Origin of the sequence: Caballeronia sp. AZ10_KS36 (assembly GCF_023631105.1) — a bacterium.
In the GTDB taxonomy this organism is placed as follows: domain Bacteria; phylum Pseudomonadota; class Gammaproteobacteria; order Burkholderiales; family Burkholderiaceae; genus Caballeronia.
Map to the genome: position 1 here is coordinate 1 of NZ_JALQDQ010000025.1, position 226899 is coordinate 226899.

206 protein-coding genes and 4 pseudogenes are annotated in these 226899 nt (G+C 64.7%); 112 read left to right on the forward strand and 98 right to left on the reverse strand.

Features of this window, described 5'->3' with window-relative positions:
* Positions 1-192 precede the first annotated feature (192 nt).
* From uvrA to NCR35_RS15410, 3 genes are read left to right on the forward strand one after another with little or no spacing between them, the layout of a single operon-like run.
* Positions 193-6003, forward strand: coding sequence for an excinuclease ABC subunit UvrA (uvrA, locus tag NCR35_RS15400; protein WP_250535027.1), 5811 nt, complete (start codon positions 193-195; stop codon positions 6001-6003).
* A complete protein-coding gene (locus NCR35_RS15405) occupies positions 6003-6407 on the forward strand; it encodes an ACT domain-containing protein (RefSeq protein WP_250535028.1) in 405 nt (134 codons plus the stop codon). Before uvrA ends, NCR35_RS15405 begins: the two co-directional genes overlap by 1 nt.
* A gap of 39 nt (positions 6408-6446) precedes the next feature.
* A complete protein-coding gene (locus NCR35_RS15410; protein ID WP_250535029.1) occupies positions 6447-7727 on the forward strand; it encodes a DUF445 domain-containing protein in 1281 nt (426 codons plus the stop codon).
* A gap of 2 nt (positions 7728-7729) precedes the next feature.
* Here NCR35_RS15410 and NCR35_RS15415 read toward each other — a convergent pair whose 3' ends face one another.
* Entirely contained in the window at positions 7730-8926 is a 1197-nt protein-coding gene (locus NCR35_RS15415) for a hypothetical protein (protein ID WP_250535030.1), read from the reverse strand.
* Between the two features lie 630 nt (positions 8927-9556).
* Between NCR35_RS15415 and NCR35_RS15420 the strand changes: the two genes are divergently transcribed.
* The 4 genes from NCR35_RS15420 (at position 9557) to NCR35_RS15435 (ending at position 15333) form a co-directional block, all read left to right on the forward strand.
* A complete protein-coding gene (locus tag NCR35_RS15420) occupies positions 9557-10033 on the forward strand; it encodes a nuclear transport factor 2 family protein (protein WP_250535032.1) in 477 nt (158 codons plus the stop codon).
* Positions 10030-11943 (forward strand): amylo-alpha-1,6-glucosidase, encoded by a 1914-nt coding sequence (locus tag NCR35_RS15425; protein ID WP_250535033.1) that lies wholly within the window; start codon positions 10030-10032, stop codon positions 11941-11943. Before NCR35_RS15420 ends, NCR35_RS15425 begins: the two co-directional genes overlap by 4 nt.
* An 88-nt stretch (positions 11944-12031) precedes the next feature.
* A complete protein-coding gene (locus NCR35_RS15430) occupies positions 12032-14767 on the forward strand; it encodes an MGH1-like glycoside hydrolase domain-containing protein (protein ID WP_250535034.1) in 2736 nt (911 codons plus the stop codon).
* Positions 14768-14892: 125 nt separating this feature from the next.
* A complete protein-coding gene (locus NCR35_RS15435) occupies positions 14893-15333 on the forward strand; it encodes a hypothetical protein (protein ID WP_250535035.1) in 441 nt (146 codons plus the stop codon).
* 9 nt (positions 15334-15342) lie between these two features.
* Here NCR35_RS15435 and NCR35_RS15440 read toward each other — a convergent pair whose 3' ends face one another.
* The 3 genes from NCR35_RS15440 to NCR35_RS15450 form a co-directional block, all read right to left on the reverse strand.
* Positions 15343-16479 carry a TAXI family TRAP transporter solute-binding subunit gene (locus tag NCR35_RS15440; RefSeq protein WP_250535037.1) on the reverse strand — a complete coding sequence of 379 codons (1137 nt, stop codon included), beginning with the start codon at positions 16477-16479 and terminating at the stop codon, positions 15343-15345.
* A 123-nt stretch (positions 16480-16602) separates the two neighbouring features.
* On the reverse strand, positions 16603-18597 hold the full coding sequence (locus tag NCR35_RS15445) for a zinc ribbon domain-containing protein (protein ID WP_250535039.1): 1995 nt from the start codon (positions 18595-18597) through the stop codon (positions 16603-16605).
* A 589-nt stretch (positions 18598-19186) separates the two neighbouring features.
* Entirely contained in the window at positions 19187-20770 is a 1584-nt protein-coding gene (locus NCR35_RS15450) for an aldehyde dehydrogenase (NADP(+)) (RefSeq protein ID WP_250535041.1), read from the reverse strand.
* Positions 20771-20933: 163 nt separating this feature from the next.
* Here NCR35_RS15450 and NCR35_RS15455 point away from each other — a divergent pair, with 163 nt between their 5' ends.
* Complete coding sequence (locus tag NCR35_RS15455; RefSeq protein ID WP_244849390.1) at positions 20934-21869, forward strand: LysR family transcriptional regulator; 936 nt, start codon at positions 20934-20936, stop codon at positions 21867-21869.
* 7 nt (positions 21870-21876) lie between these two features.
* Here NCR35_RS15455 and tam read toward each other — a convergent pair whose 3' ends face one another.
* On the reverse strand, positions 21877-22653 hold the full coding sequence (tam, locus tag NCR35_RS15460; RefSeq protein WP_250535043.1) for a trans-aconitate 2-methyltransferase: 777 nt from the start codon (positions 22651-22653) through the stop codon (positions 21877-21879).
* A gap of 257 nt (positions 22654-22910) precedes the next feature.
* On the opposite strand from tam, the gene NCR35_RS15465 reads away from it, so the two are divergent.
* Positions 22911-24140, forward strand: coding sequence for a sensor histidine kinase (locus NCR35_RS15465; RefSeq protein WP_250535044.1), 1230 nt, complete (start codon positions 22911-22913; stop codon positions 24138-24140).
* Between the two features lie 68 nt (positions 24141-24208).
* On the opposite strand, the gene ahpF is transcribed toward NCR35_RS15465, so the two are convergent.
* Together ahpF and ahpC are read right to left on the reverse strand one after the other, a co-directional pair.
* On the reverse strand, positions 24209-25795 hold the full coding sequence (gene ahpF, locus NCR35_RS15470) for an alkyl hydroperoxide reductase subunit F (protein ID WP_250535046.1): 1587 nt from the start codon (positions 25793-25795) through the stop codon (positions 24209-24211).
* A 150-nt stretch (positions 25796-25945) separates the two neighbouring features.
* The gene (gene ahpC, locus NCR35_RS15475) at positions 25946-26509 is read right to left on the reverse strand and encodes an alkyl hydroperoxide reductase subunit C (RefSeq protein ID WP_244849386.1); all 564 of its coding nucleotides are present in this window, start codon (positions 26507-26509) and stop codon (positions 25946-25948) included.
* A 197-nt stretch (positions 26510-26706) separates the two neighbouring features.
* On the opposite strand from ahpC, the gene NCR35_RS15480 reads away from it, so the two are divergent.
* The gene (locus NCR35_RS15480; protein WP_250535048.1) at positions 26707-27402 is read left to right on the forward strand and encodes an NADPH-dependent F420 reductase; all 696 of its coding nucleotides are present in this window, start codon (positions 26707-26709) and stop codon (positions 27400-27402) included.
* Positions 27403-27544: 142 nt separating this feature from the next.
* Positions 27545-28213: a GTP cyclohydrolase II gene (gene ribA, locus NCR35_RS15485; protein WP_244850281.1), complete on the forward strand. Its 669-nt coding sequence runs from the start codon at positions 27545-27547 to the stop codon at positions 28211-28213.
* A gap of 12 nt (positions 28214-28225) precedes the next feature.
* Here ribA and NCR35_RS15490 read toward each other — a convergent pair whose 3' ends face one another.
* The 3 genes from NCR35_RS15490 to NCR35_RS15500 all read right to left on the reverse strand — a co-directional run bounded on the left by NCR35_RS15490 (position 28226) and on the right by NCR35_RS15500 (position 31925).
* Positions 28226-28963 carry a 2OG-Fe(II) oxygenase gene (locus NCR35_RS15490; RefSeq protein ID WP_502801692.1) on the reverse strand — a complete coding sequence of 246 codons (738 nt, stop codon included), beginning with the start codon at positions 28961-28963 and terminating at the stop codon, positions 28226-28228.
* A 91-nt stretch (positions 28964-29054) separates the two neighbouring features.
* Positions 29055-29546, reverse strand: a complete 492-nt coding sequence (locus NCR35_RS15495; RefSeq protein WP_250535051.1) for a hemerythrin domain-containing protein — start codon at positions 29544-29546, stop codon at positions 29055-29057.
* A gap of 57 nt (positions 29547-29603) precedes the next feature.
* Positions 29604-31925 carry an ATP-dependent DNA helicase gene (locus tag NCR35_RS15500; protein WP_250535052.1) on the reverse strand — a complete coding sequence of 774 codons (2322 nt, stop codon included), beginning with the start codon at positions 31923-31925 and terminating at the stop codon, positions 29604-29606.
* Between the two features lie 96 nt (positions 31926-32021).
* Here NCR35_RS15500 and NCR35_RS29880 point away from each other — a divergent pair, with 96 nt between their 5' ends.
* Both NCR35_RS29880 and NCR35_RS15505 read left to right on the forward strand, forming a co-directional pair.
* A complete protein-coding gene (locus NCR35_RS29880) occupies positions 32022-32156 on the forward strand; it encodes a hypothetical protein (protein ID WP_255774964.1) in 135 nt (44 codons plus the stop codon).
* Positions 32157-32195: 39 nt separating this feature from the next.
* The gene (locus tag NCR35_RS15505; protein WP_250535053.1) at positions 32196-32564 is read left to right on the forward strand and encodes a DOPA 4,5-dioxygenase family protein; all 369 of its coding nucleotides are present in this window, start codon (positions 32196-32198) and stop codon (positions 32562-32564) included.
* A gap of 22 nt (positions 32565-32586) precedes the next feature.
* Here the strand turns inward: NCR35_RS15505 and NCR35_RS15510 are convergent, their stop codons facing one another.
* On the reverse strand, positions 32587-33171 hold the full coding sequence (locus tag NCR35_RS15510) for a phasin family protein (protein WP_250535054.1): 585 nt from the start codon (positions 33169-33171) through the stop codon (positions 32587-32589).
* A gap of 390 nt (positions 33172-33561) precedes the next feature.
* Between NCR35_RS15510 and NCR35_RS15515 the strand changes: the two genes are divergently transcribed.
* The gene (locus NCR35_RS15515; protein WP_250535055.1) at positions 33562-33894 is read left to right on the forward strand and encodes an XRE family transcriptional regulator; all 333 of its coding nucleotides are present in this window, start codon (positions 33562-33564) and stop codon (positions 33892-33894) included.
* Positions 33895-33931: 37 nt separating this feature from the next.
* Here the strand turns inward: NCR35_RS15515 and NCR35_RS15520 are convergent, their stop codons facing one another.
* Positions 33932-34852, reverse strand: coding sequence for a DMT family transporter (locus NCR35_RS15520; RefSeq protein ID WP_250535056.1), 921 nt, complete (start codon positions 34850-34852; stop codon positions 33932-33934).
* A gap of 298 nt (positions 34853-35150) precedes the next feature.
* Between NCR35_RS15520 and NCR35_RS15525 the strand changes: the two genes are divergently transcribed.
* Entirely contained in the window at positions 35151-35375 is a 225-nt protein-coding gene (locus NCR35_RS15525; protein WP_250535057.1) for a hypothetical protein, read from the forward strand.
* 18 nt (positions 35376-35393) lie between these two features.
* Here the strand turns inward: NCR35_RS15525 and NCR35_RS15530 are convergent, their stop codons facing one another.
* A complete protein-coding gene (locus NCR35_RS15530; protein ID WP_250535058.1) occupies positions 35394-35849 on the reverse strand; it encodes a hypothetical protein in 456 nt (151 codons plus the stop codon).
* A 279-nt stretch (positions 35850-36128) separates the two neighbouring features.
* On the opposite strand from NCR35_RS15530, the gene NCR35_RS15535 reads away from it, so the two are divergent.
* A complete protein-coding gene (locus tag NCR35_RS15535; RefSeq protein ID WP_250535059.1) occupies positions 36129-36512 on the forward strand; it encodes a hypothetical protein in 384 nt (127 codons plus the stop codon).
* Positions 36513-36524: 12 nt separating this feature from the next.
* Here NCR35_RS15535 and NCR35_RS15540 read toward each other — a convergent pair whose 3' ends face one another.
* A complete protein-coding gene (locus tag NCR35_RS15540; RefSeq protein ID WP_175941958.1) occupies positions 36525-36692 on the reverse strand; it encodes a hypothetical protein in 168 nt (55 codons plus the stop codon).
* Positions 36693-37244: 552 nt separating this feature from the next.
* Here NCR35_RS15540 and NCR35_RS15545 point away from each other — a divergent pair.
* Both NCR35_RS15545 and NCR35_RS15550 read left to right on the forward strand, forming a co-directional pair.
* Positions 37245-37985 carry an AraC family transcriptional regulator gene (locus tag NCR35_RS15545; protein WP_250535440.1) on the forward strand — a complete coding sequence of 247 codons (741 nt, stop codon included), beginning with the start codon at positions 37245-37247 and terminating at the stop codon, positions 37983-37985.
* Positions 37986-38347: 362 nt separating this feature from the next.
* Positions 38348-38761, forward strand: a complete 414-nt coding sequence (locus NCR35_RS15550) for a response regulator (protein WP_175941956.1) — start codon at positions 38348-38350, stop codon at positions 38759-38761.
* Positions 38762-38810: 49 nt separating this feature from the next.
* Here NCR35_RS15550 and NCR35_RS15555 read toward each other — a convergent pair whose 3' ends face one another.
* Positions 38811-38981 carry a hypothetical protein gene (locus NCR35_RS15555; RefSeq protein ID WP_175941955.1) on the reverse strand — a complete coding sequence of 57 codons (171 nt, stop codon included), beginning with the start codon at positions 38979-38981 and terminating at the stop codon, positions 38811-38813.
* 91 nt (positions 38982-39072) lie between these two features.
* On the opposite strand from NCR35_RS15555, the gene NCR35_RS15560 reads away from it, so the two are divergent.
* The 3 genes from NCR35_RS15560 (at position 39073) to NCR35_RS15570 (ending at position 43327) form a co-directional block, all read left to right on the forward strand.
* Positions 39073-39744: a glutathione S-transferase family protein gene (locus tag NCR35_RS15560; protein ID WP_250535060.1), complete on the forward strand. Its 672-nt coding sequence runs from the start codon at positions 39073-39075 to the stop codon at positions 39742-39744.
* Positions 39745-39849: 105 nt separating this feature from the next.
* Positions 39850-41487, forward strand: a complete 1638-nt coding sequence (locus tag NCR35_RS15565; RefSeq protein WP_250500579.1) for an ATP-binding domain-containing protein — start codon at positions 39850-39852, stop codon at positions 41485-41487.
* A gap of 19 nt (positions 41488-41506) precedes the next feature.
* Positions 41507-43327 (forward strand): ATP-binding response regulator, encoded by a 1821-nt coding sequence (locus NCR35_RS15570; protein ID WP_250535061.1) that lies wholly within the window; start codon positions 41507-41509, stop codon positions 43325-43327.
* 3 nt (positions 43328-43330) lie between these two features.
* Here NCR35_RS15570 and NCR35_RS15575 read toward each other — a convergent pair whose 3' ends face one another.
* Positions 43331-44185, reverse strand: a complete 855-nt coding sequence (locus NCR35_RS15575) for a helix-turn-helix domain-containing protein (protein WP_244849370.1) — start codon at positions 44183-44185, stop codon at positions 43331-43333.
* 248 nt (positions 44186-44433) lie between these two features.
* Here NCR35_RS15575 and NCR35_RS15580 point away from each other — a divergent pair, with 248 nt between their 5' ends.
* A complete protein-coding gene (locus NCR35_RS15580; protein WP_250535062.1) occupies positions 44434-44943 on the forward strand; it encodes a DUF6622 family protein in 510 nt (169 codons plus the stop codon).
* Between the two features lie 66 nt (positions 44944-45009).
* On the opposite strand, the gene NCR35_RS15585 is transcribed toward NCR35_RS15580, so the two are convergent.
* Together NCR35_RS15585 and NCR35_RS15590 are read right to left on the reverse strand one after the other, a co-directional pair.
* Complete coding sequence (locus NCR35_RS15585) at positions 45010-45213, reverse strand: cold-shock protein (protein WP_175941946.1); 204 nt, start codon at positions 45211-45213, stop codon at positions 45010-45012.
* Between the two features lie 70 nt (positions 45214-45283).
* Positions 45284-45529, reverse strand: a complete 246-nt coding sequence (locus NCR35_RS15590; RefSeq protein WP_244849368.1) for a hypothetical protein — start codon at positions 45527-45529, stop codon at positions 45284-45286.
* A gap of 239 nt (positions 45530-45768) precedes the next feature.
* Between NCR35_RS15590 and NCR35_RS15595 the strand changes: the two genes are divergently transcribed.
* The 3 genes and pseudogenes from NCR35_RS15595 to NCR35_RS15605 form a co-directional block, all read left to right on the forward strand.
* On the forward strand, positions 45769-45924 hold the full coding sequence (locus NCR35_RS15595; RefSeq protein WP_250535063.1) for a hypothetical protein: 156 nt from the start codon (positions 45769-45771) through the stop codon (positions 45922-45924).
* Between the two features lie 110 nt (positions 45925-46034).
* Positions 46035-46796 (forward strand): SDR family NAD(P)-dependent oxidoreductase, encoded by a 762-nt coding sequence (locus tag NCR35_RS15600; RefSeq protein WP_250535064.1) that lies wholly within the window; start codon positions 46035-46037, stop codon positions 46794-46796.
* Between the two features lie 67 nt (positions 46797-46863).
* Positions 46864-47037, forward strand: a pseudogene (locus tag NCR35_RS15605) (MFS transporter); the annotation flags it as partial.
* A gap of 201 nt (positions 47038-47238) precedes the next feature.
* Here NCR35_RS15605 and NCR35_RS15610 read toward each other — a convergent pair.
* The gene (locus NCR35_RS15610) at positions 47239-47643 is read right to left on the reverse strand and encodes a helix-turn-helix domain-containing protein (protein ID WP_175941921.1); all 405 of its coding nucleotides are present in this window, start codon (positions 47641-47643) and stop codon (positions 47239-47241) included.
* 438 nt (positions 47644-48081) lie between these two features.
* Between NCR35_RS15610 and NCR35_RS30090 the strand changes: the two genes are divergently transcribed.
* Positions 48082-48549 (forward strand): hypothetical protein, encoded by a 468-nt coding sequence (locus NCR35_RS30090; protein ID WP_502801683.1) that lies wholly within the window; start codon positions 48082-48084, stop codon positions 48547-48549.
* A gap of 218 nt (positions 48550-48767) precedes the next feature.
* Here NCR35_RS30090 and NCR35_RS15620 read toward each other — a convergent pair whose 3' ends face one another.
* The 4 genes from NCR35_RS15620 to NCR35_RS15635 all read right to left on the reverse strand — a co-directional run bounded on the left by NCR35_RS15620 (position 48768) and on the right by NCR35_RS15635 (position 52314).
* On the reverse strand, positions 48768-48986 hold the full coding sequence (locus NCR35_RS15620) for a hypothetical protein (protein ID WP_370650694.1): 219 nt from the start codon (positions 48984-48986) through the stop codon (positions 48768-48770).
* A gap of 248 nt (positions 48987-49234) precedes the next feature.
* A complete protein-coding gene (locus NCR35_RS15625; RefSeq protein WP_250535441.1) occupies positions 49235-50230 on the reverse strand; it encodes a luciferase-like monooxygenase in 996 nt (331 codons plus the stop codon).
* A 153-nt stretch (positions 50231-50383) separates the two neighbouring features.
* Complete coding sequence (locus tag NCR35_RS15630) at positions 50384-51199, reverse strand: phosphate/phosphite/phosphonate ABC transporter substrate-binding protein (RefSeq protein WP_250535065.1); 816 nt, start codon at positions 51197-51199, stop codon at positions 50384-50386.
* 104 nt (positions 51200-51303) lie between these two features.
* On the reverse strand, positions 51304-52314 hold the full coding sequence (locus NCR35_RS15635; RefSeq protein ID WP_250535066.1) for a fatty acid desaturase: 1011 nt from the start codon (positions 52312-52314) through the stop codon (positions 51304-51306).
* Positions 52315-52563: 249 nt separating this feature from the next.
* Between NCR35_RS15635 and NCR35_RS15640 the strand changes: the two genes are divergently transcribed.
* On the forward strand, positions 52564-53607 hold the full coding sequence (locus NCR35_RS15640; RefSeq protein ID WP_250535067.1) for a HoxN/HupN/NixA family nickel/cobalt transporter: 1044 nt from the start codon (positions 52564-52566) through the stop codon (positions 53605-53607).
* A gap of 121 nt (positions 53608-53728) precedes the next feature.
* Positions 53729-54604, forward strand: coding sequence for a formate/nitrite transporter family protein (locus NCR35_RS15645; protein WP_250535068.1), 876 nt, complete (start codon positions 53729-53731; stop codon positions 54602-54604).
* Positions 54605-54636: 32 nt separating this feature from the next.
* On the opposite strand, the gene NCR35_RS15650 is transcribed toward NCR35_RS15645, so the two are convergent.
* The 6 genes from NCR35_RS15650 to NCR35_RS15675 all read right to left on the reverse strand — a co-directional run bounded on the left by NCR35_RS15650 (position 54637) and on the right by NCR35_RS15675 (position 59074).
* Positions 54637-54939, reverse strand: a complete 303-nt coding sequence (locus NCR35_RS15650; RefSeq protein ID WP_250535069.1) for a beta-xylosidase — start codon at positions 54937-54939, stop codon at positions 54637-54639.
* 164 nt (positions 54940-55103) lie between these two features.
* Complete coding sequence (locus NCR35_RS15655) at positions 55104-55406, reverse strand: hypothetical protein (RefSeq protein WP_244849358.1); 303 nt, start codon at positions 55404-55406, stop codon at positions 55104-55106.
* 311 nt (positions 55407-55717) lie between these two features.
* Positions 55718-56008 (reverse strand): hypothetical protein, encoded by a 291-nt coding sequence (locus NCR35_RS15660; RefSeq protein ID WP_206468493.1) that lies wholly within the window; start codon positions 56006-56008, stop codon positions 55718-55720.
* Between the two features lie 18 nt (positions 56009-56026).
* Entirely contained in the window at positions 56027-56359 is a 333-nt protein-coding gene (locus NCR35_RS15665) for a hypothetical protein (protein ID WP_175941900.1), read from the reverse strand.
* 120 nt (positions 56360-56479) lie between these two features.
* Positions 56480-58186: a peptidoglycan D,D-transpeptidase FtsI family protein gene (locus NCR35_RS15670; RefSeq protein ID WP_250535070.1), complete on the reverse strand. Its 1707-nt coding sequence runs from the start codon at positions 58184-58186 to the stop codon at positions 56480-56482.
* A 12-nt stretch (positions 58187-58198) separates the two neighbouring features.
* The gene (locus tag NCR35_RS15675; protein WP_250535071.1) at positions 58199-59074 is read right to left on the reverse strand and encodes an arylamine N-acetyltransferase family protein; all 876 of its coding nucleotides are present in this window, start codon (positions 59072-59074) and stop codon (positions 58199-58201) included.
* A gap of 174 nt (positions 59075-59248) precedes the next feature.
* Between NCR35_RS15675 and zwf the strand changes: the two genes are divergently transcribed.
* Genes zwf through NCR35_RS15690 form a run of 3 tightly spaced genes read left to right on the forward strand, consistent with a single transcriptional unit; the run spans position 59249 to position 62536 of the window.
* On the forward strand, positions 59249-60805 hold the full coding sequence (gene zwf, locus NCR35_RS15680) for a glucose-6-phosphate dehydrogenase (protein ID WP_250535072.1): 1557 nt from the start codon (positions 59249-59251) through the stop codon (positions 60803-60805).
* A 16-nt stretch (positions 60806-60821) separates the two neighbouring features.
* Complete coding sequence (locus NCR35_RS15685; RefSeq protein ID WP_284503070.1) at positions 60822-61655, forward strand: ROK family protein; 834 nt, start codon at positions 60822-60824, stop codon at positions 61653-61655.
* Positions 61652-62536 (forward strand): HAD family hydrolase, encoded by an 885-nt coding sequence (locus NCR35_RS15690; RefSeq protein WP_250535073.1) that lies wholly within the window; start codon positions 61652-61654, stop codon positions 62534-62536. The genes NCR35_RS15685 and NCR35_RS15690 overlap by 4 nt, the downstream gene beginning before the upstream one ends.
* Before the next feature lie 10 nt (positions 62537-62546).
* Here the strand turns inward: NCR35_RS15690 and infA are convergent, their stop codons facing one another.
* The 6 genes from infA to NCR35_RS15720 form a co-directional block, all read right to left on the reverse strand.
* A complete protein-coding gene (gene infA / locus NCR35_RS15695) occupies positions 62547-62816 on the reverse strand; it encodes a translation initiation factor IF-1 (protein WP_175941889.1) in 270 nt (89 codons plus the stop codon).
* Positions 62817-63342: 526 nt separating this feature from the next.
* Complete coding sequence (corA, locus tag NCR35_RS15700) at positions 63343-64320, reverse strand: magnesium/cobalt transporter CorA (RefSeq protein ID WP_244849351.1); 978 nt, start codon at positions 64318-64320, stop codon at positions 63343-63345.
* 142 nt (positions 64321-64462) lie between these two features.
* Positions 64463-64900, reverse strand: a complete 438-nt coding sequence (locus NCR35_RS15705) for a bactofilin family protein (RefSeq protein ID WP_244849350.1) — start codon at positions 64898-64900, stop codon at positions 64463-64465.
* 72 nt (positions 64901-64972) lie between these two features.
* A complete protein-coding gene (locus NCR35_RS15710; RefSeq protein ID WP_250535074.1) occupies positions 64973-65329 on the reverse strand; it encodes a hypothetical protein in 357 nt (118 codons plus the stop codon).
* Positions 65316-66296 carry a M23 family metallopeptidase gene (locus tag NCR35_RS15715; RefSeq protein ID WP_250535075.1) on the reverse strand — a complete coding sequence of 327 codons (981 nt, stop codon included), beginning with the start codon at positions 66294-66296 and terminating at the stop codon, positions 65316-65318. The genes NCR35_RS15710 and NCR35_RS15715 overlap by 14 nt, the downstream gene beginning before the upstream one ends.
* A 298-nt stretch (positions 66297-66594) precedes the next feature.
* Positions 66595-67557: a LysR family transcriptional regulator gene (locus NCR35_RS15720; RefSeq protein WP_250535443.1), complete on the reverse strand. Its 963-nt coding sequence runs from the start codon at positions 67555-67557 to the stop codon at positions 66595-66597.
* A gap of 187 nt (positions 67558-67744) precedes the next feature.
* Here NCR35_RS15720 and NCR35_RS15725 point away from each other — a divergent pair, with 187 nt between their 5' ends.
* From NCR35_RS15725 to NCR35_RS15735, 3 genes are all read left to right on the forward strand, one after another.
* Complete coding sequence (locus NCR35_RS15725; protein ID WP_250535076.1) at positions 67745-69289, forward strand: CoA-acylating methylmalonate-semialdehyde dehydrogenase; 1545 nt, start codon at positions 67745-67747, stop codon at positions 69287-69289.
* 17 nt (positions 69290-69306) lie between these two features.
* The gene (gene mmsB, locus NCR35_RS15730) at positions 69307-70194 is read left to right on the forward strand and encodes a 3-hydroxyisobutyrate dehydrogenase (protein ID WP_250535077.1); all 888 of its coding nucleotides are present in this window, start codon (positions 69307-69309) and stop codon (positions 70192-70194) included.
* Between the two features lie 306 nt (positions 70195-70500).
* Positions 70501-70812: a hypothetical protein gene (locus NCR35_RS15735; RefSeq protein WP_350029207.1), complete on the forward strand. Its 312-nt coding sequence runs from the start codon at positions 70501-70503 to the stop codon at positions 70810-70812.
* An 82-nt stretch (positions 70813-70894) separates the two neighbouring features.
* Here NCR35_RS15735 and NCR35_RS15740 read toward each other — a convergent pair whose 3' ends face one another.
* The 4 genes from NCR35_RS15740 to glgC all read right to left on the reverse strand — a co-directional run bounded on the left by NCR35_RS15740 (position 70895) and on the right by glgC (position 76022).
* A complete protein-coding gene (locus NCR35_RS15740) occupies positions 70895-72331 on the reverse strand; it encodes a dihydrolipoyl dehydrogenase (protein ID WP_250535078.1) in 1437 nt (478 codons plus the stop codon).
* Positions 72332-72338: 7 nt separating this feature from the next.
* Positions 72339-73139 (reverse strand): SDR family oxidoreductase, encoded by an 801-nt coding sequence (locus NCR35_RS15745; protein ID WP_250535079.1) that lies wholly within the window; start codon positions 73137-73139, stop codon positions 72339-72341.
* A 70-nt stretch (positions 73140-73209) separates the two neighbouring features.
* Entirely contained in the window at positions 73210-74673 is a 1464-nt protein-coding gene (glgA, locus tag NCR35_RS15750; protein ID WP_250535080.1) for a glycogen synthase GlgA, read from the reverse strand.
* A 74-nt stretch (positions 74674-74747) separates the two neighbouring features.
* Positions 74748-76022, reverse strand: a complete 1275-nt coding sequence (gene glgC / locus NCR35_RS15755; RefSeq protein ID WP_244849340.1) for a glucose-1-phosphate adenylyltransferase — start codon at positions 76020-76022, stop codon at positions 74748-74750.
* Positions 76023-76431: 409 nt separating this feature from the next.
* Between glgC and pdxY the strand changes: the two genes are divergently transcribed.
* A complete protein-coding gene (gene pdxY, locus NCR35_RS15760) occupies positions 76432-77313 on the forward strand; it encodes a pyridoxal kinase PdxY (RefSeq protein ID WP_250535081.1) in 882 nt (293 codons plus the stop codon).
* 1 nt (position 77314) lies between these two features.
* On the opposite strand, the gene NCR35_RS15765 is transcribed toward pdxY, so the two are convergent.
* Complete coding sequence (locus NCR35_RS15765; protein ID WP_250500611.1) at positions 77315-77794, reverse strand: hypothetical protein; 480 nt, start codon at positions 77792-77794, stop codon at positions 77315-77317.
* 570 nt (positions 77795-78364) lie between these two features.
* Here NCR35_RS15765 and NCR35_RS15770 point away from each other — a divergent pair.
* Complete coding sequence (locus tag NCR35_RS15770) at positions 78365-79597, forward strand: hypothetical protein (protein ID WP_250535082.1); 1233 nt, start codon at positions 78365-78367, stop codon at positions 79595-79597.
* Positions 79598-79908: 311 nt separating this feature from the next.
* On the opposite strand, the gene NCR35_RS15775 is transcribed toward NCR35_RS15770, so the two are convergent.
* Both NCR35_RS15775 and NCR35_RS15780 read right to left on the reverse strand, forming a co-directional pair.
* A complete protein-coding gene (locus NCR35_RS15775) occupies positions 79909-80373 on the reverse strand; it encodes a hypothetical protein (protein ID WP_250535083.1) in 465 nt (154 codons plus the stop codon).
* Positions 80374-80596: 223 nt separating this feature from the next.
* On the reverse strand, positions 80597-81424 hold the full coding sequence (locus NCR35_RS15780; RefSeq protein ID WP_250535084.1) for a shikimate dehydrogenase family protein: 828 nt from the start codon (positions 81422-81424) through the stop codon (positions 80597-80599).
* Between the two features lie 280 nt (positions 81425-81704).
* Between NCR35_RS15780 and NCR35_RS15785 the strand changes: the two genes are divergently transcribed.
* Positions 81705-83150 carry a cytochrome P450 gene (locus NCR35_RS15785; protein ID WP_250535085.1) on the forward strand — a complete coding sequence of 482 codons (1446 nt, stop codon included), beginning with the start codon at positions 81705-81707 and terminating at the stop codon, positions 83148-83150.
* Here the strand turns inward: NCR35_RS15785 and NCR35_RS15790 are convergent.
* Positions 83144-83776 carry a helix-turn-helix domain-containing protein gene (locus tag NCR35_RS15790; protein WP_250535086.1) on the reverse strand — a complete coding sequence of 211 codons (633 nt, stop codon included), beginning with the start codon at positions 83774-83776 and terminating at the stop codon, positions 83144-83146. The genes NCR35_RS15785 and NCR35_RS15790 overlap by 7 nt on opposite strands.
* A 213-nt stretch (positions 83777-83989) precedes the next feature.
* Here NCR35_RS15790 and amaB point away from each other — a divergent pair, with 213 nt between their 5' ends.
* From amaB to NCR35_RS15835, 9 genes are all read left to right on the forward strand, one after another.
* On the forward strand, positions 83990-85489 hold the full coding sequence (gene amaB / locus NCR35_RS15795) for an L-piperidine-6-carboxylate dehydrogenase (RefSeq protein ID WP_250535087.1): 1500 nt from the start codon (positions 83990-83992) through the stop codon (positions 85487-85489).
* Between the two features lie 34 nt (positions 85490-85523).
* On the forward strand, positions 85524-86696 hold the full coding sequence (locus tag NCR35_RS15800; RefSeq protein ID WP_250535088.1) for an NAD(P)/FAD-dependent oxidoreductase: 1173 nt from the start codon (positions 85524-85526) through the stop codon (positions 86694-86696).
* Between the two features lie 149 nt (positions 86697-86845).
* The gene (locus NCR35_RS15805) at positions 86846-87052 is read left to right on the forward strand and encodes a hypothetical protein (protein WP_250473852.1); all 207 of its coding nucleotides are present in this window, start codon (positions 86846-86848) and stop codon (positions 87050-87052) included.
* Between the two features lie 302 nt (positions 87053-87354).
* Positions 87355-87846, forward strand: coding sequence for a hypothetical protein (locus tag NCR35_RS15810; protein ID WP_250535089.1), 492 nt, complete (start codon positions 87355-87357; stop codon positions 87844-87846).
* A gap of 127 nt (positions 87847-87973) precedes the next feature.
* Positions 87974-88360: a PaaI family thioesterase gene (locus NCR35_RS15815; protein WP_250535090.1), complete on the forward strand. Its 387-nt coding sequence runs from the start codon at positions 87974-87976 to the stop codon at positions 88358-88360.
* A gap of 6 nt (positions 88361-88366) precedes the next feature.
* Positions 88367-89287, forward strand: coding sequence for a LysR family transcriptional regulator (locus NCR35_RS15820; protein ID WP_250535091.1), 921 nt, complete (start codon positions 88367-88369; stop codon positions 89285-89287).
* Between the two features lie 138 nt (positions 89288-89425).
* On the forward strand, positions 89426-90619 hold the full coding sequence (locus tag NCR35_RS15825; protein ID WP_250535092.1) for a CaiB/BaiF CoA transferase family protein: 1194 nt from the start codon (positions 89426-89428) through the stop codon (positions 90617-90619).
* Positions 90616-91533 carry a hydroxymethylglutaryl-CoA lyase gene (locus tag NCR35_RS15830; protein ID WP_250535093.1) on the forward strand — a complete coding sequence of 306 codons (918 nt, stop codon included), beginning with the start codon at positions 90616-90618 and terminating at the stop codon, positions 91531-91533. Before NCR35_RS15825 ends, NCR35_RS15830 begins: the two co-directional genes overlap by 4 nt.
* A gap of 81 nt (positions 91534-91614) precedes the next feature.
* On the forward strand, positions 91615-92952 hold the full coding sequence (locus NCR35_RS15835) for an MFS transporter (RefSeq protein ID WP_250535094.1): 1338 nt from the start codon (positions 91615-91617) through the stop codon (positions 92950-92952).
* A gap of 98 nt (positions 92953-93050) precedes the next feature.
* On the opposite strand, the gene NCR35_RS15840 is transcribed toward NCR35_RS15835, so the two are convergent.
* From NCR35_RS15840 to NCR35_RS15850, 3 genes are all read right to left on the reverse strand, one after another.
* Positions 93051-94169 carry an acetate/propionate family kinase gene (locus NCR35_RS15840; RefSeq protein ID WP_250535095.1) on the reverse strand — a complete coding sequence of 373 codons (1119 nt, stop codon included), beginning with the start codon at positions 94167-94169 and terminating at the stop codon, positions 93051-93053.
* Between the two features lie 4 nt (positions 94170-94173).
* Positions 94174-96573: a phosphoketolase family protein gene (locus NCR35_RS15845; protein ID WP_250535096.1), complete on the reverse strand. Its 2400-nt coding sequence runs from the start codon at positions 96571-96573 to the stop codon at positions 94174-94176.
* 213 nt (positions 96574-96786) lie between these two features.
* A complete protein-coding gene (locus NCR35_RS15850; protein ID WP_250535097.1) occupies positions 96787-98082 on the reverse strand; it encodes a glycosyltransferase family protein in 1296 nt (431 codons plus the stop codon).
* Between the two features lie 151 nt (positions 98083-98233).
* On the opposite strand from NCR35_RS15850, the gene NCR35_RS15855 reads away from it, so the two are divergent.
* Entirely contained in the window at positions 98234-102667 is a 4434-nt protein-coding gene (locus NCR35_RS15855; RefSeq protein ID WP_250535098.1) for a DEAD/DEAH box helicase, read from the forward strand.
* 10 nt (positions 102668-102677) lie between these two features.
* Here the strand turns inward: NCR35_RS15855 and NCR35_RS15860 are convergent, their stop codons facing one another.
* Positions 102678-103070: a hypothetical protein gene (locus tag NCR35_RS15860; RefSeq protein WP_250535446.1), complete on the reverse strand. Its 393-nt coding sequence runs from the start codon at positions 103068-103070 to the stop codon at positions 102678-102680.
* 3 nt (positions 103071-103073) lie between these two features.
* Between NCR35_RS15860 and NCR35_RS15865 the strand changes: the two are divergent.
* A pseudogene (locus NCR35_RS15865) lies at positions 103074-103424 on the forward strand (protein kinase domain-containing protein); the annotation flags it as partial.
* 415 nt (positions 103425-103839) lie between these two features.
* Here the strand turns inward: NCR35_RS15865 and phaP are convergent.
* Positions 103840-104265, reverse strand: a complete 426-nt coding sequence (gene phaP / locus NCR35_RS15870; RefSeq protein WP_250535099.1) for a phasin family protein — start codon at positions 104263-104265, stop codon at positions 103840-103842.
* A gap of 250 nt (positions 104266-104515) precedes the next feature.
* Between phaP and NCR35_RS15875 the strand changes: the two genes are divergently transcribed.
* Positions 104516-104707, forward strand: coding sequence for a DUF2964 family protein (locus NCR35_RS15875; protein ID WP_250535100.1), 192 nt, complete (start codon positions 104516-104518; stop codon positions 104705-104707).
* Between the two features lie 29 nt (positions 104708-104736).
* Here the strand turns inward: NCR35_RS15875 and NCR35_RS15880 are convergent, their stop codons facing one another.
* The 5 genes from NCR35_RS15880 to NCR35_RS15900 all read right to left on the reverse strand — a co-directional run bounded on the left by NCR35_RS15880 (position 104737) and on the right by NCR35_RS15900 (position 108550).
* Positions 104737-105111: a DUF3564 family protein gene (locus NCR35_RS15880; RefSeq protein ID WP_250535101.1), complete on the reverse strand. Its 375-nt coding sequence runs from the start codon at positions 105109-105111 to the stop codon at positions 104737-104739.
* A 338-nt stretch (positions 105112-105449) separates the two neighbouring features.
* Positions 105450-106133 (reverse strand): Crp/Fnr family transcriptional regulator, encoded by a 684-nt coding sequence (locus tag NCR35_RS15885; RefSeq protein ID WP_250535102.1) that lies wholly within the window; start codon positions 106131-106133, stop codon positions 105450-105452.
* A 62-nt stretch (positions 106134-106195) separates the two neighbouring features.
* The gene (locus NCR35_RS15890; RefSeq protein ID WP_250535103.1) at positions 106196-107527 is read right to left on the reverse strand and encodes an ATP-binding protein; all 1332 of its coding nucleotides are present in this window, start codon (positions 107525-107527) and stop codon (positions 106196-106198) included.
* The gene (locus tag NCR35_RS15895) at positions 107524-108237 is read right to left on the reverse strand and encodes a response regulator (protein ID WP_244849314.1); all 714 of its coding nucleotides are present in this window, start codon (positions 108235-108237) and stop codon (positions 107524-107526) included. The genes NCR35_RS15890 and NCR35_RS15895 overlap by 4 nt, the downstream gene beginning before the upstream one ends.
* 13 nt (positions 108238-108250) lie before the next feature.
* Positions 108251-108550 (reverse strand): EF-hand domain-containing protein, encoded by a 300-nt coding sequence (locus NCR35_RS15900; protein WP_250535447.1) that lies wholly within the window; start codon positions 108548-108550, stop codon positions 108251-108253.
* A 252-nt stretch (positions 108551-108802) separates the two neighbouring features.
* On the opposite strand from NCR35_RS15900, the gene NCR35_RS15905 reads away from it, so the two are divergent.
* From NCR35_RS15905 to NCR35_RS15950, 10 genes are all read left to right on the forward strand, one after another.
* Positions 108803-109117, forward strand: a complete 315-nt coding sequence (locus NCR35_RS15905; RefSeq protein ID WP_250535104.1) for a hypothetical protein — start codon at positions 108803-108805, stop codon at positions 109115-109117.
* A gap of 169 nt (positions 109118-109286) precedes the next feature.
* Complete coding sequence (locus NCR35_RS15910; protein WP_250535105.1) at positions 109287-109568, forward strand: DUF3303 domain-containing protein; 282 nt, start codon at positions 109287-109289, stop codon at positions 109566-109568.
* A gap of 45 nt (positions 109569-109613) precedes the next feature.
* Positions 109614-110450: a 3-oxoadipate:acetyl-CoA acetyltransferase gene (locus tag NCR35_RS15915; protein WP_250535106.1), complete on the forward strand. Its 837-nt coding sequence runs from the start codon at positions 109614-109616 to the stop codon at positions 110448-110450.
* A gap of 149 nt (positions 110451-110599) precedes the next feature.
* On the forward strand, positions 110600-111292 hold the full coding sequence (locus NCR35_RS15920) for a FadR/GntR family transcriptional regulator (protein WP_250535107.1): 693 nt from the start codon (positions 110600-110602) through the stop codon (positions 111290-111292).
* Between the two features lie 135 nt (positions 111293-111427).
* Positions 111428-112363: a dihydrodipicolinate synthase family protein gene (locus tag NCR35_RS15925; protein WP_250535108.1), complete on the forward strand. Its 936-nt coding sequence runs from the start codon at positions 111428-111430 to the stop codon at positions 112361-112363.
* Between the two features lie 340 nt (positions 112364-112703).
* Complete coding sequence (locus NCR35_RS15930; protein WP_250535109.1) at positions 112704-113876, forward strand: ABC transporter substrate-binding protein; 1173 nt, start codon at positions 112704-112706, stop codon at positions 113874-113876.
* 75 nt (positions 113877-113951) lie between these two features.
* Positions 113952-115028: an ABC transporter ATP-binding protein gene (locus tag NCR35_RS15935; protein WP_250500640.1), complete on the forward strand. Its 1077-nt coding sequence runs from the start codon at positions 113952-113954 to the stop codon at positions 115026-115028.
* Positions 115025-115888 (forward strand): ABC transporter permease, encoded by an 864-nt coding sequence (locus tag NCR35_RS15940; protein ID WP_244849307.1) that lies wholly within the window; start codon positions 115025-115027, stop codon positions 115886-115888. Before NCR35_RS15935 ends, NCR35_RS15940 begins: the two co-directional genes overlap by 4 nt.
* 68 nt (positions 115889-115956) lie before the next feature.
* Positions 115957-116796, forward strand: a complete 840-nt coding sequence (locus NCR35_RS15945; protein ID WP_502801693.1) for an ABC transporter permease — start codon at positions 115957-115959, stop codon at positions 116794-116796.
* A complete protein-coding gene (locus tag NCR35_RS15950; RefSeq protein WP_250535111.1) occupies positions 116793-117731 on the forward strand; it encodes an aldose epimerase family protein in 939 nt (312 codons plus the stop codon). The genes NCR35_RS15945 and NCR35_RS15950 overlap by 4 nt, the downstream gene beginning before the upstream one ends.
* On the opposite strand, the gene NCR35_RS15955 is transcribed toward NCR35_RS15950, so the two are convergent.
* Positions 117709-118161: a response regulator gene (locus NCR35_RS15955; RefSeq protein WP_250535112.1), complete on the reverse strand. Its 453-nt coding sequence runs from the start codon at positions 118159-118161 to the stop codon at positions 117709-117711. The genes NCR35_RS15950 and NCR35_RS15955 overlap by 23 nt on opposite strands.
* Before the next feature lie 178 nt (positions 118162-118339).
* Here NCR35_RS15955 and NCR35_RS15960 point away from each other — a divergent pair, with 178 nt between their 5' ends.
* Together NCR35_RS15960 and NCR35_RS15965 are read left to right on the forward strand one after the other, a co-directional pair.
* Positions 118340-119035, forward strand: coding sequence for a response regulator (locus NCR35_RS15960; protein ID WP_244849301.1), 696 nt, complete (start codon positions 118340-118342; stop codon positions 119033-119035).
* A 136-nt stretch (positions 119036-119171) separates the two neighbouring features.
* Positions 119172-119714: a hypothetical protein gene (locus tag NCR35_RS15965; protein ID WP_250535113.1), complete on the forward strand. Its 543-nt coding sequence runs from the start codon at positions 119172-119174 to the stop codon at positions 119712-119714.
* 13 nt (positions 119715-119727) lie between these two features.
* Here NCR35_RS15965 and NCR35_RS15970 read toward each other — a convergent pair whose 3' ends face one another.
* Positions 119728-120054, reverse strand: coding sequence for a hypothetical protein (locus NCR35_RS15970; protein ID WP_248323243.1), 327 nt, complete (start codon positions 120052-120054; stop codon positions 119728-119730).
* Between the two features lie 320 nt (positions 120055-120374).
* Here NCR35_RS15970 and mprF point away from each other — a divergent pair, with 320 nt between their 5' ends.
* Together mprF and NCR35_RS15980 are read left to right on the forward strand one after the other, a co-directional pair.
* Positions 120375-122972, forward strand: a complete 2598-nt coding sequence (mprF, locus tag NCR35_RS15975; RefSeq protein ID WP_250535114.1) for a bifunctional lysylphosphatidylglycerol flippase/synthetase MprF — start codon at positions 120375-120377, stop codon at positions 122970-122972.
* Positions 122969-124258, forward strand: coding sequence for a virulence factor family protein (locus tag NCR35_RS15980; protein WP_250535115.1), 1290 nt, complete (start codon positions 122969-122971; stop codon positions 124256-124258). Before mprF ends, NCR35_RS15980 begins: the two co-directional genes overlap by 4 nt.
* Positions 124259-124391: 133 nt before the next feature.
* On the opposite strand, the gene NCR35_RS15985 is transcribed toward NCR35_RS15980, so the two are convergent.
* The gene (locus tag NCR35_RS15985; RefSeq protein WP_250535448.1) at positions 124392-124901 is read right to left on the reverse strand and encodes a DUF1993 domain-containing protein; all 510 of its coding nucleotides are present in this window, start codon (positions 124899-124901) and stop codon (positions 124392-124394) included.
* Positions 124902-124998: 97 nt separating this feature from the next.
* Complete coding sequence (locus NCR35_RS15990) at positions 124999-125181, reverse strand: oxidoreductase-like domain-containing protein (RefSeq protein WP_250535116.1); 183 nt, start codon at positions 125179-125181, stop codon at positions 124999-125001.
* A 225-nt stretch (positions 125182-125406) separates the two neighbouring features.
* Here NCR35_RS15990 and NCR35_RS15995 point away from each other — a divergent pair, with 225 nt between their 5' ends.
* The 3 genes from NCR35_RS15995 (at position 125407) to NCR35_RS16005 (ending at position 130651) form a co-directional block, all read left to right on the forward strand.
* Positions 125407-127842 (forward strand): penicillin acylase family protein, encoded by a 2436-nt coding sequence (locus NCR35_RS15995; protein ID WP_250535117.1) that lies wholly within the window; start codon positions 125407-125409, stop codon positions 127840-127842.
* 71 nt (positions 127843-127913) lie between these two features.
* Positions 127914-129383, forward strand: a complete 1470-nt coding sequence (locus tag NCR35_RS16000) for a M20 family metallopeptidase (RefSeq protein ID WP_250535118.1) — start codon at positions 127914-127916, stop codon at positions 129381-129383.
* Positions 129384-129547: 164 nt separating this feature from the next.
* The gene (locus NCR35_RS16005; protein ID WP_250535119.1) at positions 129548-130651 is read left to right on the forward strand and encodes a malate/lactate/ureidoglycolate dehydrogenase; all 1104 of its coding nucleotides are present in this window, start codon (positions 129548-129550) and stop codon (positions 130649-130651) included.
* Positions 130652-130707: 56 nt separating this feature from the next.
* On the opposite strand, the gene NCR35_RS16010 is transcribed toward NCR35_RS16005, so the two are convergent.
* A complete protein-coding gene (locus NCR35_RS16010; protein ID WP_250535120.1) occupies positions 130708-131604 on the reverse strand; it encodes an NAD-dependent epimerase/dehydratase family protein in 897 nt (298 codons plus the stop codon).
* A 113-nt stretch (positions 131605-131717) separates the two neighbouring features.
* Between NCR35_RS16010 and NCR35_RS16015 the strand changes: the two genes are divergently transcribed.
* Together NCR35_RS16015 and NCR35_RS16020 are read left to right on the forward strand one after the other, a co-directional pair.
* Positions 131718-132617 (forward strand): LysR family transcriptional regulator, encoded by a 900-nt coding sequence (locus NCR35_RS16015; protein WP_250535121.1) that lies wholly within the window; start codon positions 131718-131720, stop codon positions 132615-132617.
* Positions 132618-132653: 36 nt separating this feature from the next.
* A complete protein-coding gene (locus tag NCR35_RS16020) occupies positions 132654-133052 on the forward strand; it encodes a RidA family protein (protein ID WP_250535122.1) in 399 nt (132 codons plus the stop codon).
* Here the strand turns inward: NCR35_RS16020 and NCR35_RS16025 are convergent.
* Positions 133049-134731: an acid phosphatase gene (locus tag NCR35_RS16025; RefSeq protein WP_250535123.1), complete on the reverse strand. Its 1683-nt coding sequence runs from the start codon at positions 134729-134731 to the stop codon at positions 133049-133051. The genes NCR35_RS16020 and NCR35_RS16025 overlap by 4 nt on opposite strands.
* A 223-nt stretch (positions 134732-134954) precedes the next feature.
* On the reverse strand, positions 134955-135746 hold the full coding sequence (locus NCR35_RS16030) for a sulfite exporter TauE/SafE family protein (protein ID WP_250535124.1): 792 nt from the start codon (positions 135744-135746) through the stop codon (positions 134955-134957).
* Between the two features lie 190 nt (positions 135747-135936).
* Between NCR35_RS16030 and NCR35_RS16035 the strand changes: the two genes are divergently transcribed.
* The gene (locus NCR35_RS16035) at positions 135937-138201 is read left to right on the forward strand and encodes an amylo-alpha-1,6-glucosidase (protein WP_250535125.1); all 2265 of its coding nucleotides are present in this window, start codon (positions 135937-135939) and stop codon (positions 138199-138201) included.
* Between the two features lie 161 nt (positions 138202-138362).
* Here NCR35_RS16035 and NCR35_RS16040 read toward each other — a convergent pair whose 3' ends face one another.
* Entirely contained in the window at positions 138363-139544 is a 1182-nt protein-coding gene (locus tag NCR35_RS16040; RefSeq protein ID WP_244849285.1) for a 4-hydroxybenzoate 3-monooxygenase, read from the reverse strand.
* Between the two features lie 183 nt (positions 139545-139727).
* On the opposite strand from NCR35_RS16040, the gene NCR35_RS16045 reads away from it, so the two are divergent.
* On the forward strand, positions 139728-140594 hold the full coding sequence (locus NCR35_RS16045) for an SDR family oxidoreductase (protein WP_250535126.1): 867 nt from the start codon (positions 139728-139730) through the stop codon (positions 140592-140594).
* A gap of 33 nt (positions 140595-140627) precedes the next feature.
* Here the strand turns inward: NCR35_RS16045 and NCR35_RS16050 are convergent, their stop codons facing one another.
* Positions 140628-141680 (reverse strand): aldo/keto reductase, encoded by a 1053-nt coding sequence (locus NCR35_RS16050; RefSeq protein ID WP_250535127.1) that lies wholly within the window; start codon positions 141678-141680, stop codon positions 140628-140630.
* A gap of 221 nt (positions 141681-141901) precedes the next feature.
* Between NCR35_RS16050 and NCR35_RS16055 the strand changes: the two genes are divergently transcribed.
* From NCR35_RS16055 to NCR35_RS16070, 4 genes are all read left to right on the forward strand, one after another.
* Complete coding sequence (locus NCR35_RS16055) at positions 141902-142891, forward strand: AraC family transcriptional regulator (RefSeq protein ID WP_244850270.1); 990 nt, start codon at positions 141902-141904, stop codon at positions 142889-142891.
* A 165-nt stretch (positions 142892-143056) separates the two neighbouring features.
* Positions 143057-143434 (forward strand): COG4315 family predicted lipoprotein, encoded by a 378-nt coding sequence (locus tag NCR35_RS16060; protein WP_502801684.1) that lies wholly within the window; start codon positions 143057-143059, stop codon positions 143432-143434.
* Positions 143435-143477: 43 nt separating this feature from the next.
* The gene (locus tag NCR35_RS16065; protein ID WP_250535128.1) at positions 143478-143993 is read left to right on the forward strand and encodes a sigma-70 family RNA polymerase sigma factor; all 516 of its coding nucleotides are present in this window, start codon (positions 143478-143480) and stop codon (positions 143991-143993) included.
* The gene (locus NCR35_RS16070; RefSeq protein WP_250535129.1) at positions 143990-144757 is read left to right on the forward strand and encodes an anti-sigma factor family protein; all 768 of its coding nucleotides are present in this window, start codon (positions 143990-143992) and stop codon (positions 144755-144757) included. The genes NCR35_RS16065 and NCR35_RS16070 overlap by 4 nt, the downstream gene beginning before the upstream one ends.
* Positions 144758-144832: 75 nt before the next feature.
* Here NCR35_RS16070 and NCR35_RS16075 read toward each other — a convergent pair whose 3' ends face one another.
* Together NCR35_RS16075 and NCR35_RS16080 are read right to left on the reverse strand one after the other, a co-directional pair.
* The gene (locus NCR35_RS16075) at positions 144833-145036 is read right to left on the reverse strand and encodes a hypothetical protein (protein ID WP_250535130.1); all 204 of its coding nucleotides are present in this window, start codon (positions 145034-145036) and stop codon (positions 144833-144835) included.
* A gap of 301 nt (positions 145037-145337) precedes the next feature.
* The gene (locus NCR35_RS16080; RefSeq protein ID WP_244849278.1) at positions 145338-145760 is read right to left on the reverse strand and encodes a BspC domain-containing protein; all 423 of its coding nucleotides are present in this window, start codon (positions 145758-145760) and stop codon (positions 145338-145340) included.
* Between the two features lie 206 nt (positions 145761-145966).
* Here NCR35_RS16080 and NCR35_RS16085 point away from each other — a divergent pair, with 206 nt between their 5' ends.
* From NCR35_RS16085 to NCR35_RS16095, 3 genes are all read left to right on the forward strand, one after another.
* Positions 145967-146506 (forward strand): putative glycolipid-binding domain-containing protein, encoded by a 540-nt coding sequence (locus NCR35_RS16085; RefSeq protein WP_250535131.1) that lies wholly within the window; start codon positions 145967-145969, stop codon positions 146504-146506.
* A gap of 65 nt (positions 146507-146571) precedes the next feature.
* The gene (selD, locus tag NCR35_RS16090; RefSeq protein ID WP_250535132.1) at positions 146572-147651 is read left to right on the forward strand and encodes a selenide, water dikinase SelD; all 1080 of its coding nucleotides are present in this window, start codon (positions 146572-146574) and stop codon (positions 147649-147651) included.
* 34 nt (positions 147652-147685) lie between these two features.
* Complete coding sequence (locus NCR35_RS16095) at positions 147686-148615, forward strand: cation diffusion facilitator family transporter (protein WP_250535133.1); 930 nt, start codon at positions 147686-147688, stop codon at positions 148613-148615.
* 25 nt (positions 148616-148640) lie between these two features.
* Here the strand turns inward: NCR35_RS16095 and NCR35_RS16100 are convergent, their stop codons facing one another.
* Positions 148641-148814, reverse strand: a complete 174-nt coding sequence (locus NCR35_RS16100; RefSeq protein WP_250535134.1) for a hypothetical protein — start codon at positions 148812-148814, stop codon at positions 148641-148643.
* Between the two features lie 296 nt (positions 148815-149110).
* Here NCR35_RS16100 and NCR35_RS16105 point away from each other — a divergent pair, with 296 nt between their 5' ends.
* From NCR35_RS16105 to NCR35_RS16135, 7 genes are all read left to right on the forward strand, one after another.
* Positions 149111-151669: a mechanosensitive ion channel domain-containing protein gene (locus NCR35_RS16105; RefSeq protein ID WP_250535451.1), complete on the forward strand. Its 2559-nt coding sequence runs from the start codon at positions 149111-149113 to the stop codon at positions 151667-151669.
* A 199-nt stretch (positions 151670-151868) separates the two neighbouring features.
* Complete coding sequence (locus tag NCR35_RS16110; RefSeq protein ID WP_502801694.1) at positions 151869-152945, forward strand: purine-nucleoside phosphorylase; 1077 nt, start codon at positions 151869-151871, stop codon at positions 152943-152945.
* Positions 152946-153456: 511 nt separating this feature from the next.
* Complete coding sequence (flhD, locus tag NCR35_RS16115; protein WP_175941724.1) at positions 153457-153774, forward strand: flagellar transcriptional regulator FlhD; 318 nt, start codon at positions 153457-153459, stop codon at positions 153772-153774.
* 17 nt (positions 153775-153791) lie between these two features.
* Complete coding sequence (flhC, locus tag NCR35_RS16120; RefSeq protein WP_175941722.1) at positions 153792-154463, forward strand: flagellar transcriptional regulator FlhC; 672 nt, start codon at positions 153792-153794, stop codon at positions 154461-154463.
* A gap of 177 nt (positions 154464-154640) precedes the next feature.
* Positions 154641-157046: a DNA polymerase II gene (locus NCR35_RS16125; protein ID WP_250535136.1), complete on the forward strand. Its 2406-nt coding sequence runs from the start codon at positions 154641-154643 to the stop codon at positions 157044-157046.
* A gap of 93 nt (positions 157047-157139) precedes the next feature.
* Positions 157140-159806 carry an ATP-binding cassette domain-containing protein gene (locus NCR35_RS16130; protein ID WP_250535452.1) on the forward strand — a complete coding sequence of 889 codons (2667 nt, stop codon included), beginning with the start codon at positions 157140-157142 and terminating at the stop codon, positions 159804-159806.
* 9 nt (positions 159807-159815) lie between these two features.
* Positions 159816-160418: a ParB/Srx family N-terminal domain-containing protein gene (locus NCR35_RS16135; protein WP_250535137.1), complete on the forward strand. Its 603-nt coding sequence runs from the start codon at positions 159816-159818 to the stop codon at positions 160416-160418.
* On the opposite strand, the gene NCR35_RS16140 is transcribed toward NCR35_RS16135, so the two are convergent.
* From NCR35_RS16140 to NCR35_RS16190, 11 genes are all read right to left on the reverse strand, one after another.
* Positions 160408-161391, reverse strand: coding sequence for a UDP-glucuronic acid decarboxylase family protein (locus NCR35_RS16140; protein WP_175941718.1), 984 nt, complete (start codon positions 161389-161391; stop codon positions 160408-160410). The two genes, NCR35_RS16135 and NCR35_RS16140, sit on opposite strands and share 11 nt — an antisense overlap.
* A 36-nt stretch (positions 161392-161427) precedes the next feature.
* Entirely contained in the window at positions 161428-162387 is a 960-nt protein-coding gene (locus tag NCR35_RS16145; RefSeq protein ID WP_250535138.1) for a glycosyltransferase family 4 protein, read from the reverse strand.
* The gene (locus tag NCR35_RS16150; protein ID WP_250535139.1) at positions 162374-163438 is read right to left on the reverse strand and encodes a glycosyltransferase family 9 protein; all 1065 of its coding nucleotides are present in this window, start codon (positions 163436-163438) and stop codon (positions 162374-162376) included. The genes NCR35_RS16145 and NCR35_RS16150 overlap by 14 nt, the downstream gene beginning before the upstream one ends.
* Complete coding sequence (locus NCR35_RS16155; RefSeq protein ID WP_250535140.1) at positions 163435-164490, reverse strand: glycosyltransferase family 2 protein; 1056 nt, start codon at positions 164488-164490, stop codon at positions 163435-163437. Before NCR35_RS16155 ends, NCR35_RS16150 begins: the two co-directional genes overlap by 4 nt.
* Positions 164487-166232, reverse strand: coding sequence for a carbamoyltransferase family protein (locus NCR35_RS16160; RefSeq protein ID WP_244849267.1), 1746 nt, complete (start codon positions 166230-166232; stop codon positions 164487-164489). Before NCR35_RS16160 ends, NCR35_RS16155 begins: the two co-directional genes overlap by 4 nt.
* A gap of 12 nt (positions 166233-166244) precedes the next feature.
* The gene (gene waaF, locus NCR35_RS16165; RefSeq protein ID WP_250535141.1) at positions 166245-167429 is read right to left on the reverse strand and encodes a lipopolysaccharide heptosyltransferase II; all 1185 of its coding nucleotides are present in this window, start codon (positions 167427-167429) and stop codon (positions 166245-166247) included.
* Complete coding sequence (locus tag NCR35_RS16170) at positions 167426-168004, reverse strand: D-glycero-alpha-D-manno-heptose-1,7-bisphosphate 7-phosphatase (RefSeq protein WP_250535142.1); 579 nt, start codon at positions 168002-168004, stop codon at positions 167426-167428. Before NCR35_RS16170 ends, waaF begins: the two co-directional genes overlap by 4 nt.
* Entirely contained in the window at positions 168001-169290 is a 1290-nt protein-coding gene (locus tag NCR35_RS16175) for a glycosyltransferase family 4 protein (RefSeq protein ID WP_250535143.1), read from the reverse strand. The genes NCR35_RS16170 and NCR35_RS16175 overlap by 4 nt, the downstream gene beginning before the upstream one ends.
* Before the next feature lie 197 nt (positions 169291-169487).
* Entirely contained in the window at positions 169488-170468 is a 981-nt protein-coding gene (locus tag NCR35_RS16180) for a glycosyltransferase family 2 protein (RefSeq protein ID WP_250535144.1), read from the reverse strand.
* The gene (locus NCR35_RS16185) at positions 170465-171184 is read right to left on the reverse strand and encodes a PIG-L deacetylase family protein (protein WP_250535145.1); all 720 of its coding nucleotides are present in this window, start codon (positions 171182-171184) and stop codon (positions 170465-170467) included. Before NCR35_RS16185 ends, NCR35_RS16180 begins: the two co-directional genes overlap by 4 nt.
* An 84-nt stretch (positions 171185-171268) precedes the next feature.
* Positions 171269-172273, reverse strand: coding sequence for a hypothetical protein (locus NCR35_RS16190; protein ID WP_284503074.1), 1005 nt, complete (start codon positions 172271-172273; stop codon positions 171269-171271).
* A gap of 186 nt (positions 172274-172459) precedes the next feature.
* Between NCR35_RS16190 and NCR35_RS16195 the strand changes: the two genes are divergently transcribed.
* From NCR35_RS16195 to NCR35_RS16225, 7 genes are all read left to right on the forward strand, one after another.
* Positions 172460-172747, forward strand: a complete 288-nt coding sequence (locus NCR35_RS16195) for a hypothetical protein (RefSeq protein ID WP_250535147.1) — start codon at positions 172460-172462, stop codon at positions 172745-172747.
* Between the two features lie 285 nt (positions 172748-173032).
* The gene (locus NCR35_RS16200; RefSeq protein ID WP_250535148.1) at positions 173033-174427 is read left to right on the forward strand and encodes an MFS transporter; all 1395 of its coding nucleotides are present in this window, start codon (positions 173033-173035) and stop codon (positions 174425-174427) included.
* Positions 174428-174716: 289 nt separating this feature from the next.
* On the forward strand, positions 174717-175958 hold the full coding sequence (locus NCR35_RS16205; protein ID WP_250535149.1) for a glycosyltransferase family protein: 1242 nt from the start codon (positions 174717-174719) through the stop codon (positions 175956-175958).
* 74 nt (positions 175959-176032) lie between these two features.
* On the forward strand, positions 176033-176233 hold the full coding sequence (locus NCR35_RS16210; RefSeq protein ID WP_244849257.1) for a hypothetical protein: 201 nt from the start codon (positions 176033-176035) through the stop codon (positions 176231-176233).
* Between the two features lie 27 nt (positions 176234-176260).
* Positions 176261-176578, forward strand: coding sequence for a four-helix bundle copper-binding protein (locus NCR35_RS16215; RefSeq protein ID WP_250535150.1), 318 nt, complete (start codon positions 176261-176263; stop codon positions 176576-176578).
* A gap of 196 nt (positions 176579-176774) precedes the next feature.
* Positions 176775-177005, forward strand: coding sequence for a hypothetical protein (locus tag NCR35_RS16220; protein ID WP_250535151.1), 231 nt, complete (start codon positions 176775-176777; stop codon positions 177003-177005).
* Between the two features lie 99 nt (positions 177006-177104).
* The gene (locus tag NCR35_RS16225) at positions 177105-178949 is read left to right on the forward strand and encodes a glycoside hydrolase family 15 protein (protein ID WP_250535152.1); all 1845 of its coding nucleotides are present in this window, start codon (positions 177105-177107) and stop codon (positions 178947-178949) included.
* Between the two features lie 443 nt (positions 178950-179392).
* On the opposite strand, the pseudogene NCR35_RS16230 reads toward NCR35_RS16225, so the two are convergent.
* A pseudogene (locus NCR35_RS16230) lies at positions 179393-179605 on the reverse strand (LysR family transcriptional regulator); the annotation flags it as partial.
* A gap of 132 nt (positions 179606-179737) precedes the next feature.
* Here NCR35_RS16230 and NCR35_RS16235 point away from each other — a divergent pair.
* Both NCR35_RS16235 and NCR35_RS16240 read left to right on the forward strand, forming a co-directional pair.
* Positions 179738-180970, forward strand: coding sequence for an alpha-hydroxy acid oxidase (locus NCR35_RS16235; RefSeq protein WP_250535153.1), 1233 nt, complete (start codon positions 179738-179740; stop codon positions 180968-180970).
* Positions 180967-181677, forward strand: coding sequence for an IclR family transcriptional regulator (locus NCR35_RS16240; RefSeq protein WP_250535154.1), 711 nt, complete (start codon positions 180967-180969; stop codon positions 181675-181677). The genes NCR35_RS16235 and NCR35_RS16240 overlap by 4 nt, the downstream gene beginning before the upstream one ends.
* 40 nt (positions 181678-181717) lie before the next feature.
* Here the strand turns inward: NCR35_RS16240 and NCR35_RS16245 are convergent, their stop codons facing one another.
* Entirely contained in the window at positions 181718-182446 is a 729-nt protein-coding gene (locus NCR35_RS16245) for an IclR family transcriptional regulator (protein ID WP_250535155.1), read from the reverse strand.
* Between the two features lie 166 nt (positions 182447-182612).
* Between NCR35_RS16245 and NCR35_RS16250 the strand changes: the two genes are divergently transcribed.
* From NCR35_RS16250 to NCR35_RS16295, 10 genes are all read left to right on the forward strand, one after another.
* Entirely contained in the window at positions 182613-183305 is a 693-nt protein-coding gene (locus NCR35_RS16250; RefSeq protein WP_250535156.1) for an RraA family protein, read from the forward strand.
* Entirely contained in the window at positions 183305-184252 is a 948-nt protein-coding gene (locus NCR35_RS16255) for an NAD(P)-dependent oxidoreductase (protein ID WP_250535157.1), read from the forward strand. Before NCR35_RS16250 ends, NCR35_RS16255 begins: the two co-directional genes overlap by 1 nt.
* 20 nt (positions 184253-184272) lie before the next feature.
* The gene (locus NCR35_RS16260) at positions 184273-185199 is read left to right on the forward strand and encodes an SMP-30/gluconolactonase/LRE family protein (protein WP_250535158.1); all 927 of its coding nucleotides are present in this window, start codon (positions 184273-184275) and stop codon (positions 185197-185199) included.
* Between the two features lie 85 nt (positions 185200-185284).
* On the forward strand, positions 185285-186664 hold the full coding sequence (locus NCR35_RS16265; RefSeq protein WP_250535159.1) for an MFS transporter: 1380 nt from the start codon (positions 185285-185287) through the stop codon (positions 186662-186664).
* A gap of 41 nt (positions 186665-186705) precedes the next feature.
* Positions 186706-187857 (forward strand): porin, encoded by a 1152-nt coding sequence (locus NCR35_RS16270; RefSeq protein ID WP_250535160.1) that lies wholly within the window; start codon positions 186706-186708, stop codon positions 187855-187857.
* A 13-nt stretch (positions 187858-187870) separates the two neighbouring features.
* Positions 187871-188935: an amidohydrolase family protein gene (locus NCR35_RS16275; protein ID WP_250535161.1), complete on the forward strand. Its 1065-nt coding sequence runs from the start codon at positions 187871-187873 to the stop codon at positions 188933-188935.
* Positions 188932-190230, forward strand: coding sequence for an MFS transporter (locus NCR35_RS16280; RefSeq protein WP_250535162.1), 1299 nt, complete (start codon positions 188932-188934; stop codon positions 190228-190230). Before NCR35_RS16275 ends, NCR35_RS16280 begins: the two co-directional genes overlap by 4 nt.
* Positions 190227-191474: an MFS transporter gene (locus NCR35_RS16285; RefSeq protein ID WP_250535163.1), complete on the forward strand. Its 1248-nt coding sequence runs from the start codon at positions 190227-190229 to the stop codon at positions 191472-191474. The genes NCR35_RS16280 and NCR35_RS16285 overlap by 4 nt, the downstream gene beginning before the upstream one ends.
* A gap of 14 nt (positions 191475-191488) precedes the next feature.
* The gene (locus NCR35_RS16290) at positions 191489-192805 is read left to right on the forward strand and encodes an MFS transporter (RefSeq protein WP_250535164.1); all 1317 of its coding nucleotides are present in this window, start codon (positions 191489-191491) and stop codon (positions 192803-192805) included.
* Positions 192802-193746 carry an amidohydrolase family protein gene (locus NCR35_RS16295; RefSeq protein ID WP_250535165.1) on the forward strand — a complete coding sequence of 315 codons (945 nt, stop codon included), beginning with the start codon at positions 192802-192804 and terminating at the stop codon, positions 193744-193746. Before NCR35_RS16290 ends, NCR35_RS16295 begins: the two co-directional genes overlap by 4 nt.
* Positions 193747-194131: 385 nt before the next feature.
* On the opposite strand, the gene hutG is transcribed toward NCR35_RS16295, so the two are convergent.
* The 9 genes and pseudogenes from hutG to NCR35_RS16340 all read right to left on the reverse strand — a co-directional run bounded on the left by hutG (position 194132) and on the right by NCR35_RS16340 (position 203171).
* Entirely contained in the window at positions 194132-194947 is an 816-nt protein-coding gene (gene hutG, locus NCR35_RS16300; RefSeq protein ID WP_250535166.1) for an N-formylglutamate deformylase, read from the reverse strand.
* Positions 194948-194973: 26 nt separating this feature from the next.
* Positions 194974-196374 (reverse strand): formimidoylglutamate deiminase, encoded by a 1401-nt coding sequence (locus NCR35_RS16305; protein ID WP_250535167.1) that lies wholly within the window; start codon positions 196372-196374, stop codon positions 194974-194976.
* Positions 196375-196485: 111 nt separating this feature from the next.
* Entirely contained in the window at positions 196486-197250 is a 765-nt protein-coding gene (locus NCR35_RS16310; RefSeq protein ID WP_284503075.1) for an amino acid ABC transporter ATP-binding protein, read from the reverse strand.
* Positions 197247-197915 carry an amino acid ABC transporter permease gene (locus tag NCR35_RS16315; RefSeq protein WP_006752177.1) on the reverse strand — a complete coding sequence of 223 codons (669 nt, stop codon included), beginning with the start codon at positions 197913-197915 and terminating at the stop codon, positions 197247-197249. Before NCR35_RS16315 ends, NCR35_RS16310 begins: the two co-directional genes overlap by 4 nt.
* Positions 197916-197932: 17 nt before the next feature.
* A complete protein-coding gene (locus NCR35_RS16320) occupies positions 197933-198706 on the reverse strand; it encodes a transporter substrate-binding domain-containing protein (RefSeq protein ID WP_250535168.1) in 774 nt (257 codons plus the stop codon).
* A gap of 40 nt (positions 198707-198746) precedes the next feature.
* Positions 198747-199496: an IclR family transcriptional regulator gene (locus tag NCR35_RS16325; protein WP_250535169.1), complete on the reverse strand. Its 750-nt coding sequence runs from the start codon at positions 199494-199496 to the stop codon at positions 198747-198749.
* 230 nt (positions 199497-199726) lie between these two features.
* Positions 199727-200108 (reverse strand): annotated as a pseudogene (locus NCR35_RS16330) (3-hydroxybenzoate 4-monooxygenase); the annotation flags it as partial.
* Between the two features lie 85 nt (positions 200109-200193).
* Positions 200194-201117, reverse strand: a complete 924-nt coding sequence (locus NCR35_RS16335; protein ID WP_250535170.1) for an NAD(P)/FAD-dependent oxidoreductase — start codon at positions 201115-201117, stop codon at positions 200194-200196.
* A 542-nt stretch (positions 201118-201659) separates the two neighbouring features.
* A complete protein-coding gene (locus tag NCR35_RS16340) occupies positions 201660-203171 on the reverse strand; it encodes an argininosuccinate lyase (protein ID WP_502801685.1) in 1512 nt (503 codons plus the stop codon).
* A gap of 459 nt (positions 203172-203630) precedes the next feature.
* On the opposite strand from NCR35_RS16340, the gene NCR35_RS16345 reads away from it, so the two are divergent.
* Positions 203631-205016: an erythromycin esterase family protein gene (locus NCR35_RS16345; RefSeq protein WP_502801686.1), complete on the forward strand. Its 1386-nt coding sequence runs from the start codon at positions 203631-203633 to the stop codon at positions 205014-205016.
* A gap of 200 nt (positions 205017-205216) precedes the next feature.
* Here NCR35_RS16345 and NCR35_RS16350 read toward each other — a convergent pair whose 3' ends face one another.
* The 7 genes from NCR35_RS16350 to NCR35_RS16380 form a co-directional block, all read right to left on the reverse strand.
* Positions 205217-205921 (reverse strand): ATP-binding cassette domain-containing protein, encoded by a 705-nt coding sequence (locus tag NCR35_RS16350; protein WP_250535171.1) that lies wholly within the window; start codon positions 205919-205921, stop codon positions 205217-205219.
* A 12-nt stretch (positions 205922-205933) separates the two neighbouring features.
* Positions 205934-206653 (reverse strand): ABC transporter ATP-binding protein, encoded by a 720-nt coding sequence (locus NCR35_RS16355; protein WP_250535172.1) that lies wholly within the window; start codon positions 206651-206653, stop codon positions 205934-205936.
* Entirely contained in the window at positions 206650-207780 is a 1131-nt protein-coding gene (locus tag NCR35_RS16360; protein WP_250535173.1) for a branched-chain amino acid ABC transporter permease, read from the reverse strand. Before NCR35_RS16360 ends, NCR35_RS16355 begins: the two co-directional genes overlap by 4 nt.
* Positions 207780-208646, reverse strand: a complete 867-nt coding sequence (locus NCR35_RS16365; protein ID WP_250535174.1) for a branched-chain amino acid ABC transporter permease — start codon at positions 208644-208646, stop codon at positions 207780-207782. Before NCR35_RS16365 ends, NCR35_RS16360 begins: the two co-directional genes overlap by 1 nt.
* Before the next feature lie 34 nt (positions 208647-208680).
* Positions 208681-209907 carry a transporter substrate-binding protein gene (locus tag NCR35_RS16370; RefSeq protein WP_250535175.1) on the reverse strand — a complete coding sequence of 409 codons (1227 nt, stop codon included), beginning with the start codon at positions 209905-209907 and terminating at the stop codon, positions 208681-208683.
* 57 nt (positions 209908-209964) lie between these two features.
* Entirely contained in the window at positions 209965-211482 is a 1518-nt protein-coding gene (locus NCR35_RS16375) for an amidase (protein WP_250535176.1), read from the reverse strand.
* A gap of 182 nt (positions 211483-211664) precedes the next feature.
* Positions 211665-212714 (reverse strand): substrate-binding domain-containing protein, encoded by a 1050-nt coding sequence (locus tag NCR35_RS16380; RefSeq protein ID WP_250535177.1) that lies wholly within the window; start codon positions 212712-212714, stop codon positions 211665-211667.
* Between NCR35_RS16380 and NCR35_RS16385 the strand changes: the two genes are divergently transcribed.
* Positions 212620-213345, forward strand: a complete 726-nt coding sequence (locus tag NCR35_RS16385; protein ID WP_250535178.1) for a MarR family winged helix-turn-helix transcriptional regulator — start codon at positions 212620-212622, stop codon at positions 213343-213345. The two genes, NCR35_RS16380 and NCR35_RS16385, sit on opposite strands and share 95 nt — an antisense overlap.
* 224 nt (positions 213346-213569) lie before the next feature.
* On the opposite strand, the gene NCR35_RS16390 is transcribed toward NCR35_RS16385, so the two are convergent.
* The 4 genes from NCR35_RS16390 to NCR35_RS16405 form a co-directional block, all read right to left on the reverse strand.
* Positions 213570-215270, reverse strand: a complete 1701-nt coding sequence (locus NCR35_RS16390; protein WP_250535179.1) for a tannase/feruloyl esterase family alpha/beta hydrolase — start codon at positions 215268-215270, stop codon at positions 213570-213572.
* A gap of 482 nt (positions 215271-215752) precedes the next feature.
* Positions 215753-216265: an MmyB family transcriptional regulator gene (locus NCR35_RS16395; RefSeq protein WP_250535180.1), complete on the reverse strand. Its 513-nt coding sequence runs from the start codon at positions 216263-216265 to the stop codon at positions 215753-215755.
* Complete coding sequence (locus NCR35_RS16400; protein WP_250535181.1) at positions 216213-216986, reverse strand: alpha/beta hydrolase family protein; 774 nt, start codon at positions 216984-216986, stop codon at positions 216213-216215. Before NCR35_RS16400 ends, NCR35_RS16395 begins: the two co-directional genes overlap by 53 nt.
* Before the next feature lie 14 nt (positions 216987-217000).
* Entirely contained in the window at positions 217001-218185 is a 1185-nt protein-coding gene (locus tag NCR35_RS16405) for a DUF3182 family protein (RefSeq protein WP_350029211.1), read from the reverse strand.
* A gap of 351 nt (positions 218186-218536) precedes the next feature.
* Here NCR35_RS16405 and NCR35_RS16410 point away from each other — a divergent pair, with 351 nt between their 5' ends.
* From NCR35_RS16410 to NCR35_RS16440, 7 genes are all read left to right on the forward strand, one after another.
* On the forward strand, positions 218537-219517 hold the full coding sequence (locus tag NCR35_RS16410; protein WP_250535183.1) for an AraC family transcriptional regulator: 981 nt from the start codon (positions 218537-218539) through the stop codon (positions 219515-219517).
* Between the two features lie 126 nt (positions 219518-219643).
* A complete protein-coding gene (locus NCR35_RS16415) occupies positions 219644-220576 on the forward strand; it encodes a substrate-binding domain-containing protein (RefSeq protein ID WP_370650683.1) in 933 nt (310 codons plus the stop codon).
* Positions 220577-220623: 47 nt separating this feature from the next.
* Positions 220624-222144 (forward strand): sugar ABC transporter ATP-binding protein, encoded by a 1521-nt coding sequence (locus NCR35_RS16420; RefSeq protein WP_250535184.1) that lies wholly within the window; start codon positions 220624-220626, stop codon positions 222142-222144.
* Positions 222131-223135 (forward strand): ABC transporter permease, encoded by a 1005-nt coding sequence (locus NCR35_RS16425; RefSeq protein WP_250535185.1) that lies wholly within the window; start codon positions 222131-222133, stop codon positions 223133-223135. Before NCR35_RS16420 ends, NCR35_RS16425 begins: the two co-directional genes overlap by 14 nt.
* A 34-nt stretch (positions 223136-223169) precedes the next feature.
* Positions 223170-224264, forward strand: a complete 1095-nt coding sequence (locus tag NCR35_RS16430; protein WP_250535186.1) for an alcohol dehydrogenase catalytic domain-containing protein — start codon at positions 223170-223172, stop codon at positions 224262-224264.
* Positions 224265-224281: 17 nt separating this feature from the next.
* A complete protein-coding gene (locus NCR35_RS16435) occupies positions 224282-225826 on the forward strand; it encodes an FGGY-family carbohydrate kinase (protein WP_250535187.1) in 1545 nt (514 codons plus the stop codon).
* Positions 225823-226557: an SDR family oxidoreductase gene (locus NCR35_RS16440; RefSeq protein WP_250535188.1), complete on the forward strand. Its 735-nt coding sequence runs from the start codon at positions 225823-225825 to the stop codon at positions 226555-226557. The genes NCR35_RS16435 and NCR35_RS16440 overlap by 4 nt, the downstream gene beginning before the upstream one ends.
* The last annotated feature ends 342 nt before the right edge of the window (positions 226558-226899 follow it).

Consider the following 226899-nt stretch of genomic DNA (forward strand, 5'->3'; position numbering starts at 1 on the left):
GATTTGTGTGTTGTGTTTGGGGGGTTGTTTTTTTTATGTTGATTGTGGGTGTTTTAGTGTTGGGGGTTTTTGGGGTGGTTTTTTTTTTGTTTTTAAGGGCGGGGGGGGGGCGGCCGCCGCCCCCCCCCGGACAATCGCGCGGCGCCGCCCACGGCCTCACAGGCCGTCCATCACATTGAACCGGTTGAAAAATTGGCATCGAACAACGCAATCCGCATTCGCGGCGCCCGTCAACATAACCTCAAGAATCTCGATATCGACTTGCACACCGGCCAGATGACGGTGGTGACCGGCCCGTCTGGTTCGGGCAAGTCGAGCCTCGTCTTCGACACGCTCTACGCCGAAGGCCAGCGCCGGTACGTCGAAACGTTCAGCGCGTACGCACGCCAGTTCCTCGACCGCATGGACCGCCCGCAGGTCGATCGCGTGGACGGCGTGCCGCCCGCCATCGCCATCGACCAGACGAACCCGGTGCGCAGTTCGCGCTCGACCGTCGGCACGATGACCGAGCTCAACGATCACCTGAAGCTCTTCTACGCGCGCGCCGCCGAGCTCTTCGACAGGAAGACCGCGCATCGCGTGCGGCACGACACGCCCGAGACCATCTACGCGGAACTGCTGGAGCGCACGCGCGACGCCGATCCGCGGCTCGCGGTGACATTTCCCGTCGAACTGCCCGACACGACGAGCGACGACGAAGTCGCGCAGTGGCTTTCCGCGAGCGGCTACACGCGCGTGCAGGCGAAGCGCCACGTTGAGACGGAAGCGGGCGCGCGGCAAGTGCTCGATGTGGTCGCGGACCGGTTTCGCCTGCAAGGCACGGAGCGCTCGCGGGCGCTGGAGGCCATCGAAGGCGCGCTCTTGCGCGGCAGCGGTCGCGTGAACGTGTATGTGCTGAAGGACGAAGCCGAACCCGATATCTGGCGCTTCTCGACCGGCCTGCATAGCCCGGAAAGCGACTTGCGTTATGCCGATCCGCAGCCGGCGCTCTTCTCGTTCAACTCGGCGTATGGCGCGTGCGAGACGTGTCGCGGTTTCGGCCGCGTGATCGGCGTGGATTACGGCCTCGTCATTCCGGACGAGAAAAAGACGCTGCGCGAAGGCGCGATCAAGACGCTGCAAACGCCCGCGTGGAAAGAGAATCAGGACGACCTCGTGCGCTACGGCGCGAAGGCGGGCATCCGGCTCGGCGTGCCGTGGAGCGATCTGACGCAGAAAGAGCGCGACTGGGTCATCCACGGATCGCCGGACTGGACCGGCAAGTGGGGCAGCCAGTGGTACGGCGTGCAGCGTTTCTTCGACTATCTGGAGTCGAAGGCGTACAAGATGCACATTCGCGTGCTGCTGTCCAAGTACCGCAGCTATACGACGTGCCCCGCCTGCGCGGGCGCGCGGCTCAAGACCGAATCGCTCTTGTGGCGCCTCGGCACCAAGGAACAGGCCGACGCGGTGCTCGCCCCCGCGGACCGCTTCTTGCCGAACGGCGTCGACTGGACGCGCGATCAACTCGAAGCGTTGCCGGGCCTGACCGTGCACGACCTCATGCTGATGCCGATCGAGCGCATCCGCCGCTTCTTCGATTCGCTCACGCTGCCGTCCACGCTGCTGGACGAAGCGCTCAAGCTGCTGCACGCCGAAGTGCGCACGCGCCTCAAGTATCTATGCGACGTCGGCCTCGGCTATCTGACGCTGGACCGGCAAAGCCGCACGCTCTCGGGCGGCGAAGTGCAGCGCATCAACCTGACGACCGCGCTCGGCACGTCGCTCGTGAACACGCTGTTCGTGCTGGACGAGCCGAGCATCGGACTGCATCCACGCGATCTAAACCGAATCGTCGAGGCCATGCACCGTCTGCGCGATGCGGGCAATACGCTCGTCGTCGTCGAACATGATCCTTCGGTGATGCTCGCGGCGGATCGCCTGATCGACATGGGACCGGGGCCGGGCGAGCGCGGCGGGCAGATCGTCTATGACGGCACGCCCGACGATATCCAATCGAGCGACACGCTCACCGGCGCGTATCTCGGCGGCCGCAAGCACGTCGCGCACGCGTCGAACTGGACGCGCCGCGCGGTGGATGCGAACTCGCCGCGTCTCGTCCTCGAAGGTGCGAGCGATCACAACTTGCGGGACGTGACGGTCGAGATTCCGCTGGAGCGCCTCGTCTGCGTGACGGGCGTCTCCGGCTCGGGCAAATCGACGCTGATTCAGGATGTGCTCGCGCCCGCGCTCATGCGTCACTTCGGCAAGGCGACCGAAGCGCCCGGCGCGTTTCGCGCGCTGAAGGGCGCGGATCAACTGAGCGACGTGGTGTTCGTGGATCAATCGCCGATCGGCCGCACGGCGCGCTCGAATCCGGCGAGTTATGTCGGCGCGTTCGACGAAATCCGCAAGCTGTTCGCGAAAGCGCCGCTCGCGGCGCAGCGCGGCTACGGCGCGAGCATGTTCAGCTTCAACTCGGGCGACGGCCGCTGCCCGACGTGCGGCGGCTCGGGCTTCGAGCACGTCGAGATGCAGTTCCTCTCCGACGTCTACCTGCGCTGTCCCGATTGCGACGGCCGGCGTTATCGCGCGGAAATTCTGGACGTGAAGATCGAGCGCGGCGGGCGCGAACTCAGCGTCGCGGACGTGCTCGAACTGACCGTGAGCGAAGCCGTCGAGTGCTTCGCGAACGACGCGGACGTGCTGCGCGTGCTACAGCCTATCGTCGATGTCGGCCTCGAATACGTGAAGCTCGGTCAGCCGGTGCCGACGCTCTCGGGCGGCGAAGCGCAGCGCCTGAAGCTCGCCGGCTTTCTCGCGGAAACCGCGTCGCCGAATCAGAAAGCGCGGCTTTTCATGTTCGACGAGCCGACCACGGGCCTGCACTTCGACGACATCGCCAAACTGATGCAGGCATTGCGCCGCCTGCTTGAGCGCGGCCATTCGCTGATCGTCATCGAGCACAATCTCGACGTGATTCGCGCGGCGGACTGGATTATCGATCTCGGTCCGGAAGGCGGCGACGGCGGCGGGCAAGTGGTGTGCGTCGGCACGCCGGATGACGTCGCGGCGTGCGAGCAGTCGCACACGGGCCGCGCGCTCCTCGACTACGAAGAAGCCATGACGCCCGGCGCGGCGGAAAAGCGCGCGGGCGTGCCGCTGCAACTCGCGGCGGAAGTGGCGAGCGCGCGGCGCGCATTGCAGGGCGAGGATGTCGTGCGCATCGTCAATGCGCGCGAGCACAACCTGAAGTCGCTCGATGTCGATATCCCGCACAACAAGTTCAACGTGGTGACGGGCGTGTCCGGCTCGGGCAAGTCCACGCTCGCGTTCGATATTCTGTTCCACGAAGGACAGCGGCGTTATCTCGAATCGCTGAACGCGTATGCGCGCTCCATCGTGCAGCCGGCGGGCCGCCCGGAAGTCGATGCGGTCTATGGCATTCCGCCGACGGTTGCCATCGAGCAGCGGCTGTCGCGCGGCGGGCGCAAGAGCACGGTCGCGACGACTTCGGAAGTCTGGCACTTCCTGCGCCTTCTGTACGTGAAGCTCGGCATTCAACATTGCATTCACGACGGCACGCCGGTTCAGGCGCAAAGCTCCGAGCAGATCGCCGCGCAGATTTTGCGCGACTTCAAGGGCCAGCATGTGGGCCTGCTCGCGCCGCTCGTCGTGAACCGCAAGGGCGTCTATACCGATCTTGCGAAGTGGGCGAAAGCGCGCGGCAATACGCATCTGCGGGTGGACGGCGACTTCCTTCCGGTCGATCCGTGGCCGAAGCTCGACCGCTTCCGCGAACACACCATCGAACTGCCGGTCGCGGATCTCGTCGTATCGGCGGAAAACGAAGCGGACCTGCGGCGTCTGCTCGACGAGACGCTGGAAATCGGCAAGGGCGTCATGCATCTGTGCGCGCCGCTCGACGAACTGCACGGCGCGCTCTCCAGCGGCAAGCGGCGCGGCAAGGAAGAAAGCATCGTGTTTTCGACCAAGCGCGCGTGTCCGGTCTGCGGCACGAGCTACCCGGAACTCGACCCGCGCATGTTCTCGTACAACAGCAAGCATGGCTGGTGCAATACGTGCGTCGGCACGGGCGTCAAGCTGACGCGCGAGCAGCGCGCCGCGTTCGACGATACCGTGTTCGCGCAGGATGATCGCGGCCGCGAGCAGAGCATCGGCTCGGTGGACCAGGAACCGGACGATATCGTCGATCAGCCGTGCGCGGACTGCGAAGGCACGCGCCTGAACGAGGTCGCGCGTGCGGTGACGTTCGGCAATTATCCGATCACCGAAGTCGGGCGCTGGACCGTGACGGACACGCGCGAGTGGATCGCGACGCTGAAGCTGACGGGCCGCGACGCGGACATCGCCCGCGACGTGGTCAGCGAAATCGAAGGACGCCTTCAGTTTCTGGAGGAAGTCGGGCTGGGTTATCTGAGTCTCGACCGCGCCGCGCCGACGCTTTCGGGCGGCGAAGCGCAGCGCATTCGTCTCGCGGCGCAACTCGGCAGCAACCTGCAAGGCGTGTGCTATGTGCTGGATGAACCGACCATCGGCCTGCATCCGCGCGACAACCTGATTCTGCTGAGCGCGCTCAAGAAGCTGAACGACAAGGGCAACACGCTCGTCGTCGTGGAGCACGACGAAGACACGATTAGGCGTGCCGATCACATCATCGATATCGGGCCGGGCGCGGGCAAGCGCGGCGGCACGGTGGTCGCGCAGGGCAGCGTGACGGATCTCGCGGCGCACAAGGCTTCGCTGACCGGACAGATGCTGGCAAACCCGATCGTCCATCCGCTGCAGCCGCGCCGCGAAGTGCGCGCGGCCGTCGGCAAGCGGCCGGCCGTGCCGGAGCTTTGGCTCACGGTCCAAAACGCGACGCTGCACAACCTGCGCAACGTGACCGCGAGCGTGCCGCTGAACCGGCTCGTCGCGATCACGGGCGTATCCGGCTCGGGCAAATCGACGCTTGCCCGCGACGTGCTCATGACGAACCTGCTCGATGCCGTCGGCCGCTCGGTGCTGTCGTCGCCGGCGGTGCGGCGCGCGCGCAAGGCGGCGCAGGCCGACGCCTCGGCCGCGAAATCGCGCGCCAGCGTGCTCGCCCGCGAAACGCCGCGCCCGAAGTTCGATGTGGTCCACGCATGGCAGGGCTGCTCGGGCGTCACCGGTTTCGAAGCGATCGACCGCGTGCTCGAAGTCGATCAGACGCCCATCGGCAAGACACCGCGTTCGTGCCCGGCGACCTACATCGGCATGTGGGACACCATCCGCAAGCTCTTTGCGGACACGCTCGAAGCGCGGGCGCGCGGCTATACGCCGTCGCGCTTCTCGTTCAACACGGGCAACGGGCGCTGCCCCGCGTGCGAAGGGCAAGGCGTGCGCACCATCGCGATGAACTTCCTGCCGGACGTCAAGGTTCCGTGCGACGTCTGCCACGGCCAGCGCTTCAATCCCGAGACGCTCGCGGTGACGTGGCGCGGCAAGAACATCGGCGAAGTGCTGACCATGGAGATCGACGAGGCCGTCGAGTTCTTCTCGTCGATGCCGAGCATCGCACATCCGCTGCAACTGATGAAGGACGTGGGGCTCGGTTATCTGACGCTGGGCCAGCCGTCGCCAACGCTATCGGGCGGCGAGGCGCAGCGCATCAAGCTCGTCACCGAGCTGTCGAAGGTGCGCGACGACATCACGCGGCGCGGCCAGAAGCCGCCGCATACGCTGTATGTGCTGGACGAACCGACCGTCGGCCTGCACATGGCGGACGTCGCGAAGCTAATTCGCGTGCTGCACCGGCTCGTGGACGGCGGGCATAGCGTGATCGTGATCGAGCACGATCTCGACGTGATCGCGGAAGCCGACTGGGTGCTCGATCTCGGGCCGGAAGGCGGCGTGAACGGCGGGACCATCGTCGCGGCGGCGGACCCGGACACGCTCGCGAGTCATCCGCGCAGCCACACCGGCACGGCGCTGCGGCCGGTGCTCGGCAGAACGCGGCCCGCCGAGGATGCCGCCTGATGACGCCGGCGCCGGTCTCCGATCTGCGGACGCTCCTGGCGTCCATGCAGCCCGAGCTTCAGCCCGGCGTCTATGTGTTCGCGTCGCTGCCACATGACGCCGCGCCGGGCGGCGCGGGCATCGTCGCGACGTTTCGAGAGCGCGAAGGCATGACGGTCGTCATGGAAGAAGGCGCGGCTATGGCCGCTGGCATCACGCCGCTCTTTCGCGCGGCCTGGATCACGCTGAATGTGCACTCGGATCTGAACGCGGTTGGGCTGACCGCCGCGTTCGCTCGCGCGCTCGGTGACGCAGGCATCAGCTGCAATGTGATGGCGGCCGCATATCACGATCACATTTTCGTGCCGTTGGAAGCAGCCGGCCGCGCCATGGACGCGCTCTTGAAGTTGCAGCAAGGGCGTTGATATGCTTGCGCGCTTCCACACTTCTATACCGACAAGCAGATGGAAACGCAGGATAAAGCCGTAGCACTGAAAAGGATGAAGTGGTTCGCCGCCGCGTTGCTCGTCGGCGCGGGCTTGCTGTTCGCCATCGCGAAGAGCCAGCACGATGCGGGCGCCTGGGCGTGGGTGTCCGCGTTCGCGGAAGCCGCGATGGTGGGCGCGCTCGCGGACTGGTTCGCCGTCGTCGCGCTGTTTCGCCATCCGCTCGGCGTGCCGGTGCCGCACACGGCCATCCTGCCCGCGAACAAGGCGCGCGTGGCCGACAACCTCGCCGTGTTCGTGCGCGACCGCTTTCTCGGCACGGATGCGCTCGTTGCCCGCGTCGATGCGTTCGATCCGGCAAGCCGGCTGTCGGTGTGGCTCGCGGAGCCGAAGAACGCGGAGCTGCTCGGCAATCGCGCGGTCGGAGCGGTCGGTCAGTTGCTGGCCTTCATCGACGACACGCGCATCAAGTCCATGCTCCACGACGCGATTCGCCGCCGCGCCGAGGCCTTCGATTTGTCCGCCGCCGCGGGCAACCTGCTTTCGACGCTCACCGCCGACCGGCGCCATCAACTGCTGCTCGACGAGGGCCTCAAGCAAATGGCGGCGTGGCTCGACAAGCCCGAGGTGCAGGAGATGCTCGCGACGCGCATCGTCGCGGTGGCGGGCGAGGAGTATCCGAAGCTCATCGGCATGCTGGGTTTTGTCGGGCTGGACGCCGGCGACCTCGGCAACAAGTTCGCGGCGGGCCTCGTGCGCGGCGCGAACCAGTGGCTGCACGACGTGACGAGCGACCCGGAGCACGAACGCCGGAAAGCCTTCGATGCCGCAGTGGAGCGCTTCGTCGAGCGCCTCAAGTCCGATCCCGCGTTCAAGGCGCGCATCGACGAACACAAGCGCGAATGGCTCGATCGTCCGGAATTGCGCGGCTACGTGGACGGCCTGTGGGACGAGTTCACCGCATGGCTCGCTGCGGACCTGAAGCGGCCCGATTCCGCGCTGCACGCGAAGGTCGTGGCCGTCGCCGCGAGTTTCGCGCAGGCGCTCGGCGGCGATCCGCTTCTGCGCGATTCGATCAACGAGCATATGCGCGATGCGCTCAAGGCCCTCGCGCCGGAGCTGCGGGAAGGCATTGCGAAGCACATCGCCGCGACCGTCAAGCAATGGGACGACGCCACGCTGGTGCGCGACGTCGAGCTGAACATCGGACGCGACCTCCAGTTCATTCGCGTGAACGGCACGCTCGTGGGCGGCGCGGTCGGGCTGCTCATTCACGCGGTCACGGCGTTCGCTCTCTGACGCTAGCTGCGCGCGACGGTCAGGCTTCCCGCGTTCAACAGCGACTCAACGGTTTCGCTGCCCTCGGTGCCGCTCACCGTCACGGTGAGCCCGCCCGTCAGCGCGAGCGCGAGCAGCGGGCCGCGTCCCGGCTGGCCTCGCGCGAACGAGGGCACGGCCCATTCGTCGCCGTCCGGCGTCTCTAGCACGTAGCGCGTGTCCGGACCGAGCGCGTCGGAATCGATCATGCGGACGATGCTGCCGGTCTGGGTCTTCGGAAAGCGCGTGGTCTGACAATGAAACGTCGGGCTGCCCCGATGCGGCAGTCCGACCGACGCGCCCGTGATGTTCGAATTCGCGTCGGCCGTGACGCTCACCGGCAGGTGCAGCGCCAGCGCCGTCATCAGCATTTGATGGCGGCTCCCATGCTTGGCCGTGTTCATCTGCGCGCAGTAGTGCGCGCCGTCCGATGCGCGCAACACGTAGCGGATGGGGCCGAGCGTGTCCGAGTCGATGATGCGCGCGAGCGTCCCGGTCTGCATGCCCGTCAGCTTCTGGCCGAACAGGACCATGGAAGGCGCGGGCTCGGACGACAGCGCGCCTACCGCGATGCCCGTGATGGCGTGCTCCTCGTTGCCGCTGACCGTCACGGGCAAGCCCGCGCGCAATGCCAGCACGGCGAGGTGGTGCCGGTTCGCGTGCTCCTGCCGGTCGATTCGGGCGTGATAGCGCGTGGCCTCCGGCGTCTTGACGATGACGCTCAGCGTCTCGTCCGCTTCCTTGTCGATGATCTCGTCGATGATGCCGGAACGCGGCGTCGTCGAAATGAAGCCCGGCGCGCAGTTGAAGTTCGGCCCGAAAGCCCTCGATCCCACGGAAACCGCAGTGAGATAGTAGTCGGCGTCGCCGGCGACGGTCACGGGCAGCTTGGCCCTGAACGCGGCCATCAGCAGGGCGCTGCGGTAGCCGTGCTCGTGCGGGCACATCTGCACGCAATGGTGCGATCCGTCCGGGCTCCGGATGATGTACGCCATGCTGCCGAGCAGATTGGCGTCTTCGACCTGTACAACCGCGCCGGTGCGCACGTCCTCCAGCAGGCGCCAGGTGTAGCCGAGCCCGGGAAGCGGGACGACGTTCGGCACCGTCGCGGCGAGGTCGGTGATATGGTGCGTGGCATCCGCGCGAACCGTGACCGTAAGCCCTAATTCGAGCGCGGCCATGAGTATCGCATTTCGAAGCGGATGCTCCCGATAATCGAGTTGCGCGCAATACTGCGATCCGTCTTCGGTCTTTAGAACGTAAATGATGATATCCGGCGAGTGCGGATGTATTGCGCGGCTGATAATGCCGGTGCGTAAGTCCGTCAGAAAATAATCTGCGGACGCCAATGAAAGCGTGTTGACTCGAGGCCTTATTCTCATGGTGCGCGGCGTGCGACCTTTAGGCGGGCGCGGGCTATTGAAAGTGATGGCAATGGCGGATCGTGCGAGCACGAAAGCCGCCGCAGAGTTAAGTGACGGCCTAACTATCGGGATTAGAATGACCGTTCTAGAAATCTAAGTTAAGAAAAAGTCGACGTCAATTAATATCTGGTTTTTTTAGAAGCGAACTCATTAAGAGTTTTCTAATCCGCATTAAGACCGTCTTAAAATAATGCGCTGAAACCGGTTTCCGGTTAATCGAAACGTCGTCTGTTTAATAAACGTGTGTCGTTCTCCGGCCGATTATCTAAACAGATGAAACGCGTGCGAAACGCGGCGATAACGCGCAAATCGGGCGGCACGCTGCAATCCGGCCGCAGTCGCGCGAGAATGCCAACTTCCGCGCGGCGATTCTCTGCCAGGAGCCACATGCCGAACACGAACGTCGAACTCATCGAACGCTTTTACCGCGCGTTTCAGCGCGCCGACGCCGACGCCATGGCGGCCTGCTATGCGTCCGACATCCGCTTCGAAGATCCGGCGTTCGGGCTGCTGCATGGCCGCGAAGTCGGCGACATGTGGCGCATGCTGCTCGGCCGCGCCGCCGACTTCACGCTGAGTTTCAACGGCATTAGCACGCTCGGACAGACCGCGAGCGCGAACGCCGTCGCGCGCTACACGTACTCCGCGACAGGCCGCGCCGTGGTCAACGAGATTGCGACGAAGTCCGCCATCCGCGACGGCCTGATCGCCGAGCAGACCGATGCCTTCGACCTCTGGCGCTGGAGCCGTCAGGCGCTGGGCGTCTCAGGCTGGCTGTTCGGCTGGACGCCGCGCATGCAGAGCGCCATCCGCACGAAGGCGCGACGCGCGCTCACCGACTACCGCAAACGGGCGGCGGCATGACGGCGATCGACTCGACGCGGCTGGAAGACGAATGGCTCGAAGCGGACGCGCACGGCGGCTTCGCGTCCGGCACGGTGGGAACCATGCGAACTCGCCGTTATCAGGCGCTGTTGCTTGCCGCGACGCAGCCGCCTGCGGGGCGCATGGTGCTCGTGAACGGCATCGAGGCGTGGGTCGAGATCGGCGGCGACGCCTTCCCGTTGACCATGCAGCACTACGCGCCCGATGTGCTGTACCCGGACGCCTCGGCGAGCCTCGTTTCCTTCGATACATCGCCGTGGCCGACCTGGCGCTATCGCGTCGGCAATGCGGAAACGGTCGTGGCCGAGTTGTTCGTCGCGAAGGAGAGCGGCGAGACCGTGCTGCGCTGGCGCCTCGACGCCGATGCGCCCCCGCCGTCCGCGACGCTGTATGTACGCCCGCTACTGTCGGGGCGCGACTATCACGCGCTGCATCGCGAGAACCCGGCGTTTTGTTTCGACGCCACGACGGACGGCGAGCGCGTCCATTGGCGGCCGTATGCCGATCTGCCGGCCATCGGCGCGACGGCGAACGGCGCGTATCGGCACGCGCCCGACTGGTATCGCAATTTCTGCTATGCCCGAGAGCGCGAGCGCGGGCTCGATTTCATCGAAGATCTGGCGACGCCCGGCGTCTTCACGTTCGATCTGAACGCCCGCGAAGCCGTGATGGTCCTGCACGCCGATACTGGCGGCAACGTGCCGCGCGAAGCGGATGCGCTCGCGCACGCGTCGCGGCTCGCGGCGCGCGAGTCCGAGCGCCGCGCGGCGTTCACATCGCGCCTCGCCCGTTCCGCCGATGCGTATGTCGTCAACCGGAAGCAGGGGCGAACCATCATCGCGGGGTTTCCGTGGTTCACCGACTGGGGCCGCGATACCTTCATCTCGATGCGCGGCTTGCTGATCGCGAGCGGCCGTCACGCGGACGCCGAATCGATCCTGCTCGAATGGACCGACGCGCTCTCCGAAGGCATGCTGCCGAACCGCTTCCCCGACAGCGGCGGCCAGCCGGAGTACAACTCGGTGGATGCGTCGTTGTGGTTCGTGGTCGCCGTCCACGACTATCTGGCGACCGGCCATGCGCTCGCGGCCACGGCGAGTCGGCTGCAACGCGCGGTCGAAACGATCCTCGAAGGCTATGCGGGCGGCACGCGCTATCGAATCGGCGCCGACGAGGACGGCCTCTTGCGCGCGGGCGTGCCGGGCGTGCAACTCACGTGGATGGATGCGAAAGCCGGCGACTGGGTGGTGACGCCGCGCATCGGCAAGCCGGTCGAGGTTCAGGCGCTCTGGATCAATGCGCTCGCTATCGCGTCGGCATGGAACTCGCGCTGGCAGACGCTGTGCGCGCGCGCCCGGCAAAGTTTCGCGGCGCGCTTCGTCGATCCGGACACCCACGCGCTCTACGATGTCGTCGATGCCGACCACGAGCCGGGCAAGATCGACGGCTCCATTCGCCCGAATCAGATATTCGCGGTCGGCGGCCTGCCGTTTCCGCTCGTCGAGGGCGATATCGCCCGCGCGGTGGTCGATCAGGTCGAAGCGCATCTGCTGACGCCGCTCGGCCTGCGAACGCTCGCGCCGTCCGACCCGGCGTATCGTCCGCATTACGCAGGCGGCGTGCTGGAGCGCGACGGCGCCTATCATCAGGGCACCGTCTGGCCGTGGCTCATGGGGCCGTTCGTCGAGGCGTGGCTGCGCGTGCGCGGCGCGGCGGGCGTGCGCGAGCGCTTCCTCGCGCCGCTCTACGCGCATCTGGACCATTACGGGCTGGATCACGTGAGCGAGGTCGCTGACGGCGACGCGCCGCACGCGCCGGGCGGCGCGCCGTTTCAGGCGTGGTCGCTCGCGGAACTGCTGCGCATCGAGACGCTGCTCGGCGGGGCGTGAAGGCCGTCGAATGTGCGTCCTGTCGTGAAAACGCGCTAAATTAGCCGTTTCCCGCAAGCTGCACCGAAGGCCGCAACAGGAGACGCCCATGGCGAAGACGCGCACCGTCAATCAGATCGACACCGTGGAAGGCTCGCGGCTGCATTCGAGCGACTGCCCGCGCTGGCAGCGTTGGGGGCCTTATCTGAGCGAGCGCCAGTGGGGCACCGTGCGCGAGGACTACAGCGAGTTCGGGACCGCGTGGGAGTACTTTCCGCACGATCACGCGCGCAGCCGGGCGTATCGCTGGGGTGAGGACGGCATCGCGGGCTTCGGCGACGACAAGCTCAACTGGTGCGTCTCGCTCGCGCTCTGGAACGGACGCGATCCGATTCTGAAGGAGCGCCTCTTCGGCCTCACGAATCAGCAAGGCAATCACGGCGAGGACGTGAAGGAGCTGTACTTCTATCTCGACGGCACGCCGACGCATTCCTATATGCGCATGCTGTACAAGTATCCGCATGCGGCGTTTCCGTATGCCGATCTCGTCGATGAAAACGGGCGGCGCGGCGCGGACGTGCCCGAGTACGAAGTGCTCGATACCGGCGTGTTCGACGACGAGCGTTACTTCGACGTGCAGGTGGAATACGCGAAGCACACGCCCGACGATATCGTGATGCGCGTGACCGTCGAAAACCGCGCGGCCTATCCCGCCACGCTCGACGTGCTGCCGCAGATCTGGGCGCGCAACACGTGGTCGTGGAAGCCGACGCCCGCGAAACCGTCGCTGAAGTTGCGAACGGAGCGCGGCGTCGCGCAGGTCGCAGCCGACCATCACGGTCACGAGCCGATGATCGTCACGGCGTGGTCGCCGGACACGGACGGCATCGAGTGGCTTTTCTGCGAGAACGAGACCAACGTGCGGCGTCTGTTCGGCATGGAAGGCGCGGGCCCGTTCAAGGACGGCTTCAACGACTATGTCGTCGCGGGCGATGAAGACGCCGTTCGCCGCGATGCCGGCACGCGCGCCGCCGCCCGGGCGCATCTCACGCTCGACGCGCACGCGACGGCCACGGTGTTTCTGCGCTGGCGTCCCGAATCCGCGCCCGACACGGTCCCGCTCGATGCCGATGCGCTCTTCGCGCGCCGTATCGCGGAGGCCGACGAGTTCTACGGCGCGTTGCAGCATGACATTCCGGGCGCGGATCAGCGGCTCGTGCAGCGGCAGGCGCTCGCGGGCATGCTGTGGTCGAAGCAGTACTACCAGTTCGACGTCACGCGCTGGCTCGACGGCGATCCGCTTCAGCCGAAGCCGCCGAAACAGCGGCGCACGGGGCGCAACGCGGACTGGCGGCATCTGTGCAACGCGGACATCGTGTCGATGCCGGACAAGTGGGAATACCCGTGGTACGCGTCGTGGGACCTCGCGTTTCATGCGGCGGCGTTCGCGCTCATCGACCCGGCGTTCGCGAAGCGGCAGTTGCTGTTGCTCGTGAAGGACCGCTATCAGCATCCGAACGGCCAGTTGCCGGCCTACGAATGGGCGTTCAGCGACGCCAATCCGCCCGTGCATGCGTGGGCGACGTGGCGCGTGTACGAGATCGACCGCGCGATTACCGGCAAGGGCGATCGCGATTTCCTGGAGCTCGTGTTCCACAAGCTGCTGCTCAACTTCTCGTGGTGGGTGAACCGCAAGGACGCGGACGGCCGCAACATCTTTCAGGGCGGGTTTCTCGGGCTGGATAACGTCGGCATCTTCGATCGTTCCGCGCCGCTGCCGACGGGCGGTCATATCGATCAGGCCGACGGCACCGCGTGGATGGCCGCGTATGCGCTCGACCTCATGCGCATCGCGCTGGAACTCGCGTATGCGAATCCGGTGTTCGTGGATATCGCGGTGAAGTTCTTCGAGCACTTCCTGTATATCGCCGAAGCCGTCAGTTGCGAGGACGGCTGCGACACGGGCCTGTGGGACAGCGAGGACGAGTTCTTCTACGACAAGCTGCGCCTGCCGGACGGCTCGAGCGTGCCGATGCGCGTGCGGTCGATCGTCGGGCTGATTCCGCTTTTCGCCGTGCATGTGCTGGAGCCGAGCGTGTATCGCGCGTTGCCGGAGTTGCGCGAGCGCCTGCACTGGTTCCTCGAACATCGGCTGGATTTGTCGCGGCTCGTCTCGCGCTGGAATATCGCGGGTCAGGGCAATAGCGTGCTGCTGTCGCTCTTGCGCGGGCATCGCATGAAGGCGCTTTTGAAGCGCATGCTGGACGAGTCCGAGTTTCTGTCCGACCACGGCGTGCGGGCGCTGTCGCGCGTGCATCGCGACAATCCGTTCGTCTTCTATCACAACGGCGAGAGCTTCTGCGTGCAGTATCAGCCGGCGGAATCGACCTCGCGCGTGTTCGGCGGCAACTCGAACTGGCGCGGGCCCGTGTGGATGCCGGTGAACTATCTGCTGATCGAATCCATTCTCGAATTCCACCGCTATTACGGCGACGATTTTCGCGTGGAGTATCCGACAGGCTCGGGACAGACGTTCTCGCTCGCCGAAATCGCCGACGAACTCGCGCGCCGCGTGACCAGGCTGTTCCTGCTCGACAAGAACGGCGAGCGACCCGTGATGGCGGCGTATCCGCTGTTGCAAGCCGATCCGCGCTCGCGCGATCTCGTGCTCTTTCACGAGTACTTTCACGGCGACAACGGGCGCGGCGTCGGCGCGTCGCATCAGACGGGCTGGACGGGGCTCGTCGCGTTGCTGTTGCAGCCGCGCGCATTGGGTCCATCGGGCGTGGTTCCGCTCGCGGGCGAAGCCGATGCCGACGTGCAGGAATTCGCCGGCGCAAAGTAGCCAGTTAGCAGACAGTTTTCCGTGCGCAATGCCGTGGCGGCGCTGTTCGGAGAAGTCTTATATCGCTGTTCTCTGCATCTGCGTAACTTTTACGGACGCGAATCCGCGGTGCATGGAGAACGAAGATGAACCGATCAGCAATTGCTTACGACACGAGACAGGCTGCGGCCGGACGCGCCCCGCGGCTCGTTTGCCGCACGGAGCACGAGGAAAGTCCGCCGTTCGCGTGGGTCATGCTGGTCTTCTTCGCGGCGATGTGCGGCGGCGTATGTGTGACGTGCGCGTTCGACAGCATGGCGGCCGGCTGGATAGCGGGCGTCGGCATCCTCGCGGCGCTCGGCGGCGCCGTCGACCACTGGTTCGCGGGCGCGGCGGCGCTGGAACGCCGCTTGGAAGCGCGTTCGCGGGCGCGTCATCGCGCGCTTCACAAATCGGCGTGCAAAGGCGGCCTCGCGGCGCAGCCCCGCTACCGCTTCGACGCGACGACACGGGATTGGACTTCGCTCTCGGCTTATCGCAGATATCCGCCGCTTCAGTCCGCTTTCATGCCGTCGCTTAGAGGCTAGCGCCGCCCGTTACTGGTCGCAGAGCAGCAGCAGCTTTTCCTGAGCGGTGCAGGAGGACTTCTTCTTTTGCGCGGCGGCGTCCGTGCCGCGCGCCGACACGGTCTGCGCCGAGCCCTGCGACTGCGCGAGGGCCGCGCGCTTGGCGATGCACGCGCGCAAGTGTTTCTCCATCGGCGGATAGTATTTCCAGCCGCGCGTGAGCGGCGGCAATTCGAGGTGGACCTGCTTCCACTTCGGATGCCCGCTCTCCTGCAGCGTATCGAAATTGGCGCAGAGCGAATCTGCGAACTTCGACAGCGCGCCGACCGTGCCGCGCAGACCGTAGTCATACGTGACGAGGAACGCCTTCACGGTCAACGTCGGCGTGTCTTCCTGAATCCAGTTCGGGTAGCTCGTCGTGCGGATGGTCGCCGGGAAATACGTCTGCTTCGCGCGAGCCGTTTCAGGCGCGGACGGGTCGAGGCGCAGCAGCTTGATCTGCTGGAGCAACTCGGGGTTCATGTCCTGAAAGAGCTTGGCGGGCTGGCCGGCGACGATCACCGCGACGTCGATCTTGCGCACGATGAGCTTGGCGAGCGCGTCTTCGTTGTTGTAGTGCTGCTCGTTGGCGTCGGGGATCGGCTCGCCGAACATCAGCCGGTACAGCGTTTCCGCCGACTGCGCCGTGCCGCTGCCGATCGGCCCGACGCTGATGTTCTTGCCCTTGATCTCGTTGATGTTCTTGAGCGGCGAATCCGAACGCACGACGAAATAAATTTCCTCGTCGTACAGCGGCATGATGAGCCGCAGCGGCTGGATGATGCGGCCGGCCTCGGCGTTGCCGGAATTCGCCATGTCCAGGTAAGCCTGATACACGTCCGACTGCACCAGCGCGAACTTCACGCCGGGCTCGTAGCGCATGCGCTGGACGTTTTCCGCCGATCCTTTCGACGGCAGCACTTCGAGGTCCATGCCGGCGGGCTCGGCCACATACTTCGACAAATCCTGCCCGATCTGAATATACGTGCCGCGTTCCTGCCCGGTCGTGATCTTGTATGGCACGGGATCGGCCGCGTAGCCGGCTTGCGCGGCGCAGGCGAGTCCGACGAAAGCGCAGAGGGCGAACGCCCTCCGCGCGGCATTCCGCATGAATTGGCTGGAGACCATGATTGACCCTTGAGTCGAGTTGGACGGGTTCTTTGAAAGTCACGCGACGCGCGGGCGTCGCGTGATACGGGTGATGCGGTAATGCCGGTGATGCAATAGCGCGGAGGCGATGCGGGAAACCGGTCAGCGCGCGGGCGCGGGCCGTCCGTTGCCGCTGCTCCAGCCGTACTGTTTGATGGCGCGCTCGACGTCGTCGGTCTTGTCGGCGTCCATGCGCGCCGTCACGCTCGATGCCCCGAAGGATGTTCCCGCGCGTGCGGGGCTGCTGACGGTTGTCGTCGGCAGCGTGCTCGCGGTGGCGGTCGCGGCGGTCGCGGTGGCGACAGCCGGACGCTCGATGCTGGCGGGCCGGACGGCCTGCGAGCCGGACGGCAATATGTGCGCGGCTTGTGGCTGGATCGCGGCAGCCTGCGGCAGAAGCGGCGGCACTGACGACTGCCCGCCCGAAGGCGTCGCGCGCTGGGTCGGCGCGGCAGCCGGCGCGGGCGATGGCGACGGCGCGGGCGCGGGCCGCGCTGCCGGCGCGACATACATGCCGTTCGGCGCGGCGGGGGCGACATACATGTCGCCCTGCACGCTGCTCGGCGCGACATACATGCCGTTGCTGTTCGGCGGGCTCGTCGCGACGTACATGCCGTTACCGGAATCCTGAGCCTGCGTCGGCGCGGCCGTCGACGGCTTGGCCGCAGCCGCAGGCGGAGCAGCAGGCGCGGCGGCGACAGGCTCGGTGGCTGCGGGCGTCGCAGGCTTGGCTTGCGCCGCGACACTGGCCGACGGCGGGAGAATCGTGGCCGCGACCATCGCGTTCGTCGCGGCTTGGGCACGGGCGATCTTTTCGGCGCGCGACGTGTATTCGGCGGCGCGGGCGTCGTCGAGCGCGGCCTGCCGGGCGGCGGCAGCAGCGGCAGCCGCCGCCGCGTTCGCGTTCGCGCTGCGTTGTCCGTTGCGCTTCTCGGGCGCGGGCTTCGCGGCCAGCACGTCGGTCTTGTCCGCCTGCGGAGCCGATGCAACGTTTGCCTGTGCAGCAACGGCTGCGGGCGGCGTCGCGGCCGCGGCGGGCGCCGGCGTGACACTGCCCGCAACGGCGGTGCCGCTATTCGGGTCGCCGACCGCACTGCCGGCCGAACTGCCTTTCTTTGCGCCCTGCGGCGTCGCGACGAGCCAGCCGGCATGCGTGATCACGCGCTCCAGCATGGCTTGCGACTCGGCGTTGCCGCCATCGAGCGCGAGCGCCTCGGCGGCATTCTGCTGCACGCACGCCCACGCGGACGTGCGTTCGCAGGCGCGCGCGAGTTGCAGCGCCGCGTCGCGTTGCTGCTCGCGTTTGACGAGTTCGTCGTTCAGCGCGTCGAACTCGGGCCGCGCCTGCTCGCGAGCCGCCAGCGCCTTCATCCGGGCGCGCGCCAGCGTCAGATCGTGCTGGTTCAGCGCCGCGCGCGTGCCTTGCAGCGGATCGCCGGGAGCGAGCGTGAGCGCGCCTGTTCTCGCGGCGCCGGGAGACTGCTGCGCGGGCGCGTCGGCGGAAGGGCTGGCGTCGGTCGAATCGGATGCATCGGTTGCGCCGCGCCCGAACGGGCCGAGTTTCGCGTCGATGGCACCCGACGCGCTCAGTTCCCCTGACGCCGCGCGGTCGTCCGCGCCGTATCGCATATAGGCGACGCCGGCCGCCACGAGCGCCAGCGCGCACGCGCCGGCGATGAGCGTCTTGCTCCCGTTCCATCTGCCGGTGCCGGGCAGGGCGTCCGGATCGTTGCTCGGATCGGCGTAAGCGTTGCGCGCCGATTGCTCGACGCGCTTTGCCCGGTGCTCGGCGGCCTTCTGCGCGATGCGTTCGCTCGCGCGCTTCGGGTCCCAGCCGCCGGGCCAGGCGGAATGCATGCCGGGCTCGCCATCGTCGACGGGCGTCGAAGCCGACGCCGATACGAACGGCGGATTCGAGATCTGTTGCTCGAACATGTTGGTGCGCGGGCGTGCCGCGCCGCCGCGTTTGCGGCCGAAAGCCGCGCTGCGATCGGCGCCGCAGTTCGGGCAGCTGTCGGCGTTTTTGCGCACGGTGCTGCCGCAGCGTTGGCAGACGACGGAGAACATGGATGCGGGAAACGTCAAACGCGTGGTCATGCTGAAGCCCTCGAAGGACATGTGCGATAACGTGGCCGCCGTGCGCCCGGCTCGTATGAACGCCGGGGCGTCCGGGCGGCAGCAATCCTTCGTATTGTTTCCTCTTCCGGTCGGGCTAGCCGGCGGAAGACGAAATTCGAATATGGCGTCAACCCTCGACGCACGTCAATTGCGTTTCGCACCTACTACTTCGGGCCGCCCGACGGCGGCGGCTGCGCGGTGGCTCCGTGCTGCGTGTCGTCTCGCGCCTGCCGGTGAAACGGCGGCGCATGGCCCTCGTCGGATGCGAATGCGCAATGGATGCAGCCGCGACACCGTTCCGGTGCGCGCAGCGCCACGCTTCGCTACTCTCATCAGGATATTCTGGGCGCGGGGCGGCGGTGGTGAGACGCCATTCTTTAGCCGATAACCGACAATGGCCGGCGGCCGCTCGCTAAGCCGCTGATGCGAAAGGGCGTTCCGTTGCGCGCGCGGTGTTGTTTTTCCACCGCCTCGGGCGCGGCCTATGCTAGGCACGGGCAATGCGAAGGATTCCGAACTATCGTGAGGCGAGAAACGGAGCGCCCCGAAGGGCGCTCCATGGCAACGATCAGCTGGCCAGTTGCAGCTTGCCGTCGATACGGCGGTTCAGGCCGAGCGGATTATCCGACTTGACCGGATCGGGCAGCAGCGCTTCCGGCAGATCCTGATAGCTGACGGGCCGCAGGAAGCGGTTGATCGCGAGGCTGCCGACCGAGGTCGAGCGGCCATCGGCGGTCGAGGGATACGGGCCGCCGTGGACCATCGCGTGGCCCACTTCGACGCCCGTGCCGAAGCCGTTGACCAGAATACGGCCCGTGCGGCGTTCGAGCGGAGCCACGAAGCTGCGGGCATCGGCGTAATCGGCTTCGTCGATCTGCAACGCGGCCGTGAGCTGACCTTCGAGCGATTCGATCAGCTCGCGCATCGTGGCGAGGTCCGGGCAGCGCACGACGAGCGACGACGCGCCGAAAATCTCGTCCTGCAGGGCGTGGTTCTCACGGAACGCGTCGGCGGTCGTGACGAAGAGCGCCGACTGCCCCTGATTGCCGCCCTCTGCCGGCAAGCCGCGAGCGGCGGTCTTCACGCCGTCGTGCGAAGCGATCTTCTCGACCGCGCCTTCGTACGCCTTGTGGATGCCCGGCGTGAGCATCGTCTGCGCGGCGGTTTCCTTGAGCGCGGCGGATGCCGCTTCGATGAACTTGTCGAGGTCCGGGCCGTCGACTGCGAGAACCAGGCCGGGGTTCGTGCAGAACTGGCCCGCGCCCAGCACGAGCGACTGCACGAAACCGCGCGCGATGGCTTCGGTGCGGTTGGCGAGCGCCGCCGGGAACAGCAGAACCGGGTTGATGCTGCTCATTTCCGCGTAAACCGGGATCGGCTCGGCGCGTTCGGCCGCGAGCTTCATCAGCGCCGTGCCGCCGCCACGCGAACCCGTGAAACCGGCCGCCTTCACGCGATTGTCCTTCACCAGACCCTGACCGATGTCGCGGCCGCTGTCGAAAAGCAGCGAGAACGTGCCTTCGGGCATGCCGCAGTCCTTCACGGCTTTTTGCACCGCGCGGCCGACGAGTTCCGCCGTGCCCGGATGCGCCGAGTGCGCCTTCGCGATCACCGGGCAACCCGCGGCCAGCGCGGACGCCGTATCGCCGCCCGCGACGGAGAACGCCAGCGGGAAGTTGCTTGCGCCGAACACGGCGACGGGACCGACGCCGATATGACGCAGACGCAGATCCACGCGCGGCATCGGCTTGCGATCGGGCTGCGGCGGGTCGATGCGCACGCCGAGGTAGTCGCCGTTGCGCACCACATCCGCGAACATGCGCAGCTGGCCGACCGTGCGGCCGCGCTCGCCTTCCAGACGCCCGCGCGGCAGGCCGCTTTCGATCATGCAGCGTTCGATCAGGTCGTCGCCGATATCGAGGATGTTTTGCGCGATCGCTTCGAGAAACTTCGCGCGGGCTTCGGGCGCGGTTTCGCGATAGACGTCGAACGCGGCCCACGCGAGCGCGCACGCGCGGTCGAGATCGTCGAGCGTTGCGCCGCCGAATCCCGGTTCGATGGCTGCGCCCGTCGATGCGTTGACGGCCTTGATCGTGCCGTTCGTGCCGCGCACCGATTGCTGGCCGATGAGCAGGTTGCCTGTGAGTTCCATGGTGTCTCGTCCTTCCGTGATAGAGGGTCGCGACGCTTCCTTGGCGAGCGTCGTGCTGCGCCGACTATACGACCCGGCGAACGCGCCTGTATAGTGAAAGCTTTCCATCGCTTGATCGCTTTTTGGAATCGCCCGCGGAATCACCCGCGCTTCTTTTCTTACGATGAAGACCACTCTCGATGTCCTGATGTCGCGGCTGCGCATGAAGCAGCTGCAACTCTTGATCGCGCTCGACGATCACAAGTCGCTGCACAAGGCGTCGAGCGCAATGGCGATGACGCAATCCGCCGCGAGCAAGGCGCTCGCCGAACTGGAGTCGATGCTCGAAGCGCCGCTTTTCGAGCGCGCGAAAAGTGGACTGATCCCGAATCCGTTCGGCCGCTGCGTGGTGCGCTATGCGCGCGTGCTGGCCGCCGATTTGTCTGCGCTCTGTCAGGAAGTCGCGCAGATTCGCGCGGGCACGGGCGGGCGGCTGACCGTCGGCACGATCATGGGCGCGGTGCCGGGCGTCGTCGCGCCGATGGTCAACCAAATGCACGCGAAGCATCCGGATCTTGCCGTGGAGATCGTCGAGGACACGAGCGCCAACATGCTCGCGATGCTCGACGACGGCCGCGTCGATCTCGTCATCGGCCGCGCGAGCGTGTCGGAGCAGCCTTCGAAGTACCACTATCAGCCGCTGACGGACGAGCCGCTGTGCATCGTGGCGGGACGGGCGCGCGGCGACGGGCAGACGCGCGAAGTCGCGCTGGCGGACCTGGCGAACCGCCGCTGGGTCACGTATCCGAGCTATCTGCCGATGAGCGCGCTGCTCGAGCGCGAACTCGATCTCGCGGGCCTGCCGATGCCCGCCAATCCCATTTCGACGGCGTCGCCGTTCGTCACGGTGACGCTGCTGCAGGAAAGCCCGGAACTGGTGTCGATTCTGCCGGCGAGCGTCGCCCGCGTGTTCGAGCGCCACGGCATGCTGCGCGTGCTGCCGATACGCATGAAGCTCAAATCGCAGACGTATGGCGTCGTGACCCGAAAGGGCGGCGCGCTTTCGCCGGCGGCGCGTCAGTTCGTGCAGATGCTGCGGGACAACGGGCGGGCGCAGTAACGCTGCATCAGCGCGTCGCGACGAAGAAGAGGCGCGGGAACGGCAGCAGCACGGTGCCGTCGGCGAGCACCGCATACGCCGATTTCAGCGCTTCGCGGTACTGGTCCAGAAAGGCGGTCTGTTCGTCCGCTTCGAGCTTGCCGAGCATGGGCCGCAGCGCGCTGCCCTTGAACCATTCGATCACGGCGTCGATGCCGCCTGCGAGCGGATGATGGTAGATAGTGCGCCATACATCGACGCGCTCGCACTGCGGCTTGAGTCGCGCGTAGTACCACTGCGCATCGTGGCGGAGCGTGCGCTCGGTGCCTGCGAGCCGCTCGCGCCACGGCCCGTTCGCCGCCACGTCGCGCATGAGCCTGTGAGAAGGCTCGTCGAGATTGTCCGGCATCTGCACTGCGAGCCGTCCGCCGGGCGCGAGCAGGCCGACGAGTCGCGGCAGCAGCGTCTCGTGATCGGGAACCCACTGCAGGGACGCGTTCGCCAGAATCAGGTCGTACGGGCCGGCTTCGTTCCAGGCCGAAATATCCGCCAGCTCAAAGCGCACCTGCGGCAGCCGCTTGCGGGCGGCCTCGATCATGTCGGCGGAACTGTCGATGCCCACGATGCTTGCCTGCGGCGCATAGTCGAGCAGCGTTTCAGTCGAGTTGCCCGGCCCGCAGCCGAGGTCCACCGCCACGCGAACCGGCGCACCCTGCGCCGCGTGAAGGAGATCGCGGACCGGCCGCGTGCGCTCCGCTTCAAACACGCTGTACTGCTTCGCTTCCCAGCCGCCCGACGAGGTCATTTTCTCTCCTGCAATTGCCGTGTCACGGGTATCGGCGCAATCTTGCACGATTTGGGAGCCGCGCGCGAGCATGAAGGCGAGCACAGCAGGTAAAGCTTGACGCAAGTGGTTGAACAGACCGGTCGGATTTGCACTAGACACGGATCTGTCGGCCTATACTGCCGAGGTATGTGCCGCCCTGTCGCACTGTCGCACTTCCGGTCCAACGAGCGTTCCTTTAGCGCCGTCTCCGGCGCACCAAAATCGGAGAATTGCACATGCGCGACATTCGCGCCGACGGCATGAACGGACTCGTGGCCGCGCTGCGCACCCAGCAGACCGCGCTGACCGAGAGATGGATGAAACTCGTCTTCGGCGATCAGGAAGTCGAGCATTCCGACCAGCTCACGTATCGCCAGCTTGCGGATCATCTGCCGAGCATCCTCGAAGAAATCTGCAATGTGCTCGAAACGCGCAGCCTGAGCGGGCAGGAAGGGGCGCTTGAGCACGACGCCCGCCAGCACGGCCAATGGCGCTGGCAGCAGGGCTATCGCATCGACGAACTGGTGCGCGAGCTCGATCTCTTCAGACAAGTTTTGTTGTCCGCGATCGGCGAATACGCGGCGTCGCATGAAGACTTCAGCCGCGCGGACGAAGAATACGCGCGCCTCATGACCGACGAAGTGGTGAGTCTCGTCACGCTGGCATCCGTTCGCGAAGCGGTGACCGAGCGCGACCGCAAGATCGACGAATACACCGGCATGCTGGAGCGCGCGAACCAGGAACTGACGCTGCGCCAGCAGCTTATCGGCGATCTTTACGAGTCGCGCATGCAGGTCACGCGGCGCGTCGCGCATGACCTGCGCAACTTCCTGAACGTGTTCTCCACCGCGCTGCAACTGGCCGGGCGCTCGCCCGCCAAGCGCGACACGGCGCTCGGGCTCGCCAACAGGCAGGTGGTGGACATGGCGACGCTCGTCGACGAAATGGTCGAATACTCGAAGCTGTTGAGCGACGATTCCATGCTGACGGTCGACAGCTTTGATATCGTCAGCCTGTTCGACGAACTCATGCAGTCGAGCCGCGTCGCCACCGAAGCGAAAGGGCTCAAGCTGACCGGACATGTCGATGCCACGCTGAGTACCGTAGTGTCGAACCGGCTGAAGGTCAAACAGGTCGCGCTGAATCTGCTGTCCAATGCGGTCAAGTACACGTCGTCGGGCGAGATCGTGTTGTCGATCACCGCCGCGCCCGAGGACCGCTGGCGGCTGCGCGTGGCCGATACCGGCGTCGGCATCAGCGAAGCGGATCAGGAGCGCGTGTTCGAGGAATTCCAGCGCGCCGCCGGGGACGATATTCCCGGCACGGGGCTCGGCCTTGCCATCGTCAAGGAACTCACGCGCACGCTGGAGGGCGAATTGCGCTTTCATTCGTCGAAAGGGCACGGAAGCGTGTTCGAAGTCACGTTTCCGCTCGTTCTGAAGCCCAAGTCGGCAGACGCGGAGTGACTCGCGCGCGCCAATGAAAAAAGGCGAACAGATCGCTCCGTTCGCCTTCGTCCACCATTACCGCTGTCTTACGCCGCGACTGCTTCCTCGGCCCGCGCTTCGTCTTCCACCGACGCGCGGATCAGGTGATCGAACGCGCCGAGCGATGCCTTCGCGCCTTCGCCCACTGCGATCACGATCTGCTTGAACGGCACCGTCGTCACGTCGCCGGCGGCGAACACGCCCGGAACCGAGGTCGCGCCCTTCGCGTCGACGACGATCTCGCCATGCTTCGACAGCTCCACCGTGCCCTTGAGCCACTCGGTGTTCGGCACGAGACCGATCTGCACGAACACGCCTTCCAGCTCCACGCGATGGCTCACGCCCGTCGCGCGGTCCGTGTAGTTCAGGCCGTTGACCTTCTTGCCGTCGCCGGTGATTTCCGTGGTCTGTGCGCTCGTGACGATGGTCACGTTCGGCAGGCTGCGCAGCTTCTTTTGCAGCACTGCGTCAGCGCGCAGTTCCGCGCCGAATTCGATCAACGTCACCGCCGCAACCACGCCCGCCAAGTCGATCGCCGCCTCGACGCCCGAATTGCCGCCGCCGATCACCGCGACGCGCTTGCCCTTGAAGAGCGGGCCGTCGCAGTGCGGGCAGTACGCCACGCCGCGACCGCGATACTCGCGCTCGCCCGGCACGTTGATTTCGCGCCAGCGCGCGCCGGTCGCCAGCACGATCGTCTTCGCCTTCAGCACCGCGCCGCTTGCCAGCTGCACTTCGTGGATGCGGCCCGGCACCAGCTTTTCGGCGCGCTGCACGTCCATCACGTCGACTTCGTAGCTCTTCACGTGCTGTTCGAGCGCCGTGGCGAACTTCGGTCCTTCCGTTTCCTGCACGGAGACGAAGTTTTCGATCGCCATGGTGTCGAGCACCTGACCGCCGAAGCGTTCGGCGACGACGCCCGTCGCGATGCCCTTGCGCGCCGCGTAGATCGCCGCTGCCGCGCCAGCCGGCCCGCCGCCGACGATCAGCACGTCGAACACGGGCTTATTCTCCAGTTCCTTCGCGGCGCGGGCGGCCGAGCCGCTATCCAGCTTCGCGAGAATTTCCTTCACGCCGCTGCGGCCCTGGCCGAAGCTCTCGCCGTTCAGGAACATCGTCGGCACGGCCATGACCTGACGCTCTTCGACTTCGCTCTGGAAGAGCGCGCCGTCGATTGCAACGTGCTTGATGCGCGGATTGATGATCGCCATCACGTTCAGCGCCTGCACGACTTCCGGGCAGTTCTGGCACGACAGCGAGAAATACGTCTCGAAGCGATAGTCGCCGTCGAGATTGCGAATCTGTTCGATGGTCGCGTCATCCAGCTTGATCGGATGGCCGCCGGTTTGCAGCAGCGCCAGCACGAGCGACGTGAATTCGTGGCCCATCGGAATGCCCGCGAACTGGATGCCCGCGCCCTTGCCCGGCTCGCCGATGGTGAACGACGGACGACGCGCGGAGGCGTCCTCTTTCTCGACGACGCTGATCTGCGTCGACAGCGAAGCGATTTCGTCGAGCAGGCCCTTCAGCTCACGCGACTTGTCGCTGTCGTCGAGGAAGGCGACGAGCTCGATCGGCCGGGTGACCTTTTCCAGATAGGCTTTCAACTGATTCTTGAGGTTGGCGTCCAGCATGGCGTTGTCCGTTCCGTGGCGTTGTTCTTGGGATGTTGCGGACACGCTCCGGCACGGCGCGCGAAGCGCCGCATCGAAAGCGTGTTGGAGCTTTGACCTTGCCGCCGATTCAGCGGCAAGGTCTGTGATGCGCTCGTCGAATGACGAGGCTTAGATCTTGCCGATGAGGTCCAGCGACGGCGTCAGCGTTTCAGCGCCCGGCGTCCACTTGGCGGGGCAGACTTCGCCCGGGTGCGATGCGACGTATTGCGCAGCCTGCACCTTGCGCAGCAGTTCGCCTGCGTCGCGGCCGATGCCGTTGTCGTGGATTTCGCACAGCTTGATCTCGCCTTCCGGGTTGATCACGAACGTGCCACGCAGCGCCATGCCTTCTTCTTCGATCAGCACGTCGAAGTTGCGCGAGATCGCGAGCGTCGGGTCGCCGATCATCGGATACTGGATCTTGGCGATCGTTTCCGACGTGTCGTGCCATGCCTTGTGCGTGAAGTGCGTATCGGTCGAAACGCCGTAGATTTCGACGCCCAGCTTCTTGAATTCTTCGTAACGATCAGCCAGATCGCCGAGTTCCGTCGGGCAGACGAACGTGAAGTCGGCCGGATAGAACACGAACACGGACCACTTGCCCTTCAGGTTTTCATCGGTGATGGTCACGAAATCGCCGTTGTGATAAGCGGTGGCCTTGAACGGCTTGACTTGGCTGTTGATGATCGGCATTTAGCAGATTCCTCTAGCTGTGTTGTTGAAGGAGTGAATGGATTATGAACTAAAACTATCAATCCATGGAAGTGGATTGATTTTATCATTCTAATTGATCTGGGCTATTGTGTCGATCCACGCGTTGCCACCCTGCGGCATCCGGCGGCATTCGGCTTGCGAAGGGGTCTGTCTCAATCGTCCAACAAGAGGTGTTCATGAAGATCGGAATCATTGGAGCGGGAAACATCGGACAGGTTCTGGCCGAGCATTTCACGAAGTGCGGCCATGACGTGAACATCGCCAACTCGCGCGGGCCGGATTCGCTGCGCGATGTCGAGCGCACGACCGGCGCGACCGCCGTCGAGGCGCGCGACGCGGTGAAGGGCGCGGAACTCATCGTCGTGACGATTCCGCAGGCGAAAGTGCCGGATCTGCCGAAAGACCTGTTCGCGGGCGTGCCGGCCAACGTGGTCGTGGTCGACACCGGCAACTACTATCCGCAGCAGCGCGACGGGCGCATCGAAGAGATCGAAAAGGGCATGCCGGAAAGCCGCTGGGTCGAGCAGCAGATCGGCCGGCCGGTGGTGAAGGCGTTCAACAACATCTACGCGGCGCATCTGCGCAAGGGCGGGAAGCCTGCGGGCACGCCGGGACGTATCGCGCTGCCGGTGTCGGGCGACGACCATCGCGCGAAGACCATCGTGATGAAGCTGATCGACGAAATCGGCTTCGATGCGGTGGACAACGGCGAAATCGACGACTCGTGGCGTCAGCAGCCCGCGACGCCGGTCTACACGGCGGACTTCGACGCAGCGGGCGTGCGCGAGGCGCTGAAGAAGGCCGATCCGGTGCGCAAGCCGGAATGGCGCGCGACCGACCGCAGTCCCGGCACGTTCGAGAATCCGGCGTGAGCTCGGGATAGGGGAAAGGAGTAAAGCCGGCGCGCGCCGTGCGACAATCTGCAAACTTTCCCGATGGGCCTTACCATGACATGCCGGGCCGGCGCGGCGCATACCGCCGCCTTTCCCGGCATCATGGACTCGCTGATTGACTATGAAAACCGCTTCTCCCTCGCTGGACGTACAGAACTCTCATCACCGCTTCGGCGAATGCGCCGAATGCGCGGACGTCGAACTGGCCGCGACCGCCACCATTCCGACGCGCTACGGCACCTTCGGTTCGTACGTTTATCGCGTGAAGGAGACGGATGTCGAGCATATCGCGTTCGTCATGGGCGACGTGAGCAACGGCGAATCCGTGCTCACGCGGCTGCATTCCGAATGCGTGACGGGCGACGTATTCGGCTCGTATCGCTGCGACTGCGGCGAACAGCTCGACCTCGCGCTGCGCTATATCGCCGCGGAAAACCGCGGCATTCTGCTGTATCTGCGCGGCCACGAAGGGCGCGGCATCGGCCTCGCGAACAAGATTCGCGCGTATGCGTTGCAGGAGCAGGGGCTGGATACGGTCGATGCCAACCTGCACCTCGGCCTCCCCGACGACGCCCGCGAGTACGACTCCGCCGCCGCCATCCTGCGCGCGATGAACGTGAAGTCGGTGCGGCTGATGAGCAATAACCCGTCGAAGTTCGACACGCTTCTGCGCCACGACATCCCCGTGAGCGAGCGCGTGGCGCTGGCCATTCCGATGCGCGAAGAGAACGAGCGCTACATCAAGACGAAGCAGGCGCGCTTCGGCCATTACTTCGACGAGAACGAATAGGGCGCTCGCGCCTCAACGCGCGTCGTGAAAGATCACGCCCAGCATGTGGCGCTTGCCTGACCGCAGGCGGCTCACGCCATGCCGCATGTTCACGCGATACGCACCGCGCGTGCCGTTCACCGGCCGCTGATGCACGGCGAAGAACACCGCATCGCCTTGCGCGAGCGGCACCACTTCCACACGCGACTGCATGCGCGGCCGCTGTTCCGTCATCACGAACTCGCCGCCGGTGAAGTCGCGTCCGGGCGCGGACAGCAGAATCGCCATCTGGATCGGGAAGACATGCTCGCCGTATAGATCCTGATGCAGGCAGTTGTAGTCGCCGGGCACGTATCGAAGCAGAAGCGGCGTCGGACGCGTCTGGCCCGCGCGATGGCATCGCTCGATGAACGCCGCGTGTTCGTCCGGGTAGCACGTCTCGATGCGCATGACCTCGTTCCAGCGATTCGCGATCGGCGCCAGATGCCGGTAGGCCGCGCCGCGCACGGCATGGAGCACGTCGGGCAACGGATACGCGAAGTACTTGTATTCGCCGCGCCCGAAGCTGTGCCGTTCCATCACCACTCGGCTGCGAAAGCGCGCTTCGTCGTCGTAGAGCGCGGCGAGCGCCGCGCATTCGTCGCGCGAAAAAAGGCCCGGCGCAACGGCCGAGCCTTGGCAGTCGAGTTGCGTGCCGAGATCGTTCCAGTCGAACGCGTCGATGCGCCCGGGAATGTCCGCGCTCGCATCGGTCGCGAGCGCGCTGTCCATCGCCTTCATGCAGTTACTCCGGATGTGCGTGTGCCACGTCCCACTGTGCGCCTCGCGCGCCGCCCGCACACTCCGGGTCTTGCTGCGCCATTCAGCGCGGCGTCGCGACTTCGGTGATGCGGTTCTGCAGCTCCGTCTTGCGCGCCTCGATCTTCTGGCCCAGCGCCGCGACGTCCAGCTTCGTCTTGCGGATTTCCTTGAAGAGCTCCGACTCCTCTTCCTCGACGTGATGCATCACGTTTTCCTTCAGCACGCGGAAGGTCGCGTCGAAGCCTTCGTCGCCGGCCTTCAATTGCGTGAACTTCTCGATCAGCGTCTTGACGAGATAGTGCTCGACGTAGGCTTCCTCGACGTCGATCTTCTCGTCGTCGCTGCCGAACGCCTCGCGTGCGGCCGGATAGAGCAGTTCTTCCTCGACGATCGCGTGAATCGTCAGCAGCTCGCAGGCGCGCTGAACCAGCGTCGACTTGCGTTCGAGATCGTCTTTCGGCGCGCGGTCGAAAGCTTCGAACAACTGTTCGACAGCGCGATGGTCTTCTTCGAGAATCTTGAGCGCGTCGAGCGGTTCTTGTGCGGTGGACATCGGCTTCTCCTTATGTGTGGCCCGGGCTTCGGACAGCCGCAGGCTCATGGGGTGCCGTCAACCAGCAAGAGCGATGCCCACTCTCGGTCCGCTCTCGTCCCGCTCGCGCAGCAGCTTGACGTCCCACCACGCCGGCAAAAGGCGCCGCACGTCGGCGCGGGCGAAGCGGTCGTCGATCAGATACAGCACGCCGCGGTCTTGCGGGCCGCGAATCACGCGCCCGGCCGCCTGCACGACCTTCTGCAAGCCGGGAAAAAGATAGGCGTAGGCGTAGCCGTCGCCGAATGCGGCGTGCATGCGCGCCTTCAGTTGCTCGTTGACCACGTTCAGTTGCGGCAGCCCTAGCGTCGCGACAAATGCGCCGATGAGCCGCGTTCCCGGCAGATCGATCGCCTCGCCGAACGCGCCGCCGAGCACCGCGAAGCCGATGCCGCGCCCGTCCGGTTCGAAGCGGGCGAGGAACGCGTGCTGGTCGGCCTCGCTCATTCCGCGCGACTGCTGCCAGCACGCAATCGACGGATGACGTCGACTCAACGCGGACGCCACTTGCGCGAGATAGTCGAAGCTGCTGAAGAAGCTCAGATAGTTGCCCGGCGCGCGGCCGTATTGGGCGGCGATCAGGTCCGCGATGCGGTCGATGGAGCGTTCGCGGTCGCGAAAGCGCGTCGATACGTCGGCGACGGCGCGCACGTCGAGCTGATCGGCCGTGAACGGCGACTCGACGTCGATGCGCACGGTCGTCGCGGGCAGGCCGAGCGTGTCGGCGTAGTAATGCGCGGGCGTGAGCGTCGCCGAAAAGAGCGCGACGCTATGGGCGCGGGCAAAGCGCGGCGCGAGATGCGGGCCGGGAATCACGTTGCGCAGGCAGAACACCGCGCGGCCCTTGCCGGACAGCGTGATGTCGAAGATCGAATGCGCGCCGAAACGCTCGGCGATGCGCGCGAAGTGCAGCGCGTCGAAATAGAAGCGCAGCAGGTCCGGCGTGAACGCGTCCGGCTGCTCGGCCATCGTTTCCGTGAGCGCCGAGATCGCCTGTCCGAGCGCGCTCAGGAGCGCCGCGGGCGGCTCGTCGTGCGCCGCGTAGTCGATGCCCGCCGCCAGCTGATCGCGGCTCGCGTCGCTGAGACTGCGGCCGACGCGCGCCAGCATCCGCTTGAAAAAGGGCGGCGCGCTGCGGCGCACGGCGTTGAAGGCGGCCTGATCGAGCGACGCCGAATACATGCCGCGCGCCCGTTCGACGAGATTGTGCGCTTCGTCGACGAGGACGGCCACGCGCCAGCGATTCGCCTCCGCGAGCGCGAAGAGCATGGCGCTCGTATCGAAGTAATAGTTGTAGTCGCCGACGACGACATCCGCCCAGCGCGTCAATTCCTGGCTCAAGTAGTACGGACAGACAGCGTGCTCGCGCGCAGCATCCGCCGCGGTCGCGCGATCCAGATGCGCCCGTTGCAGCGCGGCGGCGCGGGCAGCCGGCAGGCGATCGTAGAAGCCGCGCGCCAGCGGGCACGACTCGCCGTGACACGAGCGGTCCGGATGCTCGCACGCCTTGTCGCGTGCGACAAGTTCGACGACGCGCAGCGACTTCGGCGCGGACGCAGCAAGCGTCGAGAGCCCGTCGAGCGCTAGTTGGCGGCCCGCGCTTTTCGCGGTCAGGAAGTAAATCTTGTCGAGTTGCTGCGCGGGCCACGCCTTGAGCAGCGGAAAGAGCGTGCCGATCGTCTTGCCGATGCCCGTCGGCGCTTCGGCGACGACGCATCGGCCGGAGACCGCCGCGCGATACACCGCTTCGGCGAGCGCCCGCTGTCCGGGGCGGAACGCGCCGTGCGGAAAGACGAGCTCGGAAAGCGCCGCATCCCGCGCCGCGCGATGCTGCACTTCCTGCTCCGCCCACGCGATGAAACGCTGGCATTGGGCGTCGAAATGGTCTTTGAGCGCTTCGGCGGTTTGCGTCTCCGTGAGCGCGGTCTCCGTCTGATCGACGATATCGAAATACACGAGCGCGATTTCGATGCTGTCGAGCCCGAGCTTGCGACACATGAGATGCCCGTAGACGCGCGCCTGCGCCCAATGCAGATGCCGATGATTCTGCGGCATGGAATCCAGCTTGCCGCGATGCGTCTTGATTTCTTCTAGCCGGTTCAGCGCGGGATCGTAGCCATCCGCCCGGCCGCGCACGCGCAGCGGGCCGTAGTCTTCGGACAGCGCGATTTCCTTCAGATAGCCCGCCGGGCGGCGGCTCGTGACGGTGACGTGGCCCGCTACGCCTTCTTGCGCCGTGGGCGTCGGGGTGAAACGCAGGTCGAGGTCGCCTTGCTTTGCGGTGAACTCGCAGAGCGCGCGCACGGCGACGGTGTAGGCGGGCTCGGAAACTGTACGCATGTACAGTAGTCTAGCACGCGGAATAACCGGCTCCGGCGGCGCGTTTAGTGGATGCGGCGTCGATCGTGGCCGCCGTCCAACGAACGGAGGCATCTCATGAAGCTGGCAAGAATCGTCGTGGTCGCTTTGGCGCTGGTTACGGCCGCACTCGCCGGTTGTCAGACGGACGGCGGCGGCGCGTCGTACAACCGCTCGTCGAGTGGAAGCAGCAGCGGCGGCGGCGCGTATTAGAATCGGACGTCTCTCGACTCGCCACGGATAAATCGAACGATGGGACACGACAACGCGCCCACGGTCTCAAGCTGGCATGCGCATGTTTATTTCGACGCCGCTGGCCGCGACGCCGCATGGCAGCTGCGGCAGGTGATCGCGGAGCGGTTCGCTGGCGATATCGAAAGCGGCGCGCTGACGCTCGGCCGCTTTCACGAACGTCCCGTGGGACCTCATCCGCTATGGTCGTTTCAGCTCGGTTTCGGCAGCGAGCGACTGACGGCGATGCTCGAATGGCTCGCGCTGAACCACGGCGAACTGGATGTGTTCATGCATCCGAATACGGGCGACGATTTGCGGGACCATCGCGATTCGGCGGTCTGGATCGGCCGTTCGCACGAACTCGTGCTCACGGCCTTTTCCCGCTAGCGCGCGAAGCGGAGCGTGATACTTACTTTTTCGTGCCGGCGGGCTTGTTGGAGACGACGCGCACGGCGGGCGGCGTCGGCAAGCTGGCGGTCGCGGTTGCGCTCGCCTCGGTCTGCGCGGCTTCCACGACCTGGCGCGTCGAGGTGCGCGCCGCTTCGTACGCCGAGTTCGCCGACTGCGTCGCGGAGTCGATGACTGATTTCCACGCCGACACGACCGCCTCGCTGCCGAGCGGCGCGCTGGTAACGAAGCTCTCGACGAACGCCTGCGCGTTGCGCTGCGACTTCTCCAACTGGTCTTGTGCCGCTTGCACGTAGGCGCCACGCACGCCGGTAGCGATTTCGTTGACGTCCTGCCAATAGGCTTGCGCGCGCTGCGCGTTCGCTTGCATGCGGGCGTTCTGAACGGCGAAGAACTCCTGGATATCGCGGACGGAGAAGCTCTTGCCGATGAATTCCTGTTGCTCCGACAGAGCGGTCCGCAATGTGCGTACGTTCAGGTCGATCAGTTTTTCGAAGCCCTGAACCGCCTGAGTGGCGAATCCGAAGGTGGCATCCAAGCCGGCCCGCTGGGTCGCGATAAAGGTTTCTGGCGCAAGACTGCTCATGCTGGACTCCATTAGAAGTTGCTTCAGTTACGCGTGATTGTGCAGCGCAGCGAACGACTCATTCTAGAGAAAAGATAATGGCTGTCAATTGCCATCTTCAGGCATCGACATAATCGGCGATTTTGCGTGCGGCATTAATCGGTATTAAACAGTGACGTAATTCCCCGTGCGGTGAATTGCACGATCGTCCGTATTAATGGTGAAAGCGGGTGAAAGCGCCTTTGTATCGGCAAAGGGTAAACACCAACGCGCTTGCGTGCCGATGCGTTGTTTCCCCACTTGACGCTTCCCCTTGCCGCTTGAAAGAATTCGGCCTTGCGTTTTGCAGTACGCACGTAGCGAGGAACCGCTTGTCATTGAGCCGTCACCGTGACTTCGTATGATTCCGACGTGCGCGAATATCAGCCGGCGCTGAACGGCGAAAATATAAATCGAGAGAGTTTAAGCGACATGGGCCGACATACCCAAACCATCGGACACCTTGAACGTAGTCACGAAGACAACACCCTGCGGCGCGCAATGGCCGCACGCCTGGACCGCGCGATGCAACGCGCCAACGTAAGCTCCGCCAAAGCGGCCAAATGGGTCGATGCGAGCGAACACGAGGTGCAGTTCTGGCGGCGCGGCATTACCGTGCCGCCGCTTCGCGCGTTCAACCGCATCGCGCATGCGCTCGATGTCGACGTGCATTGGCTTTGCACCGGCCAGACGCACGCGGCCTGAAGCGTTTTATATAACTCGGCGCACGTCGGCTCGCCGCTTATTTGCGGCCGTGCATCAGCACCGTGCCGATTCCGCTCGCGGCGATCACGCACATGCCGGCCGTCATCCACGCGTCCGGCACCTGTCCGAACAGCAGCCAGCTAAAGCACGATGCGAACGCGAGCTGCGCGTACGAGAAGGGCATGAGCACGGCGAGCGGCGCGCGGCGTAACGCCTGAAGCATCAGCAATTGACCGCCGGTCGCCATCGTCGCCATGAACGCGACGAGCAGCCAGCTGCCGGCGCCGACGCGCGCAAGCTCAGGCAGCAGCTGCGCCTGATCGGCCCAAACGAGCGCGCACAGCACGACCGTTGCGACGAGCGCGGTCAGAAAGTTGGTCGTGATCGCGTCGTCCACGCGCGAGAGATGGCTCGATACCACCTGAAAGCACGCAAAGCTCGTGGCCGAACCGATCGGCAAGATCACCGACCAGGTGAAATCGCTGCCGCCCGGTCGCACGATCAACAACATGCCGACGAAACCGAGCACGACCATCGCCCACTTGCCGCGCGAGACGTGGTCCTTCAGGACGAGCGCGGCGAGCAGCGTCGAAATCAGCGGCGCGAGCATCGCAAGGGAAGTCGTGACGGGAAGCGGCAAGTAGCGAAGGGCGGCGAACGTGCATGCCGAGTTCGTCAGCAACAGCAGCGCGCGGACGATTTGCAGCTTGAGATTGCCGGTCTGGAAGGTGCGAAAGATGCCGAGCGCGCCGCGTCGCGCCTGCCAGACGCCGAGCACGATCATCTGAAACAGATAGCGCACCCACAGCAGCGCGATGACCGGGACCGCAGCGCCGATCAGCTTGACCGTGGAATCGCTTGCGGCGAAGGCGGCCGTGGTCAGTATCATGACCGCGATGCCGGCACCGGCGTTGTCCGCAGCCACCGCGTACCGTGCTTTGCCCTCTAAGGTCGCCATCGAGTGTTCGCCGGTTGGTCATCCGAGAATTAGACGGCGCTTTTAAGCCGTTGCTTCCATTCTGCGTACGTCGACAGAAGCTGGCAAGGCGACAGTCAGGTTCCGCGAGCGGTTGTTGTGCAGAGGTCACGGCACTAAAAAATGTACTGGACGGTTCACCCGGATTGATTTTGCGATCGCCTGCGCCTTGAGAAAAGCTGAACGCCGCACGCGATTATTTTGCGCGGAATGCTTTGCCGTCCACGGATTGCCGCCTACACTTAAAGTAATTTCTCAACGCTGCGGCGGGGAGACCACGATGAGAGCCAGACCAAGGGAAATGGTACGTCTGCTCGCAACCCTGCGGCGTTCGGCGCAATGCCGTGCGCTGCGCGCGGCGTCGGCACAGGAGGCGGTGCGGCTCGCAAAGCAGGAAGCGGAAGGGGAAGAGGCCGATGAGGCCGATGAGGCCGAGCGCGATTCGACGTCATCCGGCGAAGCCGGCGCGCCCGGCGTCGAGACCGCGCACCGGCGCATGCATTAGAGCCACGAACGCCGCGCTTCAGGCGCGGGCGTGGTTTCTGTAGGGAGAAAAACGCCAGTGGCCGGCCGGGTCCTTGACGGCAACCGCGCCGTGCTCGTGCAGCATGTCGCCGATCGCGCCCGGTTTGATATCGTCGGTCAGTCTGATGATCAGGAGCGTGCGCTCGCGGCAATCGTCGCTGGCTACGACGGGCGCGGGCGGCCGCGGCGCCAACGGCTCGCGCGGCGCGAAGCGGTTGTGGGCGCCGACCACGCCCTGATGTTCGCCATGCGCGACGTACTCGGCTTCGTCTTCTTCGTGCGACGGCATCGCGAGAGCCTCGAGTTGCGTGTCGCCGTGGCCCGCGCGATACAAATGCGCGTCGTCGCGCGAAAGTCCCGCCGTCTGGAGCGCGCGCAGCGCCTCGTGTCCGTCGCGATACGAGTCGAACACGCCTACGATTACCTGATTCGTCTGGTTTGCCGTCTGATGCATCGTCGCCCTCCGTCGGCCCGCGCACGCGCAGGCCGCCTGTTCGCGCGGTTGTCGCGGGCGGGCGTCGCTGACCGGGATCGAACGACGGCGCCTTGGCGACACATGCGCGTGTGTTGATCGTAATATGAAAGGAGCAACGTGTATTCCCGCACGGGTGCACGGCCGCGGAAGCTCTCGCGCGCATTTCGGCGGGTTGCGACCCCAACGCGGATCGCCTAAAGTGTCTACCTCTTTCCAGAATCCGCGTGCCGCCAGCGGCGCGCCCTTCGCGAGGCCCGAATGACGGCGAAAGCGTGCGCGTGGATCATCGTGCTGTGGGCAGCGGGAGCGGGACCGGCGTGGGCGGCGCAGTGTTACGCCGACGGCGACATCGTCACCCTGGAAGGCACGGTGACGCGCCAGGCCACGCATCAGACCGACGCGGCAGCAAAGCCGGCGTGGGTGCTGTCGCTGGCGAGTCCGGTCTGCGTCGTCAATGCGGGCGGCCGGCAGGGCGGACGGCAGCAGTCGACTGTGTCGGCAGTGCAGATCATCGACGCCGAGCCCGGCGAAAATGCGCGCGTTCAACTCACGGGCAAGCTGGTCACGGGCAACGTGAGCGCGTATTACGCGGTGCCAACGGCAATCTGGGTGCTCAAGCAGCGCGTGCTATCGGGGCAGTAGTAGGCAGGGCCGTCAGGCGGCTTTTGCGCGAGCCCGGCAGTATTGCGCGACGACCCATTGCAGCGGGCGTTCGTCGAGCTTGCGCTCTTCGGCGAACCGCATGATGGCGTCGAGTTGCTGGCCGCTGCAACGAAAGGCCTCGCGGCGCGGTACGGAATGTTTGTTGATGTGCTTGGTCATGGCAATCCCTTTTTGCTTGGTTCTCAACGGACCTTGGGACCTTCCCCGTAGGGCAGGCTGGCCGAACGGTGACCCGTCCGTGCGCCTGCTGCTTTCGTCATTAGGCCGGATCGCGGCGATCGAGACCGCCTGCTAGCGCACATAGTCACCGAAACACTTGACTTTCCGCAAAGCGTGGGCCTGAGGTCGCGCTTGACGCTGGCGCGCGTGAAAATTTTCAGTGCGCTCAGTCCGTTAGCACTTCACCAAGGCGACGAGGGATGCCGTCGCGGCATGCGGTGGCCGAGGCACGGGAGCAGGCGCGGGAGCAGGCGCGGGAGACCGCAAGAGGGGAACAAAGGCGCTCGCTCTAGCGCATCTTTCGAGCCGCGTCACCGAAAACATAGTGGGGAGAGCGCCAATATTGGCGTCGTTTTCGCGCCTCTATAATCGGCGCCATTCCGACTTGCGCGCCCGAACGCACCGATGAGCACGACCGCACCCCTTGCCGGCAGCGCCTCGCCTCGCGCGTTCGAGGACATCGCGTCGCCCCGAGCCTCCGCGTTGCAGGACATGCTCGCGCACTTCGCGCTGCTCGCGCCGGTGTTCGACGCGATGCCCGACATCGTGTTCTTCGTGAAAGACCGCGAAGCGCGTTACGCCATGGTCAACAGCACGCTCGCGCGGCGCTGCGGTCACAAGGACGACAAGACCGCGCTCATCGGCAAGACGGCCGAAGACGTGTTTCCGCGCCGCTTCGGGCGGATCTACACGGCGCAGGATCAGGCGATCATCGCGCAGGGCGTGCAACTGATCGATCAACTGGAGCTGCATCTTTATCCCGGACGCGAGCCCGGCTGGTGCATGACCTGCAAGCAGCCGCTGCACGATGCAGAAGGCCGTATCGTCGGGCTGGCCGGTATTTCGCGCGACTTGCAGGCGGCCGAAAGCACGCACCCCGCGTATAGCCGGCTCGCGGCCGTCGTGCAGCACATTCAGGAAAATTACGTGCACCCGCTCAATATGCGGGACCTCGCGAAAATGGCCGACATGTCCATCGCGCAACTCGAACGGTACTTCCACAAGGTCTTCCATCTGACGCCACGGCAAGTGCTGCTCAAGACACGGCTCGATGCCGCCACGGCGCTCTTGATGACGCACGACAAAGTGACGGATGTCGCCGCGCTCTGCGGCTACACGGACCACAGCGCCTTTACGCGCCAGTTCAAGGCGACAGTGGGCATCACGCCGACGGAATACCGCGCTTTGGTGCAGGCAAACGCGCCGCGCGTCGAGCAGTATGCGAATGTCTGACGGTAGAACCGGCGCGGCGCGTGACGGAATTACCAGCGGATGTGCCGTAACGGTGCACGCCGATTCTTCCGAAATGCGCGCAATGCGCCGTCCCACGGGGCTAAAACGTACGTCGGTCCGTTTTTTGCTCGATGAGAAATGCCGGGACACGGCGGCCGGGCAGCTTCACGCCGGCGGGTGCCCGGACACCGCGAGACGTTCAGCACCGGCGCACGCGCGGCGAAAAATACGGTGCGTCCGGAATTCCCGCTGCGATTCTCTGTCAATCGCCACGCAAGCGCGCGACGGTCGGCAGAGGATAGTGAAGCGGCGAGCCGTGGAGACCGTGCGCGAGAATTCCGTTTTAGGCAGTTGAAAAGAACATGATGAACGAAGTGGCAAGACTGGGGCATGCGCGGATCGTACTCATCGAAGACGATCCCGAAAGCAGGGAATCACTGCAGATGCTGCTGGAAGAAGAGGGGGCGCAAGTCGTCGCCGTGGCCGACGCCGAAGACGGCGCGGAAACCGCGACCCGTGTGCTTCCCGATGCGGTGATCTGCGATCTCGACCTTCCTGGAATGGACGGTTTCTATCTTATCCAACGTTTGCGCGACCACGAAATACGCGGGAATCTGCCGCCTTCGGTCGCCATCGCGCTCACTGGGCACGACGGCGACGAGTACCGATTACGCAGCATCGGCGAGGGCTTTCAGCACTTCATGACCAAGCCCGCGCACCCGGACGAACTCGTTACGCTGATTCAGGACGCGCTCAACGCGCGTGTCGTGACCTGAGACAGGAAGCGCCGCGCGCGATACGGCGCGGCGCTCGCCTTGCAGGACGCTACGAACGGTCGCGGTTGCGCGCCCGCGTGGCGCCCGTGATGACGGCGATTCCCAGCAGAATGACGGCCACGATGGCGATGGTATGTTGCGCCACGTGCATGGCGACGAGCGCCCACGACACGCCGCCGATCAGAATGAGCCAGCCCACGAGATAGATGATCAGGGTCATCGGGTTCTCCTTTTACTTGTCGGAATAGTCAGCGCTGCTGCGCGCCATTCGTCGCCTGCAAGACGCGTACCGTGCAGCACAACAAGAAGACATGCTCACCGTCCATCACCTGAACAACTCCCGGTCGCAACGGGTGCTGTGGATGCTCGAAGAACTCGGCGTCCCCTACGAGATCAGGCGTTACGAGCGCGATCCGCATACCATGCTCGCGCCGCCCGAACTGCGCGCCGTGCATCCGCTCGGCAAGTCGCCCGTCGTCACAGACGGCGCGCTCGTCGTCGCGGAGTCGGGCGCGATCATCGAATATCTGGTGGACCGCTACGGCGAAAGGCGATTCGCGCCGCCGCACGGGGCGGCGCCTGAGCGCGTGCGCTACAACTACTGGATGCATTACGCGGAAGGCTCGGCCATGCCGCCGCTCTTGCTCAAGCTCGTGGCGTCGCGAATTGGCAAGGCGAAGATGCCGTTCTTCGCGAGGCCCGTTGCACGGCGCATCGGCGAGACGTTGCAGCGCGGTTTCATCGACCCGCAACTGAAGCTGCATTTCGGCTATATCGAGAGCGAACTCGCGAAGTCGCCGTGGTTCGCGGGCGATACCTTCAGCGCCGCCGACGTTCAGATGAGCTTCCCGCTCGAAGCGGGCAGCCAGCGCGCGGGCGCGAAGGATTGGCCGCATATCCGCGCGTTTCTCGAACGCATTCACGCGCGGCCGGCTTATCGGCGCGCATTGGAGCGTGGCGGGCGGTACGACTACGCGGGCTAGGCGCCCGCGCAGAAAAGCCCCGCGCGTTGCGTACAATGAGGCGCACAAAGCGCCGCTCCCCAGCCGCGCGTTTCTTCGCAAGTCCCTCACGCTCAAAGGCAACGCATGGCCCGAATCGTTCCCGACGACTGGAAGAACCTCGAAGCGACCGGCGCCGCGGCGCGCGAACTGGAGACGCTCGCGCAACTCGAAAAGCTGCCCGACGACTACACGGTCTATCACGGCGTCCACTGGACGCGCATCAACGAAGGCTTCTCGGTTTTCGGCGAGGCGGATTTCGTCGTGGTCGCGCCGTCGGGTCGCGTGCTGATGATCGAGATGAAGGCCGGCTTCCTGCGCGAAACCGGCGCCGGGCTCGTCAAAGTCTATCTGCAAAAGGAGCGCAACGTTGCCATCCAGCTTGCCCGGACGCTGGAAAACCTGCACCGGCGCTTCACGGCGGCGTTCGGCGCGGGGACGTATCGCATCGAGGAACTGCTGTATTGCCCCGACTACACGGTGAAAGACGCGGCGATCGCAGGTGTGCCGCCGGGCCGTATCGTCGACGCAAGCCGCAAGGCGCAGCTTGCGCGCGTCGTGCTGGAGATCCTGCCGCCCGACGAGCCGCGCTTCGAAGCCGCCGCGCGCATCCACCATTTTCTGGCCGATGAACTCTCGCTCACGCCGGACACGAACGCGCTCGTCGGCGCGGCGAACACGCTCGTCACGCGGCTGTCGGGCGGACTCGCGACGTGGGCGCGGCGCCTCGAATTCGAGCCGTTCCGCCTGCGCGTGATCGCGACGGCGGGCGCGGGCAAGACGCAGCTCGCCGTGCGCGTGATGCGAGACGCGCTGGCCGCCGGCAAGAGCGTGCTGTATGTCTGCTTCAACCGGCCGCTCGCGGACCATATTCGCGCCATCGCGCCGAAAGACGCGAAGATCGCGAATTATCATCAACTGAGCGCAGCGGTTGCGCGCGATGCCGGCAGCCCGCCGGATTTCAGCCAGCCCAACGTCTTCGCGACGCTGGAGGAACGGTTCGCCGCCGTGCCCGTGCCGGAGCACTGGAAGACGGACGTGCTGATCGTCGACGAAGGCCAGGATTTTCAGGCCGCATGGGTCGAGGCGCTCGAACGGCTGCTCAAGCCCGATGCGGCGTGGTGGTGGCTCGAAGATCCGATGCAGAACCTCTATCTGCGCGAGCCGGTGCCGCTGCCCGGCTGGACCATTCTGCGCGAAACCACCAACTATCGCAGTCCGCGCGACTTGCTCGGCTTTATCCGCAAGATCGTCGGGCCGAATGTGCGGCTCGATGCGGGCAGTCCGTTCGACGGCTCGGACGTTACCGTCTCGACCTATGAGGACGGCCATCCGGACGAAGTCATCGAAGCCACGAAGCGCGCGATCACGCATGCGCTGTCGCTCGGCTTTCGCAAGCAGGACATCGCGGTGCTGTCGTTTCGCGGGCGCGAGGGTTCGGCGCTCACGGCCGTCGATCATCTCGGGCCGCACCGGCTGCGCGCGTTCACCGGAACATACGATCTCTTCGGCAATCCTGAATATCGCGAGGGCGACGTGCTGCTGGAGTCGATCTATCGCTTCAAGGGGCAATCCGCGCCGTGCGTGATCCTGACCGAAGTCGACTTCGACACGCTCGACGATCAGGCTGCGCGCAAAGTGTTCGTCGGCGCGACGCGGGCGACGATGAAGCTCATCGTGGTCGCCTCCGAACGCGCGACGCACGCGATGGAAGCGTTGCGCTAGGCCGCGCCGCAGTCGTCTCATGCCATTCACGCAGAACCGGCGTCCGTGGCTGCGCCGCCTTTGGTACGCGGCGCTGATCGCGCTGGCGGTCGCTCCGCCGCTCGGGGCGGTCGGCTACATGCTGTACTCCGGCCTGCTCGCCCGGCAGCCGCATGGCATGGTGGTGCCCTACGAAGGCTTGTATTGGGACGCCGCGCAGTTCCAGATTGCCTACGAGCGCTTCGAGAGCCAGGTGCTGCTGTTCCGCAGCGGCATCGACGAAGATGCCGGCGCGGTCCGCGATTCCTATGCCCGGCTGCGGGCGCGGCTCGACATCGTGTCCGACGCCACGCGCACGCCCGAAGGCCACGACGCCATGCACAACCGGCAGCAGGAAATCTTGCGCCAGCTGCATACGGCGCTCGATTCCATCGAAGGCGACGTCAACCGGCTGACGGTCAGGCAAAGCCGCGCGCTGCGGGTCCTCGGCGTGCTGCGGCAAAACGCGCCCGCCGTCGCGGAACTGGCCACCGGCAGGCGGCTGATGGACGCCGCTGAGCGCGAGAACGTCGTGCGCGACTTCGAGGCCAAGCGCCGCTATCTGCTTTATGGCGGCATTCTGCTCGGCTTGCTATCGGCGGCGGCGACATCGCTGCTATTGCTCAACGGCTATCGGCGCGCGCGGCTGATCGAGCAGCAACGCGCCGCGCTGTCAGCCGAGCATCAGGCGACCCGGGCGGCGCGTGAAACGGCTGTCGCGAAAGACACGTTCCTCGGCATGATCAGCCACGAACTGCGCACGCCGCTGCACGCAATCGTCTCGTCCATCGAACTGCTCGGGCTGAATCTGCGCGGCGAGGCGGATCGCAAGATCATTCAGCGGCTGGAAACCGGCGCGCGTCATCTCGAAGCGCAGATGCGCGACCTGACCGACTACGCGCGCCTCGGCGCCGGCAAGCTCGAACTGCGCCTCGCCGCGTTCGATCCCGCCGAACTGCTCGATTCCATCGTCGATGCAAACCTGCCCGCCGCGTCCGCGAAGGGCCTGGAGTTGCGCGGCGAATACAGCGGCGCGCGCGGGCTGCTGGAATCGGACCCGCATCGCGTGCGCCAGATCGTCACGAATCTCGTCACCAACGCGATCAAATACACGGACGCCGGGTCCATCGACGTGCGCTTCATGCGCGACAAGGCGCGTCTCGATATCTCCGTGACCGACACGGGGCCCGGCATCGCGCGGGAACAACTGCCGCTCATCTTCGAGGAATTCACTCAGCTCGATTCGTCGAGCACGCGGCGTTTCGACGGCGCGGGGATGGGGCTCGCGGTCGTGCGAGGCCTGGTCGATCTGCTCGGCGGCACCATCGACGTGTCGAGCGAAGTCGGTCAGGGCGCGGCGTTTCGCGTGAGCTTGCCGGCGGCGTCCGTCGACGAGATGCCCGAGCGCCGCGACGACGCCGCCGAAGCGTCCGGCTTGCGCAAATCGCGCGTGCTGGTGATAGACGACCACGAGTCGATCCGCGACTCGCTGATGGAGATGCTGACGCTCCTGGGCTACTGGGCCGTGGGCATGCCGGACGTCGACAGCGCGCTCGCGTGGCTGCGCGCCAACGACGCGGACGTGATCCTGCTCGACCTGCACATGCCCGGCAAGGACGGCTACTCGTTCGCCAACGAATACCGCTCGCGGATCGCGCCGGGCGCGAGCGTGCCGATCATCGCGGTGAGCGCGTACGTGCCCGAACTCGTCGATCCGACCGCGACGGTGCTTTTCTTCGACTATCTGCTCAAGCCGGTGCGCTTCGAGGTGCTGAAGGCGGCCGTGCATCGCGCGGCGACGGCGCGGCGGCGCGCTGCCTGAGGCTTAGCTCCGCAACAGCCGCTTCGACAGGTCGGCCACCAGAATGCCGAGCCGCGCTGGCTTCTCGAAGCACGCGACGTTGTAATCGCGAATGATCTGGCTGATTTCCGATTCGCTCGCCTTGCCGGTCGTGAGCTCGCCGGTGAGCACGAAGATCGGCGCGTCCGGGTTGTCGGACTCGCGCACCGCCTGTATCGCGCCCGCCGACGTGTGCGCGCCGAACAGCCAGTCGATCACCACGGCGTCGAAGACTTGCGACTGCAGCGCCTCCAGAAACGCGTCGAGGCCGTAGAAGGCCATCGCGGTGAAGCCGGTCATCTCCAGATAGTCGTGCAGGTTGTCGGCCGACGCGTGATCGTCGTCGACGACCGCGATCACGGGCTTCTCGGTATCCGCGCGGCGCGGCTGGATTTCGATCTTGTGGACGTCGCTGGCCTGCTGCAACAGCACGCCCTCGTGGCGCGTGACGATCCAGCGGCCGTTCACTTTCTGCGCAATGAAATCGGGCCGGCTGCCCGCGTCCAGTGCATCGCCGATCCACGCGGTGCATGGAATCTCGACCGAGCCGAGCTTCAACACGGCGTCGTGCGCGGTGCCTTCGGTGTCGTCGGGGCGCGTATCGATGCTGTCGAAAAGCTGGAGCGCGGGCTCGTCGAAGGCGTCCGCGACGCGGCGAATCTGCGCGAGCGTCCACGGGCTATTGCCGCGCAGCTTGCGATGCCCTTGCGAAAAGCTCAGATCGAGGATGCGGCACAGTTCGGCCGTCTGCTGACGCTTGCCGATGCCGTGACGGCTCATCAGCTCGCGCACGCGCTCGGCGACGGCGAGCGATTCCAGTGAAGAGGTTTCAGAGACCATGCCTGCCAGGCGGATGCGGGAAAAGCTGCGAACGCGCAGCGAACCGCCCATTGTAAAGGGCAGCGGTCGGCGTGCTCGAAATCGAAACGATGAAGCAGCCGCCAATGTTCAGCATAGGAATGAAAACCTGCCGGTCAATCAATCTTTACAATGTAAAAATTCATTGACGTCCAGGTCACTCGGAACCACAATGTTTCCAGCGTAAAGATTCATCTTGTGACTTTCGAACGGTTCAACGGAGAACGATCATGTCCTTGCAAGCTATCTTGGCCGGTACGCCGGCGTGGGTCTGGGTGTTGTTGGCGGTGCTCGTTTCGCGCGGCCTCAAAGCGATGAAAGGCGGCACGGCGCCGCTCTCGAAACTCGCGGTCGTGCCGGCGATCTTCGCCGCGTGGGGCTTGCTGCATGTCGTCACGGGGCCGGACGCCGGCTGGGAACCGGCGGCGACGTGGCTGATCGGCGGGGCAATCGGCAGCGGCATCGGCGCGATGTTGGCGAAGAACAGCGCCATCGCCGTGGACCGCGTGCGGCGCACCGTCACCGTGCCCGGCTCCGTCGTGCCGATGCTGCTCATCCTCGCGACATTCGCGTCGAAATTTTTCATCGGCTTCGAACTGGCGACGGGCGCTGGCGTCGAGTCGACGTGGGCCGTGCTCAATGCGCTGATTTCGGGCCTGGTCGCGGGAATCTTTGCGGGCCGTTTTCTGATCTACTGGCTGGCGTTGCGGCCGGCGGCGGCTGTGTTCGAACGCGTCTGATGGTCCAAAGAAAATAGCCGTGAAGCCGATGCAACGGCTTCACGGCTTTCGCGTCCGAGCTCGCGCTTACTGCGGCTGGATGTTCGCGGCTTGCAGGCCCTTGGGACCCTGGCGCACCTCGAACAGCACCTTCTGATTTTCTTGCAGCGACTTGTAGCCGTCCGCCCGGATTTCCGAGAAATGCGCGAACACGTCAGGGCTGCCGTCGTCCGGCTTGATGAACCCGAAGCCCTTCGTGTCGTTGAACCATTTCACAGTGCCAGTTGCCATTATTTCCTCTTCTTTTGCAGCGTTGAGCGAGACCAAATCTCGCTTGGGTCAGTAATCGTTAAAGGCGTCTTCACGCGAACGCGGCTTCGGCGGGGATTTCGTCGAGCAGCGTGGAAAGTTGGCCCTCGGTCTCGCGGCCGCTGAATTCACGCAGCGTCGCGAGCAGCGTGCGCCACGGCGCGGGCCAGCGCGTTTCGCGCACGCAGCGGCCAGTCGCGTCGGTAATGCGCAACAGCGTGGTGTCGGGGTAGTAGGTGAGGGTGACGGGCATTCCGTCGAGAACGCAAGTAGCGGTACAAGGCTTCGGTGTGAACATGCTTTTTTTGTTGGATAAGTGGTCGTCGGTGCGCGCGGCGCGCGCCTGGTCGGTCGACGGTGCAGAGCGTTTAGCAACCTATGTGCCTGCTAGCCGGCGGGTGGCGCGAAAAGCCAGTTCCATCGTCCGAGTTCGAAAACGCGTTTCAAGATACTAAACGGCGAATGCTTCAGTTTCGTGTTCAGTTCACCCACGTTCACTGGATAAACTGCTTCGCACTTAGTTCGAGGGATCTCATCATGTTCGTCGCTGCCTTGTTGCTTTGTCCGGTCGGAGTCGCCGCGCTTTTCGCCTTCGCCCTGTATGCCGAAAAGGTGTTTAATCGCGGCAGCAGCCAGAAGGCGCCCGCGCCCGTGCGTTCCGAGACGCGGCGGCCGGGTTCTCACCGCGACTGACGCTCGCACGGCGCGCGATCCGGTTTCGTTATCGAACGATCGCTCATTCGGATTGTTCCGTTATCGCTGGCCGACTATAGTGCTATCGACAACACAACTGGAGACAAGGCATGAATCGGATCGATCTGGCGGAACGCACCGTGGTCATCACCGGCGGCGCGCGGGGCATCGGCCTCGCGGTCGCGGAGCGGGCGCTGGCTTCGGGCGCGAACGTCGCGCTGTGGGATGTCGACGCGGAGCGGCTTCAGCGCACGCGCGCCGAACTCGCGTCCAAGCACGAAGCGCGCACCGTCAGCGAGTCGGTCGTCGAACTGACCGATGAAGCGTCCGTCGATGCCGCCGTGCAATCGACGCTCGCCGCGCACGGCAAGATCGACGTGCTCGTGAACAACGCGGGCATCACCGGCGGCAACGGTCCGACGTGGGAACTGGCGCCGGACGTGTGGCGCCGCGTGATCGACGTGAATCTGATCGGGCCGTATCTCACTTGCCGCGCCGTCGTGCCGCACATGCTGAAAAACGGCTGTGGCCGCATCGTCAATGTCGCGTCGATCGCGGGCAAGGAAGGCAATCCGAACGCGTCGCACTACAGCGCGTCGAAGGCCGGACTGATCGGGCTCACGAAGTCGCTCGGCAAGGAGCTCGCGGGCAAGAACATTCTCGTGAATGCCGTCACGCCCGCCGCCGCGAAAACCGAAATCTTCGATTCGATGTCGCAGCAGCACATCGACTACATGCTCTCCAAGATACCGATGAACCGCTTCCTCATGCCGGAAGAAGCCGCGTCGCTCATTCTGTGGCTCTCGTCCGAGGACTGCGCGTTCAGCACGGGCGCGGTGTTCGACCTGTCGGGCGGACGCGCGACGTACTGAGCGCGCGCTTCGCTGGGGAGACATCGACCACTCCGATGCGGCGGAAGGCGCTGTCACGTTCCGCGTGATGCGCCGGCTGCTGCTCGCGTTTCTGGATCGCGCGAACGTCGGCTTCGCGCAATAGGCCTTGCAGCAGGACACCGGCCTCACGAACGCCGCGTTCGCGTTCGGCGCGGGCGTGTTCTTTGTCGGCTATGCGATCTTCGAGGTGCCGAGCAATCTGCTGTTGCATCGCGTGGGCGTTCTGGTATCTCGACGACGATCCCGCCCGCGCCCGCTGGCTCGCGCAGGACGAGCGCGCGTGACTCGATGAGGACGCCGGCAAGCGCACCGTCGGCAAGAGCGGCCAAGTGATTCTCGGCCGCCGATGACGTTCGACGCGAGCAATATCGGTCGTTTCAACTTCTGGAAGCGGCGGGGGCTACACGATAAGCAACCCTAACTACCTGCGCGACTTCGACAGCCGGTGCGCGAGACCCAGATTCGTCGCAATTTGCCAAACATACACGCGCGAGAAGCGCACGCCGAAGCGCCGCTCGATCAGTTCGCGCAGCCGCGCATTGGTCCACGCGTCGCTCGGAAAGCCGTGTTTGCGCGGCGAATTCTGCAAGGCGGCCGCGATCCAGTCGAGCGCTGCGCGATCCAGCACGGACGTGCGACCGCCGACGCCCATTTTCGCGAGCGCATCGAGCCCGCCGTCCGACACGATGGCCCGGTAGCGGCGCACTGTCTGCACCGACAGATGCAATTCGTCGGCGACCGTCTCCACCGATGCGCCTTCCAGCAGTCTGCGCCCGGCGGTCATGCGCCGGACGACGCTCGGAAGGGTGGCGGGGCGGGACGGCATCGCGCTGGTCGCTCGGTCGCGGTCCGCGGCTTCTTCGCGCGGCCAGTCAGGCGCAGAGCGCGGCGGCGCGGCCGCGCACCATTGAGTGCGCCTCGGAGGCGCAGGGCGCGTTCAGACAGGGCGCGGCGTCACGGCGTCCGTATGCGTTCATGCGTGGCTCCTTGTCGGGAGACTGCGGAACTCGATCGGGCGTGCTTAACGGCGAAAGGATGCGCGGCGGCGAAAGCCAGGCCGGCTACTGTGGGCTACCAATAAACGTTTTACGGCGCAATGGACATGCGTCGCCGAAAATATTTCGTCTTGAATATTGAGCGTGAATTGACTATGGACGCACGTACGCGCGTATCGACGGGTGCCGATGCTCAGTGATGCGACTGTTTGTCGTCAGTCCGTGCGCGAAGACAAGCCTCGGGAACACGTCAAACGCGATAGAACTCGATGTCCTGGCCCGCATGTACCGCGCGTTTCAACCATTCCGGCATGTCGCCGACGCCGTCCCACGTGTCGCCGCTCGCGTTTCGAAAAACCGGACCCGCGCCGTTCGATACCGGCACGGACGGCAGTTTCGGCATCGCGCGATGCGGTTTCGGCGCGCCATTCGCCGCGTTCCCGTTGGTCCTGGTGAACGTGGGCGGTACGGGAGGCGCGGCCTGCGCTTCGGCTAATGCTTCGGCCAGAGCGGTTTCGGTAATCCCGAATTCGGCCATTCGGCTGCGCAAGTACGCAATGATGCTATCTCGCTTTCTTTCGTCCACGGCTTTCCTGATTCAGCTTTTTGATTTGCAGAAGACGAACCCATGCCCCGCGCGGACCGGGGCGGTTCGAAGACTTAAATATATGTATTACCAAGCGTGGCGCAGTGTTTGCCGCTCGTCAATTGGTGTATTTACCGCGAGGCTGTTTTAATCCGCCAGACTCATTGACGCAATCGCCGAATAGAGCCGGTCCGGCCATTCACTCGCTCGAGGATCACCGCGACGGACGCACGACAACAGTGCGTGCGGGAAGTCACGCCGAGAACCGCGATCCGCAGAGGGGCATGCCGGGCCGCCGCGACTATGCGACGGCCAAAAAGGCTCGCTCCAGTTGTATTGTATGCCGGTCTTGGCCGCGTTTAAAAAGTTTTAACGCGAATGTTGTTCTCCCGGTAATTCCGCACCGTGCGCGCGAATCGCGGCAATCAGTTCCGCTGGCGTTATTTCATAACGGACTTCGCGATGAATGCCGGGTTTGCGTTCATCGATCTCGATCAGCAGCACGGCCTTGCCGTCAGCAGCGGGTTCGAGCTTCAAAGAGCGCACTTCCTGGCCGGTGGTGTCGTCAAATTCGGTCAGGAGCGTCATGGCTCCGGTGGCTGCGCTTCTCGGCATCGACATTCTTCCTCCCGTCTTGCGACGCATTTGTTGTTGTTCCGCTGCATCGCCCAGCCGCGCGCAGCGAATGGGGTGCGCGCTCCAGGGACGAAACAGGGCGGATACGGCGGACGCGAAGCGCGGCGCCTGCGCGAGCGCGCTCCGGTATCTCATTATTGCCTGTCAAATGCGCGGGCGTCCAGCGCGCGAGTTTTTGCGCGCTGCGCCTGCTTTCGCCCTCAGGCGTTGGCAGCGATGGCGTCGCGGACCTGCGCCGTGATCTCGAACGAACGCAGGCGCGCCGCGTGGTCGAAAATCTGCGCGGTGACGATGAGTTCGTCCGCCTGCGTCTGGTCGATGACCGAGCGCAGCCCGGCTTCCACGTCGCTGCGATCGCCGATCACCGAGCACGACAGCGAGTGCTCGACGCCCGCGCGCTCGGCCGGCGTCCACGCGATGGATTCGACGGGCGGCGGCAGTTGTCCCGGCGTGCCACGTCGAAGATTGATGAACTGCTGTTGCAGCGATGTGAACGCAAAGCGCGCTTCGTCGGCGGTGTCGGCGGCGAAGACGTTCACGCCGACCATCGCGTAAGGCTTCTCCAGCGTGGCGGACGGCCGGAATTGCGAGCGGTAGACGTGTAACGCGGTCATCAGATAATCCGGCGCGAAATGGGACGCGAACGCAAACGGCAGCCCGAGCGCCGCCGCCAATTGCGCGGAGAAGAGCGACGAGCCGAGCAGCCAGATCGGCACATGCAGTCCCGCGCCGGGCACCGCGCGCACGCGCTGGCCTTCCACTGGATCGGCGAAATAGCGTTGAAGCTCCACGACGTCGTCGGGGAACGAATCGGCGCTGCCTTGCAGGTCGCGGCGCAGCGCGCGGGCGGTCGTCTGGTCGGTGCCGGGCGCGCGCCCGAGCCCGAGGTCGATGCGGCCGGGAAACAGCGAGGCGAGCGTGCCGAACTGCTCGGCGATGACGAGCGGCGCGTGATTCGGCAGCATGATGCCGCCCGAGCCGACGCGAATGGTCTTGGTGCCTGCCGCGATGTGCGCGATCACCACCGACGTGGCCGCGCTGGCGATGCCCGTCATGTTGTGATGCTCGGCAAGCCAGTAGCGCCGGTAGCCCCAGCGTTCGGCGTGCTGCGCGAGATCGAGCGAATGGGCGAAGGCGTCGGCGGCGGTGGAGCCGAGCGGAATGGGCGAGAGGTCCAGCAGCGAGAAGGGGATCATTGCGAGTTTGGCGTGCGACAGCGTGATGGCGTGGCGGCGGGATATGCGCATGGGCAGAGCGGCCACGCGTTGGATATCTGATTGTGCCGAAAGTCTGCGAAGTCTGCCGAAGCGGTCGCGAGCCGGTGGTTCTGAGCGGAGTATGCGCCGACGCTACGCCAGCACCGGATATCCTTGCTCCGCCGCTTCGTGTTCGTAGCGAAGGATCGGCGCGTAATCAGCCCGCGTGAGACGCACGAAGCCTTTGAGCCGCAGCCGGCTGGCGAGTGCCGGATCATGCGCGACCGTATCGCCGAGCGCGGCGGCGAGCGCATCGACGATTTCGCGCGGCACGCGTTTTGACGCGATGAACGGCAGCGCGGGCGCGCGCGCCGTCACGCCGAGTTCGCGCACGCCGGCCGCCAGTTTCGGCCGATGCGCGCGCACGAAGGCCAGCGTCACGCAGTCGATGGCGGCGATATCCGCGCTTTGCTCGATGGCGACCGCATGCAGCGACGCGAGATGTCCGCCGGTCTTCGCCACGGAAGCAAAGAAGCGCGAGCCCTGCGCAAACGGCGCCACGGCATGACGGAAAAGGTTCATGCCGCTATTCGAATCGTCGTCGTTGTAGACGGCGCGCAGCCCGCGACAGTCCGCGAGCGATGCCGCGTTCACGTGCGCGCCCGCGACGAGCACGCTGCGATAGCCGCCGCTTTCGCAGCCAGGCGCATTGAACTCGGGCGTGGCGACAAGTTGCACGCGATCATCGAGCGCATGCAGCAGCGGATACCCGCACGTCTGCGAGAGCAGCAGGTCGTCGCGCAGCCAGAAGGCGGTCAGGTCGGAAACCGAGTCGGTAATGCCGAGCGTATCGCCGCGGGCCTTCAGCGTGTCGGCGAGCCGGGCGTGCACGGCATCGAGCAACGCGCGCCAGTCGGCGGCGAGCGCGGGCGTGACGTTGTACATCGGCAGGGCGGCGGTCCAGTGCATCGTCGGGGAATGGCGGGGGATGTCGCATGGTAGCGGTAATCGCAGCGACGCGTCTTGCGGCGTCCCGGCTGCCGTAACGGACGAACGAACCGGCCGATTCTGCGTCACAAGCCGCCCGAAGCCGCCTTTGCGCCGTCCGCATGCCCGAACGTTCGCACTGCTGCGTCCTCGCCCGAGCCCGCGAACGGATGCACCGGCGCGACCGCCCGCGCGAACGCATACAGCCGGAACCACTCGCCGTATCCTTCGACGACGAAGCCGCCATTGCTCGCGCGATACGCGTCGCGCCGCTCGCGATAGATGGCAGCCAGCGCAAACCACGGCACGCCCGGCAAGTCGTGATGCACCGCGTGGAAGTTGTTGTTCAGAAAAAGCAGCCGCCACGGCCACGCGGCCTCGTTGATGACCGTTCGCTCACGCTCCGCGCTGGCCGCGCGATGCTCGTGGAACGAACGCACCGAAGCAAGCGCTAGCGCCGCATAGCCGACGCCTGCGAACGCGCGCCACGGCACGCCGCATCGAGTATCGAGCCACCACGCGAGCGCCACGAGCGCGGCGACATGCGCGAGCCAGCTCGCGACGATCCGCCAGTCGCGATCGACAATGGCCTGCGCCGCTTCCCGCCACGACGCGGCGATCGCGAACCACGGCCCGATCAGCACGCGGCCCACGAACGTGTTCCGCGCAGCGATCGCGCCACGCAATACGACGCCCGCGTTCGCCCACTGCTCTGGCGTCACGTAGTAGCTTTCGGGATCGCGGCCGGGCACGGTCAGATGCGCATCGTCGTGATGACGCAGATGCGACGCGCGATAGACCGCATACGGGAACCACACGGCGAGCGGCGCCAGTCCGAAGAGCATGTTGACGAGCGGCCAGCGCGTCGGATGCCCGTGCAACAGCTCGTGCTGTAGGGACATGTACCAGCACGACAGCACCGCGAGCAGCCCGAGCGCGAGCGGCAGTCCGAGCGTGCGCGCACTCGCCGCGACGCCGAACCAGCCGCCGTACACCGCGACGATGACGAGCCACGTCGGCCATTCGCTGCGCCAGCGCCACGACGCGCGCCGATTCTGAATTGCATCGCGTTGGGCGTCGTCGAGATAGCGTGGCATGGCGGGCTCTGAATGGCGAAGGGCCATGTTAGCCGCGTGCCGCCGCAAGCCCAACGAACGAATACGCCTATGTTTTTCGCGCAGCGCGAATTGGGGCGGTCTTTTCGTGCTCTTTTTCAAAGAATCAATAGCACTACGAATCAATGCACGTCCGCGGCACGGCCGCGTGCCCGCACGCGATTATTGGCTGCAAGCCGAAGCAAGGTATTCTCTGATGCTGTCCCCGGTTCTTCGCCGCCACGCGCCCCTATGACCCGACCCACCCATTCCGCCCGCACCGCGCGTCTTTTCGCCGGACTCATCGCGTTCAACGTGCTCGCGTGGCTCTGGGCGCTGATCGCGTTTCGTCACTATCCGCTGCTCATGGGCACGTCGCTGCTCGCGTATTCGCTGGGGCTTCGCCATGCGGTCGATGCCGATCACATCGCCGCCATCGACAACGTCACGCGCAAGCTGATGCAGCACGGCGAGCGCCCGCTCTCCGTGGGCGTCTTCTTCTCGCTCGGACATTCGACCGTCGTGATGATTGCGACCGCGCTTATCGCCGCCACCGCGCTCGCCGTGCAGGCGCGCTTTGCGGCGTTCCGCGAAATCGGCGCGCTGATCGGCACGTCGGTCTCCGCGTTTTTTCTGTTCGCCATCGCCGCGATGAATCTGGTCGTGCTGCGCGGCGTGTGGCGCGCATGCCGGCGCGCGCGCCGCGGCGACGCGCCGAACGACGACGATGCCGACCTGCTCGTCGTCGCAGGCGGCCCGCTCTCGCGCATCGCGCGGCCCCTCTTCGCGCTGATCGGCAAGAGCTGGCACATGTATCCGCTCGGCTTTCTGTTCGGCCTCGGCTTCGATACGGCAACCGAGATCGGGCTGATGGGCATTGCCGCGTCCGAAGCGGCGCGCGGCATGCCGGTATGGTCGATCCTCGTGTTCCCGCTGCTGTTCGCAGCCGGCATGTCCCTGATCGATACCGCCGATAGCCTGCTGATGGTCGGCGCGTACGGCTGGGCATTCATGAAGCCGGTGCGCAAGCTCTACTACAACCTCACGGTGACGCTGGCCTCCGTCGTGATCGCGGTGTTCGTCGGCAGCGTCGAGGCGCTCGGCCTGCTCGCGGATCGCCTGCAACTCAAGGGCGGCCTGTGGGATGTCGCCGCGCGTCTCTCGGACCACTTCGGCGCGCTCGGCTATGCGGTCATCGGCCTCTTCGCCGCGTGCTGGCTGGCCTCGGCGCTGCTCTACAAGTGGCGCGGCTACGATGCCGCCGACGACGCGCTCGACTCGGGCATCGCGCGCTAGCTTCGACGTTCGCCCTCCGCGCCAGCTTTCGTTTTCCTGATGCGGGCATCGTTTCTGCTGTCCATCAGCGCCTGCCGTTCATCGGCTTCGGCATCGAACGGCTCTCAGGGAGAACACAACCATGGCAGATACGCAGGACAACTCGCGCGAGGGTTCCGCAGGCGCGGAATCACCGAATCTCGACGATGCACAACGCGAACAGGCGGCCCAGCATTCCACGCCGCACGCGCTCGTCATCCACGAAATCGTGCGGGAAGAAGGCGAGGCCGCGATGGAGCGCACCTTCGCCGCGCTGATGTGGTCCGCGCTCGCCGCCGGCCTGTCGATGGGCTTTTCGTTTCTCGTGCAGTCGATACTGGAAAGCGCGATGCCCGAGTCGAAGTCGAGCCACCTCTTCACGAGCCTGGGCTATACCATCGGCTTCGTCATCGTCATTCTGGGGCGGCAGCAGCTCTTCACGGAAAGCACGCTGACGGCGGTGCTGCCCGTCCTCACGCGCCGCGACATGAAGACGGTCGCCAAGACCTTGCGCCTGTGGATCATCGTGCTCGTGTTCAATCTGATCGGGACGGCGATCTTCGCGAGTCTGCTGCAACTTCCCGGCGTGTTCTCGCCGGAGGTGACCGAGGCGCTCGCCAAGGTCGCGAAGGCGCCGTTTTCCGGCAGCTTCGGCGTGACGGTGGCGCGGGCGTTGTTCGCGGGCTGGCTGATCGCGCTGATGGTCTGGTTGCTGCCGAGCGCGAAATCGGCGCGTCTGCTCACGATTCTGCTCGTCACGTACACCGTGGCGGTCGCGAAGCTCTCGCACGTGATCGCGGGCTCCGTCGAAGCGGCGTATGCGGTCATGTCGGGCGCGGCCAGCATCTCCGACTACTTCTTCGTGTTCCTCGTGCCGACGCTCATCGGAAATATTCTCGGCGGCGTGTCGCTCGTGGCGATCGTCAATCACGCCGCCATCGCGCCGGAAATCAACGGCACGCCGCAGAACGCCGACTAAGCGGACTAAGCGGAAGTACGGCGCGGCGCGCGCTACTTGTTGTTGCCCGCGCCCGTGCCGTACAACCCGTTGTTGAAGCCGCCGGCGCCGTTCGTCGAGTGTTCCTTGCCGACGGTCTTCCCACGCGATGCGCCCGCCGCGTCCTTCGACTGCGGCTTCTGCGTCTCATGCACGGCGACGCCGGACGGATTGGCCCGCGCAGTCGAATCGGACGTGCGGTTCTCCTGCTGATCCGAGCCTTCCGGTTTCGTGATCTGCGCGCTCGCGCACAGGCTCGTTGCGGCGGCGAGGCCCGCGAGCAGCGTGGCGGCGATTCGTTTGCGGGATGCGGACATGAGGTCTCCATGCAGTTCGTGAGCCAAGAGCCGAGCACGAACGATGCCTGAGAGCGCCTCCGCCATGTCGGCCCGAACCCCTCGCTGGCGAGCCTGAGCGCCCGCCGGCCGGACCGTACGGGCGATGAGCGTCGCGCACGTGGCGCGAGTGGCGAAAGCGGCGGTCAGGCCGCTTTCGCCCAAAGCCTGTTGGTCGACCTTTTGCGGCTGCCGCCGTCGCGCGGATGGATGTGGACGGCATCGAGCGCCGCGCGCAGCGCCTCGATGCGCTGCTTCTGCGCGGGCACGAGCGCATAACCGCTGACGACGGCCGCAAGCCGCTCGCGCCAGTATTCGACGTTGAGCGTTCCGGACGACTGGCTCTTCATCGTGCGAAGCTGCGCCACCGCGCGTTCGATGTGCTGCAACTCGACGTCCGCCATCGCCGAGGGCAGCAGACTGCCCTTGGTCTCGCTTTTCTTCTTCATTGTTGGTCTTCCTCTCAGCCGCGCGGCGTGACGCTGTCTCGCGTCTCCCATCGCACGGGCACCCCGTTCACCCGCGCGTTTTCTATTGAAACGTCGCGGGCGGCCCTTGCTCATTTTCTAAAATTGTTCGGGCGTGACCGGCAGGCGTGATCCGCGGTCTTGCTTCGCGGCTGCCAACGGTACGACCGTTGACAAAAATGTACGCAACGGGGGCCTGTTGCCTCCGTCTGTCATCGCACATTGATCAAGGGCTGGCGCGTTTTTCGATGCTGCGCCGCGCCACGCCGAGCGTGCAGGGGCGGGCGGCGAATCTAGTCCGCGTCGTCGGAAGAAGGCTTTTCCGCGCGCTTGCCGCTGCGCCCGATCTGCGCTTCGAGCGCTTCGTCGAGCTTGCTGACCTTGCGCGGTTTCGCGGGTTCGCGTGCGTTGACGAACGCGATGAAGTCGTCCATCGGCAACGGGTCGCACAGCTTCTTCGAGCCTTCTGCTGCGCGTTCTACCAGATAGAAGTAGCCGCCCGGCATGCTCACGGCCGCGTAATGCGGATTGCCGCTGCGTGTCTTGAGCCGTTCTACGGCGCTGATGGCCCGGGTCGAGCGCATGATGCTAAGCCCGTCCGCTCACGGCGCGCACTTCTTGCCCGCGCCTTCGATCCACATGTTCGACACGTGGCGCTCGCCGGGGTAGAAGCGGTAGGTGGTCTCGCCGTTGTCGTAGCGGACCTTGACGACGTTCGAGTCGCCGAATTCGAGCATGGTGCCTTGCGGAATCGCCGTCTGCTTATAGGTGGCGTTGTGCTTCTTCGCTTCGTCGGTAATGCACTGGACGATGCTCGCAACCTCGTTGTGCGTCGATGCGGCTTCGACTTCCGGCTGGCCGGCGTCTTCGTTATGAAAGCGGCCGCAAGCGGCGATGAGAAGGGGCAGCGCGAGGGCCGCAGCGAGTTTCTTCATGATCTTCCCGGTTTGAGGGTGGGCAATCGAACGCTCCATTAGAGCACAGCGTCTTTACAGTCCGGCGCAGTGTCGGACGGAGCAACCTCCGCGCCCGCACGTCTAAGGGTAGCGCCTCGCTCATGCGTCGGGCGGCACGCCCAGAAGCGGCAAAGTCCCTCCGACGATGCCCGAGAACACCGGCCCCGCGACGGTCCCGCCGTAGTACGCGCCGCCGGATGGCTCGTCGATCATCACGGCGACGATCACGCGCGGATCGCTCATCGGCGCGATGCCGACGAACGACGCGCGATACTTGTTCGCCGCATACGACCGCCCAATTTGCTTGCGCGCGGTGCCCGTCTTGCCGCCCACGCGATAGCCCTCGACCGCGGCGGCGCGTCCGGTGCCGTCCGATCCTGTGGCCGCTTCGAGCATGTGGCGCACGGCGGCGGCCGTCGCGGGCCGCACGACCGGCGTGCCCGGGGGGCGCGTTTCGCCGTGGATCAGCGTCGCTGCGTGAAAGCGCCCGTCGCCGGCATACGCCGTGTAGATCTGCGCGATCTGCAGGAGCGACAGCGACAGGCCGTAGCCGTAAGCCATCGTGGCCTGTTCGATCGGCTTCCAGCGTTCCGGCGCGCGCAGCCGTCCCGTGGCCGCGCCGGGGAACGTCAGTTCCGGCGCCTGCCCGATGCCGTATTCGCGGTACTTGTCCCAGATGGTCCGCGCGGGAATCTTCAGCGCGAGCTGCGTCAGCGCCACGTTGCTCGACATTTGCACCGCCTCCGACACCGTGATGACGCCGTGATTCGACGTGTCGTGAATCACGTTCGGCCCGATCTTAAGCGTGCCGGGGTTTGTGTCGATGCGCGTGTCCGGCCGCACGTGACCCAGGTCGATGGCGAGCGCGGCCACGAGCGGCTTGATCGTCGAGCCCGGCTCGAACGTATCCGTGAGCGCGCGGTTGCGAAGCTGCTCGCCCGTGAGACGGCGGCGGTCGTTGGGATCGAAGCTCGGGTAATTGGCGAGCGCCAGCACTTCGCCGTTCTTCGCGTCGAGCACGACGACGCTGCCCGCGCGCGCCCGATGCTTCGCGACGGCCGCCTTGAGTTGCGAATGCGCGAGTTGCTGGATACGCCGGTCGATCGTCAAGTGGATGGTTTCGCCGTTCTGCGGCATCTCCGTTTCGCCGATCTGCGATACCACGCGGCCGAGCCGGTCGCGGATGACTTCGCGCTGCCCGGCCGAACCGGCGAGGCGCGCGTCGGCGGCGAGCTCCACGCCTTCCTGACCGCGATCCTCGTTGTCCGTGAAGCCGACGACATGCGCCGCCGATTCGCCTTCGGGATAGAAGCGTTTGGTGTCCGGGACGAGGGTGATGCCCGCGCGACCGATTTCCGCGATGCGCTCGGCCGTTTCTGCATCCACCTGGCGCTTGAGCAGCACGAAGCTGCGATCCGTGCCGATGCGGCGGGTGAGTTCGCTCGCCGGAAAGTCGAGCAGCTTGGCGATGTCGTCGGCGCGGGCGGCGTCGAAACGCTTTGGGCTCGCCCAGACTTCGTACGTGGCGAGGCTGACCGCGAGCATCGCGCCGTTTCTGTCGACGATGCGCCCGCGCGTGGCGTCGAGCGCGAGCGTTCGCTGGTAGCGCTTCTGTCCTTCGCCGATATAGAACGCGTGATCGACCACCTGCACCCACAGCGCGCGCCCGGCGAGCGCGAGGAACGCGGCGGTGACGCCCGCCAGCACGAACCTAGAGCGCCACGCGGGCAGCCGTTGCGCGAGCATGGCGCTGCGATGATGCGTGTGGAATTCGCGGCTGCCGCGCGTTTTATTGCTCTTGAACATCGGCGCGATGCGTCAGGCGGGATCGGACTGCGCGAGGCGCGCGAGCGCTGCGTCGAGATCGGACGAAGCGATGGAGCCGTCCGCATCGGGCAGACGAATGCCGAGATCCTCGCTCAACACGCGCCGAAGCGCATCGACGCCGACCAGTTCGCGATGCGTGGTGCCGTCGCGTTCGTCGTGCAGCGACAGGCGCTGGTCGAAGAGCCCGTAGCGGCGTCCCGGCGCAAGCCGCGCAGCAAGGAGGTGATGCACGAAGATCGACTGCGGATACGTGGAGACGAAGTAGTTCGACATCTCGTAGTCGATGTCGTATTGCGGATCGAAGTCGAAGCGGTAGATGGCCGTCCACGTTCCGTCGATGAGCGCTTCCATCCGATAGTTCGGCAGACCCGCGTCCCAGTCGATGCGTTGCAGCCTGAACGCGCCATGCGGCGTGATCTGCTCCAGACCGCCTTGCAGCGCGAGCGGCGCGGAAAGCGTCATGCCGCCGAAACCGACATCCGCGACGAACGCGCCTTCGTCCAGTTCCACGACGAGCAGCATGTGCGAGCGCGGCGGCATGACCGACGGATCGCGGCCCCACAGCACGCGGCCCGCGTAGCTTTTCACGCGAAAACCCAGTGCTTCGAGTACGCTGCGGAAAAGCAGATTGTGTTCGTAGCAGTAACCGCCGCGCCCGTTCGTAATCAGCTTGCGTTGAATCGAAGCAAGATCGATCCGGACTGGACGGCCGAGCAGCACGTCGAGATTCTCGAACGGTATCGCCTGAGGATGCAGCAGATGCAGCGCGCGCAGCGTGTCGAGCGTGGGCGCGGGCCGCTCGCCGCCGCCAAAGCCGATGCGTGCGAAGTAGGCGGGCAGGTCGATGAGCGTGTCGAGTGAAGTCATGTCGATGTTGGCCTCGTGCTGCGAAGTCGCGCAAGCATTCTACGACACGCGAAGCCGAAAATTACAGATAGCCTACGAACGAAGCGGGCGCCGTAAGAAGCGATGCGCGATTGAACTGTGCCGCGTCGCAGAAGGTCTTTCCATTTTCGCTCAACGGATGAGGACACCCACGTCATGCCGAACGATGCAGACAATAGCAATCAGGCAAGTGCTTCGAAACCGTCTTCAGCGTCGCCCGCAGCGAAGCGCCGCGCGCCTGCGTGCACGCTCGTGATCTTCGGCGCGGGCGGCGATCTCACGCGGCGGCTTCTGATGCCCGCGCTCTACAACCTCTCCGCCGACGGTCTGCTCGACGACGACATGCAGATCATCGGCGTGAATCACGGCGAGCGCGAGACCTCCGCGTGGCGCGACGAGCTCACCGAGTCGCTGCGCAAGTTCGCCGCCGACAAGGCCAGCACCTTCCATACGTCGAAGCTGAACGAAGACGCGTGGAATCGCGTCGCGAACAAGCTCGAATACTTCGCGGGCGAGTTCGACGACGAAGAGACCTTCGCGCGGCTCGAAGCGCGTCTCACCGAGATGAAGAGCCGCAATGTCGTCTTCTATCTCGCCGTGAGCGCGCGGTTCTTTGCGCCGATCGTGGAACATCTCGGGCGCGCCGGGCTTCTGGAGGAGCAAGACGGCGCCTTCAGGCGGCTCGTCATCGAAAAGCCGTTCGGCACCGACCTCGCTTCGGCGCAGGCGCTCAACCGCTGCATCCTCGCGTATGCGAAGGAATCGCAGATTTATCGCATCGACCATTTTCTCGGCAAGGACACGGTGCAGAGCATTCTGGCCGTGCGTTTCGCGAACGCCATGTTCGAGCCGGTCTGGCGGCGCGAATACATCGATCACGTGCAGATCACGGCGTCGGAGACCATCGGCGTGGAAGGGCGCGGCAGCTTTTACGAGCAGACCGGCGCGTTCCGCGACATGGTGCCGAACCATCTGTTCCAGCTGCTCGGCATGGTGGCGATGGAACCGCCGAATTCCTTCGACGCCGAAGCCGTGCGCGACAAGAAGGCCGAAGTTTTCGACGCGATGAAGCCGCTTACGGCGCGCGACGTGGTGTTCGGGCAATATGAGGCCGGCGCGGCGGGACCGGGCTATCGCGAAGAGCCGGGCGTCGCAAAGGACAGCCGCACCGAAACGTATGCGGCGGCGCGCGTCTTCATCGAAAACTGGCGCTGGGCCGGCGTGCCGTTCTATCTGCGCACCGGCAAGCGGCTGACGGAGCGCCGCACGGAGATATCGGTGCAACTGAAGGCGGTTCCGTTCCGGTTGTTCCGCGACACGCCCGTCGACGAGCTGACGCCGAACGTCTACACGCTGCGTATCGACCCGGCGCACGGCACGAGCTTCGACTTCAACGTCAAGGTGCCGGGCCCGGTGATGCAGATGGGCGCAGTGCGCTCGGCGTTCGATTACGGCGACTTCTTCGCCGAGCGCGCGAACGTCGGTTATGAAACGCTGCTCTACGACTGCATGCTCGGCGACGAAACGCTGTTTCAGCGCGCGGACAGCATCGAGACGGCGTGGGCGGCGGTGGAACGCGTGCTGCATCCGCAGAGCGACCTGCCTGTGCATGGCTACGCGGCGGGCAGCGCCGGGCCGGAAGAAGCCGACCGTCTGCTCGCCGAAGACGGCCGCGCGTGGCGTCCGCTGACCGACACACTCAAGAAGAACTGATTTCTGGATAACAACGATGACAAGCGTGAGCACGGAAACCCGAACGAAGCAAAGAAAGCGCGCGAGCACCGCGAAGGGGACGGTGAAGGCGGACCGCATTCTCGCCATCGACATCGGCGGGACAGGGCTCAAGGCCGCGGTGCTGTCCGAAGACGGCGAGATGAAAAGCGAGCGCGTGCGCGTGCCGACGCCCAAGCCCGCGATGCCCGACGTGGTCGTCGATACGCTCGTCGCGCTCGTGCAGCCGATTCTCGCTGAGCCGCCGACGCACATTTCGATCGGCTTTCCCGGCGTGGTGCGCGATAACGTCGTGCTGACCGCGCCGAATCTCGGCAACGAATACTGGCGGCGCGTGCCGCTTGCGGACATGATCTCCCAGCGTCTCGGCGGCATGCCGGCGCGCATGATCAACGATGCCGAAATGCAAGGACTCGCGGCTATCGAAGGTCGCGGCCTGGAGTTCGTGCTGACGCTCGGCACGGGCGCGGGCACCGCGCTCTTTCGCGACGGCGAACTCATGCCGCATCTGGAACTCGCGCATCATCCGGTGTCGAAAAGCCGAACCTACGACGAATACATCGGCAACGCGGCGCGCGAGAAAGCCGGCAACAAGCGCTGGAACCGCCGCGTCGAGAAGGTGCTCGGCATCCTCGACACGCTCGTCAATTTCGACAAGCTGTGGATCGGCGGGGGCAACGCCACGCATCTGAACTTCGAGTTGCCGCCGAACGTGGCGGTCGTATCGAACGCGGCGGGCATCGAGGGCGGCGCGAAGCTGTGGCATCCGCGTTCGGTTCGCGAGACTCGCCAACTCTCCGACTTCAATCAGCGCGAAGGAGCGCCTTCATGAATGCCAATGGCCAATTCGGTTTGCACAGCATAAGCGGCGACGCCGCCGCCGCGTTCGAGGCGCTCGCGCACGTGCAGCTCGTCGTCTCGGACTGCGACGGCACGCTGCTTCACACCGACAAGTCGATCAGCGAACCCGCGAAGGACGCGGTGCGGCGTCTGCGGCAAGCGGGCGTCGAGTTCACCGTCGCGAGCAGCCGGCCGGGCGCGGGCATGCGTTATATCGTGGAGACGCTCGGCGTCGACATGCCGTATGCGTCGTATAACGGCGGCAATCTCGTTCAGCCGGGCACGTGGGAAGTGCTCGCCGCGCACAAGCTGCCGCGCGATGCCGTGCAGACGTCGCTCGAGGCGCTCGCGTCCGCGGGCGTGGATGCGTGGGTGTTCGTTGGCGACGTGTGGTATCTGACCAATCCCGATGGCGCGTACGTGCCGCGCGAACGGCGCACGGTCGGCTATGACGGCGTGCTCGTGCAGCGTTTCGACGATGTGGATCTGGATGCCGTCGACAAGATCGTCGGTTCGACGGCGGACGCGCCGCTGCTCGAGCGCGTCGAAGCGCAGTTGCAGACACAGTTCGAAGGGCGCGCGAACGCGGCGCGCTCGCAGAGCTATTACCTCGACATCACGCATTTGCTCGCCAATAAGGGCGACGCGGTGCGCGAACTGGCGAAGCGCCGCAACGTGCCGCTCGAGCGCGTGGCCGTGCTCGGCGACATGAGCAACGATATCGCGATGTTCGACATTGCGGGGACGTCGATTGCGATGGGACAGGCGTCGGAGGCGGTGCAACGACGCGCGAGCCTCGTCTCGTCGACGAACGACGAGGACGGCTTCGCGGTGGGAATCAACGCGCTCTTGTCGGCGCGTGGTGTAGCGTGATACGGCTGATTCAACGGCGGCGCATCGGCGCGCGGGCTGCGCCGCCGCCGCTTGCGCGTTCGTCTTTGTGACGGAAGTTGATGCGGCCCTTCGTCATGTCGTACACCGACATTTCCAGCGTCACGCGGTCGCCGGCCAGAATGCGAATGTGGTTCTTGCGCATGCGGCCCGAGGCATAAGCGCCGACGACGACGCCGTTGTCCAGCGTCACGCGATAGCGGCTGTCGGGAAGCACTTCGTCAACGATACCGTCGAGTTCGATGAGTTCTTCTTTCGCCATTTGAGCTCCTGTTCAAGTAATAGTGGGTGCCGCGCCGCTCGACGCCACGCAACGGCATTCGCGAGTGTCGGCGGGCGACGGTGCGCAGAGCGCATCGCCGCTGCAACGCGTCGGAAGCGAAGTCGGGCGTGAGCCGGCGCGCTCGAACGACGAACGCGCCGCGTCTTGCTTTCAGGCTCGTGGCGAGCTTGACGGCATAGGCCGGAACGACGGAACTCGCCTTCGAGCGGCAAGCCCTGGCCGGCATGACCGGGACGGCGACGCCGGCTCCCTGCGAGGCTTCGACCGAGATTCAGGGCGATGCCGCGAGTGCCGACGTGCGGTGTGATGCGGTGAATGGGTCTGCTGTGACTGGCAGGTGCGGTCAGAAAGCCGAAATACAAGCTACTGAGACAAGCTACTGACCAAGCACTGAGGCTGCGTCGCGACAGAATCCGTTTAGACAGAGGAAACCGCGCAAAAGTTCCTTGCGCGATGCCCGGCGAATGGTGCTGATTTCTTGCGATGACTTCGCATCGAACCCGTATTATAACCAACCTGCCTTCTTGAAGCGCCAGTACAGCACGATATCGACGAGCAACATCGCGCCGAGGCACGCCGGATAGCCATACGTCCAGTCCAGCTCCGGTATCCGGTGGAAGTTCATGCCGTAAATGCCGGCGATCATCGTCGGCACCGCGAAAAGGGCGGCGAACGAGCCGAGGCGCTTCGTCACTTCGCTTTCCGCCAGCGCGATCAGGCCCAGGTTCACCTGAATGGCCGTCACGATCATTTCCCGGCGGCCTTCGATCGTCTTCACGATGCGCAGCAGGTGGTCGTAGACGTCGCGGAAATATTCCTGCATGCCCGCGCATACGCCCGGCGGCCGCCCGCCGTAGAGCTTGCTCACGGCTTCGAGCAGCGGCGCCGTGTGATGCTGCATGAGCGTCATGCGGCGCTTGAGCGAATACAGGTCTTCGATGATCTCGCGCGACGCCGCCGAGCCGTTGCGCTCGAAGATGCGCTCTTCCACTTCGTCGAGGGCATTGCCGAGCGCTTCCAGCACAGGGAAATAGCGATCGACGACGGCATCGAGCAGCGCGTACATCACGAACGCCGGGCCGTGCTTGAGCAACTGCGGTTCGCGCTCGCAGCGTTTGCGCACTTCCTGAAACCCTTGCGTAGTGCGGTTGCGCACGGAGATCACGTAGTTGCGCCCGACGAAGACGTTGATCTCGCCGACGAGCAGTTCGCCTTCCTCGTCGAATTCGACGGTATGGAACACCGCGAAAAGCGAATCGCCGTACTCCTCGATCTTGGGCCGCTGATGCCCGTGTTGCGCGTCCTCGACGGCCAGTTCATGCAGGCCGAACTGATGCGCCATGTGCGCGAGCTCGCCCGGACCGGGCTCCTTCAACGCGACCCAGATGAACGAGTCGGGCAGGTCCCGGTACGTATTGATGTCGTCGATTTGTACGTCTGCGAGCTTTCGGCCGTTCTGATAAGCCGCGCAATTGACCAGCATGGGGCGCCCTTGTTATGTCGATGTAATCAGGCACGCGCCTTTTGCGGAATGCACGACAGGCGCGGGCGCGCGGACTTCATCGTGGAAATCTTAGCGGATCGCGACGCGCCACGCGCCCTGTATTTGCACGCGCGAGCGGCGCTCAGCTTGCCGTGTAGTCGAGCTGCGGCACGACTTCCGCGGCGGGCAGCGCGGCGACGTTCGACTGCATCGCGTCGAGCTTGGTCAGCTTGCCTTCGACCGTCGCGCCGACGTCCATGCGCAGCTTCTGATAGTAGATGTTGCCGTGCACGTGCGCATTCGACTGGAGTTCGACGAAATGCGCGACCATTACGTCGCCGACCACGCGGCCGTTGATGATGACGTCGTAGGCGCTGACGTTGCCGTGAATCGCGCCCTGATCGCTCACGACGAGCAGCGATTCGTCGCCGGCGCGGCCGGTGACGTTGCCCGTCACCTGACCGTCCATGCGCAGGCCTTCGCTGAATTCGAGGTCGCCCGAAATATGGACGTTCTGCGCGATCAGGGTGGAGAGCTTGGCCGGCTTGACGCCTTGCGAATCTTTCTTCGATGAAAACATGGCGGTTCCTTGCGATGCGGTAAAGGTGGCTTCGCGATCACGCGTCATTGCGTGCTCGGTCGGTCGGATGAATCAGCGTTGCTTTTTCAAAAAGGCGAGGTCGGTTTGCAGCCGCTCGATCTGCGCGGCGCTTTGCATGGCGCGCTGTTCGAGCGCGGCGCGCGCTGCCGTCTGCTGTTCCAGCGCGAACTGCGCATGCGCCAGTTCTTCGCGCAGCTTTTGCTCGGACACGGGCGGCGCGCAGAGCACGTCGAGCTTGCGCGCCTGTTCGTGCGAGGTCTTGAGCGCATAGCCGGCCGCGACGAGCGCGCCGATCGCGCAGATCGCCGCGATCACGCCGGGGACATACGCGGTGCTGCGCTTGGGCGTGAGCGCATAGGAGCGTTGGGTCAGCTTCAGCGAGACCCGCTTCGAATCAGCCTTGCGCATTGGGTTTCTGCCTGAAGAGCATGAGATAAGGCTTCGGATTGAGCTGCGCGCCGCCCACGATCACTTCGAAGTGCAGATGCGGCCCGGTCGAGCGGCCCGTCGAGCCGACTTCTGCGATCTCGTCGCCCGGCATCACGAACTGGCCTTCGGTCACGAGAATGCGCGACGCGTGGCCGTAGCGCGTCACCGTGCCGTTGCCGTGGCGGATATCCACCGCGTTACCGTAGCCGTTGCGCTCGCCCGCCTGAATGACGCGCCCGCCCGCGCTCGCGAGAATCGGCGTGCCGGTCGGCGCGACGAGATCGAGTCCCGGATGAAAGCTCACATGTCCGGTGAACGGATCGATGCGGTTGCCGTACGGCGAGCCGAAGCGCGAGCCGGGCGCGGGATCGCGGCCGGGAAACGCCATGTACGCGGTGTAATGCGCGATCGCCTGGCCTTGCAACTGCGAGAGCGTGTCGCTCAGGCAGCCGATGACCTTCTGCGCGTTCTTGAGGCGCTCTGACGGCGTGCCGTCGTGAGCGCGCTCCGCGTTGCAAAGACGCGGCGGCAGTTCGGGACCGCCCGCGCCGTCGAGCGCGCTGGCGGCGCCTTCGCTGTCGGGCAGCGGCGGCACGTCGTGGACGCCGGCCGCCGTGCCCGCGCCGGGCGCGGCCTTCAGCCGGTTATCGAAATCGCGCAACTCGCCGACTTGGGCCGCGAGCGCCGCGACGCGCGGGACGAGCGCGCCGATGTCGGCGTCGATGCGCCCGAGCTGCTCGATCTCGTAGGAGCGGCGCGACACGAACGCCTGCTCCTCGCCGAGATGACTGCGCGCGAACGTCGTGCCGATGGCGATGCCGAGCGCGAGCGCGGCGATCAGAAGCGCAATCAGCCCGATGACAGCGATGGTGCGGGCCGTGCGCGCTTCGACGAAGCGCACGCGCTGGCTCGACACGGAGCGTCTTGACCAGATGACGAACGACATCAGCGAACGGCGGGCAGTGAGCCGGCGCGCGCGTCCGGACTAGGTTGAATTAGGAGAAAGCTCAATCGATTCACGGAGATAGCAACGCCGCGACGGACGACGCGATAAAGCGGGGCCGGCGATGATGCCGCACGATGGCCCGGCGCGCCGACAGTTCGTCGGGATGGCGAATCAAATTAATACGAACCCGGCGGATGACGCCGGTTGCGATGCGTGGACGCATCGCCGGAAAGCGGCCATTAAACCACTTGCGCGCGCCAACAACGTCAAAAAGGTTGAACGTGTCGCGAAAGTATCGTCAGGATGACTTGATGTCTACCCAGGCGATCTCGGGCGCGTCCCCCATGAGGAACGCGTGGTTCAGCTCGGCGGCCGCGCGCAAGTAGTCCCAAACGGCGGTGATGCGCCTCAACCGGCGCAAGTCTTCGCGACACGACAGGAAGAAGGCGCGCGTCACGACGATTTCTTCAGGTAGCACGGGCACGAGCCGCGCGTCGGGCGACGCCATGAAGCACGGCAGAATGGCGAGCGCGCGTCCCTGCAACGCGGCGTGGTACTGCGCGATCGCGCTCGTGCTGCGCCAGCGCGACACCGCGCCGGGCACCGCGCGCTCCAGATACAGCAGTTCGTGACTGAACGCGAGGTCGTCGATATAGCTCGCGAAGCGGTGATCGCGCAGATCGTCTTTCGCGCGAATCGGCGCATGGGCGTCGAGATAGCCGGGCGTCGCGTAGAGCTTCAGCCGATAGTCGCAGAGCTTGGTGTAGACGTACTGCCCTTGCTCGGGGCGTTCGAGCGTCACCGCGATATCCGCCTCGCGCTTCGAGAGGCTCACGAAGTGCGGCACCGGCAACAGGTCGATGGAGATGTTCGGATGCGCGTCCTGAAACCGGGCGAGATGTGGCGCGAGAAAGAAGCAGCCGAAGCCTTCCGTCGACCCGACGCGCACGTGACCCGACAGCGCGTGCCCCGTGTTAGCGATCTGCTCGGCGGCGGACTGCACCGTGGTTTCCATCGCGTCGACGAAGCCGAGCAGGCGCTGGCCCTCGGCGGTCAGCACGAAGCCGCCGCTGCGCGATTTGTCGAAGAGCAGCGTGCCGAGCGCGTCTTCGAGCGCGCGCACGCGCCGCGCGACCGTCGTGTAATCGACGCCCAGGCGCTTGGCCGCGCCGCTCGCGCGCTGCGTGCGCGCCACTTCGAGGAAATAACGCAGGTCGTCCCAGTTCAGTTTCGCGGCGTCGAACTTCGGGCCTTTTTGCATATCGGTCGGGTGTTTTTCCAGTGCCAGGGCGGACTTTTGCATAACTATACTCAAAGGCACGAGCCTGCCGAATAGCGGGCCGAGACCTATAACGGAGACGACATGCCTTTTCCCCCGACGCTCTTCCCGCGTCACGCCCGCGCGTCTTCGCTCCTTTCTCCGCACTGTTCCAATCGAGGAGTCATCCGTGAATATCGTTGCTGAACATCCGGCGCAGGGTGCGCGCCCCGGCGCGTCCGTGCGTACCGCCAAACTGCTGATCGACGGCGCGTTCGTCGAATCGAAAACGGGCGAATGGCGGGACATCGTCAATCCGGCGACGCAGGAAGTCGTCGGCCGCGTGCCGTTCGCGACGGCGGACGAGGTGAACGCCGCCGTCGCCGCCGCGCAGAAGGCGTTCGAAACGTGGCGCACGACGCCGCTCGGCACGCGCATGCGGCTCATGCTTCGCTTTCAGGACCTGATTCGCCAGAACATGAAGCGCATCGCGCAGACGCTGACCGCCGAGCAGGGCAAGACGCTCGCGGACGCGGAAGGCGACATCTTCCGCGGTCTCGAAGTGGTGGAGCACGCGTGCGGCATCGGCACGCTGCAAATGGGCGAGTTCGCGGAGAACGTCGCGGGCGGCGTCGACACGTACACGCTGCGCCAGCCGATCGGCGTCTGCGCCGGCATCACGCCGTTCAATTTTCCCGCGATGATCCCGCTCTGGATGTTCCCGATGGCGATTGTCTGCGGCAACACCTTCGTGCTGAAGCCGTCCGAACAGGACCCGCTTTCGACGATGGAACTGGTCGAACTGGCGATGGAAGCGGGCGTGCCGCCGGGCGTGCTCAACGTCGTCCATGGCGGCAAGGATGTCGTCGATGCGCTCTGCACGCATCCGGATATCAAGGCGGTGTCGTTCGTCGGCTCGACGGCGGTCGGCACGCACGTCTACAACCTCGCGAGCCAGCACGGCAAGCGCGTCCAGTCGATGATGGGCGCGAAGAATCACGCCGTCGTGCTGCCGGACGCGAACAAGGAGCAGACGCTCAACGCGCTGGCCGGCGCGGGTTTCGGCGCGGCGGGGCAGCGTTGCATGGCGACGTCGGTGGTCGTGCTCGTGGGCGCGTCGAAGGACTGGCTGCCGGATCTCGTCGAACGCGCGCGGTCGCTGAAGGTGAACGCGGGCACGGAGCCGGGCGCGGACTTGGGGCCCGTGGTCTCGCGCGCGGCGAAGGAGCGGATCCTCGGCCTGATCGCAAAGGGCGTGGAAGAGGGCGCGACGCTCGCGCTCGACGGCCGCGATATCACCGTGACCGGCTACGAGAACGGCAACTTCATCGGCCCGACCATTTTCTCGGACGTGACGACCGACATGGCCATCTACCAGACGGAGATTTTCGGGCCGGTGCTGTGCGTGCTCGAAGCAGCGACGCTCGACGACGCCATCGCGCTCGTCAACCGCAATCCGATGGGCAACGGCGTCGGTCTCTTCACGCAGAGCGGCGCGGCGGCGCGCAAGTTCCAGAGCGAGATCGACATCGGACAAGTGGGCATCAACATTCCGATTCCGGTGCCGGTGCCGTCGTTCAGCTTCACGGGTTCGCGCGGCTCCAAGCTCGGCGATCTCGGGCCGTACGGCAAGCAGGTCGTGCAGTTCTATACGCAGACGAAGACGGTCACGGCGCGCTGGTTCGACGACGCCACCGTGAACGACGGCGTCAACACGACCATTTCGCTCCGATAGCGACAAGGAGACACGCAATGCGAATCGGTTTTATCGGACTGGGCCACATGGGCGGCCCGATGGCCGCGAATCTGCTGAAGGCGGGGCACGCGGTGACGGCCTTCGATCTGTCGCCGTCCGCGCTCGACGCGGCCAAGGCGGCGGGCGCGACGCTCGCCAATTCGCCGCGCTCTGCGGCCGAAGGCGCGGAAGTCGTCATCACGATGCTGCCCGCTGCGCCGCACGTCAAAGCCGTCTATCTGAACGACGACGGCGTGCTGGCAGGCGTGAGCGCGGGCGTCCCGCTCATCGACAGCAGCACGATCGATCCGGCCACCGCGAAGGTCATCGGAGAAGCAGCGGCGGCGCACGGCAATCCCTTCGCGGATGCGCCGGTCTCGGGCGGCGTGGTCGGCGCGCAGGCGGGCACGCTGACCTTCATGGTCGGCGCGGACGAGGCGCTCTTCGAAACGCTGCGGCCGGTGCTCTCGGGCATGGGCAAGAATATGGTGCGCTGCGGCGAGACGGGCACCGGACAGATCGCGAAGATCTGCAACAACCTCCTGCTCGGCATTTCGATGATCGGCGTTGCCGAAGCGATGAAGCTCGGGGAGACGCTGGGCATCGATCCTTCGAAGCTGGCCGCGATCATCAACACGTCGACGGGGCGCTGCTGGAGTTCGGATACGTGTAATCCCTATCCGGGTATCGTCGAGACAGCGCCTGCATCGCGCGGTTATAGCGGCGGCTTCGGCGCCGACCTGATGCTGAAGGATCTCGGTCTTGCCGTCGATGCGGCGCGCGGCGCAAAGCAGCCGGTTTTCATGGGCGCAATCGCGCAGCAACTCTATCAATCGATGAGTCAGCAAGGTCTCGGCGGGCTCGATTTTTCGGGCATTATCAGGCTATACGGGAAGCGCGAGTGATTCAGTTCGGCACGCACGTGCGTGCCGAATGCGTTTGCCGGAATAACTGCTTTATTCAGTTGCACTGCACAATGCTTCGCGCTGTGGCTTACTGGGCGGAGTCATCGGGATTACGATGATTCGCTTTCCAAAAAAATGTCCTATTCTGGAAGCACGACGCGCGTGTGCCGTTCAGTTCCACACCAGGAGAAACGGTGTCGCGCGCGCCTCCGATGCAGGCGACGAGCCCGGTCTTTCGGGCGATCAGATGAGGAGCACGCGATGCAAGTTACACGTCATTTGAATATGGAACTCCGGCATGCCACGATGCCGACTTACGTAGCCAGCTATTTCTTTCCGTTGCTGCTTTTGGCATACGAAGCCTGGCGAGTGGGATCCTGGGTCGCGGTGAACGGCTTCAACTTCATGAACTTCAATGCGATGGGCTACGAGTTCGCGTTGATGATCGCCGTGTTCGCCATGCAGGTCATCGTGGAAATCGCGTTCCTCGCGGGTGCCGTGCTGACGCGCCATAAGGATGTCGGCCACCGGCTGGCGAATCTGCTGCTCGGACTGTTCTGCTCGATGGTCGTGCTCGGCTTCGACCTTGCGCTGCAATATGGGTTGAGCGGAAGCTGATTCGCGGCGCAGTTTTAGTCGTCACAAAGCAAAGGCCGGCTGTTCGACAGCCGGCCTTTGTCTTTTTCCGAAGCGCGTCGTACTAGCAGCCCGCCGCGCTGGTCAAGTTCGGCGGCTTGGCGGCGCGTTCGGCGTACCACTTCTCGCTTGCGTCGCGCAGCGCCGTGCGCAAGCCTTCCTCGACGACCGGGTGATAGAACGGCAGCTTCAGCGCGTCGTCGAGCGTCAGTTCGAGCTGGATCGCCCATGCGAGCAGATGGCCGACGTGCTCCAGCGCCGGCCCGCAGCCTTGCGCGCCGCGCAGCCGGCCGGTTTTCGCGTCGGCATAGACGTGCAGCAGGCCGCGGTTCTGGCGCATGACGCGGCTGCGTCCCTGCGTTTCGAACGACACCGCGCCCGTGACCGTCATCTGCTTGTCGAGCGATTCGTACGACGCGCCGACGATCACCACCTGCGGCTCGCAGAACACGATCGAGAACGGAATCTTGCGCTTCACCGGCTGCACGTCGGGGAAACGCGCGGCGTTCTCGCCGGCGAGCTTGCCTTCGTCGGCGGCATCCTGAAGCCACGGACGCGTGCCGTCGCAGTCGCCGGCGATGAAGATCGCGCTGTCGCCGCACTGCATCGTGGATTCGTCGAAGCGCGGCACGCCCTTCTCGTTCAGTTCGATGCGGGCGTGTTCCAGCAGGAGCGGCTTCAGATTCGGCGCGCGGCCCGTGGCGGCGAGCACGAGGTCGAACTGCTCGGTGCGCGTGGCGCCGTCGCGCGTTTTGAAGCGCAGCGTGGGCCGGCCGTCTTCTAAAGACATCTGTTCGATGTCGGCGTCCGAATCGAGATAAAACTCGTCGGCGAGCGCAGCCGTGAGCGCGTCGCGCACGGGCGTGTCGGAGAGCGCCGCCACGCTGCCGTTGTTGCCGAACATGAACACTTCCACCGAGAGTCTCGCGAGCGCCTGTCCCAGTTCGAGCGAAAGCGGCCCGGTGCCGAACACGGCCATGCGCCTGGGCAGCGTGCGCAGTTCGAAGAGATGGTCGCTCGTGATGAGCGTGTCGCCGAAGACTTTGAGCTCGTCGGGCACGCTCGCCGCCGCGCCCGTCGCGATGACGACGCTTTTCGCGTCGATCCGCGTGCGGTCGCCGACGAGAAGCCGCCCCGGCGCTTCGAAGCGCGCCTGTCCGCGCAGAACGGAGCCGTCCGGAAACGCTTCCGTTTCCTCGATCACGCCGCGTACGAAATGATCGCGCTCGCGGCGCACGTAGTCCATGACGCGCACCGAGTCCGCATCGAGCGCATGCGTGCCTTCAATGCCGCGCGCCGCGAGCGCACGCGCGTCGTGCAAACCGTTGGCGGCGGCGAGCAGCAGCTTCGACGGCATGCAGCCGACGCGCGCGCAGGTCGTCCCCAGTTCGCCGCTTTCGATCAGCACCGCCTTCGCGCCCGCATCGCGCGCCGAGCGAAACGCGGCCATGCCGGCCGTGCCCGCGCCGATCACGGCGACGTCCACTTTCACAGAGTTCATAGGCGAATCAGCCGTTGTCGGCGAAACCGGGATACAGCGTCATGCCGCCATCGACGAAAAGCGTCGTGCCGACGACGTAATCGCTGTCGTCGGACGCGAGCCAGACGGCGGCGCGGCCGATATCCTCGACCTCGCCGATCCGTCCGTACGGCACGAGCGTCAGCAGCCGGTCGAGCGCCTCCTTCGAATCCCACGCGTCCTCGTTGATCGGCGTGCGGATCGCGCCCGGCGCGATGGAATTGACGCGGATGCGCTGCGGCGCGACTTCCTGCGCGAGCGACTTCATCAGCATCTGGATGCCGCCCTTGGACGAAGCGTAGTTCACATGTCCCGCCCACGGAATCACTTCGTGCACGGAACTCATGCAGATAATCTTGCCGAGCGCCTTCGACACCGGCCGCGGTCCGCGCCGCACGAACTCGCGCACCGCGCGTTGCGCCGTCAGGAATTGCCCGGTCAGATTCGTGTCGATGACCTTGCGCCACTCGTCGAGCGTCATGTCGACGAACTTTGCGTCCTGCTGCAATCCCGAATTCGCGACGACGATATCCACGGTGCCGTAGCGCTTCACGACGGCGTCGAACATGGCGTCGACGGCCTTCTCGTCTGAAACGTCCGCGCCGACGGCGAACGCCTCGCCGCCGAGCGCGGCGACCTCGTCGGCGAGCTTCTCAGCCGGCTCCGCGTGCGAGTGATAGTTGATGGCGACGTGCGCGCCGGCGTCCGCCAGCGCCTTCGCGACGCCCGCGCCGATACCGGAACTGCCGCCGGTCACGAGCGCAATCTGGCCTGCGAGGGCTTTTTGCATGAGCCTTCCTGATGTCGGTTAATCCGATGGCAGGCGGCAGCAAGGTGCGCGCCCGACATGCGACGCATTCTCACGCGCCGATGAGTTGCCGGTAGACCTCGGCGTAGCGTTGCGCCGCCGTCTCCCAGCCGAAGTTCTGCGTCATCGCCCGTTTGACGACCGTCTTCCACTCGGTGCGCCGCGCCTTCAGCGCAAACGCGCGGCGGATCGAGGCGACCATGCCCGCGCGCTGGAATCGGTCGAAGACGAAGCCGGTGGCCGTGTCGTCCGCGAGATTTTCGAGCGAGCAATCGACGACCGTGTCCGCGAGGCCGCCCACGCAATGCACGAGCGGCAACGAGCCGTAAGCGAGCGCGTACAACTGCGTGAGCCCGCACGGTTCGAAACGCGAGGGCACCATCACGACGTCGCTGCCCGCGATGATCGAATGCGAGAGCGTTTCGTCGAAGCCGAGTTCGACCGCCACCGCGCCCGGATGCGCCGCCGCGGCGTTCTTGAGGCCGGTTTCGAGCGCCGGGTCGCCGGTGCCGAGCACGACGAGCTGCCCGCCGCGCTGCACGATCTCCGGCACCGCCGACAGCAGCAGATCGATGCCTTTCTGCTCCGTGAGCCGGCTGACGACGCCGAAGAGCAGCGCGTCGTCGTCGCGTTTCAGTCCCATGCGCTCCTGCAGCGCCGTCTTGCACTTGCTCTTGCCGGCGGGTTTGGCGGCGGAATAGCGCGTGGCGATGGCGTCGTCGATAGCAGGGCTCCAGATCGTATAGTCGACGCCGTTCAGAATGCCGCTGATGTCGTGCGTGCGCGTTTGTAGCAGGCCGTGCAGGCCCGCGCCCTGTGCTTGCGTCTGGATTTCGCGGGCGTAGGTCGGGCTGACAGTCGTGATGCGGTCCGCGTAGTACAGGCCGGCTTTGAGAAACGAAGTCTGGCCGTAGAACTCGACGCCTTCCACCGCGAAGAAATCGGCCGGCAATTGCAGCGCGCCGAACTGCGACGAGGGAAAGACGCCCTGATACGCGAGGTTGTGCACGGTCATCACGGTCGGCACGCGCGGCGCGCCGCCACGCTCGAACGCGCGCAGATACGCGGGCGCGAGACCCGCGTGCCAGTCGTGCGCATGGACGATATGCGGCCGCCACGCGGGGTCCGCGCCCGTCGCGATGCGCGCGGCGCTCCAGCCGAGGAGCGCGAAGCGGCGGTCGCTGTCGGCGTACGGCTTGTGCGACGCGTCCAGATACGGATTGCCCGGACGGTCATAGAACTGATCGGCGCGCACGACATAGACCACGACGCCGTGCGGCTGCAATACGCCGCGTTCCAGCCGCACGTCGCCGACGCCGAAGGCCGCGCCGAGACTCGTCACCGGCTGGATATCCGAAAGCCCGGCGATCACGGCCGGAAAGCCCGGAAGCACCACGCGCACGTCCGCGCCGAGTTGCGATTGCGCGGGCGGCAGCGCGCCGACCACATCGGCGAGACCGCCGGTTTTCAGAAGCGGAAACATCTCTGCTGCGACATGCAGCACGCATACGGTCATCGGCGCTCCCGTCGATTATGGGTTGACTTCGTTATCGGGCGAGCGGCGCGCCCGCCCCAGGCGTCGCTTCGCGATCAGCGCTCGGCGAGCCGCGCGAGCGCGTCGCGCGTGACGAGCGTGACGCCCGACTCCGTGCGGAAGAACCGCGCGGCGTCTTCTTCGGGATCCTCGCCGATCACGAGACCCTCGGGCACCGTGCAGCCGCGGTCGATCACCACGCGCTGCAAGCGGCAACTCGGCCCCACCGTCACCTGAGGCAACAAGACTGCCTCATTGATGTTACAGAACGAGTGCACGCGCACCGCCGACGAGAACACCGACTTCGACACCTGCGAGCCGGAGATCACGCAGCCGCCGCATACCAGCAGATTCGTGATCGCGCCTTGCTGGCCGTTCAGATCGCGCACGAACTTGCCGGGCGGCAACTGCTCCTGATTGGTCCAGATCGGCCACTTGCGGTCGTAGAGATCGAGTTGCGGAATGGTCGAGGCGAGGTCGAGATTCGCGGCCCAGTACGCGTCGACGGTGCCGACATCGCGCCAATAGGCGGGCGCGTTCGGATCGTTGTCGGACGTCACGCACGACATGCCGAACGGATGCGCGATCGCCCGGCCGCTCGTCACGACACGCGGGATGATGTCCTTGCCGAAATCGTGATCGGTGCTGGACGCGGCGATGTTCTCTTCGAGCAGGTGATACAGATACTTCGCGCTGAACACGTAGATGCCCATGCTCGCGAGCGCGACGTCCGGCTTGCCGGGCATGGCGGGCGGATCGGCGGGCTTTTCCAGGAACGCGGTGACGCGGCGGTTCTCGTCCACGTGCATCACGCCGAAGGCCGTCGCTTCCATGCGCGGCACCTCGATGCAGCCGACCGTGCAGTCCGCGCCGCTCTCGACGTGGTCGAGCACCATGCGCGTGTAGTCCATCTTGTAGACGTGATCGCCCGCGAGCACGATGATGAATTCCGGCGCGATCGACCGGATGATGTCGAGGTTCTGGAACACGGCGTCGGCCGTGCCGCGATACCAACTCGAATCGACGCGCTGCTGCGCCGGCCAGATGTCGATGAATTCGTTGAACTCGCCGCGCAGGAAACCCCAGCCGCGCTGAAGATGGCGCAACAGCGAGTGCGCCTTGTACTGCGTGACCACCGCAATGCGGCGAATGCCCGAGTTCAGGCAATTGGACAGCGCGAAGTCGATGATGCGATATTTGCCGCCGAAGTGGACGGCGGGCTTGACCCGCTTGTCCGTGAGCGGCCCGAGACGCGTGCCGCGACCGCCCGCGAGGACGATTGCGAGCGTGGACTTCTGCAAGTCGGTGCGATTCTTTGACGGCGTCTCCATGTCGGCTCCTGATTTTGACCTGCGTCTGTTGATGTCGTGTGGATGCTAGGCGGTGCTTCGATCCTCGAGGGTTGGCGGCCGCTGCGTCGGGCGGTGCGCGCGTTGATGTTCGTAGCATTATCGGCGCGCGTTCGAATCCTGCGGGGCTGGCGTTCGAATTTTTGTTGCCGGCAGGCATTGGTCGTCGAGCGCAGTGAGCAAGGCGCATTCCAGGACGCATGTCGCGATTAGCGGAGGGTGTGACGCGGCGGCGCTGTTGCATGCGCGCACTGGACAAAATGCGGCGCGGCAATTTATAACGACGACGCGATGCCGCGCGGGGCGTTCGGGCGGCACAATACACAATGGCCCGCCGAATCGACTTCGACCGCCGTCTCACTGCCTCCCTTGCCAGTCCGGAAATGACAACATGAACAATGTCCTGAGTATCCAGTCGCACGTCGTGTTCGGGCATGCGGGCAACAGCGCGGCGGTCTTTCCCATGCGGCGGCTCGGCGTGAACGTCTGGCCGCTCAACACGGTGCAGTTTTCCAATCACACGCAATACGGCCGCTGGACCGGCGGCGTGGTGGATGCCGAGGAACTGCAAAGCGTGATCGAAGGCATCGGCGCGATCGGCGTGCTCGCGCGCTGCAACGCGGTGCTCTCGGGTTATCTCGGCGCGACGGAGCAGGGCCGCGCGGTCATCGAGATCGTGAAGATGGTGAAGGCCGTGAATCCGCGCGCGCTTTACTTCTGCGACCCGGTAATGGGCGTGGAGGGCGGCTGCACGGTCGCGCCCGGCATCGAAGATTTCCTCGTCACGACGATGCCCGAAGTCGCCGATGGGATCATGCCCAATCACAACGAGCTGCAGAAGCTCACGGGCCGGACCATCGAGAACGTCGAAGAGGCGGTCGATGCGTGCCGCGAAGTCATCGCGCGAGGGCCGCGCATCGTGCTCGTCAAGCATCTGCTGGATCGAAACAGCCGCGCCGATACGTTCAATATGCTCGCGGTCAGCGCGAACGAGGCATGGTTCGCGCAGCGGCCGCTGTATCCGTTCGCGCGGCAGCCCGTCGGCGTCGGCGATCTGACGAGCGCGGTGTTCGTCGCGCGCACGCTGCTCGGCGATTCGTTGCGCAACGCGCTCGAACATACGCTCGCGGCGGTCAATGCCGTCGTGAGGGCCACCTACGAGGCAGGCCGCTACGAACTGGAGATCGTGGCGTCGCAAGACGAGATCGCGAAGCCGACCGACCGCTTTCCCGCCATTCGTGTGACCGGTAACGCGCCCGCCGCCGCTCGGTGAATCACGCGGCTGCCGCTGCCGCCATCGCCCTGAAGTTCTCGGGTGTAGCGAACGCCCGATACTCGGCCTGCATCTCGGGCGTGAGGAATTCGAGCATCGTGGCGTTCTCTATCCAGAACTCGATCACGTCGAAGAAATGGTCGCCGCGCGTGCAACGCACGGCGCGCCAGCCCTCGCGCTCGCCGATCGCCAGCACGTCGGCGGCGCTGCGCTGTGTCGCGATGGCCATATGGAACGCGCTGTATTGCGGCCGCTCGACCGTGCCCGCGCCGTAGCTCACGCTTGTCTCATGCCCGCCGCCGGGCGTGATCACCCGGTCGCTCGGATAGACCTCGATGATGCTGCCGCGCTCGTCGCCCGCGACGGCCATCCATGCATCGGGGAACGGAGAGAAGGGCGCGGCGAAGCCGTCCCAGAGTTCTGCGAGCACGTGCGCGACGTGCTTGGGATCGCGGGCGGGAATGGACGCGTGAAAGATCATGTGAGCACTCCGATAGAGAGCGGGGCGGTTGCATGAGGCAATGCGCGTGGATGCTTTCACGCGGCGCCAGTAAGTGTCAATTAGCGTTAGCCGCGACATTGCGGATTAATACTTTGTTTTGTCTTCCGAATTCTTTTTGTCTTGTCATTTGAATGACTAATTGCCGCGCGATAACCACGAACATTCATTAGCCCGACAAATTCACTTGCGGCAATTAGGCTTGAACGTTACGCTTCGTTCCACCAGCGATTTACCCATTCGCAGGTACACGTTTCTCTATTGCTCAGAACTCTTGAGCATTACAAAAGCGCCCGTCAGGGCGTGATTCTGTGGCCAGTGCATGTGTCGGGCTTATTCGACCGCTTGCAAAAGCCATATAGGCAAAACTTGCGCGCATGAGACCAGCGCCTCCGAGCAAAACACGCGTTTTGCCCGGTTTCATGTCGTTCGCGAAGTTTTGTTGATGCTCGATTCACGCAGAAGGCATGCATGCGCATGTCATCGCGGAGCGTTGTGCGCCTGAAAACGCATGCCGCAACGAATTTATTTAACGATAGGCGGAGTTGAGACATGGAAGGAAAACATACTCAGTGGATTAGCGCCCTTGCTTCGGCAGCCGCGTTGGTTTTACTTGCCGGTTGCGGCGGCGGTGGCGGCGGCACCAGTTCTAACGGAACGGGCACGACCACGACGACGAGTTCGGGCGCAAGTTCGCCGACGGGCGCAAGTGCGCCGAGCGGCGCCAGCTCGACCGGTTCCACCAACGTGACGCCGACGCTCGCCGCTGCGACGCAAGTCCTCGACGGCACGGCTCTTGGCACGGCGCAATGGGCGAGCGGCTCGACCGCGAGCGGCGGCACGGGCCAGCAGGTGAGCAGCCTGAACTGCGCGGTCGCGGGCAATACCTACAGCTACTCGCACCTGTCCATCTATCAGAACGGCAAGCTGCTGGCGCTGCCCGCGGGTATCGGCACTGTCGCGCCGACCATGGCGTTGCAGACCGGCTGCGTCTATCCGGTGCATACCGACGACAACACCGGCAAGATCCGCATGGATGAAACGAGCAATGCGTCGTACACGCTCGGCCAGTTCTTCGCCGTGTGGGGGCAGCCGCTTTCCTCGACGAACGTCGCGGGTATCACGGGGCCGGTCACCGCATGGGTAAACACGGGCGGCGCGCTTCAGAAGTACACGGGCGATCTCGCCAGTCTCGTCCTGCCGCAGCACGGCGAAGTGACGCTTGCCATCGGCACGCCGCCTGCGCAGATTCCGACCTATACGTGGATCGATCCGCCCGCGTTCAACAACACTCCGGTCACGCTGACGTACGGCGGCGTAGTCGGCGATACGGCCGCGTGGCCGGCGGGCGGCACGGCGACGGGCGCACCGATCGACGGCGTCACCTGCGCTGCGGGCATGGCCGAGACGTTCCACGTCCACGCGCACGTCGCGATCATCCGGGACGGTCAGTGGCTGCAATTCCCGAAGCAGATCGGCATTCCGGGAAGCTGCAACTACGAGATGCACACGCATGACCAGACCGGCATCATCCATATCGAAACGCCGAACGTGAAGACCTACACGCTCGGGCAGTTGTTCGACATCTGGGGCCAGCCGCTGACCACGACGAACGTCGCGGGCATCCAGGGCAACGTCGTGGTCTACATCAACGACAACGGCGACTCCCGGCGTTACCTGGGCGACCCGCGCGATATCGTGCTGACCTCGCATCGCGATATCACTTTCCAGATCGGCTCGCCGGTCAGCGCGCTGCCCACGTACTCGTGGTATGAGCCGCAATAAGCGCAAGCGATAAGCGTCGCCGGAAACGGCGTCGGGACAGGCGGGCGGCGTTCGGTGAACGCCGCCCGTTTTCGTTGGGCCGGGCAAAAAAAAGCCGCCCGGGGTAGGCGGCGAGAGCGCGTCCGTTGCGAGACTGTCCCGAACGGGGGAACGGACGCGTGAGGAGACAACTGAATGCAGGTGAGTATCGCAAGGCCGGATGGCCGACTCAACCGGCATTTGGAAGCACTGCGTTTCGCGTTGGCGGGATTATCGCGATCCGCGCATTCTTAGCCGTCTTCGTCGCGAAAGCAGGATGCGTTTCGAGCGAATCAGCACTCGTTCGACGGCATCAGACGCGGATAGCCGGGCTGCGCCGAATCGATCGTGGTGACGCATGCGCCGGGTTGCACGTCGAGCGTGCTGTCGATTTCCCGCTTTGTGCCGTCGTGGGTCTGCACGCCGTAGCGATACACCTTTGCGGTCTGTTCCGGAGCCTTGTCGAAGAGGCTCGTCAGATCGAAGCTCAGTCCCGCGCCCGCGCCGATGCCGCTCCAGCCGCTGCCGCCCACGCCGCCGCCGCCGACGCTCACCGCCGGCCCCGAAGGCGATGCCGCGCCGGTCGTGACCGTGGTCAGGTATTGCTTGTCCGCGATGCGTCCGTTGGCGAGCCGCGCGTCGGCGGGAAGCGCGCCGGATGCGCCCGCACCGGTTGCGCACGCCGCGAGCAGCGCGCTTGCGACGACGGCGACGCCAGCCAGCGCCGCGCATTGGACCATGCGTTGATACGATTTCATTGCAGCCTTCATTGAGCTTCTGAGAACCCTCCGTTCGACGTCGAGCGTCTATGCCGCAAGAGCCGCGAAGCATCGGACAAAAAAATACCGCCCGAAAGGGCGGCGAGCCGATGTTTCGGCGGCGGCCGGCATGCGCGGCTGAGGGAGGCGCGCGCGCGGCGGTATGGTGCAGCAGCGCCGGGCCTATTTGAACCAGACGTCTCCGATTCCGCCAGCCGCCGATTCAATCGCGCAGCAGGAAATCGACGATGGCGTCGCAGACGCGGCCGAACATCTGCGTGCCCGTGACGGTCGGACAGCCGCGAGTCCGGGCGGCTTCGATAAACGGCGTGATGGGCGGCTTGGTCACGACATCGCCGACGAACGTCGTCGCAGGCAGGCGCGATACGTCGAAGGGCAGCGGATCGCCTGCGCGCATGCCGGCTGGCGACGCATTCACCACGATGTCGTGTGTCGGCGCGTCGCCGTCATCGGCGATGCTCACCGCGCCGCGTCCGAGCGATGCGAGCCGCGAGACGAGCGCGCCGGTGCGCTCCGCATCGAAATCACGGACGGCGAGCGACGCGACGCCGGCCTCGATCAGCGCCTGACCGATGGCCGAGCCCGCGCCGCCCGCGCCGATCAGCAACGCGCGCTTGTCAGCCGGCTCGCAGCCTGCGTCCGCGAGCGCGGCGACCATGCCGACGCCGTCGGACATGCCGCCGTGCCACGTGCCGTCGGCGTTGCGTCGGAGCATGTTGGTCGCGCCCAGGAACGTCGACTCGCCGGTGAGCGAGCGGCAGTAGCGCGCGGCGCTGAACTTGTGCGGCACCGTGATGATGATGCCGTCGACATTCTGCATCGGCGTCACGCCGGCGAAGAAGGCGTCGAGGTCGGCCGGGGCGACGTGCGCGGGAACGACGATCGCGTCGCGGCCGGCCGCGCGCATCGCCGCCGTGACGCCGGAGGGCGAGCGCACCTGCGCGATCGGATCGCCGACGATGAAATACACGCGGGTCGCGCCGCTCAGGCCCGCATCGAGCGATGCGGAAAAGGATGTGTCGTGCGCCATGCGTCGGGTCTCTCGGTTGGACGCGCGGGGGAGCGCGTGCGTCGATGTGAAAAAGCGTGGATGGCGAACTGTAGTGGAGATCGGGAAGGGCTTCAATGAAGTCCATCGTCAGAGGCAACTAACGGTCGAACCGCTGCACGTCCGCTAAGTTAAGAGGGGAATACACACGCAGAAACCGCGTCTTCAATAGCAGGCAGATGACCGGCCAGTGAACGCCCGCTGACGCCCTCCCGCCGACCCTGCACTATCCTTTACAGATCAAGCCCTTCCGAGGCCGATCATGTCAGCCGCGACCGCCATCGCTCCCGCGCGTGAAGTCCACGACTTGCCGTCGCCGCGCGGTCTGCCGCTCATCGGCAATCTGCATCAGCTGCCGCCTGCGACGCATCATCTGACGCTCGAACGCTGGGCCGCGGAACTCGGCACGCCGTACGTGTTCCGGCTCGGCCGCACGCCGGTTACGGTGTGGTCGGACATCGAACTGAGCCATGCCGTGATGCGCGAGCGGCCACATCGCTACCGGCGCTACGAGCCGATCGAATCCGTGCTGAAGGAGTTCGGCTGCAACGGGCTCTTTTCGGTGGAAGGCGCGGCGTGGTTGCCGCAACGCCGCCTCGTCATGCAGGCGCTCTCCATTCCGCACATCAAGGCGTTCTATCCGACGCTCGCGGCCATCACCGACCGGCTGCGGCGTCGCTGGGAAGCGGCGGCGCGGGCGGGGCGCGTCGTCGATATGATCGCGGACCTGAAGCGCTTCACCGTCGATGCGACGAGCGCGCTTGCGTTCGGCGAGGACCCGAACACGCTGGAACGGGAAGGCGATCTCATCCAGCAGCATCTCGCGCATCTTCTGCCGATGCTCATGTCGCGCGTAAATGCGCCGTTCGCATACTGGCGCTATGTGAAGATGCCGCGCGACCGCCGCTTCGAACACGCGATGGCCGAAGTGCATCGCTATATTCGCGCGCTCACGGCCCGTGCGCGCGCGCGCCTGAAGACGCAGAGCGAGCCGCGCAATCTACTCGAAGCGATGCTCGCCCTGCGCGACGCACCCGGCGCCGACATCACCGACGACGACGTCGCAGCCAACGTGATGACGCTACTGGTGGCGGGCGAAGACACGACGGCCACGTCGATTGCCTGGGCGCTGCTGTTTCTCGGAACTGACGATGCGCTTCAAGCCCGCGTGGCCGCCGATGCTCGTCACGCGCTAGGGGATGCGCCCGTGTGTCCGACCTACGACGCCATGCGCGCGCTCGATTCGTGCGAGGCCGTCTGCACCGAGGCGAGCCGTCTGCATCCGGTCGCGCCGTATTTGTCGTTCGAACCGCTGGAAGACGTGCAGTTGTCCGGCGTGCGCTTGCCGGCGGGCACGAAGATGTTCATGCTGAATCGCCCCGCCATGCTGGATGCGCGCCATTTCGCCGATGCCGCGCGCTACGACCCGCAGCGGTGGCTGCGCGATCGTCGGCGAGACGCAGACGCAGACGCGCCGGCGCACGAACCCCGCGCCTGGATGCAATTCGGCGCCGGACCGCGCGTGTGTCCGGGGCGGCATCTGGCGTCGGTGGAAATGCGGCTTGTCGTGTCGATGCTGACGGCAAACTTCGTCGCGCGGCTGGCGGCCGATCCGGCGAACATCCACGAAGTCTGCGCCTTCACGATGGTGCCGAGCGCCATGCCGATGCGGCTTCAACTGCGAGATAAGGGCGTCGCGTTTCACTGATCATCCGGTGCGGACGCCGGGGCCACAGGCACGCCGCCTCCGGTGGCCATCCACAGCACTTCGGCGTCTTCTTCGCTCGTGGAAATCGCCGCGTGACCGGTGCGGCTGTCGAAGTAGATGCTGTCCCCAGCGTTCAGATGCGTCGGCGCGTAGAGTTCCGAGTACAGGCAGACGCTGCCGCTGATCACATACAGAAATTCCTCGCCTTCGTGACGGCCCCAATCGTCGAAGGCGTCGAGCGTGTGCGCGGAGATGCGTATGCGAAACGGCAGCATCGCCTTGTGCGCGAGCTCGGTGGCGAGCAGTTCCATCTGATAGCCGCGATACGCGTGACGCTGGCCCTGATCGCGGCGCGTGAGCGCGCGCCGTCCGCTCGCGCTCGGCGCGCTCGTGTTGCCGAAGAGTTCGCCAAGATCGATCCGCAAGCCGCGCACGATCTTCTGGAGCACATCGAACGTGGGCGACATCAGCCCGTTCTCGATCTTCGAAAGCGCCGAGCGCGACACGCTGCACAAGCGGCTCGCCGTCTCCAGCGTCATGTCCTGCGCCACGCGCGCCTGTCTCACGCGGCGGCCCAGATCGGCTGCAGACTGCTCGGGCGCTTGGCGGGTTGGAAGGGTCGTCATTACGATGCCAGGAAATTTTGTTTCCGATAATAACATCGCGACCGCCGTGGACGGCACCGTTGGCGCGCGGGGCGCGCCTCGGGAGAACCCCGTATATTGGCGGCATTGTGACGCGAGGCATCCGCGCGTATAGTCTCTCGCAACCGCGCAAAGTTTCTGATCAGAAACGCGTCGGCGCACCGTTCAACGCAGCAGCACTGAGAGGATTCCACCGTGGACGCACAATCGATTCTTTCCGACCTCGGCATTGCAGGCCTCGTCGAGGACGGCGATCTCGCTGTCACGTCGCCGATCACGGGGCAGGTCATCGGGCGCGTGAAGCGCCACACCGCCGCCCAGGTCGACGCGACGCTCGCTCAGGCGCGCACGGCGTTCGCTCAGTGGCGCAACGTGCCCGCGCCGCGGCGCGGCGAACTCGTGCGGCTGCTCGGCAATCGCCTGCGCGAGAAGAAGACCGCGCTTGGCCGGCTCGTCTCGCTCGAAGCAGGCAAGATTCTGCAGGAAGGACTCGGCGAAGTGCAGGAAATGATCGACATCTGCGATTTCGCCGTCGGCCTGTCGCGTCAGCTTTACGGCCTGACGATCGCATCGGAGAGACCGGGGCATCGCATGGCGGAGACGTGGCATCCCTTCGGCGTATGCACCATCATTTCCGCGTTCAATTTTCCGGTCGCGGTCTGGTCGTGGAACGCGGCGCTTGCACTCGTGTGCGGCAATGCGGTCGTCTGGAAGCCGTCGGAGAAAACGCCGCTGACCGCGCTCGCCGTCGATCGCATCTTCCGCGAAGCGCTCGACGAATTCGGCAGCGCGCCGCCGGGACTCGCAGCGGTCGTGATCGGCGACCGTGACATCGGCACGCAACTCGTCGCGGACAAGCGCTCGGATATCGTCAGCGCGACGGGCAGCACGGAGATGGGCCGCGCGGTGGGCGTCGAGGTCGCGCGCCGCTTCGGCCGCTCGATTCTCGAACTCGGCGGCAATAACGCGGGCATCGTCTCACAAACGGCCAACCGCGATCTCGCGCTGCGCGGCATTCTGTTCTCGGCGGTCGGCACGGCGGGCCAGCGGTGCACGTCGCTGCGGCGTCTCTTCGTTCACGACAGCATCTACGATGAAACCGTCGCGCGTCTCAAAGACCTGTATGCGAAAGTGCCGATCGGCAATCCGTTGAACGACGGCGTGTTGATGGGCCCGCTCATCGACGTGCAGTCGTTCGCGCGCATGCACGACGCGCTGGAACAGGCGAAGGGCGAAGGCGGCAAGGTCTTCGGCGGCGAGCGCGTGACGGTCGAAGGCTGCGAGAACGGCTACTACGTGCGCCCCGCGCTCGTCGAGATGCCCACGCAAACCGAAGTTGTCCTAAAGGAAACCTTCGCGCCGATTCTCTACGTGATGCGCTACCGCGATTTCGACGAAGCCATCGCGCTGAACAACGCGGCCGTGCACGGCTTGTCGTCGTGCGCGTTCACCACGGACCTGCGCGAAGCCGAGCGATTCCTGTCCGCATCGGGCAGCGACTGCGGCATCGCGAACGTGAACATCGGGCCGAGCGGCGCGGAAATCGGCGGTGCGTTCGGCGGCGAAAAGGAAACGGGCGGCGGACGCGAATCGGGCTCGGACGCGTGGAAGGCCTACATGCGCCGCGCGACCAACACGATCAATTACTCGTCCGAATTGCCGCTCGCGCAGGGCATCGACTTCAATCTCGGCTGAAGCGTTCAGCGCAAATAACTGCGACGGGGGCGGCGTGACTCAACAGGTAGTGATCGTCGGTGGCGGCGTGATCGGGAGTTCGGTCGCGTTTTTCTTGCGGGCATCGGACCCGAGCGTGCAGGTCACGGTGATCGAGCGCGATCCGACTTACGCGCGCTCGTCCTCTGCGTTGTCGGCGGCATCGATCCGCCAGCAGTTCTCGACGCCGCTTTCCGTGCGCATGTCGCTGTTCGGCATCGAGTTCCTGCGCGAGATCGGCGAGCGGCTCGAAGTGAACGGCGAGCGGCCGTCCATCGACTTGCATGAAGGCGGTTATCTCTTTCTCGCGACGCCGCGCGGCGAAGAGACGTTGCGCGAGAATCACGCGATGCAACGCGCGCTCGGCGCCGACATCACGCTGCTCGATCCGGACCGGTTGCGGGCGCGCTTTCCGTGGCTCAATACGGACGATCTGGCGGCGGGCGCATTCGGCGAGCGTGGCGAAGGCTGGTTCGATGGCTACGGCCTCGTGCAGGCGTTGCGACGCAAGGCGCAGTCGTTGGGCGCCCGGTACGTGACGGCAGACGTGACCGGCATCGAACGTGAAGGGCGGCGCGCGACGCGCGTGCGCGCATCGAACGGCGAAGGGTATTCATGCGATGTGGTCGTGAATGCGGCGGGCGCCTGGTCGCGCGCCATTGCGGCGATGCTCGGCATCGAGCTTCCGATACACGCGCGGCGACGCAGCATCTTCAATGTGTCGTCGCCGGCGAAGCTCGACGCCTGTCCGCTGCTGATCGACCCGACCGGCGTCTACTTTCGTCCGGAAGGGCGCACGTACATCTGCGGAACGTCGCCATCGGCGGATAACGACCCCGACGATCTTCCGCTCGACGAAGTGGACCACGCGCTTTTCGACGACGTGATCTGGCCGACGCTTGCGCATCGCGTGCCGCAATTCGAGGCGTTGCGGGTCGAGCACTGCTGGTCCGGTTACTACGAATACAACGTGCTGGATCAGAACGCGATAATCGGCTTTCATCCGGCCATCGACAATTGCATCTTTGCAAGCGGCTTTAGCGGACACGGCTTGCAGCACGGCCCGGCAACCGGGCGCGGCGTCAGCGAACTGATTCTGAATGGCCGCTATACGACACTCGATCTATCGCCGCTCGGTTGGGCGCGTGTCATGGAAGGACGGCCTATCGTGGAGAAGAACGTCGTTTAGGTGATGCTGTTTCATACAAGCGGGCACTCTTTAAATGATCGACACCGTCCTTCCTCGCGTCTATCGATGAAATCCACTAGGGCCAGTTGGCCCGAGGAAGTGCATCCTGAATATGTCTCGATTATTCGAGTGAAAACAGGAGGCAAAAGATGGATGCTCGATCGAATACGCAACACGCGCATTTTGCAGAATGGATGGACGACCAGCAGGCACCGGGCGAATCGACTGCAACGGCTTCTCACCGCTCTAGCCAGGTCTGCGCCGAACCGGAATATGTTGCCGACGTATGCGGCCGTTTCGCGGGAGAAAAAACAGAAGAGGAACAAAAGTCCTGCGTGGTTCGCGGATATAACTAGGCGTTTTGCACTGTAATTCGTTGCGCGGCAGTTCGGCATTCGGGAGTGCGCGCGCAGCGAATATCGATAGGCAAAGGCAATTCGCGCTGCACGGCGGAATTGCGTATCGTAAAGGCGCGCATTCGTCGCGGTCGGTTCGTGACATTCCATCGCTAAAGGCATTGCGCCGACGCAACAAGAAAACATTGCGTCGCTCGGGTCCGTTTTCTTTCCGAACGCCTACGCTGGCGTATGCAGAAAGTGCCTGCATATATTTCTCGCCGCGGCTTTTGCGCGTCTCTTTCCCGTCGCTGGAGCGCCCTATGATGCACGTCGATGAACACGCGGCAGTCGAGCCACGATTGCCGCCTTCGCTATCCACTGTCGCGTCGGAAATCGACGACCGCGCGTATCGCATCGACTCGCCTGCGCGCGGGCGGTCGTTTGTCGACGCGCGCAACGCAGCGGATCGCCTGCGCCGGGCGCTGGCGGCCTCGACGTGCGTGATGGTCGCGTGGTCGCTCTTCGAAGTGCCGTGGGAAATCGACGCCGACAGCCGCGGTCAACAGATCGCCGCCGTGCTGACCGCGAAGGCGCTCCTGATGCTGATCGCGGGGCTTGCGCTGCGCGGGCGGCGCTTCGCGCGCTATCTGCTGTTGTTCGTGTGCGTCACGAGCGTGCTCGCCATTGCGCCCGAATTGCCCGGCGAGTTCGCGCATGCGCCGTGGCTCGGCATTCTGTCGGCCGTGGAATGCTTGACCAAGCTCGCCACGCTGACGCTCATCGCGCTTCACCTCAAACCTCGTCTGCGCTGAACCTGCGTCGTCCTTGCCGGTGCCGGTGCCGGGGCCGGCGCGCGCAGGCGCGGCCCTGCGATGGCACAATCCTCCCAAGCTCAAAAGTCGACGCGACGAAGAAGCTCTGACGCAGGGAGGCGCACAGTTGGCGAATCTGGATCTCGACAATCCTTTCCTCGAAGCACTCGGCGCGACACTGACCGCGTGGCGCGACGGCTACGCCGAATTCACGATGCCGATACATGCAGGCCATCTCAACCGCCAGCGCATCTTGCAGGGCGGAGCAATCGCGACGCTGCTGGATGCCGCCTGCGGCTACACCGGTCTCTTCACGACGGCATCCACGCCCATTCACGGCTTCACGCTTTCGCTCACGGTCAATTACCTCGATCGCGGCATCGGCGATAAGGTCGTGGCCAAAGGCTTTCTCGAACGCAAGGGGCGCTCTGTGTACTTCGCGCGCGGCGAGGCGTGGGTCGACGATCGTGTGATGATCGCGAGCGCGCAGGGAACGTTCAAATACGCGCGCTGAACTGACATGGCGCTCAAGAACCTGCTGCGGCGTCTGGACCTCACGACACTTCAGCTCTTCGTCGCGGTCTTCGAGGAAGGCACGCTCACGCGTGCGGCGGATCGCGAGGCCATCGCGGTGTCAGCGGCCAGCAAGCGGCTGCTGGAACTCGAGCAGGCCGTCGGGGCCGCGCTCTTCGAACGCAAGGCGCGCGGCATGGCGCTGACGCCCGCCGGCGAGACGCTCTTGCATCACGCCCGCCGCGTGCTGCGCGATGTCGAGAACATCGGCATCGAACTGGCAGAGCATGCGAGCGGCGTGCGCGGCTACGTGCGTATGATGGCGAACCTATCGGCCATCGTGGAGTTCCTGCCGGAAGATCTGCGCGCATTCTCCGCCGCGCACGGACAGATCAAGATCGATCTCGAAGAACGTCCGAGCGGCGGCATCGTGGATGGCGTGCTGGACAGCCTCGTGGATCTCGGCATCTGTTCGGGCGATGCCGATACGCGCGGCCTCGAAAGCACGCATTATCGACATGACCGGCTGATTATCGTCACGCCCGGCGATCATCCGCTCGCCCGGCGCGAATGCGTGTCCTTCGCCGATACCCTCGACTTCGATCACATCGGCCTGCATTCGGCCAGTTCCATCAACGCGCGCACGCACCTCGCCGCGCGGCAGGCGGGCAAGCCGCTGCGGCTGCGCATTCACGTACCCGGCTTCGATGCCGTGTGCCGCATGGTGCAGGCCGGCATGGGCGTCGGCGTGCTGCCGCTTGCAGTGTTCGAGGCGATGGGGCGGCAACTCGGACTCGCCGCCGTTCCGCTGGACGAAGCGTGGGCCGCGCGCAGTCTCATCATCGTCGTGCGCGATGCGGCGGCGCTGTCCCCGGTGAGCCGGCTGCTATACGACCATCTTCGTTCGATAGAAGCCGCGCAGGGCTGATCGTTGATCGCTGATCGCCGATCGCTGAGCGCCGAGCGTTCGCGTTTGACGAACGGTGCTTGCCTAAATGCGGTTGGACGTGGTGCATGCGCCGCCCATAAGCTCGTCTTCAACGATACATTCACGGAGACAAGCAACATGAGCGGACCGCTTACGGGCATTCGCGTCATCGAGATCGGCACGCTGATTGCCGCACCGTTTGCCGCGCGCATGCTGGCCGAGTTCGGCGCGGAAGTCATCAAAATCGAGGCGCCCAACGGCGGCGACCCGCTTCGCAAATGGCGAAAACTTCACGAGGGCACGTCGCTCTGGTGGTATCTCCAGTCGCGCAACAAGAAGTCGGTCTGCGTGAATCTCAAATCGCCCGATGGAGCGGACGTCATCAAGCGTCTCGCCGCCGATGCGGACATCGTCATCGAAAACATGCGGCCGGGCGCGCTCGAAAAACTCGGGCTCGGCTGGGACGTATTGCATGCAATAAACCCGAAACTCACGATGGTGCGCATCTCCGGGTATGGACAGACCGGTCCATACCGCGATCGTCCGGGCTTCGGCGCGATCGGCGAGGCGATGGGTGGCATTCGGTATACAACCGGCGACGCAGACGGCACGCCGGCGCGCGTCGGCATCAGTCTGGGCGATTCGCTCGCGTCGCTCCATGGCGTGATCGGCGCGTTGATGTCGCTGCTGCGCGTGAAGACAGGTCAGGGCGACGGGCAGGTCGTCGATGTATCGCTCGTCGAAAGCGTGTTCAATCTGATGGAGAGCCTGGTTCCCGAGTACGACTTGCTCGGACACGTGCGCGAGCGAAGCGGCGGTGCGTTGCCGGGTATCGCGCCGTCGAACACCTATCGCACGGAAGACGGCGGCTTCGTGGTGATCGCGGGCAACAGCGATCCCATCTACAAGCGCCTGATGAACGTCATCGGCCGCCCCGATCTCGCCGACGATCCCGCGCTCGCTCATAACGATGGCCGCGTGCGCCACAGCGCGATGCTCGACGAAGCGATCGGCGCGTGGACATCGCATCACGCGATGAACGACGTGCTGGCCGCGCTCGAAGACGCGGACGTGCCGTCCGGCCGCATCTATTCGGTCGCGGACATCATCGGCGACGCGCATTATCAGGCGCGCGACATGCTGTTGCAGGCGAGCTTGCCGGGCGGCGTATCGGTGAAGATGCCGGGCATCGTGCCGAAGCTCTCCGACTCGCCAGGCGAAGTGCGCTGGCCGGGCCCGGCTCTCGGCGAGCACACGCAAAGCGTGCTGGCTTCCCTCGGCTTTGACGAAAGCGACGTGCAACGGCTGCGCGCCGAAGGAGCCGTTCAATGACGCGCGATTACAACGAACGGTTGATCGTGCAGGAAGTCGCGCCGCGCGACGGCTTGCAGATCGAAGCGAAATGGGTCGAGACCGCAGACAAGGTCGCGTTGATCGACGGCCTGTCGGCGTGCGGTTTCACGCGCATCGAGGCGGGCTCGTTCGTCTCCCCCAAGGCGATTCCCGCACTGCGCGACGGCGATGCGGTCTTCCGCGGCATCCGACGCGCGCCGGGCGTGGTGTACGTCGCGCTGGTGCCGAACGTGAAGGGCGCACAGCGCGCGGTCGAGGCAGGAGCCGATGAACTGAACCTCGTGATGTCGGCAAGCCAGACGCACAATCGCGCGAACATGCGCATGAGTTGCGAAGCATCGCTCGAAGGCTTTGCGGAGATAATTCGGACAACGAATATACGTCTGAATGGCACGGTGGCCACGGCGTTCGGCTGCCCTTTCGAAGGGCGCATCGATGAAGACCGCGTCGTGTCCATTGTCCGCAGCTATCGCGAGATGGGTATGGAAGGCGTCACGCTGGCGGATACCACTGGAATGGCGAATCCTCGTCAGGTCGAGCGCGTGGTATCGCGCGTGCTCGAACATGTTCCGGCTTCCGCATTGACGCTGCATTTCCATAACACGCGCGGTTTGGGCCTCGCCAACGTGCTGGCCGCTTACGATGCCGGCGCGCGACGCTTCGATGCCGCGTTAGGCGGGCTGGGCGGTTGCCCGTTCGCGCCCGGAGCATCCGGCAACATCTGCACCGAAGACCTCGTGAACATGTGCGACGAGATGGGCATTCCCACGGGCATCGATCTGGAGAGACTCATCGCGCTATCACGGACGTTGCCTGCGCTCGTCGGCCATGACGTGCCGGGGCAAGTGGCGAAGGCCGGGCGCAATAGCGACCTGCATCCCGTGCCCGTTTGAGTACCCCATTGCGTCCGAACCATCTGAAGCAGCCGGTCCGATAACAATCCCTATCACGGACGGACAAACAAGGAGACAATCATGAGCGACCTAAGCGTATCCGCCGCGGACAAGCCGCAGGCATTGCAGAATACGAGCGACATCGTTCGCAAAGTGGCATGGCGGCTCATGCCGCTCATCATGCTGTGCTATCTCTTCGCCTTCTTCGACCGCATCAACATCAGCTTCGCGAAGTTTCAGCTGCAAAGCACGCTCGGCTTTTCCGATACCGCCTACGGTCTCGGCGCAAGCCTCTTCGTGATCGGTTACGTCATATTCGAGGTGCCGAGTAACCTGCTGCTGTACAAGGTCGGTGCGCGGCGCTGGATCGCGCGCATCATGATTTCGTGGGGAATCGCGACCGCGCTCATGGTCTTCGTGCAGACCGAATGGCAGTTCTATGCGCTGCGCTTCGTCATCGGCGCGATGGAAGCCGGCTTCGCGCCCGGCGTGCTCTACTACCTGACCTTGTGGTTTCCGGCGAGCTATCGCGGGCGAATCACGTCCTTGCTGTTTCTCGCATCCGCGTTCTCGGGGCTCGTCGGTGCGCCGTTGTCGGGCCTCGTGCTCGGGCATATGAACGGCGTGCTCGGCATCGCGGGATGGCATTGGCTCTTCCTGCTCGGCGGCTTGCCTTGCGTGTTGCTGGGCGTGCTCGTGCTCAAGGTGTTGAAGGACCGCATCGACGATGCCGCATGGCTCACCGGCGCGGAAAAGAACACGCTCAAGAGCCAGATCGCGGCGCAAAGTCAGGCGACGACGACGGGTCATTCGCTCTTCGGTGCAATCCGGACACCGGGCTTTCTGATGCTAGGTCTCATCTACTTTCTGATTCAGATCGCATCGTACGGCCTCAACTTCTGGGCGCCGCATCTGATTCGCGCGGCGGGTACGCATAATCCGACGATCATCGGCTTGTTGACGGCGGTTCCATACATTTGCGGCGCGGTGTGCATGGTCGTCGTCGGGCGCATGTCCGACACATCCGGCGAACGCCGCAAGTTCGTCTGTGCGTTGCTCTTGATGGCGGCGGCGGGTTTCTTCGCGGCAGGCGCATTCGACAAGCAGACGACGTTCTTGATCGTCGCGCTCGGCGTGATGGGCGCGGGCGTCATCGCTTCGATCCCCGCATTCTGGGCGTTGCCGCCGAAGCTGCTAACCGGCGCCGGTGCGGCGGGCGGCATCGCGCTGATCAATACCCTCGGGCAATTGGGCGGAATCGTAAGCCCGGTGATGGTCGGTCGTATCCGCGATGTCACGGGCAGCACGACGCCCGCGCTGTATGCAATCGGCGCGATGAGCGTCGTCTGTGCGCTGTTGTTGCTGTTCGGATTGCCGCAGGCGTTGCGGCAGCGAGACCATGCGGCAAGTGCGCGTTAAGGCTTAATCGATACGGCGGGCGCGCCCGGCGAGCATCGCTGCCGCCGGGCGTTTTGCATCTTGCATGCCGCATGCAGGATGCATCGTTGAACATGCAATCAGCCGACAAGCAAGCGCCGGCAATGCCGGGCAATCTGCGTTTCCTCATCGGTAGGTACAACGCGATGCGGCGCGTTCAGGAACGCCAGTCCTTCCAGTATCTGCGCGCGAATCGCCGCGCTGTGTTCGCCTATCCCGCCGCTGAACACGATCAGGTCGAGCCCGCCGAGCACGGCCGCATAGGCGCCGATGGTCTTTCGGATCGCGTCACAGAACACGTCGATCGCGAGCGTCGCGTCTGTATCGCCCTGATCGCGGCGGGCGAGAAGGGTCTGCATGTCGTCGTCGGAATTCGACAGCGCCTTGAGGCCGCTCGAACGATTGACGAGCGCTTCGAGCGCGTCCGCGTCGATTGATTCGTGACGCAGCAGATGAATCAGCACGCCCGGGTCGAGATCGCCGCTGCGCGTCGCCATCGGGATGCCGCCCGTCGGCGTCATGCCCATCGACGTATCGACGGAACGGCCGTCTTTCAGCGCGCAAAGACTCGCGCCGGACCCGAGATGAGCGATCACGACGCGCGAGGGCACCGCGTCTCCCAGCGTGCTCACGATGTACTCATAAGACAGTCCGTGAAAGCCATAACGCACCACGCCGCGTTGCGCATAGTCACGCGGTAACGCAAAGCGAGTCGCACGGTCCGGCATCGTGCGATGGAACACCGTATCGAAGCATGCAAAATGCGGTATGCCAGAGAAGATGCGTTGCGCTTCGTCGATCAGAGCGAGCGACTGCGGCAGATGCAGCGGCGCGAACGCAACCGCTTCTGTCAGGCGCTTCTTTACCTCCGGCGTGAGTTCGCAATGCGCGCGAACACGCGGGCCGCCGTGCACGACGCGATGCCCCACCGCCGCGAGCGGCTCGTGCAAGTGCTCGCGAAGCGCATCGGCGACGCGCTGCAATGCGTCGTGCTGCGACTCCATCAGGTGATCCTGCGAGATATCGATGCTGCCATCCGCCGAGCGCATGGCGAGCGACCCATTCTCGCGCCCGATGCCTTTCGCGCTGCCCGTGAGCCACGCATGTTCGTCGCACGCATGTTCGTTATGGTGCGGCACGAACACGCCGAACTTCAGCGACGACGAACCGCTATTCAACACCACGATGCCTTGTGTCATCGCATCAACCCTTCCACGTCCATTCGCGGATCTCGTCGCGATCGATACCTTCCTCATGCGCATAACGAATGCTCTCGATGATCTGATTCTTGAGCATTTCCTTGGTATGCGCCGCCGTGCTCGAAAGACCCGGCACGCGGTCGATCGCGTCGATCGCGAGACTGTAGCGATCGACGCCGTTGATGATGGCGAGTTCGAACGGCGTATTGATGTTGCCGCGTTCGCGGTATCCGTGCACATGCATGTTGTCGTGATTCGTGCGGTTATACGTGAGCTTGTGAACGAGCGACGCATACGAGTGAAAGTTGAAGATCACGGGCTTGTCGCGCGTAAAGAGCGAATCGAAATCGCGATTGGACAAGCCGTGCGGATGATCGGTGTCTGGCATGAGCCTGAACAGATCGACCACATTGATGAAGCGGATCTTAAGGTCGGGGCATTGCGTCTTGAGGATTTCGACGGCGGCAAGGGCTTCCATTGTTGCGATATCGCCCGCCGATGCAACGACTACATCCGGCTCGTGGTTCTGATCGGTCGATGCCCAGTCCCATATGCCGATGCCTTTCGCGCAATGCACCATCGCGTCCTGCATGTTCAGGTACTGCAAGTGCGGCTGCTTGTCCGCGACGATCACGTTCACATAGTCGTGCGAGCGCAGGCAATGGTCCGCCACGCTCAGGAGGCAGTTGGCATCCGGCGGCAGATAGATACGCACGACCTCCGGGCTCTTGTTGGTGACGACGTCGAGAAAGCCGGGGTCTTGATGCGTGAAGCCGTTATGGTCCTGACGCCAAACAAGCGACGTGATGAGCAGATTGATGGACGGCACAGGCGCGCGCCACGACAGCTCTTTCTTCGCTTTCTCCAGCCATTTTGCGTGCTGATTGAACATCGAATCGATGACATGCACGAACGCTTCGTAGGTCGCGAAGAGGCCGTGACGGCCCGTCAATACGTAGCCTTCGAACCAGCCTTCGAGCGTGTGCTCGGAAAGCATCTCCATCACGCGGCCATCTGTTGCGAGCGCGCTGCCGTCGGCGTCCTCGGGCTTGATCTGCGCGAGCCAGCGTTTGCCGGATGCTTCATACACGCCGTCGAGCTTGTTGCTTGCCGTTTCATCCGGGCCGAAGAGACGAAAGCTCTGCATGTTGCGGCGGATCACATCGCGCAGAAAGGTTGCGAGCACCATCGTCGGCGATTGATAGACGCTCGCCGCGCTCTTGAATTCGAAGGCGTAGTCGCGGATATCCGGCATATCGAGTGCTTGCCGCAGCAAGCCGCCGTTTGCGTGCGGATTCGCGCTGATACGCCGGCCGCCCACGGGCGCGAGTTCACGCAGGCTTTCGACAAGGCGTCCGTCTTCATCGAAGAGTTCTTCCGGCTTGTAGCTTCGCATCCAGTCTTCGAGCACGGCAAGACTCTTGTAGTTCGTCGCCGGATCGAGCACGGGCACCTGATGCGAACGCCAAAAGCCCTCGACCTTGTGACCATTCACTTCCTTCGGACCGGTCCAGCCTTTCGGCGAGCGCAGCACGATCATCGGCCAGCGGGGACGCGTCACATCGGCAGGGTTCTCGCGAGCGCGTTGCTGTATCGCGCGAATGTCGCCGATGCAGCGTTCCAGCGTCGCGGCCATCAACTGATGCATCGTCTCGGGGTCATCACCTTCGACGAAATACGGCGCATAGCCATAGCCCTTGAACAATGCTTCGAGTTCGTCGTGCGGGATACGCGCGAGGATGGTCGGATTGGCGATCTTGTAGCCGTTCAGATGGAGAATCGGCAGCACCGCACCGTCGGTCGCTGGATTGAGAAACTTGTTCGAGTGCCACGAGGTCGCGAGCGGGCCGGTTTCCGCTTCGCCATCGCCCACCATCGTCGCAACGATCAGGTCGGGGTTATCGAATGCCGCGCCGAAGGCATGCGACAGGCTGTAGCCGAGTTCGCCGCCTTCGTGAATGGAACCTGGCGTCTCCGGCGTGCAATGCGAGCCGATGCCGCCCGGCGACGAGAACGCGCGAAAGAGCCGCAACATGCCGCGCTCGTCAGGGCTTCGGTCCGGATAGATCTCCGAGTAATGTCCTTCGAGATACGAGTTCGCGAGCGTCGCAGGCGCGCCGTGGCCGGGCCCGGAAACGAACATGACGTTCAGATCGTCGCGTTTGATGAGGCGGTTCAGATGCACCCACACGAACGATTGGCCCGGGTCCGAGCCCCAATGGCCGAGCAGACGTCGCTTGATGTGCTCAGGCTTGAGCGGTTCGCGCAGCAACGGATTGGCGCGCAGGTAGATCATGCCGACCGAGAGGTAATTGCAGGCGCGCCAATAGGCGTCGATATTACGCAGCAGGTCGGGAGCGAGAGGGGTATTCGTCGCGGTCGTGCCTTGGACGTCGTCGTTCAATTGCTTCTCCTTGCGGTGAAAGTTCGGGTCGAGCGTCGGCTTGCGGCTTGATGCGAGTGATTCGGCTGAGTCGGAGTCCTGTGATGGAAGGCGTGGGTTTCAGGGGCGTATCGAGCGCGCGCCCCTGAGATGCGAGACGGATGTTGAAGCGTCGCGGAACATCATACTTGTGTTCTCGCGACGGAGTTTTGACAGAACCGCAGGCGCGGCTCATTAGATGGCGGACTGCGTCAGATCGTAATCCATCAGCAAGGCTTTATTGTCTTCCCACATGCCGATGTAATGCACCATGAAACTGTCGGGACGCCGGTAGATCCACGGCGTATTCCATTCGATGAAGGACGCGATGCGCGTCGCGTCGAAGTCCGCATGCCGTTCGTATTCGCGGATGAAGAAGTACTGATCGCCCCTGTTCGCATAGACACTCGATTTGTCGTCCAGTTGCGAGCACTCGTGCAGGATGTGATGAAACGCATCGTAGTTGGCTTGCGTGCGGCGAAAGCCCATGATGCCGGAGTTGAACGTCCAGGTGCCGACATCGCGGGCGAATACCGCGTCCTGTCCCTGCATGATGGATTCGAGCGTGCGATTCATGTCGTTGAATAGCACGTCGGCATCGACCCAGAAGACCCATTCGTGATGCGGCAGATATTCGCGCAAGAGAGCCGGCTTGAGCCAGTTGCCCGCTGTCTTGCCGTCGTTCAGATGCGCGGGAATCGCGCGGTGAACATACAGCGTATAGCCATGACGCGCGCAATAGCGCCTGAAATTAGCCTCTGCAATGCGCCCGTAACGAGCGACATTCGGCGTATAGAGCGTGACCACGGCAATCGGCTGGCCGGGCTGATAAACGCTTTGTGCGCCAGTTTCGTGCGCTTCTGCGGCCAAGAAAGACAGGAACGGCAGGCCCCGCGCCATGCATGCATTGATATGCGCGAACAGCGCCGTGCGAAACCGCCGATGCTGCGGCTCTTCGCGGATGCATAGCGAGAACGCAGGCCATGTCGCCCACACGCTTTGAAGCGACGCCGCAGCGGGCAAGGTCACATGGACTTCGCCGATCATGCTGCGAGCGGGCAGTGCCTCGAATTCACACAGCAGCATGCCCTCTTCCGGTGGAAGCTCGACGCTGAACCGGCAGCTCGTGACGAGCTTATAGAGCTTGCGGCGAACGTCTTCGGTGCTGCGCCATATCTGAATTTCGGTCTGCGGATGCGGCGAGTCCTCGCAGGTGAGAAGCCAGTCGCGGCCTTGGAGCAACTCGGGCAAAGGCATTGCGCCGATGATCGCGGCATTCTGCGTCAACAGCATGATGATCGCGCCGGGTTCGGCTTTGTTCAGCCAGTGCAGCAGCGTTTCGTACTTGAACATCCAGAGGGCATGCGCGGTGCTGCCGGACAGTTCCGACAGGTCGATTTCAACATGCCGGTAACCGTGCATGCGAGCATACCGGCGATGATTGGCGAGCGCACCGGGCGCGTGGTCGGAAAGCAGGCTGATGACGATCATGAATGCAATATGCAAATGGAGGGGAAAGCGGCGGCAGCGCGCCGTGGCGGCCGTAGGATGGCCGCAATCAACGCCCGTTCGCATGGGATCTGTCCGAAAACGGCATGCGGAATGCAAAACGCGGTTTCGCAACCGCCCCTAGAATGTCTGGATGACCGCTGACTCCACATCGCCCGACGACGCCCTCGCGGGCTTTCATCCCGCTGTCGTCAACTGGTTCCGCGCGCACTTCGCAGCGCCGACCGCCGCGCAGGCGCGCGCGTGGCCGCTCATTCATGCGCGCCGCTCCACGCTCGTCGCGGCCCCCACCGGTTCGGGCAAGACGCTCACCGCCTTCCTCGCCGCACTCGATGAGCTCGTGCGCGACGGCATCGCGGGCGGCGGCGTCTTGCCCGACGAGACGCGCGTCGTCTATGTCTCGCCGCTCAAGGCACTGTCGAACGACATCCGCGTGAATCTCGAAGAGCCGCTTGCGGGCATTGCGCGCGAGTTGCGGGAGATGGGCGCGGCCGCGCCGGAGATCCGCGCCGCCGTGCGCACCGGCGACACCACGCAGCAGGAGCGCAACGCGGTGAAGAAGCGCCCGCCGCATATCCTCGTGACGACGCCGGAATCGCTCTACGTGCTGCTTTCGTCCGACTCGGGCCGCGGTATGTTGTCGAGCACGCGCACCGTGATTGTCGACGAAATACACGCGGTGGCGGGCGGCAAACGCGGATCGCACCTGAGCCTGAGCCTCGAGCGGCTCGACGCGCTGTGCGAGGAGCGCGGCGCGGCGCCGCCCGTTCGCGTCGGACTCTCGGCGACTCAGAAGCCCATCGAACTCGTCGCGAAGTTTCTCGCCGGGGAGGGCCGTTCCTGCGACATCGTCGACGTGGGGCACGCGCGCGCCCGCGATCTAGCGCTCGAACTGCCGCCGATGCCGCTGGAAGCGATCATGTCCAACGACATATGGGAGCGCGTCTACGACCGGCTCGCGGAACTGTCGGCGCAGCATCGCACGACGCTCGTCTTCGTGAATACGCGGCGCATGGCCGAGCGCGCGGCGCGGCATCTGACGGACCGGCTCGGCAAGGAGGCCGTCGCGGCGCATCACGGCAGCCTTGCGCGTGAGCATCGGCTCGACGCGGAACAGCGTCTCAAGCGCGGCGAGTTGCGCGTTTTGATCGCCACCGCTTCGCTGGAACTGGGCATCGACATCGGCGATGTGGATCTTGTATGCCAAATCGGCTCACCCGGTTCCATCGGCGCATTTCTGCAGCGCGTCGGGCGCTCGGGCCACCATGTCGGCGGCGTGCCGAAAGGCCGGCTTTTTCCGACTTCGCGCGATGACCTCATCGAATGCGCCGCGCTCGTCGACTGCGTGCGGCGCGGCGAGCTCGACGCCCTCACGGTTCCACGCGCGCCGCTCGACGTGCTCGCGCAGCAGATCACCGCCGAGGTCGCGTGCCGCGAGTGGGGCGAGGATGCGCTCTTCGAGCGTATCCGCCGCGCGTATCCATACGCGACGCTCGACCGCTCGCGCTACGACGCCGTGCTGCGCACGCTGGCCGAAGGCTACACGGGCCGTCAGGGCGTGCGTGCCGCTTACGTGCACCGGGATGCGGTCAGCCGCACGCTGCGCGCCCGGCGCGGCGGCAAGCTCACGGCGGTGACGTCGGGCGGGGCGATTCCCGACAACGCCGATTTCGCCGTGTTGCTCGAGCCGCAAGGCTTGCAGGTCGGCACGGTCAACGAGGACTTCGCCGTTGAAAGCCTTGCCGGCGACATCTTCCAGCTCGGCAATACGTCGTACCGCATCTTGCGCGTGGAAGGCGGGCGCGTGCGCGTCGAGAACGCCAACGGCCAGCCGCCGAACATTCCGTTCTGGCTGGGCGAAGCGCCAGGCCGCAGCGATGAGCTTTCGTTCGCGATCTCGCGATTGCGCGCGGACATCGATGCACGCCTCGCATCGGGCGACGACGCGCGCGCCGTCTCTTGCATGATGGATGCTGCATGCAAGATGCAAGATGCCGAAACGCGCGTCGATGCCACGGTCCGGTGGCTCGGCGACGAAACAGGCATCGGCACGGAAGCGGCGCGGCAGATCGTCGAGTATCTGGCCCGCTCCCGCGCGGCGCTCTCCGTTCTGCCGACGCAGGACACGCTCGTCATGGAGCGGTTCTTCGACGAATCCGGTGGCACGCAACTCGTCATTCACGCGCCGTTCGGCAGCCGCGTGAATCGCGCGTGGGGACTCGCCCTTCGCAAGCGGTTCTGCCGCACGTTCAACTTCGAGCTTCAGGCGGCGGCGACCGAAGACGCGATCGTGCTGTCGCTGACCGGCAGCCATAGCTTCGTGCTCGACGACGTGTGGCGCTATCTGAAGCCGGCCACCGCCGAGCATGTGCTGATTCAGGCGCTGCTCGACGCGCCGCTCTTCGGCGTGCGCTGGCGGTGGAACGCGACCAACGCGCTCGCGCTGCCGCGCTACGCGGGCGGGCGCAAGGTCGCGCCGCAATTGCAGCGCATGAAAAGCGAAGATCTCCTCGCGGCCGTGTTTCCGGATCAGGTCGCGTGCGCGGAGAACGTCGTCGGCGAGCGCGACGTGCCGGCGCATCCGCTCGTCCAGCAGACCATCGACGATTGTATGCACGATGCAATGGACAGCGACGCGTGGCTTGCGCTCCTGCGGCGCATAGAGGCGGGCGACGTGCGGCTCGTCACGCGCGACTTGCCTGCGCCATCGCCGCTCGCCGCCGAGATATTGTCGGCGCGGCCGTATGCCTTCCTCGACGACGCCCCGCTCGAAGAACGCCGCACGCAGGCCGTGCTCGCGCGTCGCTGGACCGATCCGCACTCGACGGACGACCTTGGCGCGCTCGATGCCGACGCCATCGCGAGCGTGCGGGCGGAAGCGTGGCCCACCGTGACGAGCGCCGACGAAATGCACGAGGCGCTGACGAGCCTAGCGGGAGTGACGGACGCCGAAGCCGCCGCGAGCGACGGCTGGCCGGCATGGCTCGACGCGCTGGCCCGCGCCGGCCGCGCGACGCGCCTGCAGATTGCCGAGCACGACGGCTTGTGGACGCCCGTCGAGCGCCTGTCGCTGCTGCGCGCCGTCTACGAACGCGCGCCGATGCACCCGCGCCTCACGCCGCCGCCCGGCTTCGACGCGGCCTGGAACACCGACGACGCGCTCGTGGAGATCGTGCGCGCGCGGCTGTCGGGCTTCGGTCCGCTGACCTTGGCGGAGATCGCGCGGCCGCTGGCGCTGCCGGCGTCGTCGGTTGCGGTCGCGTTGACGCGCCTCGAATCTGAGGGCTACGTGATGCGCGGCCATTTCATGCCGAATGCATCGGGCGCATCGGGCGTCGATGAGCAATGGTGCGAGCGCCATCTGCTCGCGCGCATTCATCGCTATACCGTGCGGCGGCTGCGTCGCGAGATCGAGCCGGTCGAGCGGCAGGACTTCATGCGCTTCCTGTTCGAGTGGCAGCGCGTCGCGCCCGATGCGCGTGGCGAAGGTCGCGACGCGCTGCTCGCCGTCCTCGAACAGCTCGAGGGCTTCGAGGCGCCCGCCGTCGCGTGGGAGGAGGAGATTCTGCCCGCGCGCATCGCGGATTATTCCGGCATCTGGCTCGACGAAATCTGCCGCGCCGGGAAGATCACGTGGTCGCGTCCGGCGGGACGCATGCGCGCTGCGGGCGTTCCCGTGCGCGGCACGCCGATCGTGCTGCTGCCGCGACGCGCCCTCGCGGCGTGGAATGCGCTGATGCGCCCGGACGAAGCGCCCGCGCTGTCGTCGCGTGCCGAACGCGTTTTCGACGCACTGTCGGCGCACGGCGCGATGTTCTTCGACGAACTGCTTGCGGAAACGCGCATGCTGCGCACGGAACTGGAGGACGCGCTCGGCGAACTCGTCGCGCTCGGCCTCGTGAACGCCGACAGCTTCGCGGGCTTGCGCGCGCTGCTCACGCCCGCCGCCAAGCGCAACGCGATATCGCGGCGCACGCGCAGGCCGGGCGGCGGGCTTTTCATCGGCGGAATGGACGATGCAGGCCGCTGGGCGCTGCTGCGTCGCGCAAGCCCCGATCATGACGGCGGCGATGCCGAGCACGTTGCGCTGGCGCTGCTTCGGCGCTACGGCGTCGTGTTCTGGCGGCTGCTCGAACGCGAGGCGCAATGGTTGCCGCCGTGGCGCGAGCTGCTGCGCGTCTATCGCCGGCTGGAAGCGCGCGGCGAGATACGCGGCGGGCGTTTCGTGGCGGGACTCGCGGGCGAGCAGTTCGCGCTGCCCGAGGCCGTGCCGCTTTTGCGCGAGATGCGCAGGCGGCCGAAGGAGGGCGCGTTCGTCGCGTTGAGCGCGGTCGATCCGCTGAACCTCGCCGGAACGCTCCTTCCCGGCGACAAAGTGCCGGCGCTGGCGGGCAACCGCGTGCTCTATCTGGATGGCGTGCCGGTCGGCGCGGTGATCGCGGGCAAGACGCATGTTTTCGGCGATGCCGACGCGCCAATGCGCGAGCGCGTGCGTCTTGCCCTCGTCAAGCGAAGCGCGCGGTCGTTGGGGACGTCGTCCGCGCGTCAGATGGCGGTCCCTGACTGATCGCTCCGAATCACTCCGATACCAGCTTGTGAACGAACGGTCCCGGCTGCTGCACGGGCACGTCTTTCATGGGGACGCCGGGGTAATCGACCACGCGCTGCGGGTCTGCATGCAGAATGCGAAACGATGAACGCATGCGCTCGCGCGAGCCACCGGCGATGCTGGCCATCGCTTGCCGGTCCAGCTCGACGCTGTCGGCGAGGTCACTGATCTTGATGACAGCGCTTGATGACAGCGAAGGCGAGCCCGGCACCGCGTTCGAGCCCGCCGTGACGAAAACGAGAACGCGCGCGGCGCCGGACTTTCCGTCGCCGTTGCCGCCGCGCGTGACCACCACGCCGGGCGCGGGCAGCGACCCGAGCGGCGCGACATCGGGCCAGGCGACGCAAGTGCTCGCGGACACGGACAAGTGAGGGGCGTCGGGGACACGCTCAATAATCGCTTCCCGCTCGAAGAGTGCCTCGGCATAGGCGGGATGGGCACCTCTATAAGGCGCTCGATCTGCGCAAGCTGGAGGCATCGGGCAGGCGGACGTATGTCGCCATCAAGGTGCTGAATCTGCAGTTTCGCGGCAACCCGAAGTCGCTGATCGCGCTGCAACGCGAAGCCCGCAAGGCCCAGCAGCTCGCGCACCGCAATATCGTCATGGTGTACGACTTCGACCGCGACAGCGCCATCGTCTATCTCAGGATGGAGTACCAGTCCGGTCAGCTGCTGTCTAGGATGCTTCGGACGACGAACTATAAGCGCATGCCGTTTTCGCAAGTCTCCAAACCGGCAATTGGGCCGGCCCGCGTCCGTGCATACGCGGTCCAACCAGACGCGGCTCACCGAAGGCGATCCACTGATCGTCGAGCTGATCACCCCCGGCTTCGATTCGTACGTGAATGTGATTTACTTCATGCTCGACGGCAGCGTCGTGCATCTGCTGCGAACGCGCATGCTCGCGACAACCAGGCGCCGCCCGGCTATACCGCGACGCTCGGCAGCATGGGCGAACTCACGGTCGCGCCCCCGCGCCGCTCTTCGACGCCCCGCGCCCCGACAGCGCGGCGAAGCCCGAGTATCTGCGCGCCATCGACAAGCGGCTCGCCGCGCTCGCGGCCCGTTACGGTCGCGAGCGCGTGGCCGTCGATATCGTTCAGATCACGACGCAGCCGAAGAAGTGAGCGTCAGCTTTGCGGCTTCTCGACCGCGGCCTTGAGTTCCTGCAACGCTTCCTCCATGCGCTGGCTCACGAGCGCATAGGCTTCGGCCTGCGTCTGCTGCGTGGTCCGCGCAATGTCCTGCATGTCGGCGAGCGCGTTGTGCAGCGCGCGCTGCACGACCTCGTTAGCGTTGAACGGCGGCTTTCCCGACGACGACGCGATCTGTTTCGCGATGGACTCCAGATCGCCCAGCGTGCGGCGCAGAATTTCGAGCTGCTTGTCGCGCAACGCCTCGATACCGCCGAACGCGACGCGATTGGTCGCCGCGAGCGCCTCGACGTCCTTGCGCCGCGATTCCATGATGGCGGTGACGTCGAACCCAGGTAGCTGGTACTGCTGGAACATGGCGGCAAACTGGCTGAACGGATCGCTGAATTTTGATTGATTCATCTTGCCTCCCAGGTTCATTCGGACAAGCGCGGGCGCGATTCAATGACCGTCGCCTTCACGCGGCAGTGCGCCGTTTGCCGCCGTTTTACACGAGCGGCCGGCTCCTGATACTACCAATATACGTGTCCGAAATGGGGCAAGGGAAAACACCAGATCGCGCAACGGACGACTTGATTCAGGTCAAATGCGGCTCGGCGCAAACGACCATCATAAGAATGAAGAAGCCGCACGAGGCGGCGTGGAGAAAACGATGGTCAAAGCCGAAGCGCGCATCGTCGCGGCGGCGATCGCGGTTTTCGTGGCGCTCGCGGGCATCATGGTCGCGTTGCACGGCCTTGTCTTCGACAGGCAGGCCGTGCTCGGTTACGGCGCGCTCGCCGTTCTTATCGGCGTCACGTCGTTCGCGGTCCTCTTGATGCCGATGCCCGAAGACCACGCCTGACGCTTGTACTGGACGGCGCGCGCGCCGAGTCAGAAATATTCGTCGTCTGCGAATACGCTGTGCTCGGCCTTGATCTGCGCGCGATCGACGCACTGCACATGCCAGCGGCCGACGCGCGGGTTCGGCGCGCCCTCGGCAAGCCACAGCACGCGCCCAGCGACGCCTTCGGGCGGGCCGCCGGGCGCTTCCACATCGAGTTCTTCCAGCTTGCACACGGGCTGCTGCGCATGCGGATGGCAGATCAGCGTGCCGTCCGCCGCGGAACCGAGCCCGCCCCAGTCCGGCACATCCACCGACTGATGGCCTTCGCGCGACCAGCGGCGGGTTTCCTTGTCGAGCCACAAGATGGCGTAGGCGGCGGGTGGCGCGCCCTCGAAACCATCGAGCTTGACGGTAATACGCATGACATCCTCCATGAAACGAGTTTCGACGGGACGGACGCTGACTGCGTTAGCGGCGTGTTGTGGGTTGCGTCGCTGGAGCTTCGAATCCGGTTCGACTATGCGCGAGACGTTGGGTTCACGAGCGATGAAAAGGAAAAGCAAGTCCGGTGCCGATGTCGTGACATATCGCGCGCATGCTTCAAGCATAGTCCTGGCCGTTGACGCTTTGACGACAACCGTCATCATCGCGTCGATATGGCTTGCAAACGAGCGCCAGACGAGTGCGCCGTGCACCACTGCGTCCGGTTTGCGCCCGGGATCGGGCTTTCGCGAAAGATAGACGGCAGAACGAACGATCGTCAGACGTGTGCGAGCCGCGCCCGGTCGACAATATGCAAACGCCGCCCGGTGAGTTCGATGGCGCGCTCTCGTTGCAGCTTCGACAACGCGCGGCTCACTGTTTCCAGTTCCAGTCCGAGATGGCTCGCTATATCGGCGCGCGTCATGGGCAACAGCATGTCGGCGCGATCGTCCGGAGCGAGCCGTGACGATAAATCGAGCAAAAATGCGCCGACGCGTTGGCGCGCGGGCAACGTGCCGAGCATCACCGCGAGCCGTGCGGCGCGCACGATCTCCACGCTCATGATGGCGAGCAGTGCGTGCTGCATTCGCGCATATTCGCGGCACAGCGGTTCGAGAATGCCGACCGGCATGATGCGCACGACGCTGTCTTCCAGCGCGACAGCATCGCTCTGATGACAGCCGGTGCAAATGCCATCGAGCCCGAGCGTTTCGTCTGCCAGATGAAAAGCCGTGACGTGTGTGCGCGGGGCGGTGTCGTCGGCGGCGGGCAGGTAGACGGCGACACTCTTGAAGCTGCCGGACTGCACCGTATAGAGGCTCCGAAGCGGCTCGGCGGCGCAGTAGAGCGCATCGCCGCGAACGACGGAACGAGTCGGAAACGCGATGCCGTCGGTGTCGTCGAAGTGAACGTGCAGGTCGGCGGGCCGACGCGCGTTGTCGGAATCGGTGGCGGTGGCCATGCCCGTTCTCCTGCAAGTTCCACGCTTCCAGTATGGTCTACGCCGCGCGCAACGGAAATGCATCAATTGGCAACGGCATTCGCCAGCGGCAAGACGATCCGCGCCTGTGCGCCGCCGCCTTCGCGTGGACGCAGTTCGAGCGTGCCGCCGTGCAGCCGCGCGATGCGCTCCACAATGGCGAGCCCGAGGCCCGTGCCCTTCGGCTGGCCTTCGCCGCCGCCGCGCTTGAAAGGCTGCTTGAGCGACTCCGCGTCGTGCGCGCCGAGTCCCTTGCCGCGATCCTCGATGACGATGCAGACGCTGCGTCTTTCTTCGTCCATCCATGTGCGCACGCCGAGCCCGACGACGCCATACAGCACGGCGTTTTGCATCAGATTCATCAGCATGCGCATCATGCCGATGGGGCGAAACGCGAACGGCGGTATGTCCCCGAGCGACAGCGCGAACTCGTGGCCGAGGCCCGCGAAGTCCGCCGCGAGATTGGCGACCAGCGCATTGATGTCGCCGACCACCGGCGATTCTTTCGCGCCGCTGCCCGCGTAGTCCATGAACTGCTGGAGGATCGTGTCGATCTGGTCGAGATAGCCTTCCGCCGATGCCGCGAACGATGCGTCCACCGACGGCACCGAGGACATCGCCATGGCGAGGCGCAGCTTGGTCATCGGCGTGCGGATGTCGTGCGAGATGCCGGCGAGCATCAGCGCGCGCGTGGCTTCGGCTTCGGCGAGCGCCGCTGTCATGCGATTGAACGCGGCGCTCACTTGCGCGATCTCGGTCGGGCCGTCGGTCGGCAACACGCCCGGCTCGCCGCCTGCGGACAAGCGCCGCGCGGCATCGGCGAGATCGGCGAGCGGGCGGTTCAGGTGGCGTTGGATCGCGTACGCCGTCGCGATGGCGAGCGTGCCGAGCCCGAGCGACAGCAAGAGCGTCGTGGTCAGCCCGTCGTCATGCGCGGCTTCCGGCACGGGAAGCGCGATCCAGCGCGGCTCGCCTGCGAGATGCACGCGAATCCACAAGCGCTGCTGCGCATCGGCGGAAGTCTCGGCGCTTTGCCAGCGCACGAGTATGTCAGCGGGCAGATGACGACGCAGGCTTGCGACGAACGTATCGCGCTGATACGTCCGATAAAAGCGCAGCCACGAGCGCGGCGGCTCCGTGTTCGCGCTCGAAGGCAAATCCGCGCGGGCGTCGAGACGCGTCGTGCCGGCCGGCGTGTCGCGCAGCACCGTATCGAGCGTCTCGATGTAACTGGCGAACGTCGCGGCGGCGCGCTCGATGCGCGGCGTCTGGATGAAGTGCAGGAGCACGGCGAGCGCGCAGACCTGACTCACCGCGACCAGCGCGACGAGCAGCAGCACGTTGCGCGCGAAAAGCGAGCGCGGCGCGAGGCTCACGGCTCGATATCCGCGAGCAGCATGTAGCCTACGCCCCACACCGTCTTGATGAAGCGCGGCTTGGCCGGGTCGTCTTCGATCAGTTGACGCAGGCGCAGCACCTGCACGTCGATGCTGCGGTCGAGCGCGTCGTGCTCGCGGCCGCGCGTTCGAGCGATGAGATTATCGCGGCTCACCGCGCGATTCGGCGACGATCCGAGCGCGTTGAGCAACTGCATCTGCGCCGAGTGCATTTCGAACGGCTCGCCGCCGCGAAACAGGCGTTGCTTGCCGAGATCCAGCCGGAAGTCGCCGAAGCGAATGACTTGCGTCGTCAGCGTCGGATCGCCTGCTGCGATTTTCTGCCGGCGCAGCAGCGCGCGCACGCGGGCGACGAGTTCTTGCGGCAGGAACGGCTTGGCCAGATAGTCGTCCGCGCCGGTTTCGAGCCCAACCACTTTGTCGACCGGATCGCCCTTCGCGGTGAGCATGAGGATGGGCAGCGTATGGCCTTCGGCGCGCAAGCGGCGGCACACGGACAGGCCGTCTTCCGGTTCCATCATCCAGTCGAGCACGAGCAGGTCGTACGGTTCGCGCTGAAGATAACGGTCGAGGCGCTTACCGTTTTCCACGACGCGCACAGCGAAGCCTTGCGACGTGAGAAACCGCTGAAGCATGTTGCGCAGTTCGGCTTCGTCATCGAGCACGATGATCTTCGGCGCGGTTTCCATGAGATGGCCCCGGTCAGCGTTGCGCGGCGTGCTCGCGCATGAAGGCTTCGATCTGCGGCAGCGTCACGTAGCCGTTTTTCTGCGTGTCGATCTCATCGAAATGCTTCGCGACCATCGGCATGCCGGTGGATGCCTGATCGCGCGTGAGCTTGCCGTCGTGCGTGACGTTCGCTTGCGCGAAGCGCGTTTGCAGCATCTGCATGCCGCGTTCGACGCGCGGCGAGACGCCCATCGGCTGCGTCGCGGTCTGTGCGAACGCGGGAGCGGAAAGAAGGGCGAGGCATGTGGCCAATGAGGCAATTGAAGCGGCAATCTTCTGCACGACGTTCTCCTTGTCGAGATGCAAAGCGAAGTAATCGGTGACAGAGATTTTTATTGAGGCGCGTATCGAAGGCAATGACAGCGGCGCTACGAATCATGTCGAGATATGTCGTGGTCCGCACTCATGCACCGCGCCGACATGCGGCGACACAAACTGCCGCTAACGCTTTCGTTTCTCCTTTGGCTATCGTTGATCGGGTCGCGCCTTCAGCGATTCAACTCATCGATACGAAAGGACATCACGATGAACATCCGTCTGCTCAGTCTTTCCGCCGCCGCCGCTTTTACGTTGACCTGCACGCAGAGCGCGTCGGCGGGAACGGCCGTTCAGGTCTCCTATGTCGCGCCCGCCGTGGTCTATGCGCCGCCGCCGCGTCCGGTCTACTACTACGCGCCGCCCGCGCCGCCGTACTACTATGTGCCCGCACGCACGGTCGTCGCCGTGCCCGCCATGCCCGTCATGCCGCCGGTTGCAGTGATCGCGCCGCCGCCTCCGCCGCCCGTGCGCGTCATGTATGCCCAGCCGGTCATGGCCGCGCCGATGGTCGTCGTGCGTTGACCGCGATGCACTGAGCATAGTGCATTTCCCCGGCGCCATGCGACCACGCGGACGCGGGACCGATGCTTGCGCGTAGCGTGCGATGACGCATCCACGGCTTCTATACTGAATAGACCACGTCGGCGCATTATGTTCGTCGCGTGGCAATCGTCAGAAGGAGGGCCGAGCCATGTTGTTCATCGTCAGTTGGACCGCGCTGCCCGAAGTCCGCGAGCGGGCAGCGGAGCGGTTTCTTCAGAACGCTGGCGCGCCGCCGGACGGCGTCCGATTGCTCGGGCGCTGGCACGGCATCGGGTCGATACGCGGCTTCGGCGTGGCAGAGAGCGACGACATAGAACCGGTCGCGCGATGGGCGTACGAATGGTCCGATCTGTTCACGCTCGACATCATGCCTGCGCAGACGGACGAACAGCTCGGCAAGCTGCTCGCCGACGCGGCCGGGCGGCGCTAGACGTTTTCGCGGCGAAATCGGGGATACCCCGGACAGGAGACAAGCGTGACGCAAGCCATTACCAACGAACCGTGCATCATTTCCGTCGCCATTACGGGGTCGGTGCCGCGCAAGAAGGACAACCCGGCGGTCCCTATCACGATTGCCGAGCAGATCGAAAGCACCCACGAGGCGTACGAAGCCGGCGCGACGCTCGTGCATCTGCATGTGCGCGACGAAGAGGAGCGGTCGAGTTCGGACCGGCATCGCTTCGAAGAACTGCAGGACGGCATCCGCAAGCATTGTCGGGACATCATCATTCAGTTCTCGACGGGCGGCCGCGGACGATCGTTCGAGCAGCGCGGCGCGATGCTGGACCTGAAGCCGGACATGGCGTCGCTCGCCACCGGTTCCGTGAACTTTCCGACGATCGTGTACGAGAACCCGCCCGACTTCGTGCGCTCGCTCGCGCAACTCATGCTCGATCACAACGTGAAGCCTGAGATCGAAGTCTTCGATCTGGCGATGCTGTACAGCACAGTCGATCTGGTCAATCAAGGCTTGCTCAAGAGGCCGGTTCACGTGCAGTTCGTGCTCGGCGTGAAAAACGCATTGCCGGCGCGGCGCGAGATCCTCGAATTCGAAGTCGAGCAATTGAAGAAGCATTTGCCCGACGCAACGTGGGTGGCGGCGGGCATCGGTCGGCATCAACTCGAAGTGAATCACTGGACGCTACAGATGGGCGGCCACTGCCGTACTGGTCTCGAAGACAACGTCCGCTGGGACAAAGACACGCTCGCGAAAAGCAACGCGCAACTGGTGAGCCGCGTGGCGTCGTTGTGCGCTGAGTACGGGCGTCCGGTGGCGAGCGCGAAGGAGGCGCGCCGGCTGCTTTCGCTCTAAAGGCTCGCGCTTAGACGACTTGCAGATACGGCAGGCACCCACGAGTGTCGGGTGCCTCGCCCGGTTCAATGCCAACGACGCGGTAGCCAATTGCCGGAAAATCTGCCTTACAATCGTCGTCTGCCCTGACAAGCCTGTCCAGCGTGAACATGAACGAGCGTAAGTCGCCCGGCTTGGCCGACCGCATCTACAGCGACATTCTCAACAGCATTATCGAAGGCGAGTTCAAGGAAGGCGACCGGCTCATGACCGAGCACGCGCTCGCGGACCGCTTCGCTACTTCGCGGCCGACTGTGCGCGAGGCGCTGGCGCGTCTGCGCGCAGACGGCATCATCGTGACGCGGCGCGGCTCGGGCACGACCGTCGGCCGCCGCCCCGATCCTGACGTGCGGCGCTTTGCGCCGCTGGAAACGCTCTCCGACATTCGCCGCTGCTATGAATTTCGCATCGTCACGGAGGCGGGCGCGGCGGAACTCGCGGCGCAGAAAGCCGATGACGACGATCTGCGCGCCATCGAGCAAGCGTGGAATCAACTGGAGCGCGTGGTGGAAGCGCAGCAGGGCATCGGCGCGAGCGATGACTTCGCGTTTCATCTCGCGGTGGCCCGCGCATCCAAGAACCAGTTCTTCATCAGCGCGATTTCGTTCATCGAAGAGCAGGTCGTCTTCAGCATGAATCTTTCGCGCAACCTGTCGCTGGTGAAGACACTCGAACGGCAGCGGCTCGTGCAGCGCGAACACCGGGATATTCTCGATGCCATTCGCGCGCGTGACCCCGTGCGCGCCGGTCAAGCGATGAGGACGCATCTGGCGGGCGCGCTGGAGCGCATGTTCGGCAACTAGATGTCATACGACTCTAGCAGTCGCATCCGGGGAAACGCTGATTAACGGCCCTTACCGCCGGAAGTTGTTTGACAACTTCATACCGCCTTGCTAGCTTCTACGCACGGTCAGCCCATGCCATGCGAGGCGTCACTCATGAAAGTCGAACCCATCACGGTCAGCGAATTCTCCCAAAGCGTCATGGCAGTACCGCCCCTTGCGCGGCGAGCCGACTATACGCTCGACGAAGCGCAGAACCGCGCGCTGGTGGCCCACATCGAAGCCGGCGGCGTGCGCACTCTGCTGTATGGCGGCAACGCCAACCTCTATCACGTCGCAGTGAGCGAATATCGTGAGCTTCTCGACATGCTCGACCAAATCGCCGGGCCGCAAACGCGCGTGATCCCGGCGATAGGCCCCGATTACGGAAAGATGCTCGATCAGGCGCGCATTCTGGCGCAGACCGACTACCGCACCGCGATGGTCCTGCCGCTCGCGGGATTCACCACGCCGCAGGGCGTCGCAACTGGCCTCAGACGGCTCACGGATATCGCCGGCATGCCGTTCACGCTCTATATCAAGAGCGAGGACTACATCGACGTCGATACCCTTGCGGCGCTCGTCGCCGACGGCACGCTGCTCGCCGTCAAATACGCGATCGTGCGTCCCGACCCGTCCGACGATCCGTTCCTGCGGCGGCTTCTCGACAGCGTGCCGGCGTCGCAAGTGATATCCGGCATGGGCGAGCGGCCCGCGCTGGTCCACACGCGCGACTTCGGCCTCGCCGCCTGGACGACCGGCTCGGGTTGCATCGCCCCGCACGCCGTGATGGCGCTGCTGCGCGCCGCGAAGTCCGGAGAAACGAATGAAGCGCAGCGTCTCTACGACCGCTTTCTTCCGCTCGAAACACTGCGCGACGACATCTCGCTGATTCGCGTGCTTCACGATGCCGTCACGCTGTCAGGCATCGCGGACATGGGTCCGATTCTGCCGCTTCTTTCCGCAACGCCCGAACATGCTCTGCCCGCCGTCGAGCGCGAAGCGCGGGCTCTCCTGGCATTCGACCGCACCCTCGCAGGAAACGCGGGGTAAAAGAAGTAAAACAAGCGGGGTAACGGCGCGCTTCGGGTATATCCCGACAGCCGGCCGCAACGCCGCGCCACAACGCGTAAAACTCCCTTTCTACGCTGCAAGGAAACAGAAAAAGCCGCCGCGGATTTGCTTGACATACGATGATTCGGTTGGCTATTTTGCAGCTTCGTGAGCTAATAACGACGCGAGGGCGCCACCGACAGACCAAGAGACAGCGCACCGAGCACGACCAGAACGAAGCACGAACAGGCCGGCGATCGAATTCATCGACAGAATCGACAGAATCGACAAGCGACCGGACCTCGTCCCAATAGCGGTTGCGAGAGAGTGAGGAGACAACATGGTTTTCAAGGCAGGACTGTCAGTGAAACTGGCGGCGCTGTGCGTCGCCGTGAGCGCGGCGTGCGCGACGAGCGCGGCGCAGGCGGCGGACGCGGTGGCGATCAATATCGTCGACGTCGCGGGCAATCTTCAACTGACGCAGAAGGGCTTCGAAGCGTTCAAGGCGAAGTACCCGGATCTCGTGTCCAGCATCACGTTCACCAACGCGCCCGCGCCGCAACTGCCGGGCAAGATCAAGGCGATGCAGGCGGCAGGCCGCTCGGACATCGACCTCGTCGTGACCGGCACCGATGCGCTCGCCGCCGGCATCCAGCAGGGCCTGTGGGAAAAGCTGCTGCCCGAGCACGCCGCCGTGTTCCCCGGCGTGCTGGACAAGTACGCGCCCGGTCCGCGCAAGATGCAGGACATCGCGCAGGGCTACGGTCTGGAAGTGACGTACATGCCCGCCGGCCCGCTGCTCGAATACAACCCGGCCAAGGTCAGCGATCCGCCGAAGACGCCGGATCAGCTGCTCGCGTGGTGCAAGGCGCATCCGAACAAGCTGATCTACGCGCGTCCGGCCAATTCCGGTCCGGGGCGCACGTTCCTGATGGGCCTGCCCTACGTGCTCGGCGACAAAAATCCGATGGACCCGGTCAATGGCTGGGACAAGACCTGGGCGTTCCTGAAGCAGCTGAACGACTGCATTCCTTACTACCCGGGCGGCACGTCGGCCGTGATGAAGGAACTGGGCGAAGGCACGCGTGACATGACCGTCAGCGTGACCGGCTGGGACATCAATCCGCGCGCGCTCGGCATCGTGCCGGCCGAATTCAAGGTGCAGGCGTTCGACAACATGACGTGGGTGAACGACGCCCACTACATGGTCATTCCGAAGGGCGTGCCGAAAGAAAAGCTCGACGTGCTCTACAAGCTGATGAACTTCATGCTGGAGCCCGCGCAACAGGCGCTGACTTACGACGACGGCTATTTCTATCCCGGCCCGGCAGTCAAGGACGTGCCGCTGTCCGCCGCGCCCGCGAAGAGCCAGGAAGTGATTCAGAAGTTCGGCCGCCCCGAGTACGCGAAGCTGCTGGCTGACAGGCCGCACGTCGTGCCGCTGAATGCGCAGGCGATGGTCGCCGCGTTCCAGAAATGGGATCGCGAAATAGGCGCGCAGAAGACGAAGTAAGCACATCGCACTCGCAGGGCTTTGGGCGGCGGCGCTCCTTCGGGTGCGTCGCCGCTCGCGCAACGGGAAATCGCCATGAAGCACACTTTTGAACAGTTGCGCCTCGACTCGGTCTCGCGCAGCTTCACCAACGCGCAGGGGCACCAGCTCGCCGCGCTCAAGGGCCTCGATCTCAACATTCAGCGCGGCGAGTTCATCGCGCTGCTCGGGCCGTCCGGCTGCGGCAAATCCACCGCGTTGAACTGCATCGCCGGATTGCAGCCGCTGACGGGCGGCGGCATCTGGCTCGACGACAAGCGCATCGACGTCCTGCCGCCCGAGAAGCGCGGCTTCGGCATGGTGTTTCAGAACTACGCGCTCTTTCCGCATATGTCGGTGCTCGACAACGTCGGCTTCGGACTGAAGATGCGCGGCGTGTCGAAAGCGGAAGCGGTCAAGCGTGCGAAAGCGGCACTGCAACTCGTGCAGCTCACGGGCCACGATGCAAAGCTCCCCGGCCAGCTTTCGGGCGGCCAGCAACAGCGCGTGGCGATTGCGCGGGCCATTGTCATCGAGCCGCCGCTCGTGTTGATGGACGAGCCGCTCTCGAATCTCGACACGAAGCTGCGCATCGAAATGCGCGCCGAAATCCGCCGCATTCACGGCAAGCTGGAGCGCGCGACCATCTACGTGACGCACGATCAGGACGAAGCGCTCTCGATGGCGGATCGCATCGTCGTGATGAAGGAGGGCGTCGTGCAGCAAGTCGCGCCGCCGAAGGAAGTCTATTCGCGGCCGAAGAACCTGCATGTCGCGCGCTTCATGGGCTTTCGCAATGTCGCGCCGTTCACGCTCGAAGGCACGCAGGGCGACACGGTCGCCGTGAACGCGAACGGCGTGCGTCTCTTCGGCACGCCGATGGAAGGCTTCGACAGCAAGAACGTGAGCGTCGCGTTGCGGCCGGAAGACATGGAACGCGCCGCGCCCGGCGACCAGAACGCGTTCGACGCGCATGTCGAGACCGTCGAGTACGGCGGCCGCGATTCGCTGATTCGCGTGAATACGGCATTCGGCAAGCTGTGGGCCCGCATTGCGGGCGAATGCGCGGAAGGCGAGCGCATCGTGCTGCGCGTGTCGCCCGCGAAGGCGCTCGTGTACGGAGAAGAAAAATGATCGCGCTGCCCGCGCAGCGCGACCCGAAGGGCTGGCTCGTCGCGCCGGCGCTCGTCTTCATCATCGCGCTGTTCATCTATCCGTTCGCGTACGGGCTCATGCTGTCGTTCAATCCGATGAACGGCGGCGGCGCCTGGGCGAACTACGTGTCGTTTTTCACCGATACGTCGATGTGGCCGACGATCATCGTCACGCTGAAGCTCGCCGTGCCCGCGACGATCATCAACGTCGGCGTTTCGGTGCCGGTCGCGTTTGCGTTGCGGCGTTCGTCGCCGTATCAGAAGTTCGTGACCACGCTGCTCGTCATTCCGGTGACGCTCGGCACCGTGCTGATCGCCGACGGCATGCTCACGTACTTCAGCCCGAACGGCTGGTTCCCGCAGGCAGTTCAGGCACTGCATCTCTATGGCGACGAAGTGCGGCTCACGCATAACTACTGGGGCGTGCTGATATCGCTGATCGTGTCGGGCTTTCCGTTCGCGTTCCTGCTGACGCTTTCGTACGTGACGGGCATCGACCCGACGCTCGCGCGCGCCGCCGCCACGCTCGGCGCGAGTCCGTGGCAGCAGTTTCGGCAGATCTATCTGCCGCTTTTGCTGCCCGGTCTCACGATGACCGCCTGCCTTTCGTTCGTGCAGGCGTTCTCGGTGTTTCCGTCGGCGGTGCTGCTCGGCGCGCCCGCGGGCCCTACGCGCGTGATCTCGATTGCCGCGTCCGAAGCTGCGTTCGAAAGCTACGACTATTCGCTCGCATCGACGATCGCGATCGTGATGGGCTTCGTGCAATTGCTGGTCGTGGGCGGCATGCTCGGCGCGCGCCGCTTCTTTTACACCGGCCCGGTGAGCGGAGGGAAGGGATAATGGCAACCGACAACCGCGCGGCGCCCGCCTGGCAGGCCCCCGCGCCGACTCAACGCTCCGGCAAGAACATGAAACAGCAAGCGAGCCTGCGCGACCGCGTGTGGAAGGCGTTCGTCTGGGTCACGATGGGCTTCTTCCTGCTCAACGTGCTGCTTCTCATCGCGACGGTCGCGGTGAACTCCGTCGCGACGCGCTGGTTCGGCACGCTGCTGCCGCAGGGCTTCACGCTGCACTGGTACGCGCAGGCTTGGAGCGACTTCCAGTTGTCGAGCGTGCTGCTCGTCACGCTCGAAGTGGTGGGCGCGGTGGTGCTGCTGTCCATCGTGCTCGGCGTGCCGGCGGCGTATGCGCTCGCGCGCGTGCAGTTTCCCGGCAAGCGCTTTGCGATGCTCGTGTTTCTGCTGCCGCTGATGGTCCCGCCCGTGACCTACGGCATCCCGATGGCGACGGTCATGTACAAGTTCCATCTCGCGGGTACGTTGACCGGCGTGATTCTCGCGAATCTGGTGCCTGCGTTGCCGTTCGTGATTCTGGTGATGACGCCGTTCATCGAGCAGATCGATCCGAATCTGGAATCCGCCGCGCGCATTTTCGGCGCGAACACCGTGCGCTATTTCCGCTACGTGCTGTTGCCGCTGCTGGTGCCGGGCATGCTCGCGGCGGGGCTGCTGGTGCTGGTGCGGACCATCGGCATGTTCGAGCTGACGTTCTTCACGGCCGGGCCGACGACCCAGACGCTCGTCGTCGCGCTGTACTACGCGGTGTTTTCGACGGGCGTGCGCGCGCCGCAATCCATCGACGCGATGGCGATGATCTACATGACCATCACGCTCGTCTGGGTGTTGATCGCGCTGCAATTCGTGAGTCCGACGCAGCTGGTCTCGCGCGTGAAGGAACAGCGGCAGTGACGTCTTCCAAGCCGATGCCGATGCGACCAGTCGTCGAGTTGCCCGCCGAGCCGCGCCTTCGCGTGGTGAACGGCCCGCATGTGATCGAGGTGGCGCCGGCCGCTGGCGGGCGCATCACGCGCTTCACGACGCACGACGAAGCGGGCGCGCACGACTGGCTCGTGCCGATAACGGCGTCGAGCTGGCCGTGCGACGCGTGGCCGAAGGGCGGCAGCTATCCGCTCGTGCCGTTCTCGAACCGCGTGCGGAATGCGCAATTTCCCGCGCCCGGCGGCGAGCGCGTGATGCTTACGACGTTCCCCGGCATGGCGCACGCGCTGCATGGCTTCGGCCAGTACGCGGCATGGCGCGTCGCGCGTCACGATGCCGATTGCATCGAACTGCGTTACACGCATCGCGAGGGCGAGCACGGCTGGCCGTGGACGTTCGAGGCGATCCAGACCATCGAGGCGACCGCGGAAGGCGCGCGACTGTCGATGCGCGTCATCAACCGCTCGCCACGTCCGATGCCGGCGGGCTTCGGTTTTCATCCGTATTTCGCGGCGCTCGAAGCCGAACTCGATGCCGCGACGCTCTGGCGTCACGAAGCCGAGATCGCGCTTGGACCGTCGGACGAGCATCCGCCGCGCCGTCACGTGAAAGAGTCGAGCGGATATACGCGGTATCTGAGCGGCTGGGACGGCCGCGCGACGCTTGTCTATGCCGATGGCCGCACGCTCACGCTCGAAGCGGACGGCGCGCTGAGGCATGTGGTCGTGCATTGCCCGGCAGGCGGCGGGTATCTGTGCGTGGAGCCGGTGTCGCATGTCAGCGACGGCTTCAATCTCGACGCGCACGGGTTTGGCGGTACGGGCGTCGTCGTGATTGCGCCGGGAAGCGAAGTCGGCGCATCGCTCGCCATGAGGCCGCCGCTCACCGCGCAAGCGGCGCGGTGAAGAACGCATCGACCAGATCGACGATGCGCCAGGTCGAACACGGACGCCTGCAATGCGCGTCGAAACCGGCGTCCTTCAACTGCTGCACCGGATCGGCGGGCCACACGTTGCTCATCGCTACGAGCAAACGCCCCGTCACGTCCGCGTCCATGCGCAGCGTGCGAATGAAGACATAGCCGGAATCGCTGTCCAAGGACGTATCGAGCACGAGCGCCTGCGGCTGCCAGCTATGCAGCAGCGCGCGCACCGACGCCAGATCCTGCGAGTGGATGACCTGCAAGCCCTTCAGCCGAAGCTGCACCGCGAGCGACTCCGCGATGGACTTGTCCTTGTGCGCAATCAGCACGCGCCGCGCGGAGTCGCCCGGCCGCGCGCGCTTGATGCGCCACAGGGCGAATTCGCTTTCGTTGTCGGATGAGCGGGGTGGCATCGCGTTCTCCTCGTCTTGACGAATGCGTCGAGTGTCGGCCGGCCGCGCGCCGCCCGACACCCGGCGGCGGCGGGGAACGGCGAAGATTTTGGGAGACCGCCGAATGTATCCCTTCGAATGGAGGGGTTCGATCGGCGACAGGCGCGCGTAATATCGGAAGCGTTCTCGGGGACTCGCAATGGAAAACGGCTATTTCAAAACAGTATTGCTGGTAGAGGACGAAGGGCTCACGCGCAGCGCGATGAAAACGCTGATCCTCGCGAACGAGCCCTTGCTCGAGATCGACGAAGCCGACGGATTCGAGCAGGCGAAAGCGAAGCTCTCGGCGAATTCGTACGATCTGATGTTTCTCGACTATCACTTGCGCGGCCCGGCCACCGGCATGGACCTGCTCAACTGGATACGCGAGGAGGAGCGCGAGGTTCAGACCATCATGCTGTCCGCTCAGGACGACCGCGATACCGTGCTCGAATGCATTCGAAACGGCGCGTGCGGTTTCATCTCGAAGGGCAGCGAGCAGGGCGCGAGCGTGTTTCGCGAAGCCCTGAAGACCATTCTCAACGGGCGCGTCTATCTGCCCAACACGGTGCTCGGCAAGGGCGGCCATAGCCCGAAGCCGGTCTCGACGCATGCGGGCGTCACCATCGAATCGCTCGATCTTCCGCCGCGCCTGACGGAAACGCTGCGCTATCTGCTGCAAGGGCTGTCGAACAAGGCCATCGCGCGCAAGATGAATATCAGCGAAAACACGGCCAAGGAATATTCGAGCGACCTGCTCGCGCGCTTTCATGTCACGCGCCGAACCTTCCTGATCGTGGAAATGGCGCGGCGGGGCATCGAAATGCCGATGGGCAACACGTCGTCGGCGTCCTGAGCCGTTCTTCGCGGCACGGCGGCGTCGCGCGCACGCCGCGTCCCCTTTTCTCAAAACTCCGAGGATTGGCACCGGAATGGTAAGGTAGAGCCCGGTTTATTTTGAGATGGGAAACGCGCAGGTGAACAGCAGGTCGATGACTTACGGAACGAAAGGCGTCAGCGCGGCATTCGCGCTGGCAACGGCGGTCGCGCTCGCTGCATGCGCGCCGCTTCCGGATCAGCAGAAAAGCGCGGACGCGGCCGCGGCTGCATCGGCGGCGCAAGCCGCGCAGGCGGCTTCCGCAGCGGCAGCGGCGAAGGCCGCCGCGCAGCCTTCGGGGCCGACGGAACAGCGCATCGTGATCGGCGCGGCGAACGGGTATCGCGTGACCGTCAAGACGACGCCGCCCGCGCAGGTTTGCGACAGCGCCGCCTTCGCGGACGGCGTGCGCTACGGCTATGCGCTGACGTGGAACCGGCTCGTCGGCGAGGCGGTGCGCGAGAACGGCGCCAAGGCGCTCAAGAGCAAGCTCGGCAAGTTCGACCCGTCCGCTATCCACTCGCAAGACGAGCAGTACAAGATCCAGTGGGACGGCAAGGAGCGCACCAACGCGTGCGCGTCCGACGGCTATCTGATCGGGCGCATCGTCGGCACGCATCTCGCCAGCGTCGACATGCGCAACGGCAAGCCGTCGTAATACGCGGCGCGCTTCAGTCGCAGGCGTGCGCCGCCGTGACGTAGCGGCTGCCCGCCGCGCTGTCGCCGTAGATCGTGTAGCCGGTGCCGTACGCCGCCGGCTGCGCGACCACCAAAATGGCCGATGAGCCGCCCTGTCCCGGAACCGATACCGCCAGCGAATCGGGGCCGAGGCCATATTCCCGCACGCGCGGCGCGATGGGCGTCCATCGCGCCTTGACGCACTTCGTGAAATCCAACGTCGCGAGCGTCGACGCGCCCGAGCCGATCGGCACAGTTTTCAGCAGCGCGTCGTCGGTGCTGACGCAGCCGTTGAGCGCCAGCGCGAAACAGACTGCCAACGTGCTTGTGACACTTTTTCTCATATTTCCGATGCCTTTGGTGGTGTTATCCGCTTAGTCTTCTCGCCGATGATGCACGGCGCGCTCGTATTGAAGCAGCCTTCGCTCCCGGCGCTTTCCCGAATATCGGTCAAGTTGGGTCAACCGTGGCCGTTATACAGGCGTTTCTTACGCGCAAACCGTTTTGTATGGCGAGCCGCAGGCGAATACCGACGCGGCGCGCCCACTGTGCATCATGCGCCGCCCCCGATAACAACGATTTGCGCCTCTGTCCGGCAGTGTCACCGCCGGATCGCGGCGCGAGCAAGTCCAGAAAACGCATGTCTCGCAGAAAGTCGTTCACCTCGCTTCGCGCCATTCGCACGCTCGGACGCACTTGTGTCGCGCGTCTCGATCTCCAACGGTTCGCCGCGCCCGCGCTCACGGTTCTCGTGTGCGCGCTGCTCCTCGTCGTGTTCCAGCATTTATCGCATACGGTCGATTACAAGTCCGTCGTGCGCTCGCTGCGGCTGCTCTCGCTGCAAGCGTGGGGCGCGGCGCTGTTCGCCACTGCCCTCAGCTTCGCTGCGCTCGTCGGCCGCGATGCCGTCGGATTGCGGCACATCGGCGTTGCCGTGCCGCGTTCGCTGCTGTGGGTCGGCGCGACGGTCGGCTCGGCGCTCGGCAACGTCACGGGCTTCGGCGCGCTGACGGGCGGGGCGGTGCGCTGCCGCGTCTACGGCGCGGCGGAAGTGACGCCCGCGCAGGTCGGCCGGCTGTCGATCTTCACGGGCGTCACGCTCGCGCTTTCGCTCGCGTTCATGGCTGCGCTCGGCATGCTGTGCTCGGCGGGCACGGTGGCGAACATGCTGCATCTTTCGCCCGCGATACTGCGCGTGCTCGGTGCGGCGCTGCTCGCGGTGTTCGTCGCGATGCTCTTCTTCTGCGGCAGCGAGCAGCGCACGCTGCGTTCGCGCTGGACGTGGCTCGCGTTCACGGTGCCGACGCGCCGCGACTTCATCGCGCAAACGGCGCTCGCCGTCGTCGACGTGCTCGGCGCAGGACTCGCGCTCTGGGCGATGCTGCCGGGCGCGCACGTCGGCTTCGGCGAATTCATGACGGTGTTCTCGACGGCCATGCTGCTCGGCATGATCGGCCATACGCCGGGCGGCGTCGGCGTGTTCGAGGCGGCGATGGTCTTCGCGCTCGGCGGCAATGTCGCGACGCCGGACGTGCTCGCCGCGCTCCTCGCTTATCGCGCGATTTATTTCGGCCTGCCGCTCATTCTCTCTGCCGCCGTGATGGCCGCGTTCGAAGGCCGCGCGCTGAAAGGCCGCTTCTCGTTCCTGCATCCGCGCCGCGTGTCGTCGCTCGCGCCGTTGTTCCTCGCGATCGTCGCGTTCGCGGCCGGGTCGATGCTCGTCATCTCCGGCGCGACGCCTGCGTTCAAGATGCGCATCGCGCTCTTGCAGACCGTCATTCCGCTGTGGGTGCTGGAAAGCTCGCAACTGCTCGGCAGCGTGATGGGCGTCATGCTGCTTTTCGTCGCGCGCGGCCTCATGCGCCGGCTCGACGCCGCGTGGTGGGTCGCGCTGATTCTCGCGGTCGCGAACTTCGCGCTGTCGCTGGCGAAGGGCCTGGCATTCATCGAAGCGGGCGTTCTCGCGTTCCTCATCGCGCTGCTCGTCTTGACGCGCGAGCGCTTCAATCGCCGGGCGTCGCTGTTCGCCGAGCGATTCACGGCGACGTGGCTCGTTTCGGTCGGCATGGTGATGGCGGTCGCGGTGTGGATCATGTTCTTCGCCTTCCGCGACGTGCCGTACAACACGGACCTCTGGTGGCAATTCGCGTTCGACGAGCGCGCGCCGCGTGCGCTGCGCGCGACGCTCGCGGCGGGCGTGTTCGCGTGCGCGTTCGCCGTCTGGCAGTTGCTGCGCCCGGCGGCGGGCCGCTTCGAGATGCCCGCGCCGCAGGATCTCGCCGATGCAGCGCGCATTTTCCGCGCGCAGGAGCGCAGCGACGCCGGCCTCGCGATGATGGGCGACAAGAGCTTTCTGTTCTCCGAGTCGCGCGAGGCGTTTCTGATGTACGCGAAGCATGGCCGCACGTGGGCCGCGCTGCACGATCCGGTCGGCCCGCGCAGCGAGTGGGCGGGGCTGATCCGCCGTTTCGTGGAACTCGCGCATTCGCACAACGGCCGCGCCGCGTTTTATCAGGTGCGCGCGGACGCGCTGCCGCTCTATCTCGACGCCGGTCTCACGCTGATGAAGCTCGGCGAGGAAGCGCACGTCGCGCTGTCCGAGTTCGATCTGAAAGGATCGCACCGCGCGCATTTGCGCTATGCGTTGAAGCGCGGCGAACGCGACGGCTTCGACACGGAACTGATCGGCCCCGACCGCATCGCGGAAAGCATGCCGATGCTGCGCGAGATTTCCGACGACTGGCTCGAAAGCCGCTCGGCGCGTGAGAAGAGCTTCTCGGTGGCGGCGTTCAACGAGGAATATCTCGCCGCGCAGTCTGTGCTGCTCGTGCGTCAGCAGGGCGTGCCGGTGGCGTTCGTCACGTTCATGACGACGGACCTCAACACCGAAGCGACCGTCGGCGTGATGCGTCATGTGGCGGAAGCCTCGTCGTATGCGATGGAGTACCTCTTCACCAAGCTCGCGCTGCACCTGAAAGAGGCGGGGTTCAAATCGCTGTCGCTCGGCATCGCGCCGTTGTCCGGCATGGAGCCGACGCCGCTTGCATCGCACTGGCATCGGCTGGCGGGGCTCGTATGGCGCTTCGGCGGACGCTTCTACAACTTCCGCGGCCTGCGCGGATTCAAGAGCAAGTTTCAGCCGCACTGGGAGCCGCGTTATCTCGCGGCGTCCGGTTCGGTCAGCGTGTTTTTCACTTTGGCGGACCTCTCGTTGCTGGCGGGAGGCTGGCGTTCATGAACAAGTTTGGCAAGAAACTGACGGCGCTCGCGGCGGCCGCCGTCTGCGGCGTCTCGCTGATCGGCGCGGCGCACGCGAACACCGTTTCGGGCGGCCGCTACGGACAGGTCACGGTGACGAAACCGACTGGCGCGATGACGGGCTTCGTCGTGCTGTTGTCGGAGAAAAGCGGCTGGAGCGAGTCGGACCAGCAAGCCGCTGATGCGCTCGCGGCCAAGGGCGCGATGGTCGTCGGCGTCGATACGCCGCGCTACGCCGCGCGCCTTGCCGCCGAGAAGAAGGAGACGTGCCACAACCTCGTCGGCGATGCGGAGGACATGAGCCACCAGCTCCAGCGCACGGTGGAGACGAGCCGCTATTTCTCGCCGATTTTCGCCGGTGCGGGCCAGGGCGCGACCGTCGCGGAACACGCGCTCGGCCAGGCGCCGGACAACACGGTGGCGGGCGCGGTGTCGCTCGCGCCGGAGGCCACGCTCGACGCGCGCTTCAAGCCGTGTCCGCCCGACCCGACCATCGTCCACATGAAGGGATTGCCGGGCTTCATGGAACGCGCCGCGTGGCAGCCCGGCCGCACGAAGGCCGACGCCCTCGTCGCAATGACCGCGCCGCATCTCATCAAACCCGAAGCGCCCGCTGCGAACGACGTGTCCGATCTGCCGCTCATCGAACTGCGCGCGTCGCAGCCGACAGACCTGCTCGCGATCGTCATTTCCGGCGACGGCGGCTGGCGCGACCTCGACAAGACGATGGCGCTCGCGCTTCAGCGCGACGGCGTGTCGGTGATTGGCATCGATTCGCTGCGCTATTTCTGGAGCGAGAAGTCGCCGCAGCGCACGGCAGCGGATATCGCTCGCGTGGTGCGCACCTACAGCGCGCGCTGGCATACGAGCCACGTGGCGCTCGTCGGCTACTCGTTCGGCGCGGACGTGATGCCGTTCGCGTACAACCGTCTGCCCGACGACGTGCGGCGTCAGGTCTCGTATATCTCGTTGATGGGCTTCGCGCCCGAGGCCGATTTCCAGATTCGCGTGACCGGCTGGCTCGGCATGAAGGCGAGCGACAAGGCGCTCAAGGTGAAGCCGGAACTCGCGCAACTGCCGCCCGCGATGGTCCAGTGCATTTACGGCGAAAAAGAAGACGATACGCTGTGCCCGGCGCTGACGAAGACGGGCATCGACGTGGTGAAGCTGCCGGGCGATCATCACTTCGGCGGCGACTACGACGCGCTCGCGCGGCGCATTCTGGCCGGCTGGCGCAAGCAGATCGCGGCGAAGCAAGCGGCGTAAAGCTGCGGCTAGGGCCGGCTCCTTTGAGCCGGCCGTTTCGCTGATCGCTCAACTCTCAACTCGACAACTGCGCCGGCGTCTATCGCGTCGGCGTGTGCGTCGGTATCGGGCGCGATTCGCCTCTACGCCGACCTCACTTCAGCGGCCCCAGATAATCCCGCTTGCCGATCGGCGCGCCCAGGTGGCGCAAGATGTCGTGAGTCGTCGCGACATGAAAATAGAAGTTCGGCAATCCGAAGCCGAATAGATAATCGACGCCCGAAAACGACGGCGAAAACTCCGGAAACTTCAGCGTGACGGTGCGCGTTTCGCTGCCTTCCATCGTCGCTTCCTGAATGCTCTTCAAGTAAGCGATCGTCTTCGCGATGCGTTCCTGCAACGCCGCGAAGCTGTCCTCGTTGTCCTCGAACTTCGGCGCATCGACGCCGGAAAGACGCTGCGCCGAGAGCTTCGCGGTATCGCTCGCGCGCTGGATTTGCGCGGCGAGCGGCAGCATGTCGGGCGCGAGCCGCGCGGCGATGACATCGGTGTGGGCGAGGCCTTTTTCATCGGCGAAGGCAGCGCCTTTCTCCAATAGCGACGAACAGACTTCCAGCCCGCGGACGAACACCGGAATCGACGCGCGATACATCGAGAGGGACATGGTCTTGCGCTCCTTGACGTGATGCGGACCGTTGCGGTCCGGGTAGTGATGGGCGACAAGCATAGCGCCCGCCGTGGCGCTGCGCATAAACCGCCGGCTACGGCCGCGCGTGCCGCGCTTCCCACTCGCGCAGTTGCGCCTGATAGCGTTCGAGCGCCGCCTGATAGATGTCGAACACGCAGGGATTGCAGCCGCTCTGGCAGCAATCGCCCGGGGCGGGGCGCTCGGGCGGTGTGGGGCGCGGGTCGTCTGCGGGAGCGTCGGGATCTTGATTGTGCATTGAGCTTGGATGGCGGTTCGCAGGCCGCCACGTTTTGGCAGGCCGACAGTTCAGCTTGGACCGCCGGTTCGTCCGAGGCAAGCGCAAGCCATGCGTCCGCAAACACCGCCGACTGAACGGCTAACTTTTGGCGGGTTCATCATTCGCTCAATGCGATACTGCCGCGAACGTCGCGAACGCAGTTGCGGCATCCGACCCACTCGACTGGACCGAAGGACTCCCTCGATGAATCAGACCATCAGGCTTGCGATCTTCGGCGCGCTATTGAGCGCGATGCTCGCCGGCTGCGCCTCGTCGCAGGACGCGTCCGACCGGGCGCGCGCCGCGCCGGGCAAGGACACGCCGTACAGCGCCGAAATCCGCCGCACGCAGTCCGGCATCGCGCACGTGCGCGCCGCCGACTGGGGCAGCCTCGGTTTCGGCTACGGCTACGCGCAGGCGCAAGACACGCTCTGCACGCTCGCCGATGGCTTCGTGACCTATCGCGGCGAGCGGTCCGCGTATTTCGGCGCGGACGCCCGCCTGCCGAGCGGATCGACGTTCGGCCAGGCGCGCAATCTGGACGCCGATTTCTTCTTCCGCCTGGTCGACGATCAAGCCGCCGTCGACCGTTACCGCGCCGCGCAGCCGCCCGAGTTGCGCGATCTGGTTGACGGCTTCGCATCCGGCTACAACCATTATCTGGCCGATCTGAAAGCCGGCCAGTTTCCCGGCGCGCACGCCGCTTGCCGCAGCCAGCCGTGGGTTGAGGACATCGGGCCGGACGACATCTACCGTCGCGTGATCGCGGCGAATCTGGCGGGCGGATCGGCGCGTTTCGTGCAGGCCATCGCGGCGGCGCATCCGCCAAAGCCAGGCGCGCCGCCGCCGGCCGCGTCGCTGGACATCAGAGACCATCGCGACGCCGTCGGCGACATGCTTGGCCTCGGCAGCAACGCGCTCGCGTTCGGCGCCCCGATCACGCGGGACAAGCGCAGCATCCTGTTCGGCAATCCGCACTGGTCCTGGCAAGGCCCGGACCGCTTCTATCAGGCGCAACTGACCATTCCCGGCCGCCTGAACGTGGCGGGCGTATCGTTTCTCGGTATGCCGCTCGTCGTGCTCGGCTTCAACGAAAACATCGCGTGGACGCATACCGTTTCGACGGGCCGCCGCTTCGGCCTCTTCGAAATGACGCTCGATCCCGCCGACCCGACGCATTATCTTTTCGACGGCGCGAGCCAGCCGATGACGCCCGTGCCGCTCACGGTGCGCGTGCGCCGCGCGGACGGCTCGCTCGAATCGGTCTCGCGCACGCTGTATCGCACGCGCTTCGGTCCGGTCGTCGATCTGTCGCCCATGAACGCGGGCCTCGGCTGGAACGCGCAGCGCGCCTACGCGTTCGCCGACGTCAACGCGGACAACGTGCGCAGCTTCGAGAACTTCTTCGCGTGGGACCAGGCTCGTTCGCTCGACGATTTCATCGCGGTACAGAAGCGGTACAAGGCGATTCCGTGGGCCAACACGTTCGCCATCGGCCGGGGCGACCCGCGCGCGTGGTTCGCGGATATCGGCCCGATTCCCGGCGTGCCCGATGCGCTCGCCGACGCCTGCACGACGCCGACAGGCCGCGCCATGGCGAGCCGGATGCCCGGCGTGCCGGTCCTCGACGGCTCCAAAACTGCGTGCACATGGCGTACGGATCCCTCGAACACGACGCCGGGCGCGCAGCCGGGCACGCTGCCGGTTGCGCAATTACCCAGCATGCTTCGCGGCGACTACGTCGGCAATTTCAACGACAGTTACTGGCTCACGAATGCGAACGTCCCGCTCACGGGCTATGCGCGCGTGCTCGGCGCAACGCGCTACGAGCAGTCCATGCGCACCCGCTACGGGCATCTGCTCGCGGCGCGGCTGCAGCGCGAGCCCGGCGGCGTGACGCGGGGCGCTGTCGAGCAGGCCGTGCTGGAGACGCACTCGCTGTCCGAGCAGTTGTACCGTCAGCCGGTGCTCGACGCCGTCTGCACGCCCGGCGACGCGACGAGCGCGCTTAACGACGCCTGCGACGTGCTGCGCAACTGGAACGGCACGGCCGATATCGACGCCCGCGGCGCGAATCTGTGGGACGAGTTCTGGCGGCGCGTCACGAAGCTCGCGCCCGAGACGCTGGCCGCGACGCGCTTCGACGCGGCGCGCCCGCTCGCGACGCCGAGCGGCCTGAAGACGGACAACCCGGAGGTCGTGCAAGAGTTGCGGCAGGCGCTCGGCGGCGCGGCGCTCTCGCTGGGGCTCAACGGTTTCGCGCTGGATTCGCGGCGCGGCGACCTGCTGCACACGACGCGCAACGGCGCGAACGTGCCGCTCTACGGCGGCTGCGACGACGCCGGCTACTTCACGGTCGTCTGCGCGGGGCGTCCGTTGGACCCGAAGGGGTATTCGATGGACGCGAACGGCCACGGCGACAGCTACATGCAGGTCGTCACGTTCACCGCCGACGGCGCGTCAGGCGTCGAGGCGGACACCATGCTCGCGCCGTCGGAATCGGACGATCCCGCTTCGCCTCGCTCGGGCGACGCCACACGTTTGTTCGCGGCGAAGCACTGGCAGCGGTTCCCGTTCACCGACGAAGCCATCGAAGCCGATCCGGCGCTCACGCGAGTCGTCGTCACCGGCACGCGTTGACATCGCGCGAGGCTTCGCGAGCCAGAAGTTTCCCGTCTATGATGGAGGTTTGCCCGCATGGAATCTCCGTCATGACTACTGGCGACAGCACACCGCAAGAAGAAGCAGTCCGGCTCGACGCGTCCGCGCTGCAAGCATTCGTCGACCGCAAATGGAACGACGAGATCGTTCCGGCGCTCACGGATTACATCGCTGTTCCCGCCAAGAGCCCGATGTTCGACGTCGACTGGGCTCGCCACGGCTTTATCGAGCGCGTGGTCACGGACGCCGTCGACTGGGTGAAGGCGCAGCCGGTGAAAGGCCTGAAAGTCGAGATCGTGCGGCTGACCGGGCGCACGCCGGTGATTTTCTTCGAAGCCCCCGCCACGCGCTCGGGCAGCACCGAAACGGTCGTGCTGTACGGCCATCTGGACAAGCAGCCGGAGTTCGAAGGCTGGCGCAGCGACCTGGGTCCGTGGACCCCGAAGCTCGAAGACGGCAAGCTCTACGGGCGCGGCGGCGCGGACGACGGCTACGCGACCTACGCCAGCATCACCGCGCTGGCGGCGCTGGACGCGCAGGGCGTCGAGCGGCCGCGCTGCGTCGGCATCATCGAGACGTGCGAGGAGTCGGGCAGCTACGACTTGCTGCCGTACATCGACGCGCTGCGCGACAGGCTCGGCGACGTCGGACTCGTGATCTGTCTCGATTCGGGCGCGGGCAATTACGATCAGCTCTGGCTGACCACGTCGCTGCGCGGGCTCGTCGCGGGCGACCTCGAAGTGCAGGTGCTCGAAGAAGGCCTGCATTCGGGCGGCTACGGCGGCATTGCGCCGTCGACGTTTCGCATCATGCGGCAACTGTTCGAGCGCTTGGAGGACGCCGCCACCGGCAATCTGCTGCCGAAAGACTTCCACTGCGGGATTCCGGCGCAACGCCTGCGCGAAGCGGAAGCCACGGCGCAGATTCTCGGCGACGATGTCTGGAAGAAGCTGCCGTGGAGCTGCGGTCAGGACGGAGGCAGCGTGCTTCCGATCACCACCGATCCGAAGGAAGCGTTGCTGAATTCGACGTGGCGGCCGTCGCTGACCGTGACCGGCGCAGCCGGCCTGCCGCCGCTCGCGGACGCCGGCAACGTGCTCGCGCCGCGCACCGCGTTCAAGCTGTCGCTGCGCCTGCCGCCGCTCGTCGAGGCGACGGAGGCGGTCGCGCAGTTGAAGTCGTTGCTTGAATTCGATCCGCCGTACAACGCGAAAGTCACGTTCAAGCCGGAAGCAGGCGCGGCCACGGGCTGGAGCGCGCCGGACCTCGCGCCGTGGCTCGCCTCGTCGCTGAACGACGCGTCGCGCCGGCACTTCGGCGCGGACGTCGCGTACATCGGGCAGGGCGGCACTATTCCGCTGATGAATACGCTGAAGGAAGGCTTCCCGCGCTCGCAGTTCATGGTGTGCGGCGTGCTCGGGCCGAAATCGAATGCGCACGGGCCTAACGAATTCCTGCACGTGCCATATGCCCGCAAGCTGACGGCAGCAGTGGCTGAAGTGATCGCGGCTGCGCCCTGACTTTTTTCTACGGTTGTCCGACAGACGCCCGCGCTTGCGGGCGTTTTCTTTGGTTTGGCTGAAAATGAAACTGGTCAGGCCAGTTGATCGTCTGTAAAGTAGAAGGCCCCGCGTCGCACGTAGAGACGACGCGTCAGCAATCGACTTTGGAGACGAGAGTCGCAATGAACGAAACGAGCCAAACCGCAGTAAAAGAGCAGCGCATCGCCGCCGACACCTTGCATGCCTACGTCCGCGCCATCTGGGAACACGCCGGCAGTGCGGCGCGCGAGGCGGAACTCGTGGCCGATCACCTGGTGATGGCTAATCTGTCGGGCCACGATTCGCACGGCGTCGGCATGATTCCGCGCTACACGTCGTCGCTCGCCGACGGCCAATTGCAGCTGAACACGCACGCCGAGATCGTCCGCGACGCCGGCGCGGTGCTGACCGTCGATGGCCGCAAGGGCTTCGGTCAGGTGGTCGCGTACGAGGCGATGGAACACGGCATCGAGCGCGCGAAGAAGTTCGGCGTGTGCGCGGTGGGGCTGCGCAACGCGCACCACATCGGGCGCATCGGCCACTGGGCCGAGCAATGCGCGAAAGCGGGCTTCGTGTCGTTCCACTTCGTGAACGTAGCGGGCGATCCGCTTGTCGCGCCGTTCGGCGGCATCGACCGGCGCTTCGGCACGAACCCGTTCTGCGCCGGGTATCCGCGCGACGGCAAGAACCCGCTCGTGCTGGATTTCGCGACGGCGGGCATCGCATACGGCAAGACGCGCGTCGCGTATAACAAAGGCGTGAAGGTCGCGCCGGGCATGCTGCTCGACCACGAAGGCCGTCCGACCGTGGAGCCGAAAGTCATGCACGAGGAGCCGTTCGGCACGCTGACGGCGTTCGGCCTGCACAAGGGTTCGGGACTGGCGGCGCTCTGCGAGATTTTTGGCGGCGCGCTGTCAGGCGGCTACACGACGCACGAAAGCACGCTCGAGAAGTCGAGCGCCATCTTCAACTGCATGACCTCGGTCATTCTCGATCCGAACGCCTTCGACGCGCCCGCCGCGCAGGCCGAAGCGGAAGCCTTCCTCGAATGGATGAAGGCGTCGCCGCACGCGGAGGGCGTCGATGCGATCTACGCGCCGGGCGAGCCGGAAGAAGCGCGTCGCGCGGAACGCGGCGCGAACGGCGTGCCGATCGACCCGACGACGTGGAAGCAGATTCGCGAATCGGCGCAAAAATCCGGCATGACGGAAGCCGAGATTGCGCAGTACGCGGACGCATTGAAGTAAGCGCAAGACGCTGCGCGGCGAAAATTGGTCAAGCCAATTTCGCCGCGTGGTGCAGATCAGCGCACCATTTCTTTCTCGATCCACTCGATCACCGATGTGCGCTTCGGTTGCCAGCCGAGGAGCGTGCGGGCGCGCTCGCCTCGTACGCGGCTGTTCGACCCGAGCCCGTACGACGCCATCTCGTAACCCCATTCCTCGATCGCCTGTTCCAGCGGCCAGTCTTCCGGGCCGCGCAGGCCGAGCGCCTTCGCCATCGCGGTCGTCATGTCGCGGAACTGCACCTCGCCGCTTTCGATGAAGTAGAACGTGCCCGCCGGCGTCTTCGCGAGTGCTTGCCGGTACGCATCGACGACGTCGTCGATATGGACGTTCGACCAGATATTCAGGCCGCGGCCGACGTGCCTGACGACGCCGGTCTTCTTCGCTTGCCGCTCCAGACGCGGCAACTGGACGCTCGCCGTGTCCGGAATCGCGCCGTGTCCGTAGATCAGCGTGTTGCAGAGCACCGCCGAGCGCACGCCGCGCTTGGCTGCATCGAGCACGAGACGGTCGATGGCGACGCGCGGCGCCTTGTCGGCGGTCGGCTCGGGCAGCTGCGCCTCGGTGTAGACGTCCTCCGACGCCTCGCCGCCCGACCCATCCCCGACGATGCTCGATCCGCTCGTGTGCAGCAGCGGCTTGTCCGAACCTTCGAGCGCACGCACCAATGCGTCTACCGCGCCGCGATGATCGCTGCTCGCCGCGTTGATGACGGCATCGGCGGTTCGCGCTTCATCGGCGAGCAGGGCGCTGTCGTCCAGACTGCCGACGACCGGCTCGATGCCCGCGCGCTTCAGCGCATCGCGCTGTTCTTCGCGGCGGATGAGTCCGCGCACGTGATGCCCGTCACGAACGAGCCCCGCCGCAATCGATCCGCCGATGAAACCGCCCGCGCCAGTCACAAAGATATTCATTGGTTGCTCCATTGATTGATTCAGTGCGCCCAGTATCGTCCGTTTCGACTTTCGCAAAAAGCGTGTTAGTCTCAAAGGAAACTTGACTGGGATTCAATAATCGACGCGCCGCCATGAAGACCAATACCGACGAATTGCTCGTGTTCGTGACCGTCGTCGACAGCGGATCCATGACGGCGGCGGCCGAACGCCTGCAACAGACGGTCTCCGGCGTGAGCCGGACGCTGACACGGCTGGAGAAGAAACTCGATGCGACGCTCGTGCGCCGCACGACCCGCCGGCTGCAACTCACCGACGAAGGCGAGCTGTTCCTGACCCGCGCCCGCGCGATACTCGCCGCGATGGACGACGCCGAGGAGGCGCTTTCCCGACGCCGCGAGCGTCCGGCGGGCCGGCTGCGCGTGGATGCGGCGTCGCCGTTCATGCTTCATTGCGTCGTGCCGCACGTCAGAGCGTTCGCCGCGCTCTATCCGGATATCTCGCTGGAACTGACGAGTAACGAGCGCATCGTCGATTTGCTGGAACAGCGTGTCGATATCGCGATCCGGATTGGCGCGCTGCAGGATTCCACGCTGCACGCACGCGCGCTCGGCAGTAGCCGCTTGCGCGTGCTCGCCAGTCCGGCTTATCTTGCCGAGCACGGCGAGCCGCGCGACGTCGACGAACTCATGCGCGCCCGGCTGATCGGCTTTACGGCGCCAGAGAGTCTCAACGACTGGCCGCTGCGCACTACGCGCGCAGGGCGCGAGGCGGAGTTCGTCACCATTGAGCCCGCAATCTCAGCGTCGAGCGGCGAGACAATCCGGCAGTTGGCAATCGACGGCGGCGGCATTGCATGTCTCGCCGACTTCATGACTGCCGCCGACGTCAAGGCGGGCCGCCTGCGCCCGATTCTCGACGATGCGCTGCGCGACGTTCGCCAGCCGATCAGCGCCGTCTACTACCAAAGCGAGTCGATGGCCGCGCGCGCCCGCGCGTTCCTCGACTTTCTCGCGGGCAAGCTGTCGCTGTGACGGCGCCGCTGCTTGCACTCGATACAGGACTTCACGATGCCACCGATCGAAGCGATCAACGCCCCCGGCCTGCCGATTCCCGCCGGCCACTACAGCCATGCGACGCGAGCCGGCAATCTGATCTGCGTCTCGGGCCAATTGCCGGTGCGCCCCGACGGCACGCACACCGGCGACCTTCCGTTCGAAGAACAGGCCGAGCAGACTCTGCGTAACCTGCGAACGGTGCTCGAAGCGGCAGGCGCAGGGCTGAAGGACTGCATCGAAGTGACGGTCTATCTCGTCGGCGTCGACCACTGGAAGGCGTTCAACGACATCTACGCGCGCCATTTCGGCGCGTGGAAACCGGCGCGCGCCGTCGTGCCGGTCGGCGCGCTGCATTACGGCTATCTGCTCGAAATCTCGGCGCGTGCGTGGGTCGAACAGGGTCCGGTCTAAGCGAGATCCAGCGCGTTGGTCAGATCGCCGAGCGGCGCTTCGCCGTTGGCCGCCATCGCCCGGTCGCGCGCGGCTACGCCGTCGAGCGGCGCAAGGTCATGCACGCGCGAGATGAAACGCAGGATCGAGTTCGTGTCGTAGACGGTGTGATCGACATAGCCCTGTTTCCCGAACGGCGAGATGACGAGCGCCGGAATGCGCGAGCCCGGCCCCCAGCGGTCGCCCTTCGGCGGCGCGACGTGATCCCACCAGCCTCCGTTTTCGTCGACGGTTACGATGACGACCGTGTTCTGCCACTGCGGGCCGCGCCGGATATGCTCGATCACATTGGCGATGTGGCGGTCGCCCGAGGCGACATCCGCGTACCCGGCGTGCATGTTCAGATTGCCTTGCGGCTTGTAGAACGTGACAGCCGGCAGGCGGCCGGCGTCGATGTCGGCGAGCAGCTTGTTCGTCGAAGGATCGTCGCCGATGCCGGCATCGCGCACATGCCGTTCTCGGGCAGCGGTGCCGGGCGCGTAGTTGCGAAAGTAGTTGAACGGCTGGTGGTGGTACTGAAAGTCGGGCACCGCGCCCGTGTCCCGGTGGTCGAGCGCGTATTGCCACGCGCCGCTGTACCACGCCCAGTCAACGCCCTTGTCCGACAAGCGGTCGCCGATGGTCGCGTAGGTTTGCGGCGGGAGGACAAGCGCGTTCGACGTATCCGCGAGGCGCGGGTCGCCGCCGGGCGCGGGCTTCACGTTGCTCGGCTGATACGGCGGGAACATGGTATTGACCGCGTAGCCGTCGGCGGTCAGCGCGCCGTCGCGCACGAACTTCGGCGGGCCGTCCAGCGCGGACTTCGGCGAATCCGGCGCGAGCTTCAGACGCGTGCCCGCTGGGTCGTCGCCTTCGACGACAGCCAGCAGTTTCGCCGCCGGGCCGTTTTTGACGTCCGGATAGAACGGAGCCTGCGCCGAAATCAGGAAGATGTGGTTCAGCCACGAACCGCCGAATGCGGACATGAAGAAGTTGTCGCAGAGCGTGTACTGCTGCGCCAGGCCCCAGAGCTTCAGCGTATCGGGCGAATTCCGGTAGTGTCCCATGACGAGACCGCCCGAGTCGCCCCACGCCGCGAACTGGTTGTTGCGCCCGGCGTTGATCTGCATCTGGTTCTGATAGAAGCGATGCACCAGATCACGCGTGATGACGCTATTGGGCAGCGGTTCGCCGCGTGCATCCATGAGGCGGAACGGGCCGTTGGCCAGTTCGCTGATTTGATGTTCCGCAATGGCGTAACGCTTGCCGTCCACTTCCTGCGCCTGCGGCACGAGGCCGCCCCAGATCTTGGGCAGCGTGGGCAGCGGCGTCACCCCGTCGCGGTCGAACTGCGTGTACTGCGCGGACGTCACTGCGGAGAGCGGATACTGCACGCCCGGATAGTCGCCGTAGAGATTCGTGAAGCTGCGGTTTTCGGCGTAGATCACGACGATCTGGCGCACATGCGCCGCGAGCGCGCGGTCCAGCGTAAGGTCTGCCGCCGTTTTCGGCGTGGCCGGCTTGTGATCGAACAGATTGCAGCCGCCGAGGGACCATCCGGCAAGGCCGACGCCCGCAGCCAGCAAGCGCCGCCGCGCGGGATCGGCGGGGGCGTCGGGGCCTGCGGGAAGTTCGTGGTTCGGCTCGTCGTTCGGTTTCATCGCGTGACTCCTCGTTGCATGCGTACGCCTGCCGGCGCGCGGATGATCGACGCCAAACAACGACGCCCGCGTGACGCTGCGCCTCGTTGGGTCTGACAGCGCATGATGCCGCATCGACCGGCTGCCGGAAACCCGGCCGAACGGCATAAGCAAAAAAACCGGAACATGCGATTTTGCCTATGACATTCGGCCGACTGGAAACCGCCGGGCCGCGTGACTAACATCAACTGAACACGAGCTTTAGTCCGACGAGAACGAGGGTGGCGGCGAGCAGGTAGCGCAGCAGTGCTTCGGGCGCCTTGGACGAAAGATTGCTGCCGATCACGATGCCCGGAATCGAGCCCACGAGGAGCGACACGAGCAACGACCAGTCGACCGAGCCCATCATCCAGTGGCCCGCGCCGGCAATCAGCGTGAGCGGCACGGCGTGCGCGACGTCGGAGCCGACGATGCGCACGGTGGCGAGGCGCGGGTAGAGCAGCAATAGCACGGTCACGCCGATAGCTCCGGCACCGACAGACGTGAAGGAAACCAGCATGCCGAGAATCGCGCCGGTCAGCACGGTCCACGCCGCCGTGCGCGCGGGTCGTTCCGGGCGGCTGCGGCCCTTGCGGTAAGCGAAGCGCGCGAGCTGCGGCCGGAACACGAGGGAGACGGCGGTGATCAGGAGCGCCGTGCCGAGGATCAACTGGATCAGCCGCGCCGTGCCGGGCGAGGTAATGCCGTGCTGATTCAGGAAGTACAGGGTGACGGCGGCCGCAGGCATGCTGCCTGCCGCCAGCCTTCCGGTGATGCGCCAGTCGACGGACCCCTTCAGGCCGTGGACGAGCGTTCCCGCGGTTTTGGTGGCGGCGGCGTAGAGCAGGTCGGTTCCCACGGCGGTGGCGGGATGGATACCGAACAGGAGCACGAGCAGCGGCGTCATCAGTGAGCCGCCGCCCACGCCGGTCAGCCCGACGAGAAAGCCGACGGCCAACCCGGAAGCGGAATAAAGTAAGTCGATATGCGGAAACATGCGCGCGGGGAGAACCGGACAGGCGTCGGTGGGTCGAAAAACCGTCGATGATAGCCGGTCAGCGGTTCACCTGCTGCACGGAACCCGCGCGTGAACCGCCGGCCGTTCGCCTCTAACGGCTCGAGGCTTATTGCGAACCGCCACTTTGCGCCATCGGGCGCCCCTTTCACGTCACTTTCAGGAAGGTGCAATGGATACGAAGGAACAGACGCAGAACCCGACGCAACAGCAACAACAGCAGCAGCAACAGCAGCAACAGCAGTTGGCGGCGACGGACGAGGCATTCATTCCCACGGAGAACGTCAATCAGCCGACCGAACGGCAATTCGTCCTCAAATCCGGCAACACCTTCGCCGTCTACGACGCCAACGGCGACATACGCGGTCGTGACGACGGCCTGTTCGTCAACGACACCCGCGTGCTCTCGGAACTCGTGCTGACCTTCGGCGGCCGCGCGCCTTCGCTGCTGTCGGGCAGCGTTTCCAGCGACAACGCCGTGTTCACCGCGCATCTGACGAACCGTCCTTTGCCGCCCATCGGCGGGGCACGCACGCCGGAGGGTGTGATTCACGTCGAGCGCAAACGTGTGCTATCGGGGCACGTGCTGCACGAAAGCATCGTGCTCACCAATTACGGTACGGAGCCGTCGACGGTGCCGCTTTCCATCTCGTTCGCCGCCGACTTTCTGGACATGTTCGAAGTGCGCGGCACCATTCGGCCGAAGCGCGGCACCTTGCGCCCGCCCGCCGTCGAAAACGGGGAAGTCGTGCTGAGTTATATCGGGTTGGACGAAGTGGAGCGCACCGCGCGCATCCAGTTCACGCCCGCGCCAGATGTTCTCTCGCCGACTCGCGCCGACTACGCGCTCCACATTCAGTCGGAAACGGCGATTTCGGTGTATCTGTCGGTCACGGCGGTCACGCACGCGCTGAACGACGCCAGCGAGGAGAGCAAGCGCAACGCCGCGGAAGCCGCGGAATGCGCGCCGGAGTCGGGTCGCCCGGCCATCCGCGAGGCGCTCGTCGATGCGCACCGCAGCATGCGGGACAAGCGCCGTGCCGGCGCGCGCGTCAGATCGAGCAATCCGCTCTTCAGCGAATGGATCGACCGCTCACTCGCAGACCTCGGCTTGCTGACCACGGATCTCGAAACCGGCCCATACCCGTACGCGGGCATTCCGTGGTTCTCGACGCCGTTCGGACGCGACGCCATCATCACGTCGCTTCAGATGCTCTGGCTGCAACCGACGCTGGCGCGCGGCGTCCTGCGCTTTCTCGCTGCGCATCAGGCGCGCGAAGACTCGGCGTTCCGAGACGCCGAAGTCGGCAAGATCATGCACGAGACCCGCAAGAGCGAAATGGCGGCGACGGGCGAAGTGCCGTTCGCGCTGTACTACGGCGGCGTGGACAGCACACCGCTTTTCATCGTGCTTGCCGGCGCGTATGCGGAGCGCACGGGAGACCGCGCGCTCATCGACGAAATCTGGCCGGCGCTGCAACTGGCCGCCGGCTGGGTCGCGCGCCATTGCGACCGAAACCCGCACGGTCTGTTGAGCTACCAGCGGGCGACCGAATACGGCCTTGCCAATCAGGGCTGGAAGGACAGCCATGACTCCGTGTTCCACGCGGACGGCCAGTTTCCCATCGGGCCGATTTCGCTCGTGGAGGTGCAGGCTTACGCATCGACGGCGTTCTCCACGATGGCGCGCCTCGCCCGCGAGCGCGGCGAGCATGAGCGCGTTGCCGAGTTCGAGCGGCGCGCCGAGCACATACGCGAACGGGTCGAGGCGCTGTTCTGGATGCCCGAGATGGACTTCTACGGCATCGCGCTGGATGGGCGCAACGAGCTCTGCCGGGTGCTCTCGTCGAATGCGGGGCATTTGCTTGCATTCGATCTCGTAGAGCGCAAGCGCGGCGAGGCGGTCGCGCGGCAACTGGAATCCGCGCTTTTTCACACCGGCTGGGGCGTGCGCACGCTGGCGGCCGGTCAGCCGCGCTTCAATCCGATGTCGTATCACAACGGCTCGGTATGGCCGCACGACTCGGCCATCTGCGCGCGCGGCCTTGCGCGCTACGGCGAGCGCGGGGCGGCGGTCGGCTTGCTGCAATCGCTGTTCGAGGCGGCTGTCACGTTCGACATGCGCTTGCCGGAGCTTTTCTGCGGCTTCACGCGGCAGCGCGGCGAGCGGCCCATTGCGTATCCCGTTGCGTGCCTGCCGCAGGCATGGGCAGCCGGCTCCCCGTTCATGATTCTGGAGGCGTGTCTCGGAGTAACGATCGACGCGGTCAACGACGAGATTCGCGTCGACCGGCCGCAGTTGCCCGAGGGCATCGACTGGCTGGAGATCGGGGATCTGCGCATCGGCGAGAAGAACGTCACCATCACGTTCCGGCGCGTGGGCGGGCAAGTGGTGCCGTCGGTGGAGGGCGATGCGCGGGTCGTGGCGGTGCTGTGAAGTCGGCGAGGGCGCGCGGACGGATGCCGGGCGCCCTCGGCGGAGAGCGAAGCGTGATTGGGGCAGCGGCCGTCAGGTTGCCGCGTGAGTCCAGCCGCTAGTCAAAGTGCCACGCCCAGCGCCTTGCCATCAGCGCAGCGCCGAGCGAAGCGATCGCCAACTCAAACCGCGACACTCCCGACATAATTCTCCGCGAGCGCCGTGGCCGCCGCGCGCGATGTCGTCACGTGCTCCAGCTCGGCGACCTGAAGCCGCTGCTCGAAAGGCGATGTGTCGTCGAGCTTGTGCAGCATCCGCGTCATCCACCATGAGAAGTGCTCGGCGCGCCACACGCGCTTGAGCGCGGTCTCGGTGTAGCGCGCAAGCCCGGCCGCGTCGTTGTTTTCGTAGTAGCCGATGAGCGCCGCCGTCAGCACGCGCACGTCCGACACCGCCAGATTCAGGCCCTTCGCGCCGGTCGGCGGCACGATGTGCGCGGCGTCGCCTGCGAGGAACAGCTTGCCGGATTGCATCGGCGTCGAAACGAAGCTGCGCATGCCGACGATGTTCTTCTGAAAAATGCGCCCTTCGGTGATCTGCCAGCCGTCCGCTGTATCGACGCGCGCGTGCAGTTCGGCCCAGATGCGGTCGTCGGACCACGCATCCACGGAGTCCTTCGGGTCGCACTGAAAGTACATGCGCTGCACGCCCGGCGAGCGCGTGCTGATGAGCGCGAAGCCGCGGTCGTGCCGCGCGTAGATGAGTTCGTCGGACGAAGGCGGCGCTTCCACCAGAATGCCGAACCAGCCGAACGGATACACGCGCTGATAGTCCTGCCGCACCGCCTCCGGAATGCACTGGCGCGATACGCCTTGCGAGCCGTCACAGCCGATGATGAAGTCGCACTCCAGCTCTTCGTCGCGTCCTTCGTGACGGTACTTGATGCGCGGCTTGCGGTCGCTGTTCTCCGCGAAGTCGTGCAGCGACACGTCCGACACGTTGAACTTGAGCGCCCCGTTCGCCGCCAGGCGCGCCGCGACCAGATCCTTGATGACTTCGTGCTGCGCGTAGACCGTGATCGAGTGGCCGGTCAGTTCGGTCAGCGCGATGCGTCGCCGCTGTCCTTCGAACGCCAGTTCGAAACCGTGATGCAGCGCGCCTTCGGCCTGCATCCGCGCGCCGAGGCCGGCTTCGTTGAGCAGGTCCATCGTGCCCTGTTCGAGCACGCCCGCGCGAATGGTGGATTCGATGTCCTGCTGGCTGCGCACTTCGAGCACGACCGATTCGATGCCGCGCAGATGAAGGAGGTGAGAGAGCAGAAGCCCCGCCGGGCCCGCGCCGACGATGCCGACTTGAGTACGCATGAATGTCTCCGTTGCGTCGTGATGTTGTGCGTACAGTGTCGGCATCGCGTCGATATGCCGCAACGCGATACCGCGGATAGCGCCTATCCATTATCGAGATACCGGCCGCAAAGGCCCGTCAAATCGGGTCCGGTGTTTGCTGACCGAGGGTTTATCCCGACTCATCAACACGAGGACACCGACATGGACGCAAGCGCATATCCGAAGCCGCCTTTCGCCGACCAGCAACAGGAACGCACGCCGGGCCTGACCGATGCGATGAATCCGAAGCCCGATCACGGCGAAGAGACGTACAAGGGCAGCGGCAGGCTTGCCGGCAAAGCGGCGCTGATCACGGGCGGCGACAGCGGCATCGGCCGCGCGGTGGCGATCGCCTTTGCGCGCGAAGGGGCGGACGTCGCCATCGCCTATCTGGACGAACACGACGACGCGAAGGAAACCGCGCGCTGGATCGAGCAGGCGGGGCGCAAGGCGCTCTTGCTGCCCGGCGACATCACGGATCGCCAGCATTGCCGCGACATCGTCGCGAAGACGGCGGATGCGTTCGGCCGGCTCGACGTGCTCGTGAACAACGCGGCGTATCAGATGACCTACGACAGCCTCGAGGAAATCAGCGACGACGAGTGGGACAAGACCTATTCGACGAACATCGGCGCGATGTTCCGCATCACGAAGGCGGCGCTCGCGCATATGAAGGAACGCGCGGCGATCGTGAACACGACGTCCGTCAACGCGGACGCGCCGAACCCCGGACTGATCGCGTATGCGAGCACGAAGGGCGCGATCCAGAACTTCACGGGCGGACTCGCGCAGTTGCTCGCCGAGCGCGGCATTCGCGTGAACTGCGTCGCGCCGGGCCCGATCTGGACGCCGCTGATTCCGTCCACCATGCCGGCCGAGAAGGTGAAGAACTTCGGCTCGCAGGTGCCGATGAAGCGCCCCGGCCAGCCCGCCGAACTCGCGGCCGCTTATGTGATGCTGGCGTCGGACGAGGGCAGCTACATCTCCGGCGCGACCATCGCGGTGACGGGCGGCAAGCCGATCATCTGACCGGCCTGCCGGCTACCCTCGCGAGCCCGAGACTTACTCGCCCGCCGCTTCCTTCAACTGGTTGCGGCGGTATTCGCCCTGGCGCGTGAGCATCCAGCCGGGGTACTCGGCCGGCAACTGGCTCACTTCGTTGAGCGCGGCGAGTTCGTCCTCGCTCAGCCGCACGTTCGTCGCCGCGATGTTGTCGTCGAGTTGCTCGATACGCTTCGCGCCGACGATCACGCTCGTCACCACCTTCTGGTGCAGGAGCCACGCAAGCGCGATCTGCGCAACCGACACGCTCTTCGCCTCGGCCATGCGGCGCATCACGTCGATGCAGTCGTACGCGCGATCGACGTTCACCGGCGGGAAGTCGAACTTCGAGCGGCGACTGCCTTCTTCCTTGCCGCCTTCGCGCGTGAACTTGCCCGACAGCAGGCCGCCCGCGAGCGGGCTCCACACCATGAGGCCGACGTTTTCGCTTTGCAGCAGCGGCACGAGCTCGCGTTCCAGATCGCGTCCGGCGATCGTGTAATACGCCTGCAAGGACTCGAAGCGCGCGAGCCCGAGCCGCTCCGAAATGCCGAGCGCCTTCATGATCTGCCAGGCCGCCCAGTTCGACACGCCGATGTAGCGCACGTGGCCGTGCTGCACGAGCGTATCGAGCGCGCGCAGGGTTTCTTCGATCGGCGTGGCCGGATCGAAGCCGTGAATCTGATAGAGATCGACGTGATCGAGTTGCAGGCGCTTCAAGCTGGCCTTCACGCCGTCGATGATATGAAACCGCGACGCGCCGCGCGAATTGACGCTCTTGGTGCCCGCTTCGCCCAGAATCTTCGTCGCGACGACGACATTCTCGCGCGGCACCTTCAGGTTCTTGAGCGCCTGTCCGGTGATGATTTCCGATTGGCCGTCGGCGTAGACATCGGCGGTGTCGATAAAGTTGATGCCCGCGTCGAGCGACCGGCCGACGAGCTTGTCCGCATCCGCCTGCTGAAGCTGGCCGATGTTGTCCCAGATGCCGCCGCCACCGCCGCCGAACGTCATGGTGCCGAGGCACAGTTCGGAGACGAAGAGGCCGGTGTTGCCGAATTTCCTGTAGCGCATGGTTGCTCCCGAGTGGACGATAGGCGTGAAGCGTTCGCTGAAAAGCGACGAGCGTTCGGTGCCGCCAATGCAGTATCGTCCGGCAACGCGCGGCGTTCATAGCCTGATCCTGTCGAATCCTTGCCTGTTCCTGCAAACGCGGGGGCAGCTTGCGCGCACGATCGCGCTCGCGCGAGTAAGCTATGTCGACTTCTTCCACGCTCGAGTCCCTTTCGGAAACCATGGCGCTGAACGACACGCCCGGCCTCGCCGGCAAAGATGCTCACGATCATTCCCGCGAAACGCACCGCGTTTCATCCGACTCCACGCTCGATCAGGCGCGTCTCGATCTCGTCGCGCTGATCGACCGCTTCACCGTAGGCTGCGAAGGCACGACGGAGACGCCGGTGCCGGGCCTGTTCCTGCATCGCGTGATGAACCCCGGCGGACCGAAGCCGGGCATTCAGACGCCGGCGCTCGCGCTCATCGCGCAGGGTTCGAAGCGGGTGATCGTCGGCGACGACGTGTATGTCTACGACCCGATGCACTATCTCGTTTCGTCGGTCGATTTGCCGGTGATCGGCCAAGTCACGGTCGCGAGCGATTCAGAGCCGTATCTCGGCCTGCGGCTCGACCTCGATGTCGAAGAGATCACCTCGCTGATTCAGGACCAGAACCTGCCGCCCGCGACGCAGACCGACGCTTCGCGCGGCCTGTTCGTCAATCGTCTCGGCACGTCCATGCTGGACGCCGTGCTGCGCCTTTTGCGCCTCATCGACACGCCGGAAGACGTGCCGATCGTCGCGCCGCTCGTCAAGCGCGAGATTCTTTACCGGCTGCTGATGAACGGCTCCGGCGCGCGGCTGCGCCAGATCGCGCTCAACGACAGCCAGACGCAGCGCATCGCGAAGGCCATCAAGCTGCTGCGTCAGCATTTCGATCAGCCGTTGCGCGTGGAGGACATCGCGAAGGACGTGCACATGAGCGTGTCGTCGCTGCATCATCACTTCAAGGCCGTGACCGCGATGAGCCCCCTGCAATATCAGAAGCAGTTGCGCTTGCAGGAAGCGCGGCGGCTGATGTTGCTCGATATCGCGGATGCCGCGACGGCCGCGCATCGCGTGGGTTACGAGAGCGCGTCGCAGTTCAGCCGCGAGTACAGCCGGCTCTTCGGCGCGCCGCCGCTGCGCGATACGCGCCGCTGGCGCGATGCGGCCGCCGCCGGCGCCTGAGCCGCACGACGCATGACGCACGACGCACGACGCATGACCTCACGAATGCCGACCGGCGATGCGTCGGCGCTGCCGCATCGGTTTATTTCATCGTCCGCGGAATAACGCAGCGCCGCGAGACGTTCTGCGGAAACTGCCACGTACTTTTTCTGCGAGGAAGATGAAATGAACAAGCACATTCTGATGGCCGTCACCGTAGCCGTGGCGAGCGCCGCTGCCTGCGTCGCGTCGTCGGCTTTCGCGGCGGCGCCGAAGGAAGCCAACGGCATGTATGTCGACGAAAACGGCATGACGCTCTACACGTTCGACAAGGACACCAAAGGCAGCCCGAGCGCGTGCACCGGCGGTTGCGCAGAGGCGTGGCCGGCCGCGATGGCGAGCGACTCCGACCAGCCGAGCGGCAAATGGACGACCGAATCGGCCGACGGCGGCAAGCAATGGGCCTACGACGGCAAGCGCGTGTACCGGTTCGCGAAGGACACGAAGCCCGGCGACAAGAACGGCGACAACTTCCGCAACGTGTGGCACGTGGTCAAGCCTTGAAGCCGTGACCGGCGCGTTGTAAAGCACACTCAGAAGTACGCTCGTGAACTTCGAGCACGATCTTCTCGCGCATCTCCCGCAGTTGCGCCGCTATGCGCGCGCGCTGACGGGCGATCGCTCGTGGGCCGACGATCTCGTGCAGGATGCCACCGAACGCGCGCTCAACCGCGCCGGCATGTTCCGCGCGGGCACGAACCTGCGCGCGTGGCTTTTCACGATCATGCGCAACATCTATATCGACCAGTTGCGCGGACGCCGCGATATTGCCGTCGACGATGAAACCGCGCCGTGGCGGCAGATGGCCGCGCCGCGCGGCGAAGTCGATGGCCTCGTCCTGCGCGACGTGCAGCGCGCGCTGTACTGCCTGCCGGTCGAGCAGCGCGAAGTGATGCTGCTCGTATGCGTCGAGGAAATGAGTTATCAGGAAGCGTCGCAGGTGCTGAACGTGCCGGCGGGCACGGTCATGTCGCGCCTCTCGCGTGCGCGCGAACATATGCGCGTCTTGCTGGGCGAAGAGAAGGGGCGTCCTGCGCCGTTGAAAGTGGTGAGCCGCTCATGACGAATCAAGACCGCCCGGCCGACGACAACGAGCGCGTGTTGGAGGCGCTCTCCGCCTATATCGACGACGCGTTGCCCGACGACGAACGCGTCGCGACCGCCGCGCGCATCGCGAACGACGCCGCCTGCGAAGCGACGGTGGCCGCTTATCGCGCGCAGAACAACGCGTTGCGCGCGCTGTTCGCGGCGGAACAGGCGGAGCCGCAGATCGTCGTGATGCGGCCGCCTGCGAGGCAGCGTTATCTGCTGGCTGCGTGCCTGCTGGTCGTCGGTATCGCGTGCGGATTTCTCATGCACATGCTGCTGCCGACATTGGGCGAGCCGCGTGCGCGTTTCGCGGAGCGCGCGGATATCGCCTATGCGGTGTATGCGCCCGAGCAGCGCCACGCGGTGGAAGTGGCGGCATCGCAGCAGGATCATCTCGTCAACTGGCTGTCGAAGCGGCTCAACCGGACGCTCACGATTCCGTCGCTTGCCGAGTACGGCTTCGAACTCGTCGGCGGGCGACTCTTGCCGGGCGAAGAAGGGCCGGCCGCGCAATTCATGTATCAGAACGCATCGGGCGAACGGCTCACGCTGTATATGACCACCGTCGCGCGCAACGACGCCAAGGTCAGAATGCTGCGCGACGGACCGCGCACGACGTACTACTGGGCGTCGGATCGCGTCGGCTATGCGCTCTCCGGGCAGATCGGGCGGGCGAAGCTGCAGGCAATCGCCTATGACACGTGCAAGGAGCTGGGCGGGGATCCGAAGAATTGGTGAGGTGCTAGCGCACTTCGAAAAAAAGCCGCAGCACCCAACGCGCTGCGGCTTTCCCATCGAGCAAAGCCCGCCCGCTCAACCGTGATGCGCGTGATGACGTTCCCACTCCGCGCGCTGCCAATAACGATGGCCGTCCCAGTAACGATCGCCGTGCCAGCCCATCTTCACGGCATGGCGATGCTCGTGATGCACGTCGGCCGAGGCGACGTTCACGAGGCCCATGCCCAGCGAAGCAGCAACGGACGCGATAAGCAGGCTCTTCTTTGTCTTGTCGAACATGATTGGCTCCTTGGTATTGTGATGACTCGCAGCGTGTCAGACCGTTGCGGCCTTAGCGGTAGTAGTCGTGACGGTGGTGATAGCCGCCGCCATCGGGCACGATGATGCAGCCCGACAGCGTGCTTCCCAACACCACGCTCAGTACCGCAAGAATCGCTAACTTCTTCATGGGTTTCTCCGTGTGAATCCGTGGAAACCAATTTAGCCGTTAGCAAAATGACAAGCCGTGTTCGTTTGTAAGCAAAAGTGTTGCCTGAAATATTTACGAAGCAGGCTTATGAACCACGGCGCGCGTAGCCGTTTATCGCACGATCTGCGGCTTCATGTTCGGCGTGAGCGAGACGCCGACCACTTGTCCGTCGCGCACGCCGCATCGGCTATCGACGCGCATCCATTGCGCCTTGCCGCGCGCCTTGGCGAACGCGCGCATCAAGATCACCTGGTCGACGGGAATGGGATTGGCGGGGCTGAGAATCGGCGTGTCGTCGTCGATCTTCGCGGACAGCACGCGGCGGTCCGGCACGATCAGCGTGTCGTACTTCGGCGCGTTCTCGACCCAGCGGTCGAAGGCCGCGACGCATTGCACGACGGTATCCGGCACGTGCAGGCGCGTGAGATACGAATAGTCTTCGGTAGGGTCGGGCGTCTCTTGAGCCTGAACGATCTGGAACAGCGACGCCGAAAGCAGTAGCGCGAAGAGCGCAGGGGCGATCAAGGTTTTCATGCAGTCACGATGGGCGATGTCGGCAGGGAACGAGAAGGAGCACGGACGCGCATCGCGGGCAGAAGCGCGCGCCTCGTTTTTGAGATGCCGAAGTATACCGTGCGAGGTTTTTCTGCGTCGAGCGCATCGAAGACCGAATGCCGATCGAAAGCCTCGACGTCGCGTTGTATGCTTGTCGTGAGCCGGCTTATGAATCGAGGCACATCATGAAACAAGCGCGATGGATGCAGCGGGACGGCAGAGGGCTCGAGCACCTCGTGCTCGACGAGCGGTCCGATGGCGTCGTCATCGAAAGCGTCGTCGCGGGCGAAGGCGAGGCCGGGGCGTTCGGCATCACCTACCGCATCGAGTGCGATGCGCGCTGGCAGGTCACGCGGCTCGCCGTGAAGCTCGCGGGCGGCGGGTCTATCGATCTGCATCGCGCGCAGGCGTGGACCGACGAGCATGGCGCGCCGCAAGAGGCGCTCAACGGCTGCATCGACGTGGACATCATCGCGACGCCGTTCACCAACACGTTGCCCATCCGCCGTTTGCACTTGCAGCCGGGCGAGCGGCGCGAGATTCGCGTCGCGTACGTGCGTGTGCCGGAGATGACTGTGAGCGCCGTCGCACAGGCCTATACCTGTATCGAGCCGAACAGGCGTTACCGCTTCGAAGGACTCGACACGGGCTTCACCGCCGAGATCGCGGTCGATGAAGACGGCCTCGTGACCGACTACCCCGGGCTCTTCGAACGGATCGCGTAAAGACGCGCGGGGCCGCGAGCGGCGATAATGCAGGTCATCGAAGACTTTCTGGCATGACTCAAACGATGACCGATACCGCACTCACCCCTGAATCGACAAACGGCCCGCGTCTCACGAGCCTCTCGCATGGCGGCGGCTGCGGCTGCAAGATCGCGCCTGGCCTGCTCGCCGATCTGCTCAAGCGCAGCGCGCCGATGCCCGCGTTCCCCAATCTGCTCGTCGGCAACGACACCGCCGACGACGCCGCCGTGTACCGGCTCAACGATGAGCAAGCCATCGTCGCGACGACGGACTTCTTCATGCCTATCGTCGACGATCCGTTCGACTTCGGCCGCATCGCCGCGACCAACGCGCTCTCCGACGTCTACGCGATGGGCGGCAAACCGATTCTCGCGCTCGCGCTCGTCGGCATGCCGATCAACGTGCTGCCGCACGAAGTCATCGCGCAAGTCCTGAAGGGCGGCGAAGCGGTGTGCGCGGACGCGGGCATTCCTGTCGCGGGCGGTCACTCGATCGACTCCGTCGAGCCGATCTACGGGCTTGCGGCGCTCGGCATCGTGCATCCGTCGCGCGTGAAGCGCAACGCGGCGGCCCGCGCGGGCGACGTGCTGATTCTCGGCAAGCCGCTCGGCGTGGGCGTGCTCTCGGCGGCGCTCAAGAAGAATCAACTCGATGCGGCCGGCTATGCCGCGATGATCGCCGCGACCACGAAGCTCAATCGCCCCGGCGCGGAACTCGCGCAGCTCGACGGCGTTCACGCGCTCACCGATGTCACGGGCTTCGGCCTGCTCGGGCACACGCTGGAACTCGCACGCGGCGCGGGGCTGACGGCGCGCATCCGTTATGCCGCGTTGCCGTGGCTTCCGCAGGTCGAGCAATTCGTGAATGCCGGCGTCTTCACGGGCGCGTCGGGCCGCAACTGGGCCGCGTATGGCGCGGACGTCACGCTGGGCGAACTGAACGGCACGTCGATGGAAGCGGCCCGAACCTTGCTGTCCGATCCGCAGACATCGGGCGGGCTGCTCGTGTCGTGCGCGCCCGAAGCCGTCCACGACGTGCTGGCGATTTTCCGGGCCGATGGCTTCGCCGAGGCCGCGGTCATCGGCGAAATGACGGACGGCGCGGGCCGCGTCGAGGTGCGCTAACTCAACTCTCTTAGACAATCATCAGCGGGTGGACATGAAGGAAGAATCGCCGAAAGCCATCTTCTACGCGCTCGCCGCGAATTTCGGCATTGCGGTTTGCAAGTTCGCGGCAGCCGCGTTCACCGGCTCCGGCTCGATGTTCGCGGAAGCCATTCATTCCACCGCCGACTGCGGCAATCAACTGTTGCTGCTCTTCGGGCTCAAGCGCGCGCGGGCTCCGGCGAACGCGCTGCATCCGCTCGGCTCGGGACGCGAGATCTACTTCTACGCGCTTCTCGTGGCGCTGTTGCTCTTCTTCGTGGGCGGGGCGTTTTCGGTGTACGAGGGCGCGCATCGGCTGCTGCACCATGAGCCTTTGTCGAATCCGATTGTCGCGCTCGTGATTCTCGGCGTGTCCGTTGCGCTGGAGGCGTTTTCGCTCGCCGGCGCCTTGCGCGAGATCCGCAAGACCACGCCGAACAAGACCCTATGGCGATGGTTCCGCGAGACGCGCGAATCCGAACTGCTCGTCGTGGCGGGCGAAGACGTGGCCGCGCTCGCGGGCCTCGCCATCGCCTTCACCGCCGTGCTGCTCACGATGATTACCGGCAATCCCGCCTACGATGCCGCCGGCTCCATCGGCGTCGGCCTGCTGCTCATGGTCATCGCGTTTCTCGTCGCCCGGGAGGTGAAGTCGATGATCGTCGGCGAGTCCGCGAGCCCCGAAGTGCGCAAGGCCATCGACGCCCATTTGCGCGCTCGTCCGGAAGTCACGCACATCATCAGCCTCATCACGTTGCAGTGGGGCAAGCATCTCGTCGTCGCGGTGCAGGCCGAGATGATCGACTACCCGAGCGGCCGCGCGATGATCGACGCGATCAACGTCATCGAAGAGGACCTCCAGCGTGCGTTCCCGCAAGTGCGCTGGGTCTTCTTCGAGCCGGACGTGCCGCGAGAAGTGCGCAAGTCTGCCGCCGCTGCCTGAGCCTGCGCCGCCTTTCAAGGCAAATTCAAGGCAAATGCGCGGGCGGCCGCGCATAGTGCGGGCGCGGCGTGACAGGCGTCGCGGGCACTTGGGTGCGGCCGTGGTCCGGAACCTGCGCGACGCCCATCGCGGGCAAAGGCGCGGCGTTTCGCCCATCGGCCGCGTGCGCGCCCGACGCGGCGCGCGGCGTGTTCGGCATGCCGCTCGTCGACGCCAAAAGCGGAGCGGGTGCGCCAAGTGCTACGAACAACGAAGCCCCGGCGAGCGTGACATTCGCCCTGCGCGCTCCGTCTTTCAACCAGCAGAATCGACCCCGGTATTGCGAACGTTTGAGCATTGTTCTTGTCATTGTGGTTTCAACATCAACGCGATAGCACGCTTCGGTCCGCAGCGTGCCACGCTTGCGGCGCGCCGCCTGTCGAGCCATCGCGTGATTCCGTGCCGTGCGCGTCGTCCGCATCGAGTCCCCGAAATTTCGTGATCTTCATCCGACCCATGCGCAACTATTTACTTGCCGTCTATTTCATCGTCGTGTCGGGCCTCGTCTCGATGCTCTCGCCCACTGCCCTCGCGGCCGCGCCCGCGCAGCATGCGTCGCAGCCCGCGGTCGCCCTGACGCCGCAACAGGCGCGCGATGCGCTCTCCGTTCTCGACGACCCGCAGCGACGCGCGCAAGTGGCCGACACGCTGCGCGCGGTGGCCGCGGCCGGCACGCTCGCCGCGCCCGCGAGCGCGGCGCAGCCCGCTTCGGCTGCGGGCGCCGCGCCGGCATCCGGGGCGTCGGGCGTGCTGGCGAATTCACTGAAGGCCAACGGCCTCGCATCGCAGATTTCGCGTCAGGCGGGCAACTGGCTCGTGCATTTCGGCACGGGACTGCGGCACTCGGTGGCGGCGCTGCTCAATGTTCGCTCCGTTGCGCGCTGGTGGCACGACCGGCTCGCGAGCGAGCAGGCGCGGGATCTGATGGCCCACGTCGCATGGTCGGTGCTGCTCTCGCTCTTGCCCGCGCTCGTGATCGAATATCTGGCGGGGCGTCTTCTGAGGAAGTCGCGCGAGAAAGTCGCCGCGCGCGGGGTCGCGGACGCCGAAGTGACCGAGCCGGAACTGGTCCAGGAGCAGCGCGCCGCCGAACATGCCGAAGATGCGGCGCACCGCTCCGGCGACGAAGTGCAGCAGCATGTCGCGGAGCGCAAGGCCGACGCGGCGCGCGGCAAGCGCCACGCGGCGCGTCACTGGACCTTGCTGCGGCGGCTGCCGAACGCGCTGCTGTATCTCGTGCTGAAGCTGATTCCGCTGGGCGTGTTCATGGGCGCGGCGACCGTGCTGATGTCGTTTTTCATCGACGACAACACGACCGAGGCGCACGTCGCGGGGGCGCTGATCGACGTGTATCTGGTCTGCCGCCTCGTGATGATCGTGTTCGGCTTCTTCGTCGCGCCGCGTGCGCGCGGCTTGCGGCTCCTGCAAATGCGCGACCAGTACGCGATGTACATGTACCGCTGGCTCTTGCGCATCGTGATCGTGGCGGGCGCGGGCATCGCGCTCGCGAACGGCTGCGAGCCGCTCGGCCTGACCGATGCCGCGCATATCGCGATTCTCAAGGTCGTCACGCTCGTCGTGCACCTGATGGTCGCGTGGGTGATCTTCGAATCGCGCAGGCTCGTCGGCGAGAGCATCCGCCAGCGCATGACGGCGTACCGGTCGGTCGCGCTCGTCGGCAGCTGGGTCGCCGATGTCTGGGCGGGCGTCGCGATCTTCTTCGTGATCGCGCTGTGGTTCGTGTGGGCGCTCGACGTGCAGAACGGCTACAGCACGCTCTTCCACCTCGGCGGCGTGTCGCTGCTCGTGCTGGTCGGCGCGCGCGTGGCCGCGATCGTCGCGTTCGGCGCGCTCGGCCGCATCTTCCGGGACAACGAAGACGAAGACTTCGCGAGCAAGTCCATCGCGCATCGCCATGCCTACCGCTATTACCCGGTTCTGCGCCGGATCGTGCAGACGGTGATCGGCGTGGCGACCGTCATTGCGCTGCTCGAAGTGTGGGGCGTGCCTGTCGTGCGCTTCTTCACCTCGGGCGGCGTGGGCAACCGGCTCGCGTCGGCGATTCTGACCATCGCGGTGGCCGCCGTGTTCGCGGTGCTCGTCTGGGAGACGGCGAATGTGCTGGTCGAGCGCCGTCTCGAACAGTGGAACGCCACGGGCGACCGCGTGCGCGCCGCGCGCCTGCGCACGCTCTTGCCGATGATGCGCACGGCGCTTCTCGTCGTCATCGGCATGGTGGTCGTGTTGACCGGGCTCTCGGAGATCGGCGTGAACACCGCGCCGCTGCTCGCGAGCGCCAGTATTTTCGGCGTGGCGCTGGGTTTCGGCTCGCAGAAGCTCGTGCAGGACTTCATCACCGGCATCTTCCTGTTGATGGAAAACGCGATGCAGGTCGGCGACTGGGTGACGGTCGCGGGCGTGTCGGGCACGGTGGAGTATCTGTCGATCCGCACAGTGCGGCTGCGCGGCGGCGACGGCTCGCTGTACACCGTGCCGTTCAGTTCGGTGACGACGGTGAACAACACGAACCGGGGCATTGGCAACGCGGCGGTGCGCGTGTCGATTGCGCTCGGTCAGGACGTCGATCTCGCCATTGCGACGCTAAAGGAGATCGGCGACGCCCTGCGCCATGACGAGGCGTTCAGCGACGGCATTCTCTCCGACTTCAGCTTCTGGGGCGTGGATGCCGTCGATGGCTCCACCGTCACGCTCGCCGGCCAGATTCAGTGTCGCGACAGCGCGCGCTGGCCGGTGCAGCGCGAGTTCAACCGGCGCATTCTCAACGAGTTCACGGCGCGCGGCATCGAAATCGCGAATCCGCAGCGCAACTTCGTGATCGTCGGCGGCAACGGGCACGAGACGTCGCAGGAGCTTCAGCAGGACAGCGAGCGGGCGAGCGCGGAACAGCGCGCGGAGCCGTCGAAGGCGTCGCAGCATCCGACGAGCGAAGCGGCCGCCGGCAGCAACGTCGCCGCGAACGCGCCGCCGCCGCGCGGCGCGCAGAGCGGTACGTGAGCGGGCACATGAGCAGGCGACCAAAGGCCGTCGAACAGCTTATTGGCTCTCCTATAATCGTCCGGGCCGCCCACGCCGCCACATGATTGCCACGGCGCGGCGGCTTTCCTTCGAAGTTCGAACCTTCAAGAGGACGATGCCCCCCATGAAAATCGCCGCACGGTTTCAATCGACTCGTTTCAAGCGCGCGCCCGCGAAGATGCGCGCGGCGCTCGCCGCCGCCGGCCTCGCGACGCTGTTTGCCTTCACCGGCTGCGCCTTCGCGCAACAACCCGATGACATGAGCGGCGACCCCCACGGAGACGGCGAACGCCACGGAGACGGCGGCCGGCACGTCAAGGTGATGATCGTCACCATGTTCGGGCCGGAAGGCCAGGTCTGGCTCGACAACCTCGGCCCGTGGGAGGCGGTGCACGTGCCGGGACTTTCGCCGGACTATCCGGACGTGCACTGCAACCGCGACGACGTGTGCGTCATCACCACCGGCATGGGCCACGCGAACGCCACGGCGTCGATCATGGCGTTGACGTTCTCCGACCGCTTCGACCTGCGGCACACGTACTTCCTGATCGCGGGGATCGCCGGCATCGATCCGGCGCGGGGCACGCTCGGCTCGGCGGCGTGGGCGAAATATCTGGTCGATTTCGGCATCCAGTGGGAAATCGACGCACGCGAAAAGCCGGCGGACTGGCCGACCGGCTTCCTGGGCATCAATACGAAGAGTCCGTACGACAAACCGCCGCTCGACTATCGCACGGAAGTATTCGCGCTGAACGCGTCGCTCGCGGACGCGGCGTATGCGCTCTCGCGCAACGTGACGCTTTCCGACAGCGATCAGGCGAAGGTTGCGCGCGCCAAGTTCAGTTACGCGCCGGCGAACCAGCCGCCGCGCGTGATCCAGTGCGACACGCTCGCAGGCGATACCTGGTGGTCGGGCAAGTACATCGGCGAGCGGGCGCGTTACTGGACGCGCCTCCTGACCGACGGGAAGGGCGTCTACTGCACGACGCAGCAGGAGGACAACGCGACCTTCGAGGCGCTCAAGCGCGCCGCAAGCGTCAAGCGAGTGGATTTGTCGCGCGTGGCGGACCTGCGTTCCGGCTCCGACTTCGACCGGCCGTACGAAGGGCAAACGGCCAGCGACAACCTTCTGAACTATTCGGCGCAGGGCGGATTTACACCGGCCATTCAGAACTTGTATCTGACCGGCAATCCTTTCGTTCAGGAAATCGTCTCCCACTGGGGCGCGTGGCGCAAAGGCGTGCCGCAGCGCTAGGCATCGGGGAAACCCCCGTTTTGTCCGATGTCACAAGGTAGTAACAGGCATCAGAAGCTATTACATCATTGGCCGCGAATCGGTAATTTCCGGTATCGCGGCTTTTTTACCGCTTTTTGACCCAAAAGCGCGTCTCAAAAATATCCCTTCAAGCTGTCAACCGAATGCCCGAACGCCCCGTTGTTCCGGGCGTCAGGCAATTACTCATATAAAAAACGAGCCTCGCAAAATACGAACGAGCAGACGAAAAACTCACGTTGAAACGCAGTCAAATTTGCCGGTTTCTCGACGAAGCAAACGTTACCGATCGAAAGTGTTGTTTGCAACAAAATATTATTGAGATGGTCTTGCGCTCGATTAAGGCCGTCCTTAGAATCCGTTTCACAGTGTTGTTACAAGTTGTAACGGCCTGTATCAAAGTACGTAGCCGGGCGAAGAGAGCCTGGTGAGGCACAAAAAAGATATCGGCAAAAGCCGGCGAGAAATCGGGGATTTACTGGAAGCAGCAACCATGAACGGTCGCGAAACGCTGGAATCGATCCGGGAAATCAACTTGTCTTACATCATGCTCGCACAGCGTCTGCTGCGCGAGGACCGGGCCATCGGCATGTTCCGGCTCGGGCTGTCGGCCGAACTGGCTGACCTCCTGTCTGGGCTCACGCTCGCGCAGGTCGTCAAGCTCGCGCAATCCGACAACTTGCTTTGCGCTTTCCGCTTCAACGATCACTCGATGCTGTCCGCATTGACGCAGCCCGCGAAGAACGCGGACATCGCGCCGACGCACGCAGCCATCCTGCTGGCTGGCCAGCCGGCCGAACAGTTCGCTTAAGAGAGACGGAGCGAGCCATGCTGAAGAAGAGCCTCACCGAAGACGCCCAGGAAGTGTTCCGCGCCATCGCGCTGATCGAACTCGGCGCGCGCATGCAAGTGCTGGAGAGCGAACTCACGCTTTCGCGGGATCGCATGATTCGTCTCTATCGCGAAGTGAAGGGCGTGTCGCCGCCCAAAGGCATGCTGCCGTTTTCGGCGGACTGGTATATGACGTGGCTCGCGAATATCCACGCATCGCTTTTCTACAACACCTATACGTTCCTCAAGAACGAGGCCGGTTGTTCGCATCTCGATGCGTTGACCAAAGGGTACCGGCTGTATCTCGAGCACTGCAATCATAGCGGCGCCGAGGCGGTACTCGACCTTACGCGGGCCTGGACTCTTGTGCGCTTCTTCGACGCGGGCATGCTGCAGATGACGGCGTGCTGCCGCTGCACCGGGAAGTTTGTCGCACACAAACATGATTTGCAGAACAACGTGGTGTGCGGGGCCTGCCAGCCGCCGTCACGCGCGGGGAAGACCAAGAAAGCGGCGGCCGCTCGACAGGCCGTTCAAGAAGCCGCTCTGGAGGTTGTGTCTAGCAAGAGCGAAGTGCCGCCAGCACCGGAGTTTCCGGCGCATGTCGCACTCGAAAACGTGGCGGCCTTGCAGCCGCCGCGCGCAAGCCTGGTCGCACAGGCTGCTTAGGCGGTAGCGGCGCCGGCGCATCCTTCGAGGACCATCCAGCGTGGATGTTCTGGATGGTGGATGACCGGCAGGCCGCTACCGCGTTTTACTTTCTGCTTCAGCTTCTCTCGCTTCATTCACGCCCGCGCGCTTTCCATGCGCGCCGCTGCATTTCCCGCCCCCAAGTAAAATGCTTCGATGGCACGCGCTTTCGAAGGACACGCCTTGGCTCAGGCACCGAATCACTCCCGGCAGGGCTTTTTGCTGACGCGTCATTGGCGCGATACGACCGCGGGCACCGAGGTCGAGTTCTGGCTCGCCACCGACGACGGTCCGCGCAAGGTCCGCATCGCGCCGCAAACACCGGTTGCCTTTATCCGCGCGGAAGATCGCGACAAGGCCGAGCCGCTCGTGCGCACCGTGCGCGACGCGCAATTGCGCGAACTGCCGCTCACGGACTTTCGCCAGAAGCCGGTGCTGGGGCTCTATTGCGCGCAGTATCGTCAGTTGCTTGGGCTCGAAAAGACATTGAAGAATGCGGGCGTGACGGTCTACGAAGCGGATATCCGTCCGACCGAGCGCTATCTGATGGAGCGGTTCATCACCGCGCCCGTTTCTTTCGAAGGCGAAGCGCGCGACGGCGTGGTTCACAGTGAGCTGAAGCCTGCGCCGGCTTATCGTCCGACGCTCAAGCTCGTCTCGCTCGATATCGAAACGAGCGCCACCGCCGAGCTTTACTCCATCGCCCTCGAAGGGTGCGGCGCGCGGCAGGTCTATATGCTCGGGCCACCCACGGGCGACGTGCATCCGCCGCTCGACTTCGACCTCGAATATTGCGCGAGCCGCGCGGAGATGCTTCAGCGTTTCAACGCATGGATCGCCGAGCACGATCCCGATGCGATCATCGGCTGGAACGTCGTGCAGTTCGATCTGCGCGTGCTGCAAAAGCATGCCGACGCTTATGACGTGCCGCTGGCCATTGGCCGCGATGGCAGCGTGATCGAATGGCGCGAGCACGGCATGAAGCGCAATCACTTCTTTGCATCCGTCGCGGGACGGCTCGTGGTGGACGGCATCGAGGCGTTGCGCTCGGCGACGTGGAACTTTCCTTCGTTCAGTCTCGAATACGTCGCGCAATCGCTGCTGGGCGAAGGCAAGGCGATCGACAGTCCGTACGCGCGCATGGACGAGATCGAGCGGCGCTTTCGCGAAGACAAGCCTGCGCTCGCACGCTACAACCTGACCGACTGCGAGCTCGTCACGAAGATCTTCGAGAAGACCGAGCTTCTGCCGTTCCTGCTCGAACGCGCGACGGTGACGGGGCTTGCCGCCGACCGCAGTGGCGGATCGGTCGCGGCGTTCACGCATTTGTACATGCCGCGCATGCATCGCTTAGGGTACGTTGCGCCCAATCTCGGCGACGTGCCCGAAGAAGCGAGTCCCGGCGGCTTCGTGATGGATTCGCGGCCCGGTCTTTACGATTCCGTGCTCGTGCTCGACTATAAGAGCCTGTACCCGTCGATCATTCGCACCTTCCTGATCGATCCCGTCGGTCTCGCGCAAGGCATGAGCGAAGCGCAAGAACAGACGCGCACCGTACCCGGTTTTCGCGGCGCGCGCTTTTCGCGCGACAAGCATTGTCTGCCCGCCATCGTCGAACAAGTATGGGAAGGGCGCGAGGCTGCGAAGCGTCAGCGCAACAAGCCGCTTTCGCAAGCACTCAAGATCATCATGAACTCGTTCTATGGCGTGCTGGGTTCGAGCGGCTGCCGCTTCTTCGATCCGCGGCTCGCCTCGTCCATCACCATGCGCGGCCATGAAATCATGCATCGCACGCGCGAACTCATCGAAGCGCGCGGCTACAGCGTCATTTACGGCGATACGGATTCGACCTTCGTCTGGCTGCGCCGCGCCCGCAGCGAGGACGACGCCGCGCGTATCGGCCGCGCGCTCGTCGATCATGTGAACGATTACTGGCGCGAGCATCTGCGCGAAACATTCGGCCTCGAAAGCGCGCTGGAACTGCAATTCGAAACGCACTTCAAGCGGTTCCTGATGCCGACGGTTCGCGGCACCGACGAAGGCAGCAAGAAACGCTATGCGGGACTCACGCAACGCGCGGACGGCAGCGAAGAAATCATCTATAAAGGGCTAGAGACGGTGCGCACGGACTGGACGCCGCTCGCACAGCGTTTTCAGCAAGAGCTTTATATGCGCATCTTCAAGGACGAGCCTTATGAAGACTACGTGCGCGATTACGTCGAGCGCACTCGGCGCGGCACGCTGGATGACTTGTTGATCTATCGAAAGCGCCTGCGCCGCAGCCTCGACGACTATGAACGCAACGTGCCGCCGCATGTACGCGCCGCGCGCAGCGCCGACGAGTTCAACGCGCAGCAGGGACGTCCGCTGCAATATCAGAACGGTGGATGGATCAGCTACGTGATGACGGTCGGCGGCCCCGAACCGGTCGAAGCGCGACATGCGCCCATCGACTACGAGCATTACGTGAGCAAGCAGCTACAGCCCGTGGCCGACGGCATCCTGCCGTTCTTGCGCAACGACTTCGCCACGCTGATGTCGGGACAGCAAGCGCTTTTCTAGGCACTCGGACACGAACGGGCGTGCGCGGGCGCGGCACTTGCTGCCGCTTTACGCGTTGCTTGCATCGACAACGACAATGGAAGCATGCACATGATGACTGCGTCCACGGAAATCAGCCGCTCGCAAGTTCGTAACCGCATCGTGAAGGACCTTTGGCAGGCGATCTGGACGTTTCGCTTGCAGACGCTCGGTGCCGTCGCGTTGATGATTGCGTCGCGCCTTGCGGTGGTATCCGTTCCACTCATGCTGAAACACGTCATCGACGAGTTCAGCAAGCCCACCGCGAACGCCGTATTCCCGGTCTTCGTGATCCTCACGTACGTGCTGATGCGCTATCTCGGCGACGTGCTCAACGAAGCGCGCGACGTGCTGTTCAGCGTCGTCACGCAACGCACGGTCGCATCGTTTTCAGCGCGCACGTTCTCTCATTTGCACAACATGGGCGCGCGTTTCCATGCGCAGCGTGAAACGGGCGGCGTGGTGCGCGACGTGCAAAAAGGCGCGGACGGTATCGGCTTTCTGCTCGGCGTCGCTATTTTCACCATCGTGCCGACGTTGATCGAGATCGGCACCGTCGTCGCCATCATGGTGAGCCAGTATGCGAAGACCTTCATGGTTGCGATCGGCGCGACGTTCGTCTGCTACGCGGTCTATACGCTGATCTTCACGCGCTACCGCATGCGCTTTCAACGCGCGGTGAACCGGCTCGAAGCGCAATCGGATAGCCGCCTCGTCGACAGCCTGCTGAACTACGAGACGGTCAAGCTCTTCGCGAGCGAAGACGTCGAACGTCAGCGTCTTTCCAGCGTGCTCGACAAGTGGGTCGACGCGCGCACCGCGAACCAGCGCGCGTTGACGATCCTGCATGTGGGGCAAAGCACCGTGATCGCCATCGGCATCGCGGCCGTGATGCTGCTCGCGGCGCAGAGCGTTGTAGCGGGCACGATGAGCGTAGGTGACCTCGTGCTCGTGAACGCGTATATCGTGCAAGTGTGCGCGCCGCTCAACACGCTCGGCTTCGTGTTTCGCGAAACGAACGATGCCATCGTCAACGTCGAACGCATGTTCGAGATTCTGCTTGCGCGGGGCCGTCGCGGTGAAGACGTGGACGAGGCCGATGCCAAGCCGCTCGTCGTGACGGCCGGCGAGATCGAGTTCGAGCACGTGGACTTCGGCTACGATCCGGCGCGACAGATACTGCGGGATATCGACTTTCGCGCGCATCCCGGCAAGAAACTCGCGGTGGTCGGCGGCAGCGGCTCGGGCAAGTCCACACTCATGAAGCTGCTTTTCAGGCTTTATTCACCGACGGCGGGTGTCATTACCATCGACGGTCAGGACATCCGGCAGGTCACACAAAAGAGCCTGCGCGAAGCTATCGGCATCGTGCCGCAGGACACGGTGCTCTTCAACGATACGATCGCCTATAACATCGCCTATGGCCGGCCATCCGCCACGCGCGCCGATGTCGTGCGCGCGGCGCGTGCCGCGCAACTGGACAGCTTTATCGAGCGATTGCCCGATCATTACGACACGCGCGTCGGCGAACGCGGCGTGCGGCTCTCGGGCGGCGAGCGGCAACGCATCGCGATCGCGCGCGCCATCTTGAAGGACCCGCGCATCATCGTGTTCGATGAAGCCACCTCGGCGCTCGATACGCGTTCCGAGCGCGCCATTCAAAGCGAGCTCGACCGGCTCGCGCAAGGGCGCACGTCCATCGTGATCGCGCACCGGCTTTCGACTGTGGTGAATGCCGACTGGATCCTCGTGATGGAGCACGGCCGCATTGTCGAGCAAGGTCAGCATGCGGAACTGATCGAGCGCGGTGGCGTGTATTCGCGCATGTGGGCGCTGCAATCGCAACAAGGCGAGCTCGCGCAAGTGCAGCGCAAGGTGTCGGCGCAACCGGTCGGCCTCGGCGCGCTGATCGCGGGCGTGGTCGATGGGCTGCACGAGGAGATCGTCGAACATGGCGTGCAGCTTTACACGATGATGCCCGATGCCGACTTGCGCGTGACCGGCGACCCCGGCGTGTTGCAGTTGGTGATAGCGGACTTGTGCCGCACCGAGATACGCGCGGCGGAGCGTGGTGAGCGCGTCGAGTTGCGCGTTGAGCGCGAAGCGAATCAGGTGCGCGTGTGCGTGCTGGGCCGTCGCGCGCAGCCCGCGCCGCTTTCGCAGGAGCAGGCTCGCCGGCTCGAACAGGCGCTGGCGGAAACGGGCGGCACGTTCACGGTCGGCTATGTCGACGGCCACCTCGCCTATGTCGCGATGATGCCGTTGCGTCCCGTGGTCGATACCGACAGTCTCGCGGGCCTCGCGGAGCCGAACGCAAACGTTGCCGGCAATCTGGAGGGCCTCTGCGTGATGGTGCTGGACGATCAGGAAGCCGCGCGCGAGGCGCTCGGCGCGGTGCTGGAGACTTCGGGGGCGGGCGTGAGACTGGCGGCGTCGGGCAAGGAAGCGCTCGAATGGCTCGCGCAAGCGCCCACGCAGGAATGGCCCGATGCGTTCTTGTGCGACATCGTGCTCGGCGAAGAGGACGGTTATCAGGTACTGCGCCGCGTGCGCGAACTGGAAGCCAGCCGGCGTGTGTCGCTCGGGGAACGCATGCCGGCCATTGCGTTGACAGGGCACACGCAGACGGAAGACCGGCTGCGGGCGCAGATGGCGGGCTTTCAGTTGCACTTGACGAAGCCCGTTCCCGCCGAGCGGCTGATCGCGGCGATCAGGCAGGTCGCCGCGCGCACCGAAGCCTGAGGAGACGATATGGACACCGAATCATCGGCGCGCATCGCTGAACTAAAGCCGACGCAAGGCGCGGTCGGCATGGAGCACGTGCGCGAGAAAATGCATCTGACGAGCAGCACGCCCGAACACGAACGCGCGGCATTCCTGCGCGAACACGCGTTGCGCGTGGTGCGCGGGCCCGGCGGCACGCTGCATGTGATCGATCATCATCACTGGGCGCGCGCCTGGTACGAACTGGGCATCGACGTCGTGCCGGTCGTGATCGCGTGCGACTTCAGCGACCGCGATCACGATGGTTTCATCGCCGCGATGCGTGAGCGGGGCTGGGTCCATCCCTTCGACGAGCACGCGCGTGAATATTCGGTGGAGGATTTGCCGCCGTCCATCGCTGCGATACCCGACGATCCTTATCTGAGCCTTGCGGCTTTCGTGCGCATGGCGGGCGTGTATGCCGACCCGCCCGACACCAATGCCAAGTACGCATGGGCCGACTATTTCCGCGAGCGCATTGAGGGCGATTTCGCGTCGATTTCGGGCTTCGCGAAGGCGCTCGCGCAGGCAGTCGCCGCTTCTCGTGAAGACGAAGCGCGCGGACTGCCGGGATTCAACGTCAAAGCGTAGCCAGTGCCGAACGAGTCTGCTGCGCCTCGATGATCTGCCGGAAGTACGCGGCGGTGCGGCGCAAGCCTTCGTCGAGCACGGTCACCGGTTCCCAGCCGAGAAGCTGGCGCGCCTGCGTAATATCCGGCTGACGATGCCACGGATCGTCCATCGGCAGCGGGCGGAACACGATCTCCGACTTCGAGCCCGTCAACGCGACGATGCGCTGCGCGATCTCCAGCATAGACAGTTCATGCGGATTGCCGAGATTGACCGGACCGGTCACGTCGTCGGGCGTGTTCATCAAGCGGATGAAGGCGTCCACCATGTCGTCCACATAGCAGAACGAACGCGTTTGCGTGCCCTCGCCGTAGACGGTGATCGGCTCGCCCGCGAGCGCCTGCATCATGAAGTTCGACACCACGCGGCCATCGCTCGGATGCATGCGCGGCCCGTACGTATTGAAGATCCGCGCGATCTTGATGTTGAGACCATGCTGGCGTCGATAGTCCATGAAAAGCGTTTCGGCGCAACGCTTGCCTTCGTCATAGCATGAGCGCGGGCCGATCGGATTCACGTTGCCCCAGTACGCTTCCTGTTGCGGATGAACGCGCGCATCGCCATACACTTCGCTCGTCGATGCCTGAAAAATCTTGGCCTTCACGCGCTTGGCGAGCCCGAGCATATTGATCGCGCCATGCACGCTCGTCTTCGTGGTCTGCACCGGATCATGCTGATAATGAACCGGCGACGCAGGACACGCGAGGTTATAGATTTCATCGACTTCCACATACAGCGGGAAGGTCACGTCATGACGCATCAGTTCGAAGTTGGGACTGTCGAGCAGATGCGCGATGTTGTCCTTCGTGCCCGTGTAGAAGTTATCGACGCACAGCACGTCGTGCCCTTGCGCGAGCAGGCGTTCGCACAGATGCGAGCCGAGAAAGCCCGCGCCGCCCGTCACCAGAATGCGCTTGCGATATGCTTCCTTCATGTCGGTTCCTTTTTGTGGTGATTGGGTCGCGGTCGGTCAACTGCACACATGGCGCAAGGTCGCTTCCCATTCGGCGGCGAAGCGGTCGATGTGAAAGCGTTCCAGCGCAAGACGGCGCGCGCCTTCGCCGAGTCGCCGCGCTTCAGCGGGATCGCGCAACAGTTGTTGCATGACATCGACGAGTGCGTTCGTGTCGGTATGAATGAAGCCGCTTTCGCCATTGCGAATGACGGTGGCGAGTTCCGTCGTCGCGAGACCGATGATCGGCATGCCGATCGTCATGGCTTCGACGATTGCGAGTCCGAGGCTGGTCCAGCGAATCGGGTTGAAGAAGAAGCGGTATTGCGCGGAAAACGCGGCCAGTTCCAGATTGCCGACTTCGCCCAAGCCGCCCGCCGATTCCGCGTCCATGCCGACGAGATCGAGCGGCACACGTTGCGCGGCATCCGCGAACACATCGCTGCCGAGCCTGCGCCCGCGCTGCCGCAAATGATTGATGACGACGATGCCGCGTTCCTTCTCGCCCGTATAGCGCACGCCTTCCGGCACGACCACGCCATGTTCGATCACGCGCGTCGGTGTGTCGCCGCTGTCCCACATCAGGCGATTGAAGTGCGTCACGTGCACGAGCAGGGTGTTGCGATCCTGCACCCAATGGCGTTGTTCGAATGGATTCTCCTGCGGCGGATCGTGTTCGATATACACGCGAGGCAAGCGCCGCTGCGCATCCGAAAGCAGGTTGATGCGATCGTCGTCCCAGTGCGTGCGATGCTGAAACAGCACGACGTCGAACTCGCGCGACGCCACTTCGTCGGCGGGTACCTCATGGACGTTATCGCCCCACGGCAGCACGCCGACTTTGCCCGCGTAGCCGGGCGGATGACCGGGCTTCGTGACGAGATAGAAATCGTGCTTCGCCTGGGTCAGGTAGTAGAGGTAGTTGCCGTGCACGTGCCATGTGAGCACGCGCAGACGTCGTTGATTAGCAGTGGGCATCGGTTTCCAGTTTTTCTACGGGCAATTGAAGTCGTGCGACATCGAGCACTTGCGCGACGCTCACGTTGAGCGCGCAAGGATGCCCATACGGACACTCGCGAAACGAACACGGACGACACGGCGGATAGTCCGCGAGCACGCGATGCCTTTCATGATCAAGCGGCGCCCAGCGTTGCGTGTCGCTGCCCGAGGCAATGACGACGCTTTTCGTTCGCATCGCGGCCGCCACGTGGGAAAGCCCCGTGTCGTTGCACACGATGAGTCGCGCACGCGCGACGAGTGCAGCCAGCCCGCCGAGCGATGTCTTGCCGGTCAGGTCGATCGCGTTCACGCCGGGCGTGTTGGCGATGCTCGCGGTGATGGCCGCTTCGCCTGCGCTGCCGGTCAACGCGACTTGCCAGCCATCGCTCGCAAGCGCGGCTGCCACTTGCGCGAAGCGTTCCGCAGGCCAGCGTCGGGAAGGCAACTGAGCGCCGGCATGCACGAGAACGAGCCCTGCAGTGTCGAGCCCATATCGTTCGATCAGTTCATCGCACTCGCGCGTGTCCTGTTGCGTGAGCGGAATTTCGAGCTGCGTGTCGTGCGCATCGATACCGAGCGCCTGCATCAGCGCGTTATAGCGCGCGACTTCCTGCAACGCGTCCGGCCACGGAATAAAGACGCCTGCGCGCGGCGCTTCGTCCGGCTTGAGAAAGCCCGCGTTGATGCGCGCGTGCATCGCTTCGACGATATCGTTCGCCACGCCGCCGCTGCCGTGCAACTGGATCGCGAGATCGAAGCGGCGCGCGCGCATGGCATCGTAGAAGGCGGGGAGGTGCGCGTCCGTTTCTTCCTGCTCCGGAAAGCCGACGGCGCCCGGAAACAGGATCAGTTCATCGACCAGATGCGCATAACGTTCAACGAAACTATGCGCCCAGGGCAAGCCGATCAGTGCGATGTGCGCATTCGGATAAGCGCGGCGCAGGGCGCGCATCGCGGGCACGCAGCACAGCATGTCGCCGAGCTGAAGCGCGCGGAAGATCGCAATGCGCTCGACGTTCTCCGGTTTCATATGAACACCACGCGGAACTTCACGGCGCCGTAGATTCGCCAGTACACCGAAAGAAACGGTATCCATAGCGATGTCCACGCCATTTCCAGCACATGCGACGGCGTCAGCGCGGTCGACTTCAGGCGTTTGAAGCAGAACCATGCGGTCATGCCGAGCCAGGCCGCGAGGCACACGCCCGCGAGCTTGTTGTTGCCGTTTGCGAGCGCGAAGACGGCCACGACTACCGCGACGATGATCGCGTAATAGAGCAGCGGCGGCAGGCTGCGAATGCGTGTCTTGAAGAGCGACCGATGCTTCTTGTAGAGCAGCGCGTCGAACTGGCTCTTCTTCTGCTGCGACAGGCTCACGCCCCAGCGTGCCGGCCGCACCGGATGCAGAACCATGGCGTCGTGTGATCGCACGATGCGCGCGCCGATGCGCATCAGTTCGAATTGAAGGTCCGAGTCTTCGCGCCACGCCGACGTGAAGCGCGCATCGAAGCCGTCCACGCGTGCGAGCGCCGAGCGCGTCACGAACGTATTGGCGGTCGCGAATTCCGCGCGCGAAAGACCGGCTGCGTCTTGTTCGTAGTCGGTCGGACGCGGGCCGAGCGGCACCACGATACGTCCCGATACGGCGTCCGCGCCCGCTCGCAACGCGGCGACGCCTGCTGCGAGCCAGTGGGGATCGGGGATCGTGTCGTCGTCGGTGAACGCGATCAGCGGCGCGCCCGACGCGCGCCATCCCGCGTTGCGAGCGCCCGCCGGGCCTTGCGTCGCGGTGACGGGTACATAGCGGATGCGGGGCGCTTCGTCGAACTCGCGTGCGAGCGCGGTCACGCGCGAGCGCGTGGCTTCATCGGGACCGTCATCGCACACGATGATCTCGAAGCGCGTCTTCTCGTAGTCCTGCGCGATGATCGCGCGCAGACAGCGTTCCAGCATGTCGGGCCGCCGATACGTCGGCACGACGACCGACACGTCGAAGGCCGCGCCCGCCGCTGCGCCCGCATTGCGCTGCGTGGACGCGTCCTTCGCGCCGTCGTAGGGAAACGAGCCTGCAATCGTGCTCATGCACGCACTCCCGGCTTTTCGATCAGGAACGGCCCGATCACGAGCGCATCGAGCGGCGAGGTCCAGAACGATTCGAGCGCATCGCGCGGGGAATTGACCATCGGCTCGCCGCGCGTATTGAACGACGTATTCACGAGCACCGGCACGCCCGTACGCGCCTTGAATGCGGCGAGCAAGTCGTAATAGAGCGGATGCTGCGAGCGGTTCACGGTCTGCACGCGAGCGGTGCCGTCGATATGCGTCACCGCCGGAATGCGCGTCTTCATGTCCTCGCGCACATCGAATACGAAGAGCATGAACGGTGCGACGCGTGCATCGACGAACCAGTCCGCCGCGTGTTCTTCCATCACGACAGGCGCAACCGGCCGAAAGTCCTCGCGGTCCTTGATCTCGTTCAGGCGCGCCTGCATGGAAGGATCGATCGGCGACGCGAGAATGGAGCGGGCACCCAGCGCGCGCGGACCGAACTCCGTGCGTCCCTGGTACCAGCCGATCACGCGATTGGACGCCAGAATCTCGGCGGTTTCGCTCGCAATGTCGTTCAGCCGGCGATACGGCGTCTTCGACCACTTGAGGAACTGCTCGATCTCGTCGTCTTCATAACGCGGCCCGAGATACGCGTGATTCATGTGCCAGCGGCGGCTGCTATCGCCTTGCTTCACGCGCTCCTGATAGTCGGTCCAGAGCGCCGCGCCGAGCGCGGTGCCCGCATCGCCCGCTGCGGGTTGAACCCAGATGTCTTCGAACGGACCGCGATCACGCAGACGCGCGTTCATCACGCAATTGAGCGCGACGCCGCCCGCCATCGCCAGATGCTTGAGGCCGGTGCGTTCATGCAGCCAGCGCGCGAGATCCAGCGCCGTTTCTTCGAGCACCACTTGCAGCGAATGCGCGATGTCGTAGTGATGCTGCGTGAGCGGACCGCCGCGCTCGCGTCGCGGGCCGAAGCGCTCGACAAGACGCGGCGCATCCACGGTATAGCTGCCGTCGTTGCGATACTTCACGATCTCGCGGAACTGATCGACGTATGCGGGCTTGCCGAAGGAGGCGAGCGCCATGACCTTGTACTCGTCCGACGAGTGAAGGAAGCCCAGATAGTCCGTCACGGCTTCGTAGAGCAAGCCCAGCGAATGCGGCAGTTCCACTTGCTTGAGGCGCTTGTACTCGCCATCGACGAACTGACCGAGACTCGTCGTCACGCCTTCGCCGCGGCCGTCCATCGTGAGCACCGCAGTGTTTTCATACGGCGCCGCGAGAAACGCGCTGGCCTCATGCGACAGATGGTGATCGACGTTGTGCCACTCGAAGCGCGGCGCGCGTCCGCCGCTTGCGAAACGCTTCTTCAGATGATGCGGCGCGCCGTCGAGCAACTGGCCGCGCGCATTGACGATATAGCTCAGGAAAAGCGGGTCCCACGGCGATTCCGACGGGTTGCCGCTTACATGCTCCGACGGCATGAAGGGCAGGGCGATAGTCGCCTTCGCCTGCTTGGGCATGCCCGAGAACAGATGCGGATCGTACGAATACGCTACATGGTCGATATCCGCGAGTTCGATGCCGGCTTCCTTCAGGCAATAGTCGATGGCATCGAAAGGAAGCTGCCACGTCGAGAAAGGCACGGGGCGCTTCGCATGCTTCACATGCGTGAAACGCTCGTCTTCCGCCGCCGCGATCACGACGCCGTCGCGAACCAGCGCCGCCGCGCTGTCGTGATAGACCGCATTGATTCCGAGTGTGTACATAAGGCGCGTCTCTCAGGGTAGTGTCAGATGAGCAGGATGTTGTTCGGTGCGGGCATCGAGTAAGGACAGCGCGGCATCGACGACTTCATCGACGCTCACGCCGAGCAGACACGTGTGATGCCCTTCGGGACACACGCTGCGATAGCACCAGCGGCAAGGCACGTCGCGGTACAGCACGCGATGCGGCGTTTGCCACGGCATATGCTGCGGATTGGTGAGCGCATACAGATCGACGACCGGCGCGTTAAGCGCCGACGCGATATGCACGGGACCGCTGTTGTTGGAGATCAGCACGCGCGCATGGGCGATCAGCGCCGCGAGCTCGCCCAGTTCGAGCGCGCCCGCGAGACTGACGACGCGCGTGTCGCCCGCGCTGACGGTCTCGCACAATGGGGCTTCGCTCGCCGAGCCGGTCACGAGCACGGGCCAGCCGGTTCGATCCGCGAGCACGCGTGCGGCCTGGGCAAATCGCTCGGGCGGGTAGCGCCGCGATGCGGCGGTCGCGCCGGGATGCATGACAAAGAAGGGCGCGTCGAGATCGATACCGCGTTCGTCGAGCTTGCGCGCAAGCGATGCCTCGTCTTCGGCGCGCAACGCGAAGCGCATGCGCGTATCCGCGTTCGTTGCGCCGACGCTCCCGACGAGCGCAAGCTGCCGCTCGACTTCGTGCCGCGTGCCTTGCTGTGGCTCCCGTTCCGCGACCCAATCCGTTAGTAGGCCGTATGGATTTTCGCGGCAATGCGCGAGGCGCCGGGGTATCTTCGCCAGATGACAAAACATCGCTGCGGGAAGCGGATTCTGGCTATAGACCGTGAAGATGACGGCGGCATCGAAGCCGAGCGATGCCAGCCGCTCGCACATCGCGATGTCTCCGCTCGCATCGATCGCCTTGTCATGCTTGACCCACGGCGCGTCGTATTCGATCACGTCGTCGATATCGTCGATGAAACGCGCTGCCTGCGCGCCCGAACGCGATGCGAGCAACGTAAGATGCCGTCCCGGATACGCGTGTTTAAGCGCATGCAGCGCGGGCGTCGTCATCAGCACGTCGCCGAGATTGTCGAGGCGAATGCAGAGAATGCGCCGCACGTCCGCGCCCCACACGCGCTGAGGCGCGACGGCCGGCGCGCGTGCGTGCGCGTTCGCGGGCTGAAGAGTGATGGCGATATCGTTCGCCCGTGACGGATCGCGCTTCATGTCGCGAGCTCCGTCGCATGCCACGCACGCTCGATGATGCGCGCGGCTTCGCTCATATCCTTGGCAGTGGCATCCGGTTCACGCAAGGGGCCGCGTTGCCACAGCGTCTCGTTGCCGTTGTCGATCAGCACTGCGCGGCAGCCCGCGCGATGGCCTGCTTCGATATCGTCGAGAATGTCGCCGACGAACCAGCTTCGCGCCAGGTCGAGGTCGAGTTCGCGCGCGGCCCGCTGAATCATGCCCGGCGCGGGCTTGCGGCAATCGCATGCGCGTGAATAAGGCGCGACCGTGCCTTGCGGATGATGCGGACACCAGTAGATGCCCGCGAGGCGCGCGCCCGCTTCGGCAGCAAGCTCGTGCAGCTTGCGTTCGACGTGACGAAGCGCGGACTCGTCGAACTTGCCGAGCGCGACACCGCTCTGATTGCTGATGACGACGATCGGCACATTCATGCGCGCGAAGATGGCGAGCGCATCGCGTGCGCCTGGCGCAAGACGCATCTTCGCAGGATCGACGTTATAGGGCACGTCGTCGAGCAGCGTGCCGTCCTTATCGAGGAAAACGGCGGGCTTCATGCGGTGGCGCTGCCGTATGCGGCGCGCCGGCTGTCGAGGTCCTGCGCGATATCCACGCCCGCCACGCGCGCATAGACGCGTTCGAGCGACTGCGCGACGCCGGACCATGTGAACATGGCGCGCGCGCGTTCGAGGCCCGCTGCACCCATGCGTTCGGCGCGCGCGGGGTCGCGCTTCAAAGTGGCGAGGGCATCGGCGAGTGCGCGCGGGTCCTTCGGCGGTACGAGCAGCCCCGTTTCCTCGTGCGCCACCGAATAGCGAATGCCGCCCACGTCCGCGCCGATGACCGGCCTGCCGCATGCCATGGCTTCGAGCGGCGTGATGCCGAAAGGCTCGTACCACGGCGTCGTCACGAACACATCGGCTGCGTTATAGAAGGTCTTGAGGCGTTGCCTTCCATGACGGCCGAGAAAGTTCACCTTATCGGCCACGCCGCATTCCTGCGCAATGCCGCGCAGACGGCCGATTTCCGGCGTCGCGATCTCATTCGCTTCGTCGGAGTTGCCGCCGATCACATACAGATGCGCGTCTTCGTTCAACTCGCGATTGCAGAGGCCGATGCCGCGCACCACGTTGTCGATGCCCTTGCGCGGCACCATGCGTCCGAGTTGCAGCACGATGAAGCGGTCCTGCGGCCAGCCGAGACGCTCGCGCGCTTCGGCCTTCTTCATCGGATGGAACTCGGTGCTGTCGAAGCCGCACGGCACGAGATCGATGCGTTCGCGCTCCGCGTGATACAGCGACACGAGGTCCGCTTCGTCTTGCGGGCATTCCGCGATCACCGAATCCGATTCGCGCACGAGCGCGTCTTCGATCTCGAAGCGTTCATCGGGAAAGCCGTCGCCCGCGCCTTGATGAATGCGCCGCACGCGGCCGAGCGCATGAAACGTCGTGACGAGCGGCACGCCCAGCGCTTCCTTGATGCGCATGCCGACGAGTCCCGACATGAAGAAGTTCGCATGCACGACGTGATAGGGCGTCGCCTGCTTCTTGAAGAAGCCGATCATGAAGCGAGCGAACTCGTCCATGTGCGGAAGAAGCTGCTCCTTCGCCAGTTGCACCGGCGGACCGGCTGGCACGTTGATGACGCGAATCCCGCGTATGCCTTCGAAACGCGACACCAGCGGCAAAAGAGAACGGTCGCGGCGCGTGAAGACATCCACTTGATGGCCGTTGCGTGCGAGCTGCCGCGCGACATGCGCGACGTAGATGTTCTGCCCGCCGCTATCGACACCGCCCGCTACGGCGAGAGGCGACGCATGCTCACTGATAAGTGCGATCTTCACGTGTAGGCCCCCTCGATTCGCGTTGTTCGAAATGGGCTTCGAGCCGTTGAGCGCGCACAAAGATTGCCGCGTCTTTCGAAGCTTGATGGCTTGTGAGCATTCGTTGTGCCACCAGCCGAAAATTGCGCAGATTCGTTGGTTCGTTGAGAGACGAACAAAATTTCGTTAGACGTGGGGTGAACGACAGCGGCGCGGTTTTACATGGTGTGTGTAGCGTCTGCCGGTATCGTGGCGTGTTTGCTCGCCTCCTCGCGGGCGTGACGGCGATCGTCTTCGCGAACGATCGATCGCATGACCTGCACGTGAGCGCCCACCACGCGCCGATGCGAGAGCGCCCAGGGCAATCCACGCAACATCTGAATCGCATCTCGCCAGAACGCGCCTTCGCGCCGCATGACGGCGAGCGCCTGCATGCTTGCGTGCAAGGCTTCGGAGAGCGGCAATCGCAGCCACGCGACCCAGGCCGCATTGCGCGCGAGCAGGCGTCTGCGCAAGGCGCTGTCGCGTATCGGAGAAGGATGGTGATGCAGCACGAGTTCGTCTGCATAGACGAGGGCGTGGCCGTGATCGAGCATGTCGAGCGCGAGCAGCGACTCTTCGCCGCCTATGAAGAGCCGCGGCTCATAGCCGCCCATCTGTCGATAGACGCTCGTGCGAAACACGCTCGCGCCGGCCATATAGCCGATGAGCGCCGGCCCCGGCAGACCGTTCGCGCCGAGCGGGCTCACGCGCATGCGCTCGCAGGTTTCGTCGGCATCGCCGTTTTCGCCGACGACCACGCGCGCGCTCAGCACTGCGACGCGCGGCGCGGCGTCGAGGATCTCGGTTGCGCGCGTGAGCGAGCCGGGGCTCCACCAGGTGTCGTCGTCGCAGAAGGCGACGTATTCGGTGCGGACCTTCGCCACGCCGAGATTGCGCCCCGCCGCGCCCATGTTCGACGGCGCGACGACCAGTTCGACGAACGGGAAGGCTTGCGCGATTCGGGCAGCGGTATCGTCCGATGAGGCGTTATCGACTACGACGATGTCGATGCGATCGGGCAGCGCCGCGAGTCTTGCGAGCGTGTCGAGCACCTGGTCGGCGCGGTTATAGGTCAGCACGACCACGGTGAGGCGCGCGGCGGCGTCGTGACGCGGGCGCGCCAACGGTTGCTGCGAAGGTTGCGGGACGGCGCTCATGCGCGCTTCTCCGCGGGCTCGAGGGTCCAGAAACGCTCGGGCAGGAATACGTCGTCGTATCCGTTCGGGCCGAACGCCTTCAATTGGCTCGTGTACGCGGCCACGGCTTCGCGCTTCACCGCTTCGCGGCGCGCGGCTTCAGCATGCTCGGGAAGGCGCGCGTTGAGCGGCGTGGCGTCGATGCCGCGTTCCATCAAGTCCGCGAGCCGCTGCTGCAAGAGCGCGCGCTGGCGTCGATACAGCGCCTCTTCGTACGCGATGCATGGCAACTCGGGATGGCGCAACCATGCATCGCACGCGGCTTCATGCACGAGCGCGTGGTCCGAATGAAAGAGGCCGAGCGGGATCAACAGCGCTTCGGGGCGGTGCTTTTCAATCGCGTCGAGAAATGCCTGCGTCAACGCGGCGCGCGTGGGCTTGTCGGCCTCGGGCGCGAAGGGTACGTATTGCGAGTCGAGGAAGCCTAGATGCAGCGGTGTCGCGCCGAGCAGCCCGAGCGCGCGGTTATCTTCTTCGATGCGCGCGAGCATCGCCTGCTTCGCGTCCGAAAAGCCGCACTGGGCGTCCCAGTCCGTGCTGGCATCGGCAGCGGGGCAACCCGTGAACACCGTGCAGACGAGCACGTCCGAGGCGCCGGCGAGCGACGCGCCGCAGCCGAACACGGCGTCGTCGAGATGGGGAGAAATGAGCAGCGTTTTGCGCGGGACGTCGATCATGGAGGAGCCGTTGAGAGCAAATGACGGCTCGTCCAAACGCAAGTACCGCGCCAGAGGTGAAACCGGACGGGCGTAACGGCGCGGTCAGAAACGCATGCCGATGCCCGCTTCGATGATGTCCGCATCGCGGTCGTAGCGCGTCACCATGCGGTTCCACGTCGCGCGCGCGAGCCAGCGATTCGTGAAGCGGTAACTCGCCGACAACGAGACGAGACCCGCGAAGCGGCCGTCGCCAGTGCGGTTCTGCGGCAGATCGTCGTTCTGCGTGATCGACAGATACGGCCCCGCGCCGACGGCGAGCGTCAGCCGGTCGTCGAAGAACGCGCGCGTGGCCCACAGTTGTGCGGCGACGCCGTCGCGCCGCGATTGCACGTGGCCGCCTTCGTGCAGATACGTCGCGGTGAAATCGACGTACTTCCACAAGCCGCGCCGGTATTCGATGCTTTCCGCCACGTTCGATTCCGAATCGAGGCTGTTGAGAATGGTCGTGCCGACCAGCACCGTGACCTCGTTGCCGGTGACGTTCGTGGTGCGCGACGGCGGAAAGTCGCGCGGGCCGTGGCCGCTCGGCGCGTCGAGCTGATAGCCGATGCCGAAGAGCAGGGCCGTCGTGTCCGGGCCGCCGAACGCCTGCACGCGATTGAGCTTCATCTCCGCGATCCAGCGGTTATCGAAGTAATACGCGGCGCGCAACGTGAAGAGGCCGCCCCAGCCGTGGGTATTCGAATAGTCGCCGCCGGCTTCCGCCTCGCTCGTGTCGAAGTAACGGTACGGCCCCGCGCCCGCCGACAACTCGAGGCGGTTGTTCCAGAGCGGCATCCGCGCCCACAGCTGCGCTGCCTGACCATCGCGGTGATGGTTCGGAATATGACCTTCGTTGATCCACGAGAAGCTCCAGGCCGCGTACGGGCCGAGCCCCTCGCGATAGCTTGCTTCCCAGGAATACGTGTTATGGCTGCGGCTCTGGAGCGGGCCGGCGAGAATCGAGAACTCTTGCGCGTTGGCCACGTGGGTTGCGGCACCGAGCGCGAACGCGCAGAGCGCCAAAGCGCCGTTTCTGTACCGCCGTCGTAGAGTGAAAGAGGGCATCGAAAGAAGTCGGAAGCGAAAGTTCGGACGCTTTCAACCGAAAGCATCGACGAAGCATAACGGCTAAACGAGAATCATGCCTATCAGGCGCGGAGCTAGTGTTGGTCGACGCACGTCGCGTTTATTATTTTCGCGTTACAAATGACGCGTCGGTTCCGCACTCAGCCTTTTCAAAGCGAGGATCAGATGGACGCCATTCCAGTGGAGTACCGGGGGTGTGAGTTGTCGGCGGTCGTCGCGAGGGCGGCCGGCGAGTTCATCTCGACGGTGCTGATCGAGCGGCCGGGCGGCGTGCGGCGCGCGATCGGCCCGTTCCGGTCGTTCGCGACGGCGAGAGCAGCCGAGCAGTTCGCCATTCAATATGGCAGGGATGAACTGGACGGACGCCATCTGCCGCGCGGCCTTCACGTGACGACTCACGATGACCCGGCCACGCGTCGCACGACCGTTAACGCGCCCGAGCGCCGTCCGTAGCCACGCGGTCGACGGCTTGGCCGACTGCGCCGCTCGCGAAGCGTCGTTGCGCCGGGCGCGGTGAGCGGATCGCCGGAAAGTCACGGCGCGCGCAATGAACCGCCGTTTCGAAGAACGATCGTTCGCATGAAACGCGGACGAGGCCATCGCCGGCGCGCCCGCGCCACGCATCAGGCAGAAGCCCAGCGCATTGGCGGACAGCACGCTTTTGCACGCGAGCGGCAGTGTCCGTTACCATGCGGGCGCCGCGCGGGTCCGCTTCCCGCGGGCATTCCAAAAGAACAGATGAACAGCGCAATACCCGCCACCCGCGTCAATTACTGGGCAGTCGTCTCCGTGCTGCTCGGAACGTTCCTCGGCAACCTCGATTCGTCCATCGCGAACGTCGCGTTGCCGACCATCGCGCACAACCTTTCGCGCAGCGCAGCGGATACCGTCTGGGTCGTCACCGCGTATCAGTTCGCGGTCGCCGTCTCGGTGCTGCCGCTCGCCGCGCTCGGCGAAATGCTTGGCTTCCGGCGCGTGTTCCTTTGGGGCTTCGTCGTCTTTACGCTGGCGTCGATAGGCTGCGCGCTCGCCCCGACGCTGCCGCTCTTGGTCGCCGCTCGCGCGATTCAGGGCGTGGGCGGCGCGTGCATGTCGACCATCGTGCCCGCGCTGCTCCGGCAGGTCTATCCGCCGAAGCTCGTCGGGCGCGGCATCGCGCTGCTCGGCTTGACCGTGGCGCTCTCGGCGGCGCTCGGGCCGACAGTCGCGGCGGGGATTCTCTCGGTCGCCGGATGGCGCTGGCTCTTCGCGGTGAACGTGCCGCTCGGCATCATCGGCCTTGCTCTCGCCAACACGATGCTGCCGCCCGGCACGCCGAACGCCGCGCGCCGCTTCGACTTCGCGGGCGCGACGCTCAGCGCGCTCGCCATCGCGCTGTTCATTCTTGGCGTGGGCGGGCTCGGCGCAGGCGAGGGCGCAAGCGAGGGCCATGTGCAACTGCGGGCGCTGCCTCTCGTCGAGATCGCGTGCGCGTGCATCGCCGGTTTCGCGCTCATCCGCCATCAACGCGGACGGCCCGCGCCACTCGTGCCCCTGGATCTGCTGCGCATTCCCATTCTCTCGCTGTCCTCGCTGACGTCCATCTGCTCCTACGTGGCGCAGACGCTTGCCTATCTGGCGCTGCCGTTCATGCTGCAACACCAGTTCGCCCGCAGCGCGACGACAACCGGGCTGCTCGTCACGCCGTGGCCGCTCGTGATCGTGTTCGTCGCGCCGCTCGCCGGTCGCCTGTCGGACCGGCACGCGCCGGGGCTGATCGGCGGCATGGGACTCGGCATCATGGCAATCGGGTTATGCCTTTTGATCGGACTGCCGGCATCGCCTTCGAATGTGGACATCGCGTGGCGCGTCGCGGTGTGCGGCATCGGGTTCGGCTTCTTTCAGACGCCGAACAATCGCATCATGCTGACGTCCGCGCCGCAGGAACGCAGCGGCGCGGCGGGCGGCCTGATGACGATGGCGCGCATGATCGGCCTTTCGCTGGGCGCGGCGCTGGCCGCGGTTGCGTTCGGGATCTATGGACAGCACGGCGCACAGGTGTCGCTCGTCGGCGCGGCGGCAGCGGCTGTGATTGGCGTCGCGGTAGGCATCGTTCGAGTGGTGCGCACACGCGAGCGCGCTGTCGGTCGTTAGTGCTTCCATGCTTCTGCGCACGTCCTACAATTGAGCGCGGGTCGCTCTTCGCTGCGCGCAGCGATACTTCGGTTGACGCAATAATTTGCAAGTTCGTTGACTGCAACGGATATGCTATGGCCCCTTGCGCGCGGCCTCTCGCGCCGCGCTTCGTGCGTCCACGCTATTCACTTGCCGGTACAACATGGTCACACTGGTTAGCTGCTTCTCCGACCGCCGCGCGACATCGTCACGCGACAACCACGCCGAGTTCTGTCGCCGAACGCAAGCGGCTCATTACGATGAGTCGATGTCGAGCAGCGTCGATTCGCTCGAACTCGGCGTGCTCTTCAAATACCAGATGATCAGCGACCGGCTCGCGCGCACGGCCGAGGGCGAAGTCGTCATCTTTGCGACGGAGAATGCGCTTTTCGTGCGCTTCGAAGATTTCGGCCGGATCATGGAAGGGCGAGACAGCCTCGTGACCAAAGGCTTCTTCGGCATCAATACGGAAATGTTCGTTTTCCGAAATACCGAGGAGAACCGGCGCATCGCGCGTGGCATGGCCGCACGATGCCGGGCCTTCTACGAGTACGGCAAGTTCGTCACCGAAGAGGAACTGCTGGAGGCGTTTCCCACTGTTGCCGACTGGGACATGCTCAACGGCGTGATACCGATTGCATCCATGTGGTCGGGCCAACACCCGGACTTGCGCGGCGCGCCGGTGGTAGCGGTGTCGCTCGTGTTCACGCCGCGTCTTTATAGCAAGTATGGTCCGCGCTGGCGGGCTGTGTTCGCGCGTCATCTGAACGCGTGTCATGCGGCAGGACACAGCGCGTTCTTCGACGCCTCGCCGCCGCCTCAATGCGATACGGACGAGCCGCTGACCGTCTATCAGCCGGGCAGGGCGATCGCGGTCGTCATGTTGTACACGCCGAACATCGCGGGCTATGCGCGCTTCGGCGAAGCGAGTCTGCGCGCGTTCTGCGAGCGCCACGGTTATACGCTGTATCAACATCGCGCGGTGCCAGCCGACTTCCAGCGCGAAGCATGCGGCAACTGGTCGAAGCCGTTCTTGCTCGCCAAGTATCTGCCGCATCACGAGTGGGTCTTCTGGATCGATGCCGACATTCTCGTCATGAACCCATCGGTCAAGCTCGAACGATTCACCGAGGGCCGCGATCGCGTGCTGACCGCCGATATCTGCGGCTGGCGCTTCAATTCGGGCGTGATGGGCTTTCGCAACACGGAAGCGAATGCGAAGGTGCTGCAAAGCGTGCTTGCGCGGGTGCTGGAAACGGAGGACATCAAGTACACGTTTTCCAGTCAGGGCGACCAGTTCTATTTCATGGAGCAGATGATTTCGCACGGCCTTTGCCCCGAGCCGGACTCCGCGGACCTCGTGAGCTTCAACCAACTCAACACGCCGTGGTACTACGCGAAGCCGGATACGTTCATGTGCCATTTTCACGGCCTGAGTACGGAGCTGCGGATGCTGTTTATGTCGATGGATAAGGTTCCGGAAGGCGGATACGAGTCGATAGAAAGGTAGCGCATTACGCGCCCGCACGGGACCGTGGCTTGCTGCGTCATCCATCAACGATGACTACGCCATAGGAGGGCAGCATGACTCAGGTTTCAGGCGATAACGACGGCCCACGCGCAACCGCCGACGACATGGACGAACCGGTGGGCGCGCCGGCTTCTGGCGATACGCGGCAAGAGAAACTCGATGCCCGCGAAAAGCAGAAGCATCCCGCGAGCGAGAACGCGCTGCCGACCGCGCAGGACAACAACCCCGTGCCGCCGCAATCGACGCGCGACTAGTCCGACTACCTGACGAGGATTTGCCTAATGAGCGACTATATCGACTGTATCGCCGCGCTGGACCGATGCGCCGCCGCTTGCGACAACTGCGCCTCTGCATGCATTGCCGAAGGCCATCTGCCGGACATGGAGAAGTGCATCCGTCTCGATCTCGACTGCGCGGCGCTGTGCCGCTTCACGTCGGAATCGCTTGCGCGCGACACGCAGTTCATGCGCGATTTTTGCGACCTGTGCGCGCGAATCTGCGATGCATGCGCCGACGAGTGCAGCCGTCATACTGCGAGCCATTGTCAGGCGTGTAGCGACGCGTGCCGGAAGTGCGCGGAGGCGTGTCGGGCGATGTAAGTCACGGCAGCAAGTCGGGATCTCGCGCAGAGCTTATCCACAGTTTCTGTGTTCAACTCTGTGGACAAGCTCGGGACCCGCTTGCTATCCATCTGACGCGACAAACAAAATTCCCTCGCGAGCGAATGCGCGTCGCCACACGGTGCGCGTCGCGCATCGATGCTATCTTCACCCACGAACACGAAATGGGGATGAGATGAAGCGCAAGTCATCGGGCGTGGCGGTGGTCGCGGTGCTCGTGGGCGTGGCCGTCGCGGTGACGCTTTATATCGCGAGCTACGGCAGGTCGTCGCATCACGCTGGCATCGACATGCCGGCGACGCACGACGCCGTTGCAACGCAAGACATGCACGCGAGCGAAGCGGCCTTCACGGCAGCGCCGATGCAGCCCGTCTCCGGCCCGAACGATACGACGGCGGCCCGCTAGGCTCTAACATCGTCGCGTCTACCGTTTGTCCTCGATGCGACGCCGCGCGGGAATGTCCCTTGCTCATCGGCTTCAAACTTCAAGCCGGAGCACACTCCCTTGGGCCATCCATCGCAGCAGATTCCGCCCGCCGTTCTGCCCATCGATGCGCGCGGCGTAATCGGCAACATGAAGACGGCGGCGCTGGTGTCGGTGCGCGGCACGATCGACTTCATGTGTTTTCCCCGCGTCGATTCGCCCACGCTGTTTGCGTCGCTCCTCGACGACGAGCACGGCGGCGCTTTCGCGATCTCCCCACGCGACTCCGATGCCAACGTCAAGCAGATGTATCTGCCCGAGACGAACGTGCTGCTCACGCGCTTCATGACGGGCGAGGGCGTCTGCGAGTTGCTCGACTTGATGCCCGTGCCGTCTTCCGAAGCTCGCGTCGATGCGGTGCCTAATTGCGTGATGCGCATCGTGCGCATCGTGTACGGCCGCATGACACTGGATGTCCGGTGCGATCCGCGCTTCGACTATGCGCGTGTTCGGCACACGGCGCATGCGGTAGAGAAGGGCGTGCGGTTCGCGAGAGCCGACAACGGCACGCCGCTGGAATTGCGCGCGAGCGTGCCGCTGTCCATCGAGCAAGATGGCGTACGCGCGACGCTCGACATGAAAGAGGGCGATTCGGCCTGCTTCGCGCTGGGCGCGGTCGATGACATGCCGAAGCTCGACACCAAAGAGAAGTTCGACGGCATGTTGCACGAGACCATCGCGTTCTGGAAGGAATGGTCGTCTCGCTCGACCTATCGCGGACGATATCGCGAAGTCGTGCTGCGTTCCGCGCTGACGCTCAAGCTGCTGAGCTCGGACGATCACGGCGCGATCGTCGCGGCGCCGACGTTCGGTTTGCCGGAAGCGCAAGACGGGTCGCGCCGGTGGGACTATCGCTATACATGGATTCGCGACGCCGCATTCTCCGTCTATGCGCTTCTGCGTCTCGGCTATACAGGCGAGGCCGAGCGCTTCATGCGCTGGATTGCCGAGCGCAATCGCGATTGCAGTTCGGACGGATCGCTTGCCGTGATGTATGCAGTGGACGGCGAGCCCGCGCCCGAAGAAACGCAACTCTCGACGCTTGGCGAGTCCGCGCCGGGCAAGCTGGTCGTCGGCAACGGCGCCCGTGGACAGACCCAGCTCGATGTCTATGGCGCGCTGCTCGACTCGGTCTATCTCTACAACAAATACGGCGCGGCGATCTCGTATCAAGGGTGGCAGCATGTGACCCGCACGGTCGACTATGTCGTGCAGCATTGGCGCGAGGCCGATCACGGCATATGGGAATTCCGCAACGGCAAGCGGCCGCTGCTGCATTCGCGGCTGATGTGCTGGGTGACGGTGGATCGCGCGCTGCGTCTTGCGCAAAAGCGCTCGCTTCCCGCGCCGCTTCCGACATGGTTTCAGACGCGCGACGACATTCATCGCGACATACACGAGAATTTCTTCAACGAAGACCTTCAGTCGTTCGTGCAGACGCCGGGCTCATCGACGCTCGATGCGTCCGCGTTGATGATGCCGCTCGTGCGCTTCATCGGCCCGAAGGATCCGCGCTGGACCGGCACGCTGGATGCGATCGGCCGCGATTTGCGCGTGGATCCACTGATTTTTCGCTATACGCGCGGCACGACGCTCGACGGTCTTCCTGGCATGGAAGGCGGCTTCAGCGCGTGTTCGTTCTGGTATGCGGAGGCGCTTGCACGCTCGGGGCGCGTGGATGAAGGGCGGCTCGTGTTCGAGAAGATGCTCGCCTACGCGAACCATCTCGGGCTGTTCTCGGAAGAAGTCGCGACCAACGGCGCGGCCCTCGGCAACTTTCCGCAGGCGCTGACGCATCTAGCGCTGATCAGTGCGGCGTATCAGTTGGATCGGGATCTGGATCGTACGCATGTGCCGTGGACCTGAGGGCGGAACGTGAGCGCTTCGGCGCTCGACGTAGTTGGCAATACCGTTTTCATTGAACGACCGTCTGTACGTCCCAAGTCCAAATGTCGTGTTTCTGGCAAGTGGAGATGTCGCATGTTGCCGTAGGTTCGTGGCCAGACAAGCGTGTCTGGCGCGCGGGCCATGAACACGAATGGGACTATCACGATGTCGATGCGCGAACCGGACCGACTCGCTAGAGGAGGGCGATGAGCCCGATTACCGGTTCAGTGGGAGCGTCGTCTGCTTAAAGGATGCGGTGACCAAGCGGTAATCTGGTCGCGGCTGTAGGCGCAACACGCTATCTACTTTGCGGATGTCCGCCGCCGACCAACGCTAGGCCGTACTGTTCGTTGCTCAGGCTTGGCGGGCTTTCTGGCTTTCTTAGTTGTACGTAGTACCGAGCTTCGGATAGCAACCTTCGTTCAGCTCTGGCGATCGACCAGACGCTCCACGAGTCGTGCCTCGCATTCGGAAAGAGAGTACCGGCGCCGCTGCGACATCATGAAGGAGAGAGGACGCATGTGCCATGCGTGCCACTGGAGTTCGACAAGCGTTCCTTTCGCGAGGTCTTCAGCAACCATATGGCGCGGCATGTGGCCCCCGCACAAGCCTCCCCTGAGCAGATCGTGCGCTGCGAGCCGTTGTGCAGTTTTCATAACGGCGTTATGATTCTTGGAAACCACGGCGCGGTCGTCAATACGCGGAGCGGTCCACGAATCAGCATGGATGTCCTGCCGCTAATGGCACGCGCATCCGAGAGGCGGGCAATGAAAGCGGAACCAATCAAGCAAGCTCCGGCACAGCCGGTTCCCAAGGCGTTGCGGCGATACTTGTCGCTCGATGACTTCGAGATCGCCGCGCGGCGGCATCTTCCGCGCCCCATATTCGGGTACATCTCGGGCGCAGCCGAGCGCAACGCATCGCTGGACGACAACGAACGGGCGTATTCGGAATATCGCTTCGTGACGCGCGTGCTTCGAGACGTATCCCGGCGCACGCAAGCGACGACACTGCTCGGCAAGACCTATCGCGCTCCGTTCGGCATCGCGCCGATGGGCATTTCCGCGTTGTCCGCTTACCGTGGCGACCTCGTGCAGGCACAAGCCGCTCGCGAAGCCGGCATCCCGATGATCATGAGCGGCTCGTCGCTCATTGCCCTCGAGACGGTGGCCAAAGAAGCGTCCGGCACGTGGTTTCAGGCCTATCTTCCGGGCGAACCCGAGAAGATTCGCGCGCTGATCGAACGTGTCGAACGCGCCGGCTACGACACGCTCGTTCTGACAGTGGACACGGCCGTGCTGGCTAACCGCGAGAACAATGTCCGCACGGGCTTTTCGACGCCGCTGAAGCCGAGCATGCGGCTCGCGTGGGACGGCGTCACGCGCCCTCGATGGCTCTTCGGCACCGCGCTCAGGACGCTCGTCAACCACGGCATGCCGCACTTCGAAAACTCGTATGCGACGAGAGGCGCGCCCATTTTCTCGGGCCGCGTCGTGCGCGATTTCGGCGCGAAGGACCACCTGAACTGGAGTCATGTCCGCCAGATCCGGGCGCAATGGAAGGGAAAGCTCGTGATCAAGGGCATCATGGCAACCGACGACGCGATCGCCGCGCGCGATCATGGCGCCGATGGAATCATCGTCTCGAACCACGGCGGACGACAACTGGACGGCACCGCCGCGCCGCTTCGCGTGCTGCCTCGAATCGCGGATGCAGTCGGTCGCGACATCGCGGTGATGATCGACGGAGGCATCCGGCGGGGTACCGATGTTCTGAAGGCGCTCGCGCTCGGCGCGGATTTCGTCTTCGTCGGCCGGCCGTTCAACTATGCCGCCTCGGTGGCCGGCAAGGCGGGCGTCGCGCATGCTATCGGCATCCTGCATGCAGAGGTGCAACGCAATCTCGGCTTGCTCGGCGTCGTCAGCATCGACGAATTGACGCCGGACGTCCTGATCAGGTTGCCGGAAGGCGTGGCTGCAAGCCAAAGGGATGGGCAATGAAGCCGAACAATAAGGACGACGAACAAATAGACCGCTCGGTCGCCGCTGTCGACAGAACGCTTTCCTTGCTCGAAGCGTTTATGGGTCAGCCTGGCGGCCGGTCGCTGTCGGAGCTGGAGGAGCGAACGGGGCTCTTCAAGAGCGTGATCCTGCGGTACATGCTTTCGCTCGAAGCGCGCGGCTTCGTGCACAAGGAGCAAAACGGCATGTACCGGTTGGGCTACAAGGCCGCTCAGCTGGGCCGCGCATTCGAAAGCAGCGTTGAACTGGTGTCGACATTGCGCCCGGTCGTCGAGCGGCTCAGCGAGAAAACCAGCGCCAGTGCGTCAGTCTATGTGCGGGACGGCGACGCGCGCCTTTGTCTGCTGCGGGCGGAACCCGAGCGTGATGTTCGCGTGGCGATCCGCGCCGGCACGCGGCGTCCGATGGACAAGTCGGCGTCCAGTCTCGCTTTCAAGCGCTTCGAACGCAAAACCGTGCAGGCATTTGCGACCGCGGGCGTGGCGGGTATCGCTTCTTCGTCGGGCGTCGGCGACCCGCTGCTCGCGTCGATGGCCGCGCCGCTTTTCGGTGTGTCCGATGCGTTCGTCGGCGTGCTGACGCTTTCGGGCGTAATAGGCCACTTCGATGTGGACGATGAGCGTATCCGCTCGCTGCTCTTCGACGAAGCGCTCGCTGCCAGTGCGTTGCTTGGCGCCGCGCCGTGAATCTGCGTCATAAATCTGTCGCGCAGGCCGCTGCGTAATCTCAAGCCTGACGGCGTTCGCCGGTGCCGTACATGCGCTCGCAAAACGCCACGCTTGCCCCGAGCCGTCGTGAAAGATCGGACGCAGCCTGAAGTTGCGGCGCAATCAGCTCGCCCGTTTCACGCGCCGCGTTTAGACGCGAAGCCGGGCCGGATAACGTCAACGCGGCCATGAATTCGGCATCCGGCCCGAAGACCGGCGTGGCGAATGCCGCCGTATGCACGTCCCGCGCGCCCGAGGTGAAAAGCGGAATCTGCGGCGGCTCCGAAAAGATCGGTTCGCGCAGTCCCCAGTAACGGATCACCTGGCCGATAGCGGTGTCGTCGAGCGGAAGCGAAGTTCCCGCGAGCCGGGTCTCGCGCAGACCCTCCGACGGCTCCGCCCGGAACAGGCATAGACGTTGGTTCTTCTCGAGCACGTAATACGAGGCGCTTTCCTTCGTTTGCGCCGCGAGCGCGAAGAGTATGGGCTCTACCACGGACGACAGATGAAACGACTGCTCATACAGCTTGCCGAGATAAAGCACGCGCGCGCCGAGTCCGTACATGCCGTCGTCGGAACGCACGACGTAACCCATGCGTTCGAGCGAGTTCATCAGCCGATAAACCGTCGTCTTGTGCATGCCCGAGGCGCTTGCCAGCGCGGCGAGCGAGAGTTTTTCCCTGCCGAGCCTGAAGCAGTCGAGCAGGCCGAGCGCTCGTTCGACCGCGACCACACCGTCGTTTCCCATCGCATCCCCTTGACGTTCACCCTTTCGGAGAATTGTACACAGTAAAACGAGGGTGCGCACCGTAAAAGGGTTAACGCTACTGGTTTGCACATCGAGCGAGCGTTAAAGTGGTTTCACTTCGTACACCACTGTTGCACACAGTACAACTCTCCCTTGAGGTTAGTCCATGAGCACCGACACGAATCAATCGATCATCCGCGACATCGAGCGCGTTTCACCCGAACTCGTACAAGCTGCGGCGAAGTTCCAGGCCGCCATCCTCGCCGACGTCGCAGGCCGGCGCGGCACCGTGCACGGCCGTGTGAAGCCGTTGTCGCCGAAGATGAAAGTCGCGGGACCGGCGATCACCGTCGAGGTCCGACAAGGCGACAATCTCGCGATCCACGCCGCACTGGCGGTCGCGAAGCCGGGCGACGTGATCGTCGTTGACGGCAAGGGCGACGTGAGCTGCGCGCTAATCGGCGAGATCATGGCGACGCAGGCGAAGGTCAGCGGCATCGCGGGCATCGTGATCGACGCAGCGGTGCGCGACGCGCACGAACTCGCAAACGGCGACTATCCGATCTTCTCCGCGGGCCTGAACCCGTGCGGCCCGACCAAGAGCGTGGCGGGTCTCGTCAACCATCCGATTTCCGCTGGTGGCACGGCGGTCCATCCCGGCGATCTCGTGGTCGGCGATGCCGATGGCGTCGTCGTGATTCCGCGTGCGGATGTCGCGCGCATCGTCGAACTCGCGCAGAAGAAGCTGGATATGGAAACGGCGCGTATCGCGGCGATCCACAAGGGCGATGTGCGTCCCGGCTGGCTCGACAAGGAACTGCGCGCAGCCGGCATGCTGGCCGAAGGCGAGGTTCTCTGATGGACGCGAACGCTCGAAAGCCCGTCGTCCTCGTCACGGCAGCCGATCTCGCGCCTCAAGCGCTCGACATGCTGCAGGCATTCGAAGTCGTGTTCGCCGGCAAGCAGCCGACCGAAGACGACATCGTCGCGCTGTGCGAGAAGACGAAGCCCGCCGCGATCATCGTCCGTTACGGCAAGATCAACGCCCGCATCATGGATGCTGCGGAAAACCTGCAGGTCATCTCGAAGCACGGCAGCGGTATCGACGTGATCGATCAGGAAGCCGCCGCCGCGCGCGGCATCGCGGTGCGCGCGGCAGTCGGCGCGAACGCCGCGGCGGTCGCCGAGCACGCGTGGGCGCTCATTCTCGCGTGCGCGAAGTCGGTGCCGCAGCTCGACGTTCGCATGCGCGCCGGCCATTGGGACAAGTCCACGCACAAGTCCTTCGAACTCGACGGCGGCACGCTCGGCGTGGTCGGGCTCGGTTCGATCGGCCGGCGCGTCGCGGCTATCGGCGTCGCGTTCGGCATGAACGTGCTTGCCTTCGATCCGTTCGCGAAGGAAGCCCCGCACGGCGTGACGCTCGCGTCGATGGACGAGATCTACGCCGGGTCCGACGTGCTTTCGCTCAACTGTCCGCTGACGGACGAGAACCGCAACATGATCAATCGCGACACGCTTGCTCGCATGAAGCAGGGCGCGATTCTCGTGAACACGGCGCGCGGCGGGCTGATCGACGAAGCCGCGCTCGTCGAGGCGCTCGCGAGCGGCCGGTTGCGCTCGGCGGGCGTCGATAGCTTCGCGGTCGAGCCGATGACCGTTCCGCACCCGTTCCAGTCCGTGCCGAATCTGATCTTGTCGCCGCACGTCGGCGGCGTCAGCGAAGCGGCCTACGTGAACATGGGCAAGGGCGCGGCGGCCAACGTTCTCGCGGTCATCGAGGAAAACGCCCGCAAGGTGGCGTGACGTTCGCAGGAGTACTGAGCATGTTCTATCTCACGTCGCCCGAAGTGCGCGAAGCGCAGGTGTTCACGCGCATGCCGGAGAAGTACCGCAAGCGGGATGTGCAGACGGATTGGGCACGCGCCAATCGCGGCGGCATGACCACGGATTCGTTTCTCGAAGGTCCTGTCTGGGACCCGCGCGGCCACCTTTACGTGACCGACATTCCCTACGGCCGCATCTTTCGCATATCGCTTTCGGGCGAGTGGGATCTCATCGCGCAGTACGACGGCGAGCCCAACGGGATGAAGTTGTTCGACGACGCGCACCTGCTCATCACCGACTATCGCAACGGCCTGATGCTGCTCGACATCGAGCGCGGGGAAGTGAAGCCTTACCTCGAGCGCCGCAACTCCGAGCGCTTCAAGGGCGTGAACGACCTGACCTTCGATTCGCTCGGCAACCTGTATTTCACGGATCAGGGCCAGTCCGGCCTGCACGATCCGACAGGCCGCGTGTATCGGCTGTCGCCGGACGGCAAGCTCGACATGCTGCTCGGCAATTGCCCGAGCCCGAACGGACTCGTGCTGTCGCCGGACGAGAAGGTGCTCTACGTCGGCATGACGCGCGGCAACTGCGTGTGGCGCGTGCCGTTGCAGGCGGACGGCTCGGTCAGCAAGGTCGGGCAGTTCTTCACGTCCTACGGCCCGAGCGGTCCTGACGGTCTGACGATCGACTCCGAAGGCCGCTTGTTCATCGCGAATCCGGGGCTTGGCCGCGTGTGGGTGCTCAACCGCCGCGCCGAGCCGGTCGAGATTCTGACCGCGCAGGAAGGCGTGTCGCTCACGAACCTGTGTTTCGGCGGCGCGGACATGAAGACGCTTTTCATGACCGAATCGACGAACGGTCTGGTGTTGAAAGCCGACATGACCGTCTGCGGACCGCTTCCCAAGCAAGCGAAGAAATATTAAGGGCTTCCTCGTCGACGGGCGATGCACGCCTGCGCGACGAGAAGCCGAGACATTGCGCCCAAGCCGCGCGATGGAGGAGCCACTCATGCAACTCTCGCAAACCATCGATGAAACCCGCAGCGCGCGTTCGGATAACGCGGCGAGCGGCACCGTGCTCGCCAGCGAAGACTTCGCGGCCAGCGAACGCACGCTCGCGAAGGCGTTCCGGCGCATTCTTCCGTTCATCTTCCTCTGCTACGTCGTCAGCTATCTCGACAGAACGAATGTCGGCTTCGCCGCGCTGACGATGAACAAGGACCTCGGTCTCACAGGCGAGCAGTTCGGGCTGGCTGCCGGACTGTTCTCGATCGGCTACTTCCTGTTCGAGATTCCGAGCAACCTCATCATGCAGAAGGTCGGGGCGCGGGTCTGGATCGCGCGCATCATGATCACCTGGGGCGTGTGTTCGATGCTGACCGCGTTCGTCGTCGGCCCGAAGAGCTTCGCCGCCGCGCGCTTCCTGCTCGGCATCGCGGAAGCCGGATTCACGCCCGGCATCTATCTGTATTTCACGCACTGGTTCCCCGGCAAATGGCGCGCCAAGGTGACGGCCGCGTTCCTCGTCGGCATTCCTGTCGCGAACATGATCGGCTCGCCGATCTCAGGCGCGCTGCTCCAATTGGGCGGATTGCACGGCCTGAAAAGCTGGCAATGGCTGCTGCTGATCGAAGGCCTGCCCGCGGTGGTGCTCGGTGTTGCGTGTCTTTTCATCCTCGCGGATCGTCCCGACAAGGCCAGCTGGCTCAGCGACGAGGAGAAGGCCACGCTCGCCCGGCGCCTCGCGGCGGAGCAGAAGGACATCGGCAGCAAGCACGGCAGCACGTTGCGCGACGCCATGACCAACTGGCGCGTGTTCGTGCTCGCGTTCATCAACTTCTGCGGGATCGTCGGATCGGTGGGCGTCGGCTTGTGGATGCCGCAGATCATCAAGCAGTTCGGCGTCACGCATTCGGTCGTCGGCTGGCTGGCGGCGCTTCCTTACCTGATCGGCGCGTTCGCGATGCTGTGGTGGGCGCGCGTGGCGAACAAGGCGCAAAAGCGCGTGCCGTATGTTGCCGGCGCTTTGCTGATTGCCGCCGCCGCGCTCGCTTGCAGCGCGCTGACCGACGTTCCGCTTTTCAAGCTCATCGCCCTGTGTTTCACCGTCAGCGGGATTCTCGCGTTCCAGGCGACGTACTGGGCGATTCCCTCCAGCTTCCTCACCGGCCGCGCCGCGGCGGGCGGCCTCGCGCTCATCGTGTCCGTCGGCAATCTCGGCGGCTTCGCGGGACCGTCGATGATCGGCGCGCTCAAGCAGATGTCCGGCGGCTTCACGCTGCCGCTGCTGGCCGTGTCCGCCGTGCTGCTGATCGGCGCGCTGACGATCGCATGGCTCGGCGATCCCGGCGCGAATGCCGGCGAAGCCAGCGCCGCGCGCAAGGCGTGAAACCCCGCATCAACCAATCTATAACTCTGTTTGGAGACGAAATGTCCGTGAAGAAGGCTCACCAGAAAGCCAAGCTTAGAACCGGTCTTGCGCTTGGGACGGTCGCAGTCGCAAGCATGACGTTCGCGTCCGGCGCGGCGCGTGCGCAAAGCAGCGTGACGCTGTACGGCATCGCCGATGTCGGCTTCGAGTATCTGAACAACACCAGTGCCGGCGGATCGCAGGTGAGAGAAGTGTCCGGCAATCTTTCCGGCTCGCGCTGGGGCCTGAAGGGCGTCGAAGACATGGGCGGCGGGCTGAAGGCGCTGTTCAATCTCGAGGCCGGCTTCAATCTGAACGACGGAACGAGCTCGCAGTCGACCCGCGGCCTCGGCACGAACCCGACGACGACCTCGCGCCTCTTCGGCCGGCAGGCGTGGGTCGGTCTCAGCTACAAAGGGCAGCAGTTGACACTGGGTCGCCAGAACGCGCTGATATACGAGCAGTCGGTGACGTTCGATCCGATGGGCGTCTCATCGCGGTACTCAGCGCTGTCGCTCGACTATGCGCTGGCCGCTCGCATCGACAATTCGGTGAAGTACACCGGCAAGTTCGGTCCGCTGACGGCGCAGGCGATGTACAGCACGCGCTACGACACGGGCTACGGTTCCGAAGTGCCGGGCGCGCTCATCACCGGCCGGTTCTTCAGCGGCGCGTTGACCTATTCGAGCGGCCCGATCGCGGCGACCGCCGTCTACGAACAGCGCAACAGCAACACGCTGACCACGAACACGAGCACCGAGCGCCGCGCGCTCGCCGCCGCGACGTACAACTTCGGTCCGGTGACGGCCTATGCCGGCTACCGTTATCTGCGGGCATCGAACACATTCCTGCCGGTCAACCCGATTGCCGTCGCGAACGGTTCCGCCGCCAATGCCGCCAACCTGTACTGGCTCGGCGCGCAATATCTGATCACGCCGTCGTTCCAGCTGACCGCGGCCGGGTACTACCACGACGTTCATTCGACCGGCGCCGATCCGTGGCTTGCCGTGATCAACGCCGACTACTTCCTGTCGAAGCGCACCGACCTGTACGCGACCGTCGGTTACGCGCACAACAAGGACAGGTCGGCGCTCGGCGTGAACGGCTACGGCACGGTCGCGCCCGGGTACAACCAGACCGGCGTCACAGTCGGCCTGCGCCAGAAGTTCTGACGAGGAAACCGCCGTGCAGATCGTCCATGCGCCTCATTTGCCCGTCCGCGAAGAATGGCTCGCGCGCCGTCAGGAGCCGATTCTGGAGCCGGATCTTCCCATCGTCGATGCGCATCATCATCTGTGGGACCGGCAGAGCGGGCGCTATCTGACGGACGAGTTCGCGCGCGATGTCGGCAGCGGGCATCGCATCGTGTCGAGCGTGTATGTGCAATGCCGCTCGATGCTGCGCGAGCACGGTCCCGCAGCGATGAAGCCGGTCGGCGAAGCGGAGTTCGCCAACGGCATCGCCGCGATGTTCGCAAGCGGGGCGTATGGACCGACGAGAGCCTGCGATGCGATCGTCGGTGGCGCGGACCTCACGCTCGGCGATGCGGTGGCGCCCGTGCTCGAAGCGATGCTTCAGGTCACGGGCGGCCGTTTGCGCGGCATCCGCAATCCGCTCGCGTGGCATGCGAGCGCGGACGTGGTTTCGAGCCCGGTGACGCCGCCGCGCGATCTCATGGCGAACGCCGACTTTCGACGCGGCGTGAAGACGCTGGCGCGCTACGGGCTGTCGCTGGACGCGTGGGTCTATCACACGCAACTCGCGGAGCTGTACGAACTCGCGAGCGCCGCGCCGGATGTGACCGTGGTCATCGATCACTTCGGCGGCCCGCTCGGCGTCGGCCCGCACGCGAACAGCCGCGAGCAGGTCATCGCCGAATGGCGGCACGGGCTCGCGCGGCTGGCGAGCCTGCCCAACACGCGCATGAAGCTCGGCGGCGCGGGCATGACCGTGTTCGGCTTCGGCTTCGGGTTCGGCTTCGGGTTCGCGTCGCGCGAAACGCCGCCTTCGTCGGAGGAACTCGCCGCTGCGTGGCGTCCTTACTTCGAGACCTGCATCGAACTGTTCGGCGTGAAGCGTTGCATGTTCGAGAGCAACTTCCCCGTCGACAAGGGCATGTTCAGCTACAGCGTGCTGTGGAACACCTTCAAGCGGCTGGCGCAGTCATTGTCAGCGGATGAAAAAGCCGCGCTATTCAGCGGCACCGCCGCGGCGACGTATCGCTTGCGGCTACAAGGAGACGAGTCATGAAAACCAGCGCTAGCGTCGCATCGGGCGCAACCGGAAGGGAAAGCGGCAGCGAGATCGGCAGCGAAGCCGAAGGGAAGCGTTACAAGGACATCACGCGCACGGAGTGGCGCTCGCTGTCGCTTGCCGGTCTCGGCTGGACGTTCGAGAGCTATGACTCGTTCCTCCTCTCGCTTCTCTTGCCGACGCTTGCGCTGCAATTCGGTCTGTCGAAAGCCCAGCTCGGGCTTTTCACGAGCATCACGGCAGCCGGGCAGATTCTCGGCGGCATCTTGTTCGGCTACGTGTCGGACCGGCTAGGGCGCGTGCGCACGGCGCTGCTTTGCATCGGCATCTCTTCGCTGTTCTCGGGGCTGCTCGCGTTTGCGCCGAACGAGCACTGGTTCGCGACGATCCGCTTCTTCGGCGCGCTCGGCATGGGCGGGACGTGGACGGCGGGCGCGGCGCTCATCGCCGAAACGTGGCACGCGAGCCGCCGTGGCAAGGGCGGCGCGCTGATGCAGATGGGCCTGCCCATCGGCGCGATTCTCGCGATCACGATCTCGGGCATCGTCAGCGGTCTCAACGACGGTCTCGCGGGCCACGGATGGCGCGTGCTGTTTCTGATCGGCGCGTTGCCGTTCTTCATCCTGTTCTTCGTCGCGCGCAAGACGCCCGAATCGCCCATCTGGCTCGAACGCAAACGCGCGAGGGCGCAGGCAACGACCGCTCCCGTCGATGCGAAGCTGAACGTCCGCGGTCTGCTCACTGCGTTCATGTTCATCCTCTTTCTGCAATACCTGTACTGGGGCGTGTTCACCTGGACGCCGACGTTCCTCGTCACGGTGAAGCACCTCGATTTCGTGCACAGCCTCAAGTTCGTGCTCGCGCTGCAATTCGGCGCAATTGCCGGCTTCTTGATGTTTTCCGCTTTCGTCGATCGCCTCGGCCGTCGGCCGATGTTCATGGCGTATCTGCTCGTCGGCGCGGCGGCGGTGTTCGGCTACATCCTGTCGTCGAATGCGCTCGTACTGATGGTCGCCATCTTCTTCACGGGCTTCAGCGTGAACGGCATCTTCGCAGGGGCCGGACCGTTTCTCGCGGAAATCATCGGCAATACGGCATCGCGCGGCTTTCTCATGGGGCTCGCGTACAACGGCGGGCGGCTCGGCGGATTCATCGCGCCGCTCGTCATCGGGACACTCGCAACGACTGCGGGCGGCTTTGTGCTCGGCTTGTCGACGACCATCGTCGCGTTCATCGCTGCCGCGATCGTCGTGTTCTTCGCGCCCGAGACGCGTGGCAAGACGCTCGCATGACGACCGCCCCCAATCAGCCGGATCAGCCGGGATGGATCGGCAGACTCTTTCCCGCCCTCAATGAAGCGTCGCTGCGGCGCTATCTGAGCGGGCAGGTCGCGTCGGTGCTGGGAAGCTGGACGCAGAACGTGACGCTGAACCTGCTCGTGTATCACCTGTCGGGTTCGGCGGCGATTCTGGCGCTGCTCAACTTCCTGTTGTACGGGCCGCAACTGGTCGTCGCGCCCGTCGCCGGATCGCGCATTCGCGCGGAGAATGCGCGTCGCGTGACGCTGTGCGTGCTCACGGCGTCGCTCGTATTGACGGGCAGTCTCATCACGCTGTCCGCATTGCATCTGCTGAATGTGCCGCTGATTCTCGCGCACGCGCTCGCAATCGGCATATCGAGTGCGATCGAAGTGCCCGCGCGTCAGGTGTTGCTGCTGACGAGCCTGCGCGATACGAGCCTCACATCGAACGCGGTCGCGATGAACACCATGGTCTACAACGTCGGCCGCATGGTCGGTCCGACAATTGCCGGATTCGTCTATCCGACGCTCGGTCCGCGCGCATCGTTCGCAATCTACGCGCTCGCGCTGTGTTTCATGGCGATATGCGTGCGTTCGATTCGACTGTCCACGGACGCACGCGCCTCGCGCGCGGACAGCAGCTTGCGCGACGCCGTCGGCTACGTGATGTCGGACGCGTTTTCCGCGCGCTATCTGCCGATCCTCGCATGCATCGGCCTCTTCGCGGCGAGCTACCAGACGCTCGTGCCGCTTCTCGCGGACCGCGCGTTCCACGACGCGGCGCGCTTTACGGGCGTGTTTTTCGCCTGCGCGGGCGCGGGTTCGCTGAGTTCGGCCGTGCTGCTCTCGTCGGCGCTGGGTCCGCGCGCCTCTGCGCGATTCATCGCGTGGGCGCCGTGGACCGCGATCATCGCGCTGATGGTGCTCGCCACGACGAGCGCGGTAGGCGCATCGATGCCCGCGTTCTACGCGCTCGGCTTCAGCCTCACGTTCGCGGCGACATCGACGAACGCGACCATCCAGCGCCGCTGCCCCGAGCACGTGCGCGGCGGACTCGTCGGCATGTACGGCATGGCCTACAACGGCACGATGCCGTTCGGCTATCTGCTCGTCGGCACGATATCCGAGGCGCTCGGCGTGCGCCACACATTCGCGGCGATGGCGGTGGTGCTCGCAGTGGGCGTCCTGTCCATCGTCGCGTGGCAACGATTCAAACTACAGCGCGAAGGCGCATAAAGTCGGAGACGAACATGTCAAATGCAAGCACCACGACACTCGAGCGGCAGACGATGCGAAAGGTCATCTGGCGGCTGCTGCCGTTCCTGATGATCTGTTACCTGATGGCGTTCATCGATCGGGGCAACGTCGGCATGGCGTCGCTTCAGATGAATCACGACATCGGCATGTCCGCGAAAGTGTTCGGCTTCGGCGCGAGTCTGTTCTTCGTGTCCTACTTCATCTGCGAAGTGCCGAGCAACCTCGCGCTCGAAAAGTACGGCGCGCGCGTCTGGATCGCGCGGATCATGATTACGTGGGGGCTGGTGTCGGCGGCGACCGCGCTCGTGCACAACGCCACGACGTTCTATATCCTGCGCTTCCTGCTTGGCGCGGCCGAAGCGGGCTTTGCGCCGGGCGTGCTGCTCTATCTGTCGTACTGGGTGCCGAAGGCGTATCGCGCGCGCGTCGTCGCGACCTTCATGGTGTCGATTCCGGCGGCGAGCTTCATCGGCTCGCCCATTTCGGCGCTCTTGCTGCAGATGGACGGCATCGCGGGTCTGCGCGGCTGGCACTGGCTCTTCATCCTCGAAGGCGTGCCGACGGTTCTGCTCGGCATCGCGTGCCTTTTCATGCTGACGGACAAGCCCGCCAAGGCGACGTGGCTGAACGAAGACGAGCGCGCGTGGCTGCTCGGCGCGCTCGCCGCGGAGAATGCACAGCCGAAGAAGGTCGCGCCGATGCCGCTGACCAAGCTCTTTCGCAACCGCTACGTGCTGTGTCTCGCGCTCGTCGATACCTGCGCGTCCGCTGCGGGGAGCACGTTGTCGGTGTGGCAGCCGCAGTTGCTGAAGTCGTATGGATTGACCGTGCTGCAGACGGGCTTGCTGAACGCGGTGCCGTACGCGCTGGCGTCGATTCTGATGATCTTCTGGGGCCGTCATTCCGACCGCACGAAGGAGCATCGCTGGCATACCGTCGTGCCGATGCTCTTGATCGGCGGCGGTCTCTTCGCCACGTCGCTCAGCAGCTCGCTGCTGCCCACCATATGCATGCTGTGCTGCGTGCTCGTCGGCGCGTATGCGTTCAAGGGACCGTTCTGGGCGCTCGCATCGGACATGCTGTCGAACAGCACGATCGCAGCGGGGTTGGCCACCGTCAATGCCATCGCGAATCTGCTGGGTGGCGGCCTGATGGTCAACGTCTACGGCTGGGTCAAGGCGGCGACGGGCAGCTACTCGCTCGCGCTGATGCCGCTCGGCATCCTGACGCTGGTCAGTGTCGCCACGCTGCTCCTTCTGACGCGCAAGGGTCAATCCGAGCGCATGGTCGGCAAGACGGAGGCGGCATGAACAGCAAGGGTCTGTCGCGGCGCGGCTTTCTGGAGCTGGCTTGCGCTTCCCTCGCGGCGGCCGCGCTGCCTCGCACGGCGGCGGCCCAGGAAACGTGGTCGAGCGGTTCGGAGCGACCGTCGTTCGTATTGCCGGAGCATGCCGTCGATTGTCACATGCATATCTATGACGATCGCTTTCCGGTGGCGCCTGGCACCAAGCTGCGGCCGCCCAATGCGACGGTCGAGCAGTATCGGCAGTTGCAGACGAGGCTCGGGATACGACGCAACGTCGTCGTGACGCCATCGACATACGGCACCGACAACCGATGCACGGTGGAAGCGTTGAAGCGCTTCGGCAACGACGCGCGCGGCATTGCTGTGGTCGATACGTCGGTGACGGATGACGAGCTTCATGCATTGAACGGCGCCGGCGTGCGCGGCATTCGCTTCAACCTGAGCTATCCCGGCGCGACGACGCCGGAAATGCTCGCTCCGCTGGCAAAGCGCATCGCTCCGATGGGATGGCATATCGAACTCGTCGTGCAAGGCGCGAAGCTGCCGCAACTGGAGGGGCACCTCGCGGCGCTGCCTTGCCCGCTCGTCATCGACCATATCGCGCACGTGCCGCAGCCCGGCGGAGCCGCGAGCGACGCGCTACGCACGGTGCAGCGTCTCGTCGAGAGGGGCAACACGTGGATCACGTTGTCGGGGCCGTACGTGGATAGCAGGACCGGCGCACCCGGTTATGAAGACGTGGCGCCGGTCGCCAGGGCACTCATCGCCATGGCCCCCGAGCGCATGTTCTGGGGCACGGACTGGCCGCATCCGACGCAGACATCGAGCAAGCCGGACGACGCCAGCCTGGTCGATGTCATCGCGGGCTGGATCGACAGGCCGGAGTGGCGGCAGATGATATTCGTGACGAATCCGACGAGGCTTTACGGCTTCGATGCCGTGTAGGTTGTTGTCGATCTGGGAGACACCTGATCGGACGGACACCGCCGACTGCACCGCGGTACGGCGGAGGGCAGCTGTGGCAACCAGCAACGAACGTCCGGGAAGGGTCGGGTAAGGCTCAAAAGGGACCTCGACGCGATGAGGCGCGAGACATTCAGGGGTCTCGTTCAAGCCAACCAGCGGCTATTTTTGCACAGAGCGCCGACCTGCGTTGTCGACCCTAGCCGACGTAGTCACAAGGCCGCAGCACTTTTCAATGCGCTTCACTTTCTCCGACGCTGCGGGACTTTCAGTTGCGCATTCGCCGCTGGCCAGGTCCCGCGAGCGTGTATTGGACCGAGTGTGCCTGCTCCGTTGGATGGGCGCTCGTCGTGTTGAGCATTTGACTCTAAGAGGGCGAGCCGTTCCGGGTCAGCTCGACGACTGCGTCGAGCGCACCATTCACCATGCCGCGTACCACCGGCTCCACTTTCTTCGCGACCTCGGGCAGATAGTCGAACGGCGCGTTCTCGCTCATGTAGGTGGACTGGCACATCTCCAGTTGCACCGCATGCACGCCGTCATGCGGCGCGCCGGCGTGCCGTGTGATAAAGCCGCCCTTGAAGCGGCCGTTCGCAATCCACGTGAACGGACTCGCCGCGGCGACGCGCTGCACCGCTTCCTGCACGGAAGGCGCGGCGGTGCGGCCATCCTGGGTGCCGATGTTCAGGTCCGGCAGCTTGCCTTCGAAAAGGCGCGGCAGCACGCTTGCGATCGAGTGCGCTTCCCACAGCAGCACGTTGCGATGCTGGCGGCGCAGGCGCATCACTTCTTCATGCAGGGCGTCGTGATACGGCTGCCAGTAAGTGGCCACGCGGCGGCTGCGATCGGCCGCGTCCGGCGCGCAGCCCTCGCGATACAGCGGCTCACCGCGAAACGTTTCAGTCGGGCACAACGACGTGGTCGTCTGCCCCGGATACAGGCTTTCGTCGTTCGACGGCCGGTTCAGGTCGATCACGTAACGCGACACGCGCGCACCGAGAATCGTGGCACCGAGGGCGCGGGCGAATTCGTAGAGACGGTCCAGATGCCAGTCAGTGTCAGCGACCGTCAACGCGATATCGGTGTACCGGTCGCGCAGAGCATCCGGGATCTGCGTGCCCAGATGGGGAATAGAAATCAGCAGCGGCGCGTCGCCGCGTTCGAGTGAGAAAAGATCGTTCATGGTGCCGGGGATCGGTTGAGTTGCGTTCAGGCGTCGGCGAGCAGCTGTGCTAGCGCCCGGCGATAGTCTGCGTAATGCCTCGCTTCGTCGCGATGACGGCGCTCGTGGATCACGCGCTCGCCGCCGACGAAGACGTCGCGCACCGGTGTTTCCCCGTGCTCGCAAAACACGACGGACGACAGCCACGTCGCGCTGGTCTGCTCGGCGAGAGCGGGATGGTCGGGATCGAGCACGATCCAGTCCGCCCGCGCGCCCGGCTCGAGGGCGCCGGCCGCGCGGCCGGAGGCACGTGCGCCGCCCGCAAGCGCGCCCTGGAACAGGCAGTCGGCGACATAGGCTGCCTGCAGCGAGGCCAGCACATTGCGCTGACGCCGCACGAGCCGCTGGCCATATTCGAGCAGGCGCAGTTCCGCGCGCCAGTCCACGCCGATATGGCTATCCGAGCCGACGCCGAATGCGCCTCCTGCATCGAGGTAGTCGCTTGCGGGGAACAGGCCGTCGCCGAGATTCGCTTCAGTCGTGAGGCACAGGCCCGCTATCGCGCCGCTCTTCGCGAGTGCCAGCGTTTCGCGTTCGTCGACGTGTGTCGCATGCACGAGGCACCAGCGCGCGTCGACGTCGAAACGTTCGAGCAGCCATTGCACGGGCCGTGCGCCGAGCGCCGCGACGCAGGCATCGACTTCCGCGCTCTGCTCTGCAATGTGGATATGCACGGGTGCTCCGGGCAACATCGCGGCGAGTCCTTCGAGCGCGGCGCGCAATGAATCCTCCGATACAGCGCGCAGCGAGTGCGGCGCGATTCCGTAACGCAGCGCGCCGTGTTCCGGACGCGCGGCGCGCAGCGCGCCGAGAAGCTCCAGAAAGGCGTCGGTCGCGTTGATGAAGCGGCGCTGGTCGGCGCGCGGCGGTTGTGCGCCGAAGCCGCTGTACTGATAGAGCACCGGCAGCATCGTCATGCCGATGCCGGTCTCGCTCGCGGCATCCACGACGCGCTGCGCGAGTTCGGCCGGATGCGCGTGACGGCTGCCGTCCTGCGCGTGGTGCACGTAGTGGAACTCACAGACGGACGTATAGCCCGCCTTGAGCATCTCCACATACAGCCAGCGCGCTATCGCACCGAGCGCTTCGGGCGTGATGCGTGCGGCGAAGCGGTACATCAGGTCGCGCCAGCTCCAAAAGCTGTCCGTGGGATTGGCGCGGTATTCCGTGAGGCCGGCCATGGCGCGCTGAAACGCGTGCGAATGCAGGTTCGGCATGCCCGGGATGACCGGCCCCGCTGCGAGCCCGGCGTCCGCCGGCGCGGTGGTCGTGTCGGGCGTGACGGCGACGAGCGTACCCGCGTCGTTCCACTCGATCAGCACGTTGGTGCGCCAGCCGTCCGGCAGCAGCGCATGCGCTGCGAAGAGCGATTTCGGGGATGAGTTCAAGAGTCGGCTTCCGTATTCAGCGACGTGCACACCAGCACGCCGTCTCCTTCCATGGCGATCTCGACGGGATTCGCCCGGTCGATGCGCAGCGTGTCGACATCAAGGTCGGTTTCATGCGCGCGACAGCACTGCCTGCAGAAACGAACGGGTGCGCGGCTGCGACGGCGTCGAAAAGATCTGTGCGGGCGGTCCCGCTTCGACGATCTCGCCGCCGTCCATCACGACCACGACATCCGCCACTTCCTTCGCGAAGCCCATCTCGTGCGTGACGACGAGCATCGTCATGCCTTCGGCGGCGAGCAGCTTCATCACCTGCAGCACTTCGCCCACGAGTTCGGGGTCGAGCGCCGACGTCGGTTCGTCGAAGAGCATGACGCGCGGCTGCATCGCCAATGCGCGCGCTATGGCGACGCGCTGCTTCTGGCCGCCCGAAAGGCTCGCGGGCATAGCATGCGCCTTGTGCTCGAGGCCAACCTTCCTGAGCAGGGCGAGCGCGGCGGCTTCCGCGTCGGCTTTCGAGACGCCGCGCAGCATGCGCGGGCCTACCGTGATGTTGTGCAGCACCGAGAGATGCGGGAACAGGTTGAACGACTGGAACACCATTCCGACTTCGGTGCGCAGGGCGTTGAGCGAGCGGTCCTTGAGCATCGTGCCGTGATCGACGAGCCGGTGGCCGCAGATATCGATCGTTCCTCGCTCGGGCTGCTCCAGCCCGTTGCAGCACCGCAGAAACGTGCTCTTGCCGGAACCGCTCGGCCCGATCACCACCACGACCTGGCTGGGCTGAATGTCGAAGTCGATGCCATTCAGTACGCGATGCGCGCCGAACGACTTCGTGAGTTCGCGAATGCTGACGATAGGTTGAGCGCTGCTCATTGCACCATGCCCCCTGCGCGCAGCCGACGCTCGACGCGATGAAGAATGAAGTTGGTCGTCTGCGTGAGCACGAGGTACACGAGCGCGATCACGATATAGACCTCCAGCGACCGGTAGGACACGCTGATGATCTTCTGGCCTTCGTGCATGAGATCGTGAATCGTCAGCAGCGACACCAGGGCCGAGTTCTTGATCAGCGCGATGAACTCGTTGCCGAGCGGCGGAATCATGCGCACGATGGCCTGCGGCAAAATGATCGCACGCATGGCCTGTCCCGACGACATGCCGATGGACCGCGCCGCTTCCATCTGTCCGCGATCCACGGACTGAATCGCGCCGCGCACGATCTCCGACACATAGGCTGCCGAATACAGTCCGAGCCCGAGCATGCCGCACACGAACGCGGGCAGGAGGATGTCGAACTGCGGCAAGCCGAAGAACAGCAGGAACAGCTGCACGAGCAGCGGCGTGCCGCGAAAGAAGATCAAATAGCCGGTGCAGAAGCCGTAGACGAGCCGCCGCTGCGGATAGAGCCGGCCGATACCGATCAGGAGGCCGAGCAGGCACGAGAGCACGAGCGCGGCGGCGGTCACTTCCACTGTGACCAGCGCCCCGTGCGCGATATCGGCCCAACCGGCGAACGCCGGCGTGAAGTCGAGTTGCATCGGTCAGGTCCGGCGGATTATTTCGTGCTCGCCGTGGTGCTGGCGCTCGTGCCGAACCACTTCTTCACGATGGCGTCGTAGGTGCCGTCCGCCTTGATCTTCGCGAGCGCGGCATTCATCTGGTCGCGCAGTTGCGGCTCGTCCTTGCGCACCGCAATGCCGTACGCTTCGGTCGTCAGCTCCTTGTCGAGCACGCGAAAACCGGGGCGCGTGCGCACGAACTGGAACGCGGCGGGCTTGCCGGTCACGGCGGCATCAGCACGGCCGATCCCGACGAGATCAAACATCTCCTGATTTTTTTCCACTTCGACGCGCTGCACCTGCGGATAGTTGTCGCGCAGGAAATTGACCGACTTCGTGCCGACCTGCACGGTCACTTTCTTGCCGTTGAGATCGGCGAGGGTCTTGATCGGCGAGTCCGCCTTGACGAGGGCGGAGAGGCCGCCCGCGAAGTAGGGCTGCGTGAAATCGACGACTTGCGCGCGCTCCGGCGTGATGTAGATGCCCGAGATCGCCGCGTCGAAGCGTCGTGCCACGAGACCGGGAATCAGCCCCTTGAAGTCGATGTCGGTCCACTGAACCTGCTTGCCCATTGCCTTGGCCAGCGCGTTCATGATGTCGATGTCGAAGCCGGTGCGCTGGCCCTTGTCGACGAATTCCATCGGCGGGAAAGTGGCATCGGTCGCGACGTTGAGCACGTTCGAATCCTGCGCGGCTGCGTTGCCGGGTGCGATCGCCGTCAGCAGCGCCATGCCGAGAGTCGCGGCGGAGAGAAGGTTCTTCAGTTTCATGTGTGGGCTCCAGAGTGTGTGGTCGGTCGATGAGTGAGGTTCAGGCGGACTGCAGCCGGGCGGATATGCCGTTGGCCGTGCGCACGGTCCAGTCGGCGAGTTGCTGTTCGCGGCCCGCGGCGCGCGACGATGGGGCCATCAGCGTGATCGATGCGCTCGCGCCCGCGCCGCGCGAGAGGCGCCGGAAAACGGGCGCGCTCACGCCCCAGACGCCGGGATCGACTTCGCTGTCGCTCACGGCGTAACCGCGCGAGCGGATGCGCTCCAGTTCCGCTTCGAGGGCGGCGCGCGCGGCTCCGTCGCCGGCGAACTGGCGTTCGAGCGTTTCACTGCGCGTTTTCTCGGCCATGAAGGCGAGCAGCGACTTGGCCGACGCGCCCGCGCGCAACGGAACCGCGCGGCCTTTTTCGAACGAGCAACGCAGCGAGTGCGTGCTCTCGACCATCTCGAGGCAGATCACCTGGTCGTTCACGGCGATGATGAGCCCGACGCTCTCCTGCGTCGCGCGCGAGAGCTCCGACATGCCGTCGCGGCTCGCTTCGACCAGCATCGAATTGATGTCGAAGCCGAGTGCGAGCTGCAAGCTCACGGGACCGGGGGCATAGCAGCCCGCGTCCTCCGTCACGAAGCCCCAGCGCTTGAGCAGCGCGATTTGGCGATAGAGCGTGCTTTGCGCGAGGCCGGTCACGCCAAGCATGTCCTTCACGGACATGGCTTTCCCGTGGCTCGCGAGCGCAGTAAGTACGAGCAGCAGACGCTCGGCGCCAATGACGCTGGATTCCTGTTTCACCTTGAGTCTTGCCCGAAGAGATGCGGTTCCGATGACGCAGAATGCCACGTCGCTCCCGCCGAACAAAAATGCGATTCCCATTCGATGGGAATGGTGAGCTAGGGTTTACACGGTCTCGTACCTCTGAATTGGACCCTGCCTGCTTGGGAGACTCGCATGGCTCGTCGAGTGGTCCAACGAAAGCAGCGATTCAGCGATGGTCTCTTCCCAACACACGGCCTCGAACCGCATCGGTCATGTCGCGAAGCACCAGTTGCTTGCAAGGCATCGTCGAAACGGTCTGTCAGGCACTGGCCCACCTCGTACACGGAAAACCACGCCACCTCCTTCAGTGCAGCGAATAGCGATGCAAGATGCGTTGCGCCGTCTCGATGATCCGATCGACGGTCATCTGCCCGATGGCTTCGCGGTTGCCCGGCGTGAGCTCGCCGAGACCGACGTAGTAGCGAACGAGATCGCCGCCTTCGCGCCGAATGATCAGCATATTGTCTTCGCTTGCGGACTGGATGGCCGCTTTCAGCCGGATGTCCGCAAATCGTGACGCCAGCGCGTCCATGACAGCCCACGCATGATTGCCCCGTCGCCACGCAGCGTCTGGCCGATGGCCAGTCTCGACGCATAAGAGTTCGACGCTGCTTCCGACTGGCTCGGCCTTGACGCGATTCTTCGACAAGTCGCGTGAGTGACAGCATGCTCGCTAAAGCGGATTGGCCGGCAGACTTCGATGGATAGCGAGGGAAGCAACCGCAGCCTCGCCAATTGCGACGCAAATCTGATTCAGTGAATTCACTGCATCGCCCGCGGCGTATAGTCCGTCTACGCTTGTCCGCTGATGCTTATCGGTCACGATCATTCCGTCGTTGTCTCGCTGCACATCCAAGCCGCTCAAGAGGTTTGCTTGCGGAAGACAGCCGAGCACCGGATAGATTGCATCGAATGCATGTCGGCGCCCATTCTGGCAGGCAACGCTAAAGGACGCCTCGGAGCTGTTCGACAACTCGAGCGTTTCAGTCGTGATCAACTCGATGGCGTTCTCCGCCGCGAGGGCACGCTCCTGTTGAGTCAGCGCATCGTTATCCGAGGCGATGACCGCCACCTGTTGACAGAAGGTGCGGAAAAACAAGGCATGCGACAGCGCCCGCGATGCCGGACCCAGCATTGCAATCCGCTTGCCTTGCGCCTCGAAGCCGTCGCATATCGCGCAGAAACGGAGCAATCCTTCCTGAGTCAGCGCAATGGCGTCGTCGATCGGCGGTAGCTTGTCCCGGATTCCACATGCGAGCAGTACATGACGCGCGACCAGGCTGCGGGACGAAGGACCACTCGTGCTGCCGTATTCGACGAGGAATCCGCCGTCCGTTCGCGTTATCGTCGTGACTCGGCCTTCGACGAGTGGCACGTCGTAACACTCGATCTGGCGACGCATCTTGGCAAGCAGTGCGTTTCCATTGATGCCGCTCTCGAAGCCGGCGAGGTTACGCACGACGGGGATGAGTGACGCTCTGCTCTGACCGTCGTCGATCACGACCGTCGATCGCCTGAATCGTGCGAGATAGAGGGCGGCGGTGAGGCCGGCGGGCCCGCCACCGACAATAATGCAATCAACGATCGGATCGTTCATCTCTGTCTTCGTTTGCGGTCGATGGACCTGGGTTTTGCGTACTGGCGCGCGCACGCCGTTTCCGGACATGCCGCTTTCACGTCGGAGTGAGTGAGCAATAGCGATTCCCACGATGATGAACGACGCATCCGCCTCGCGCTCATCAGCGACGTCGACGCGAGGCCAAGGCTAGTCGGCCTAGGTCAGCCTGACGTTGGGCGTCGCGGAGGACAAGAGTCTGCGCTGGCGATGACAATACGATGCGAAAGAACGGTCGGTCGCTCTCTCAGCGCGCCGCATGCTTTCCGTCATCGGCAACGCGAAGATTGGTTTGCAACGCCGTCGCGAACAGTGCTCCCCGCGCGCGGAACGACGAAGCCGACCAAGAGCGGTCATACTGAGTCGTGGGCAACTCGATGCTTCTTGCAACTCTCCGATCGCACGATGTGGTTCTGAGTGTCCAACGACGAGCCCAGCGAGATCGAGAAATCGAGCAGGTAGCTATTGCGCGAACCGATCGAAAAAACAGTAGGCGAAGACGATAGTATCGACGCGCTTTTCGCTCATTGCTTCGGCAGGAGCTTGTCGAAATCGCGATCGAGCTTGGCCAGCGACGAATCGATAATCCTCCGCTGGTCCGCAATCCACTCGCTTTGTTGCGCAAGTTTCCCGTTCGCCTCTTTCAACATGCGCTCCATCTCCACAGGCTGCGGCCCGCCCACGGTACGCCGGTCGTTGACGATCGCAACCGGGTCCAGCGTCGCGCGGAACTCCGCTTCGCTCATGGGCAGCACGCCGTTGCTCTCGGCATAACCCTTCGTCGTCTCGGCGTAGATCCGCTTGGCCTGGTCGTAGGGGAAGTCGCTCGGCTTGATGTTGTTGGCGCGCGCGTACTCGACGACCTCCGACGCAAAGTGGTGTCCGAGGCGGAAAGGCAGTTTGTACTTGCGCATGAGTACATCTGCGACTTCCTGAGACGCCGTCCAGTCGCTGTCGAGTTCTTCCAGCGCGCGCTTCTGGTCGATGACGAGCGCGTTCATGATCTTGTCCCACTTCTTGAGCACAGTGATCGCGCTGTCGATCATCTCCTTGTTGTCCCTCACGTCCTTCGCGTCGGGCATGCCCGGCGGGAGGTTATGGGCGCGGATGACCGGACCCATCGCGAGCGTGATAGCGGTCGATGCGTCGGCGCGCGTGGAGTTCAGCAATCCAGGATTGCGCTTCTGCGGCATGGCGCTCGACACGTAGGTATTGCTGCCGCCCTCTTGCAGCAGAATCCACGGTCTCGGCTCCGCGTACTGCGTCATGACATCCTCGATGAAGCTGCCCGCATGCAACGCGATGCTCGTTACGATCGAAGCGACTTCCACGGGATGATCGACCGCTGCAATCTGATGCGCGTCATAGGCGTTGTCGACAATGCCCGGGAAGCCCAGATACTTCGCCATGCGGGCGCGGTCCAGCGGCCAGCTCGTGCCATTGAGGACCGTGGTGCCCATCGGACTCAGGTCGACGCGCGCATACGCCTCACGGATGCGCTGCGTGTCCCGGTCGAGTGCGGCCGCGTAGCCCAGCAGGTAGTGTCCGTAGCTGTTGGGCTGCGCCGCCACGCCGTTGGTGTAGTTCGGCACGATGGTATGTTCGTGCTGTTGCGCGAGCTTGACGATGGTCGTCGCGGTCTTGTTGAGCTGGTCGGCCAGGCGGAGCATGTCGTCACGCAGGATCGCCGCGCGGTAGGTGGCGTGCATGTCCTGGCTCGAACGCCCGGCATGCAGCAGCGTCACATCCATGCCGGCGGCCTGGATCATCAGCGGTTCGAACGTGATGACGGTGGATGGACGCTTTGCCCCGGGCTGGTTGCCGTCGTGAATCACCTTGGCGACGCCGGCCGCGATGTGCGGCGCAAGCGACTTGTCCAGCAAGCCCTCGTCGGTGTTGATGACGGCGGTCGCCTTGTTGATTTCGCCCAGCCAGTAGAACTCGTCGCGGGCGGGCGCTTGCTCGGCCTGCGCGGTGACAGCCGCGGCGTGCATCAGCAACAAAGCAGCTAAGGAAATGGCTCGCTTTCGGAACATAGCCTCGATCTCGTGTGGGTAGGCCGATGCAACAGGACGCCGACGGCACCGTCCGCGTGGGTGTCGGTTATAGCACAGCGGGCGGATGGCTGACTGAGCATGGCGGCATTGACAAGCACGCGTCAGGCGCGATTCAAGCCGATTGATCTGCTCATGCGTGTGGCAAAGCTCTGCCGTGAGGTTGCATCGAAGGCCGTGACGGTTGTGGGCGTCACTTGCTGACGGCAACCGCTGCGCCGGACCGGTAGCGCAGTAACTGGTCCGTGCCACGGCTGGCCCGTCATCTGCCGTACGTTCGCGTGTAGGCGCGGCAGTTCGTAAGCCCGTTGGCGCTCCATTCGAGCACGGCGGCGTTCGCCCAATGGTTCGTTGCTCGCGTACTTTGCAGCCGTTCGGCCGCGGAGCAAGGACCGGCGACGCGGGCGTGGCGCTTGCTGCCAAACGATTGTCGGCCCCTTCATGGAAACGACTATGGATGCGTTCTCGCAAGCCGGGGACAGAAATGCGGCGCATGGGCAACCCGCGCGGCGCGCGTTGCCCGAGCTCATTCGCGCATCGGCGGAGCGGCTGCCCGCGTTCGATGCACCCGAATTCGCGCAAGCATTCGATCGCTTCGCGGACAAGCGGGTCGTGCTGCTGGGCGAGGCGAGCCACGGCACGGCCGAATTCTACGAAGCGCGCGCCGCAATCACGCGGCGGCTGATCGAGCGGCATGGATTCGACTTTGTCGCGGTCGAAGCGGACTGGCCGGATGCGGCGCTGATCGACGAACATGTGCGCGGACGTCCCCGCGCCCGTCCCGACGCGCAGCCGTTCCGCCGCTTCCCGACGTGGATGTGGCGCAATGCGGAGTTTGCCGCGTTCGTCGCGTGGCTACGCGGGCACAATGCCACGCTCGAGGAACGGGATCGGGCGGCTTTCTATGGCCTGGACCTTTACAGTCTCTCGGAATCCATTGCCGCGGTGCTGGCGTACCTCGATGTGCACGATCCCGAGGCGGCGCGCATCGCCCGGGTGCGCTACGGATGCCTCACGCCGTGGCAGAAAGATCCTTCCGTCTACGGACGTGCCGCGTGGCAGGCGGGCTTCGGCAAGTGCGAGGAGGCAGTCGTTGCGCAGTTACGCGACTTGCTCGACAAGCGCTTCGCGTCGGCCGCGAGCGATCCGGCGCTCCTCGACGCGACGCACAACGCGCGTCTGGTCGCCGCGGCGGAGCAGTACTATCGCGCGATGTACAGCGGCTCGGCCGAAAGCTGGAATCTGCGGGACACGCACATGTTCGACACGCTGCACAGCCTGCTCGATGCGCGCGGAGCGCAATCGCGCGCGGTCGTGTGGGCGCACAACTCGCATCTGGGCGACGCATCGGCGACGGAGATGGGCCGCACGCGCGGCGAGCTCAATGTCGGGCAGCTTTGCCGCGAACGCTTCGGCGAGCAAGCGGCGCTGATCGGCTTCGGTACGCACACCGGAACGGTCGCCGCGGCTTCCGACTGGGACGAGCCGATGCAGATCATGCAGGTGCGGCCCTCGCGCGAAGACAGCTACGAGTTCCAGTTCCATGCGGCGGGCGTAAGCCCGTGTTTCGTCGATCTTCGCGCCGGTGCGGACGATGCGCTACGCGGCGCGCTGAGCGAAGCGCGCCTCGAACGTTTCATCGGCGTGATCTATCGGCCGGACACCGAGCTATACAGTCATTACGCGCAGGCCGAGCTATCCAGTCAATTCGATGCCTACGTCTGGTTCGACACGACACGCGCGGTGAGCGCCATATCGTCGTCCGATGCGGCGGCGGACAAGTCCGCCGGCGCCGACACGCCGGAAACCTTTCCGTTCGGCGTCTGATTCCGCACGGCTGCCTAGTGCGCGATAGCGATCGCTCGCAAAGCGTTGGCCGAGGAAGCTCGCGACGGAGGCCGATGGAGTGCCTGTGATCGGCAAGCCGAAGGCGCCATGCGGATCTCGCTAGCTAGATGCGTCGGTGTCAGCAATTTCGACAATGCAAACGATCCCGCCTTGCTTCCTCAGCGATCTCATCAAGAGAGCTACGCCGCGACGCCGGTGTATTCGCTGACCTTGTCGAGGTCCATCAGATGGTCGCGCGGAATCTCCCCGCCGAGCTGGCCGCGCCGGATCACCAATACGCGCTGCGACACAGCGGCGATGAAGTCGAGATTCTGTTCGACAAGCACAATGGTCAGGCCGCGGCGCTCGCGCAATGCGACGAGCGTCTCGCCAATCTCCTCGATAATCGAAGGCTGAATGCCTTCCGTCGGCTCATCGAGCAGCAACAGCGATGGCTCGCCCGCCAATGCCCGAGCGAGTGCCAGCAATTGTTGCTCGCCACCCGACAGCGATCCACCCGGGCGGTCGAGCAAGGGCTTCAGACGCGGAAAGTCGTCGAGCAGCGCGCCCAGCGCCTCGTCTGGCTTGCGACCGGTCTTCATCAGGCCGAGGCGCAAGTTGTCATACGCTGTGAGCGTTGGGAAGATTTCGCGCCCTTGCGGCACGTACGCCATGCCGCGTCGGGCGCGCGCATGCGGCGGCAGGGTGGTGATGTCCTGGCCGCCGAAGTGCAGCGCGCCCGCCGTCGCCGGCAACGCGCCGATGAGCGTGCGCAGCAGGGTCGTCTTGCCCATGCCGTTGTGCCCGAGTATGCCGATCGATTCGCCATCACGCACGCTCAGCGCCACGTCGAACAGCACCGGAATCGCGCCGTATCCCGCGCACAGCCCTGTTGCTTCCAGCATCGCGCCTCCGATTCAGTGCGGCTTCTTGCCGAGGTAAATCTGCTGGATGAACGGATCGCTCATGATGCGCTCCGGCGTGTCCTCGCGAACGATCGCACCCTGATGCAACACCGTCACCGTTTTGGCGATGCGCCGGATGAAGCTCATGTCATGCTCCACCACGACGAGCGCGTGCCGCCGGTTGATCTCCAGAATGAGTTCCGCCGTTCGCGCCACTTCAGGATCGCTCATGCCCGCGGCGGGTTCGTCCAGCAGGATCAGCGGCGGGTCCCCGGCAATCACAACGGCCAGTTCCACCCACTGGCGTTCGCCGTGGGAAAGCAGCCCGGTGATCGCATCGCGATGTGAGAGCATGCCTACACGCTCCAGCACCTCGCGCGCGACACGTTCTGTCTGCCGCGGCGTATTTACCCGGCGTGCGGCGAGCCATACGTTTTCCCATACCGACAGCCCGTTGAAGAGACTGGGCACCTGCGTCTTGATGCCGATGCCAAGCCGCGCCGGTTCGTGCGGCTGCATCGCTGTGATGTCCATGCCGCGAAAACGGATCTCGCCCGATGTCGGCTTGACCTGCCCCGTCAGCAGTTTGAAGAATGTGCTCTTGCCCGCGCCGTTCGGACCGATCACACAGCGCAGTTCCGCTTCCGCCAGCGTGAAATCGACGTCGCGCGTGGCATGGACGCCGCCGAAGCGGACGTTGAGCTTGCGAGTTTCGAGCAAGGGCATCGTCATGCGGCCTCCTTGCGCGTCTCATGCCGCTCATTGGCCCCGTGTCGTTCGTGCGCCTCGTGTACGTCGTTCGATGAGGGCCGTCTGCGCCGTGCCGCGCCAAACAGCCTCATACCGAGATCGCCGATGCTCGGCACAATGCCCTTCGGCACCATCAGCACGAACACGACGAGGATCGCGCCGAGCACGAGGTTCGAGTTGATGGTCTGCTGCGTGCCGATCTGCGTAGTGAGCCATTGAATGGCCACACACCCGACGACCGGCCCCACGAGCGTGCCCAGCCCGCCGACGATCACCCAGATGATGATCTGCGCCGACTGCGCCAGTCCGAAGATGCCGGGGCTCGTGAATGCACCCCAGTTGGCGAAGAGGCATCCCGCCAGCCCGGCAATGGCCGCGCCCAGCACGAACGTGAAGAGCTTGTAGACGCGCGAATCGTATCCGAGCAGCAAGAGGCGCTGTTCGTTCTCCTTGCTCGCCACGATGACGCGTCCGATCTTGAATGCAAGCAGCACGCGCAGCAGCAGGTACACGCCGAGCAGCGCGCCGAGCGACAGTTCGAAAAGGCCGCGCGGGCTGATAACGTCGTCGATATTGCCGGGCGTGTTGAGCGGCGGAATATTCGGAATGCCGTTGAAGCCGCCGAGCGGCGCATTGCCGATCTTCCATTCGGGACCGGCGGTGGAATTGACGACGTTGAAAAGAATCAGCGTGACCGTGAGCGTAATGACGCCCATGTACACATCGGAGAGGCGTCCGTAGAAGATCAGATAGCCGAGAACCGTGGCGAACGCCGCAGGCAGCACGATGGCGAGCACGAAGGGCACGGTGCTGTCGCCCATGTTCGTCACGGCAATGGCATAGGTATAGGCGCCGAGCCCGAAGAATGCGGATTGCCCGAAGCAGAGAATGCCGCCGAAGCCCCACACGAATCCGAGACTCAACGCGAGTATTGCCATGACGGCGTAGACGGTGGCCTGCACGAGCGCGAAGTCGTCGAGCACGCGCGGCAGCACGATCAGCATGACCAGGCCAATCGTGAGCGAAACCGCCGCGCTTTTCCACGACTTCGAGAAGCGCGATAGCGTGTCGGGCACCGGCATTGCGCGGCTGGCTTTCACGGGCGTCATCACAATGCTCCCTTGAAGAAGCGCCCGGTGATGCCGCGCGGCAGCAGCCGCAGCATGACAATGGCGCCGACGAGCAACGCCACTTCGCCGAACACGGGCGTCGAGGCAAAAGTCGCAATCTGATTGATCGCGCCGAAAAGCGCCGACGAGCTGATGAGTCCCGCCACGATGGCAGGGCCGCCGCCGATCACTGTGATGAACGCCTTCGCGACGAATGCGCCGCCCATGGTCGGGACGACGCCGGTCATCGGCGCGAGCAGGCCGCCCGCGAGTCCCGACAGCGCCGCGCCGACCGCGAACGTGATCGAGTACACGCGTCCCGGCGCGATGCCGAGCGCGTCGGCCATTTGCGGGTTCTGCATCGTGCCGCGCGCAATGAGCCCGAGCGGCGTACGTAGCAGGACCCAGCGCAGCGCCACGCCAATGACGACCGCCACCGCGATGATGACGAGCGTATAGCTGCTCACCGAATAGCCGCCGATGGGGAAGTTGCCCAGCGGCGCGGAGATGCCTGCGGTCGTATTGCCCGCAATCGACGTCACGATTCCGATGAGAAAGAGCGACAGGCCCCACGTCGCGAGCATCGTATCGATCATGCGGCCATACAGCCGCCGTATGACGAGGCGCTCCAGAACAACGCCGATGATCGCGACGACGAGCGGCGCGACAACGAGGATCGCAATCCATAGATTCACGCCGAGCCGCATCGCTTCGATGGCGGCATACGCGCCCAGCATCATGAATTCGCCGTGCGCGAGATTGATCACCTTCATCATGCCGAAGATGACCGCGAGACCCGACGAGATCACTACCAGACTCGCTATTGCGTACAGCACTTGTATCAAGACGATCGCAGCAAGATCCATCGTTGCTCCTCTGAGTGCCGGGGCACCACGCGCCTCACAGCTTGATGACGTACTGCTGGTTGTCGCGCGGATTCTTGATCAGATTGCACACTGCGCTGGTATCGACCGGCGGCTGGTTCTGGAACGTCTGCACGATGTCCAGCTTGTGGTTCTTTACCTGAGCGATGCTCACGTTAAGTACACAATGATGGGTAGCCGGATCGATCGAGACCTTGCCGCTCGGCGCATCGATGCTGATGCCCGACTCAAGTGCCTCGATCACCTTGGTGCGGTCGATGGTGCCCGCCTTCTTCACGCCCTGCGCCCATAGATTGAAGCCCTGATACGTGCCCATCGCGAGTTCGGTGATGTTCGGATAGTTCGCTCCGAATCGCTTGTGGAATCGCTCCTTGAATGCCTTGTTGACAGGATTGTCGAGATTCTCGAAGTAGTTGTAGGAGACGAGAAAGCCGTCGCATTCCTCGGGCGAGAGGATGATCTGCTCATTGCCGCCGGCGAAGGTCGTCGAGGCGAGGGGAATCTTCTTGTGGAGCCCCGCCGCCGCCCATTGCCGATAAAACGAAACATGCGATCCCCCGACGAGCGCGGACACGAGCATGTCCGGCTTGGCCGATTCGATCTTGGAGATGGTCGAGCCGAAGTTAGTCACGTCCAGCGGAAAGAAGTCGATCGACGTGACGGAGCCGCCGTTGTCCTGCACGAACTTCTTCACCCATTGCGAAGTGATTTGTCCGTAGTTGTAATCCGCCGCGACGACATAGACTTTCTTGCCCCATTGCTTCATCGCATACGGGATCAGCTTGGCAACCGTCTGCCCCGGCGTCACGCCGGTGCAGAACGTGTTGCGGTCGCATACGCCGCCTTCGTATTGCGTGTTATAGAAATAGAGCGTGCGGTAACGGTCCAGCACGGGCCGCATGACTTCTCGAGATGCCGAAGTGATTCCGCCGTGCACGACGGCCACTTTGTCTTTCAGCGCCGACTGTTGCGCGAACTGCGTATAAAGCTGCATGCTCGATTGCGGATCGTAGTTGAGCAGCTTGATCTGCTTGCCGAGCAGACCGCCCTGGGCATTCCATTCCTCGACAGCGATGGTCAGGCAATCCGCCATCGGCTTGCCGTATATATCGAGACCGCCCGACTGGTCCGTGATACCGCCCACGAGGATTTCGTCGGCGGCTTCCGCGATGAACGGGAACGATCCAGCCATGCCCGCGGCCACCGACGCCGCAGACGACTTCAGAAACGAACGTCGATCCATATACAGTTCCGAAAAGGGAGGCGAGGAGAGTGAAGGCGTTGCGGGCGCTTCGATGCTTCAGAGTTTCATCCAGTCAACGGATTGCTCGAACGCATAGGCGCCGCGGTAGATGGTGGCTTCGTCCCAGTGCTTGCCCACCAGCATCATGCCGACCGGAAGGCCATCGACCATTCCGCACGGCACGCTCATCGCGGGGTGCCCCGTGCAATCAAACGGACATGTATTCGGCAACATCTCGAACGCACGCGTGATCACTTCCTCGACGCTCGCGCCCGGCTTGGGCAGCGGCGTGGCGACCAGCGGGAGCGTGGGCATGAGAAGAAGGTCGTAGTCGGCGAATGCCGCGTCATACGCTGCGGTGAGCTGACGCGACAGGTTCTGCGACTTTGCATAGAAGTGACCGCGATAGTGCCGGATGAAATACTCCCCTAGCACCATCGTGATCTTCAGCGTTTCGGACAGTTCATCCGCGCGCTCGTGCCATCCGGCGTGATAGTCCACCATGCCGGTTACATACAGACCCTTCCAGTTGTAGCCATGGCCGTTGTCCTTCATCATCTGCTGCGTCGCCCCTTCGGCGGCGATGGGCAACCATATTGCGGGACCGATGCGATGCATCGGAATGGAGACTTCGCTGACCTGCGCGCCGAGTTCCGCGAGATGATCGGCAGCCGCGCGCACCTTCGCATCCGATGCTTCCAGCGACTGTGGCCAGCCAAAGCCTTCCTTGACCACGCCAATGCGCAAGCCGCGCACGCCTTCCTTCATGATCTCCGTGTAAGGCTTCGCGACTTGTCCCGCATGCTGACGCGGATCGAGGCCATCCGGACCGGCCAGCACTTCGAGCATCAGGGCGTTGTCGGTCACATTCGCGGTCATCGGCCCGGTGTGGTCGATCGTCAGTTCGATGGGCATGACGCCCGTATAAGGCACCAGGCCGTGCGTAGCCTTCATGCCGTATATGCCGCAGTATGATGCGGGCATCCTGATCGAGCCGCCCTGGTCGCCGCCAATGGCGAGATCCACCTCGCCTGCGGCCACGAGCGCCGCGCTGCCCGATGACGATCCGCCTGCCGAATAACCCATCTTGCGCGGGTTATGAACCGGCGCGGGCGAACTCGTGTGCGAGCCGCCCGAGAAGCAGAAGTATTCGCACGTCGCTTTGCCGACGATCGTTGCGCCCGCATCGAGCAGACGCGTGACAATGGTGGCATCGACATCGGGCACGTAGCCTTCGAGTGTGGACGCGCCGTTCATCATCGGCACGCCTGCGAGGCATACGTTGTCTTTGAGCGCGACGGTTTTTCCGGCGAGCTTGCCGGTGGGCGCACCCTTCACTTCGGTCTTCACATACCAGGCGCCGTAGCGGTTTTCGTCGGCAGATGGGCGATAACCCGGCGTGCGTGGGTAGGTGACGCGCGGGACGTAATCCGGCAGCGAATCGATCACATCATAGGCATCGAAATTCGCCTGCAACATCGCGTGATAGGTAGAAAGCTGCTCCTCCGACAGATGCATTCCGAGACTGGTGGCGACTTCGTCAAGCTGGGCGGGCGTGGGACGTTTCACTGCCATGACTCTTCCTCACTTGAGCTGATTCATGACCGACAGCCGCCTGCGTTAACGGTCCATGCAGACGCGGCGAGAGCGAGCAGGAGACTTCGTGCAGTGGGTCCCTGATCTGCGAGCCATGGTAGGAACACATATTTTCCAAGTCAACAAAATATTTTCCCTGGAAACTAAATGGCAGCGCTGCGTCAGATTTGCGAGATCACTTCGAAATGGTGACCTTCCGCACGCGCGAGATAGATCGGCACATGATTCACACGGCCGCCCGCGTAGGCCGCGCCGCGCGCGCTGCGATAGTTCAGCGGCGTAAGGCCGAGTTGCGCGAGACCGGCGTCGCGGGATAGACGGCGGCGCTGTGCATCGTCGGCGAGTGCGGCGAGGAAATGGACGCCTTCGTATGTCGACTGGCCGAAGGTGTCGAGCGTTGGCGCACGCGCGCCATAGCGTGTGCGATAGCGTTCCTTGAAGGCAAGATTCGCGTCCGTTTGCAGCGACGCGAAGTAGCCCGAGGCGGCATACAACAACGCCGTGTTGCGCGCCCCGATACCCAGCAATTCGTTCTCGCCGAGCGCGCACGAGAGACGCACGATGCGGCCGGCGAGACCGGCTTCGCCGAACGCGCGATTGAAGTCGATGGTGTCCTGACCGATGAGCGAAAGCAGCAGCGCATCCGCGCCTTGCTTGCGAATGGCGTCGAGGACTTCGCTGTAGTCACGTGTGCCGAACGGCACGACACATTCGCCGACGACTTGTCCACCCGCCTCGTTGACCACGCGGTGCGCGAGCCGATGCGTCGCATGGGGCCATACATAGTCGTTGCCGACGAAAAACCAGCGCCTCGGCCGATGCTTGTTCTGAAGCCAGTGAATCGCAGGCTGAAGCTGCCGCCCCGTGGTTTCGCCAATGGCGAAGACGCCCGGCGTGCGCTCTCCGCCTTCGTAGAGCGGCGTATAGATGAAAGGAAGCTGCCCGGCGACCGCCCTGATGAGATCCAGTCGCACCGCGCTCGTGTGCATGCCCACCAACGCGTCTATCGCATCGTCTTCGATCAGCGCCTCCAGCGCGGATTCGAGCTCGCGCGCGTCATCGCCCGCGTTGATCGTGAGCAGCCTGCAGGGACGTCCCGCCATGCCCGATGCGTCGTTGACTTCTTCCACCGCAAGCTTCGCCGATGCGAGCGCGCATGGCCCCCACAAGCCGGCCGAACCGCCCAAGGGAACGCACAGTGCGATCGTCATCTCCTGCCTTGAACGGCGGGAACGTTTACGATGCTTCATCAATGGTCGGCTCGGCGGGTCGGAGACATGGAATGCACAACAGAATGGCACGCGCGCACCATCATTTATCGGGCTGACGCTCCCTGCACCGATACTTTCCCGAACCCGATTTGTTTGCGTAATATTCGATTTGTCCGCTATCTATAAAGCATCTACCATGCCGGAATCCGATCTCTCTTCATACCTCGCCTGGCTCATTGCCTCCGCGCATCGGCAGATGAAATCCGGACTTGCACAGCTTACCGCCGAGGAGGGCGTCAACGAGGAACACTGGCGCATCCTGCACGCGGTGTCGGATGAGGCCGGTCACTCCATGAGCGAGCTTGCAGCACACGTTCTGATGAACCTGCCCGCGCTCACCAAGAACGTCGACAAGCTGGTGAGTCGCGGACTCGTGCTGCGTGCCGCCGACGACGCGGACAGCCGAAAGGTGCTGGTGTACATCACGGAACGGGGCGTCGAGTTGTTGGACCGGCTGCGACCCTGTGTGGACGCGCACCATGCGGCCATCGAAGATGCGCTCGGCTCGCGCAATGCGAAGCAACTGAAGCGATTGCTCGAGCGATTCATCGAAGAGACGCGGCCGCGCTGACTGCGCGCATCGACTTTGCCTGTGGCCGTCAGTGAGGGAAGGTTTTGTATTCAGAAACGGTCGCCGTCGGCAGCCGCACAACGCCTGACCCGCGAGCGTCGGCTACGTTCGACGTGCCGACGCAAGGTGTCGGACCTCTCGCGGTCAGGCGAGTGAAAAAGGCAACGGGATCGGTAGGACGATCGCAATGTACCTCGTTGCCGGCGTCCGACTGCGCTGTGTGCTCAATGCACACACCGAAACGAAGCAGCGTCATTGACGTCACCGCCTTCGTAGCGAGCCCACTTCGGATAGTCGCATAGCGGTCGCGTGCGGCCCGGAACCCCGGCCGTATCCCTTGTCACTTGCGCCACTGGCGCCTTGTCCCGCTCGACCCACTGAGCGAGCGCCGACAGAGAATCCCAGGTGGCATTGAAGGTACTGCTGGCAGCGTGTCCCATGCCGGGAATCTCGTAGAAACGCACGAACGAATCGACGCGATCAACGCCGAATCGCGCTTGCAGCCGCCGATAGTACAACTCCGTGGCGCGGGTGCTGACGAGTACATCGGATTGTCCGTGAACGAGCAGGAGCTTGCCGCCACGCCGCCGGAACGCTGCAATATCGGTGCTTGCGTCCAGTTGCTGACTCAGATCGCTGATACGGTTGGCCCACACGCCCGGTTGCTCCGGGTCGAGCGACAGGGAATGGAAGTTCGGATCGCGTGTGACCGAATATTTGATCCACTGGTCGGTTAGAACGCTGATGTAAGGCGCCGTGAGCGGCATCGGATCGGCCGGCTGCGAAGTTCCGAATGCAAGGAAGGTGACCACCGGCTCGACCGGCGAAGTGCGGGTCGTAATTCCAAGGTCGGCGCCCCACACGTTGTAGCCGGGATAGTAGGTTTCGCCACTAGCCAGCCGGAACCGCAGCAGCGTTGGCGTATTGATCGTCTTCAACGCCTCGATCTGCGCGTCGGACAGGCAATGGTCGCCGCTGTCCGCGCCCTTGGGGCAGCGCAGCGGCGCACCATTGAGAGTCGCGAACGACGGATCGAATCGCTCATTGCATTCGCGCTGGTCGCTGATCAAGCCGTCGGTCACCCCGTCGAGCGCATCGCACGCCTGCATCGCCGCGTCGTACACGGCTTGGCGTTTCGCCACCGACAGATACGCGCCCGGTTTCGCCAGGGCGCGGCTCATGCGCTGCCCTCCGAGGAGGGCGGCAGCATCGTCCCATGCCGGGTACCATGCGATGGCACCGTCCCAGTCCGACGGCCAGCGCTGAATTGCGGTCACTGCTTCGCGCCCGCCAGTCGAACCTCCTGCAAAGTAAGCCTTGCGAGGCGAATGCGCATAGCGGGCCTTGATGATCGCCAGAGCCGCGTCGTGGGTTTTCTTCAGCGCGTCGCCGCCGAAATTGTTCAACGCCTCGTCGTTCGCACCAAAGCGTCCGTCCTGAGAGCCCAACGCATTGGCCTGATGACCGGAGTCGCTGGCGAACGTAGCGTAGCCGCGACCGAGCGGCACAGCTGCATCGACGGGACCATTGGGTACGTTGCCCGCCACATTGGGGATGGTGCCGTCGAATCCGCCGCCACCGAACATCAAGACCTTGCCGTTCCACTCGGCGGGAAGCGCCACTTTGAACTGGATGTCGGGCGCGAATCTGTCGATAGGGGATATCTTGCCTGTCACTTCGCAGTAGTCCGGTAACGCGGTCGCACCGCTTCCGCTCGCGGTGACCGGCTTGACCGCAGTGACGCTCGCTCCGGATGTGGGCTCGCCAATTTCCGAAGCCGGGACCACGAAGCCTTGAAGACGTTGGCAAGCGGCTTCGTGTCCCGTTGGCGGCGTCGCACCGATGCTGTATGCCGAAACCGCGGAAGTGACGATAGCCGCGATCACGCGCGCGGCCCTCGCAATGCAGCACTCACCTGTTGCCATAACGTCTCCATATAGATAACGCCGCTCGTGGGCGCGGCTTGTTAGCAGTAACGGCATCGGCCGCGAACTGGCTCGACCCGTGCAGCGCAACCGACGCATATCACCGGTCAAAGCCATTCGATAGTAGTGGCGGCATCTGGGCAGCGCGAGGTCAGATTCGGACTCGAAAAGGTGCTGGGAGGACAATTTCTGCATGCTCGTCGCGAACGGAACGGCGCGGACGAAGGGTTCAACGGCAAGTTCGGAGATGAACGTTTGAGCCTTGAATGGTTCTGGACGCGCGCGGAAGGCGCCCGTTGGCTTGACGCTAGCTTCGCGATATAAAAGCGCGGGATAACACGACGATGCTGGCCCAATCAATCGTGCGATTCCCTTGGGAGCAGGGCGATAAGCCAGCTTACGGCTTCAATGGGGCATCGTCAGCTCTATGGGGCGATGACCTGGCCTCGCCAAGTTGACGCGCCGCGCGCGGCGAATTCGTTTCAAGCGGGCGTGTAGATCGCAAGTCTCAGCGCAGGGTCGTCGTTCGCCTGAAACGTAGCGTAGTTGTAGCGTTGCGCGCCACGCTCATGATGAGTCAGAACTTTCTGCCCGGACGTGCCCCCTCGAACATCGTGCGCGTTCCACCATTTCGCGAACTCGGTGCTGTTCACGCGCAGTCTTTCGACCAGTTCGACAAAGGCCGGATCATCAGCATAGAGATCATGCGTTGCGCGAAACGACGCGATCATGCGACGCGCCTCGCTGGTCCAAGTCGCGCCGAAAAGCCGACGCGAGTCCGCTTCGATAAACATGAAAACCAGAATGTTGCGATCCGCTTTCGCAAGACGCTCGAAGCCGAGCAGATCGGCCGCCGCAGCATTCCAGGCCAGCAGATCCCAACGCCTGCCCGTGACATACGCGGGTAGCTCAAGTTTCGCAATATGCGCGTGGCACCGCCGGTCACTTGATAAGAGCCGGCGCCTCACCCCTGCTTCCGGCGCGCCTTCCTCCAATCATCTCTGCGAGCCAGCCGACGACCAAAGCTGTGTAGGCGCGCTGGCTGGCTTCGTCAGAGAGACCGTGATCTGCACCTTCGATTATTCGATACGTCAGCGAATGCGCACGCAGAAACGCTTGCAGATAACTGGCGATCACTGCGTGAGGCACGGTCTCGTCGTGCTCCGATTCGACCAGCAAGACATCGCCGCGAAAGTCGGCAGCCGCTCGCAACGCGCGGTTCTCGTTCGCGGGGACGATACGCCTGCGATAAGCGGCAAGATCGTGTTCCTTGTGCAACGCGCGCTTCGGCATCGTCCATCCTTCGTCGAGATAGAGCGCCGGCACGCGCAGCCCGAGCCAGCGTACGGGCCGCATTGACGAGACGATCGAGGCGAGGTATCCGCCGTAGCTGCTTCCAATCACCGCGATCGACGTACCGTCTACCAGCGGCTGCGCGGCTAGCCGGTCGTAGGCGGCCAGGACGTCGTTCAAATTCGTTTCGCGCGTCACGGTCTCCTGCGCTTCCTTGGTGCGCGCATGTCCGGTCAAGTCGAAGGTCAGGCAGACGCAGCCGAGCGCAGTCGCCTGCCGCGCGCGCTCCATGTACTGCTCCTGGTCGCCACCCCAGCCGTGCACGAACAGCACGCCTGGAATCGCGGTCTGGGGCGTCACGAACGTGCCGTCGAGATAGCCGCGCTCAACCGGAATCTGGATCTGCTGCCGCGTCGCTGTCATTCGCTGCTCCTCTTCTAGCCGACAGAGCCGGTACTGGTTTCGACCGTATAAAACTTCGTCACGAGCCCCGAATGCGAATCCACGCCTTGATAGACGATGCACGCGCCGTCAGGCACCTCGGGGTGTTCGCCGTAGATCTCGAACGTCGATGCGCGCACGGTCGTGAGCGCCGGATCATCGACGAATGCCTGAAGCGCGCCGATTTCGGCGCCGCTCGCGCCCCCGATCCGCCACGACTGTTCGAGCACGCCGCGATGGCAACGCCCGCTTTCGTCGATGCCCGAGGCCACGTCATAGTTCCTGCGCGATGCGAAGAACGCGGGGAACGCGCTTTCGATGGCGGCATCGAACTCGCGCGCGCACTGAACGGCGGCGCGCGCCTCGTCGGGCATCGAGGTGCGCTCGAGCGCATCGAGGCTGCCGCGCACGACGACAAGGTCGGACCCGCCATAGACCGCATGTCCGCGGCTATTTCGCGTCAGCCGCTGTACGCCGTAATAGCTGGCCCGATGCGCCCGGACGCGCACATCGCCCACGCTGAACGTGGTAATGCTGGGCAGGTTGCGCTCCAGCACGACGCCATCGGTCTGGAGCGCGGCGTCGCCGATATCGTTCAATTGCAAATCCAGTTCGTGGCGATCGGCGACGACCGCCTGTCCCGTTCCGCCGATGCCGTAGGGGCGCTTGAGCCTTACCGAACCGCCGCTCCATAACAGCACGGCGGCGGCGAGCGCGTCGTCGCGAGTAAAGGCGGAGTAGCCAGGAAGCACGAGATGACGCAGCTGCTCGCCAAGTCGGTCGTGCCATCCGGGAGGCTTCAATTGCGCACGTGGCGGCAATTCATGCACGACCACTTTGGTCGCGACGAAGGGGAAGGGTACGACGCCGCCGAAGAGGTCATCATCGGTCGCGACGCCTATTCGTTGCGCGACGTCGAGGGGCAGGGTGTCGTCGGGAACGATATACGGGTCCGGGGTGTACGCACGATCAAGCCCGAAGTCGACGCAGCGTTGCGCACCGAGAAGCGTGGCAAGCCGTCCAGCGAGCGCACGCTGGGTTTCGCGTTCGTGCCGCGGTCGTGCGGTACTTCCACGACAGGAGAACACGACTACGGTGGGCGGGGTTTGGCTAAACGGAATGTGCATCCGCGCCTCCTCCATCGGAGCGACACAGCGATGTGTCAGGAGTATCCTGCGCATCGGTTTGGGTTCACGCAAGGAGTGTTCCGGCCACGCGACAACAGCGCCGACGCAGCAAAAAGCCGGGCGGGCTGGAATGCATCAGCCGACGCTCAGGCGATACGATAAACATTCGGGGCAGGCGTCGCTTCGCCTGCCGACGCCGATCAAGAAAATACCGGGATTGAAGATTTTTGCGTCGCACAATTTGCTGACGAGAGGCGATGACCGTCCGTGCATGCAAAAAAGTACATAAAAAGAGCCGAAAAGTTGGTAGAAGAGCGACACTGGCCGATCTAAATTGGCGTCAATAGCCGGCGCCGCGAAAGCGGCAAAAAGCAGCCGGCAATAAAAGAAACTGGAGACGGCTTCATGAGGCACCCCGATCTAGAGGTGGTCGACGTTCGACACGGCGAGTCCTTCAAGGCCTGGTCGCACGGCTATCCGTACAAGACGGTGCGCTGGCACTTCCATCCGGAATTCGAATTGCAGTTGATCGTCGCCACGCACGGCAAGTTCTTCGTCGGCGACCATGTCGGCTCGTTCGGGCCGGGCAACCTCGTTCTGATGGGAGAAAATCTTCCGCACAACTGGGTCAGCGAAGTGCCGGATGGCGAATACGTGGAGCGGCGCAATCTCGTGATTCAGTTCGGCAGGGACTTCGTCAAGCGCTGCATGGAAGCATTCCCCGAGTGCCGCGATGCTCAACCGTTGCTCGACAACGCACGTCGCGGGATCTTGTTCGACTCGCAGACGAGCGCGGTCGTGGCGCCGCTATTCGAAGAACTGTTGACGGCGCGCGGCATCCGGCGCATTTCGCTGTTCCTTCGTATTCTCGAATGCCTTTGCGATGCGAAGGAACAGACGCTCCTCGCGAGCATCGCTTACGAGCAGAACCTCGCTTCGTCCAAGCGGTTCGGTCACGTGCTTGCGCACATCGGCAAGAATCTGGCGTCGGACCTGCGCGAGTCGGATCTCGCCGGGCTCGCCGGACAGAGCGTGAGCGCATTCTCGCGCGCGTTTCATCGCCATACGGGCGCGACGTTCGTTCAGTACGTGAACCGCCTGCGCATCGAAGCGGCGTGCCACATGCTGCTCGCCGACGAAATCAACATCACGCAGATCTGTTTTCAGGCCGGCTTCAATAACGTGTCGAACTTCAATCGGCAGTTCCGGGCGGCAAAGGGGATGACGCCGTCCGAGTTCCGCGCGCTGCAGCGGATCAATGCGCGCAGCCGGGAAGTCAACCTGAACGCGCCGTCGGAAGGCAGCCCGGCGCATGTGTCGCCGGGACACACGGCCGCCGGCTACGCGTCGTCCGTCGAACGACGAATGCGATCGTCGCCCACGTAACGCGTAACGCGTAACGCGCTCGCGCTCTTTTCGCCGTACAGCAGCCGTCTTGTCGAGATTCGCCCTTCGCTCGCGCGAGGGCTTCATTCACCTTGAAGAAGTGCAAACTAATTAGGAGACACAACTATGAACCGCATGTCCGTTTCGTCGCTGCGCCGGGGCGCGTTGATCGGCACGCTTGCTTTCGCGGGCGCGTTTTGCGGTGTCGCGCACGCGGCGGCACCGCTCACGATCGGCATGACCTTCCAGGAAATGAACAACCCGTATTTCGTCACGATGCAAAAGGCGCTGAACGAGGCGGCGAATTCGATCGGCGCGAAGGTCGTCGTCACGGACGCACACCATGACGTCAGCAAGCAGGTCAGCGACGTGGAAGACATGCTGCAGAAGAAGATCGACATTCTGCTCGTCAATCCCACCGATTCCACCGGCATTCAATCGGCCGTCACGGCGGCGAAGAAAGCGGGCGCGGTCGTCGTCGCAGTCGATGCGAACGCCAACGGTCCCGTCGACTCCTTCGTCGGCTCGAAGAATTACGACGCCGGCGTGATGTCGTGCGAATACCTCGCGAAAGCGATCGGCGGCAGCGGCGAAGTGGCGATCCTCGACGGCATTCCGGTCGTGCCGATTCTCGAACGCGTGCGCGGCTGCAAGGCGGGGCTCGCGAAGTTCCCGAACGTGAAGCTCGTCGATACGCAGAACGGGAAGCAAGAGCGCGCGACCGCTCTGTCGGTGACGGAGAACATGATCTCCGCGCATCCGAACCTGAAGGGCATCTTCAGCGTCAACGACGGCGGCGCGATGGGTTCGCTCTCCGCCATTACGTCGTCGGGCAAGGACATCAAGCTGACGAGCGTCGATGGCGCGCCCGAAGCGGTCGATGCGATCCAGAAGCCGAACTCGAAGTTCATCGAAACGACGGCGCAGTTCCCGGCCGACCAGGTTCGCATCGCGCTCGGCGTCGCATTGGCCAAGAAGTGGGGCGCAACGGTGCCGAAGGCCGTGCCGGTCGACGTGAAGGTGGTCGACAAGGACAACGCCAAGGGCTTCACCTGGTAAAACGCGATGTCGGCGGACGGCTCGCCGTCCGCCCGAAAGAGGCGCAGATGGACACCATTCTCAGGCTCAAGCACATCACGAAGAGCTTTCCCGGCGTGAAGGCGCTGCAGGACATTCACATCGAGATCGCGCGTGGCGAAATTCATGCGCTGCTCGGCGAGAACGGCGCGGGGAAATCGACGCTGATGAAGATCCTTTGCGGGATCTATCAGCCCGACTCGGGCGAGATCGAGATCGACGGGCAGACGCGTCAGTTCGACAACTATCACGATGCGGTCGCGGCGGGCGTGGGTATCGTGTTTCAGGAATTCAGCCTGATTCCGTACCTCAACGCGGTCGACAACATCTTTCTGGGCCGTGAGCGCCGCACGGTGTGGCGCACGCGCGACCGCGCCGCGATGCGCCGTGAAGCCGCGGACATCTTCGCGCGCCTCGGCGTCGGCATCGATCTGGATGTGCCGATCCGTGCGCTGTCGGTGGCGCAGCAGCAGTTCGTCGAGATCGGCAAGGCGTTGTCGCTCAACGCGCGCATTCTGATTCTCGACGAGCCGACCGCCACGCTGACGCCCGCCGAGGCCGATCATCTATTCGCGATCATGCGTCAGTTGAAGCAGCAGGGCGTGGCGATGATTTTCATCTCGCATCATCTGGAAGAGATTTTCGATGTCTGCGACCGCATCACCGTGCTGCGCGACGGCCAGTATGTCGGCATGACGGACGTGGCGAAGACCGATGTCGAACGGCTCGTGGAGATGATGGTCGGACGGCGCATCGAGAGCAGCTTTCCGACGAAGCCCGCGTTACGCGACGATGCGAAAACCGTGCTCGACGTGAGATCGCTGCAGATCACGAAGGACGGTCCTGTCAACGCGTTCACGCTGCGCGAGGGCGAGATTCTCGGCTTCGCGGGCCTCGTGGGTTCGGGCCGCACGGAGACTGCGCTTGCCGTGATCGGCGCGGAGCCGGTTCATGCGAAGGAGATTCGCGTGCACGGCGCGATGGCGAAACTATCGGACCCCGCGGATGCGCTCCGTTCAGGCATCGGCATTCTGCCCGAGAGCCGCAAGACGGAAGGGCTCGTTACTTCGTTCTCGATCCGCGACAACATCTCGCTGAACAACCTCGGCAAGTACCGCTCGCTGCGCTGGTTCTTGAACCATCGCATCGAAGCGCGCACGACGGCGGAGATCATGAAACGCGTCGGCGTGAAGGCGCCGTCGATGCACACCGAAGTCGCGACGCTGTCGGGCGGAAACCAGCAGAAAGTGGTGATTGCGCGCTGGCTGAATCATCACACGCGCATCCTCGTTTTCGACGAACCGACGCGCGGCATCGACGTCGGCGCGAAAGCGGAAATCTACGGGCTGATGCGCGAACTCACCGCGCGCGGCTACTCGATCATCATGATCTCGTCGGAGCTGCCGGAGATCGTCGGCATGTGCGACCGCGTCTGTGTGTTCCGGCAGGGACATATAGAGGCGATCCTGAGCGGCGACGAGATCGATTCGAACACGGTCATGACCTATGCAACAGCCGGGGCACGCGGAGCGACACATGAACACGCCTGACACATCTTCTCCGAACTCACGTGAGGTCGCCGCCGCCACGACGCACGGCAGCGCGAGCTCGCGCTTCGCGAGCTTCAGACGCTCGACGCTCTTCTATCCGCTCATCGGGCTGATCGTCGTCTGTATCGTGATGATGGTGGCGAGTCCGAGTTTCCTGTCCGCCGCGAACCTGGAAAACGTGCTGCGGCAAGTGTCGATCAACGCGATCATCGCGGTCGGCATGACCTGCGTGATTCTCACGGGCGGTATCGATCTGTCGGTCGGTTCGGTCATGGCGCTGTCGGGCACGATCGCGGCCGGATTGATGGTCTCCGGCCTGAACGCGGTCGCGGCCTTGCTGACGGGTGTTGCGGTCGGACTCGGCTTCGGCGTCGCCAACGGCTTCTTCGTGGCGTTCGCGCGCATGCCGCCGATCATCGTCACGCTCGCGACGATGGGCATCGCGCGCGGCCTCGGTCTCATCTATACCGGCGGCTATCCGATCGACGGCCTGCCCGACTGGGTCAGCTTCTTCGGCAGCGGCAAGGTGTTCGGCATTCAGGCGCCGGTTCTCATCATGCTCGCCGTCTATCTCATTGCGTGGCTGCTGCTCGACCGCATGCCGTTCGGCCGTTACGTCTATGCGATCGGCGGCAACGAACAGGCCACGCGCTTGTCGGGCGTGCGCGTGGCGCGCGTGAAGCTGATCGTCTATACGCTCTCCGGGCTCACGTCCGCGTTCGCCGCGATCGTGCTGACCGGGCGTCTGATGAGCGGCCAGCCGAACGCGGGCGTCGGCTTCGAACTCGACGCGATCGCGGCGGTGGTGCTCGGCGGCACGTCGATATCCGGCGGACGCGGATCGATCCTGGGCACGCTGGTCGGCGCTCTGTTGCTAGGAGTACTGAATAATGGCCTCAACATGATCGGTGTGAATCCGTACGTACAGAACGTGATCAAGGGCGGAATCATCCTGCTCGCGATCTATATCAGCCGCGAACGCTCGCGCTGATCTCCTCAAGCTGCGAACCTTCAACGAGAGACATATGACGACACAGAACACCGAGTCCCGGATGACCGCCATCGTGTGCCACGCGCCCGAGGATTACCGCGTCGAACAGGTGACGAAGCCGCGCGCCGGGCGCAACGAACTCGTGATCCGGATCGCCGCCTGCGGCATCTGCGCGAGCGACTGCAAGTGCTACACCGGCGCAAAAATGTTCTGGGGCGGCCCGAGCCCGTGGGTGAAGGCGCCGGTGATTCCGGGCCACGAATTCTTCGGCTACGTCGAGGAAGCGGGCGAGGGCGGGGCCGAGCATTTCGGCGTGCAGGTCGGCGATCGCGTGATCGCGGAACAGATCGTGCCTTGCGGAAAATGCCGCTATTGCAAGTCGGGCCAGTACTGGATGTGCGAGGTCCACAACATCTTCGGCTTTCAGCGCGAAGTCGCCGATGGCGGCATGGCCGAGTACATGCGCATTCCGCCGACGGCGATCGTTCACAAGATTCCGCTTGGAGTATCGCTCGAAGATGCGGCGATCATCGAGCCGCTGTCGTGCGCAATCCACACGGTCAATCGCGGCGACGTTCAGCTGGACGATGTCGTGGTCATCGCCGGTGCGGGTCCGCTCGGTCTGATGATGACGCAGGTCGCGCATCTGAAGACGCCGAAGAAACTCGTCGTGATCGATCTCATCGACGAGCGCCTCGAACTCGCAAAACAGTACGGCGCGGACGTGGTCATCAATCCGACGAAGGACAACGCGCTCGACGTGATCAAGTCGCTGACCGATGGTTACGGCTGCGACGTGTATATCGAAACGACCGGCGCGCCGATCGGCGTGACGCAAGGTCTCGATCTCATCCGCAAGCTCGGGCGCTTCGTCGAGTTCAGCGTGTTCGGCGCGGATGCCACGGTGGACTGGTCGATCATCGGCGACCGCAAGGAACTGGACGTGCGCGGCGCGCATCTGGGACCGTACTGCTATCCGATCGCCATCGATCTGCTCGCGCGCGGGCTCGTCACGTCGAAAGGCATCGTCACGCATGGATTCTCGCTCGAAGAATGGGACGAGGCGATCAAGATCGCGAATTCGACCGATTCCATCAAGGTGCTGCTCAAGCCCGGCGGTGAGCGCTGATTGCGCGCGGAGAAGCGATGGAATACGTGATTGGCGTGGACATAGGCACGCAGAGCACCAAGGCGCTGCTCGTCGGGCGCGATGGCGTCATCGTCGCGAAGCATTCGAGCAGCTATCAGCCGGATACGCCGAAGCCGCTTTGGGCCGAGCAATGGCCGTCGGTGTGGTTCGATGCCGTCGACGAATGCATCGCGCATTGCGTGGCGCAGGCTGTGGCGCAGGGCATCGATGCCACATCGATTCGCGGCGTGTGCGTGAGCAGTCTCTACGGCGGCTCGGGCATCCCGGTGGACGAAGCGATCGAACCGCTGCATCCCTGTCTCATCTGGATGGACCGGCGCGCGACCGCAGAAGCCGATCGCGTGCGCGAGCAGGTCGATCTCGATCGATTGCAGGCGATCACCGGCAATGGCGTCGACAGCTATTACGGTTTCACGAAGATGCTGTGGCTGCGCGAGCATCGACCGGACGTGTGGGCGAAGACCCGCTATTTTCTGCCGCCGAACGCGTACGTCATTCATCGTCTCACCGGGGAGATCGCGGTCGATCACAGTTCGGCGGGAAACATCGGCGGCTTGTACGACGTCGCGCGGCGCGGCTGGTCCGCCGAGATGCTCGACGCGCTCGGCATCCCCGCGCGCATGATGCCGCAGCGGCTCGTCGAATCGACGGATATCGTCGGCGGACTGTTGCCGCAATGGGCCGCGCGATGGGGCCTGGCGGCGGGCACGCCGGTGGTCGCGGGCGGCGTCGATGCGGCCGTCGCGACCTTCGCGGCCGGCGCGGCGCGCGCGGGACAGCATGTCGCGATGATCGGCACGAGCATGTGCTGGGGCTACATCAACCAGCACGTCGATGCGCGTCATGGGCTCGTGTCGATGCCGCACGTACTCAACGGCACGCGCGATCTGTACGTGTTCGGCGGCGCGATCACGGCGGGCGCGTCGGTGACGTGGTTTCGCGAGCAGTTCTGTCAGGCGGAGGTCGCGGCGGCGCACGCGTTGCCGCACGGCGATCCGCACGTGCTGCTGGAGGAAGCCGCCGCGCGCGTGCCGGCCGGCGCACAAGGCGCGATGTTCCTGCCGTATCTGATGGGCGAGCGCAGTCCGGTCTGGGATGCGAAGGCGAGCGGCGCGTTCGTCGGCCTGAGCCTCGCGCACACCCGCGCGCATCTCTACCGGGCCGTGCTCGAAGGCGTTTCCTTCGCGCTCAAGCACAACATCGAGGCGGGACGAAAGGGCTCGGAATCGCTCGACGACAAGCTGATCGTCGTGGGCGGCGCCGCGCATTCGCCGCTGTGGATGCAGATCATCGCGGACGTCACGGGTTTCCCTGTCTGGACGATCGGCGAGGAAGTGGAAGCCGCGTTGGGCGCGGCGCTGCTCGCGGCAGTCGGCACCGGACTGGTGACGCCCGATGCCGCGCAAACCGGCTGGTCGACGCTCATCGAGCGTGCGCGGCCGGACGCCGCGCGCGTGGCCCGTTATGCCGAATATTTCGATGTCTACACGGCGCTTTATCCGGCGCTCATGCCATCCATGCACAGGTTGCAATCGATATGAAAACCGACTTCGACTTTAGCGGCAAGCGTGTTCTGGTGACGGGTGCATCGAGCGGAATCGGGCGTGCCTGCGCGCAGACGCTCGCGCGTTGCGGCGCGCATGTCGTCGCGGCGGGGCGCGATGCCGCCGCGCTCGATACGCTCGCGAACGAAACGGGCTGCGAAACGCTGCGGCTCGATGTAGGCGCGCATCGTTCGGTCATCGATGCGGCGCTGGAGCCGTTCGATGCGTTCGATGGTCTCGTGAACTGCGCGGGCATTGCATCGCTGGAACCGGCGCTCGAACTCGACGCGGACGCGTTCGACCGCGTGATGGCCGTCAATGCGCGAGGCGCCGCGCTGGTCGCCCGAGCCATCGCGCTAAAGATGGTCGGGCGTGGCGGCAGCATTGTGAACGTGTCGAGTCAGGCGTCGCTTGTCGGCTTGCCGGACCATCTCAGCTATTGCGCGTCGAAAGCGGCGTTGGATTCGATTACTCGCGTGCTTTGCATCGAGCTCGGACGGCATGGCATCCGCGTCAACAGCGTCAATCCGACGGTCACGCTCACGCCGATGGCACGCTTTGCCTGGAGCGATCCGCTCAAGAGCCAGCCGATGCTTCAGGCGATTCCGCTCGGACGGTTCGCGGAGCCTGAGGAAGTCGTGGGGCCTGTGCTGTTCTTGCTGAGCGATGCGGCGTCGATGATCAGCGGGGTTTCGTTGGCGGTCGATGGGGGGTATACGGCGCGGTGAGGGGCGGTTAAGTTGGCGTAGCCAACTTGTCGACTCGATCGTTCGACCCGGCGTGCTCTTGCTCGGCAACGCTCACAGCGCTTTTCTGCGGTTCCACGTCTCTGACTTGGGAGTATGACGCATGGAGGCTGAAGCTGCGCATTGAAGCAGACCGGCAGTCCGCGTGAGGTGGTTCCGTAGCGGGAGTCCAGCGATGGCTCGTTGCTGATATCCGTTGGCGCGAAGCCGCGAGAGGTGCTTTGTCGGCGATCGACTTCTTCGCTGATGGCGTGATTTGCGCGCCGGCAAGGCCGAATTAGAAAACAGGGTGGGTCACGATGCTGCGTTTCGATACCGAAAAGC

What these genes read in the sequence shown, in the direction of transcription:
- NCR35_RS15965 (WP_250535113.1), top strand. Translation starts at nt 119,172, where the DNA reads ATGACTTACGGAACGAAAGGCGTCAGCGCGGCATTCGCGCTGGCAACG.
- NCR35_RS15655 (WP_244849358.1), bottom strand. Translation starts at nt 55,406, where the DNA reads ATGAAGAAGAAAAGCGAGACCAAGGGCAGTCTGCTGCCCTCGGCGATG.
- NCR35_RS15765 (WP_250500611.1), bottom strand. Translation starts at nt 77,794, where the DNA reads ATGATCTTTCACGCGTCCATTCCCGCCCGCGATCCCAAGCACGTCGCG.
- NCR35_RS16320 (WP_250535168.1), bottom strand. Translation starts at nt 198,706, where the DNA reads ATGAAACTGAAGAACCTTCTCTCCGCCGCGACTCTCGGCATGGCGCTG.
- NCR35_RS16105 (WP_250535451.1), top strand. Translation starts at nt 149,111, where the DNA reads ATGCGCAACTATTTACTTGCCGTCTATTTCATCGTCGTGTCGGGCCTC.
- NCR35_RS15790 (WP_250535086.1), bottom strand. Translation starts at nt 83,776, where the DNA reads ATGACGACCCTTCCAACCCGCCAAGCGCCCGAGCAGTCTGCAGCCGAT.
- NCR35_RS15770 (WP_250535082.1), top strand. Translation starts at nt 78,365, where the DNA reads ATGGAAGGAAAACATACTCAGTGGATTAGCGCCCTTGCTTCGGCAGCC.
- NCR35_RS15425 (WP_250535033.1), top strand. Translation starts at nt 10,030, where the DNA reads ATGACGGCGATCGACTCGACGCGGCTGGAAGACGAATGGCTCGAAGCG.
- NCR35_RS29880 (WP_255774964.1), top strand. Translation starts at nt 32,022, where the DNA reads ATGAAGCTGGCAAGAATCGTCGTGGTCGCTTTGGCGCTGGTTACGGCC.
- NCR35_RS16400 (WP_250535181.1), bottom strand. Translation starts at nt 216,986, where the DNA reads ATGACAGCGACGCGGCAGCAGATCCAGATTCCGGTTGAGCGCGGCTAT.
- NCR35_RS15690 (WP_250535073.1), top strand. Translation starts at nt 61,652, where the DNA reads ATGAATGCCAATGGCCAATTCGGTTTGCACAGCATAAGCGGCGACGCC.
- NCR35_RS15840 (WP_250535095.1), bottom strand. Translation starts at nt 94,169, where the DNA reads ATGACACAAGGCATCGTGGTGTTGAATAGCGGTTCGTCGTCGCTGAAG.
- zwf (WP_250535072.1), top strand. Translation starts at nt 59,249, where the DNA reads ATGCCGAACGATGCAGACAATAGCAATCAGGCAAGTGCTTCGAAACCG.
- NCR35_RS15645 (WP_250535068.1), top strand. Translation starts at nt 53,729, where the DNA reads ATGGCAGATACGCAGGACAACTCGCGCGAGGGTTCCGCAGGCGCGGAA.
- infA (WP_175941889.1), bottom strand. Translation starts at nt 62,816, where the DNA reads ATGGCGAAAGAAGAACTCATCGAACTCGACGGTATCGTTGACGAAGTG.
- NCR35_RS15920 (WP_250535107.1), top strand. Translation starts at nt 110,600, where the DNA reads ATGAACGAGCGTAAGTCGCCCGGCTTGGCCGACCGCATCTACAGCGAC.
- NCR35_RS15510 (WP_250535054.1), bottom strand. Translation starts at nt 33,171, where the DNA reads ATGAGCAGTCTTGCGCCAGAAACCTTTATCGCGACCCAGCGGGCCGGC.
- NCR35_RS15665 (WP_175941900.1), bottom strand. Translation starts at nt 56,359, where the DNA reads ATGAAGAAACTCGCTGCGGCCCTCGCGCTGCCCCTTCTCATCGCCGCT.
- flhC (WP_175941722.1), top strand. Translation starts at nt 153,792, where the DNA reads ATGCTGAAGAAGAGCCTCACCGAAGACGCCCAGGAAGTGTTCCGCGCC.
- NCR35_RS15685 (WP_284503070.1), top strand. Translation starts at nt 60,822, where the DNA reads ATGACAAGCGTGAGCACGGAAACCCGAACGAAGCAAAGAAAGCGCGCG.
- NCR35_RS15850 (WP_250535097.1), bottom strand. Translation starts at nt 98,082, where the DNA reads ATGATCGTCATCAGCCTGCTTTCCGACCACGCGCCCGGTGCGCTCGCC.
- NCR35_RS16380 (WP_250535177.1), bottom strand. Translation starts at nt 212,714, where the DNA reads ATGACGATCGCACTGTGCGTTCCCTTGGGCGGTTCGGCCGGCTTGTGG.
- NCR35_RS16345 (WP_502801686.1), top strand. Translation starts at nt 203,631, where the DNA reads ATGGAAACGACTATGGATGCGTTCTCGCAAGCCGGGGACAGAAATGCG.
- NCR35_RS15525 (WP_250535057.1), top strand. Translation starts at nt 35,151, where the DNA reads ATGAGAGCCAGACCAAGGGAAATGGTACGTCTGCTCGCAACCCTGCGG.
- NCR35_RS15410 (WP_250535029.1), top strand. Translation starts at nt 6,447, where the DNA reads ATGGAAACGCAGGATAAAGCCGTAGCACTGAAAAGGATGAAGTGGTTC.
- NCR35_RS16405 (WP_350029211.1), bottom strand. Translation starts at nt 218,185, where the DNA reads ATGCGCAGGATACTCCTGACACATCGCTGTGTCGCTCCGATGGAGGAG.
- NCR35_RS15570 (WP_250535061.1), top strand. Translation starts at nt 41,507, where the DNA reads ATGCCATTCACGCAGAACCGGCGTCCGTGGCTGCGCCGCCTTTGGTAC.
- NCR35_RS16435 (WP_250535187.1), top strand. Translation starts at nt 224,282, where the DNA reads ATGGAATACGTGATTGGCGTGGACATAGGCACGCAGAGCACCAAGGCG.
- NCR35_RS16195 (WP_250535147.1), top strand. Translation starts at nt 172,460, where the DNA reads ATGGACGCCATTCCAGTGGAGTACCGGGGGTGTGAGTTGTCGGCGGTC.
- NCR35_RS16200 (WP_250535148.1), top strand. Translation starts at nt 173,033, where the DNA reads ATGAACAGCGCAATACCCGCCACCCGCGTCAATTACTGGGCAGTCGTC.
- NCR35_RS15600 (WP_250535064.1), top strand. Translation starts at nt 46,035, where the DNA reads ATGAATCGGATCGATCTGGCGGAACGCACCGTGGTCATCACCGGCGGC.
- NCR35_RS15990 (WP_250535116.1), bottom strand. Translation starts at nt 125,181, where the DNA reads ATGCACAATCAAGATCCCGACGCTCCCGCAGACGACCCGCGCCCCACA.
- NCR35_RS15595 (WP_250535063.1), top strand. Translation starts at nt 45,769, where the DNA reads ATGTTCGTCGCTGCCTTGTTGCTTTGTCCGGTCGGAGTCGCCGCGCTT.
- NCR35_RS16260 (WP_250535158.1), top strand. Translation starts at nt 184,273, where the DNA reads ATGTTCTATCTCACGTCGCCCGAAGTGCGCGAAGCGCAGGTGTTCACG.
- NCR35_RS15505 (WP_250535053.1), top strand. Translation starts at nt 32,196, where the DNA reads ATGGGACACGACAACGCGCCCACGGTCTCAAGCTGGCATGCGCATGTT.
- NCR35_RS30090 (WP_502801683.1), top strand. Translation starts at nt 48,082, where the DNA reads ATGTCCTGGCCCGCATGTACCGCGCGTTTCAACCATTCCGGCATGTCG.
- NCR35_RS16085 (WP_250535131.1), top strand. Translation starts at nt 145,967, where the DNA reads ATGAAACAAGCGCGATGGATGCAGCGGGACGGCAGAGGGCTCGAGCAC.
- NCR35_RS16045 (WP_250535126.1), top strand. Translation starts at nt 139,728, where the DNA reads ATGGACGCAAGCGCATATCCGAAGCCGCCTTTCGCCGACCAGCAACAG.
- NCR35_RS16365 (WP_250535174.1), bottom strand. Translation starts at nt 208,646, where the DNA reads ATGGATCTTGCTGCGATCGTCTTGATACAAGTGCTGTACGCAATAGCG.
- NCR35_RS16430 (WP_250535186.1), top strand. Translation starts at nt 223,170, where the DNA reads ATGACGACACAGAACACCGAGTCCCGGATGACCGCCATCGTGTGCCAC.
- NCR35_RS15535 (WP_250535059.1), top strand. Translation starts at nt 36,129, where the DNA reads ATGACGGCGAAAGCGTGCGCGTGGATCATCGTGCTGTGGGCAGCGGGA.
- NCR35_RS16080 (WP_244849278.1), bottom strand. Translation starts at nt 145,760, where the DNA reads ATGAAAACCTTGATCGCCCCTGCGCTCTTCGCGCTACTGCTTTCGGCG.
- NCR35_RS15930 (WP_250535109.1), top strand. Translation starts at nt 112,704, where the DNA reads ATGGTTTTCAAGGCAGGACTGTCAGTGAAACTGGCGGCGCTGTGCGTC.
- NCR35_RS16035 (WP_250535125.1), top strand. Translation starts at nt 135,937, where the DNA reads ATGGATACGAAGGAACAGACGCAGAACCCGACGCAACAGCAACAACAG.
- NCR35_RS16040 (WP_244849285.1), bottom strand. Translation starts at nt 139,544, where the DNA reads ATGCGTACTCAAGTCGGCATCGTCGGCGCGGGCCCGGCGGGGCTTCTG.
- NCR35_RS16410 (WP_250535183.1), top strand. Translation starts at nt 218,537, where the DNA reads ATGAGGCACCCCGATCTAGAGGTGGTCGACGTTCGACACGGCGAGTCC.
- NCR35_RS15585 (WP_175941946.1), bottom strand. Translation starts at nt 45,213, where the DNA reads ATGGCAACTGGCACTGTGAAATGGTTCAACGACACGAAGGGCTTCGGG.
- NCR35_RS16095 (WP_250535133.1), top strand. Translation starts at nt 147,686, where the DNA reads ATGAAGGAAGAATCGCCGAAAGCCATCTTCTACGCGCTCGCCGCGAAT.
- NCR35_RS16005 (WP_250535119.1), top strand. Translation starts at nt 129,548, where the DNA reads ATGAACGAAACGAGCCAAACCGCAGTAAAAGAGCAGCGCATCGCCGCC.
- NCR35_RS15625 (WP_250535441.1), bottom strand. Translation starts at nt 50,230, where the DNA reads ATGATCCCCTTCTCGCTGCTGGACCTCTCGCCCATTCCGCTCGGCTCC.
- pdxY (WP_250535081.1), top strand. Translation starts at nt 76,432, where the DNA reads ATGAACAATGTCCTGAGTATCCAGTCGCACGTCGTGTTCGGGCATGCG.
- NCR35_RS16375 (WP_250535176.1), bottom strand. Translation starts at nt 211,482, where the DNA reads ATGGCAGTGAAACGTCCCACGCCCGCCCAGCTTGACGAAGTCGCCACC.
- NCR35_RS15590 (WP_244849368.1), bottom strand. Translation starts at nt 45,529, where the DNA reads ATGTTCACACCGAAGCCTTGTACCGCTACTTGCGTTCTCGACGGAATG.
- NCR35_RS15720 (WP_250535443.1), bottom strand. Translation starts at nt 67,557, where the DNA reads ATGCAAAAAGGCCCGAAGTTCGACGCCGCGAAACTGAACTGGGACGAC.
- NCR35_RS15715 (WP_250535075.1), bottom strand. Translation starts at nt 66,296, where the DNA reads ATGTCGTTCGTCATCTGGTCAAGACGCTCCGTGTCGAGCCAGCGCGTG.
- NCR35_RS15550 (WP_175941956.1), top strand. Translation starts at nt 38,348, where the DNA reads ATGATGAACGAAGTGGCAAGACTGGGGCATGCGCGGATCGTACTCATC.
- NCR35_RS15675 (WP_250535071.1), bottom strand. Translation starts at nt 59,074, where the DNA reads ATGACTTCACTCGACACGCTCATCGACCTGCCCGCCTACTTCGCACGC.
- NCR35_RS15545 (WP_250535440.1), top strand. Translation starts at nt 37,245, where the DNA reads ATGCTCGCGCACTTCGCGCTGCTCGCGCCGGTGTTCGACGCGATGCCC.
- ribA (WP_244850281.1), top strand. Translation starts at nt 27,545, where the DNA reads ATGAAAACCGCTTCTCCCTCGCTGGACGTACAGAACTCTCATCACCGC.
- NCR35_RS16130 (WP_250535452.1), top strand. Translation starts at nt 157,140, where the DNA reads ATGACTGCGTCCACGGAAATCAGCCGCTCGCAAGTTCGTAACCGCATC.
- NCR35_RS16235 (WP_250535153.1), top strand. Translation starts at nt 179,738, where the DNA reads ATGAAAGCGGAACCAATCAAGCAAGCTCCGGCACAGCCGGTTCCCAAG.
- NCR35_RS16355 (WP_250535172.1), bottom strand. Translation starts at nt 206,653, where the DNA reads ATGACGATGCCCTTGCTCGAAACTCGCAAGCTCAACGTCCGCTTCGGC.
- NCR35_RS16420 (WP_250535184.1), top strand. Translation starts at nt 220,624, where the DNA reads ATGGACACCATTCTCAGGCTCAAGCACATCACGAAGAGCTTTCCCGGC.
- NCR35_RS15520 (WP_250535056.1), bottom strand. Translation starts at nt 34,852, where the DNA reads ATGGCGACCTTAGAGGGCAAAGCACGGTACGCGGTGGCTGCGGACAAC.
- NCR35_RS15855 (WP_250535098.1), top strand. Translation starts at nt 98,234, where the DNA reads ATGACCGCTGACTCCACATCGCCCGACGACGCCCTCGCGGGCTTTCAT.
- NCR35_RS15745 (WP_250535079.1), bottom strand. Translation starts at nt 73,139, where the DNA reads ATGCAAAAAGCCCTCGCAGGCCAGATTGCGCTCGTGACCGGCGGCAGT.
- NCR35_RS16170 (WP_250535142.1), bottom strand. Translation starts at nt 168,004, where the DNA reads ATGAAGCCCGCCGTTTTCCTCGATAAGGACGGCACGCTGCTCGACGAC.
- hutG (WP_250535166.1), bottom strand. Translation starts at nt 194,947, where the DNA reads ATGAACGATCTTTTCTCACTCGAACGCGGCGACGCGCCGCTGCTGATT.
- NCR35_RS16340 (WP_502801685.1), bottom strand. Translation starts at nt 203,171, where the DNA reads ATGTTCCGAAAGCGAGCCATTTCCTTAGCTGCTTTGTTGCTGATGCAC.
- NCR35_RS15420 (WP_250535032.1), top strand. Translation starts at nt 9,557, where the DNA reads ATGCCGAACACGAACGTCGAACTCATCGAACGCTTTTACCGCGCGTTT.
- NCR35_RS15495 (WP_250535051.1), bottom strand. Translation starts at nt 29,546, where the DNA reads ATGTCCACCGCACAAGAACCGCTCGACGCGCTCAAGATTCTCGAAGAA.
- NCR35_RS15935 (WP_250500640.1), top strand. Translation starts at nt 113,952, where the DNA reads ATGAAGCACACTTTTGAACAGTTGCGCCTCGACTCGGTCTCGCGCAGC.
- NCR35_RS16425 (WP_250535185.1), top strand. Translation starts at nt 222,131, where the DNA reads ATGAACACGCCTGACACATCTTCTCCGAACTCACGTGAGGTCGCCGCC.
- glgA (WP_250535080.1), bottom strand. Translation starts at nt 74,673, where the DNA reads ATGACCGTATGCGTGCTGCATGTCGCAGCAGAGATGTTTCCGCTTCTG.
- NCR35_RS15830 (WP_250535093.1), top strand. Translation starts at nt 90,616, where the DNA reads ATGACGCGCGATTACAACGAACGGTTGATCGTGCAGGAAGTCGCGCCG.
- NCR35_RS16055 (WP_244850270.1), top strand. Translation starts at nt 141,902, where the DNA reads ATGGCGCTGAACGACACGCCCGGCCTCGCCGGCAAAGATGCTCACGAT.
- NCR35_RS16025 (WP_250535123.1), bottom strand. Translation starts at nt 134,731, where the DNA reads ATGAAACCGAACGACGAGCCGAACCACGAACTTCCCGCAGGCCCCGAC.
- NCR35_RS16215 (WP_250535150.1), top strand. Translation starts at nt 176,261, where the DNA reads ATGAGCGACTATATCGACTGTATCGCCGCGCTGGACCGATGCGCCGCC.
- NCR35_RS16100 (WP_250535134.1), bottom strand. Translation starts at nt 148,814, where the DNA reads ATGCCGAACACGCCGCGCGCCGCGTCGGGCGCGCACGCGGCCGATGGG.
- NCR35_RS15405 (WP_250535028.1), top strand. Translation starts at nt 6,003, where the DNA reads ATGACGCCGGCGCCGGTCTCCGATCTGCGGACGCTCCTGGCGTCCATG.
- NCR35_RS15500 (WP_250535052.1), bottom strand. Translation starts at nt 31,925, where the DNA reads ATGCGTACAGTTTCCGAGCCCGCCTACACCGTCGCCGTGCGCGCGCTC.
- NCR35_RS16070 (WP_250535129.1), top strand. Translation starts at nt 143,990, where the DNA reads ATGACGAATCAAGACCGCCCGGCCGACGACAACGAGCGCGTGTTGGAG.
- NCR35_RS16270 (WP_250535160.1), top strand. Translation starts at nt 186,706, where the DNA reads ATGTCCGTGAAGAAGGCTCACCAGAAAGCCAAGCTTAGAACCGGTCTT.
- corA (WP_244849351.1), bottom strand. Translation starts at nt 64,320, where the DNA reads ATGCTGGTCAATTGCGCGGCTTATCAGAACGGCCGAAAGCTCGCAGAC.
- NCR35_RS15945 (WP_502801693.1), top strand. Translation starts at nt 115,957, where the DNA reads ATGAAACAGCAAGCGAGCCTGCGCGACCGCGTGTGGAAGGCGTTCGTC.
- NCR35_RS16390 (WP_250535179.1), bottom strand. Translation starts at nt 215,270, where the DNA reads ATGGCAACAGGTGAGTGCTGCATTGCGAGGGCCGCGCGCGTGATCGCG.
- NCR35_RS15565 (WP_250500579.1), top strand. Translation starts at nt 39,850, where the DNA reads ATGGCCCGAATCGTTCCCGACGACTGGAAGAACCTCGAAGCGACCGGC.
- ahpF (WP_250535046.1), bottom strand. Translation starts at nt 25,795, where the DNA reads ATGCTGGACGCCAACCTCAAGAATCAGTTGAAAGCCTATCTGGAAAAG.
- NCR35_RS16205 (WP_250535149.1), top strand. Translation starts at nt 174,717, where the DNA reads ATGTCGAGCAGCGTCGATTCGCTCGAACTCGGCGTGCTCTTCAAATAC.
- NCR35_RS16140 (WP_175941718.1), bottom strand. Translation starts at nt 161,391, where the DNA reads ATGAAGGAAGCATATCGCAAGCGCATTCTGGTGACGGGCGGCGCGGGC.
- NCR35_RS16160 (WP_244849267.1), bottom strand. Translation starts at nt 166,232, where the DNA reads ATGTACACACTCGGAATCAATGCGGTCTATCACGACAGCGCGGCGGCG.
- NCR35_RS16075 (WP_250535130.1), bottom strand. Translation starts at nt 145,036, where the DNA reads ATGTTCGACAAGACAAAGAAGAGCCTGCTTATCGCGTCCGTTGCTGCT.
- NCR35_RS15560 (WP_250535060.1), top strand. Translation starts at nt 39,073, where the DNA reads ATGCTCACCGTCCATCACCTGAACAACTCCCGGTCGCAACGGGTGCTG.
- mprF (WP_250535114.1), top strand. Translation starts at nt 120,375, where the DNA reads ATGTCTCGCAGAAAGTCGTTCACCTCGCTTCGCGCCATTCGCACGCTC.
- NCR35_RS15450 (WP_250535041.1), bottom strand. Translation starts at nt 20,770, where the DNA reads ATGGAACTCACAGGCAACCTGCTCATCGGCCAGCAATCGGTGCGCGGC.
- flhD (WP_175941724.1), top strand. Translation starts at nt 153,457, where the DNA reads ATGAACGGTCGCGAAACGCTGGAATCGATCCGGGAAATCAACTTGTCT.
- NCR35_RS16440 (WP_250535188.1), top strand. Translation starts at nt 225,823, where the DNA reads ATGAAAACCGACTTCGACTTTAGCGGCAAGCGTGTTCTGGTGACGGGT.
- NCR35_RS16280 (WP_250535162.1), top strand. Translation starts at nt 188,932, where the DNA reads ATGAAAACCAGCGCTAGCGTCGCATCGGGCGCAACCGGAAGGGAAAGC.
- NCR35_RS15530 (WP_250535058.1), bottom strand. Translation starts at nt 35,849, where the DNA reads ATGCATCAGACGGCAAACCAGACGAATCAGGTAATCGTAGGCGTGTTC.
- NCR35_RS15835 (WP_250535094.1), top strand. Translation starts at nt 91,615, where the DNA reads ATGAGCGACCTAAGCGTATCCGCCGCGGACAAGCCGCAGGCATTGCAG.
- ahpC (WP_244849386.1), bottom strand. Translation starts at nt 26,509, where the DNA reads ATGCCGATCATCAACAGCCAAGTCAAGCCGTTCAAGGCCACCGCTTAT.
- NCR35_RS15995 (WP_250535117.1), top strand. Translation starts at nt 125,407, where the DNA reads ATGAATCAGACCATCAGGCTTGCGATCTTCGGCGCGCTATTGAGCGCG.
- NCR35_RS15415 (WP_250535030.1), bottom strand. Translation starts at nt 8,926, where the DNA reads ATGGCCGCGCTCGAATTAGGGCTTACGGTCACGGTTCGCGCGGATGCC.
- NCR35_RS15465 (WP_250535044.1), top strand. Translation starts at nt 22,911, where the DNA reads ATGCGCGACATTCGCGCCGACGGCATGAACGGACTCGTGGCCGCGCTG.
- NCR35_RS15985 (WP_250535448.1), bottom strand. Translation starts at nt 124,901, where the DNA reads ATGTCCCTCTCGATGTATCGCGCGTCGATTCCGGTGTTCGTCCGCGGG.
- NCR35_RS16180 (WP_250535144.1), bottom strand. Translation starts at nt 170,468, where the DNA reads ATGAGCGCCGTCCCGCAACCTTCGCAGCAACCGTTGGCGCGCCCGCGT.
- NCR35_RS15610 (WP_175941921.1), bottom strand. Translation starts at nt 47,643, where the DNA reads ATGCCGTCCCGCCCCGCCACCCTTCCGAGCGTCGTCCGGCGCATGACC.
- NCR35_RS16335 (WP_250535170.1), bottom strand. Translation starts at nt 201,117, where the DNA reads ATGAACGATCCGATCGTTGATTGCATTATTGTCGGTGGCGGGCCCGCC.
- NCR35_RS15895 (WP_244849314.1), bottom strand. Translation starts at nt 108,237, where the DNA reads ATGGAAACCGCGCCGAAGATCATCGTGCTCGATGACGAAGCCGAACTG.
- NCR35_RS16250 (WP_250535156.1), top strand. Translation starts at nt 182,613, where the DNA reads ATGAGCACCGACACGAATCAATCGATCATCCGCGACATCGAGCGCGTT.
- NCR35_RS16285 (WP_250535163.1), top strand. Translation starts at nt 190,227, where the DNA reads ATGACGACCGCCCCCAATCAGCCGGATCAGCCGGGATGGATCGGCAGA.
- NCR35_RS15740 (WP_250535078.1), bottom strand. Translation starts at nt 72,331, where the DNA reads ATGAACTCTGTGAAAGTGGACGTCGCCGTGATCGGCGCGGGCACGGCC.
- NCR35_RS15480 (WP_250535048.1), top strand. Translation starts at nt 26,707, where the DNA reads ATGAAGATCGGAATCATTGGAGCGGGAAACATCGGACAGGTTCTGGCC.
- NCR35_RS15435 (WP_250535035.1), top strand. Translation starts at nt 14,893, where the DNA reads ATGAACCGATCAGCAATTGCTTACGACACGAGACAGGCTGCGGCCGGA.
- NCR35_RS15875 (WP_250535100.1), top strand. Translation starts at nt 104,516, where the DNA reads ATGGTCAAAGCCGAAGCGCGCATCGTCGCGGCGGCGATCGCGGTTTTC.
- NCR35_RS15575 (WP_244849370.1), bottom strand. Translation starts at nt 44,185, where the DNA reads ATGGTCTCTGAAACCTCTTCACTGGAATCGCTCGCCGTCGCCGAGCGC.
- NCR35_RS15820 (WP_250535091.1), top strand. Translation starts at nt 88,367, where the DNA reads ATGGCGCTCAAGAACCTGCTGCGGCGTCTGGACCTCACGACACTTCAG.
- NCR35_RS16015 (WP_250535121.1), top strand. Translation starts at nt 131,718, where the DNA reads ATGAAGACCAATACCGACGAATTGCTCGTGTTCGTGACCGTCGTCGAC.
- NCR35_RS16370 (WP_250535175.1), bottom strand. Translation starts at nt 209,907, where the DNA reads ATGGATCGACGTTCGTTTCTGAAGTCGTCTGCGGCGTCGGTGGCCGCG.
- NCR35_RS15940 (WP_244849307.1), top strand. Translation starts at nt 115,025, where the DNA reads ATGATCGCGCTGCCCGCGCAGCGCGACCCGAAGGGCTGGCTCGTCGCG.
- NCR35_RS15980 (WP_250535115.1), top strand. Translation starts at nt 122,969, where the DNA reads ATGAACAAGTTTGGCAAGAAACTGACGGCGCTCGCGGCGGCCGCCGTC.
- NCR35_RS15805 (WP_250473852.1), top strand. Translation starts at nt 86,846, where the DNA reads ATGGATGCTCGATCGAATACGCAACACGCGCATTTTGCAGAATGGATG.
- NCR35_RS16000 (WP_250535118.1), top strand. Translation starts at nt 127,914, where the DNA reads ATGACTACTGGCGACAGCACACCGCAAGAAGAAGCAGTCCGGCTCGAC.
- NCR35_RS16135 (WP_250535137.1), top strand. Translation starts at nt 159,816, where the DNA reads ATGGACACCGAATCATCGGCGCGCATCGCTGAACTAAAGCCGACGCAA.
- NCR35_RS15735 (WP_350029207.1), top strand. Translation starts at nt 70,501, where the DNA reads ATGCCGACTTACGTAGCCAGCTATTTCTTTCCGTTGCTGCTTTTGGCA.
- NCR35_RS16110 (WP_502801694.1), top strand. Translation starts at nt 151,869, where the DNA reads ATGCGCGCGGCGCTCGCCGCCGCCGGCCTCGCGACGCTGTTTGCCTTC.
- NCR35_RS15955 (WP_250535112.1), bottom strand. Translation starts at nt 118,161, where the DNA reads ATGCCACCCCGCTCATCCGACAACGAAAGCGAATTCGCCCTGTGGCGC.
- NCR35_RS15810 (WP_250535089.1), top strand. Translation starts at nt 87,355, where the DNA reads ATGATGCACGTCGATGAACACGCGGCAGTCGAGCCACGATTGCCGCCT.
- NCR35_RS15650 (WP_250535069.1), bottom strand. Translation starts at nt 54,939, where the DNA reads ATGTCCGCATCCCGCAAACGAATCGCCGCCACGCTGCTCGCGGGCCTC.
- NCR35_RS16150 (WP_250535139.1), bottom strand. Translation starts at nt 163,438, where the DNA reads ATGAAACCGGAGAACGTCGAGCGCATTGCGATCTTCCGCGCGCTTCAG.
- NCR35_RS15540 (WP_175941958.1), bottom strand. Translation starts at nt 36,692, where the DNA reads ATGACCAAGCACATCAACAAACATTCCGTACCGCGCCGCGAGGCCTTT.
- NCR35_RS16125 (WP_250535136.1), top strand. Translation starts at nt 154,641, where the DNA reads ATGGCACGCGCTTTCGAAGGACACGCCTTGGCTCAGGCACCGAATCAC.
- NCR35_RS15780 (WP_250535084.1), bottom strand. Translation starts at nt 81,424, where the DNA reads ATGGCGCACGACACATCCTTTTCCGCATCGCTCGATGCGGGCCTGAGC.
- NCR35_RS16350 (WP_250535171.1), bottom strand. Translation starts at nt 205,921, where the DNA reads ATGCTGGAAGCAACAGGGCTGTGCGCGGGATACGGCGCGATTCCGGTG.
- NCR35_RS15785 (WP_250535085.1), top strand. Translation starts at nt 81,705, where the DNA reads ATGTCAGCCGCGACCGCCATCGCTCCCGCGCGTGAAGTCCACGACTTG.
- selD (WP_250535132.1), top strand. Translation starts at nt 146,572, where the DNA reads ATGACCGATACCGCACTCACCCCTGAATCGACAAACGGCCCGCGTCTC.
- NCR35_RS15710 (WP_250535074.1), bottom strand. Translation starts at nt 65,329, where the DNA reads ATGCGCAAGGCTGATTCGAAGCGGGTCTCGCTGAAGCTGACCCAACGC.
- NCR35_RS16220 (WP_250535151.1), top strand. Translation starts at nt 176,775, where the DNA reads ATGAAGCGCAAGTCATCGGGCGTGGCGGTGGTCGCGGTGCTCGTGGGC.
- NCR35_RS16210 (WP_244849257.1), top strand. Translation starts at nt 176,033, where the DNA reads ATGACTCAGGTTTCAGGCGATAACGACGGCCCACGCGCAACCGCCGAC.
- NCR35_RS15705 (WP_244849350.1), bottom strand. Translation starts at nt 64,900, where the DNA reads ATGTTTTCATCGAAGAAAGATTCGCAAGGCGTCAAGCCGGCCAAGCTC.
- NCR35_RS15885 (WP_250535102.1), bottom strand. Translation starts at nt 106,133, where the DNA reads ATGGCCACCGCCACCGATTCCGACAACGCGCGTCGGCCCGCCGACCTG.
- NCR35_RS15555 (WP_175941955.1), bottom strand. Translation starts at nt 38,981, where the DNA reads ATGACCCTGATCATCTATCTCGTGGGCTGGCTCATTCTGATCGGCGGC.
- NCR35_RS15640 (WP_250535067.1), top strand. Translation starts at nt 52,564, where the DNA reads ATGACCCGACCCACCCATTCCGCCCGCACCGCGCGTCTTTTCGCCGGA.
- NCR35_RS15825 (WP_250535092.1), top strand. Translation starts at nt 89,426, where the DNA reads ATGAGCGGACCGCTTACGGGCATTCGCGTCATCGAGATCGGCACGCTG.
- NCR35_RS15445 (WP_250535039.1), bottom strand. Translation starts at nt 18,597, where the DNA reads ATGACCACGCGTTTGACGTTTCCCGCATCCATGTTCTCCGTCGTCTGC.
- NCR35_RS15455 (WP_244849390.1), top strand. Translation starts at nt 20,934, where the DNA reads ATGAAGACCACTCTCGATGTCCTGATGTCGCGGCTGCGCATGAAGCAG.
- tam (WP_250535043.1), bottom strand. Translation starts at nt 22,653, where the DNA reads ATGACCTCGTCGGGCGGCTGGGAAGCGAAGCAGTACAGCGTGTTTGAA.
- NCR35_RS16415 (WP_370650683.1), top strand. Translation starts at nt 219,644, where the DNA reads ATGAACCGCATGTCCGTTTCGTCGCTGCGCCGGGGCGCGTTGATCGGC.
- NCR35_RS15440 (WP_250535037.1), bottom strand. Translation starts at nt 16,479, where the DNA reads ATGGTCTCCAGCCAATTCATGCGGAATGCCGCGCGGAGGGCGTTCGCC.
- NCR35_RS16295 (WP_250535165.1), top strand. Translation starts at nt 192,802, where the DNA reads ATGAACAGCAAGGGTCTGTCGCGGCGCGGCTTTCTGGAGCTGGCTTGC.
- NCR35_RS16240 (WP_250535154.1), top strand. Translation starts at nt 180,967, where the DNA reads ATGAAGCCGAACAATAAGGACGACGAACAAATAGACCGCTCGGTCGCC.
- NCR35_RS16020 (WP_250535122.1), top strand. Translation starts at nt 132,654, where the DNA reads ATGCCACCGATCGAAGCGATCAACGCCCCCGGCCTGCCGATTCCCGCC.
- NCR35_RS16190 (WP_284503074.1), bottom strand. Translation starts at nt 172,273, where the DNA reads ATGCCCTCTTTCACTCTACGACGGCGGTACAGAAACGGCGCTTTGGCG.
- NCR35_RS16265 (WP_250535159.1), top strand. Translation starts at nt 185,285, where the DNA reads ATGCAACTCTCGCAAACCATCGATGAAACCCGCAGCGCGCGTTCGGAT.
- NCR35_RS16030 (WP_250535124.1), bottom strand. Translation starts at nt 135,746, where the DNA reads ATGTTTCCGCATATCGACTTACTTTATTCCGCTTCCGGGTTGGCCGTC.
- NCR35_RS16290 (WP_250535164.1), top strand. Translation starts at nt 191,489, where the DNA reads ATGTCAAATGCAAGCACCACGACACTCGAGCGGCAGACGATGCGAAAG.
- NCR35_RS16155 (WP_250535140.1), bottom strand. Translation starts at nt 164,490, where the DNA reads ATGAGCACGATTGCAGGCTCGTTTCCCTACGACGGCGCGAAGGACGCG.
- NCR35_RS15880 (WP_250535101.1), bottom strand. Translation starts at nt 105,111, where the DNA reads ATGCGTATTACCGTCAAGCTCGATGGTTTCGAGGGCGCGCCACCCGCC.
- NCR35_RS15490 (WP_502801692.1), bottom strand. Translation starts at nt 28,963, where the DNA reads ATGGACAGCGCGCTCGCGACCGATGCGAGCGCGGACATTCCCGGGCGC.
- NCR35_RS16010 (WP_250535120.1), bottom strand. Translation starts at nt 131,604, where the DNA reads ATGAATATCTTTGTGACTGGCGCGGGCGGTTTCATCGGCGGATCGATT.
- NCR35_RS15910 (WP_250535105.1), top strand. Translation starts at nt 109,287, where the DNA reads ATGTTGTTCATCGTCAGTTGGACCGCGCTGCCCGAAGTCCGCGAGCGG.
- NCR35_RS16310 (WP_284503075.1), bottom strand. Translation starts at nt 197,250, where the DNA reads ATGAGCAGCGCTCAACCTATCGTCAGCATTCGCGAACTCACGAAGTCG.
- NCR35_RS16255 (WP_250535157.1), top strand. Translation starts at nt 183,305, where the DNA reads ATGGACGCGAACGCTCGAAAGCCCGTCGTCCTCGTCACGGCAGCCGAT.
- NCR35_RS16060 (WP_502801684.1), top strand. Translation starts at nt 143,057, where the DNA reads ATGAACAAGCACATTCTGATGGCCGTCACCGTAGCCGTGGCGAGCGCC.
- NCR35_RS15775 (WP_250535083.1), bottom strand. Translation starts at nt 80,373, where the DNA reads ATGAAATCGTATCAACGCATGGTCCAATGCGCGGCGCTGGCTGGCGTC.
- NCR35_RS16360 (WP_250535173.1), bottom strand. Translation starts at nt 207,780, where the DNA reads ATGACGCCCGTGAAAGCCAGCCGCGCAATGCCGGTGCCCGACACGCTA.
- NCR35_RS15630 (WP_250535065.1), bottom strand. Translation starts at nt 51,199, where the DNA reads ATGCACTGGACCGCCGCCCTGCCGATGTACAACGTCACGCCCGCGCTC.
- NCR35_RS16245 (WP_250535155.1), bottom strand. Translation starts at nt 182,446, where the DNA reads ATGGGAAACGACGGTGTGGTCGCGGTCGAACGAGCGCTCGGCCTGCTC.
- NCR35_RS16185 (WP_250535145.1), bottom strand. Translation starts at nt 171,184, where the DNA reads ATGATCGACGTCCCGCGCAAAACGCTGCTCATTTCTCCCCATCTCGAC.
- NCR35_RS15960 (WP_244849301.1), top strand. Translation starts at nt 118,340, where the DNA reads ATGGAAAACGGCTATTTCAAAACAGTATTGCTGGTAGAGGACGAAGGG.
- glgC (WP_244849340.1), bottom strand. Translation starts at nt 76,022, where the DNA reads ATGGAGACGCCGTCAAAGAATCGCACCGACTTGCAGAAGTCCACGCTC.
- mmsB (WP_250535077.1), top strand. Translation starts at nt 69,307, where the DNA reads ATGCGAATCGGTTTTATCGGACTGGGCCACATGGGCGGCCCGATGGCC.
- NCR35_RS15635 (WP_250535066.1), bottom strand. Translation starts at nt 52,314, where the DNA reads ATGCCACGCTATCTCGACGACGCCCAACGCGATGCAATTCAGAATCGG.
- NCR35_RS15905 (WP_250535104.1), top strand. Translation starts at nt 108,803, where the DNA reads ATGAACATCCGTCTGCTCAGTCTTTCCGCCGCCGCCGCTTTTACGTTG.
- NCR35_RS16315 (WP_006752177.1), bottom strand. Translation starts at nt 197,915, where the DNA reads ATGCAACTCGACTTCACGCCGGCGTTCGCCGGTTGGGCCGATATCGCG.
- NCR35_RS15925 (WP_250535108.1), top strand. Translation starts at nt 111,428, where the DNA reads ATGAAAGTCGAACCCATCACGGTCAGCGAATTCTCCCAAAGCGTCATG.
- NCR35_RS15670 (WP_250535070.1), bottom strand. Translation starts at nt 58,186, where the DNA reads ATGTTCAAGAGCAATAAAACGCGCGGCAGCCGCGAATTCCACACGCAT.
- NCR35_RS16145 (WP_250535138.1), bottom strand. Translation starts at nt 162,387, where the DNA reads ATGCCCACTGCTAATCAACGACGTCTGCGCGTGCTCACATGGCACGTG.
- NCR35_RS16050 (WP_250535127.1), bottom strand. Translation starts at nt 141,680, where the DNA reads ATGCGCTACAGGAAATTCGGCAACACCGGCCTCTTCGTCTCCGAACTG.
- waaF (WP_250535141.1), bottom strand. Translation starts at nt 167,429, where the DNA reads ATGAAGCGCGATCCGTCACGGGCGAACGATATCGCCATCACTCTTCAG.
- phaP (WP_250535099.1), bottom strand. Translation starts at nt 104,265, where the DNA reads ATGAATCAATCAAAATTCAGCGATCCGTTCAGCCAGTTTGCCGCCATG.
- NCR35_RS15620 (WP_370650694.1), bottom strand. Translation starts at nt 48,986, where the DNA reads ATGACGCTCCTGACCGAATTTGACGACACCACCGGCCAGGAAGTGCGC.
- NCR35_RS15430 (WP_250535034.1), top strand. Translation starts at nt 12,032, where the DNA reads ATGGCGAAGACGCGCACCGTCAATCAGATCGACACCGTGGAAGGCTCG.
- NCR35_RS15580 (WP_250535062.1), top strand. Translation starts at nt 44,434, where the DNA reads ATGTCCTTGCAAGCTATCTTGGCCGGTACGCCGGCGTGGGTCTGGGTG.
- NCR35_RS15660 (WP_206468493.1), bottom strand. Translation starts at nt 56,008, where the DNA reads ATGCGCTCGACCCGGGCCATCAGCGCCGTAGAACGGCTCAAGACACGC.